Genomic DNA, 230,686 nt, shown 5'->3' with positions numbered 1-230,686 from the left:
CTCCATCGAGACCGTCCGGCAGGGACCCGCGCCCGTCGGCGAGGAGCAGGCCGAGCTGCTCGTCATGACCCACGAGGCGAGCGAGGCCGCGCTGTCGGCCACCGTCGCCGACATCGCGGGCCTGCCCGCCGTCCTGACCGTCCTGTCCGTGCTGCGCGTCGAAGGAGCCTGAGTGGCCCACCAGTGGCGAGGCGTCATCGCCGAGTACGCCGACCGTCTCCCGTCCCACCTCACCGAGCGCGTCGTCACGCTGCGCGAGGGCGGCACCCCGCTCGTGCCGGCGCCCGCGATCGGCGAGCTCGTCGGCGCCGAGGTGCACCTCAAGGTCGAGGGCATGAACCCGACCGGCTCCTTCAAGGACCGGGGCATGACCACGGCCATGTCGGCGGCCGCCGGGCGCGGTGCCCGCGCCGTGGTGTGCGCGTCGACCGGCAACACGTCGGCGTCCGCGGCGGCCTACGCCGCCGTCGCCGGCATGACCTGCGCCGTGCTCGTGCCCGACGGCAAGATCGCGATGGGCAAGCTCAGCCAGGCCATCGCGCACGGCGCGCGCCTGCTGCAGGTCGACGGCAACTTCGACGACTGCCTCGTCGCCGCCCGCAAGCTCGCCGAGGCGTACCCGGTCGAGCTCGTGAACTCGGTCAACCCCGACCGGATCCAGGGTCAGAAGACCGGCGCGTTCGAGATCGTCGACTCGCTCGGCGACGCTCCCGACATCCACGTGCTCCCGGTCGGCAACGCCGGCAACATCACGGCGTACTGGAAGGGCTTCACCGAGTACGCCGCGGACGGTCCCGCGAGCCGCACGCCGGCGATGTGGGGCTTCCAGGCCGCCGGCGCCGCACCGATCGTGCTGGGCCACCCGGTCACCGAGCCGGAGACCATCGCGACGGCCATCCGCATCGGCAACCCGGCGTCGTGGGAGCAGGCCGTGGCGGCCCGCGACGAGTCGGGCGGGGTGATCGAGTCCGTGACCGACGAGCAGATCCTCGCCGCCCACCGGCTGCTGTCCACGCGGGCCGGGGTGTTCGTCGAGCCGGCGTCGGCCGCCGGCGTCGCAGGGCTCCTCGCGCGCGCCGAGCGGGGCCTGGTGCCGGCGGGTGCCCGCATCACGGTGACGGTCACGGGCCATGGGCTCAAGGACCCGCAGTGGGCGCTGCGCGCGGCGGACGGCTCCGAGGTGACGCCCGTGCGCGTCTCGGCCGACGTCGTCTCCATCGCCGACGCCCTCGAGCTGGGCTGAGCCGTGCGGCTCGGCAGCGACCACGTGCGCGTGCGCGTCCCTGCGACGAGCGCGAACCTCGGCCCCGGCTTCGATGCCCTCGGCCTGGCCGTGGAGCACCACGACGAGGTCGAGGTCAGGGCGCTCGGCAGCGCGGACGTCACCGTCGAGGTCAGCGGCGAGGGAGCGGGCGAGCTGCCGACGGGGGAGGACCACCTCGTGGTCCGCGCGATCCGCGCGGCCCTCGACGAGGTCGGCGCACCGCAGGTCGGGCTGCACCTGACGTGCGTCAACCGCATCCCGCACGGCCGCGGCATGGGCTCGTCCGCCGCGGCGGTCGTGGCCGGGGTGCTCGCGGCACGCATGCTCATCGCCGAGCCGGAGGCGCTCGGCGACACGGTCGCGTTCCGGCTCGCCTCGCGGTTCGAGGGGCACCCGGACAACGCGGCGCCGGCGATCCTCGGCGGGGCGACCGTCGCGTGGACCGCCGCCGACGGGCCGCACGCGACGCGCCTTCCCCTGCACCCGTCGGTGCGGCCCGTGGTCCTGGTGCCGCCGACCCGGCTGTCGACGTCGACGGCTCGCGGCGTCCTGCCGGCGACGGTCCCGCACGCCGACGCCGCGCTCACCGCGGGCCGGGCGGCGCTGCTCGTGCAGGCGCTGTGCCACCGCCCGGAGCTGCTGCTCCCGGCGACGGTCGACCGCCTCCACCAGGAGTACCGGGCGGCCGTGATGCCGGGGACGTGGGAGCTCGTGCGCGCGCTGCGCGACGCCGGGCAGGCCGCGGTCGTCAGCGGTGCCGGGCCGTCGGTGCTGGTGCTCGAGGACGCGACGCGCGGCGACGAGGGGGCGCGCGCACGCTCCGCGCTGCTCGGCGAGCCGGGTCGCCACGGCGCGACGCCGTCGGGCTGGCGCGTGCTCGCCGCCGGCGTCGCGCAGGGTGCTGTCGCCGAGCGCGTCTGAGCCCCGCGGTCGCGACGCGCGGTCACCGGATCGGCGGTACGGGGCTACCGGCCCGGTGCTAGGCTGGATCATCCCCCCTGGCATCTGAGCGGACCCCGCCACGCATGCGAGGCGCAGAAGCCGACGGCCCGAGGGGACCAAGCCACCGCACGGTCGACGTCACGTCGCCCACCCTCGCCGTGGCTCGGAACCGACCCGGGCAACGGTCCCGGGCAACCACGCGGCCCGCCCCACCCGTGCCGGCCGCCGACGAGGGGGAAGGATCCTTCGTGTCAGAGACCATCGAGGCTGCGAACGGGACGGCCACCGCCCCGCGCAGCACGAGCCGGGGCGCCGCGCTGTCGACGCTGCGGCTGCCCGAGCTCCAGGCGCTCGCCGCCGAGCTGGGCGTCCCCCGCACGTCCGCCATGCGCAAGAGCGACCTGGTCAGCGCCATCCGTGAGCACCGCTCCGGGGGCGCCCAGGCGCGCGAGCGCGCCGCGGCCGACGAGGCGCCGGCCGCCGAGCCGCGCCGCCGCGCGGCCGCGGCCCGCGCCGACGACGCGCCGGCCGCCGAGCCGCGCCGCCGCGCGGCCGCGGCCCGCGCCGACGACGCGCCGGCCGCCGCGGCCGCCGTGACCGAGCCCCGGATCGCCGACGAGGCAACGGCCCCGGAGCGTCCCGCCCGTCGGGCCGCCGAGCGGACGGCGACCGAGCCGCGGGCACGCCGCGGCGAGCGCCCCGCCGTGGCGCTGGACCTGGAGCTGGACCTGCCCGTCCGGGACGAGACGGGCGAGCCGCGCCGGGGCCGGACGCGCGAGCGCGGCTCCGACGAGTCGCCCGACGAGCGCGCCGCCCGCGCGGCCGCCGCGGCGCGTGCCGTGACCATCGAGGGTCGCCGGACGCGGCGCGCGGGCCGGGGCGAGGGCGCCCCGGTCGACGCCGAGGGCGCGCCGCGCGAGCAGCACGACCCCCAGGCCGGCCAGCGCGACCAGCGCGCCGAGTCCCCGCGCGGCGACCAGCGGACCGAGCAGCGTGACCAGCAGCGCGGCGACCAGCAGCGCGGTGACCAGCAGCGCACGGAACCGCAGCGCCAGCAGCGCCAGGCACCCGCCCAGGGCCGCCCCGAGGTGTTCGAGGACGACGAGCCCGGCGGCCGGCGTCGTCGGGGTCGCTACCGCGACCGGGACCGCACCACCAAGCGGCGCCCGGGCCGGGGCGGCGGCGAGCTCGCGGGCTACGACGAGGTCGAGGTCAGCGACGACGACGTGCTGCTGCCCGTCGCGGGCATCCTCGACATCAAGGACAACTACGCCTTCGTGCGGACCTCCGGCTACCTGCCGGGCGACAACGACGTCTACGTCTCCACCAACCAGGTGAAGAAGTACGGCATGCGCAAGGGCGACGCGATCGTCGGCGCCGTGCGCCAGCCGCGCGACGGCGAGCCGCTCCCGCAGGGCCGCAACTCCAAGGTCAACGCGCTCGTCCGGCTCGACTCGATCAACGGCATGTCGCCCGAGGAGTCGCGCGCCCGGCCCGACTTCGGCAAGCTCACGCCGCTGTACCCGCAGGAGCGCCTGCGCCTGGAGACCGCGCCGAACCTCCTGACGACCCGCGTCATCGACCTGGTCGCGCCCATCGGCAAGGGGCAGCGCGGCCTGATCGTCTCGCCGCCCAAGGCGGGCAAGACGCTGGTGCTGCAGGCGATCGCCAACGCGATCACCACGAACAACCCCGAGGTCCACCTCATGGTCGTGCTCGTCGACGAGCGCCCCGAGGAGGTCACGGACATGCAGCGCACGGTCAAGGGAGAGGTCATCGCCTCGACCTTCGACCGGCCGGCCGACGACCACACCACCGTCGCGGAGCTCGCGATCGAGCGCGCCAAGCGGCTCGTCGAGCTGGGGCAGGACGTCGTCGTGCTCCTCGACTCGATCACCCGCCTGGGCCGTGCGTACAACATCGCCGCACCGGCGTCCGGCCGGATCCTGTCCGGCGGCGTCGACTCGAGCGCGCTGTACCCGCCGAAGCGGTTCTTCGGCGCGGCCCGCAACATCGAGAACGGCGGCTCGCTGACGATCCTGGCCACGGCGCTCGTCGAGACCGGGTCCAAGGCCGACGAGGTCATCTTCGAGGAGTTCAAGGGCACCGGGAACATGGAGCTCAAGCTCTCCCGGGCGCTCGCGGACAAGCGGATCTTCCCGGCCGTGGACGTGGACGCCTCGGGCACGCGCCGCGAGGAGATCCTCATCCCGGCCGACGAGCTGAAGATCAGCTGGAAGCTGCGGCGCGTGATGAGCGCGCTCGACCAGCAGCAGGCGATCGAGCTGCTGCTCGGCAAGCTGCGCGAGACGCACAGCAACGTGGAGTTCCTGCTCCAGGTCCAGAAGACCACGCCCAGCGCCCCGGGCCACCGGGACGAGTGAGGTGGCCCGGCGCCGGGGAGGGAAGATTCGGACCGTCCCCGGCGTTCTGGCAGACTGTTCCACCGGTTCCGGTTCACGTGCGCGGTCCCGCGCACGACCCGGCGGCCATCTGATGAGGAGAAGCCCGTGAAGAAGGACATCCACCCGGAGTACGTCACCACCTCGGTGACCTGCACCTGCGGCAACACGTTCACGACGCGCAGCACGGCGAAGGCCGGCGAGATCCACGCCGACGTCTGCAGCGCGTGCCACCCGTTCTACACGGGCAAGCAGAAGATCCTCGACACCGGTGGCCGCGTGGCCCGGTTCGAGGCGCGGTACGGCAAGAAGGCCGACGCCGCCAAGTAGCACCCTCGACGCCGGCGGACCCCCGCCCGGACGCGCCCTCCATGGCACGCCGGACGCGGTGGGACCGCCGGCGTCGTCGTGCCCGCCCTGCCACCCACCCACCGTCCGGAGCCGACGATGAGCGAGACCACCGACGCCGTCGCCCCGCTGCTCGCCGAGCACGCCCAGATCGAGGCGCAGCTCGCCGACCCCTCGGTCCACGCCGACGCCGGCCGGGCCCGGTCGCTCGGCCGCCGCTACGCCGAGCTGGGCCGCGTCGTCGCGGCCTACCGCGCGTGGGAGCAGGCCGACGGCGACGCCGCGGCCGCCGCCGAGCTCGCGCCGGACGACGACGCCTTCGCGGCGGAGCTGCCGGCGCTGCGCGAGGTGGCCGACGAGGCCGCCGCCGTGCTGCGGCGGGTGCTCGTCCCGCGCGACCCCGACGACGCGCGCGACGTGATCCTCGAGATCAAGGCGGGGGAGGGCGGCGAGGAGTCGGCGCTCTTCGCCGGCGACCTGCTGCGCATGTACGTGCGGTACGCCGAGCGGCGCGGCTGGGCCACGCAGGTGCTCGACGCGACGCAGTCCGACCTCGGCGGCTACAAGGACGTGACGCTCGCGGTCAAGGCGCGCGGCGCCGTGGCTCCCCAGGACGGCGTGTGGGCCCACCTGAAGTACGAGGGCGGCGTCCACCGGGTGCAGCGCGTGCCGGTCACCGAGTCGCAGGGCCGCATCCACACCTCCGCCGCGGGCGTCGTCGCCCTGCCCGAGGTCGAGGACGCCGGCGAGGTCGCGATCGACCCGAACGACCTGCGGATCGACGTCTACCGCTCGTCGGGCCCCGGCGGGCAGTCGGTCAACACCACCGACTCGGCCGTGCGCATCACGCACCTGCCCACCGGCCTGGTCGTCTCGTGCCAGAACGAGAAGTCCCAGCTCCAGAACAAGGAGCAGGCGCTGCGCATCCTGCGCGCGCGCCTGCTCGCGGCGCGGCAGGAGGAGGCGGCCGCGGCCGCGTCCCAGGCCCGGCGCTCCCAGGTCCGCACGGTCGACCGCTCCGAGCGGATCCGGACGTACAACTTCCCGGAGAACCGGATCGCCGACCACCGCACCGGCTACAAGGCGTACAACCTCGACCAGGTGCTCGACGGCGACCTCGACCCGGTCGTGCGCTCGGCGATCGAGGCCGACGAGGCGGCCCGGCTGGCGGCGGCGGGCGGCCAGGCGTGAGCGGCTCGGTCGACGTCCCGGCCGCCGTGCCGCTCGCGGACGCCCTGCGCCGCGGGGAGCGCGTGCTGCGCGACGCCGGCATCGCCTCGGCGCGCACGGACGTCGAGCTCCTCGCCGCCCACCTGCTCGGCACCGGCCGCGGCGAGGTCCTCGCCGCGGCGGTCCTCGGCCGCCCGGCGCCCGCCGGCCTGACCGAGCTCGTCGCGCGCCGCGCCGCGCGCGTCCCGCTGCAGCACCTGACGGGCCGGGCGCCGTTCCGGCGCCTCGAGCTCGCCGTCGGGCCCGGGGTGTTCGTGCCGCGCCCCGAGACCGAGCAGGTCGCCCAGGTCGCGGTCGACGCGGCCGCGGCGGCCGTCGCGGCGCGGGGGAGCGCCCTGGTCGCCGACCTGTGCACCGGCTCCGGCGCCCTCGCGCTCGCGGTGGCCGACGAGGTGCCCGGCGCCGAGGTCCACGCGGTGGAGCTCGACGCCGCCGCCCACGCGTGGGCGCAGCGCAACGTCGCCGCCCTCGCGGCGGGTGCGCGCGTGCGGCTGGTGCGCGGCGACGCGCGGACCGCGCTGCGCGAGCTCGACGGCACGCTCGACGTCGTCGTCTCCAACCCGCCGTACATCCCGCCCGACGCGGTGCCGCTCGACCCCGAGGTGCGCGACCACGACCCCGGCGTCGCCCTCTACGGGCTCGGGCGGGACGGCCTGGAGGTGCCGCGCGGCGTGGTGGCCGCCGCCGCCCGGCTCCTGCGGCCCGGCGGGATCCTGGTCATGGAGCACGCGGAGGTCCAGGCGGACGCGGCGCGGGCCGTCGTCGCCGCAGGGGAGCGGTTCGCCGACGTGCGGACCCTGCCGGACCTCGCCGGCCGGGACCGGATGGTCGTCGCGACGCGCCGCGGCACCGCGGGCGCGCCGGGCGACGTGGGAGACTCACGGCCGTGAGCGCTGTCCTGGACTGCACCGACCCCGCGACGTGGGGCCCGTCGGTCGACGAGGCGGTCCACGTCGTCACGCGCGGCGGCCTGGTCGTCCTGCCGACCGACACCGTCTACGGCATCGGGGCGGACGCGTTCTCGCCGCCCGCGGTCGCCGCGCTGCTCGCCGCCAAGGGCCGGGGCCGGCAGATGCCGCCGCCCGTGCTGGTGCCGGACGTACGCACGATCGACGGCCTGTGCGCCGACGTGAGCGACGACGTGCGGGCGCTCGTCGCGGCGTTCTGGCCGGGCGGTCTGACGGTGATCTGCCGCGCGCAGCCCTCGCTCGCGTGGGACCTGGGGGAGACCCGGGGCACCGTGGCCGTCCGCATGCCCGACCACCCGGCGGCCCTCGCGCTGCTGCGCCGGACGGGCCCGCTGGCGGTCTCGAGCGCCAACCGGACCGGGCACCCGGCGGCCACCACCGCCCAGGACGCGCTCGAGCAGCTCGGCGACGCGGTCGGGGTGTACCTCGACGGCGGCGTCGCGCCCGGGGGCGTCGCCTCGACGATCGTCGACGCGACGGGACCACTGCGCGTCGTGCGGCCCGGGGCGGTCCCGCTCGACGCGCTGCGGGAGGTGGCCGACGTCGCCGGCCCGGAGGCGGGTCCCGCCGCGTGAGGGTCTACCTGCTCGTCATGCTCGTGGCGGCCGCCGTGACGTACCTGACGACGCCGCTCGCCCGGTGGGTGGCGCTGCGCTCGGGCGCCATCACGGCCGTGCGTGACCGCGACGTGCACGCGACGCCGACGCCCCGCATGGGCGGGCTCGCGATGCTCCTCGGCATGGCGGTGGCGCTGCTCCTCGCCTCGCGCATGCCGTTCCTCGCGCGCGTCTTCGAGGACTCCCACCAGGCCTGGGCGATCCTCGGCGGGGCCACCCTGGTCTGCCTGCTCGGCATGGCGGACGACATCTGGGACCTCGACTGGATGACGAAGCTCGCGGGGCAGGTGCTCGCCGCCGGCTTCATGGCCTGGCAGGGCGGGGTCCAGCTGTACTCCCTGCCGATCGGTGGCCGGACGATCGGGTCGAGCTACCTCTCGCTCGCCGTGACCATCCTCGTGGTCGTGGTCGCGATCAACGCCGTGAACTTCGTCGACGGCCTCGACGGGCTCGCGGCGGGGCTCATCGCGATCGGCGGGGCCGGCTTCTTCGCCTACACCTACCTGCTGACCCGCGACATCAGCGCGGACGACTACTCGAACCTCGCGAGCCTGGTGGTGGCGGTCCTGGTGGGCGTGTGCGTCGGGTTCCTGCCGCACAACTTCCATCCCGCGCGCATCTTCATGGGCGACTCCGGCTCGATGCTCATCGGCCTGACGATCGCGGCCGCGGCCATCGTCGTGACCGGGAAGATCGACCCGGGCGTGGTCTCCGACCGCCAGGCGATCCCGGCCTTCCTGCCGATCGCGCTGCCCGTGGCGGTGCTGCTGCTGCCCCTGCTCGACATGGGCCTGGCCGTGGTCCGCCGGGTGGGGGCGGGACGCTCCCCGTTCCACGCGGACCGGCTCCACCTGCACCACCGGCTCCTGCAGCTCGGGCACTCGCACCGGCGCGCCGTCGTCATCATGTACCTGTGGACGGCCGTCTTCGCCTTCGGTGCGGCGGGCCTGGCCGTGTGGACCACCAGGACCGTCCTCATCTCCCTCGGCGCGGGCGTCCTGCTCGCGCTCGCCCTGACCCTGGGCCCGCTGCGCGGCAAGGTCCGCCGCACGACCCCCTCACGAGGAGCACCATGACCGCCGTGCCCGGCCCCCAGCCCTCCGCCGACGACCCGGTGCGCGCCGTCCTGCGGCGTGCGCTGCGGGACATGCTGGTGCTGGTCGGCGTGCTCGCGGTGGTCGGCATCGCGGTCGGCGCCGCCGTCGCCGGCGCCGCGGGCGCGTGGGGGGCCCTGATCGGCGTCCTCGTCGCCCTCGTCTTCAGCGGCACCACGGTCGTCAGCGTGATGCGCACGACGCAGTCCTCGGTCACCACCACGGGCGCGGTCATCCTCGGCGCCTGGCTCGTCAAGATGGTGGTCCTCGTCGCGCTGTTCGCGGTGCTCGACGACCTGACGTTCTACGACCGGACGGTGCTGGTCGTCGTCGTGCTGGTGGGGGTCCTGGGCTCGGTCTTCCTGGACTACCGGGCCGTGACGCGCGGCCGCGTGCCGTACGTGGACGCCGCGCGCGAGGACCGCGGCGGCGAGGACGGCGGGGAGCCGGACCGGTCCTTGTGAGCCGCTGCACAAACGCTGGACGGCGGCCGGGACCGAGGTCCCTATGCGTTAGGATTCCCACGATCCAAGCCAAGACCTGGTCCGACGGCGTGCCCGCACAGCGAGTTCCCGTTGCACCCGAGACCCGGGGAGTGCGCCCTGTTCACCGTCGCGACGAACCCGCTGCTCGCCGCCTCCGGTGAGGGCGGCGGGTTCCACCCGCCGTCGATCGCCGAGTTCTTCCCGGCCTCGTTCCTCTTCGAGGGCACGCCCTTCGAGATGAACCGCATCATCCTCGTCCGGCTGGTCGTCACGGCCGTCCTGGTCGCCGTGTTCGTGCTCGCCGCGCGCCGCGCGAAGCTCGTGCCGGGCCGGGGCCAGAACGTCGCGGAGATGCTCCTCGACTTCGTGCGCGTCAACATCGCCGAGGAGACGCTGGGCCACAACGCCCGCCGCTTCCTGCCGATGCTGACGACGATCTTCTTCGCCGTGCTGGCGATGAACCTCACCGGTGTCGTGCCCTTCCTCAACATCGCGAGCACGTCGCTCATCGGGATGCCGCTCGTCCTGGCCGCGTGGGTCTACGTCATGTACCTCGCGGTCGGTGTCCGGAAGTTCGGCGTCGGCGGGTACCTGAAGAACAACCTGTTCCCGCCGGGGCTGCCGCCGTTCCTGTACGTCCTCGTGACGCCGATCGAGGCGCTCCAGGTGTTCGTCTTCCGGCCGGCCACGCTGGCGCTGCGACTCACGGCCAACATGATCGCCGGGCACCTCATCCTCGTGCTCTGCTTCGGTGCCACGCACTTCTTCCTCTTCGAGGCGTCCGGCGCGATGAAGGCCTTCTCGGCCATGTCGCTCGCCGCGGGGGTGGCCTTCACCCTCTTCGAGATCCTGGTCGCCGCCCTGCAGGCCTACATCTTCGCCCTCCTCGCCGCCGTGTACCTGAACATGGCCGTCGAGGAAGAGCACTGAGCCCCACCCCCACGAGCCCCCGCCGTCAGCGCGTGGGTACCGACACGACGCCCGGGCCACCGGGCGCCTCACGGAAGGAACACCCCTAGTGGACACCACCACGCTCGCCGAGGTCACCGGTAACGTCGCGACCATCGGCTACGGCCTCGGCACGCTGGGCCCGGGCATCGGCCTCGGCATCCTCATCGGCAAGGCGCTCGAGGGCATCGCCCGCCAGCCCGAGGTCGCCGGCCAGCTCCGGACGACGATGTTCATCGGTGTCGCCTTCGTCGAGGTGCTCGCGCTGCTCGGCCTGGTCACCGGCTTCCTCTTCTGATGAAGGCCGTCCTCGAGGCGGCGACGCTGCTCGCCGCCGAGCCCGGCGAGGAGGTCGAGGGGATCAACCTCCTCATCCCCGCCGACTACGACATCATCTGGTCCCTCGTCGCGACCGCGATCATCGCGTTCGGCTTCTACAAGCTCGTCCTGCCGAAGTTCACGGCGATCCTGGACGAGCGCACCGAGAAGATCGAGGGCGGGCTCGCCCGCGCCGAGAACGCTCAGGCCGAGGCGGCCGAGGCGCTCGCCGAGTACCAGCGACAGCTGGCCGAGGCGCGTGCGGAGGCCGCGCGCATCCGTGAGGACGCGCGCGCCGAGGGCACCGTGATCGTCACCGAGCTGCGGCAGAAGGCGTCGGACGACGCGGCGCGGATCCTCGAGAACGCGCAGCGCCAGATCGAGGCCGAGCGCCAGCAGGCCGCGGTCTCGCTGCGCGCCGAGATCGGCACGCTCGCGACCGAGCTCGCCTCGCGCATCGTCGGCGAGTCCCTCGCCGACTCGGCGCGCCAGACGCGCGTCGTGGACCGCTTCCTCGACGACCTCGAGGCCAGCACGGTCGCAGGCGCCACGGCGTCGGCCTCCCGGGTCCAGGACAGCTGATGCGCGGGACGAGTGCCTCGTCGGCGCAGCGCGTGGCGACCGGCTTCGAGCCGGTGCTGCGGGCTGCGGGGACGGACGCGTCGGCGCTCGGCGCGCAGCTGTTCGCCGTCGTGGACGCGCTGGACTCGTCCGGCTCGCTGCGGCGTGCGCTGAGCGACCCGTCACGGCAGGCCGACGACAAGGCCGCGCTCGTGCAGGGTCTCCTGCGCGGCAAGGTCGACGAGCGCGTGGTGGAGGCCGTCGCGGCCTTCGCGCGCGCCCGGTGGTCGGCCGAGTCGGACCTCGTCGACGCGCTCGAGGAGGCCGCGTTCGACGCGCTGCTCGCGTCGGCGCAGGCGGAGGGCCGGCTGGAGCAGGTCGAGGACGAGCTGTTCCGCTTCGAGCGCGCGCTCGTCGGTCAGCGCGACCTGCGACGGGCGCTCACGGAGCGGGCGGCGGCGCCGCGCGCCCGCGGCGCGCTCGTGCGACAGCTCCTCGGCGGCAAGGTCTCCGCGCAGACGCTCCAGGCGGTCGAGCGGCTCGCGGTCGCACCGCGCGGCCGGTCCGTCACGGTGCTGCTCGGGCTCGTCGGGCGGCTCGCCGCACGACGCCGCCAGCGGCTGGTCGCGGCGGTCTTCGTCGCAGTCCCGCCGACGGTCGCCCAGACGGAGCGGCTCTCCGGGCTGCTCGAGCGCGCCTACGGGCGTCCCGTGCAGCTCAACGTCTCCGTGGACCCCCAGGTCATCGGCGGCATGCGGGTCCAGGTCGGCGACGAGGTCGTCGACTCCACGGTGCTCGCCCGCCTCGACGACGCACGACGCCGGCTCGCCGGCTGACCCCCACGGGCCGCCCGCGGCCCACGCAGGACGTAGACGACCCCACAGGGGGTCAACGACAGGAGAGAGACCATGGCTGAGCTGACGATCAGGCCCGAGGAGATCCGGGCCGCTCTGGACAGCTTCGTGAAGTCCTACGAGCCCCAGGGTGCGGTTCGCGAAGAGGTCGGGCGCGTCACGCTGGCCGGCGACGGCATCGCGCAGGTCGAGGGCCTCCCGGGCGCGATGGCGAACGAGCTGCTCGAGTTCGAGGACGGCACGCTCGGGCTCGCGCTCAGCCTCGACGTCCGCGAGATCGGCGTCGTCGTCCTCGGCGAGTTCACCGGCGTCGAGGAGGGCCAGACGGTCCGGCGCACCGGCGAGGTCCTGTCCGTGCCCGTGGGCGACGGCTACCTCGGCCGGGTCGTCGACCCGCTCGGCAAGCCCATCGACGGTCTCGGCGACGTGGCGACCGAGGGTCGCCGCGCGCTCGAGCTCCAGGCGCCCGGCGTCATGGCGCGCAAGAGCGTGCACGAGCCGCTGCAGACCGGGCTCAAGGCCATCGACGCGATGATCCCGATCGGCCGTGGCCAGCGTCAGCTGATCATCGGTGACCGCCAGACCGGCAAGACGGCGATCGCGATCGACACGATCATCAACCAGAAGGCCAACTGGGAGTCCGGCGACCCCAACAAGCAGGTCCGCTGCATCTACGTCGCGATCGGCCAGAAGGGCTCGACCATCGCGTCCGTCCGCGGCGCGCTCGAGGACGCAGGCGCGATGGAGTACACGACGATCGTCGCGGCCCCCGCGTCCGACCCGGCCGGCTTCAAGTACCTCGCCCCGTACACCGGCTCGGCCATCGGCCAGCACTGGATGTACGACGGCAAGCACGTCCTGATCATCTTCGACGACCTGTCGAAGCAGGCCGAGGCGTACCGCGCGGTCTCGCTCCTGCTGCGCCGCCCGCCGGGCCGCGAGGCGTACCCCGGTGACGTCTTCTACCTGCACTCCCGTCTGCTCGAGCGCTGCGCCAAGCTCAGCGACGAGCTGGGTGCCGGCTCGATGACCGGTCTGCCGATGATCGAGACCAAGGCCAACGACGTCTCGGCCTACATCCCGACCAACGTCATCTCGATCACCGACGGCCAGATCTTCCTCCAGTCGGACCTGTTCAACGCGGACCAGCGGCCCGCTGTCGACGTCGGCATCTCGGTGTCCCGCGTCGGTGGCGCGGCGCAGGTCAAGGCGATGAAGAAGGTCTCCGGCACGCTGAAGATCGACCTCGCCCAGTACCGCTCGCTCGAGGCGTTCGCGATGTTCGCGTCCGACCTCGACGCCGCCTCGCGCCAGCAGCTGACGCGTGGCGCGCGCCTCATGGAGCTGCTCAAGCAGCCCCAGTACTCGCCGTACCCGGTCGAGGAGCAGGTCGCGTCCATCTGGGCCGGCACCAAGGGCAAGCTCGACTCCGTCGCGCTGTCCGACGTGCGCCGGTTCGAGCGGGAGATGCTCGACCACCTGCGCCGCAACGGTGACGTCCTGACCACGATCCGCGAGACGGGGCAGCTGAGCGACGAGACGGAGGCCGCGCTCGCCGCCGCGATCGACGAGTTCGCCGCCGGCTTCCAGGCGGGCAAGGACGCGCCCGTGGTCGACACGCCCATCAATGGCGACCTCGAGGCGGACATCGAGCAGGAGCAGATCGTCAAGCAGAAGCGGGGCTGAGGTGGCCGGTCAGCAGCGCGTCTACCGGCAGCGGATCCGGTCGACCCAGTCGCTGAAGAAGATCTTCCGCGCGATGGAGCTCATCGCCGCCTCGCGCATCGGCAAGGCCCGCGCACGCGTGTCCGCCGCGACGCCGTACGCCCGGGCGCTGACCCGGGCGGTATCGGCCGTCGCGACCCACGCGGGCGTGGACCACCCGCTCACCACGGAGCGTCCCGACGTCAAGCGCGTCGCGGTGCTCCTGATGACGTCCGACCGCGGCATGGCAGGCGCCTACTCGGCGTCCGTCATCCGCGAGGCCGAGCGGCTCATCCAGCAGCTCACGGACGAGGGGCGGGAGGTGGTCCTGTACGTCACGGGCCGCCGTGCGGTGTCGTACTACTCGTTCCGCAACCGCGAGATCGCGGCCCAGTGGACCGGGGCGTCCGACGCGCCGACGGCCGAGACGGCGCAGGAGATCGCGGACACGCTGCTCAGCGCCTTCCTCTCGGAGGAGGCCGACGGCGGCGTCGCCGAGCTGCACGTGGTCTACACGCAGTTCGTCAACATGGTGACGCAGACCCCGCGCGTGGTGCGGATGCTCCCGCTCGAGGTCGTCGAGGGCGTGGCCGAGCCGGGGGACGAGCCTCTGCCGCTCTACGAGTTCGAGCCCTCCCCGGAGGAGGTCCTCGACGCCCTCCTGCCGCGGTACATCCAGAGCCGCATCTACAGCTTCCTGCTGCAGGCGGCGGCCTCGGAGCTGGCGTCCCGGCAGCGGGCGATGCACACCGCGACGGAGAACGCCGAGGAGATCATCCGCACCTTCACCCGGCTCGCCAACCAGGCCCGCCAGTCGGAGATCACCCAGGAGATCAGCGAGATCGTGTCCGGCGCCGACGCGCTGGCCTCGTAGGCCCTGAGCACCGACCCGGCGACGCCGGGTCACAATGCACGTACACGCACCAACCCACCGGGGCCCGCTCCCGGTCGAGCGAAGCGAGAGAGACATGACTGCCACCACGACCGACACCGCGGCGTCCGCCACGGGCGGGAGCGGCACGGGTCGGGTCGCCCGGGTGATCGGCCCGGTCGTCGACATCGAGTTCCCGACCGACGCCATCCCGGAGATGTACAACCTGCTCGAGGTCGAGATCGACCTCTCGGCCGCGGGCCAGGGCACGAGCACGCTGCGGCTCGAGGTCGCCCAGCACCTCGGCGACTCGCTCGTGCGTGCCGTCGCGCTCAAGCCGACCGACGGCCTCGTCCGCGGCGCGGTCGTGCGTGACACCGGCGCCCCCATCAGCGTGCCCGTGGGCGACGTGACCAAGGGCCACGTCTTCGACGTGACCGGTGAGGTCCTCAACGCCAAGGAGGGCGAGCGGATCGAGATCACCGAGCGCTGGCCCATCCACCGCAAGCCCCCGGCCTTCGACCAGCTCGAGTCGAAGACGCAGATGTTCGAGACGGGCATCAAGGTCATCGACCTGCTCACCCCGTACGTCCAGGGCGGCAAGATCGGCCTGTTCGGCGGCGCCGGCGTCGGCAAGACGGTCCTGATCCAGGAGATGATCTACCGCGTCGCCAACAACCACAACGGTGTGTCTGTGTTCGCCGGGGTGGGGGAGCGCACGCGTGAGGGCAACGACCTCATCGAGGAGATGACCGAGTCGGGGGTCATCAAGCAGACGGCCCTCGTGTTCGGCCAGATGGACGAGCCGCCGGGCACGCGCCTGCGCGTCGCGCTGTCCGCCCTGACGATGGCGGAGTACTTCCGCGACGTGCAGAAGCAGGACGTGCTGCTCTTCATCGACAACATCTTCCGCTTCACGCAGGCGGGCTCCGAGGTCTCGACGCTGCTCGGCCGCATGCCGTCGGCCGTCGGCTACCAGCCGAACCTCGCGGACGAGATGGGTCAGCTGCAGGAGCGCATCACCTCGACGCGTGGTCACTCGATCACGTCGCTCCAGGCGATCTACGTCCCCGCCGACGACTACACCGACCCGGCGCCCGCGACGACGTTCGCGCACCTCGACGCGACGACCGAGCTCTCCCGCGAGATCGCGTCGCGCGGCCTGTACCCGGCCGTCGACCCGCTCGCGTCGACCTCGCGCATCCTGGACCCGCGCTACGTCGGCCAGGCGCACTACGACGCCGCCGTCCGGGTCAAGCAGATCCTGCAGCGCAACAAGGAGCTCCAGGACATCATCGCGATCCTCGGCGTCGACGAGCTCTCCGAGGAGGACAAGGTCGTCGTCTCGCGCGCACGCCGCGTCCAGCAGTTCCTCTCGCAGAACACGTACATGGCGACGCAGTTCACCAACGTGCCCGGCTCGACCGTGCCGCTGAGCGAGACGATCGAGGCCTTCACGAAGATCGCCGACGGCGAGTTCGACCACGTCGCGGAGCAGGCGTTCTTCAACATCGGTGGCCTCGAGGACCTCGAGCGCAACTGGGCCCGCATCCAGAAGGAGATCGGCTGACGTGGCCAGCCTCGACGTCGACCTCGTCGCGGCCGACCGGAGCGTCTGGTCGGGCGAGGCCCGCATGGTCAGCGCCCCGGCGGCCGACGGTGAGATCGGCATCCTGCCCGGGCACTCGCCCGTGCTCACGGTGCTGCGGCCCGGCACGGTCCGGATCACCTCGGTCGAGGGCGCGGTCCGCGCGGTGCGCATCGACTCGGGCTTCCTGTCCGTCGACACCGACCGGGTGACCGTCGTGGTGGACACGGCCGAGGACACCGAGGCCGGCTCCGCGACGGGCCGCTGAGGCACGCCCGCGGTGGAGCTGCTCGGCGCGCTGCTCGGCGTCTGTGCGCTCCTGCTCGTCGCGGCCGTGCCGGTCGGGCTGTACCTGTCGCGGCAGCGCACGCTGTCGCGACGGGTCGGCTCGTTCCCGTGCCTGGTGCGGGGCGAGGACGGGCGTGGGTGGGTCGCGGGAACGGCGCAGTACGGGGCGACACAGCTGTCCTGGTGGCGGACCCTGTCGCTGGCGCCCCGCCCCGCCCGCGCATGGTCCCGTGCGACGCTGACCCTGGTGGAGCGCGTGCCGCTCGACGCCGTCGACGACCTCGGTCAGCAGCAGCTGCTGCTGCACTGCGAGCACGAGGGTGAGCGGTTCCAGCTGCTGATCTCGGCGCCCGCGTGCGCCGGCCTGGTGTCCTGGCTCGAGTCCGGCCCGCGACCGGTGGGGAGGGTGATCTGATGCGTCTCGTCGTCGCGTCGTGCGCGGCCCGCTACACCGGCCGCCTCTCGGCGCACCTGCCGCTCGCCACGCGCCTGCTCGTGGTCAAGGCCGACGGCAGCGTGCTGCTGCACTCCGACGGCGGGTCGTACAAGCCGCTCAACTGGATGAGCCCGCCGTGCTCGCTCGCCGTCGTCGCGCCGGACGAGGAGGCGGCCGCGCGCGGTGTCACGCAGGTCTGGCACGTGCAGCACACCAAGTCCGACGACCGGCTCGAGATCGAGCTGCACGAGGTGCTGCACGACTCGGCGCACGACCTCGGGGTGGACCCGGGCCTGGTCAAGGACGGCGTCGAGGCCCACCTGCAGGCCCTGCTCGCGGAGCAGATCCACGTCCTGGGCGAGGGCCACGTGCTGGTCCGGCGCGAGTACCCGACGGCGATCGGCCCGGTCGACATCCTCGCGCGCGACGCCTCGGGCGGCACCGTGGCGGTCGAGATCAAGCGGCGGGGCGACATCGACGGCGTCGAGCAGCTCACGCGCTACCTCGAGCTGCTCAACCGGGACCCCCACCTGACCCCCGTGCGCGGCGTCTTCGCCGCCCAGGAGATCAAGCCGCAGGCGCGCGTGCTCGCCCGCGACCGCGGCATCGCGTGCCTCGTGCTCGACTACGAGGCGCTGCGCGGCATGGACGACGTCGCCGCGCGGCTGTTCTGACGGGCCGGCGATGGACGGCCCGGAGGGCGCGCCGGAGGTCGGCCGGATCGACGCCGAGCGGCGCGCCCGGCTCGCCGCGCTGCGCCGGAGCTACGAGCGCTCCCGGCTCGACGAGGCGGACGTCGCGCCCGACCCCGTGACGCAGTTCCTGCGCTGGTTCGACGACGCCGTCACCGCGGGCCTGGCCGAGCCCAACGCCATGGTGCTCGCCACGGCGGCGCCGGACGGGACCCCGTCGAGCCGCACCGTGCTGCTCAAGGGTGTCGACGAGCGGGGCTTCGTCCTGTTCACGCACCGCGGCTCGCGCAAGGGCCGGGAGATGCTGGACAACCCCCGGGCGTCGCTGACCTTCCCGTGGTTCGAGATGGACCGGCAGGTGGTGGTGCGCGGGGACGTGCACGAGGTCGACCGTGCCGAGACCGCCGCCTACTTCACGAGCCGTCCGCACGAGTCGCAGGTCGCGGCGTGGGCCAGCGCCCAGTCGACGGTGCTCGCGGACCGGGCCGAGCTCGACGGCCGGTTCGCCGAGCTCGCGCTGCGTTGGCCCCCGGGCACCGAGGTGCCCGTGCCGCCGCACTGGGGCGGGTTCCGCGTCGTGCCCGTGACGGTCGAGCTGTGGCAGGGCCGCGCCTCGCGCCTGCACGACCGGCTGCGGTACCGCCGCGAGGCCGGTGCGTGGGTCGTCGAGCGACTCGCCCCGTGACCACGACACACTGAGGACGTGACCACCGTGCCGCTGACCGAACCCCTGACCCCGCAGGACCCCCGGCTCGCGCTGCGCGGCCGGGTCGTGCTGCCCGACGCCGTGCTCGAGGACGGCGTCGTCGTCATCGCCGGCGACCGGCTCGGGTGGGTCGGACCGTGGGCGCAGGCCGGCGACGTCCTGGCCCCGGGGGCCCGCGTGCGCACCGTGCACACGATCCTGCCCGGCCTGGTCGACCTGCACTGCCACGGCGGCGGGGGAGCGAGCTTCCCGGACGCGACGGACGCGGCGCAGGTGCTGACCGCCGCCCACGAGCACCTGCGGCACGGCACCACCAGCCTGGTCGCCTCGCTCGTCACGGCGGATGCCGCGACGCTGCTGGAGCGCACGGCGCTGCTCGCGGACGCCGCGGACGCGGGCGAGCTGGCCGGCATCCACCTCGAGGGCCCGTTCCTGTCGGCGGCCCGGTGCGGCGCCCAGGACCCCCGGCTCATGGTGCCCGGTGACGCGGACCTGGTGCGGGCGGTCGCCGAGACGGCGCGCGGCCACCTCGCGACCATGACGGTGGCGCCCGAGGTCCCGGGCGTCCTGACGGCCCGGGCCGCGAACTCGGCGCCCGAGTGCGAGTCCGCCGTCGGCGCGCTGGCCGCGGTGGGAGCCGTGCCCTCGTTCGGGCACACCGACGCACCGGCGGAGCTGGTCGAGGCGGGGCTGGCACAGGCGGTCGAGGCCCTCGCGTCTCCCGGGAGCCGGTCCGCCCGGCCCACCGTCACGCACCTGTTCAACGGCATGCGTCCCCTGCACCACCGCGATCCAGGGCCCGTCGCCGCCTGCCTCGCGGCGGCCGCCCGCGGGGCCGCCGTCGTGGAGCTGGTGGCCGACGACGTGCACCTGGCGCCCGCGACGGTGCGCTCGGTGTTCGCGATGGTCGGACCGGGCTCGGTCGCCCTCGTCACCGACGCCATGGCGGCAGCGGGCATGCCCGACGGCACCTACCAGCTCGGCCCGATGGCGGTCCGCGTGGCGGGCGGCGTCGCCCGGCTCGCCGACGGCGACGCGATCGCCGGCGGCACGGCGCACCTGCTCGACGTCGTGCGCGCGACGGTGAGCGCGGGCGTGCCCCTCGCGGACGCGGTGCGGGCCGCCGCGACCACGCCGGCGGCGGTCCTCGGCCGCCCCGACCTGGGCGCGCTGGAGGCCGGCCGTCGCGCGGACGTGCTGGTGGTCGACGCGGAGCTGCGCCCGGTCGAGGTGCTCCGCGCCGGGCGCCCGGCGGGCGGGTCCGCGGGTGGGTGAGCACGCTCCCAGCTGGTGGACGTGGGGTGCCGAATCGGTTCGACCGCGGCAGGATGTGGCCCCATGACGACGACGCCATCGGGCCGCAGGTTCCCCTCCGACTTCCTCTGGGGCGCGGCGACCGCCTCGTACCAGATCGAGGGTGCGGCGGACGAGGACGGGCGCGGTCCGTCCATCTGGGACACCTTCGCGGCGACGCCCGGCAAGACGCTCGACGGGCACAGCGGCGCGGTCGCGGCCGACCACTACCACCGCACCGCGCAGGACATCGCCCTGATGAAGGACCTGGGCCTGGACGCCTACCGGTTCTCGCTCGCGTGGCCCCGCATCCAGCCCACGGGCTCGGGTGCGTTCAACCCGAAGGGCCTCGACTTCTACTCCCGGCTCATCGACGACCTGCTCGAGGCCGGCATCGACCCGGTGGTGACGATGTACCACTGGGACCTGCCGCAGCCGCTCGAGGACGCGGGCGGCTGGCCCGCGCGTGACACCGCGCTGCGCTTCGGCGACTACGCCCGCACGATCGTCGAGACCTACGCCGACCGGGTGAAGGTCTGGACGACGCTCAACGAGCCGTGGTGCTCGTCCTACCTGGGGTACGGCTCGGGCGTGCACGCGCCGGGTCGCACGAGCGAGGTCGACGCGCTGGCGGCCGTGCACCACCTCAACCTGGCCCACGGCCTCGGCGGCCGAGCGGTCCGCGAGGTGCTGGGCGAGGCGAGCACGCTCTCGCTCACCCTCAACCTGCACGTGGCCCGTCCGGACGACCCGACGTCGGCCGAGGACCGCGACGCGGCCCGCCAGATCGACGCGCTCGCCAACCGCGCCTTCCTCAACCCGGTCCTGGACGGCCACTACCCGGAGGACCTGCTCAAGGACACCGCGCACCTGACGGACTGGTCGTTCGTGCTGGACGGCGACCTGGAGACCACGCACACCGGGCTCGACGTCCTGGGCGTGAACTTCTACTCGACCCAGCGGGTGCGGCGCGTGCCCGAGGGCGTGGAGAAGTCGATGAACGACGGGCACGGCACCTCCGTCGCCACGGCCTGGCCGGGCGCGGACACGGTCGAGTTCCTGCCGCAGCCGGGGCCCTACACGGCCATGGGCTGGAACATCGACCCGACGGGCATGACCGAGCTCCTCGTGGGGCTGTCCACGACCTACCCCGACCTGCCGCTGATGATCACCGAGAACGGCGCGGCGTTCGAGGACGTCGTGACGCCCGAGGGCCGCGTCCACGACGGGGAGCGCGTGAGCTACATCTACCGCCACCTCGACGCCGTCGGGGAGGCGATGGACGCGGGCGCCGACGTGCGCGGGTACTTCGTGTGGTCGCTCATGGACAACTTCGAGTGGGCCTACGGCTACCACCGGCGCTTCGGCATCGTGCGCATCGACTACGACACGCTCGAGCGCATCTGGAAGGACTCGGCCTACTGGTACCGCGAGCTCCTGCGCACCGACGCGCTGCCGCCGGTCGAGAGCGCGCCGGACCTCGCCTGAGGTCGCTGCCGTGCCGCGCGGACGCAGGTCCGGCAAGCGCCCCTGGGGCCAGGACCATCCCGAGCTCGACGTCGACCGCGTGCGCGGCGGTCGGCGCACGGAGTCCGGGTCCGACGGCGAGTGGGTCGTCCAGCGCGTGACCGGCAGCCCGGGGCGCACCTACGTGTGCCCCGGGTGCCGGCAGGACGTCCCGGCCGGCACGCCGCACGTCGTCGTGTGGCGCGGCGACGACCTCCTGGGGGCCGAGGCGGCCGTCGAGGGTCGCCGGCACTGGCACACGGCGTGCTGGGAGCACCGCGGGCGGCGCCGGTGACGCCGCGGCTCGTCGCGACCGACCTGGACGGCACCCTGCTGCGCACGGACGGCTCGGTCTCGCGGCGGACCGCCGCGGCGCTGCGCGGTGCCCAGGAGGCCGGGGTCGACGTCGTCTTCGTCACGGCGCGCCCGCCGCGCTGGCTCGACGTGGTCGCGGACGCGGTCGGCGGGCACGGTGTGGTCCTGTGCCTCAACGGCGCCGTGGTCTACGAGCCGGCGACCGGGACCGTCCTGGAGTCGCGGACGATGCCCGACGACGTCGTCCTGGCGCTGGTGGCGGACCTGCGCGCCGCGCTGCCCGGGGTCGTGTTCGCGGTCGAGCGCGTCGATGGCTTCGCCGCCGAGCGCGGGTTCCCGGACGACCGTCCCGGGCCGGACGACCTGGTCCTCGGCGAGCGCGTCGAGAGCGTGCTCGACGGGGCGACCGGCAAGCTCCTCGCGCGCTGCGCCGCCGTGCCGGACGCCGAGCTCGTCGCGCGCGTGGACGCCGTGCTCGCGGGCCGCGCCGTGCTCGGGGACTCCGGCGCGTCCGGGCTGGCCGAGATCACCGGCCCCGGCGTGACCAAGGGCGCCACGCTCGCGCGGTGGTCGGCGGCCCGCGGGGTGCGCCCGGAGGAGGTGTGGGCGTTCGGGGACATGCCGAACGACCTGCCCATGCTGCGGTGGGCCGGGCGCGCGTTCGGCGTCGCCAACGCGCACCCGGACGTGCTGGCAGCGGTGCACGAGGTGTGCGGGTCGAACGACGACGACGGCGTGGCCCGCGTCCTCGAGAGGCTCCTGCGGGGCTGAGGGCGGACGCCGCGCGCCCCGGCGCGCGCGCGTCGATAGGCTCGGGCGTGATGAGCACCGAGACCCCCGCGCCGATCCGCGCGCTCAGCGTCCTGCCCGCACGCCGCGAGGACATCGAGCTGCACACCGGCGACGGCCTGACCCTGGTCGGAGAGCTGGCGCTGCCGCTGGACCGCCCGCCGGCCGCGACGCTGGTGACGCTGCACCCGCTGCCCACGCACGGCGGCTTCATGGACTCCCACATCCTGCGCAAGGCGGCCTGGCGGCTGCCCGCGCTCGCCGACATCGCCGTGCTGCGCTTCAACACGCGGGGCACGTCGAGCCCGCGCGGGCGCTCGCAGGGCGAGTTCGACGGTGGCGTGGGCGAGCACTTCGACGTCGTCGCCGCGATGGAGTACGCGGAGTTCCACGACCTGCCGAACCGGTGGCTCGTCGGCTGGTCGTTCGGCACCGAGCTGGCGCTGATGCACGGAGCGGACCCCTCGATCGAGGGCGCCGTGCTCCTGTCTCCGCCGCTGCACCGGGCGACCGACGAGCACCTGGCCGCCTGGGACGCGTTCGGCAAGCCGCTCGTCGTGCTGGTTCCGGAGCTCGACGACTACCTGCGGCCCGACGAGGCGCGCCGACGCTTCGCCGCGGTGCGCCAGGCCGAGGTCATCGGCGTCGAGGGGGCGCGCCACCTGTGGGTGGGCGAGGCCGCGGTCCGCCGAGTGCTCGACGAGATCGTGCAGCACGTGCTCCCCGGCCACCCGCCGCTGCCGGACACGTGGGACGGCCCCGTCGAGTCCGCCGACTCCGACGACGAGACCCGCTGACCACCACCAGGAGGACGAGACCATGACGACGGACGGCATGCCCCGGGTCCACGCGCTGCGCCGAGGGGTACCGGGGCGGCTCCCGCTCGTGCTGCTGCACGGCTTCCCGCTGGACCACCGGATGTGGCACGACGTGACCGACCTGCTGCCCGGCGAGCCGACCGTCCTCGCGGTGGACCTGCCCGGCTTCGGGGCCTCCCCGTCCGGGCCGGACGTCGCGCAGGCGCTCGGCGCCGACCCGGCGCCGTCGCTCGAGGTCATGGCCGACGGCGTCGCCGCGGCGCTGCGCGGGCAGGGCGTCGAGCGCGCGGTCGTCGCCGGTCTGTCCCTCGGGGGCTACGTCGCGATGGCCCTGGTGGAGCGCCACCCCGACCTCGTGGCGGGCCTCGGCCTGATCGACACCAAGGCGACCGCCGACGACGACGCCGCCCGCCGCACGCGCCTCGAGGTCGCCGCGCAGGTCCGCGCCGAGATGCGCGTCGACCGGGTCCTGGGCATGCGCACCACGCTGCTCGGGGCCACCAACCGGGTCACGCGGCCCGACCTGTCCGAGCGGCTCGAGCGCTGGACCCGCGACCAGGGTCCGCTCGGCCTGGCCTGGGCGCAGGAGGCCATGGCGGCGCGCCCGGACCGCACGCAGGCGCTGCGCGCCTACGCCGGGCCGGCGGTCGTCGTGGTGGGGGAGGAGGACGAGCTCTCGCCCGTCGCCGCCGCCCAGCACATGGTCGACGCCCTGGCTGACGCGCGCCTCGTCGTCGTCCCCGGCGCCGGCCACATGACGAGCAACGAGAGCCCCGAGCCGGTCGCCTCGGCCCTGCAGGGCCTGCTCGCGCGCGCCCAGCGGGCCGACGCCGCGGCCTGAGACGGCGCCGCGGGCGGTCAGCGGCTCGCGGTCCCCAGCGCGATGGCGAGCGCGTCGGCGAGGTCGATCGACTCGCCGTCGCGCGCGCCCTTGCCGAGCACGAGCGGCGGGTCGCTGGGCTCCGGCGTCGCTCCGGTGAGCAGCGCGCGCAGGCTGCCCGGGACCGTGAGCACGTAGAACTCGCCGTCGGTGCCCACCGCGACGGACTCGTTGCGGCGCAGGTACCAGCCCTTCAGGGGCGTCCGGTACCGGCTCTGGCCGTCGTAGCTGCGCGCGCGCAGCGGCACGGGGGCGACCCCGCGCTCACGTGCCTCGGCGACGAACCGGGCGATCATGGCACGGGCCTGCGCCGACTCCGCGGCACGCCGGCGCTCGAGCTCCGCGGCGTGCGCCGCGGCCGCCTCGCTGCGCTGGTCGCGCCACGCGGCGGCGTCGTCGGCCACGGCTCAGCCGTTCGCGCGCGACGCGTTCGCCGCACCGCGGCCGGCGACCGCCTCGGCGTCGTCGCCCGACCCGTCGCGCCCGTCCGCGTCGTCGCTGTCGGCGTCACTGGTGGCGTCGTCACCGGCGGCGTCGGCACCACCCGGCGCGTCGTCCGCCGGCGCGGCCGCCGCGGCCTCCGCGTCGAGCGTCGCCTCGAGCGAGGGGTCCAGGACCTCCTCGTCCATCAGCTCGGCCTCGACGACCTCGGCCTCGACCAGCTCGGCGGCGCTGGGCTCCGCGTCGAGCTCGCCGGCGGCCACGGCCACGCCCTGCGCCGCGAACCGGGCCTCGACGTCGTCGGCCTGCTCGAGCAGGACGCGCGAGGGGGCGCGGTCGTGGCCCAGCAGGTTGCGCAGCTCGTCCAGGTAGGAGGTGATCGACTCGCGCTGGCGGTGGAGGTCCTCGACCTGGCGGGCGGCGGACGTGCGCTCGCGCTCGGCCTCGGTCATCGCCTCCGACAGCGTGCGCTCGGCGTGCTCGCGGGCGTCGGCGACGACCCGGTCCGCGTTGCGGCGGGCGTTGGCCAGCAGGTCCTTGGCGTGCGCGTCCGCGTCGCGCCGGATCTTCTCGGCCTGCTCGAGCGCGTGCGCGACCCGCTGCTCCGCCTCGGCCGCGTGGGCCTCGGAGTCGCGGACGAGCGTCTCGGTCGCCTCACGGGCGGCCTCGTGGCGCTCGGCGTCGGCGCGCTCGGCCGCCTCGCGGCGCGTCGCGATGTCGACCTCCGCGTCGGCCAGCAGACGCCGGACCTGCTCGCGGATGGCGTCGGCGTCGGCGGTCGCGGTGGTGGTGAGCTCGGCGGCGGTCCGGCGGGCCTCGGTGAGCAGCCGGTCGACCTCGAGGCGGGTGCGCTCGCGCAGCTCGGTCGCCTCCCGCTCCGTCGCGGCGCGCAGCTCGGTGGTCTCGCGCTCGGTGGTCTCGCGCAGCTCGGTCGTCTCCCGCTCCGCCGTCGCGCGCAGCTGGGTGACCAGCCGCTCGGTGGTCTCGCGCAGCTCGGTGGTCTCGCGCTCGGCCTCGGCGCGCAGCTCGGTCGCGTAGAGCTCGGCCTCCGCGCGCACGGCTGCGACCTCCTCGGCCGCGGCGTTGCGGCGAGCCGTGAGCTCGTCGGCGACGGCCGAGCGCTGCTCCGCGACCTCGCGGTCCGCGGTGGCCCGGACGAAGGCCGCGTACTGGTCGGCCTCGGTGCGCAGCGCGGTGGCCTCGGTCTCGGCACGCTGCAGCACCCCGCGAGCCTCGCGGTCGGTGACGGCGTGCACGTTGTCGGCGTACGCCTGGGCGTCCGCGCGCAGGGCGGCGACGGCGGCCTGCGTGGTGGCCTGGAGCTCGGCCGTCTCCGTCTGGACCTGCGTCCGCAGCGCGGCCGCGTACTGCTCGGCGTCCGCGCGCAGGGCGGCGGTCTCGGCCTCGGTGCGCTGACGCAGCTCCGTCGTGTCGGCATCGGCGGACGCCCGCAGGTCCTGCGCGTAGCGCTCGGCCTCCTCGCGCTCCCGCGTCGTGTCGGCCTGCGTCGTCGCGCGCAGCTCGGCGGCGGCCTGCTCGGTCGAGACCCGCAGCTCGGTCGTCTCGCGCTCGGCCGTCGCGCGCAGCGTCCCGAGCTCGCGCTCGAGCCCGGTGCGGCGCTCGTTCTCCTCGGTCCGCACGGCGCTGGAGATGCGGGCCGCCTCGCGCTCGGCGGAGCCGACGAGCTCCTCGGCGCGGCGCTGGGCCGCCGCCAGCGTGCTCTGCGCCTCGGCGCTCGCGGTCGTCCGCTCCTCCTCGGCCTCGCGCCGGGCGGTCGCCAGCATCTCGGCGACCTCGTTCTCGGCGCGGGCGCGCAGCTGCCCCGCGGCCAGCTTGGCGCGCGCGAGCGCGTCGGACGCCTCCGCGTTCGCCTGGGCCATGACGTCGGAGGACTGCTCCTCGGCCGAGCGCAGCAGCTGCTCGATCCGCGAGCCGAGACCCGAGTAGGTCGGCCGCTCCGCCTCGCGCAGCTGACGGTGCGCCTCGGACAGCTCGCCGGCGACCTGCATGGCGCGCGAGTCGAGCTGCTCGACCTGCGCCCGCGCCTCGCTGAGCTGCTGCTCGAGCGCCTGCAGGCGCTGCTCGACCTGGACCCGGTCGTAGCCGCGCATGACGACGGGGAAGAGCGAACGCTCGTCGGGCACTGGGACCTCCTGTGCGCACCCGGCGGGTGCGCGTTCTCGTGTGCGACCTCTCACGCGCGACCGTTGCCGGCGCGACGTCCCGGGCGACGCCCGGTGCCCGCTGCCGCGGCTCGGCCGGACGTCGGGGCGTCGGCCGGGCGCCCGTGCGGTGGGCACGGCCAGCGTATCGGTGACACCGTGGGGCACCTAGCCCCGCGGCTCCGTCCCGCCCGGCGCCCCCCGGCGAGGAGGCAGCGGCCGCCTCGCCTATTGTGGATTTGTCACGTCTGAAGGGACGGCCCGTGCTCCAACGTGCTCTCGCGTCGCTGCTCTGCCTGCTCGGGGCGGCGTCGATCGGCCTGGGGATCGCCTCGGCCACCGTCTGGCGACCCTCCGACACCCTCACGGCCACCGCCTCCGCACCCGAGGGGACGACGCTGCTCGTCACCGACCCCGGTGTGCTCGACCTGGCGGCCGACGACGTGAGCGTGCGCGCGTCGGCCAGCGGCGACACACCCGTCGTCCTCGCCGTGGGGCGCAGCGCCGACGTCGACGCGTGGGTGGGGCAGGACGCGTACGTCCGCGTCACCGGCCTCGCGGACCGCGAGACCCTGCGCACGCAGGAGGTCGAGGCCACGACGCCGACGCCGACCCCGGCGCCAGACCCGGCGGAGCCGGTGGACCCCGCCGCACCGGCGGACGCCCCGGCCGAGACGACGCCCGCGCCCGACCCCACGGGCTCGGACCTGTGGCTCTGGGAGGCCGGCGGCACGGGCGAGGCCACGCTCGAGTGGGCCGCGCAGGAGGGCCGCTGGAGCCTCCTGGTGGCGACCACGGGGGAGGACCCCGCACCGCCGACCCTCACGCTGACCTGGCCCCAGGTCGTCACGACCCGCTGGCTCGTGCCGGGCGTCGTCGCGGGTGCCGTGCTGCTGCTCGCGGGGCTCGCGTGGTGGGGCCTCCTGCTGGTGCGCGCCCGCCGCGGCGTCGCGCCCGCCGGGGCGAGCGCGGCGCCGGCCCCCGGCGCCGCCGGGTCCTCGCAGGACGCCGTGGCGCCGGGGTCGGGCCGTGACGCGGCCCCCGACGCCCCCGCTGCGGACCAGACCGGCACGACGACGTCGCCCACCACGATCCTGACGCGCCGCCAGGTGCGCGAGCTCGAGCAGCGGCAGGCTGCCGAGCGGGAGGCGGCCCAGCGGGAGGCGGCACGGCAGGCGGCGGCCCAGCGCGCGCCGAAGGGCGGTCGGGGCGACGGCGAGCCGCGGCCGCGCCGGTTCGGGCGCCGGCGCGAGGAGCCCGTGGCGCCGCCCGAGGTGGTGCCGGAGCCCCCGGCCGTCGCCGACGCGGCGTCGCCGCAGCGCGTGGCCCCGACGGGGCCGTCGGGCGACGCGTGGCGGCGTGCGTGGGGGTTCTCGGGCACAGGGGCGGACACCGCGACGGACGCCACCGACCGTGGGACCGCAGACGGCGGGACCGCAGACCGTGGCACCGCAGACCGTGGCACCGCGGACCGCGGAGCCGCCGCGTCGGAGCCGCCGCGCCCGTCCCCGGCGCCGACGACACCCACGACACCGGCCCCCGGCCGGTCGCGACCCGAGGAGCCCCAGCGATGAGCCGACGGACCCGAGGCGCCGCGCTCGTGACGGGTGCCCTGCTGCTGGCCGGGTGCGCGACGCCCCTGCCGGAGCCGCAGCCGGACGCGGTCCCCGCGGTGCTCCCGCCCGCGGTCTCGCAGGAGCAGGTCGAGGACGTCATGGACGAGGTCGCCGCGGTCCTCGCCGAGGCTGATGCCGCGACCGAGGCGTCGCTGCTCGACGCCCGGCTGTTCGGGCCGGCGCGAGAGATCCGCGGCGTCGAGTACGCCCTCGCGCGGGCGGGCGACCCCTCGGCGCTGACGCCCATCCCGGCCGTCGCACAGACGATCGTGGCGCCGACCACCGACACCTGGCCCCGGACCGTGATGGCCGTGACGGAGGCCCCTGCGGACCTCCAGGCCCCGCTGCTGCTCACGCTCGTGCAGGAGACGCCTCGCACGCCCTACCGGCTCTGGGCGTGGGTCCGGCTCTTCCCGGGCGTCGAGATGCCCGCGACCGCGCGTCCGGAGGTGGGCAGCGCGCCGGTGGCGAACGACGCGGACACGGTCGCCGTCCCGCCGGCCGACGTCGTCGCCCGCTACGTGGACCTCCTGACCAACGGCGACGCGTCGCCGTACGCCGCGGAGTTCACCCCGGACCCGCTGCGCGCGGGGATCATCGCCACGCGTGACGCCTTCGCGGGCGTCGTCGGCGCCAACGGCACGCTCACCGAGACGTACGCGCCGCTGGACTCCGGGCCCTACTCGATCGAAACGGCCGACGGCGGCGCGATCGTCGTCGGCGGGTTCCGGACGGTCACGACGATCACGCTCGCCGACAGCACCCTGACGATCGGTGACCAGACGGCGGCGCTGCTCGGCAAGCCGACCGTGGCGAACAACCTGGCCATCAGCTGGCTGAGCGTCGTGGCCTTCGCCGTGCCCCCGGCCGGCTCGAGCGAGCCGATCACGGTCCTGGGCGGCGAGCACTCCCGGATCCAGGTGACCGGCGAGTAGGCGTACCACCCGCGACCACCGATCGAGCACCGATCGACCACCGAGACCCACCACCGGCCCCGCGCCCGACCACACAGGAGCAAGCCCATGTCGCAGCCCACCGGCCCCCGCCCGCCCCTGGACGTCCGCGGCGCCGTCGACCTGTCCGGCCTCGGCCGCCCGCCCGCACCGGCTCCGGGCGGACCCGCGGCGGGCTCCGGCGGGTCGCGCTTCGTGCTCGACGTCGCGGACGAGGCGACCTTCGCCCAGGTGGTGCAGAGCTCCGCCGAGGTCCCCGTCGTGTTCGTGCTCTGGGCGTCGTGGAGCGAGGCCAGCACGACGGTCGCCGCGGACCTCGTCGCGCTCGCCGACGAGTACGCCGGCCGGTTCCTGCTGGCGCGGGTCGACGCGGAGGCGACGCCGCAGATCGTGCAGGCGTTCGGGGCGCAGGGCGTGCCCGCCGTGGTCGCGGTGCTGCGGGGACAGCCCGTGCCCCTGTTCCAGGGCGCGGCCGCGCCGCAGGACATCCGGGCCGTGCTGGACCAGGTGCTCCAGGCCGCGGCCGCCAACGGGGTCACCGGCACGCTGCCGGGCGGCGACGAGCCCCAGGAGCCGAAGGAGTTGGCCGAGCCGCCGCTGCCGCCCCTGCACCAGGCGGCGTACGAGGCCATCGAGCGCGACGACCTCGACGGCGCCGTCGCCGCGTACACCCAGGCGCTGCAGGAGGACCCGCGCGACGACGAGGCGCGCGCGGGCCTCGCGCAGGTCGAGCTCCTGCGGCGCACGGCCGACGTCGACCCGGCGCAGGCACGCTCCGCCGCGGCGGCGGACCCCCGCGACGTGGCGGCGCAGCTGCGCGTCGCGGACCTCGACGTGCTCGGCGGGCAGGTCGAGGACGCGTTCGCGCGCCTCGTCGACGTCGTGCGCACGACCGCGGGCGAGGACCGCGAGGCCGCGCGCGTGCGGCTCATCGAGCTGTTCGGCGTCGTGGGGGACACGGACCCCCGCGTGCTCGCCGCCCGGCGGGCGCTGGCGAGCGCGCTGTACTGAGCACCCTGACCTGAGCACGGCCCGGGGTGGGGCGGCCGGCGGCCGCCCCACCCCGGCGCGTCAGACGGCCGGCTCCTGGCCCTCCGGCACGAGGAACAGGGCACCGAGCGGCGGCACCCGCAGCGTCACGGACGCCGGCTGCGCGTGGAGCGGGTGGTCCAGGGCCTGCACGCGCCCGAGGTTGCCGACGCCCGAGCCGCCGTAGAGGTCGGCGTCGGTGTTGAGCGCCTCGACCCACGTGCCCCCGAAGGGCAGACCCACCCGGTAGCCCTCGTGCGGCACGCCGGCGAAGTTCACGACGACGACGACGCAGCGGCCGGAACCGTCGCGCCGGATGTAGGAGAGCACGTTGTGGTCGGCGTCGTTGGCGTCGATCCACTCGAAGCCCGCCGGGTCCTTGTCCAGGACCCAGAGCGCGGGCTCCTCGCGGTAGAAGCGGTTGAGGTCGGTGACCAGCCGCGCGATGCCGGCGTGCTCGGGGTACTCGAGCAGGTGCCAGTCGAGCCCGCGGCCCTCGGCCCACTCCGACGACTGGCCGAACTCGCTGCCCATGAACAGCAGCTGCTTGCCCGGGTGCGACCACTGGTAGGCGAGCAGCGACCGGACGCCGGCCGCCTGCTGCCACAGGTCGCCCGGCATCTTGCGCAGCAGCGAGCCCTTGCCGTGCACGACCTCGTCGTGGCTGATCGGGAGCACGAAGTGCTCCGAGAACGCGTAGACGAGCGAGAACGTGACCTCGTGGTGGTGGTACCGGCGGTTGATCGGCTCCTCCGCGAGGTAGCGCAGGGTGTCGTTCATCCAGCCCATGTTCCACTTCAGCCCGAAGCCGAGGCCCCCGCCGTCGGTCGGTGCCGTGACGCCCGGCCACGCCGTCGACTCCTCGGCGATCATCATGATCCCGGGGGTGCGGCGGTACGCGGTCGCGTTGGTCTCCTGCAGGAAGCGGATCGCCTCGAGGTTCTCGCGCCCGCCGTGCACGTTGGGCCGCCACTGGCCGTGGCTGCGCGAGTAGTCCAGGTAGAGCATCGACGCGACGGCGTCCACGCGCAGCCCGTCGATGTGGAACTCCTCGAGCCAGTAGGTCGCGTTGGCGACGAGGAAGTTGCGGACCTCGTTGCGCCCGAAGTTGAAGACGTAGGTGCCCCAGTCGGGCTGCTCGCCCAGCAGCGGGTCCGGGTGCTCGTAGAGCGGGCTGCCGTCGAAGCGGCCCAGCGCCCACTCGTCCTTGGGGAAGTGGGCGGGGACCCAGTCCAGCAGCACGCCGATGCCGGCCCCGTGGAGCCGGTCGACGAGGTAGCGGAAGTCGTCCGGGTGCCCGAAGCGCGACGTCGGCGCGTAGTACGAGCTGACCTGGTAGCCCCACGAGCCGCCGAAGGGGTGCTCGGCCACGGGGAGCAGCTCGACGTGGGTGAACCCGGTCGCCGCGACGTACTCGGTGAGCTGGTCGGCGAGCTCGCGGTAGCCCAGGCCCGGGCGCCACGATCCCAGGTGCACCTCGTAGATGCTCATGGGGCCGTGGTGGGGGTCGCTCGCGGCGCGGCGCTCGAGCCAGGCCGCGTCGTCCCAGCTGTAGGTGCTCTCCACGACGACCGACGCGGTCGCGGGCGGGACCTCCGTGCCCTTGGCCATGGGGTCGGCCTTCTGGCGCCACGAGCCGTCGCGCGCCAGGATCTCGAACTTGTAGCGCTGGCCGGGGCCGATGCCGGGCACGAAGAGCTCCCAGACCCCGGTGCTGCCCAGGACCCGCATCGCGTGCGCCGCGCCCTGCCAGTGGTTGAAGTCGCCGATCACCCGGACGGCCTGCGCGTTCGGGGCCCACACCGCGAACGCGGTGCCGCGGACCTCGCCGAGGACGCTCGGGTAGCTGCGCACGTTCGCGCCGAGGACCGTCCAGAGCTCCTCGTGGCGACCCTCGGAGATGAGGTGCAGGTCCACCTCGCCGAGCGTCGGCAGGAAGCGGTAGGGGTCGTCCACCACGGTCGTCACGTCGCCGTAGGTCACGCGCAGGCGGTAGTCCGGGACCTGCGTGCCCGGGAACGCCACGACCCAGACGCCGCCGTGCTCGTGCTGCGCGGCGTGCTCGCCGTCGGGCGTGACCACGACCACGGCGTCGGCCAGCGGGCGCAGCGTCCGCACGGTGACGGTGCCGGCGTCGAGGTGGGCGCCGAGCACGCGGTGGGGGTCCTGGTGCGTCCCGCTGACGATCGCGTCGAGCTCGGCGGTGACGACGTCGCGGGGGGTGGAGCGGGGCATCGGGGTGGGCGGCAAACTCATGGACTCACCCTGCCATGGTGGGTGGCCCCCCGCACGAAGGCCCGGGCCGGGTGTCAGACGCGGTCGAGGAGGCGATCGACGCCCGCCAGCGGGATGGCGACCCAGTCCGGTCGGTTGCGGGACTCGTAGACGACCTCGTAGAGGGCCTTGTCGAGCTCGAGCGCCCGCAGGAGCGCCTGCGCGACGTCGCCCGCGCCGGCCTCCTCGACGTAGCCCCGGACCAGCGCCGCGCGGGCGCGCTCCGCCCACGCGGCCGTCCCCCCGCCGACGGCGGCCGCGTAGTCCAGGGAGCGCAGCATGCCCGCGAGGTCGCGCACCGCCAGGTCGGGGCGGGTGCGCTCGTGCGCGGGCGCCTGCGGCTCGCCCTCGAAGTCCAGCACGACCCAGCCGCGCCCGGGCGCCCGCAGCACCTGACCCAGGTGGTAGTCGCCGTGGACGCGCTGCAGCGCCGGCAGGTCCAGGGAGCCGACCTCGGCCAGCACCGCGTCCAGCGCCGCGGCGCGGTCGGCCAGGACGGGGGCGGCCTCGACGGCCGCCGCGGCCCGCGACCGCAGCGTGCGCAGCACCGTGTCGGCCGTGCGGGCGCCGCCGGGCACAGCGCCGGGCACGGCGTCGGGCACAGCGCCGGCGGGCGGCGGGTCCGCCGGCAGCGCGTCGCGCAGCGCCGCGTGCATCTGGGCCGTCGTCCGGCCCAGCTCGCCGGCCAGGTCCGCGAAGTCCTCGTCGTCGCGCGCGCAGCGGCAGGCGAGCTCGAACCCGTCCTGCGCCTCGACGACGAGCTCGCTGACGACGCCGAGGTGCCCGACCTCGCGGCCGTCCCCGGCGGGCCAGGACGCGGCGAGCCACGCGAGGGGCCGCGGCACCCCGCGCCAGCCCGTCCCGCTCAGGGCCAGCGGCACCTCGACGTCGGGGTTGGCTCCCGCGCCGACCACGCGGAAGACCTTGAGGATCGCCGGGGGCGTCGCCCCGGGGAGCAGGACCGAGGTGTTCGACTGCTCGCCCGTCATGACCCGGGCGCCCGCGAGGTCGGCGTCGGCGACGTCGTCCCCGCGCGCGGCGGCGAGCAGGGCCCGCAGGAAGGCGGGGTCGTGGGTGCCGTCGAGGACGAGCGTGCCGTCCCCGAGGCGTCCCACGACGCCGCCGGTGGGCTCGGTGCCGTCCCCGGCGGGCCGGCGCAGCACGACGGGCACCTGCAGCAGGCCGCCGCCGGGCAGCCGGCGCAGCTCGACGCGGACCTCCGCCTCGCCCCGAGGGTCCGCGAGGGGCACCACGGCGACGACCGGGAGGGCCCCGGCGGTGCCCTTGGCGGGGTACCAGCGCTGGGCGGGCAGCCAGGCGTCGAGCAACCGCGCGAGCTCGTCGTCGGTGGCGCGCGCGTCCGGCGCGTCCGCGGCGATCGCGCGGTCGGTCGTCATGGTGTCCATCGGACCTCCCGGTCGGTCGTGCGTGGGTCGGACGCGTCGCGGGCCGCTCAGTCCTGCGTCACGGCGAGCCAGAAGAAGTCGCGCGACCCGAGCGTCAGCTGGACGGAGCCGTCGGCGCCCACGGTGGGGAAGGGGGCGCCGCCGAACAGGTCGCTGAGCGCGGCGCCGGCGTACTCCGGCAGGCGCAGCATCGCCGCGCGCGGCGTCGCCGCGAGGTTGGCGACGCACAGGACCGTCTCCTCGCGGTTGCGGCGCAGGTAGGCCAGGACCGCGTCGTTGTCGCACGGCACGACGACGAACTCGCCCGTCCCGAACACCGTGTGCTGGCGGCGGACCGTCAGCATCCCGTGCACCCAGTGCAGCAAGGAGGTCGGGGTCGCGAGCTGGGCCTCGACGTTGATCGTCGCGTGGTTGTGCACGAGCGACTGGATCACCGGCAGGTAGAGCTTGCCGGGGTCGGCGGTCGAGAACCCCGCGTTGCGGTCCGGGGTCCACTGCATCGGGGTGCGGACCGCGTCACGGTCCGGCAGCCAGATGTTGTCGCCCATGCCGATCTCGTCGCCGTAGTACAGGCACGGGCTGCCGGGCAGGGACAGCAGCAGTGCGTGGGCGAGCTCGATCTCCGCGCGCGAGTTGTCGAGCAGCGGTGCCAGCCGGCGCCGGATCCCGACGTTGGCGCGCATGCGCGGGTCGGGCGCGTACCAGCCGTACATGGAGGCGCGCTCCTCCGTCGAGACCATCTCGAGCGTCAGCTCGTCGTGGTTGCGCAGGAAGGTGCTCCACTGGCCGCCGCCGGCCGGGATCCGCGGGGTGTCGGCGAGGATGTCGACGATCTGGTTCGCCCGCTGGTCCTTGATCGAGTAGAAGATGCGCGGCATCACCGGGAAGTGGAAGCACATGTGGCACTCCGGCGCCTCCTCGGTGCCGTAGTACGGGATCACGTCCTCGGGCCACTGGTTCGCCTCGGCGAGCATGATCCGGCCGGGGAACTCCGCGTCCACCATCGCGCGCATCTCGGCCAGGTACTCGTGCGTGCGCGGCAGGTTCTCGCAGTTGGTCCCCTCCTCCTCGAAGAGGTAGGGCACGGCGTCGAGCCGGAAGCCGTCCACGCCGATGCGCAGCCAGAAGCGGGCGACGTCCTTCATCGCCTCGCGGACCATCGGGTTCTCGAAGTTCAGGTCCGGCTGGTGGCTGAAGAACCGGTGCCAGAAGTACTGCCGGCGGGCCGGGTCGAAGGTCCAGTTCGACGTCTCGGTGTCGACGAAGATGATGCGGGCGTCCTCGTAGCGCGTGTTGTCGTCGCTCCACACGTAGAAGTCGCCGTAGGGCCCCTCGGGGTCCGAGCGGGAGGCCTGGAACCACGGGTGCTGGTCGCTCGTGTGGTTCATGACCAGGTCGATGATCACCCGGATGCCGCGCTCGTGGGCGCGCGCGATCAGCTCGGTGAAGTCCTGGATCGTGCCGTACTGCGGCGCGATCGCGGTGAAGTCGGCGACGTCGTACCCGCCGTCGCGCATGGGCGAGGGGTAGAAGGGCGGGAGCCAGAGGCAGTCGACGCCGAGCCAGTGCAGGTAGTCGAGGCGCTCGATCAGGCCGCGCAGGTCACCGGAGCCGGCGCCCGTCGAGTCCGAGAACGAGCGCAGCATGACCTCGTAGAAGACGGCCGTCTTGTACCACTCGGGGTCGTCCGAGAGCCCGCCGGCGGGCGGTGGTGGCGCGAGCGCGCGGGTCGGTTGCGGCCGCGCCGGCAGGGCCCGGTGGGGGTCCGGCGAGGGGTGAGCCGCGGGGGCTGTGGGCTGCTGGGGCGGGGGCGGGGGGATCATCTGGTTCTCGGGGCGGTCGGTGCTCACAGGGTCCTCACACCGATGATATGAGCGCACTGGGCCCATGGGTCCAACCGCACGTACGGGTGGGAGCCCCACGCGTAGACGGCGCCCGAGAGCAGGTCGTGGGCCGCGAAGGCGGGGGAGTCGCCGTCGGCCGGCGCGGGGACGCCGATCGCCGCCAGGTCCAGGTCGATGACCGCCTCGCGGGTGGCGTGCGGGTCGGTGTTGACGACGACGATCACCGTGTCCGCCCGGCCGTCGGGCGACTGCTCGGCCGTCACGCGGCGCGAGAAGCACAGGACGGCGTCGTCGCTCGTGGGGTGCACGGTCAGGCCCCGCAGGCGCTGGAGCGCCGGGTGCTCGCGCCGGATGGCGTTGAGGCGACCGAGGAGCGCGCCGATGCCGGTGGCCTCCGCGGCCTGCCAGTCGCGCGGCTTGAACTCGTACTTCTCGTTGTCGATCTGCTCCTCGGCACCCGGCCGGGCGACGTTCTCGACCAGCTCGTAGCCCGAGTAGATGCCCCACGTCGGGGAGCCGGTCGCGGCGAGCACCGCGCGGATCGCGAACGCCGGGGGACCGCCGTGCTGCATGTACGGCGTGAGGATGTCGTGCGTCGTCGGCCAGAAGCTGGGACGCATGTAGGCGGCGGCCGGGCCGGAGACCTCCTCCAGGTACTCGGCCAGCTCCTCCTTCGTGTTGCGCCACGTGAAGTAGGTGTACGACTGGTGGAAGCCGATCATGGCCAGCGCGTGCATCATCGCCGGACGGGTGAAGGCCTCCGCGAGGAAGATCACCTCGGGGTGCGACGCGTTGACGTCGGCGATGATCCGCTCCCAGAAGGTGAGCGGCTTCGTGTGCGGGTTGTCGACCCGGAACGCCGTGACGCCGTGGTCGATCCAGACCTGGAGCACGCGGCGGATCTCCGCGTAGATCCCCTCGGGGTCGTTGTCGAAGTTCAGGGGGTAGATGTCCTGGTACTTCTTCGGCGGGTTCTCCGCGTAGGCGATCGTGCCGTCGATGCGCGTCGTGAACCACTCCGGGTGCTCGGTGACCCACGGGTGGTCGGGCGAGCACTGGAGCGCGAGGTCGAGCGCGACCTCGAGCCCGTTCTCGCGCGCGACGGCGACGAAGTGGTCGAAGTCCTCGAAGGTGCCCAGCTCGGGGTGGATCGCGTCGTGCCCGCCGTCGGCGGAGCCGATCGCGTAGGGGGAGCCGGGGTCTCCCGGCTCCGTCTTCAGGGAGTTGTTCCGGCCCTTGCGGTACGTCGTGCCGATCGGGTGGATCGGGGTCAGGTAGGCGACGTCGAAGCCCATGGCGGCGATCGCGGGCAGCCGCTCGGCGGCGGTGCGCAGCGTGCCGGAGCGCCAGGTGCGCGTGGCCGCGTCGTACTCGGCGCCCTCGGACCGGGGGAAGAACTCGTACCAGGCGCCGACGAGCGCACGCTCGCGCTGCACCAGGAGCGGGTAGGTCGGCGAGGCGCTGACGTGCTCGCGCACGGGGTGGCGGGCGAGCACGGCCTCGACCTCGGGGGCCAGGCCGGCGGCGAGGCGCGCGGCGGGCGGGCGGCTCGTGTCCCGCAGGGCCAGGACGGCGTCCCGGAGCGTCAGCGCGACGTCGTCGGGCAGCCCCTCGCGCGCGGCGGCGCGCTCGAGCAGCGCGGCGCCCTCGGCGAGCATCAGCTCCACGTCGACGCCCGCCGCGACCTTGACGGCGGCGTCGTGGTGCCAGGTGCCGTACGGGTCGGACCAGCCCTCGACGCGGAACCCCCAGGTGCCCAGCGCGTCCGGGACCAGGTCGGCCCGGTAGCTGTCCAGGCCCGCGTTGACCACCGTCATCGGCACGGACGCGTGGTCGGAGCCGTCGGGCGCGACGAGCACCGCGGTCGCCGCGACGGCGTCGTGCCCCTCGCGGAAGACCGTCGCGGTGATCTCGACGGCCTCGCCGACGACGGCCTTGGCGGGCCAGCGCCCGCACTCGACGACGGGACCGACGCCCACGACGGGGATGCGGCCGATGCGGACCGGTGGGGCAGGGGGCGGCGGGGGGACCGCAGCGCTCACCGCGTCCGGCCGCACGTCGGCGGCCGCGGCGCGCGCGGAGCGTCGGGTGGTCTTCCGGGAGGAGCTGGACGGCGTGCGGGGCGTGGGGGGAGGCGAAGACGGCGTCACACGCCGAACCTACCCAGCCCCGCGGGCCGACGGCATCCGGACCGGCGGGAGGGCCCCGTCCGGTCCACGAGGTGGACGCGTCCGGTCGACCACGCGGGTGCACGGGGGGACAGGTGGGCGCAAACGTTGCAGAGACTTGCAGCAACACTGGCCCCGGCCGTGTCGCTGCGTCTACGCTCACGATCGTGAGAGCCATCCGCCGATTCACCGTCCGCACCGTCCTCCCTGCCGAGCTCGCAGATCTCGACGAGCTCGCGCACAACCTGCGCTGGTCGTGGCACGCCCCCACGCGCGACCTGTTCGCCGGGATCGACCCACGGCTGTGGGAGAGCGTGCAGGGCGACCCGGTCGCCCTCCTCGGCGCCCTCGGCCCGGACCGCCTGGCGGCGCTGGCCGCCGACGGGGACTTCGTGGCGGCGGTGCGCGGCGCCGCGTCCGACCTCGCGACGTACCTCACCGAGGACCGCTGGTACCAGCGGGCCGCCGCCGCCGACGACTCGCTCCCCCGGGCGATCGCCTACTTCTCGCCCGAGTTCGGCATCACGTCCGTCCTGCCGCAGTACTCCGGCGGCCTCGGCATCCTCGCCGGCGACCACCTCAAGAGCGCGTCGGACCTCGGCGTGCCGATCGTCGGCGTCGGCCTCCTGTACGGCGCGGGCTACTTCAAGCAGGCGCTGACGCGCGACGGGTGGCAGGTCGAGAGCTACCCCGTGATCGACCCCGACGGGCTCCCGCTCACCCTCCTGCGCGAGGCCGACGGTACGCCGGCGCGCGTCTCGCTGCCGCTGCCCGGTGGCCGCACGCTGCACGCCCACGTGTGGAAGGCCGCCGTCGGCCGCGTGCCCCTGCTGCTGCTCGACTCCAACGTGCCGGAGAACGACGAGCTCGCCCGCAAGGTCACCGACCGCCTCTACGGCGGCGGCGGCGAGCACCGCCTCCAGCAGGAGCTGCTGCTCGGCGTCGGCGGCGTGCGCGCCCTGCGCCTGTGGTCGCGCCTGTCCGGCGCCCCCGTGCCGGAGGTGTACCACACCAACGAGGGCCACGCCGGCTTCCTCGGGGTGGAGCGCATCCGCGAGCTCGTGGGCGAGGCCGGGCTGGCGTTCGACGACGCGCTCGAGGCCGTGCGCGCCGCGACCGTCTTCACCACGCACACGCCCGTCCCCGCGGGCATCGACCGCTTCGAGGCCTCGCTCGTCGCGCAGTACTTCGGCGGCGACCTCGCCTACGACGGCGTCCCGGTCGAGCGCGTGCTCGCGCTGGGCGCCGAGGACTACCCGGGCGGCGACCCGACGCTGTTCAACATGGCCGTCATGGGCCTGCGCCTCGGTGGCCGCGCGAACGGCGTCTCGCTGCTGCACGGCGAGGTCTCCCGCGGCATGTTCAACGGCCTGTGGTCCGGCTTCGACCAGGCCGAGGTCCCGATCACGTCCGTCACCAACGGCGTGCACTCCCCGACGTGGGTCGACCGCAAGCTGGTGGACCTGGCGACGTCGCGCCTGAGCCACGCCGAGCTCGAGGAGGGCACCGGCTGGCTGCGCCCGGACGGGGTCTCGGACGAGGAGCTGTGGGGCATGCGCCGCACGCTGCGCGCCCAGCTCGTGGCCAACGCCCGTGAGCGGGTCCGCGAGTCGTGGCGCCACCGCGGCGCCAGCCCGGCGGAGCTGGGCTGGGTCGACGAGGTCCTCGACCCCGACGTCCTGACCATCGGCTTCGCCCGCCGCGTGCCGACCTACAAGCGCCTCACGCTGATGCTGAGCGACCCCGAGCGCCTGCGCTCGCTGCTCCTGCACCCGGAGCGTCCGGTCCAGCTCGTCATCGCGGGCAAGTCGCACCCCGCCGACGACCAGGGCAAGCGCCTCATCCAGCAGCTCGTCCGGTTCGCCGACGACGCCGGCGTGCGGCACCGCATCGTGTTCCTGCCGAACTACGACATCGCCATGGCGCAGCAGCTCTACCCCGGCTGCGACGTCTGGCTGAACAACCCGCTGCGCCCGCTCGAGGCGTGCGGCACGTCGGGCATGAAGGCCGCGCTCAACGGTGGGCTCAACCTCTCGATCCTCGACGGCTGGTGGGACGAGTGGTTCGACGGCGAGAACGGCTGGGCGATCCCCACGGCCGACGGCGTCGACGACCCGGACCGCCGTGACGACCTCGAGGCGGCCGCGCTCTACGACCTCGTCGAGAACCAGGTCGCGGCGCGGTTCTACGACCGCGACGAGCGCGGGCTGCCCGTGCGCTGGCTGGAGATGGTGCGCCACACGCTGGCCACGCTCGGCCCGAAGGTCCAGGCGACGCGCATGGTCGGGGACTACGTGCAGCGCCTGTACACGCCGGCCGCCGTCGCGGGCCGCGCGCTGAACGGCGACGGCTTCCCGGGCGCCAAGGAGCTGGCGGCGTGGAAGCAGCACGTGCGTGCCTCGTGGCCGCACGTGCGCGTGGACCACGTCGAGTCCGTGGGCGTCGGCGAGGTCGCCCAGGTCGGCGACGTGCTGCAGGTGCGTGCGTACGTCTCGCTCGGCGACCTGCGTCCGGAGGATGTCCGCGTCGAGGTCGTCCACGGCCGGGTCTCGGAGGCCGACGAGCTGAGCGACGTCCGCCACCAGGAGCTCGCGTGGTCCGAGGCGTACGAGGCGGGCCGGCACGCGTTCGCGGGTGACGTGCGCCTGACGACGTCGGGGCCGTTCGGCTACACCGTGCGCGTCGTCCCCAAGCACGAGCGTCTCGCGTCGGTCGCGGAGACGGGGCTCGTCGCGAGCGCCTGACCCGACCGGCCCGACGGCCCCGTCCCCACCCGGGGGCGGGGCCGTCGGCGTCCGGGGGCGTCCGGCGGCTCAGGTGCCCGTGTGCGCGGCGGCCGAGCGGCCCGCCACCCGGCCGGAGAACAGGCAGCCCCCGAGGAACGTGCCCTCCAGGGCGCGGTGGCCGTGCATGCCGCCCCCGCCGAAGCCGCTGGCCTCGCCCGCCGCCCAGACGCCGTCGAGCACCGTGCCGTCGGCGCGCAGGACCCGGCCCTCGAGGTCGGTGTGCAGGCCGCCGAGCGTCTTGCGCGTGAGGACCGAGAGCCGCACCGCCAGCAGCGGCCCGTCGGCGGGGTCGAGGAGCGGCGCCGGCGGGGCCACGCGGAGGACGCGGTCGACGACGTACCGGCGCGCCATCGCCGTCGCCACCACCTGGGGGTCCTTGCCGAGGCCGGAGGTGACCTGGGCGTCGCGCGCCCGGATCGTGCGCTCGAGGGCGCCGGCGTCGATGCGGCCCGTGCCCGTGAGCGCGTTCATCCGCTCGGCGAGCGCGGCGGGCGTGTCCGCCCAGACGAACTCCTCGCTGCCCTGCGCGAAGCGCGCCACGGGCAGGACCGCGCCGGGCAGCGCGCGCTGGAGCACGGCGCGCGCGTCCTTGCCGGTCAGGTCCGGGTTCTGCTCGGAGCCGGAGAGGGCGAACTCGGTGTTCATGATCGTCTTGTTGAGCACGAACCAGGAGTGGTCGTCCCCGCGCCCGACGACGTGCCGCAGCGCACCGAGTGCGTCGAACCCGGGGAACAGGGGTGCCGGCAGGCGCCCGCCGTCGGCGTCGAGCCACAGCGAGCTGGGGCCGGGCAGGATCCGGATGCCGTGCCGGCTCCAGACGGGGTCGGGGTTGGTGATCCCCTCCGGGTAGTGCCACATGCGCCCGCCGTGCACGACGGCGCCGCCCGCGTCCGCCGTCGCCGCGATCATCGCGCCGTCCACGTGGTCGGGCACGCCCGAGAGCATCCGCGCGGGCAGCGCGCCGTGCTCGGCCGGCCAGGCGGAGCGCACGAGGTCGTGGTCGGCGCCGAGGCCGCCGGAGGTCACGACGACGGCGGGCGCGTCCACCTCGAAGGTCCCCACGACCCGACGGCCCGAGGGCGCCCCGCGCGCGGCGGCGTCGGCGGCCAGCACCTCGCCGCGCACGCCGGTGACCCGGCCGTCGGTGGTCACCAAGCCCGTGACCCGGTGGCGGACGCGCACGTCCACCAGCCCGGCCGCGCGGGCCTCGCCCAGCGCCCGGACGAACGGCGCGAGCACCGCGGGTCCGGTGCCCCACGTGATGTGGAACCGGGGCACGGAGTTGCCGTGGCCGCCCGCGGGGTAGCCCCCGCGCTCCGCCCACTGCACGGCCGGGAAGAAGCGCACGCCGAGGGCGTGCAGCCACGGCCGCATCTCGCCGGCGGCGAAGTCCACGAAGGCGTGCGCCCAGCGGCGCGGGTTCTCGTCGAGCGGGTCGTCCGGGTCGAAGGCCGCCGAGCCGAGCCAGTCCGCGAGGGCGAGCTCGGCGCTGTCCCGCACCCGCAGGCGGCGTTGCTCGGGGGAGTCCACGAGGAACAGCCCGCCGAACGACCACCACGCCTGCCCGCCGAGGCTCGCCGCCGGCTCCTGCTCGAGCAGCAGCACCCGCCGCCCGGCCGCCGTGAGCTCCGCCGTCGCGACGAGCCCGGCGAGGCCCGCCCCCACGACCACGGCGTCCACCGGCGCCGCCCCCCGACCCGACCCAGTCCCGACCCCGTCGTCGACCATGGCGGCACCCTACGACCCCGCCGGGGTCGGTGCCGTGCTACGCGGAGGTGTACAGGCGCAGGCTCAGCGGGTCCATCACGGTCCGGTCGCCGACCGCGGGGTGCAGCGCGCCGGTGACCACCGCTGTCCCGCGCTCGTCGGGGTGCTCCCACGTCGAGTCCCAGCGCAGCTCCCAGCGGTCGCGCGGGCCCGGCGCGAGCACGATGTCCGCCTGGTCCAGCAGGCCGTTGACCACGAGCAGCGCGCTCTGGCCGTCCGTCGTCGACCGGATCATCTGCAGGACGCGCGCGGCCGGGTCGTGCCACGCGTCGTGGTCGAAACCGCTGCCGTCCGCGCGGCGCCAGTCCAGGTCGGGCCAGGGCGCGGGTCCGCGCGGCTGGCCGCGAAAGAACTCACGGGACCTCAGCGCCGGCACCGTGCGTCGCAGCTCGAGCAGGTAGCGCGTCGTCGCGAGGAGGCTCTCGCGCCACGGCGACAGGTCCCAGTCCACCCAGGACGTCTCGTCGTCGAGGCAGTACGCGTTGTTGTTGCCGCGCTGGGTGCGGCCGAGCTCGTCACCGGCCGTGATCATCGGGGTGCCGGCCGCCAGCAGGAGCGTCCCGAGGAGGTTGCGGATGGAGCGCCGGCGCAGGGGCAGGATCTCCAGGCCCACGCCGGCGCCCCGCACCGGGCCCTCGAACCCGTGGTTCCACGAGCGGTTGTCGTCGGTCCCGTCGCGGTTGTCCTCGCCGTTGGCGTCGTTGCGCTTGTGCTCGTAGGCCACCAGGTCGGCGAGCGTGAAGCCGTCGTGCGCCGTGACGTAGTTGACCGACGCGGTGACGCCGCGCATGAGCGGCGGGTCGCTGTAGCCGAAGAGGTCGGCCGACCCGGCGAGCCGGGTCGCGAGGTCACGGACGCCGTGGCCGGGGCGGCCGTGCGCGGCCTGCGCCGGGTCCGCGAGCCAGAACGAGCGCACGGCATTGCGGAAGCGGTCGTTCCACTCCGCCATCGGGTCGGGGAACGCGCCCGTGCGCCAGCCGCCCGGCCCGACGTCCCAGGGCTCGGCGATGAGCTTCGTGCCCGCGAGCACGGGGTCCGTCTGCAGCGCGACGAGGAAGGGGTGCCGCGGCGTGAAGCCGTCCTCGTCCCGCCCGAGCGTGACCGCCAGGTCGAAGCGGAAGCCGTCGACACCGACCTCGTCGACCCAGTAGCGCAGGGAGTCCAGCGCAAGCTGGACCACGCGGGGCCGGCGGAAGTCGAGCGAGTTCCCGCACCCGGTGACGTCGGCGAAGCGCGCGGGGGAGCCGCCGTCGTGCAGGTAGTAGACGGTCGGGTCCAGGCCCCGCCAGCTGAGCTGGGGACCGTCGGTGCCGCCCTCGCAGGTGTGGTTGTAGACGACGTCGAGCACGACCTCGATCCCGGCCGCGTGCAGCAGCCGCACCATGCCCTTGACCTCGGCCAGGACGGCCTGGGCGCCGGCGTCCTGCGCGGCGCGCGTCGCGTACTCGGGGTTCGGTGCGAAGAAGCCGAGCGTGTTGTAGCCCCAGTAGTTCGTCAGCCCGCGACGCACGAGGTGCGGCTCGCTCGCCATCGCGTGGATGGGCAGCAGCTCGAGGGTCGTGATCCCGAGGTCGCGCAGGTGGGCGATGGTGGCCGGGTGCGCGAGCCCCGCGTACGTCCCGCGCAGCTCGGGCGGCACCCCGGGCAGGCGCATCGTCAGTCCGCGCACGTGCGCCTCGTAGAGGACCGTGTCCTCCCACGCGACGTCGGGCCGCGGCACGGGCGGGGCGTCGAACCGGGGGTCGACGACGACGCAGTGCGGCACGGCGGCGCGCGAGTCGGTCGGGTCCGGCTCGGGGGAGGGGCCGACGGTGCGCCAGTGCTCGTCCACGCGCTGGCCGTGCACCGCCTGCCCGAGGACGACGTCGCCGACCAGCCCGCGGGCGTACGGGTCGACGAGGAGCTTGGCCGGGTTGTACCGCAGCCCGGCGGCGGGGTCCCAGCGGCCGTGGGCCCGCAGGCCGTAGCGCTGCCCGGCCCGCACGCCCGGCACGTGGGCCCACCAGACGCCGTGGCGCGGGCCCTGGAGCCGCACGCGACGCTCCGACCAGCCGTCGGGGGCGCCGGGGTCCGGGTCCAGGAGGCAGAGGTCGACGGCGTCGGCGTGCGAGGCCAGGACGGCGACGTCGATCCCGTCGCCGACGAGGTGGACGCCGAGGCGGGCGGGGGCGCGGTCGGGGGGAGCGCTCACAACGCACAGTCTGGACCACGCCCGGCGCCCGCGCGGCCAGACGTCCGCGCTCAGCGGTAGCCTTCGGGGGTCGACGAGGTGTGGGCGCTCGGGCCCGCCGGAGTGGGAGAGCGTGCTGATGAGGATCGTCGTGTGCGTCAAGCACGTGCCCGACCTGCAGTCGGACCGTCGGTTCACCGACGAGGGCCGCGTCGACCGGGACCAGGGTGACGGCACGCTCAACGAGCTCGACGAGAACGCGGTCGAGGCGGCGGTCACGCTCGCCGAGCAGCACGGCGGCGAGGTCGTCGCCCTGACGATGGGCCCGGCCGACGCCGAGGACGCGGTGCGGCGTGCGCTCCAGATGGGTGCGGACGACGCCGTCCACGTCGTCGACGACGCGCTCGCGGGCTCCGACGCGTTCGGCACCGCCCTGACGCTCGCCGCGGCCGTCCGCCGGATCGGCGAGGCCGGTCCCGTGGACCTCGTGGTCACGGGCATGGCCGCGCTCGACGGGCTCATGTCCGTCGTCCCGACGCTGCTGGCGGGCCACCTGGGCCTCGCGCAGGCGACCCTCGCCGCCGAGGTCACGCTGGACCCCGCCGCGGCGACGGTGCGCGTACGGCGCGAGCTCGACCACGCGAGCGAGGTCGTCGAGGCCCCCCTGCCCGCGCTGGTCAGCGTGACGGACCAGGCGAACCAGCCCCGCTACCCGAACTTCAAGGCGATCATGGCGGCGCGCAAGAAGGCCGTCACCGCCTGGACGCTCGCCGACCTGGGCCTGGACCCCGCCGAGGTCGGCGACGCCGGCGCCCGCACGCGGGTCCTCGAGGCCACCCCACGACCGCCGCGCGAGAACCGGGTGCTGGTCACGGACGAGGGGGACGCCGGCCTGCGGCTGGCGGCCTTCCTCGCCGAGAACCGCCTCGTCTGACGCGCCCACCCCACCTGCCGGAGGACCGATGACCACCGCCGCCCCGGGCGCCGCGCCCGTGCTCGTCGTCGTGGACCACCACGACGACGCCCCGCGCTCGTCCGCCTACGAGCTGCTGACCGTCGCCCGGACCCTCGGTCCCGTCGAGGCCGTCTGGTTCGGCGCCGCGCCCGAGGCCGCCGTCGACCGGCTCGGCGCCTGGGGCGTCGCGCGCGTCCACGCGGTGCCCGCGGCCGCCGACCTGCTGCCGCCCGAGCGCGGGGAGGCGCTGGCCGCCGTGGTCGAGGCCGTGGCGGGTCCCGGCGCCTCGACGGTGCTGCTGGCCTCGACCTTCGAGAACAAGGAGACCGCCGCCCGGCTCGCGCTCGCGACCGGGGCGGGCCTCATGGTCGACGCGGCCGCGCTCGAGGCCGGTCCGGACGGCCGGGTGGTCGCGGTCCAGCAGGCGTTCGCCGCCACGTGGACGCTGCGGGCCTGCACCACGACCCCGCGGGCCGTGGTCGCGCTCAAGCCCAACGCCGTGGCCGCCGTCGCGCCGGACGGCGCCCCGACGCAGCCCGAGGTCCTCACGCACGACGTCGTCCCGGCGGCGGGTCCCGTGGCGCGGCTCGTCGAGCGCACGCCGCGGCCCGCGTCGGACCGCCCCGACCTCGGCGAGGCCCAGGTCGTCGTCGTCGGCGGGCGCGGGACCGAGGGCGACTTCTCGGCGGTCGAGGAGCTCGCCGACGTGCTCGGCGGCGCGGTCGGGGCGACCCGCGTCGCGACCGACGAGGGCTGGATCGGCCACGAGGCGCAGATCGGCCAGACCGGCGTGACCATCACCCCGCGGCTCTACATCGGCGCCGGTGTGTCCGGTGCGGTCCACCACCGCGGTGGCATGCAGGCCTCGGGAACGATCGTCGCCGTCAACTCGGACCCCGAGTCGCCGATCTTCGAGATCGCCGACTTCGGCGTCGTCGGGGACCTGTTCACGGTCCTGCCGCAGGCCGCGGCGGAGATCCGCCGGATCCGCGGCGAGGCCTGACCCCGGCGCAGGACGTGCGCCGGGTGACGGCCTGACGGCTAGAGCCCGCGGAGCCAGCCGAGCGCGGCGACGCCCTGCGCGCGCTGGAACGCGCGCAGGTTGGCGATGCCGCGCGGTGCCGGCTGCAGGGAGCCGTGCAGGAAGTAGCCGGTGATCCCCGCCAGCGCCGCCCGCACCGCGTCGGGGTCGGCGCCCGCGGCGGTCGGGTGGGCGGCGAAGATCTCGGCGGGGTCGCCCCCGCCCTGCATCGCGACGCTCGGCAGCATCGCGAGGAGGTCGAACCAGCGCGCGCCGTCGGTGGCGGCGTGCGGCCAGTCGATGATCCAGACCCGGTCGGGCGCGAGCATGACGTTGTCGCCGCGCAGGTCGCCGTGGACGAGGGTGTCGCCGGCCACGGCGGGGACGGCGGCGCTCGACCACTCGACGAGCCGGTCCAGGTGGGAGCGCAGCCACGCGCCCTGGGGGCCGAGCTGCTCCACGGCGCGGTCCACCGCGGCGCCGTCAGCCTCGAGCCGCGCGAAGCCCGCCATGACGCCGGCGACCGCCTCGCCGAGCGGCGGCAGGCCCGCGGGGCCGGGCGTGCCGGCGTCCGCCAGCTCCGTGACCGCCGCGAGCACGCGCGACAGGTCCGTGGGCCGCCAGGGCAGCACGGGGGACGAGCCCGCCACGACCTCGAAGCCCAGCAGCACCCACCAGCCGTCGTCGTGCGACCACAGGAGCCGCGGCGCCGGGACGCCGGGGGGCAGCAGCCCCGCGGCCAGCCGCTCGTGGCGGGCGAGCTGCGGGGAGTCGGGGTTCTGGTCGGGGCTGACCGCCTTGACGAAGACCTCGGTGCCGTCGGCCAGCTCGAGGGTCGCGGCGTAGCCCGGGCTGAAGCCGCTGGTCGCGCTCGTCTCCGACATGACCTGCGCGCCCGCGAGCTCGGCGATCCGCGCGCGGACCTCGCGCGGGAGGTCCGCCCAACCGAGGCGGGACCCGCTGAAGGCCGGGGGCGCGGTCGCTGGGGTCACGGCGGCATTCTGCCAGTCGGGTGTGTCCGCGCGGTGACGGGTGTGGGCAGGCCGCGCACGCGAGCGCTCCTAGACTCACCGGGTGACGTACCTCGACCACGCGGCGACCACGCCGATGCACCCCCGCGCGATCGAGGCGATGGTCGACCAGCTCGGCCGCACCGGGAACGCGTCGTCCCTGCACGACGCGGGCCGCGCCGCGCGTCGCGTCGTCGAGGAGTCCCGCGAGGCAATCGCCGCACGCCTCGGCGCGCGGCCCAGCGAGGTCGTGCTCACCGCGGGCGGCACCGAGGCCGACAACCTGGCGCTCAAGGGCGTCCTGTGGGCGCGCCGGGCGCAGGACCCCCGCCGCCGGCGGGTCCTCGTCTCGGCCGTCGAGCACCACGCGGTCCTCGACCCGGCGCACTGGCTCGCCGAGCAGGCGGGTGCCGAGGTCGTCGTCCTGCCCGTCGACGACCGCGGCCTCGTGGACGTCGACGCGCTGCGCGCCGAGCTCGCCGCCCACCCGGACGAGGTGGCGCTCGTGAGCGTGATGTGGGCCAACAACGAGATCGGCACCGTGCAGCCCGTGCGTGCGGTCGTCGCGGCCGCGCACGCCCACGGCGTCCCGGTCCACGCCGACGCCGTGCAGGCGGTCGGGCAGCTCGCGGTGGACTTCGGCGCGAGCGGGCTCGACGCGGTCACCGTGTCCGGCCACAAGCTCGGCGGGCCCGTGGGCGTCGGGGCGCTCCTGGCCCGGCGCGAGCTGGGCCTCGTGCCGGTGCTGCACGGCGGCGGCCAGGAGCGCGGCGTGCGGTCCGGGACCCTCGACGTCGCCGCGATCCGGGCGTTCGCGGTGGCGGTCGAGGAGGCGGTCGCGGACCAGCCGGCGGAGGCGCGCCGCCTCGCCGCGCTGCGGGACACCCTGGTCGCCGGGGTGGTCGGCGCGGTGCCCGACGCCGTCCTGCGCGGCGCCGACCCGGCCGCGGCGACCCCCGACGGCGGTCCGGCGCGCCTGCCGGCGAACGCCCACGTCACCTTCCCGGGGTGCGAGGGCGACTCGCTGCTGTACCTGCTCGACTCCGCGGGCATCCAGTGCTCGACCGGGTCGGCGTGCCGCGCGGGCGTCCCGCAGCCGTCCCACGTGGTGCTGGCCTGCGGCGTCGCGCCGGACGACGCGCGCGGGGCCCTGCGCTTCTCGCTGGGCCGCACCTCCACCGCCGACGACGTCGACGCGCTCGTCACCGCGCTGCCCGACGTCGTCGCCCGAGCCCGCGCCGCGGGCCTCGCCGCGGCACGCTGACGCGGGGTTCGCGCCGCGCTGGTGCGCGCCCGCCCGGCCCGCCCGCGGGTCGCGGCCCTCGTCGTCGCGGACGTGGGCGCCCGCGTGGCGGGAGCGGGGGTCCGCGGTCTATCGGCCGGGGCGCTCGCGCCCTAGGGTCGGGCGGATGAGCACCGAGCGAACCGCCCCCCGCCGCGTCGTGACGGACCGGCTCGTGCTGCGCGGGTTCGAGCCCGCTGACCTCGACCCCTTCGCCGCGATGAACGACGACCCGGTGGTCATGGAGCACTTCGCGCGCCACGGGACGCACGAGGACACCGAGCGCCTGGTCGCGCGGGTCGCGGCGCACTGGGACGCCGAGGGCTGGGGCCTGTGGGCGCTCGAGCGGCGCGACACGGGGGAGTTCATCGGCTTCACCGGGCTGTGGCCGGTGGCCTTCGAGGCGGCGTTCGAGCCGCGGCGCGAGGTCGGCTGGCGGCTGGCCGTCGGGCACTGGGGGCAGGGCTTCGCCACGGAGGCGGCGAGGGCGGCGCTCGACGTCGCGTTCGACGTGCTCGGATGGGCGGACGTCGTCTCCTTCACGGCCGTGGGCAACGAGCGCTCGCAGGCGGTGATGCGCCGGATCGGGATGTGGCGCGACCCCGTCGGCGACTTCGACCACCCCGACGTGCCCGAGGGGCATCCCGTGCGCCCGCACGTGCTCTACCGGCTCGCGGCGGACCAGCGCCCCTGGCGCTGAGGGCGGACCGCGGCACCACGTGTCGGTGCCCGCCCCGACAATGGGGTGTGCCCTTCGTCGTGGTCGTCGACGACCCCGCCCACCCCGGCGGCGTCGTGCTCGTCGAGACGGCCGACGACGGCTCGGCCCGGCACCGCACGCCCGTCGCCCCGGGCGACCTGCCGGCGGCCGTCGCCCGGCGGGAGTCGGACCCGTCCGCCAGGCCGCGCTGGGTCTGGGACGACACGGCGCGCCGGTACCCGCCGCTGCTCGAGGCGGGTGTCCGGGTCGAGCGGTGCCACGACCTGCGGCTGTGCCACGCGATCCTGCGCCGGAGCGTCCTGTGCGCCGGGTCCCGGCTCGCGGAGGCGCCCGCGGGGCCCTGGGACGCCGCGCGCCCGGACGTGCCCGCCGCGACGGCCGGCGCGACCACCCTCTTCGACGCCGCATTCGGGGACGACGCCGCGTCCGGGGACGACGCCGCCTTCGACCACACCGCGTCCGGGGCCGCGGCGCACGCCGGCGGCGGCACGCCCGACCCGGTGGCGGCACTCGGAGACCAGCTCGAGGCCGTGGCCGGCTCGCGGGAGCCCGGTCGCCTCCGGCTGCTCCTGGCGGCCGAGTCCACCGGTGCCCTCATCGCCGCGGAGATGCGCCACGACGGCATGCCGTGGGACGTCCGGGTGCACGACCGCACGCTGACCGCGGCGCTCGGGGAGCGACCCCGCGCGGGCGGGCGACCGCGCCGTCTGGAGGCGGTGGCCGACCAGGTGCGCGCCGCGCTCGACCGGCCCGGTCTCAACGTCGACTCCCAACCGGAGCTGCTCGCCGCCCTGCGGGCGGCCGGCCTCGACGTCACGTCGACCCGCAAGGGGGAGATCCGCGGGCTCGACCACCCCGTCGTCGAGCCGCTGCTCGAGCACAAGCGGCTCTCGCGCCTGCTCAGCGCCAACGGGTGGACCTGGATGCAGACGTGGGTGCAGGACGGTCGGTTCCGGCCCGACTACGTGCCGGGCGGCGTCGTCACGGGGCGCTGGGCGACGAGCGGGGGAGGCGCGCTCCAGCTGCCCGCGGACATCCGGGCCGCGGTGCGCGCGGACCCCGGGTGGCGTCTCGTCGTCGCCGATGCCGCGCAGCTCGAGCCGCGGGTCCTGGCGGCCATGTCGGGGGACGACGCGATGGCCGCCGCAGGCCGGGCGGCGGACCTCTACCAGGGGCTGGTCGCGGCGGGGGTCGTCCAGACCCGCGAGCAGGCGAAGTACGCGATGCTCGGCGCTCTCTACGGCGCCACGAGCGGGGCGAGCGGCGCGCTCGTCCCGCGGCTCACGCGGGCCTACCCCCGGGCGCTCGGCCTGGTGGAGCGCGCCGCGCGGGCCGGTGAGCACGGCGAGGTCGTCTCGACCTGGCTCGGGCGCACGTCGCCGGCGCCGTCGCCGGCCTTCCTCGACGCGCTGCACGCCGCGAGCGGGGAGGGGGCCGACGCCGAGGAGGTTCGCGCCGTGCGGCGCCGGGCCCGGGACTGGGGCCGCTTCACGCGCAACTTCGTGGTCCAGGGCACCGCGGCCGAGTGGGCCCTGTGCTGGATGGCGTCGCTGCGCCGCCGCCTGCGCGACGTCGAGGGCAGGCCGCACCTCGTCTTCTTCCTGCACGACGAGGTGATGGTGCACGCCCCCGAGCCCGCCGCGGACGCCGTGGCCGACGCCGTCCGCGCCGCGGCCGCGGAGGCCGGGCGTCTGCTGTTCGGCGCCGCCCCCGTCGAGTTCCCGCTCAGCGTGTCGGTCGTCGAGAGCTACGACCAGGCGAGCTGACGCCTCACAGCTCGACGCGCTCGTTCTCCCCGCCGTCGTAGCGCTCGCCGGTCACCTTCGCCTTGACGAAGCTGATCAGCGTGGCGACGCGCCCCGGCGAGTCCCAGTACTCCGCGGAGTCGGCCGCGACGTGCAGCAGCACGGCCTCCGGGTCGTCCGGGCCCTGGGGCAGCCACGCCTCGACGACCGCGTTCCAGAGCTGGCGCTTCTTGGCGTCGTCCTCGACCACGCGCGCCCGGCCGGTCAACGACACCCAGCTCGAGCCGGCGGCCACCGCGACGTTGACCTGCGGGTGGACCGTCACGTGGGCGACGAGGCGCGAGCTGCGCTCGGCGAAGAACCACAGGTCGCCGTCGAAGTCGACCGCCTGCATGCCCATCGGGCGGCTCATGAGCGTGCCGTCGGGCGCGATGGACGTGAGCATCGCGACGTGCGCGTCCTCGAGGAGGTGGCGGACGGTGCGCAGGTCCTCGTCGGGTGCAGCGGTCATGGTCTCGCCTTCCTCTCGTGGTCCGTCCATCGTGTGACGTCGCCGGCCGGGGCGCGCGGCGAGACGGACCTGCGCGAGCGGCGGCGGACTCAGCGCCCGGTGAGGCGGTCCAGCACCGCGCCGTACTCGCGCAGCACCGAGATGTGGCCGTCCTCGGGCAGCAGGCGCGCCTCGGCCCCCGGCAGCAGGGCGCCGAGGCGGGCCGCGTGCGAGGGGGGCACCATCCGGTCCTGTCCGCCGTGGAGCACGAGCGTGGGCACCCGGACGTCGGCAAGGTCGAAGCCCCACGGCGAGACGAACGCGACGTCGTCGTCCACGAGGCCGTCCGGGGTCGCGGCCGGGTCGCTCGCGTCCTCGCCGAGGGCAGCCCACGGCCCCGAGAGGGCGGCCCAGTCCGCGGCGGTGAAGGTCTCCTCGTCGAACTCCTCGACCTCGGCGAGCCGCGCCCGGGCCTCGCGGCCCTGCGTCGCCGCCCGCAGCGCGGCGTCGGAGCGCATGCCGGCGAACCACGCCTCGTCGCCGTCCCAGGGCGCCGGGCCCGACAGCGAGGCGGCCGCGGTCACGCGGTCGGCGAGGAGGGCGGCGCACGCGAGCGCGTGCGGGCCGCCGCCGGAGTGTCCCAGCACGGCGAAGCGGCCCAGGCCGAGCGCGTCGGCGACGTGGGCGACGTCGTCGGCGGCCGAGGCGACGTCGCGGCCGGGCCGCGGGGTCGAGCCGCCGTACGCCGGGCGCGCGTAGGTGACCAGGTGGATGCCGCGCTCGACGGCGGGCTCCAGGAGCGGCGCCAGGAGCCGCCCGGAGTGGGGGGAGCCGTGGTGCCACACCACGACCGGCGCGTCCGCGCGGTCCGGTCGTGCGTCGTAGGCGCGCAGGGTGCGCCCGTCGCTCGTGCGCACGTCGTGCTCGCCGACCCGCTGCTCCGTTGCCATCCCGCCACCGTAGCGAGCCCTACGCTCGCCGGATGGAGCAGCGCGTGACCCAGCGGTCCGGTCCGGATGACGTCGTCGTCGAGGTCGTCACGGCGGTGACGCCCGAGCTCGTGGCGGCGTGGGAGGGCCTGCTGCCGCAGCTGTCGTCGTCCGCGGCGCCGGTGACGGCCGCGGCGCTGGCGGAGATCGTCGACTCCCCGGCCGTCTCGATGCTCGTGGCCCGGGTCGGGGGAGACGTCGTCGGGTCGCTCACGCTGGTGGAGTTCCCGTTGCCCACGGGGCGCCGCGCGTGGGTCGAGGACGTCGTCGTCGACGGCTCCGCGCGCGGGCGCGGGGTCGGCGAGGCGCTGCTCCGGGCGGCCGTCGCGCGCGCGGCCGAGCTCGGTGCCCGGACCGTGGATCTCACCTCGCGCCCGTCGCGGGAGGCCGCGAACCGGCTCTACCGCCGGGTCGGCTTCGTCGCGCGGGAGACCAACGTCTACCGGGTCGACCTGCGCTGATCCGCCCGGGCACGCACCGCCGTCGCCGACGCCTCGGGGCCGGGCGCGCACGTACCCTGGCCGCATGCGTGTCCTGGCAGCCCTCTCCGGTGGTGTCGACTCCGCCGTCGCCGCGGCCCGCGCGGTCGACGCCGGGCACGACGTCGTCGCGGTCCACATGGCGCTGTCGCGCAACCGCGACGAGTACCGCACGGGCTCGCGCGGCTGCTGCTCGATCGAGGACGCCGGCGACGCGCGGCGGGCGGCGGACGTGCTGGGCGTCCCGTACTACGTCTGGGACCTGTCCGAGACGTTCGAGCGCACGGTCGTGGCGGACTTCGTCGCCGAGTACGAGGCCGGGCGGACGCCCAACCCGTGCGTGCGCTGCAACGAGCACATCAAGTTCGAGGCGCTGCTGGACAAGGCGGTCGCGCTCGGCTTCGACGCCGTGTGCACCGGTCACTACGCGCGCGTCGAGATCGCGGACGACGGCGGGCGTGCGCTGCACCGCGCGCGCGACGCCGCCAAGGACCAGTCCTACGTGCTCGCGGTCATGGGGCCCGAGCGCCTGGCACGCGCGATGTTCCCGCTCGGCGACGTCGCCTCGAAGGACGAGGTGCGGGCCGAGGCGGCGGCGCGGGGCCTCGGCGTCTCCGCCAAGCCGGACTCCTACGACATCTGCTTCGTGGCCGACGGCGACACCCAGGGCTTCCTGCGCGAGCGGCTCGGCTCGCGCCCGGGCGACGTCGTCGACGTCGACGGCACGGTCCTCGGCCGGCACGACGGCGCCTACGCCTACACCGTCGGGCAGCGCAAGGGGCTCGCGCTCGGTCGGCCGGCGCCCGACGGGCGACCCCGCTACGTCCTGGAGGTCCAGCCGGCCTCGAACACGGTGGTGGTGGGCGCCGCGGAGCTGCTCACGGTGACGCGCCTTCGCGGGACGGACCCGGTGTGGTTCGAGGACCGCACCGACGGCGGCTGGTTCGACTGCGAGGTGCAGGTGCGGGCCCACGGCGCACCCGCCGCCGCGCGGGCCCGCGCGCTGGTGGGGCCGGCCGCGCACGGCATCGAGGTCGAGCTGGTCGACGGGCTGCGCGGCCTGGCCCCGGGCCAGTCGGCGGTGCTCTACGACGGCACGCGCGTGCTGGCCGAGGCGACCGTCGCCTCGACCGCCCGGTGAGCCCGCTGGGGCGCGGGGCGACGACGCCCCGGCAGGCGCGGTCATGACCGGCGTCACGCTGCTCGGCCCGTGGCCCGGGACGCGGCTGCACGAGGCGCAGACGACGCTCGTCGGCGAGCTCGCCGACGCGCCCGACGGCGTCGTCGGCATGCCGCCGCTCGCGCAGCTGCCGCACCGCGGACCCTGGGCGGACTCCGTCGCGCGCACGGTCGGCCTGCTCATGGACCTGCCGGCCGAGCTCGGCCCGCACGGGTGGAAGCTCGCCGACCGGCCCGGTCGGGACCTCGAGCGCTGCCGGTCGGCGCTGCGCGAGGAGCTCGACGAGCTCGCGATCGCCGCGCTCGGCCACCGCGGCCCGTTGGTGCTGAGCGTCCGCGGCCCGTGGACCCTGGCGGCGACGCTGTACCTGGCGCGGGGCGACCGCGTGCTGAGCGACGGCGGTGCCGTCCGCGACCTCGTCGCGTCGATGACCGAGGGCCTGGTCGACCTGGTGGCGCGGCTGAGGACCGCCGTGCCGGGCGCCGAGCCCGTCGTGGTGCTCCGCGAGCCGCAGCTCCCGGACGTGCTCGCCGGGACCGTGCCGAGCTTCTCGGGGCACACCCGGCTGTGGTCCGTCCCGGCCGAGGACGCGACCAGGGCGCTGCGCCAGGTCGTCGAGGGCCTGGGCGGGGCGGGCGCGCGGGCCGTCGCCCACGGCGGCGTCCGGTTCGCGACCCGCTCGTTCGACGTGCTGCGCGGCAGCGGGGCGGAGGGGGTCGGGGTGTCCGCCGCCTCGCTGCGCGGGCCGCAGTGGGAGCAGGTCGCGTCCGCCGTCGAGGACGGCCGCAGGATCTGGTTCGGGCTGCCCCAGGAGAAGCACGGGCGGCGCACCGACACGCGCGAGGTCGCCCGGCAGGTCGCGGGCCCGTGGACCGCCGTCGGGCTGCCGGCCCGCGGGTTGGCCGACGTGGTCGTGCACGCGGAGACGTCGGGCACGGTCGCCGGCGGGGACGCCCCGACCCGGCGCGAGGGCGACGCGCGGGCCGCCGTCGGGATCGCGAAGCAGGTCGCCGCGCGCCTCGCGGAGCTGGCCGCGGGCTGACCTGCGTCGCGCCGGACGCCCGGTCGCGTGTCGGTGGGACGCGCCATGATGTGCCTGTGAGCGAGACGACAGACCAGCCTCCCGCCGTACCGGAGCCGGTGGTGCCCGGGAGCGAGGTGCTCGAGAGCACGGCACCGCCGCCCGTGCTGGACGAGCGGGACGCCGGCCTGGACGACGACGCCGCACGGCACCGGTGGACGGAGCTCGCCGAGGAGATCCGCGCGCACCAGTTCGCCTACTACGTGCGCGACGCGCCGACCGTCTCCGACGCGGAGTACGACGTGCTGCTGCGTCGGCTCGACGCGCTCGAGCACGCGCACCCCGAGCTGCGCGTGCCCGACTCGCCCACGCAGCGCGTCGGTGGCACGTTCTCGACCGAGTTCACGGCGGTCGACCACGTCGAGCGGATGCTCAGCCTCGACAACGCGTTCTCCACCGACGAGGTCGCCGCGTGGGCCGAGCGCGTCACGCGCGACCTCGAGGGCGCCGCGAAGAACCTGCACTACCTGTGCGAGCTCAAGATCGACGGCCTCGCGATCGCGCTCCTCTACGAGGACGGGCGGCTCGTGCGCGCGCTGACCCGGGGCGACGGCCGCACGGGCGAGGACGTGACGCTCAACGTCAAGACGATCCAGGGCGTGCCGCACGTGCTCGCGGGAGACGACCACCCCGAGCTCATCGAGGTGCGCGGCGAGGTCTTCCTCCCGGTCGAGGGCTTCCGCGCGCTCAACGAGGCGCAGGTCGCGGCGGGCAAGGCACCGTTCGCCAACCCCCGGAACTCCGCGGCCGGCTCGCTGCGGCAGAAGGATCCGCGCGTCACGGCGTCGCGCCCGCTGCGCATGCTCTGCCACGGCATCGGGGCGCTGCGGTGGGCGGGGCGCCAGGAGGCGACGGCACGCCAGTCCGAGACCTACGAGCTGCTCGCGTCGTGGGGCCTGCCGGTGTCCGCGCGCACGCGCGTGGTCGACGACCTGGCGGGCGTCGTGGAGATGATCGACTACTACGGCGAGCACCGGCACGACGTCGAGCACGAGATCGACGGCATCGTGATCAAGGTCGACGAGACCGCTCTGCAGCGGCGCCTGGGCGCCACGAGCCGCGCCCCGCGCTGGGCGATCGCGTACAAGTACCCGCCCGAGGAGGTCAACACCCGCCTGCTCGACATCCGGGTCAACGTCGGGCGCACCGGGCGGGTGACGCCCTACGGCGTCATGGAGCCCGCCGTCGTCGCGGGGTCCACCGTGGCGATGGCGACGCTGCACAACCAGGACGTCGTGCGCGCCAAGGGCGTGAAGATCGGCGACGTCGTGGTGCTGCGCAAGGCGGGGGACGTCATCCCCGAGATCGTCGGCCCGGCCCCGCGGGCGCACGACGACGACTGGCCGCGACGCGAGTTCGTCATGCCGACGCGGTGCCCCGAGTGCGGCACGCCGCTGCGGGCGATGCGCGAGGGGGAGGTCGACCTGCGCTGCCCCAACGCACGGACCTGTCCCGCGCAGGTGCGCGGCCGCATCGAGCACATCGGCTCGCGCGGCGGCCTCGACATCGAGGCGCTCGGCGAGGTCACGGCGACCGCGCTGACGCAGCCCGAGGTGCCCGAGACGCCGCCCGTCGTCAGCGACGGGGACCTGTTCGCGCTGGTGGGCTACCCCCTCGACGCGGACGCGAGCACGCGGGAGCGCGTCCGGGCCGAGAGCCTGGCGAGGCTCGCGGAGATCGAGGTCGTCGTGCGGGACCCGGAGACGGGGGAGCCGCGCGCCGACGAGGACGGGGTCGTCCGCCGGCGGACGCCGTTCCGCCGCCGGGCCACGTGGACCAAGGCCGAGGAGCGCGCCGCGGAGGCGGAGGGTCGGGCCCTGCCCGCGTGGCTGCCGTCAGCGGCCGCGGTGACCTTGCTCGACGAGCTCGAGGCGGCCAAGACCAAGCCGTTGTGGCGGGTGCTCGTCTCGCTGAGCATCCGCAACGTCGGCCCGACGGCGGCGCGGGCGCTCGCCCAGCACTTCGGGTCGATGACCGCGCTCCAGGAGGCCCTCGCGGGCGAGCGGGGCGAGGTCGTCGCACGGCTCTCGCAGGTCGAAGGGCTGGGCCCGGTCATCGCCGAGTCGATCGTCGACTGGTTCGCGGAGGACTGGCACCGCGACGTCGTCGAGGCGTGGCGGCGCGCGGGCGTGCGCATGGAGGACGAGCGGGACACGTCGCTCGAGCGCACGCTCGAGGGGCTCACCGTGGTGGTCACGGGGTCGCTCGAGGGCTTCTCGCGCGACGGCGCCAAGGAGGCGATCCTCGCGCGCGGCGGCAAGGCCTCGGGCAGCGTGTCGAAGAAGACGGACTTCGTGGTCGTCGGGGAGAACGCCGGCACCAAGGAGGCGAAGGCCCGCGAGCTGGGCCTGCCGATCCTGGACGAGGACGGCTTCGTCGCGCTCCTCGCCGCCGGCCCCGCGGCCGTGGCGCCGGACGGCGGGGCGCCGGACGAGGGCGTGCACGACGCCGCTCACGACGACGGCGGCGGCGCGGCGGCGGAGCGGGACGGCGCGGCAGGGTGAGCGGGGTCGTGGTGCGTCCGGCCCGTCCGGACGAGCTCGCGGCCGTGGGCGAGCTCACGGTGGCCGCGTACCTCGCGGACGGCCTCGTCCCGGACGACCACTGGTACGTCGAGGAGCTGCGTGACGCGGTGGACCGGGCCGAGCACGGCACCGTGCTCGTCGCGGTCGGCGAGGACGGGGGCCTCCTCGGCACGGTGACGGTCGTCCGGCCACCGTCGCGCTACGCCGAGGTCGCCGGGGAGCACGAGGCCGAGCTGCGCATGCTGGCCGTCGCCCCGGGCGCGCGCCGGTGCGGCGTCGGCGAGCTCCTCGTGCGGACGGCGATGGGGCTGGCGCGTGCCGCCGGTGCGTGGACCCTCGCGCTCACGACGTTGACGACCATGGCCTCCGCGCGCCGGCTGTACGAGCGCCTCGGGCTGCACCGTGCCCCCGAGCGGGACTGGGGCGACGCCGCGGGCTACACGTTCCTCGTCTACACCGCCCCCCTGTCTCAGGAGGTCCCGTGACGACGCCCGCACCCACGGCCACGGCCACGGCCGCTGCCCGCCGTCCCGGTCTGGCCACCGAGGTCGCGACGTGGCCGCCGGTCGAGGCGGTCGACGTCGACGGGTGGCGCGTGGGGTTCTCGGAGGGATTCACGCGACGCGGCAACAGCGTGGCCGCCCTCCGCGCGCCGGGCGACGTCGAGGCGGCCCTCGACCGGACCGAGGACCTGTGCGCGGCGCGCGGGCTGCCGGCCGTGGTGCGGGTCTGCCGCGACTCGGCCCCGGACGACCTCGACGCCCGGCTGGCGCGGCGCGGCTACGCGGTCGCGGCGCCGACGTCGGTCATGGTCCGTGACCTGGCGAGTCCTCCGGGCCCCGGCGATCTCCCGCCCGGGCTGGAGATCGCGGACCGGCCCACCGCCGCGTGGCTGCACGGGTGGCTGGGCGTCAAGGCCGCGCAGCGCGAGGTCGACCTGGCCCTCGCGGAGCGCCTCCTGCGCGGCGCGCCCGCCGCGTACCTCACCCTGCGCGCCGACCGGCGCGAGGACGGCGACCTCGGCGTGATCCGTGCCGCCGTCGCCGACGGCTGGGTCGGGCTCTCCTGCCTGGCCGTCGCGCCCGCGGCGCGACGGACCGGGGTCGGCCGGCTCCTGACGCTCGCGGCCCTGGACCACGCCCGCACGCTGGGCGCCGGGTGGGCGTTCCTCCAGGTCGAGGAGGGCAACGCGGCTGCCCGGGCGCTGTACGAGGGGCTCCGGTTCGAGGTCTCGGACCGTTACCACTACCGCGAGCGCCCGGTGGACCTGCCGTCGCGCCCCGCGCGGGAGACACTGGGCGCATGATCTCCCAGCATCTCGCCGCCGCCCTGCGTGACGCCGGACTGCGGTGGAGGCCCGCCGCCGGCGACCGCTTCGTCATCCCGCAGGACGGTCTCGAGGACGAGCTCTTCACCCTCAGCGAGATGACCATCGAGGCGCGCGAGTACCCGACCGGCACCATCCTCGGGTTCAACGGCACGACGGAGTGGGCCCTGGACTCGGTCGCCCAGGAGGACGCGCTCTGGATGCCCCGCGAGGACCAGCTGCGCGACCTGCTCGGTTCGACCTTCGTCTCGCTCGCCCGGGCGGACGACGCGTGGCAGGTCACGACCCGGTCCGCCTCCGGCGAGGAGGCACGGTTCACGGCCGCGACCGCCGCCGACGCGTACGGCGAGGCGCTCCTCGCCCTCGTGGTGCTCGCGCTCGCCGACGCCGACCGGTAGCGTCCCGCGCCATGGCGACCCCGGGTGCCGCGCCGCCGCCTCCGCCGCCCACTCCGCCGCCGCCTCCGCCGCCGGCGTTTGCGCCCGGGCCGCCGCGCCCGCCGTTCGCACCCCCGCCGCCCGCGGTGGCATGGCCGCCGCCCGTGGCTGCGCCACCCCCGGCGCCCCTGGCGGCCGCGGAGCCGCCCGCGCCGATCACCCGCCCCGAGCGGTCGCTCGCCCCGGACGTCGCGCGCGGCGCGATGCTGCTGCTCATCGCGCTCGCGAACGTCGGCTTCTACCGGTACGGCACGGCACTGGACCCGTACCAGAACCCCGTGGACGCCTCGGCCGCCGACCGTGTCGCGATGTTCGTCGAGCAGCTGCTCGTCGCCGAGCGCTCGCGCCCGATGTTCGCCGTCCTCTACGGCTTCGGCCTCGCCATGATGGCCTCCCGCATGCGCAGCCGCGGCGCGACGGCCGGCGCGGTCCGTGCCGTCCTGGCCCGGCGCAGCACGTGGCTGGTGGTGCTCGGCGTGCTGCACGGCGTGCTGCTGTTCGCGGGGGACATCATCGCCGCCTACGGCGCCACCGGGTTCGTCGCGCTCGCCCTCGTGCAGGCCTCGGACCGCGCGCTGCGGCGGTGGCTGTGGGGCAGCCTGGCCTACGTCGCCGTCGGGATGACCACGTTCCTCGCCGCCGCGACGCTGCTGACGGACGACGCCACGGCGGCCGGCGCGCCGCTGATGGGGCGCACCTACGCGCAGAGCATGGTCACCGGGCTCGTCGCGGAGGTCGGCGGCATCGCGATGGTGCTGGTGCTGCTGGGCTTCGTGCCGCTCGTCGTCGTCGGCGTCATGCTCCAGCGGGCGGGGTGGCTCACGGCGCCGGGCCAGCACCTGCCGGGGCTGCGGCGCGTCTTCCGGTCCGGCATGGCGGTCAACGTCGTCAGCGCGCTGCCCGTGGCCCTCATCGCGCTCGGGGTGTGGCAGCCGGGGCCCGGCGGGATGTTCGCCGCCTCGTACGCGACCCTGCTCGGCGGGATGTACGCGGGCATCGGCTACGTGTGCGGCTTCGCCCTGCTGGCCCACCGCCGGCAGGGGCGCGGCCACCGCGGCGCCACCGGCGCCCTCGCGGCGCTGGGGGAGCGGTCGCTGACGGGCTACCTCGGCCAGTCGTTCCTGCTCGCGCCGCTGCTCTCGCCGTGGGGCCTGGGGCTCGGCGAGGGCCTGCACCCCCTCGCGTCCTTCGGCCTCGCGGCGGCCGCGTGGCTCCTCACGCTCGCCGCGGCGACGCTCATGGCGGCCCGCGGCGTGCGGGGCCCGTTCGAGGCGCTCCTGCGGCGGCTCACCTACGGCGCGGCCCGCACGCCCGCCGTGCCCGCGGGCATGCCGGCTGCGCCGCCTCCCGCCGCGCTCGCCGGCTAGGGATCGGCCACCGGGCGCTCGCAGGGCCGGGCGGTCCTCAGGCCCGCGCCCCGCGCATCCAGGCCAGGACCGCGAGCACGCGGCGGTTGTCCTCTGCCGCCGGCTCGAGGCCGAGCTTGGCGAGCACGTTGGCCACGTGCTTCTCGACGGCGCCGCCGCTGACCACCAGCCGTTGCGCGATCGCGCCGTTCGAGCGGCCCTCGGCCATGAGCGCGAGCACCTCGCGCTCGCGCGGGGTCAGGGTGTCGACCGGGTCGGCGGGCCGGCACTGGACGAGCAGCTGCGCGACGACGTCCGGGTCCAGCACGGTGCCGCCCGCCGCGACGCGCGCGAGGGCGTCCTCGAGCGCGTCGAGGTCCTGCACGCGGTCCTTGAGCAGGTAGCCGACGCCGCCGCGGCCGTCGGCGAGCAGGTCCCGCGCGTAGGACTCCTCGACGTACTGCGAGAGCACGAGGACGCCCAGCCCGGGGACCGCCGCCCGTGCCGCGACCGCCGCGCGCAGCCCGTCGTCGGTGAAGGTCGGTGGCATCCGCACGTCGAGCACCGCGACGTCGGGCCGGTGCTCCGTCACGCCCGGCACGACGGCGTCGGCGTGGTCCACGGCGGCGACCACCGTGTGCCCCGCCTCCTCGAGCAGCCGGACAAGGCCCTCGCGCAGCAGCACGGAGTCCTCGGCGAGCAGGATGCGCATGCGGGCCAGTGTGCCGTGCTGCGCCGACCTGTCCCCGCTCAGGCCCACGGCAGGGTCGCGGTCACGACCGTCGGGCCGCCGTCCGGGCTCGTGACGGCCAGCGTGCCGCCGAGCCCCTGGACCCGGTCGGCCAGCCCGGCGAGGCCGTGCCCCTTCGCGAGCGCGGCGCCGCCGACGCCGTCGTCGTGCACCTCGACCACGACCCGGCGCGCGGCCGCGTCGGGCGTCGCGCCGCCGTCGTCGTCGCCAGGCGCCCGGTCGGACGAGGCGAGCCGCACCCGCACCTCCGCCCGGCTCGCCCGGGCGTGCTTGGCGACGTTGGCCAGGGCCTCGGTGACGACGAAGTACGCGGCGTTCTCGGTCGACGGCGAGGGGCGGGACCCGTCCGGCAGTGCCACGTCGACCGTCACGTGGACGGTGGACCGGGCCGCGACCGCGCTGACGGCGGCGGCGAGCCCGCGGTCGGCGAGGACGGGCGGCGCGATGCCGCGCGAGAGCGCCCGGATCTCGGCGAGCGTCTCGGCCGCCTGCTCCCGCGCGGACCCCAGCAGCGCGCGTGCCGCGTCGGGGTCCTCGGTGAGGCGGCGCTCCGCCACCGAGAGGTCCATCGCGAGGCGCACGAGGCGCTGCTGCGGCCCGTCGTGCAGGTCGCGCTCGAGGCGGCGCAGCGAGTGGGCCTCGGCGGCCGCCGCCGAGGAGCGGCGGTCGGTGAGGTCCTGCACCTCGGCCTCGAGCGCGGCGCGCGACGCCCCGGTGAGGAGCAGCCGGGCCCAGCCGGCGTGCACCGCGGCGCAGGCGCGCAGCACCGCCGGGAGCGTGAGGGCGAGCAGGAGGCCGAGGACGAGGTTGAGCACCGACTCACTGACCGGCAGCTCGAGGAGCTCCGCCAGCGTCGTGCTCGAGTCGGCGTCGGGGAGCCAGCGCTCCCAGAACCAGTAGGTGAGGCCGCCCAGCGCCCCGGCCCACCACGTGAGCGCGACCGACCACGTCGCGCTCGCCAGGGGCAGCGCGCCGAGGGCGTGCAGGAGCGTCGCCCAGCGCCGCGGGTCGCGCAGCGGCACCAGGGCGCGACGCAGGCCCCGTCCCGAGGCCTGCTGGAAGACGATCGGTGCCAGCTCGGTGCCGCGCGCCGCGAGGCGCACGCGCTCGAGGTGTCCGAACGCCGTCGTGGCGTAGAGGGTCCCGACCGCCACGAAGATCCCGACGACCGTGACGAGCAGCCCGGCGGCCAGCGACAGCCCGACCACCGCGACCGTGAAGGCCACGAGCGCGACGGGCAGGCCGGCGAGCAGGTACCAGGTGTCGCGCAGCGCCTGACGGACGACCGACGTGCCCTCGGCGTGCGGCCGGGCCGGCGCGGCGGCCGGGGCGGCCGCGGCGGGCGGGACGGGGAGCGGCTCGGCGTGGTTCGTCATGCCCTCGATCCTCACGAGCGCGGGTGCGGGCCGCGATCCTGCGAGCCGGCGGACCCAGGGTAGGGCCAGCCCCACCCTGCGGACCGGGCTGCGGGGCTCCCCACTAGACTCGCCGCCATGTCCACCATCAACCGCGACGAGGTCGCGCGCCTGGCGGCGCTCGCCCGGATCGACCTGACGGACGCCGAGGTGACCCGCCTCGCGGGCGAGCTCGACGTCATCGTCGAGTCGGTCGCCCGGGTCAGCGAGATCGCCACCCCGGACGTCCCCGCGACGAGCCACCCGCTTCCCCTGACGAACGTCTTCCGCGACGACGTGCCCGAGGAGCCGCTGCCCGTGGCCGACGCCCTCGCCGGGGCACCCGCGGCCGAGGGGGGACGCTTCGCCGTCCCGCAGATCCTGGAGGAGGACTGATGCCCGGACGCCACGCCGCCGGTGCCGAGGGCGCCACGGGGACCGCGGCTGACGCCGCCGCCACGCAGGAGGCCGCGCTGGAGGGCGCCGAGGTCGGCGCCACGAGCGACCTCACGAGGCTGAGCGCCGCGGCGCTCGCCCAGCTCCTGCGCGCCGGGACGGTCACCAGCGTCCAGGTCACGCAGGCGCACCTGGACCGCATCGACGCCGTCGACGGCGCGCTGCACTCCTTCCTGCACGTCGCGCACGAGGAGGCGCTCGCCACCGCGCGGGACGTCGACGCGCGCCGCGCCGCCGGCGAGACGCTCCACCCGCTCGCGGGTGTCCCGGTCGCCGTCAAGGACGTCATGGTGACCAAGGGCATGCCGACGACGGCGGGCTCGCGGATCCTGCAGGGCTGGGTCCCGCCCTACGACGCGACGCTCGTCGAGCGCCTGCGCGCGGCCGGCCTGCCGATCCTCGGCAAGACCAACATGGACGAGTTCGCGATGGGCTCCTCGACGGAGCACTCCGCGTACGGCGCGACCCACAACCCGTGGGACCTCGACCGCATCCCCGGCGGCTCGGGCGGCGGCAGCGCCGCGGCCGTCGCCGGCTACGAGGCACCGCTGGCCATCGGCACGGACACCGGCGGCTCGATCCGCCAGCCCGCCGCCGTCACCGGCACGGTGGGCGTCAAGCCGACGTACGGCGGGGTCTCGCGCTACGGCCTCATCGCCCTCGCCTCGAGCCTCGACCAGGCGGGCCCGGTGACGCGCTCGGTGCTCGACGCCGCGCTGCTGCACGAGGTCATCGGCGGGCACGACCCGCGCGACTCGACGTCGCTGCCCGAGCCGCTGCCCTCGCTGGTCGACGCCGCGCTGCAGGGACGCTCGGGCGACCTGACCGGCGTGCGCGTCGGCGTCGTGCGAGAGCTCGACGGCGAGGGCTACCAGCCCGGCGTGCGTGCCCGGTTCGAGGAGTCCCTCGAGCTGCTGCGCGGCGCCGGCGCCGAGGTCGTCGAGGTCTCGTGCCCGCACTTCGGGTACGCGCTCGCGGCGTACTACCTCATCCTGCCGAGCGAGGCGTCGAGCAACCTGGCGAAGTTCGACGGCATGCGCTTCGGCCTGCGCGTCGAGCCCACCGAGGGTCCGGTCACCGCCGAGCGCGTCATGGGGGCGACCCGCGGGGCCGGCTTCGGCGACGAGGTCAAGCGCCGCATCATCCTCGGCACCTACGCCCTGTCGTCCGGGTACTACGACGCGTACTACGGCAGCGCGCAGAAGGTCCGCACGCTCATCCAGCGCGACTTCGCGGCCGCGTTCGAGCAGGCCGACGTCCTGGTCTCGCCGACGGCGCCCACGACGGCGTTCCGGCTGGGGGAGAAGCTCGACGACCCGCTCGCGATGTACCTCAACGACGTCGCCACCATCCCGGCGAACCTCGCCGGGGTGCCCGGCATGTCGCTGCCCAGCGGGCTGTCCGACGACGGCCTGCCGGCCGGCTTCCAGATCCTGGCCCCCGCGCGCGCCGACGACCGGCTGTACCGCGTCGGCGCGGCGCTCGAGGCACTCCTCGAGGCGCGCTGGGGCGGCCCGCTGCTCGCGCAGGCCCCCGAGGTGCCCACCTCCGTGCCGACCGTCCCGGCCGACGTGCCGGCAGAGGGGAGCGTCCGATGAGCGCCCAGACCACCGACCTCGTCGACTACGACGACGCCGTGGACCGGTACGACCCGGTCATCGGCATCGAGGTCCACGTCGAGCTCGGCACCGCGACCAAGATGTTCGACGCCGCGCCGACCGTGTTCGGCGCGGAGCCCAACACGCAGGTCACGCCGGTCTCGCTCGGCCTCCCGGGCGCCCTGCCGTCGCTCAACGGCAAGGCTGTCGAGTCCGCGATCAAGATCGGTCTGGCGCTCAACTGCCAGATCGCCGAGCTGTGCCGGTTCGCGCGGAAGAACTACTTCTACCCGGACGTGCCGAAGAACTTCCAGACCTCCCAGTACGACGAGCCGATCGCGTTCGACGGCTACCTGGACGTCGAGCTCGAGGACGGCACCGTCGTGCGCGTCGAGATCGAGCGCGCGCACATGGAGGAGGACGCGGGCAAGAACACGCACGTCGGCGGAGCCACCGGGCGCATCCACGGCGCCGAGTACTCGCTCGTCGACTACAACCGGGCCGGGATCCCGCTCGTGGAGATCGTCACGCGGCCCATCACGGGCGTCGGTGCCCGGGCGCCCGAGGTCGCGCGCGCCTACGTGCAGACCCTGCGCGACATCTTCCGCGGGCTCGAGGTCTCCGAGGCGCGCATGGAGCGCGGCAACGTCCGCGCCGACGTCAACGTCTCGCTGCGGCCGACGCCCGAGTCCCCCCTGGGCACCCGCACCGAGACCAAGAACGTCAACAGCTTCCGGTCGGTGGAGCGCGCGGTGCGCTACGAGGTCTCGCGCCAGGCCGGCGTGCTCGACGCCGGCGGCACCGTGGTCCAGGAGACCCGGCACTGGCACGAGGACACGGGCGTGACGACGTCGGGCCGCATCAAGTCCGACGCCGAGGACTACCGCTACTTCCCCGAGCCGGACCTGGTCCCGGTCGCCCCGAGCCGGGAGTGGGTCGAGCAGATCCGCGCGACGCTGCCCGAGGCGCCCACCGTGCGGCGTCGTCGGCTCCAGGCCGAGTGGGGCTACGCCGACGCCGAGATGCGCGACGTCGTCAACGCGGGCGCGGTCGAGCTCATCGAGGCGACCGTCGCCGCGGGCGCGGCACCCGCCGCCGCGCGCAAGTGGTGGATGGGCGAGCTCGCCCGCACCGCCAAGACCGACGGCGTCGAGCTCGCGAGCCTTCCCGTCACGCCCGAGCAGATCGGCCAGCTCCAGGGCCTGGTCGACTCCGGGCGGATCAACGACAAGCTCGCGCGCCAGGTGCTCGCCGGCGTGCTCGCGGGGGAGGGCTCGCCCGAGGAGGTCGTCGTCGCGCGCGGGCTCGAGGTCGTCTCCGACGACGGCGCCCTGATCGCGGCCGTCGACGAGGCGCTCGCCGCCCAGCCGGACATCGCCGAGAAGGTCCGGGGCGGGAACCTGGGCCCGGTCGGGGCGATCATCGGGGCCGTCATGAAGGCCACGCGCGGGCAGGCGGACGCCGCTCGCGTCCGGGAGCTGGTGCTCGAGCGCGTCGGGCAGGGCTGAGGCCGTGACGACGGTCCCGGTCATCGACGGCGAGCTGGTGCGCCTGCGGCCCATCGGGCCGCAGGACGCCGACCACGTCTGGGAGATGCTCGAGGACCTCGAGGGCCTGCGGATGACCGGGACGACGACGTCGTTCACGCGTGCGCAGGTGGAGGAGTGGTGCGCGACGGTCGCCGACCGCGAGGGCCGGCTCGACTGGGCCGTCACGCACGGCTCCGACGAGTTCCTCGGCGAGATCGTCCTGACCGACGTCGACGCCCACTCCGCGAACGCCAACCTGCGGCTGTCCATGCGGCCGGGTCAGCGGGGGCGCGGCTTCGGCGGCGAGGCGATCGAGCTCGTCCTGCGCCACGCCTTCGCCGAGGCGCCGGAGGGGCTCGGCCTGCACCGCGTCTCGCTCGAGGTCCTGAGCATCAACCCGCGCGCCCGGATGCTGTACGAGTCCCTCGGCTTCGTCGTCGAGGGCCGGCTGCGCGATGCGCACCGGGACGGCGACCGCTGGTGCGACGCGATCGTCATGGGGATCCTCGACGAGGAGCACCGCGCCTGGCGGGACGCGCAGGCGGCGGTGCTCGCGGCCGACGAGCGCGCGCGGCTCGCCGCCGAGGCCGAGCGGCGGGCGCTGCGCGGGGACGACCGCTGACGGGTCGCCCGTGACGCGGGGGCGTCCGGGACCAGGGAGGATGGGGCAGGCCCGCGCCGCGGCGCGGCCGTCCCCGCCGATCGAAGGAGCCCTCCGCCCCATGCTGACCGTCACCGTCCCCAGCACCGACGTCCGCGACCGCCTCACGGGCGGTGACCTGCCCGACGGCGTCCGGGTGCTCGCGTGGGACCTGCGGGCGGACCTGCCCGAGGCGGGTGAGGTCGACCTCGTCGTGCTGCCCAACAGCTCGATCGACGACGAGGGCTTCGCGCGCGTGCGGGCGCTGCCGAAGGTCCGCGTGGTCCAGCTCGCGAGCGCCGGCTACGAGCACGCGCTGCCGCAGATGCCGCCGGGCGTGCTGCTGTGCAACGGCCGCGGCATCCACGACGACGGGACCGCCGAGCTCGCCCTGGGGCTGGTGCTCGCCTCGCAGCGCGGGATCGACGACGCGGTGCGCGCCATGGGCCGCGAGGAGTGGGCGCCGCGGCGCCGCTCGTCGCTCGCCGACCGCCGCGTCATGGTCGTCGGTGCCGGGGCCATCGGCTCCGCGGTGCGCCGGCGCCTCGAGGCCTTCGAGACCGACGTCGTCATGGTCGCCCGCTCGGCCCGCGTCGACGACGGGGTCCAGGTGCACGCGATCGCCGACGTCCACGACCTGCTGCCGGACGTCGACATCGTCGTGCTGGTCACGCCGCTGACGCCGGAGACCGAGGGCCTGGTCGACGCCGAGTTCCTCGCGCGCATGCCCGACGGTGCGCTGCTGGTCAACGTGGGTCGCGGCAAGGTGGTGGACACCGACGCGCTGGTCGCCGAGCTCCAGCGCGGGCGCCTGCGCGCGGCGCTCGACGTCACGGACCCGGAGCCGCTGCCGGCCGGCCACCCGCTGTGGTCCGCGCCGGGCGCGATCGTCACGCCGCACCTCGGCGGCCACACGGACGCCACCACCCCGCGACTCGTCCGCCTCCTGCGCCGCCAGCTCGTCCGGCTCACCGCTGGCGACGAGCCGGAGAACGTCGTCGCCCGCACCTGAGCCCCCGGCTCCCGTCCCGTCGCCCCCGAGCACGTCCGTTCCACGCCACCACGTCCTGCCCAGCGGACGTGCTGGCGTGGAACGGGCGAACTCGGCGGGTGGGCGAGGGGCTGGCCGGGGTGGGCCGGCGGGTCACCGGCGGCGGAAGGGGGCCAGGGTCGCGCGGACCTGGTCGGCGGCCCCCCAGTCGGGGTCGAGCTGCGCGACCACGGCCAGGTGCTGGCGCAGCTGCAGGATCGGCATGCGTGCCCGCCAGCCCGGGTCGAGCGACGTCAGCTCCGCGTAGCGGCCGAAGAACGCCTCGGCCTCGGGCGGCGGCGCCGTGGTCCACAGGTGGGCGAGGTCGACCTCCGCCCAGGTGTAGGAGACGGCGGGGTCGATGAGCGCCGGCGCGCCGCCGGGCGTGGCGAGCACGTTCTGCGTCCACAGGTCGCCGTGCGTGAGGCAGGCCGGACGGTCCGGGAGCAGCTCGGGCAGCCGGGCGCACAGCCGCTCCAACGCGGACCTGTCGGCCTCGTCCAGGGCGGCCCGGACCCGGGGTTCGTCGAGCCACCGCAGCAGCCGGTGCCGCGCGAAGAAGGTGAACCCGTCGTCCTCCCACGTGTTGACCTGCCGCCGCCGTCCCAGCCACCCGTCGCGGTGCCAGCCGAACCGCGGGTGGGTGGTCGTGTGGAGCTGCGCGACGACGTGTGCAAGGTCCTCCCAGAAGGCCGCCGAGCGGGGTCGCGGCCGCAGCACGGACAGCACGAGCAGGTCGCGGCTGACGACGAGCACCTCGGGCACCGCGACGCCGCCCAGCGCGCGCAGCGCGTCCAGGCCCGCCGCCTCGGTCGCGAACACGTCGTCCGACGGCGGCGGCTCGGTGAACGCCTTGACGAAGACCGACGTCCCGTCGCCCCGGCGGGCGATCCCGGCGACGGCGGCGAGCCCGCCCGGGGCCGGCTCGATCGCGACGACGTCGCCGACGCCCGCCGCGCGCAACCGCCGCAGCAGCAGGGCCGGCGTATCGGTCATCGCCGCTCCCGTGTCCCTCGAGCCGGCCCGTCGGCGTGCCCGCGGGCACCGAGCACGATCGCACCCCCACGGCCCCGTGACCAGCCTCACAGGGTGAGGCCGGTCACGCCGAACCTTCTCGGTTGCACGCTCGGGGCGTCGCGGGTGGACGATGGAGCACATGCGTGAGCAGAACACCGCCGGCGCCGCGACACCCTCCCCGCGCGAACGGACCTTCTTCGGTCACCCGCGGGGGCTGATGACGCTCTTCACGACGGAGCTGTGGGAGCGGTTCAGCTACTACGGCATGCGCGCGATCCTGCTCTACTACCTGACGGACGCCGTGGCCGACGGCGGCCTGGGCATCGCGTCCGGCACGGGGGCCGCGCTCGTCGCCATCTACGGCACGTCGGTCTACCTGCTGTCCGTGGTGGGTGGCTGGCTGGCGGACCGGGTGCTGGGCTCGCGGCGCTCGACCCTCTACGGCGGCGTCATCATCGCGGCCGGCCACGTGGCGCTCGCCGTCCCCGTGCCGGCGCTGTCCTACATCGGCATCGCCCTGGTCGCCATCGGCACCGGCCTGCTCAAGCCCAACGTCTCCAGCATGGTCGGCGAGCTCTACTCGCGGGAGGACCCGCGGCGCGACTCGGCGTTCTCGATCTTCTACATGGGCATCAACATCGGCTCGCTGGCCGCGCCGATCCTCGTCGGCGCGGCGCGCGCCTGGGGCGGGTTCCACGCCGGTTTCGCCGTGGCGGCGGTCGGCATGACGATCGCCCTCGTGTTCTTCGTCCTCGGGCGCAAGGAGCTCCGCGGCGCCGGCGAGGCCGTCCCGAACCCCATCCGCCCCGAGGACCGCGCGGGCGTGGTGCGCACGGCGGCGTTCATCACCGTCGGCGTGCTGCTGGTCGTCGTCATCGCACGGCTGTGGTCGGGCAAGACCGACGTCACGACCTTCATCGACGCGATGTCGCTCCTCGCCTTCGCGGCGCCCGTCGCCTACTTCGTCGTCATGTTCCGCTCGCCCAAGGTGACGGCGCCCGAGCGTTCGCGCCTGGCCGCGTACGTGCCGCTGTTCGTGGCGGCGATGCTGTTCTGGATGATCTTCGAGCAGGCCGCGAGCACCATGGCCGCCTACGCGGCCGACCGCACGGAGCTCGAGGTGTTCGGCATGACGATCTCGCCCGAGCTGTTCCAGTCGATCAACCCCGCCGCGATCGTGGTCCTCGCGCCCGTCTTCGCGTGGATGTGGGTCAAGCTCGACGACCGTCCGCCGACGGCGGTGAAGTTCGCGATCGGCCTCTCGCTCGCCGGCGTGAGCTTCCTGGTGCTGTCCGCCGCCGCCGCGGCGGCGGGCGACGGCACGTCGCCCGCGTGGGTCCTGCTGGTCGTCTACGTGATCCAGACCGTCGGCGAGCTCTTCCTATCGCCGGTCGGCCTCGCCGCCACGACGCTGCTGGCTCCGCGGGCGTTCCGCAGCCAGGCCATGGCGCTGTGGTTCCTGGCGCCGGCGGCCGGCAACGCCATCACTGCCCAGCTCATCACGGCCACCGAGGGCATGGACGAGGCGACGTTCTTCGGCGGCACGGGCGCCGTGGCCGTCGTGGCGGGCCTGGCCCTGCTGGCGATCGCCCCGTGGGTCACGCGGCACATCCGCGAGGGCCAGGAGTCGACGGCCGAGGTGGCCGCGCGCGACTGAGGGAGGTGCTGTGGTGTCAGGCGCTGGCCGAGTGTCGTCAGAGCGCGCGGCAGGAGCCCCGCTCGACGAGCTCCGTCGGGAGCGTGAGGTGCGTCGAGGTGCCCGCGACGCCGGCGATCAGACCCACCAGCAGCCGGATGGCCTCGGACCCCATGCGCCGGATCGGCTGGTTGATCGTGGTGAGCCCGGGGACGGTCATCGCCGACTCCGGAACGTTGTCGAAGCCGATGACCGAGAGGTCGTCGGGCACGCGCAGGCCGAGGCCGCGCGCGACCTCCATCGTGCGGATGGCGGAGAGGTCGTTCGCCGCGAAGATCGCCGTCGGGCGCGCCGCCAGGGTCAGCAGCTCGTGCGCCGGCTGGTCGGCCGTCTCGGGGCGGTAGCCACCGACGCGCATGAGCATCGGGTCGGGGGCGATGCCCGCCTCGAGCAGCGCGGTGCGGTACCCCTCCTCGCGCAGGCGGGCCGACTCCAGGTCGGGACGCCCTCCGAGGAAGCCGATCCGCCGGTGTCCCAGGGCCAGGAGGTGCTGGGTGGCCAGGACGGCCCCGCGAAGGCTGTCAGAGTCGACCGTCGGCATGCCGGACGGGCCGGTGTGGGGGTCGACGGCCACGACCGGCACCCCGTTGCTCGCGTCCACCACGGTCGGCGTCACCAGGACCGCGCCGTCGATGAGGGTCCCGCTGAGGCGCGAGAGGTAGCGGCGCTCCCAGCCGACGTCGCCGCCCGCGCGCCCCCCGCCGGAGTAGGCGAGGAGCTCGTAGCCCGTGTCGGCGATGGCCTGGCTCGTGCCCTTGAGCAGCTCCGTGCTGAACGGCTCGAACTCGGCGACGAGGATGCCGATGACGTTGGTGCGCTGACTGCGCAGGCTGCGCGCGACGAGGCTGGACTCGTACCCGAGCTCGTCGACGACCTTCTTGACCCGGGCCGAGGTATCGACCGCGACGCCGTACCGCCCGTTGAGGACCTTGGAGACCGTCGCGACGGAGACCCCGGCCGTCCGGGCGACGTCGTTGATCGTCACGCGGCTGCGTTGCTGCATGGCGCCGAGCATAGCGTTTCGATAACGGTATCGAAATCGTTTGACACGACGGGTTTGGACTTGCGATGCTCGGCGCGCAAGCCCTGTCGACGGTGAGAGGAGCATCCGGTGCGGACGAAGACGAGCCCTACCGGAACGGCGGCCGTGCGGCCGCGCGGAACAGGCACAGATGCCCAGACCCCGGACACCCCCTGTGCGGTCCGACCCCGCTGACACCCCGCGTGTCCCACCACGGCGCTCGCCGGGGACACGCTGTACCACACCGCTACTCAACGAAGAGGACCACTGATGAACACACGGAAGTTCCTGGCGCCGACAGCGCTGCTGATGGCGACCGCCCTCCTCGCCGCCTGTGGCGGCGGCGACACCGGGGGTGGCGGTGGCGGCGGTGGCGAGGACGGCGACGTGACGCTGACCTTCTGGCACAACTCGACCACGGGCCCCGGCAAGGAGTACTGGGACGAGACGGCCGCGCTCTTCGAGGAGGAGAACCCGGGCGTCAAGATCGAGATCCAGTCCATCCAGAACGAGGACATGGACGGCAAGCTGCAGACCGCCCTCAACTCGGGCGACGCGCCCGACATCTTCATGGCGCGCGGCGGCGGCAAGCTCGCCGACATGGTCGAGGCCGGGCAGGCGCTCGACCTCACCGACCTGATCGCCGACGACGTGGAGTCGGCCGTCAGCGGGACGCTCAACGCGTTCACCATCGACGGCAAGGTCTACGGCATGCCGACCTCGGTGCTCCCGGGCGGCATCTACTACAACAAGACGATGTTCGAGCAGGCCGGCATCGAGGGCACGCCCACGACGATGGCCGAGCTCGACGACGCCGTCGCCAAGCTCAAGGCGATCGACATCGCGCCCGTCGCGCTCGGCGGCAAGGCGGCGTGGCCGGCGGCCCACTGGTACTACTTCTACGCGCTGCGCAGCTGCTCGCAGGAGGTCATGCAGGAGGCCGCCGACACGATGTCGTTCGACGACCCGTGCTGGCTGGAGGCGGCCGAGGAGCTCGAGGCCTTCAACGAGACGCAGCCGTTCCAGGAGGGCTACCTCAGCACCGAGGCCCAGGGCAGCGCGTCCTCGTCGGCCGGCCTGATCGCCAACGACCTGGCCGCCATGGAGCTCATGGGCGCCTGGAACCCGGGCGTCATCGCCGACCTCACGCCGGACCAGAAGCCGAAGGCCGACCTCGGCTGGTTCCCCTTCCCGGCCATCGACGGCGGCGCGGGCGACCCGACCGCCATGATGGGTGGCGTCGACGGCTACTCCTGCCACGCCGACTCTCCCGCTGAGGAGTGCGCGGCATTCCTCAACTTCTTCATGTCGCAGGAGCGCCAGGAGGCGTACGCCGAGGCGTTCGTGACCCTGCCCGCCAGCCAGGAGGCCCAGGGCGTCGTGACGGACCCGGCCCTGCTCGACGTGCTCGCGGCGTACAACGACGCGGCGTACGTCCAGGTCTGGCTCGACACGCTGTTCGGCCAGAACGTCGGCAACGCCCTCAACCAGGGTGTCGTCAACATGCTCTCCGGCCAGGACACGCCTGAGGGCATCGTCGCCGCCGTCAACGACGCGGCCGCCAAGGAGTAGTCGGACCCATGAGTGACTCCCTGGGCGATAACACGCTCACGACGACGTCGCCTGAGGGTCGCTCCCGGAGCGGGGGCGGTGCCACCACGGCACCGTCCCCGGTCCGCCGGCGGCGCCCCGGCGCCGACTGGGCCAAGCGCGGCGAGATCGCGCTCCTCACGGGCCCCGCCGTCGTGATCTTCCTCGCGTTCGTCATCTTCCCCGTCGTCATGGCGGCCTACTACGGGTTCTACCGGTGGAAGGGCTTCGGCCCGCCCACCGACTTCGTGGGACTCGACAACTACCTCGCGATCTTCCGGGACACCACGTTCCACGACGCGCTGCTGCACAACGGCTTCATCGTCGTGATGTCCCTGGTCCTCCAGGGCCCCGCGGCCGTGGCGCTCGCGCTCCTGCTCAACCAGCGGATGCGCGGCCGGTCGCTCGTCCGTGTGCTGATCTTCGTGCCGTACGTGATCTCCGAGGTCATCGTCGGCACGGGCTGGAGCATGATGCTCCGCACCGGCGGCGCCATCAACGACGTGCTCGACTCGATCGGCCTCAGCTGGCTGTCGGTGGACTGGCTCGGTGACCCGGATGTCGCCATCTGGACCCTGATGCTGATCATCACCTGGAAGTACATCGGGTTCGCGGTGATCCTCTTCCTCGCCGGCCTCCAGAGCATCCCCGAGGAGCTCTTCGAGGCGGCGGCCATCGACGGTGCGTCCTACTGGCAGATCCAGCGCCGCATCACGCTGCCGCTGCTGGGCCCCACCATCCGCATCTGGGCGTTCCTGTCGATCATCGGCTCACTCCAGCTGTTCGACCTCGTGTACATCGTCTGGGGCCAGTACGTGGCCTCGACCGTGGGCACGTCGACGATGGCGACGTACATGGTCGTCAACGGCCGCAACGCCGGGAACTACGGCTTCGGCAACGCGGTCGCCGTGGTCCTGTTCGTCATCTCGCTGGTCATCGCCCTCGTCTACCAGCGCTACGTGCTGCGCCGCGACACCGAGGGCGCGCTCACGGAAGGGAAGAAGCGATGAGCGCCAGTGTGCTCGCCGCGCCGCCGCTGCCCGCGGACCGGCCGACCAAGCGCAAGCGGGGCGGGGGGCGCCTCGGGCGCAGCGGACCGATGACGTACGTGATCGCGTTCTTCTTCGTCGGCCTGTGCATCGCCCCGGTCGCCTACATCGTGGTCGGCGGCTTCCGGGACAACTCGCAGATCATCCGCGACCCCGCCGGGCTGCCGAACCCGTGGGAGCTCGGCAACTACCTCGGGGTCCTCCAGAGCGAGATCTTCTGGCGCCAGATGGGCAACTCGGCGATCAGCGCGCTCGCCACCACCCTGGGCGTCGTGGTGCTGGGTGTCTCGGCGAGCTACGTGCTCGCGCGGTACGAGTTCAAGGGCCGGACGGCGCTGTACTCGCTGTTCGCCGCGGGGCTCATGTTCCCGATGACGGTGGCCATCACGCCGCTGTACATCCTGGTCCGCGAGCTCGGCCTGATGAACAGCCTGGCCGGCATCATCCTCCCGCAGATCGCCTTCGCGCTGCCGACGACGATCATCATCCTCGTGCCGTTCCTGCGGGCGATCCCCAAGGAGCTCGAGGAGGCTGCCGCCATCGACGGTGCCAGCCGGCTCGGGTTCTTCTTCCGCATGGTCGTCCCGTTGTCCCTGCCCGGTGTCATCACCACGGGGATCCTCGCGTTCATCGCGAGCTGGAACAGCTACATGCTCCCGCTGTTCATCCTCAACGACGAGAACTCCTACACCCTGCCGCTCGGCGTGCAGGCGTTCGCGGCGCAGTACTCCGTCGACACGGCGCGCGTCCTGGCGTTCACGTCGCTGTCGATGATCCCGGCGCTGATCTTCTTCTCGCTCTTCGAGCGGAGGATCGTCGGCGGTCTCACCGGCGCCGTCAAGGGCTGATCCCCGGTTCCGGCGGCGGCACCCGTGCCGCCGCCGGGGCGGGCGCCCGTCGGCCCCCTGCTCGTCCCCTCGTCATGCCCTGCCGCACGAGGCAGGCGCCCCGCCGCGTGCACGCCGCGTGCGGGCGTATCACCGCCGCGTCGCGAAGAAAGAAGGAACCGGTGACGCACGTCCCTGCCATGCCCGAGGTCTCGGAGCGCGTCAGCGCCCTGCACTCCCGCATGACGCTCGAGGAGAAGCTGGCCCAGCTGGTCGGCTACTGGATCGACCAGAACGGCACCGTCGCGCCGATGCAGTCGGAGATGGCGGCCGGGAAGGGCGACCCGTCGCGGCTGGGAGAGATCACCCGGCACGGGATCGGCCACTACACGCGCGTCTACGGCACCCGCCCGGTCGAGCCGGCCGAGCGTGCCGCCTGGCTGTGGGCCGAGCAGCGCCGCCTCAAGCGCGAGACGCGCCTGGGCATCCCCGCGCTGGTCCACGAGGAGTGCCTCACCGGGCTCGCCGCGTGGCGCGCCGCGACCTTCCCGACGCCGCTCGCGTGGGGCGCCTCGTTCGACCCCGAGCTGGTGCGCGAGGTCGGCCGGGCGATCGGCGACTCCATGCGCCTGCTCGGCGTGCACCAGGGCCTGGCGCCCGTGCTCGACGTGGTGCGCGACCCGCGCTGGGGCCGCGTGGACGAGTGCATCGGTGAGGACCCCTACCTGGTCGGTACGGTCGGCACGTCGTACGTGCTCGGCATGCAGGACGTCGGCGTCCACGCGACGCTCAAGCACTTCGTCGGGTACTCGGGCTCGCGCGGCGGCCGCAACCACGGTCCGGTCTCCGCCGGACCGCGCGAGATCGCCGACGTCTTCCTCCCGCCGTTCGAGATGGCGGTCCTCGACGGCGGCGCCCGCTCCGTCATGAACTCCTACTCCGAGATCGACGGCGTCCCCGTCGCCTCGAACCCCGAGCTGCTCACCGACCTCCTGCGCGAGCGCTGGGGCTTCGACGGCGTCGTGGTGGCGGACTACTTCGCCATCGCGTTCCTCGAGGTCATGCACCGCATCGCCGCCGACCGCGGCGAGGCGGCGGGTCTCGCGCTGCAGGCCGGCATCGACGTCGAGCTGCCCAACGGGGATGCCTACCTCGAGCCGCTGGCGGAGCGCGTGCGCGCCGGTGACCTGGACGAGGCCTACGTCGACCGCGCGGTGCTGCGGGTCCTGGCGCAGAAGGAGGCCCTGGGCCTGCTCGACGCCGGCGCGTTCGAGGACGAGCCGCCGGCGGTGGTCGACCTCGACACGCCGCGCCACCGCGAGCTCGCCCGGCGCCTGGCGGAGGAGTCCGTGGTGCTGCTGGAGAACGACGGCGTGCTGCCGCTCGGCGCGTGGGACGCGCCGCCCGCCCGCGTCGCTGTGGTCGGCCCCAACGCCGATCGCGCCGAGGCCCTCATGGGGTGCTACTCGTTCGCGAACCACGTGCTCGCCCACCACCCTGGCGTCGAGCTCGGCTTCGAGATCCCGTCGGTGGCGCAGGCCCTCGGCGAGGCGTTCACCGCGGCCGGCATGCCGCAGCCCGAGCTCGTGCACGCCCAGGGCTGCGCGGTCGAGGGGGACGACACCTCGGGCTTCGCCGACGCCGTCGCCGCGGTCGCGGGTGCGGACGTCGCCGTCGTGGTCGTGGGGGACCAGGCCGGGCTCTTCGGCCGCGGCACCGTGGGGGAGGGCAACGACGCCGAGTCGCTCGAGCTGCCCGGCGTCCAGCGCGAGCTGGTCGAGGCGCTGGTGGCGACCGGCACCCCGGTGGTCATGGTGCTCCTGACGGGCCGGCCCTACGCCATCGCGTGGGCGCTCGAGGGCCCCGGACCGCGTCCGGGCGCCGTGCTCCAGGCGTTCTTCCCCGGCGAGGGCGGGGGACTGGCGCTCGCGGACGTCCTCACGGGCCGACGCAGCCCGTCGGGTCGCCTGCCCGTCTCCGTGCCGCGGGCCACGGGCGCCGTGCCCTACAGCTACCTGCAGCCGGTCCTCGGTGGTCCCTCCGACGTGACCTCCGCCGACCCGACGCCCCTGCGGCCGTTCGGGTTCGGCCTGACCTACACCTCGTTCGCGTACGACGACCTCGAGGTCGACGCGTCCGTCCCGTCGTCCGGGGCCTTCACCGCCTCGGTCACCGTGACGAACACCGGGACGGTCGCCGGCACCGACGTCGTCCAGCTCTACGGGAGCGACGTCCGGGCGAGCGTGACGCGTCCCGTGACCCAGCTCCTGGGCTACGCGCGGACCACGCTGGAGGCGGGGGAGTCGGCGCGGGTGACCTTCACCGTCCCGACCACGCGGCTGGCGTTCTCCGACCGGCGCATGGTGCGGGTCGTGGAGCCCGGGGACGTCGAGGTCTGGGTCGGTGCGCACGCCGCGGCGTCCGACGCCGACGCGGCCAAGAACCACACGGGCGGTGCCATCCCCGCCGGGACGCGCGCGCGTCCGGACGTCGTCGCGGGCGCGGCGACCCCGCGCGCCGTGCTGGCCGTGACGGGCCAGGTCCACGAGGTCCGCCTCGACGACGCGCGCTGGGTGGAGGTCGCCGTGGCGCGCGCGGCGAGCGAGGTCACCGCGTGACGCTGGTCGCCAACCCCGTCCTGCCCGGCTGCTACCCGGACCCGTCGATCTGCCGGGTGGGGGACACGTACTACCTGGTCACCTCGACGTTCGAGTACCTGCCGGGGCTGCCGGTCTTCCGGAGCCACGACCTGGTCTCGTGGGAGCAGATCGGCCACGTCGTCGACCGGCCGGGCATGCTGGACTACGCCGGGATCCCGTCGTCGGGCGGGCTGTACGCGCCCACGCTGCGTCACCACGACGGGCTCTTCTGGCTCGTCTGCACCCTGGTCACGCGCCAGGAGGGCGTGCCGGGCGGCAACTTCGTGATGACGGCCGCGGACCCCGCGGGGCCGTGGTCCGAGCCGACCTGGCTCGGCGTCGACGGGATCGACCCCTCGATCTTCTTCGACGACGACGGGCGCGCGTGGGTCCACGGGACCCGGCTCGCGCAGGACCCGGAGTGGTTCGACCAGACCGAGGTCTGGATCCGCGAGCTCGACGTGGAGCGCAAGGAGCTCGTCGGCCCGGAGCACGTCGTGTGGACGGGCGCCGTGCGCGGCGCCGTCTGGGCCGAAGGGCCCCACCTGTACCGGGTCGACGGCTCCTACTACCTGCTCGCGGCGGAGGGCGGCACGGAGTTCCACCACGCCGTCTGCGTCGCGCGCGCCGAGCACGTCACGGGCCCCTACGAGGGCTACCGCGGCAACCCGGTCCTCACGCACCGCCACCTCGGCCGAGGGACCGACGTCGTCGGCGTCGGCCACGCGGACCTGACGCAGGCGTCGGACGGGTCCTGGTGGGCGGTGCTCCTGGGCATGCGGCCCTACGGCGGCTACCACTACAACCTCGGGCGCGAGACCTTCCTGGTCCCCGTCGAGTGGCAGGACGGGTGGCCCGTGGTGGCCCCGGGCGTCGGACGCGTGCCCCTGGAGGTCGAGGTGCCGTTCGCCACGCGGCCGGTCCTCGGCGCCGCCCAGGGCACGGCGTCGGGCACCGTGACGCCGGACGACCTGCGCTGGACCTCGGTCCGTGCGCTGCCGACCGAGGTGGCGACGCCGCGCGGTGAGGGGTGGGACCTGCCCCTGCGGGCCGCGACGCTCGCCGACGTCGAGGTCCCCGCCTTCCTCGGGCTGCGCCAGCAGCACCGTGCCGTCGACGTGCGCGCGGTGCTCGTGGCGGACCTGGCACCGGGCGAGGAGGTCGGGCTGGCCGTGCGCCAGTCCGAGCAGGACCACGTCCGGCTGGCGGTGACGGTCGAGGACGGCACGCGCCGCGCGCGCGCCGTGCACGTCCGTGGCGGCGAGGCGACCACGCTCGGCGAGGTCGTCGTCGACGGACCGGTGACGGCCCCGCTCGCGCTCGCGGTGCAGGTGCGCGACCAGGAGTACGCCCTGGTCGTCGAGGGTCCGGGCGCGGAGACCGTCACGGTCGCCGTCGCGGACGGTCGCACGCTCGACAGCGTGGCGACGGGCGGCTTCCTCGGCGTGTGGATCGGGGTGAACGCGTCCGGCAACGGCCGCGCGAGCTCCACGGTCGCGCGCGTCGAGCGGGTGGAGTACCTCCCGATCGCCTGATCGAGGCTGCGCGGCACGGGCCGGGGCTCGATCGGCCCGCCCCGCGGTGCCACGATGGCGGGATGACGACGCTCACCGACATGGCCGTGACCCAGCAGGTGGACGAGCGCCACTGGCGGGTCGTCCTGGGCCGGCTCCACACGACCGTCCGCACCGGTTCGTTCGTGCGCGGTGCCGAGCTGGTCCAGCGCCTCGCCGCGGTCGCCGAGGAGCTCGGGCACCACCCCGACGTCGTGCTCCGGTACCCGAGCGTGGCCGTGAGCACGTGGTCGCACGACGTCGGCGCCCTCACGGACCGAGACGTGCGCCTCGCGCACGCGATCTCGGCGGTCGTCGACGAGCTCGGGCTCGACGCCGACACGCGCGCGCCGCAGGCGACCGAGATCGCTGTGGACGCGCTCGACATCGCGGCCGTCGCGCCGTTCTGGCGCGCGGTCATGGGGTACGAGAACGAGCGGCTCGAGGCGGAGGACCCCTCGCCCGCGCTCGTGGACCCGCGCGGCGTCGGACCGTCCGTGTGGTTCCAGCAGATGGAGGCGCCGCGCCCCCAGCGCAACCGGATCCACCTCGACGTCACGGTGCCGCACGACGAGGCGGAGGCTCGGGTCGCCGCGACGCTCGCCGCGGGCGGACGCCTCGTGAGCGACGACCGGGCGCCCGCCTGGTGGGTCCTCGCGGACCCCGAGGGCAACGAGGTCTGCGTGTGCACGTGGCAGGCGCGCGGCTGACGGCGGCGCAGGCGAGCGCGGCCCGCTGACGCGGTGGTCCGCCCCTCGACCCGACGCCGGACCACGAACCGGGCGGGCCTAGAATCCGCAGCATGAGTCAGACCCCCGCGCCCGGCGCCGACATCAAGCCCCGCAGTCGTCAGGTCACCGACGGGCTCGAGGCCACCGCCTCCCGCGGGATGCTGCGGGCCGTCGGCATGGGCGACGACGACTGGGTCAAGCCGCAGATCGGCGTCGCGAGCTCGTGGAACGAGATCACGCCCTGCAACCTGTCGCTCGACCGCCTCGCGAAGGCCGTGAAGAACGGCGTGCACGCCGGCGGCGGCTACCCGCTGGAGTTCGGCACGATCTCCGTCTCCGACGGCATCTCCATGGGCCACGAGGGCATGCACTTCTCGCTCGTGAGCCGCGACATCATCGCCGACTCCGTCGAGACCGTCATGCAGGCCGAGCGGCTCGACGGCTCCGTGCTGCTGGCGGGCTGCGACAAGTCCCTGCCGGGCATGCTCATGGCCGCGGCGCGCCTGGACCTGGCGTCGGTGTTCCTCTACGCCGGCTCCATCGCGCCGGGCTGGGTCAAGCTCTCGGACGGCACCGAGAAGGACGTGACGATCATCGACGCCTTCGAGGCCGTCGGTGCGTGCGCGCGCGGCCTGATGAGCCGCGACGACGTCGACCGCATCGAGCGCGCGATCTGCCCGGGTGAGGGTGCGTGCGGCGGCATGTACACCGCGAACACGATGGCCTCGGTCGCCGAGGCGATGGGCATGTCCCTGCCGGGCTCGGCCGCGCCGCCGTCCGCCGACCGCCGGCGCGACATGTTCGCCCAGCGCTCGGGCGAGGCGGTCGTGGAGCTGCTGCGCCGGGGCATCACCGCGCGCCAGATCATGACCAAGGAGGCGTTCGAGAACGCCATCGCCGTCGTCATGGCCTTCGGTGGCTCGACCAACGCGGTGCTCCACCTGCTCGCCATCGCGCACGAGGCCGAGGTCGACCTCACGCTCGGCGACTTCCAGCGGGTCGCGGCGCGGGTCCCGCACCTGGGTGATCTCAAGCCGTTCGGCCGGTACGTCATGAACGACGTGGACCGCATCGGTGGCGTGCCGGTGATCATGAAGGCGCTGCTCGACGCCGACCTGCTGCACGGTGACTGCCTCACGGTGACCGGCAAGACCGTGGCCGAGAACCTCGCCGACGTGGCCCCGCCGGACCCCGACGGCAAGATCCTGCGCGCGCTGGACAACCCGATCCACCGCACCGGCGGCATCACGATCCTGCACGGCTCGCTCGCCCCGGAGGGCGCGGTCGTCAAGAGCGCCGGCTTCGACTCCGACGTGTTCGAGGGCACCGCGCGCGTCTTCGAGCGCGAGCGCGCCGCCATGGACGCCCTCGAGGACGGCACCATCGTCGCCGGCGACGTCGTCGTGATCCGCTACGAGGGCCCCAAGGGTGGCCCGGGCATGCGCGAGATGCTCGCCATCACCGGTGCCATCAAGGGTGCGGGCCTGGGCAAGGACGTCCTCCTGCTGACCGACGGCCGGTTCTCGGGCGGCACGACGGGCCTGTGCGTCGGTCACGTCGCGCCCGAGGCGGTCGACGCCGGCCCGATCGCCTTCGTGCGGGACGGTGACCGGATCCGCCTCGACGTCGCGAACGGCACCCTCGACGTGCTGGTCGACGAGGCGGAGCTGGCCGAGCGCGCGGTCGGCTGGGCGCCGCTGGCGCCCACCTACACGCGCGGCGTGCTGGCCAAGTACGCCAAGCTCGTGCAGTCCGCCTCGAAGGGCGCCGTCCTCATCTGACGGGCGACGACCGCTCGATGCCCAGGAAGCGCCGCAGCGCCTGGGCGCCGGCGACCGTGACCGGCCCGTCCGGGCGCACGTAGGTCTCCGGCCTCACCACGACGTGCTGCTCCTCGACGCCGACCGTGCCGTTCCCGGTGTGCTGCACGGTGCGCCGGCGGCCGTTCTCCACGTACCCGACCTTGCGGCTGACCGCCGCCGAGGCGTGGTTGCCGACGACGTACCCCGACTCGCACGCCAGTGCGCCGAGCTCGTCGAACGCGAGGCCGACCACGAGCCGGCGCATCAGCGTCCCGGTGCCGACGCCCTGGTGGGCCACGCCGAGCCAGGAGCCGGTGTGAGCATGGCGCGCATCCTCGCAACGGGTGCGGCCGCCCGGCGAGCGAGTTCGCAGGTCCTGCGGAGCGGGCCCGTGCGTCCCCGCCGGCCGCGCGACGCGCCGACCACCCGGACGGCCCGCGCCGTCGCCGCCGTGACGTGGCACGGTGGACCGGCTCGTCCCGTCGCCGGGGCGGGGTACCGGACCGCAGGGCGAGGGGGAACGTGCTCAGGGTGACGTTGCGCGGGGTAGGGGTGCCGACGGTGGTGCTCGGCTCCGGCGAGAGCCTGCTCGTGGGCCGGGCGCCGCACGGGGCGCTGCCGGACGAGGACCCCGACGCCGAGCTGCGGCGCACCGCGCTGGCCCTTCCGCGCGTCGCGCCGCACGTCTCCCGCGTGGTCGGGGAGATCGTCGTCGGCGAGGAGGTCGTGCGACTGCGCTGGCACGGCTCCACGGAGGCCCAGCTCTCGAGCCTCTTCGACGCCCCGGGCGGTGCGCGGCGCGTCGCCCTGGCGGACGGGATGGCGGCGCTCCTGGACGAGGGCGAGAACCACGTCCTGCTGCTCCGTGGCCGGCAGACGGCGCCCGACAGGTACACGGACCTCGTGCTCGTCGTCGACGTGAGCATCCCCGAGCCGGCGGCCGTGGTGCCGCTGCCGGGCGTCGCCGAGCCCGACCCGGACGGTGCGGCCACCGCCCCCGCGCCGCACCTGGAACGCTGGTCCCGCGAGTGGTACGTCGCCCTGGCGCTCGCGGAGCCGTGGCTGGTCGGCGCCGACGACTACCCGCGTCCGGCGTCCAACCGCGAGATCTTCGAGCGCATCCTGCACTGGCGCGGGCACGCCTGGAACCTCGAGCGCGCGCAGCGCGTCGACGACGCGATCCGGTCCGTCGCGCGCATGGCCTTCGGGCCGGACGACGACCCCTTCACCCAGACCGCGGGGCGCGTGCAGAACGTGCGCTTCGCCGTCGGGCGCCGGGCGGCCGAGGTGCGCCTCGTCACGGCCGCCGACCTCGCGCTCGTCGAGCAGGCACGAGCACGCGGCGACGGCCTGCAGCCCGATCGGCCCGTCGAGGGCGCCGACCGCGCCTGACGCGGCGGAACCTTCCACCCCCGCGAGCCTGGCTCGCGCCCGCGCGTCCTGCCTAGCGTCCGGACCAGCCCGCCCCGGGCTCCCGGACCTCAGGAGGACGCCATGTACGACAAGTCGCAGTTCTACGGCATCGACCCCGAGTACAGCCGTGAGGCCTCGCGCCGGATGGACGACGGCGCGGCGAGCCTGAAGTCCATGGTGGGCCAGGTCAGCGCGATGCTCGCGCAGGTCACGTGGGTGGGCGCGGATGCACAGCGCTTCGCCGGCGAGTGGGAGGGGTCCCTGCGTCCCGAGCTCGCCGCGGCGACCGACAACCTGCGGGAGAACGCCGCCGAGCTCAAGCGGCGTGCCGACCTGCAGGACGAGGCCAGCCGGTGACCTCCCGGGGCACGCGGCCCGCGCCGACGAGGCGGAACCTTCCACCCGCCGGGCCCTGGGCCTGCGCGTCCCGCGTCCCTAGCGTCCTCGTCAGCAGCAGCGGCACGACCGACCGGAGGTAGGCGCGATGTTCCAGGGAGCAGACGTCGACGGGCTCGACACGCTCGCGCGGCGCACGAACGAGGCGGCCGACTTCGCGGACGACGTCGTCGTCGCGCTGAAGATCGTGGTCGCGGCCCTCGAGGCCATGTCGTGGACCGGGTGGGCCGCGGCCTTCGCCGCCTACCTCAAGGGTGTCGTCATCCCGTGGGTGCAGACGACCGGGAAGTACCTGCGCACGTTCGCCCAGGTCCTCGCGCTGGCCTCGAAGCAGCAGAAGGAGGTCAGCGGCGACGTCGTGCGCGTCGCGCTGCCCGCCGGGTCGTGGACGCCGACGGTCTACCCGACGCAGTCGGCCGTCGTCGCGCCGCGCCTGGTGGCGCCGTCGGCCGCCATCAGCGCCCAGGGCGCCGGTGGCGGCGCGAGCGGGGTGCAGGTGACGATCACCGCGCCGCAGGGGATCGGGATGCCGACGGCGGGGGCGACCGGCGGCGGAGCGGTCGGCGGTGGTTCGCAGGTGAGCGCGCCGGTCCCGGCGGGGAGCGCCGCGTCGGCGGCGCCCGTCCCGGGCGGGGCGCTGGGCGGCGGGGCCGTGGGCGGCGGAGCGCTCGCCGGCGGTGGGCTCGGCGCCGGCGGGACCTCCGCCGGCGGAGGTGTCCCGGCGGGTCTCGCAGGCCCGGGGTGGACGGACGGCGCCGGGAGCGTCGGCGGCACCGGGAGCTCGGGCGGTGCCGCGGTGGCACCGGTCGGCCCGGGCCCGGGCAGCCTCGACGGCGCGTCCGGTGGTCCGGTGATCGCCGCGGGCGACCCGCCCGTCAGCGCCAGCGCGCTCGGCACGCGGGGCGGCCTCGACGCCGTCGCGGCCGCCGGCGCCGACCCGGGCACCGGCACGAGCGCCGGCCTGATGGCACCCCAGGACGCCGGCTCGGGCGTGAGCCCGGCGCTCGCGGCGGCACCGCTCGGCCTCGCGGGGCTCGGTGCCGCGACCCTCGGCGCGCTGCGCGCGGCGCGCGGTCCGGGCGCCGACGCCGACGACGCCCCCGACGGCACCGCGACGCAGGCCGACACCGCCCTCGCCACGGGCGGCGGTCTCGACCGCCCGACCACGCACGTCCGTCCCGGGGGCACCCCGGGGCAGGCCACGGCCCGCTGAGGCCGGTCGCGCGGGCCGCCCGGCCCGCGCGGTGCACGACCCCACGACAGCCGGAGCCTCCGGCGGGACCTTCACCGAACAAGGAGACAGACCATGAGCAACGTCCTCGGCATGGACATCACCGCCGCCCGCGACCTCGTCCGGATCATGAACGTCGACGCGGACAGCATCACGCAGATCACGGCGCGCCTGACGCAGCAGCTCGAGGCGACGCCCTGGTACGGCCCGGACGCGCAGCGCTTCACGAGTGACTGGCAGGGCCAGTACGTGCCCGCGCTCCAGCGCGTGGTCCAGGCCCTGCAGGAGAACGCGGCGACGCTCTCCGCCCAGGCCGACGACCAGGAGCGCGCCTCCAGCTGACGCCCGCGCCGAGGCCGCCGGTCCGTCCGGCGGCCTCGGCACACCGCGTCCCGTCGAGCACCACGCACCAGCCCCAGCACCACGCACCAGCACCACGCACCAGCCCCAGCACCCGAGCGGAGCACCTCATGTGGCGGATCAGCGTCCGGCCCTCGCGCGAGAGCGGCCTGCGGCCCGTCGACGTCGTCGTCGACGCGCGGCCCGACGCGCGCGTGGCCGACCTCGCCGCGGCGCTCGGCGAGCACCTCGCGGGTCCGACGTCGGGGACGCTCCTCGCCCCCGTGACGGACGGCGCCCCGTGGGGTGCCGACCTGCTGCTGACGGAGAGCGACCTGCGCACCGGCGACATGGTCGAGGTCGCCGTCGTCACGCGCGAGTGGCTCACGCGCCCCGCCCACCGGCGCCGGGCGCGCGCGGTCGCCCGGGTCGTCGCGGGTCCGGACGCGGGCCGGCAGGTGCGCGTCGAGGGGGACGCCCTGACCATCGGACGGGCGCCGACCTGCACGCTCGTCCTCACGGACCCCGCCGTCTCGCGCGTGCACGCCCGGGTGCTGCTCGTCGGACGCCCGGTGGTCGTCGACGAGGGCTCGGCCCACGGCACCCGGGTGGGCGACGTCGAGGTCTCCCGCCCTCAGCCGGCGGCGTGGGGGGAGCGGATCGTGCTCGGCGAGAGCGTGGTCGTCCTCGAGCCCGCCGACTCGTCGGCGCCCGGTGGCCCGGCCGTGTCGGTCCTGCGCCCGCCGCGCTTCGGCGAGCCGCTGGTCGCGGACGAGGTCGAGGTCCCCGCACCACCGGCGGCGCCCGAGCCGCAGCCGCTGCCGTGGCCGATGATGCTCATGCCCGTCCTGCTCGGCGGCGGGATGTTCGCGATGTCGCGGAGCCCGTTCTCGCTCCTGTTCATGATCGGGTTCCCGGTCATGATGCTCGCCACCCACCTGGTCCAGCGGCGACGGCAGAGGGCCGACCACGCCGCGGAGCTGCGCGTGTGGCGCACGGAGGTCGACGAGGTGCTCGTCGCGCTCGACGCTGCGGCCGAGCTCCAGCGCAGCCACGCGGACGAGGACGAGCCGCGCCTGGACGTCCTGCGCGCCCGCGTCCGGGAGCGGCACCCGAGCCTGTGGGCGCGCCAGGTGGACGACCCCGACTTCCTGCGCGTCGGGGGCGGCCGGGGCCCGCGGCCCGCGGTGGTCACCGCGAGCGTCGCCCGCGGCGGCGACCGCACGCAGCGCGAGCTCGCGCTGCGCGAGGTGGGCGGGCGCGCGACGCTCGCGGACCTCCCGGTGCCCGTGCCCCTGGGGGACCACGGCCTCGTGGCCGTCACGGGCCCGCGGGACGACGTCGACGCCACCGTGCGCGCCCTGGTCCTGCGGCTCGCGGCCCAGCACTCGCCGACGGACCTCACCTTCGCCGCTGTGCTCGGCGTCGACCGCACGCACGTGGAGACGTGGCTGCGCTGGCTGCCCCACACCGGACGGCGCGCGGGCGGCGCGGAGCCGGTGGCCGTGGGCGCCGGCCCGGGCCAGCACCTGCTCGACCTGCTGGTCTCGGAGGAGCGGGGACGCGCCCGCACCGTCTGCCTCGTCGACGACGCGGCGGGCGTCCCGCGTCGCGTGCTCGAGGCCGCCGCGGCGCAGGGCACCGAGCGTGGCCTGCACCTCGTCTGGCTCGGCCCCGACCCCGCGACGGTGCCGGCGGCGACGGGCGTGGTCCTCGACCTGGCGGCCGGGCGCCTCCTGCGCCGCGACCGCGGGGGCGTCGAGGAGGTCCGGCAGGCCGATGCGCTGCCCCTGGTCGACGCGTGGCGCACGGCCCGGACCATGACGGCGTACCAGGACGACGCCGCCGTCGTGCCGGCGGACAGCGCGGTCCCGGAGCAGGTCCGGCTGCCCGACCTCGGTGCCGACCTGGCCGACCCCGACGACGTCGGCGCGGTGCTGGACCGCTGGGCCGCCGCGCGCGGCCTGCGCGCGCAGATCGGGGCCGGCGCCGACGGCGTCGTGACGATCGACCTGCGTGAGGACGGGCCGCACGGGCTCGTCGCGGGGACCACCGGCTCGGGCAAGAGCGAGCTGCTGCAGACGCTGCTGTGCTCGCTCGCGCTCAACAACCCGCCGAGCCGGATGACCTTCCTCCTCGTCGACTACAAGGGCGGCGCCGCGTTCCGGGAGTGCGCGGACCTGCCGCACACCGTCGGCTACATCACCGACCTCACGCCCGCGCTCGTGCAGCGCGCGCTCGTCTCGCTCCAGGCGGAGCTCACGACGCGCGAGCACCTGCTGGCCGCCTACGGGGCCAAGGACCTGCTGGCCATGGAGCGGGACCACCCCGAGGCCGCGCCGCCGAGCATGCTCATCTGCGTCGACGAGTTCGCCGCCCTCCTGGCCGAGGTGCCCGAGTTCGTCGATGGGATGGTCAGCATCGCGCAGCGGGGGCGCTCGCTCGGGATGCACCTGCTGCTCGCGACGCAGCGCCCCGCGGGCGTCGTGACGCCGCAGATCAAGGCGAACACCGACCTGCGGATCGCGCTGCGGATGGCGTCGCCCGAGGACTCGACCGACGTCATCGACACCGCTGACGCCGTGCGCCTGTCCCGGCGCACGCCCGGGCGTGCGTGGCTGCGCCGCACGGGCCACGGCACGCGCGAGCTCGTCCAGGTCGCCTGGGTCGGGGCGCACGAGCCGGTGCGCGACGCCGCCGCGCGCGTGGACGTGCGTCCGTTCGCGGCGCGGGACCTGGGGCCCTTCGACGCGCACGACGACGGCCGCGCCCCGGGTGCGCCCGCGCGCGTCCACGCCGAGGCCGACCTCGGGCGCCTCGTGCGCACGGTCGGTGCGGCGCACCGCCGCTCGGGCCGCCCCGCGCCCCGCAGGCCGTGGCTGCCGCCGCTGCCGACCGAGCTCACCCTCGCCGCCGGCCCGGACGGCCGCGTCGTCGTCGGTCCCGACGCCGGGGACGAGGCGGCGGTCCCGGGGAGCACGCCCGACGCGGTGACCTTCGAGCCGGCCCCGGGCCGCCTCGTCGTCGGGCTCGTCGACGTCCCGTCCCGCCAGCAGCAGGAGCCGTTCGTGCTCGACTACGCGCGCACCGGCCACGTCCTGGTCTTCGGCGCGTCCGGCAGCGGCAAGACGGAGCTCCTGCGCACGGTCGCCGTCGCCGCGACCGTGTGCGAGGAGGCGGCTCCCGCACTCGTCTACGCGATCGACGCCGGGGGCGGCGGGCTGAGCGTGCTCGACGCCCTGCCGTCGGTGGGCTCCGTCGTCGTCGAGCAGGCCGCCGAGCGCGTGCAGCGGCTCATCCGGATGCTGCACCGCACGGTCGTCGAGCGGAACGGCCTGCTCGCGGCCCGGGGCGCGGCCGACCTCGGGGCGCTCCAGGCCCAGGGCGTGCTGATCCCGCGCGTGCACCTGCTCGTGGACAACCTGCCTGCGCTGCTCGAGCAGCTCGAGGGGGGCGGCGCGCTGCGGCGCGCGCACGTCGACCAGCTCGTGACGGTGCTCCAGGAGGGGCGTCGCTGCGGCGTGCACGTCACCGCGACGACGCCGCGCCGCACGGGCGTGCCGAGCGCGATGCAGGCGGCGTTCGGCGAGCGCCTCGTGCTCCGCATGACGACGCCCGACGACTACCAGATGCTGGGCGTGCCCGACGGCGTGCTCGACGCCGACTCGGCGCCGGGTCGCGGCCTCCTCGGGCGCCACGAGATCCAGGTCGCGAGCATCGGCGGAGCGGGGACGCCCGCGCAGGCCGGGCTCGTCGCCGAGCTCGCGGAGCGGTGCGGGCAGCGCTACGCGGCCTCGCCGGCCGTCGTCGTGCCCGCGATGCCGACCCGCATGCCCGCCCGGCTCGTGCCCGCGCCCGTCGCCGACGAGATGTGCCTGGGCGTCGACGCCGAGTTCGCGTCGGCGGTCACCCTGCGCCTCGCCGAGGGGCCCCTGCTGGTCACGGGCCGCGGCGGCAGCGGCCGGACCTCGTTCCTGCTCGGCCTCGCCGAGCTCGCGCGCCGGTCCTCGCGGCCGCCCGTGCGCACGGTGCTCGTCGGTCCGCGTGCGGGCGCGGCCGACGCCCGCGACGTCGACCTCGTGCTCGACGACCCGGCCGCCGTCGCCGCGTGGGTCGACGAGCTCCTCGCGGCCTCCCCGGCAGGGACGTGGTCGCTCGTCCTGCTGGACGACTGCCACGAGTGGGAGCGGGGCTGGGAGTCGGGCGACGCGCGCCGCGCGGCCGCCGAGGCGCTCGCCCGCCTCGTCGACGCCGCCCGGGGGCTCGGGATCGCCGTCGTCGTCGCGACGGACCCCGACGACGCCCGCGCGCGCCAGCACGTCGCCGGTCCGGTCGCGGCCGCCCGGCGGAGCCGGCGCGCCGTCCTGCTGGCGCCCGAGATGGCCGACGGGGGGCTGGTGGCCGCGTCCGTTCCCCTGCACACTCACGAGCCCCTGACCGGACCCGGGCGGGGCCTGCTGATCACGGCGGGAGCGGTGCGCGTGGTCCACGTACTATCCCCCTCGAGCGAACGGGAAGGTGTCCGATGACGCGGAACCTGACGAGCCCCGCCGGCGGCGTGCTGCGCCGCCTGGCGCGCCGTGCCGGCCGCGGGGCGGGTCGCGCGGGGCGGCGCGGCGGTCAGGGCGGGTTCGTCGAGGCGGGCGTCGCGGTGACGGGGCTCGCGCTCGTCCTGGGCGCGGCGGTCGGCAGCGGCGTCGCGAGCACCGCGGTCACCATGTCCGACGGGGCGACGTGGCTCCCGGACGACTCGAGCGGGCAGGTGCTGCAGGTCAACCCCGCCACCGGCGAGGTCGAGCGCCGCCTCCAGGTCGCCGGCTCCGGCGCGTCGCTGCTGATCACGCAGCGCGACGGCATGCTCGTGGTGGACGACGACGCCACGGGCGTCATCACGACCATCGACCTCGCGACGCTCCTCGCGGGCGGGCAGCGGGGGACCGGCGCCACCCGGACCACGGTGCTCGTCGGGGGCGGGAACGTCTTCCTCGTCGACCTGGCCGGCACGGTGCGCGCGGTCGACCCGCTCACGCTGCGCGACCTCGGGGCACCGCACCGCACCGACGCGCTCGCGGACGCCGTGGTCGACGACGCGGGCACCGTCTGGCTCGTCACGACCGACGGTGAGATCGAGGAGCTCCGGTGGTCGGCGTCGTCCGCCCGCTTCACGGTCGAGCGCGACCGCCCGCTGCGCGGCGCGGGGTCGCAGAGCCGCATGGTGCCGCACGCCGACGGCGTGACGGTGTTCTCGCCGGACGGCGGCACGGTGGCGCAGGTCGGCGCGGGACGCGACCTCATCGTGGCCGCCCCGGGCCTGAGCGGGGCGGTGCTGCCCGCCGAGACGTCACCGTCGACGCTGGCACCGGTGGCCGCGCCGTCGGCCGCCGAGGTGGTCATGGTCTCGGGGGGTGCCCTGCTCGCCGTGGACGTCGGTGCGCTCGGCTGCCACCGGCCCTCGAATCCCGCGGTGTTCGCGTCCCGCGTCTACGTGCCCTGCGACGGCACGGGGCACGTCCTCGTGCTCGGGCCGGACGGCCGGCGCGCGGCGCGCGACATCATCGTCCCCGGCGGGCTCAACCCCCGGCTCGTGGTCGACGACGGCCGTCTGGTCGCCTACTCCGAGTCCGCGACCGCCGCCGTCGTCGTCGAGGCCGACGGGTCGACGCGCGAGATCGAGACCGGCCCCGGGCGCACCCCGGTGCAGGACCCGAGCCGCCCCCCGGTCGCCGCGCCGCCCGTGACGGCCCCGCCGAGCAGCACCCAGCCGAGCAGCACCCAACCGAGCAGCCCCCAACCGTCGCTGCCGCCCTCGCCGGGCACGCCCGACGCCGCCGAGCTGCCGGACGCCGGCGGCACCGTCCCGGGGGAGCAGCCGACGACCCCGCCGACCGGCGGCCCGGGGGCCGACGACCCGACGGTCCCCTCGACCCTCCCGCCGACCGCCCCGCCCACGGGCCTGCCCACCGGGCCACCCACCGGCCCGCCGACCGCCCCGCCCACGGGCGCGCCGACCGGTCCGCCGACGACGCCGCAGCCCACCGGGTCGCCGACGGCACCACCCACGGCACCGCCCACCGCGGGGCCGCAGGCCCCGCTCGCCCCGGGCCAGGTGCGCGCGTCACGGACCGCGGACGGCACCGCGCAGGTGACGTGGCGCCCGCAGGGGCCGCAGGCCGACACGTTCGTCGTGCGTGCGAGCGGCGGCGCGGCCGTGCCCGCGGTCGAGGTCGACGGGTCCTCGACCGAGGCCACCGTCACCGGGCTCGAGTGCGAGGCGCGCGTGACGTTCACGGTCGAGGCCGTGCTCGACGGTGCGACCGCACGCTCGGGCGGCAGCAGCCCCGTCGTCATGCAGGCGTGCCCGGCCGCCCCGTCGCCGCCCACCGCGGCCACCGGCGTCGTGGCGACCGCGGCGGGCGACGGCAGCGTCACCGTCTCCTGGACCGCCGCCAGCTCGGGCGCCGACCGCTACGTCGTCTCGCCGGAGGGCCACGCGGGGACCGACGTCGGCACCGCGACGTCCGTGCGGCTGACGGACGTCGCGCCCGGCGCCGGCGTGCGGTTCGTGGTGCAGACCTGGCTCGGCGGCGCGGCCGCGACGTCGGCGCCCAGCAACGCCGTCACGGTCGCCGGGCCACCCGGGGCGCCGCCCGGTGTGTCGGCGGAGGTCACGGGCCGCAGCGGCGACACCCTCACGGTCGCTGTCGGCTTCGGCGCGGCCGCCGACAACGGCTCGCCCGTGACCCGCTACGCCGTGCAGTGGTCGGGCGGCGGCGCCTCCGGCGCGCGGGACCTCCCGGCGGCCGGCGGCACGACGCTGACGTTCTCGTGCGCGGGGCAGGCCCTGTGCACCAGCGGCGGTGCGCTGCAGGTGAGCGTCACCGCGCACAACGGCGCCGGCGCCGGTCCCGTCGCGACGGCGACCGCCGCGGTCGCGCCGCCCCCGCCGCCCGCGCCGCGTGCGGGCGACGGCGTGGTCTCGTGGGTGACCTTCGCGGCGCCGGGCCAGTACGACCAGGAGATCCCGATGCGCGCCGGGCTCGCCCCGCCGGCCGGCTGGGCGGCGCACACGGGCGGCTGCGAGCTCGTCGTCACGAGCACCGCCGGGAGCGGGTCGTCGCGGTCGATCCCCTGCGCGACCTCCGGCGAGGTGTGGCTGGGGCAGTTCCCGGGCGGGTCGACGGTCACCGTGAGCGTGCGCGCGCTGGGTCTGGACGTGACGTCCGCGGCGGTCCCGGGCGAGGTCCCCCTGCGCAACAGCTGGGCCTACTGCGACCCGAACACGGGCATCTGCACCCAGCCCGTGGGCCTGCCGACCGACCCCGACGCTGGGACCGCGACGATCGTGCCCCTGCCGTGGACGCCGGTGCCGGGCCTGCCCGGCGGCCCCGAGCCCGGCCCCTTCCTCGCCGCGGGCGTCGTGCTGCTGGGCGCCGCGGGCGCGCTGCGGGCCGCGCGCCTGCGCGAGCGCGTGCAGAGCGGTCTCGCCTCCGACCGGGCCGACGGCTGCGACGTCGCCCCGGTCGTCGTCCCACCGTCACACCCGACCAGCCCCACGATCGAGGAGACCCGCCCATGACGCCCGAGCCCCTCGCCCCCCAGCCGCTCGACGAGCAGGCGATCGCGCGGTTCCGCGTCGTGCACGGGAAGGTCGTCGACGCCGTCGAGTCCGCGCTGCACGGCAAGCGTGCCGTCGTCGAGCTCGTCGCGGTGGCGCTCTTCGCGTCCGGGCACGTCCTGCTCGAGGACGTGCCCGGGACGGGCAAGACGACGCTGGCGCGGGCGCTCGCGGCGGCCCTGGGCGGCTCGTCGCGGCGCATCCAGTTCACCCCCGACCTGCTGCCCACCGACGTCACCGGCACGTCCGTCTTCGAGCCCGGGACGGGCGAGGTGCGCTTCCGCCCGGGCCCCGTCTTCAGCAACGTCCTGCTCGCCGACGAGATCAACCGTGCCGCGGCCAAGACGCAGTCCGCCCTGCTGGAGGTCATGGCGGAGCGCACGGTGACGGTCGACGGCGTGGGGCACGTGGTGCCGGACCCGTTCCTCGTGGTGGCGACGCAGAACCCCATCGACCTCGACGGCACCTACCGCCTCCCGGAGGCGCAGCTCGACCGGTTCCTGCTGCGGATCGCGATCGGGTACCCGGACGTCGAGCACGAGCTCGAGATCCTGCGCCCCGGCAGCTCCGCGGGCCGGGTGCAGGACGTCGCGACGGTGACGTCCCCGGACGAGGTCGCCGCGCTCACCAGCGCGCTGCGCCGGCTGCACGTCGCCGAGCCGATCCTGCGCTACGTGCGCGAGCTCGGCGCCGCGACCCGGGACGACCACCGGCTGCGCCTCGGTGCGAGCACGCGCGCGCTCCGGTCCCTCGTGGCGGCCGCGCAGGTGCACGCGGCCGCCCAGGGGCGGCACTTCGTCGTGCCGAGCGACGTCCAGCGGCTCGTCCGGCCCGTCCTGTCGCACCGGCTCGTCCTGACACGTGAGGCCGTCCTCGCGGGCACGACCACGGCCGAGCTCCTCGACGACGTCGTCGCACGCGTCGACGCGCCCCGGCCCGCGGCGGTCTGAGTGCGTGACGGCGCCCGCCCCACGGCCCGGGGCCTCGTCGTGCTCGGCCTCGGTGCGGCGAGCCTCGGGGGTGGGCTCGCCGCCGGGTACGGCGGGCTCGTCGGCCTCGGGCTCGCCCTCCTGCTCCTGGTGGCGGTCGCCGTCGTCTCCGTCCTGCTGCCCGCGCCCCTCGCGATCGAGCGCAGCGTCGAGCCGGAGCGGGTGCCACGGCTGGGTGCCGGAGCGGCCGTCGCGCACGTGACGAACGCCTCCGCCTGGTGGCCGCTCGGCCTCACCGGGTGGGACCGGGTCGGCGGCACGAGGGTGCCGGTCCGCGTCCCGCAGCTGCGTCCGGGCGCCTCGGTCGAGGTGCGCTCGGACGTGCCCACGCAGCGGCGGGGGGTCCTGTCCGTCGGACCGCTCGTGCTCGACCGCCGCGGCGTCGCCGGGCTCGCGCGCTCCCGCAGGACGCACGGCGCGCAGCGCACCGTCACGGTGCTGCCGCGCCTCCTGCCCGTCGAGGCGCCGCCGCCCGGCGTGCGCCGCGGGCACGTCGGGGCCGACGAGCGCGTCGAGCACGGTGGGACGGACCTCGTCGGGATCCGCGAGTACGTGCCGGGGGACGACCTGCGGCGCCTGCACTGGGCGACCAGCGCGCGCGTCGGCACGCTCATGGTCCGCGAGGACGCGGACCCCTCGCAGCCGCACCTGACGGTGCTCCTGGACGACGACGCCGCCGCGTACGCGGGCGACGGGTTCGAGGAGGCTGTCGACGTCGCCGCGTCGCTCGTCGCCGGGGCCGTCGCGTCCGGCAGCCCGGTGCGGCTCCTGACCACCAGCGGCCGCCTCACGCACGACGTGCCCGCGGGGCCGCCTGGGTCGGGGGCACCCGGCGCGCTGGTCGAGGAGGTGCTCACGGCCTGCGCGCTGCTGGACCCGTCGACAGGGCGGGCCGCCGCGGTGGCCGCGTCCGTCGGGGTCCCGGCCCCGGACGTGCTCGCGGTCGTGTGCGGCGCCGGCAGCGACCTGCGCGACCTGTCGCTGCGGGCGCACGCCGCCCCGCACGGCTCCCTGCTCGTCGTGGACCCGGCGCCCGACCGCGTCGTCGACGTCGTCGGCGGCACCACGGTGGTGCGCGGCCCGCGCGCGGAGGACGTCACGGCCGCGTGGTCGCTCGCGGTGGTCCGATGAGGGCCGCGCGCGTCGCCTGGGCGGCACTGGTCCCCGCGGTCGCGGCGACGACCCTCGTGACCGCCTTCACGGCGGGGCCGGTGCTCGTCCTCCTCCTGCTGGCCGCCGTCGTCCTCCCCTTCGGGGCGGTGGCCCTGGGGGCGCGGCTGAGCGTGCCGGCGTGGGCCGTGGCCGCTGCGACGACCGCCCTCGTGCTGGTCGCCGCCGTCACCTCGGTGCGCGGGGTGGCCGGCGACCCGGGCCCGGCCGTCGGCGGCTGGCGGGCGAGCGCCCTCGGAGAGGCGCTCGGCCCGCTCGCGGACGCGGTCGCGCGCCTGCTCACGGCGCCGCGCCCGGCGGAGCCGACCCCCGTCCACGTCGCGCCCGTGCTCGTGCTCGTCGCGCTGGTCTCGCTCGCCGTCGCCCTGGCCGCGACGCGGAGGGCGACCCCCGGCGCCGGCCCGCTCGTCGGCGGCGCCGTGCTGTACGCGGCAGCGCTCCTGCTCACCGCCGGGGGAGCGGACCCGCACGGCGTCGTCGCGGGCCTCCTCGTCGTCGTCGCGGCTGCCGGGTGGGTGCTGCTCGACGGGCACGGCGCGCCGGACCTGCGTCGCGACCCGGCCTCGCTCGGCAGGGCCGAGGGCCGCGCCCGACGACGCTGGCGGCCCGCGACGCCGGCGGCCCTCGCCGCCGTGCTCGTGGCCGCGTCCGCGACGGCGGCGGGCGGCGCCCTCACGCGCGGCGAGCCCTTCGAGCCGCGCGAGCACGTGACGCCGCCCGTGGTGCGCGTGGACGCGACGCACCCGCTGCCGCAGCTCGCCGTCTGGGCGGCCGAGCCCGATCGCGAGCTCCTGGTCGCGACCGGTGCCCTGCCGCCGCGCCTGTCGCTCGTCGTGCTCCCCGACTTCGACGGGGCGACCTGGCGGTCCGGCTCCAGCCTGCGCCCCGTCGGCGCGGTCGCGTCACCCTCGCTCCCCCCGGGGGCCGAGGTCGGGCGGATGGACGCGACGCTGGAGCTCACGGGGCTCGCGAGTCCCGCCCTCGGGACGGGGACCTGGCTGCCCACGGCCGGCCGGCCGGTCTCGGTCACCGTCCCGGGCGCGCTGTGGGACGTCGAGACGGGATCGCTCGTGGCGCCCGAGGGGCTCGCCGCCGGGTCCGTCTACCGGGTGACGGCCGACGTCGACCAGCCGGCCGCTGCGACCCTCGCGACGGCGGGCGTCCCGAGCGGCGCGGAGGTCGCGCGCTACCTCGAGCTCCCGCGCATCCCGGCCGACGTGCTCGCGTACGCGCGCACCGTGACGCAGCACGCGCCGTCGCGCCTCGTGCAGGCGCGCCTCATCGAGGAGACCGTGCGCGCCGACCGTGAGCTCGCGCCCGACGCCGTGTCCGGCTCGTCGTACGCACGCGTGCGCGAGTTCCTCTTCGCGGAGCCCGAGCAGGGCGGTCAGGTCGGCACGGCGGAGCAGTTCGCGAGCTCGTTCGCGGTGCTCGCGCGGGCCGCCGGCCTGCCGTCGCGTCTCGTGCTCGGGTTCGTGCTCCCGGAGCCTGCGACGGACGGCTCCGTCGTGGTGCGGGGCGAGGACGCGCACGTGTGGCCCGAGGTGTACCTCGCGGGGGCCGGGTGGGTCGCGTTCGACCCGAGCCCCGCGGCGAGCGGCACGGCGGCCGACCGTGCGACCGACGCGCTCGACCTCGCGACCGACGGGGAGCTCGAACCCCCCGATCCCGCGGCGGTCCCCGCGCCGGAGGAGTCCGGTGACGCCGAGCCCGTCCCCGGCCCGCCCGACGCGGTCCCGGGGCCGCGTGCGGCGCTCCTCGTCACGATGGCGGTGGTCGCGGTGCTCGCGTCGGTCGTGGTGCTCGCGGGTGTGTCCGCGGTCCTGCGGGCGCGCCGGCTGCGGCGGCTGCGCCGGCACGGCGCCGTGGGTGCGTGGCAGCACGTCGAGGACGTGCTCGTGCTCGCCGGGGTCGCGCTGCCGCCGGGCGCGGACGCGCGGCAGGTGGCGGCACGCGTCGGTGAGGGCGAGCCGGGCTCGGCGGCGGCGCGGCTCGCGGTGCTCGCCGAGCACGCCGCGTTCGCCGAGCAGGCGGTGCCCGCCCCCGACCACCGCGACGCGGTCGACGCGTGGAGCCTCGCGCGCGTGGTCGAGCGCGCGGTGCGCCGGCGGGCGTCGTGGCGGACGCGCGCGGCCTGGACGTGGCACCCGGGGCCGCTGCGGCGGCGCGGGGGAGCCCGCGGCCGGGTGGTGGTCCGCGCCGGGGCGCCGGGTCAGCGCGTGACGCAGGCGGGCGCGGAGGCGCCGAAGCGCTGAGGGTCGCCGGCGTCGATGCCGATGAGCTGGAGGCACACCGTGGGGGCGTTCGGGTCGACGCCCTCGACGACGCGCTCCGTGACCCCCGCACCCAGGCTCTCGAGGGGCACGGGGGCGGCCGCGTCGGTGACGTCCACCACGGCGACGACGATCCCGCCGTCGGTCGGGTCGGCCCAGCTCGCGTGGATGCTCGTGCCCTGGTCGACCAGGACGAGGTCGGTCGGGGCGTAGGCCGGGTCGGACAGGTCGATGTCGAGCGGGTCCTCGTCGACCTCCGCGAGGTCGTCGCCCTCGTCCGGCTCGATCGGCACCGCGGTCGGCGGGGGAGCGGGCGCCGTGGCGGGTGGCGCGTCGCGCGCCGTCAGCAGGACGACGCCGACGCCGATCCCGCTGCCGAGCAGCACCGCTCCCGCGGCGAAGCCGACGAGCGCCGGCCAGCGGCGCCGCCGCGCGTCCACCGCCCCGTCGGCGCCCCCGGGCGCGTCGTCGCCGGCGGACGTGGCGGGGCGAGAGGGTCCCGCATCGGCGTCGAGCATGCCGGTCGGCGCGCCGTCCGCGTCGGGCGGCGCGGAACCCGCACCGGCCCCGGCGGCGCCCGCCCGGCCCCCGCCGGCCACGTCGACCGCGGCGAGGGCGCTCGGGGCGAGCGCCCGGGCCACGGGCGGGCCCCCGCCGTCCCGTCCACCGTGCTCCGGTGCCGCCGCGGCCGGGCGCGGGGCCGCCGCGTCGCGGGCCGTCCCCGAGGGGGAGGCCGGTGCCCACGAGCGGGACTCGGTGGGGACCGCCGCGAGGGCGTCGCGGACCGCGGCCGCGTCGGGGAAGCGGTCCTCGCGCGCCGGGCGCAGGCACCGTTCGATGACGGCGACGAGCTCGGCTGGCACGTCGTCGCGTCCCTGCGGGCGCATCTGACCCGTGCGGACGCGGCGCAGGTAGCCGAGCGCGGTGTCCTCGTGCTCGTCGTCGCTCGCGAACGGCGCGCGACCGTGGACCAGGGTGCTGAGGGTGGACCCGAGCGACCAGATGTCGTCGGCCTCCGTCGGCTCGAGCCCGTCGAGGACCTGCGGCGACGCGTGCCGGTAGCTGAACCGCTCGAGCGAGGCGGTGCGCCCGGAGTCGGCACGGCGTGCGATCCCGAAGTCCGTCAGGACGTACGAGGTCGGCAGCACGAGCACGTTCTGCGGCTTGACGTCGCGGTGCAGGACCCCGTGCGCGTGCGCGAAGGCCAGCGCGTCCGCGACGGCGGTCCCGGCGGCCACCACCTCCGACGGCGGCAGCGGGCCGTGCGCGCGCACGCGCTCGTGCAGCGACCCGAGGTCGTGGAAGTCCATGACGAGGCAGGCACGTCCGTCGGGCGTCGTCGCGGTGTCGAGGACCGTGACGATGTGCGGGTGCTGGCGCCCGAGCGTGACGGTGATCTCGAGCTCGCGCTGGAAGCGCGCGAGCGTCGCCGGGTCCGCGACGTCGATCACCTTGATGGCGACGTCACGCCGCAGCGCCGTCTGGCGCGCGCGGTACACGACGCTGTCCCCGCCGCGGGCGATCTCGACGACGTCCTCGTAGCCCGCGAGCCCGAGGTCCACCGCCCCGCCGGCGGGGCGCGGCGTGGCGGGCGGGGGTGCCCAGAGCGCGTCGTCCGGCGCCGGCCGCGCGGGCTGCCCGTCGGACGGGTCCGCCACCCGCTCAGGCATCGTCCGGCTCCTCACACGTCGTCGGGGCGGCACGCTCGCCGAGCGCCTGGTGGTCGGGAGGGTATCCGGCCCGTCGCCCGTGCGGCAGCCCCGGCCCGCGCGTCGGCGGAGCTGCTCACCGACCCCCGCCGCCGAGCAGCGGGTCGTCGGGACCGTCGGTGAGGTCCAGCACGGCCTCGCTCACCGCGTCGACGACCGCCTCGCCGGCCGCCACGGCCAGCGCGCCCGGCGTGACGAGCATGCCCGCCGGACCCATCACGTCGAAGACGGCGTCCATGCGGTCGGTGAAGCGGTCCCCGAACGCCGTGCCCTCCATGCGCTCGCGCAGGTCGTCCCCGATCGCGGACCCGGCCGACCACGAGACGGCGGGGCCGGCGACCCACGGGCTCGAGGTCACCATGCCCGCGACGCCGAGGCCGCCGGAGACGGTGCCGTTGACGGCCTGCCACCCGTCGCCGTCCCGGTACCCGTGGTAGGCGCCGTGCAGGTCGTTCGCGGTGCCGATGGCGCCCAGGACCCCGAGGACCGAGCCCGTGCCCGTGCCGATGGACCGGTCGAGGAACCCGCCCAGCGCACCGGACGCCCCCGCCGCGTCCATCGCCTGCCCGGCGCGGCGACGCAGGTCGCCGAGCTCGGCGAGGCTCACCGCGGTGCCGAGCATGCCGAGCTGGGCGACGGTCTGCGAGAAGACCTCGCCCAGCGCGTCGACGCGGGCGTGCACCCGGTCGCGCAGCGCGGTCCAGCCGGACGCGCCCCCGCTCGCCTCGTCCTGGTCGGCCGCCTCCTCCAGGAGCTGCGCGGCGCCGCGCCGCATCAGGGCCGCGGTGAGGTGCAGCGTCACCGCGTGGGTCTCGTCCCAGGTCGCGCGGAAGGTGCGGGCGTCCTGCCCCGTCCAGCCGAGGCCGTCGACGCCGTCGACGGTGCGCAGGTCGACCTGCTCGAGATGGTCGGCGGTCGCGGCGAGCGCGACCGCGAGCGAGCGCAGCGCCTCGGCGTCAGCGCCGTGCGAGATGCCGACGGTCACGGGCCCTCCTCCGGTGGTCCCGGGTCGCTCCCGGGCCTGCGTCGATGCTCGTCCCGCGGGACCCGCGGGGTCGAGCGCCGGCGCCCGGAAGGTTCCGCCGTCAGGCGCGAGCGACGACCAGCCGGCGGTAGGACGGCACGAGCACGCCGCGCTGGGCGCTGCGTCGCACCACGCGCAACGGCGCGCCGTCCGCCCAGAGGGTCTCGACGAGGCCGCGCACCTCGGCCCGCGCGAGCGGCGCGCCCAGGCACAGGTGCCGGCCCGCGCCGAACCACAGCTGCCGGTTCTCCGCCGCGTACGGGCGGTCGAGGCGGAAGCGCCCGACGGCGGTGTTCGCCGACCACACGAGCGCGAGCAGGCTGTCCCCGGCGCGCAGCGCGCGGCCCCCCAGCTCGACGTCGGCCGCGACCGAGCGCCCGATGACGACCGCGGGCGTGCTCACGCGCAGCCCTTCCCGCACCGCGTCGTCGAGGTGCTCCGGCCGGCGCAGCAGGCGGTGCTGCTCGCCCGTGTCCACGAGCAGCGCGACGGTGCGCTGCATCGCGGAAGCCGACGTCTCGGTGCCCGCGACGAGCAGCAGCGCCGCGAGCCCGGTCGCCTCGCGCTCGGTCACGCCCAGCTCGCGCATGCGGCCGAGCAGCGTCGAGCCCGGGGCGGTGCGGTAGGCGTGCGGGACCCCGGCCGTGAGCTCGGCGACGACGTCGCGCGCGACCTGCACGAGCTCGGGGTCGAGCACCGGCTGGGTCGTCGCGCGCACCGCCGTCGTCGCGAGGCGCTCGCCCCGGGCGAAGACCAGCCGCGCGGCGTCGTCGCTCACCTCGTCGCCCGCCACCGGGATGCCGAGCGACGCGATCATCATGCGGCCCACCGCGACGCGCGACAGGTCCGCGACGTCGACCTCACCCCCCGCCGCGAGCAGGGCCCGTGCCGACGCGAGCAGCGGTCCCCACACCTGCGCCACCTGCTCGCGCGCCGCCGCGTCGGTGAACAGCTCGCGCGAGCGCGACCGCAGGTCGTGGTGCCCGGGCCCGTCGAACAGCTCGGTCACCCACGGGCCGAGCACCTGGGCCCACAGGTGCCCGACGCCGCCCTCGCCGACCATCGAGAACGCGCCGTGGTCGTTGAGCGCCCGCCGGGCCAGCACGGGGGAGGCGGTCACCCAGCCGACGCGCGGGACGCGGACCACGCGGCGGGCGGCGACGGCGCGGCCGGCGAGCAGCAGCGCGGCCACCGCGGGGCGTGCGGCGACGACGAGGGCGACGTCGCGGGCGTGGGCGAGCATGCGCGCACTGTGCCACGTCCCGCGCCTCAGTCCCGCGCCTCGCGGCCTCGGCGTCGGCAGTTCACCCCGTCGGCGCCGGGGCCGGCCGAGCCCCCGTCGATAGGCTCTCGCCCATGCCCTCCCCCAGAGCGGTCCCTGCTGCGGTGCTCGCGGGGGTCGAGGTCCACCTGCCCGAGCGCACCGTCCGCGTGCTCGACGCCGAGCGCGCGCTCGCCGCGCGCAACCCCGGTGTCGCACCGCCGGCGGGCATGGTCGGGCGCCTGACCGGCGTGCGCGCCGTGCACGTGCTGCCGGACGACTGGCAGGCGTCCGACCTGGCCACGGCGGCGGCGGCCAAGCTGCTCGCCGCGCAGGGTCTCGCGCTCGAGGACGTCGACCTGCTCCTGTTCGCCTCGGCGAGCCAGGACATGGTCGAGCCGGCGACGTCGCACATCGTGGCCCAGAAGCTCGGCCTCGGCTGTCCGGTGATGGACGTCAAGAACGCGTGCAACTCGGTGCTCAACGCGCTCGAGGTGGGCGAGGCGCTCATCCGCACCGGGCGGTACCGCACGGTGCTCGTGGCGAGCGGCGAGGCGCCGTCGCGCGCGGTGCGCTGGGACGTGCCCGACCGTGCGACCTACCTGCGCTCGGCGGCGGGCTACACGATGTCCGACGGCGGCGCGGCGCTCCTGCTGCGCGCGGCGCCGGCGGACCCCGGGCCGGCGCCCGTGGGCGTCCTCGCGTCCGGGTTCGCGGCGCAGTCGCAGCACTGGACCATCGGCACGCTGCCCGGGGGCGGTACCGCGCACCCGCGCGACCTGGACCGGACGTACTTCGACATCGACGGCTCGCGCCTGCGTGAGGCCTTCCTCGCGCTCGGCCCCGGCACGGTGCTCGAGGTGCTCGCGCGTGCCGGGCTGACGTGGGACGACGTCGCGCTGGTCGCGGTGCACCAGGTCGCCGTCACCTACCTCGGCGACGTCCACGACGCGCTCGGCCTGCCCGCCGACCGCACGCTGCTCACGGTGGCCGAGCACGGCAACCTCGCGTCGGTCACCCTGCCCCTGCAGCTCGTGCGGGCGCGGGAGCAGGGGCGCGTCGGGCCCGGCGACGTCGTGCTCCTCGTGGGCCTCGCGGGCGGCATCAGCATCGGCGCGATGGCCGTCCGCCTGTGACCCTCGCCGTCGTCGTCCCCGCCTTCCAGGAGGCCACCGGCATCGGCGCGACGCTCGCCGCGCTGCGCGACCAGCGGGACGCGGATTTCGACGTGGTCGTGGTCGACAACGGCTCGACGGACGGCACGCCCGACGTCGTGCGCGCGTTCGTCGAGCGGTGGGGTCTCGCGCGCTGGCGCGTGCTGCACGAGCCGCTCAAGGGCACCGGCGCGGCGGCCGACACCGGCATGCGCGCGGCGATCGCCGCCGGCGCGACCCTCCTGGCGCGCACGGACGCCGACTGCCTGCCCGCGCCCGGCTGGACGCGCGCCGTGCGGACGGCGCTCACCGACGGCGGCCTCGAGCTCGTCACGGGCCCGATGCTGCCGCGCTCGGACGACGTCCCGGTGGGACCGCTGCGGCGCGGCGCGCTGCGGGCCGCCGTCGCGGTCGCGGCGCGCTTCGGCCAGATCCGGCCCGGCAACCAGGACCCGGCCTACCTCGGCCCGTACCTCATGTGCCCGGGCTGCAACCTCGCCATCACGGCGGACCTGTACGAGCGTGCGGGCGGCTTCCCGCGTACCGCCATCGAGGACCTCCACGAGGACCGCGCGCTGGTCAACGCCGTGCGGCGCCTGACCCCGCGCTACGGCTACCGCCGCGACGTCGTCGTGCGCGCCTCCGTGCGGCGCGTGCACGCGTGGGGCCTGCGCCGCACGCTCGGGTGGTACGCGGACCACCGCTACCGCCCCGCCGTGGTGGACATCCGATGAGCCGCCCCGACGCCGCGGCGCGGACCGCGCCGCTCGCGCACGCCATGGCCTGGGAGGAGCGCGTGCAGCGGGGCGCCCACCCCGTCGTCTACCCGTTCCTGCGCCGGGTCGCCGCGCGGGGCCCGGTGGTGCGCGTGCCCGGCCTCGGGGTGGTCGTCAGCGACGCCGCGCTCGCCCGCGAGGTCCTGCTGGACACCGAGCGCTTCACGAAGACCGGCCCGGGCTCCCCGGCGGACCTCTGGACGCCGGTCCTCGGGCCGGCGGTGCTGCTCAACATGGAGGGCGACGACCACGCGCGCCTGCGCGGCCGCCTCGCGCCGCTCTTCACGCCGCGCGCGGTCGCCGACCTGACCGGCCCGGTGCTGGCCGGGCCGACGGAACGGCTGGGCGAGCGGCTCGCGGCCGGGGCGCACGTGGACCTCGTCGCGCACGTCGGCGCCATGGCCGGGGCCGTCATCTGCCGGATGACGGGCCTGCCCGCGACGGACGCGGCCGTGCGCTCCGCGTTCCGTGACGCGCAGGAGATCGTCGGGATGGTGCGCCTGCACCGGCGCACGCTCACGCCGCCGCAGGTGCGCCGGGCGCGCGAGGTGCTGGGCAGGCTGTCGGCGCACGCGGTGACCGCGTACCGCGCGGGCGACGAGGCGACCGTGCCCGGCCGGATGCGCGCGCTCGGGCTCAGCGAGTCCGAGGCGCGCGGCGCCGTCGGCGCCTTCGTGCTCACGGGCACCGAGACCCTCGTCTCGTTCGTGCCGCGGCTCGCGGCGCTGCTCGCCGACACCGGCTGGGACGCGCGCCTCGCGGCGGCGGACGACGCCGGGCTCGCCGGCAAGGTCGTGTCCGAGGCGCTGCGGATCACCGCGCCGACACCCGCGATGCTGCGCAGCGTCGAGGCCGCGGGCGACGTCGGGGGCGTGCGTGTCGCCGCCGGGGACCGCGTCGTCATCGCGACGCTGCTCGCGTGCCGGGGGGCCGGGCCCTTCGCGCCCGACGTCCCGCAGCCGGCGGCCGTGCGCCAGCTGTGGTTCGGGGCGGGACCCCACTTCTGCCTCGGCATGCCGCTCGCCATGGTGCAGACCACCGCCGTGCTCGACGCCCTGCTCGCCGCCGTGCGCTCGGCGGGGCCGCTGCGCGTCGTCGAGCGCCGGGTCGCGCGCGGCGTGCTCATCCCGGCCTACGCGCACCTGGCCGTCGGGGCGGGACCCCGCCGCGAGGCCGACGCCGCATGACGCCCGACCTCGTGCACGAGGTCCTCGTGCAGTGCGACCGGCACCCCGCGCGCGTCGCGCTGCGCGCGGGCCGGGTGGAGCTGACCTACGGCGAGCTCGGGCGCCGCGTGCGCGCGACCGCCGCGGCGCTGCGGGCGGGCGGGCTCCGCGACGCGGACCGCGTCCTGTTCTCGGTCCGGCCGCGCACCGAGGGGCTCGTGCTCGCGCTCGGCGTCGTCGCCGCGGGCGGCTCGCTGGTGCTCGTCGACCCCGGGTCCACGCCCGAGCTCTTCGCCGCGCGCGTCGCGGCCGCGGCGCCGACGTGGGCGGCCACCGAGTCCCTGCTGTACGCGCTCTCGCGCCCGGGCCTCGCGGGTCTCGCGCGGCGCCGCGGGATCCTGCTGCCGGACTACGCGCGGCTGCCCGTGCGCCACGTCCACGCCGGCCTCCGGCTCCCCGGCGTCCCGCGGGGCTCGCGGCGCGCCCGCGCCCTGGCGCGCGGCACCGCCGCCGTCGAGGTCGCCTCCCGCCCCGACCTCGAGGCGCTCGTCGTCTTCACGTCGGGCACGACGGCGGCCCCGCGCGCCGTGGTGCACACGCGCGGCTCGCTCGGCGCGGGCACCGCCCTGCTGCGGCAGGTGTGCGCGGTGGCACCCGGCGACGTCGTGCGGACCGACCAGATGCTGCTGGGCCTGCCGGCGCTCGTCTCGGGCGGCACCTGGTCGTTGCCCGCGCGCGCGCCGGCCGACGACGTCGTCGGCTTCGCCGCGGGCCTCGGGGACGCCGCGGTGGCGTTCCTCGTGCCCGCCGACGTCACCGCCCTCCTCGACGCGGTCGTGGCCGGCCGGGTGCCGGCGCGCGGGCCGCGCACCGGGCTCGTCGGCGGCGCCCCGGTGACGGCGGCGCTGCTCGAGCGCGCGGCGCGGGTGCTCCCGGGCACCCGGTGGGTCGGCGTGTACGGGATGACGGAGATCCTCCCGGTGGCCGTGGTCGACGGCGCGGAGAAGGTCGCCGACGCGGCGGTCACCGGTGCGGGTGACCTCGTCGGGCGGCCGCTGGCGGGCGTGACCGCCCGCCTCGAGCCCGTCGGCCCCGACGCGCCGGACGGCGTCGGCGAGCTCGTCCTCGGCGGGTCGTCCCTCATGCGCGGCTACCTCGACGGCGACGGCACCGAGGCGGTCGCCGAGCACCGCACGGGCGACCTCGCGCGGTGGGACGACGCGGGTCGCCTCGTGCTCGTGGGACGGACGCGGGACATGCTCATCCGCGGCACCACGAACATCTACCCGGGCCTGTACGAGCCGCGCCTCGCCCGGCTGCCCGGCGTCGGGGCGGCCTTCCTCGTCGGCGTGCCGCGGGCGTCCGACGGTGACGAGCAGGTCGTGCTCGTCGTCGTGCCGCAGGGCGCACCGCCGAGCGACGGCGGGCCGCCCGCGCTGGGCCCGGGTGACGACGCCTTCGTGGCTGAGGTCCGCCGCCGGCTGCCGGAGGTCCTGGACCACGGCGCCATGCCCGACCACGTGCTCGTCGCCGACCGGGTGCCGGTGTCCGGCCGCAGCCGCAAGCCGGACCGCGCGGCCCTGGCCGCGGCGGCGGCCGCGCTGCTCACGGCGGGGGCCCGATGACGCGGATGGTGGTGACGGGCGCGTCCGGGTTCGTGGGCGGCGCCGTGGCGGCCGCCGCGGCCGAGGCCGGCTGGGAGGTCGCGACGACGTCGCGGCGCCCGGCCCGCGTCGAGGCCGGGACGCACGCCGCCTGGGACCTCACCGCGCCGCCGTCGGCCGGGGTGCTGGAGCTCCTCGCCTCGGCCGACGTCGTCGTGCACTGCGCGGCCTGGGTCGGCGACGCCGGGGAGCGCGAGCGGGTGCGGGCCGTGACGGTCGACGGCACGCGCGCCGTGCTGCGGCACAGCGGTACCGCCCGGGTCGTGCACGTCTCGACCGCGAGCGTGTACGACCCCACGGGGCCCAGCGTGGGTGCCCGCGAGAGCGAGGCGCCCGTGGCGCGCTACCTCGACCCGTACGCGGAGGCGAAGGCCGACGCGGAGCGGGAGGTGCTGGCGTCGGCGACCGCGCGCGACGTCGTCGTGCTGCGGCCGCACGCCGTGTACGGACCGGGCGACACCACGCTGCTGCCGCGCGTGCTCGCGACCGTGCGGGGCCGGCGCCGGCGCTGGCTGCCGCTGCCCGGGGGCGGCCGCGTGCGCCAGCACCTGACGCACGTGCGGACCCTCACGGACGCCGTGCTCGCCGCGGCGAGCGTCCCGCTCGACGGGCCGCTCGTCGCGAACGTCGCCGATGCCGAGCCCGTCGAGCTCCGCGCGGCGCTGACCGCCCTGCTCGCCGAGCGCGGCACCCCCGCGCGCGTCGTGGCGGTGCCGGCCCGCGCGGCGTGGGCGCTCGCGACCGCGGGGGAGGCGCTGCACCGGCTGCCCGGGGGCCGGGCACCGCGCCTGACGCGCTACGCCCTGAGCCACCTCGTGCACGAGCGCACCTACGACCTCACCGCGCTGCACGAGCGACTGGGTGTGACGCCGCGGCCGACGTCGTTCGAGGGTGCCGCCGGCTGGTGACCGCGGCGACCGCCCACCGGCGGACCTGGACGACGAGCGCGCGGCGCACGCGCCGGGGTGCGGGACTGCGGTAGACCATGGGCCATGGGAACCGTGCACCCCGAGATCACCGAGCGGCTCGCGAGCTTCATCGAGGACCAGCCGGTCTACTTCGTGGCGACCGCGCCGCTCGCCGCGGACGGTCACGTCAACCTCTCGCCGAAGGGCGGCAAGGGCACCCTCGTCGTGGTGGACCCGCTGACGGTCGCGTACCTCGACCTCACGGCGTCCGGCGCCGAGACGATCGCCCACCTGCGGGAGAACGGCCGCATCACGGTCATGGTGTGCGCGTTCGCCGGACGGCCGAACATCGTCCGGCTGCACGGTCGTGGTCGCGTGGTCGCGCTCGGGGACCCGGAGCTCGACGCCTGGCTGCCCCGGTTCCCGGAGCACCCCGGCGTGCGCGCGGTGATCGTGGTCGACGTCGAGCGGGTCGCCGACTCGTGCGGGTTCGCGGTGCCGCTCATGGAGTACACGGGGGAGCGCGACATCCTCGACGCGGCGAACGGGCGCAAGGACCGGGACGAGCTCGTCGCGTACCGCGCACGGAAGAACCGCACGAGCCTGGACGGGCTGCCCGCGGTCGACTGGTGAGCGTGGCGTGCGCCGCCGCCCCACGACGTCCCGCATCGTGGATCGGTGAACCACGATGTGGACACGCCGGGCCGTGGCGTGACATCCCTCGGGCGCAGGCGTAGTGTGCTCGACGTGCAGACGATCCTCGTAGTACTTACCTAGGCGCCGGTCGACCGCCCAGGCAAGGTCCGTCCGCGCGCCCACCCCTCGCCGAGCCCCCCGTGGGCCGAGGGGTTTTTTCATGCCAGGACCGCGCCGCCACGACGGCGCGCTCCGCCAGTGCCGTTCACCAGCACGAACCAGCAAGCAGGGAGACCACGATGGTCCAGGGCACCACCCCGGCGGCGCCGGCGTCCGACGCCCGCCCGACCGGACGTCCCACGCCGCAGCCCCCCGTCGCCCGCCCGGTCGGCGCCGCGACCGCGCAGGCCGCGACCGCGCAGGCCACGCCGGCCCAGTCGGTGACCGGCGCCGAGTCGATCGTGCGCTCGCTCGAGGCCGCCGGCACGCAGGTCGTCTTCGGCATCCCGGGCGGCGCGATCCTGCCGACCTACGACCCGCTGATGGACTCCAAGGTCATGCGGCACATCCTCGTGCGCCACGAGCAGGGCGCCGGCCACGCCGCGGCGGGCTACGCGTACACCAGCGGGAAGGTCGGCGTCTGCATGGCGACGTCGGGCCCGGGTGCGACGAACCTCGTGACGCCGATCGCCGACGCCAACATGGACTCGGTCCCCCTCGTGGCGATCACCGGCCAGGTCGGCGCCTCGATGATCGGCACGGACGCGTTCCAGGAGGCCGACATCGTCGGCATCACGCTGCCGATCACCAAGCACAACTTCCTCGTCACCGACCCGGACGAGATCCCGCGCGTCATCGCCGAGGCGTTCCACATCGCGCAGACCGGGCGGCCCGGTCCCGTGCTCGTCGACATCGCGAAGTCCGCGATGCAGGCGCGCACCACCTTCGCGTGGCCCCCGGCGATGGAGCTGCCCGGCTACCACCCGGTGACCAAGCCCCACGCGAAGCAGATCCGCGAGGCGGCCCGGCTGCTCGCGACCGCGCGCCGGCCCGTGCTCTACGTCGGCGGCGGCGCGATCCGCTCCGGGGCGAGCGCCGAGCTGCGCGCGCTCGTCGACGCGTCCGGCGCCCCGGCCGTGACCACGCTGATGGCGCGCGGCGCCCTGCCCGACTCCCACCCGCAGAACCTCGGGATGCCCGGCATGCACGGCACCGTGCCCGCCGTCGCCGCGCTGCAGAAGGCCGACCTCGTCATCGCGCTCGGCGCCCGCTTCGACGACCGGGTGACCGGGAAGCTGTCGTCGTTCGCGCCGAACGCGACGGTGGTGCACGCGGACATCGACCCGGCGGAGATCGGCAAGAACCGCCGCGTCGACGTGCCGATCGTCGGGGACCTCAAGGAGGTCATCGCCGACCTGCTGCCCGAGCTCGCCCGCGAGCACGCGCAGCACGGCAAGCCGGACCTCGAGGCGTGGTGGCACCAGATCGACGACTGGCGCGAGACGTTCCCGCTCGGCTTCACCGAGCCCGACGACGGCCACCTCGCCCCGCAGCACGTCATCCAGCGGATCGGCGAGATCGCCGGACCGGAGGCGGTCTACGTGGCCGGCGTGGGCCAGCACCAGATGTGGGCGGCGCAGTTCATCCGCTACGAGCGGCCGAACGCGTGGCTGAACTCCGGGGGCCTGGGCACCATGGGCTACTCGGTCCCGGCGGCCATGGGCGCCAAGGTCGGCGACCCGTCGCGCACCGTGTGGTCGATCGACGGCGACGGCTGCTTCCAGATGACCAACCAGGAGCTCGCCACCTGCGCGATCAACGACATCCCGATCAAGGTCGCGGTCATCAACAACTCGTCGCTGGGCATGGTCCGCCAGTGGCAGACGCTGTTCTACGAGTCGCGGTACTCGAACACGGACCTGCACACGGGTCACGGCACGCGCCGCATCCCCGACTTCGTCAAGCTCGCGGACGCCTACGGCTGCGTGGGCCTGCGCTGCGAGACCCGGGCCGACGTCGACGCCACGATCCGGCGCGCGATGGAGATCGACGACCAGCCCGTCGTCGTGGACTTCACGGTCTCGCGCGACGCGATGGTGTGGCCGATGGTCGCCGCCGGCGTCAGCAACGACGAGATCCAGTACGCGCGCGGCATCAGCCCCGCGTGGGACCGGGGCGAGTGATGCCGGCGGGGGCCGCGATGCGCCGCATCGGCCTCATCGGCGGCACGTCCTGGGAGTCGACCGCCTCGTACTACGCGGGCCTCAACCGCGGGGTGCGCGAGCGGCTGGGCGGCACCCACTCGGCCGACCTCGTGCTGCGCTCGGTCGACTTCGCCGAGGTCGAGGTGCTCCAGGTCGCGGGGGACTGGCCGGCGCTCGGGCGCCGCTACCAGGTCGAGGCGTCGGCGCTCGCCGCCGCGGGCGCCGAGGTGGTCGGCATCCTCGCCAACACCATGCACCTGGTGCACGACGACGTGGTGCGCGGGGCCGGGCCGGACGTGCGCGTGGTCCACGTGGTCGACGCCGTCGCTGCGGCCGCCACCGCGCTCGGTGCCACGCGGGTCGGCCTGCTGGGGACGCGCTACACGATGTCCTCGCGCGCCCTGTACCCGGACCGGATGGCCGTGGTCGGCGTCGACGTGGTCGTGCCCGGGCCGGACGACGCCGACCTGGTGAACCGCGTGATCTACGACGAGCTCGTCCAGGGCCAGGTCCGCGAGGAGTCGCGGCGTGCCTACCTCGACGTCGTCGCCCGCCTCGCGGACGCCGGCGCGCAGGCCGTCGTCCTCGGCTGCACCGAGCTCTCGCTGCTGCTGGACGCCACGACGCCGGCGCCGGTCCCGCTGCTCGACAGCACGTCCCTGCACGTCACAGCCTTGCTCGACGCGGCCCTGGCGCCGCGACCCGTCCTCGAAGAAGAAGGTGCAGCATGAGCCGGCACACCCTCTCCGTGCTCGTCGAGAACAAGCCGGGTGTCCTGACGCGAGTCGCGGGCCTGTTCGCCCGCCGCTCGTTCAACATCCACTCGCTCGCGGTGGGCCCCACCGAGCACCCGGAGATCTCGCGGATCACCGTCGTCGTCGACGTCGCCGAGCTGCCGCTCGAGCAGGTGACGAAGCAGCTCAACAAGCTGATCAACGTCATCAAGATCGTCGAGCTCGAGGCCGACGCGTCCGTCCAGCGCGAGCTGCTGCTCGTCAAGGTCAGGGCCGAGCCTGCGGTGCGCTCGCACGTCCTGGAGGTCGTCACGCTGTTCCGCGCGCACGTCGTCGACGTCGTGCCGGACGCCGTGACCATCGAGGCCACCGGCGGGCCGGGCAAGCTCGAGGCGCTCCTCGCGGCGCTGGAGCCCTTCGGTATCCGCGAGATCGTCCAGTCGGGCACCGTCGCCATCGGCCGCGGCTCCCGCTCCATCACCGACCGAGCGCTGGAACGCGTCAGCCGCTCGGCCTGAGACCCACCACACTGCTGCACGACACCTACGTACCAAGGAGACCCTCCCGTGGCTGAGCTGTTCTACGACGACGACGCCGATCTGTCCCTCATCGCCGGCCGGAAGGTCGCGGTCATCGGCTACGGCAGCCAGGGCCACGCGCACGCGCTCAACCTGCGCGACTCGGGCGTGGACGTCCGCGTCGGCCTGCGCGAGGGCTCGCCGTCGCGTGCCAAGGCCGAGGAGCAGGGCCTGCCGGTCCTGAGCGTCGCCGACGCGGTCAAGGAGGCCGACGTCGTCGTCGTCCTCGCGCCGGACCAGGTCCAGCGGCACATCTACCGCGACGAGATCGCGCCCAACCTGCGCGAGGGTGCGGCCCTGGTCTTCGGGCACGGCTTCAACATCCGCTACGGCTACATCAAGCCCGAGGCCGGCCACGACGTGTTCATGGTCGCGCCCAAGGGCCCGGGTCACCTCGTGCGCCGCGAGTACGAGGGCGGGCGCGGCGTGCCGGTCATCGTCGCCGTCGAGCAGGACGCGTCCGGCCAGGCCTGGGACCTCGCGAAGTCCTACGCCAAGGCCATCGGCGGCCTGCGCGCGGGCGGCATCAAGACGACCTTCACCGAGGAGACGGAGACCGACCTCTTCGGCGAGCAGGCCGTGCTGTGCGGCGGTGCCTCGCAGCTGGTCCAGTACGGCTTCGAGACGCTGACCGAGGCGGGCTACCAGCCCGAGGTCGCGTACTTCGAGGTGCTGCACGAGCTCAAGCTCATCGTCGACCTCATGGTCGAGGGCGGCATCGCCAAGCAGCGCTGGTCCGTGTCGGACACGGCCGAGTACGGCGACTACGTCTCCGGGCCCCGGGTCATCTCGCCCGAGGTGAAGGAGAACATGAAGGCCGTCCTCGCGGACATCCAGAACGGTGCGTTCGCGGAGCGGTTCATCGCCGACCAGGACAAGGGCGGGCCGGAGTTCACCGAGCTGCGGGCCAAGGGCGAGGCGCACCCCATCGAGGCCACCGGGCGCGAGCTGCGCAAGATGTTCTCCTGGATGAAGGACTCGGACTCCGACTACGTCGAGGGTTCCGCCGCCCGCTGACCCGCGCGGCACCGCGAGAGCGGAGCCCCGTGCCCACCGCGGAGCGTCGTGCCCACCCGCGGAGCGTCGTGCGGTGACCGCGGAGCCTCGTGCCGCGACACGCCGGCGTGTCGCGGCACGGCGCTCCGCGCTCGTGGGGTGGTCCGGTGCGGGGTGGTCCGGTCCGGTCCGGTCCGGGTGGGCGGTCCGGTGCGGTCCGGGTCGGTGGATGGCTACAGGTTTGACGAACGTCCCGCGGAGCGGGGCGAGGAGAGAGGTTCGCACGCATGGGACGCAACATCCGGCTCGCCGTCGTCGCGGGTGACGGCATCGGGGTCGAGGTCGTGGAGCAGGGGCTCCGGGTCCTCGACGCCGCGCTCGCGGGACAGGACGTGGACGTCGCCACGACCGAACTGGACCTCGGAGCCCAGCGCTGGCACCGCACGGGGGAGACCCTGACGGACGCGGACCTCGCGACGATCCGGGAGCACGACGCGATCCTCCTCGGCGCGATCGGTGACCCCGGCGTGCCCTCCGGTGTGCTGGAGCGCGGGCTGCTGCTCCGCCTGCGGTTCGAGCTCGACCACTACGTCAACCTGCGGCCGGCGCGTCTGTTCCCCGGGGTGCGCTCGCCGCTCGCCGAGCCGGGCGACGTCGACTTCGTCGTCGTGCGCGAGGGGACCGAGGGGCCGTACGTCGGCAACGGCGGCGCCATCCGCGTCGGGACGCCGGCCGAGGTCGCCAACGAGGTGAGCGTCAACACCCGCTTCGGCGTGGAGCGCGTCGTGCGCGACGCCTTCGCGCGTGCGCAGGCCCGGCCCCGCAAGCACCTCACCCTCGTGCACAAGCACAACGTCCTCGTCCACGCGGGGCACCTGTGGCGCCGCACGGTCGAGGCGGTCAACGCGGAGTTCCCCGACGTCACGACGGACTACCTGCACGTCGACGCGGCGACGATCTTCATGACCACCAAGCCGTCCCGCTTCGACGTGATCGTCACGGACAACCTGTTCGGCGACATCCTCACCGACCAGGCGGCCGCCATCACGGGCGGCATCGGCCTGGCGGCCTCGGGCAACATCAACCCGGACCGCACGACGCCGTCGATGTTCGAGCCCGTGCACGGCTCGGCCCCCGACATCGCCGGTCAGGGCATCGCGGACCCGACCGCCACGGTGCTCAGCGTGAGCATGCTGCTCGCGCACCTCGGGCTCGACGACGCCGCCGCGCGCGTCGAGGCGGCCGTCGCCGCCGACCTGGCCGAGCGCGGCGACCGAGTACGGTCGACGGCCGAGGTCGGGTCCGACCTCGCGGCGCGGGTCGCGGGCTGATCCCTCCGGCCGTCACCACCGGTACCGTCAGACCGAGCCGTCCGGGACGGCGCGGTCACCGCCCTGGTGAAAGGACCGACATGAGCACCACCACCCCCACCTCGGGGACCGCCTCGCACACCTCGGCGGCCGACGCCTTCGAGGTCCGCCCGAGCGACAGCCCGCGCACCGACGCCGAGCGCGCGGCGCTCATGGCGGCCCCGGTCTTCGGCACCGTCTTCACGGACCACATGGCGCGCATCGCGTGGTCGGTGGACGAGGGCTGGCACGACCGGCGCGTGGAGAAGCACGGGCCGCTCCAGCTCGACCCCGCGGCCGCCGTCCTGCACTACGGCCAGGAGGTCTTCGAGGGCCTCAAGGCCTACCGGCACGACGACGGCTCGGTCTGGACCTTCCGGCCCTGGGCCAACGCCGCGCGCATGGCGGCGTCGGCGCACCGCCTGGCGCTGCCCGAGCTGTCCGAGGCCGACTTCCTCGGCTCGATCGAGGCGCTCGTGCGCACCGACGCGGCGTGGGTGCCGTCAGGCGGCGAGACCAGCCTCTACCTGCGGCCCTTCATGTTCGCGTCGGAGACGTTCCTCGGCGTGCGCCCCTCGCGCGAGGTCCAGTACGTCGTCATCGCGTCACCCGTCGGGCCGTACTTCTCGAGCGGCGTGAAGCCGGTCTCGATCTGGGTCGTCCGGGACTACCACCGCGCCGGTCCCGGCGGCACGGGCTTCGCCAAGTGCGGCGGCAACTACGCCGCGAGCCTGCTCCCGCAGCAGGAGGCCTACGAGCACGGCTGCGAGCAGGTGTGCTTCCTCGACGCCGTCACGAACACCGAGCTCGAGGAGCTCGGCGGCATGAACGTGTTCGTGGTCAAGGCCGACGGGTCGGTCGCGACGCCGCCCCTCAACGGCTCGATCCTCGAGGGCGTCACGCGCTCGTCCGTCCTGACGCTGCTCGCCGAGGCGGGGCACGACGTCGCCGAGCGCTCCCTCCCGCTCGCAGAGGTCCGGGACGGGCTCGCGGACGGCAGCATCGCGGAGGTGTTCGCGTGTGGCACCGCCGCGGTGGTGACGCCGATCGGACGGCTGGCGAGCGACGACTTCGACCTCACCGTCGGCGACGGCGGCACCGGACCGGTCACGGCGTCGGTGCGCGCACAGCTGACGGACATCCAGCACGGCCGCGCCGAGGACCGCCACGGCTGGATGCACCGGCTGATCTGAGCGCCGGCGACGGCGTGCGCGGCCAGGACCCGGCCGCGCGCGTCGTGCGCCGCGGCGTGGGCACGCGCTTCCTACGGTGCCGTAGGTATGGCATCATCGGCGCGTGACCAGCCTCACCCTCATCATTGCGTAGCGCGTTCGGCCACCCGCCGAACGCGCAGACCTCCCGTATCCCGGGGGGTCTTTTTGTTGGTCCGGGCACCACCCACCGCCCGGCCCCGCGAACCGCCCCAGCCCCGGCACCATCCACGGCCGGGAGGGCGGCCCGCCGGTCACGCCGCCCACCAGCACCCGTTGCGCCCGCAGCACCGCTCGACGAGAAGAGCCACCGTGGAGAACTTCGACGTCTACGACACGACCCTGCGCGACGGTGCGCAGCAGGAGGGGATGAACCTCTCCGTCGCCGACAAGCTGGCCATCGCGCCGCTGCTCGACGAGCTCGGCGTGGGCTACATCGAGGGCGGCTGGCCGGGGGCCATCCCCAAGGACACCGAGTTCTTCCGGCGCGCGACCACGGAGCTCGAGCTCAAGAACGCCGTCCTGGCGGCCTTCGGCTCGACCCGCAAGGCGGGCACGCGGGCGGCCGACGACCCCCAGGTGCGCGCGCTGCTCGACTCGCAGGCGCCCGTCGTGACGCTCGTGGCCAAGCACGACGTCCGTCACGTCGAGCGGGCGCTGCGCACGACGCCGGAGGAGAACCTCGCGATGATCGGGGACACGGTCGCGTTCCTCGTGGGCGAGGGACGCCGGGTCGTGGTCGACGCCGAGCACTTCTTCGACGGCTACCGGTACGACGCCGGCTACGCGCTCGCCGCGGTGCGGGCGGGCTTCGAGGGGGGCGCCGAGTGCGTGTGCCTGTGCGACACGAACGGCGGCATGCTGCCCGACGGCGTCCACGAGATCGTCACGGCGGTCCGCGCCGAGGTCGACGGCCGCCTCGGGATGCACGCGCACAACGACTCGGGGTGCGCGGTCGCGAACACCCTCGCCGCGGTCCGGGCCGGCGCCGTGCACGTCCAGGGCACGGTCAACGGCTACGGCGAGCGCACGGGCAACGCGGACCTGCTCACCGTCGTCGCGAACCTCGAGCTCAAGGCCGGCCGGCCCGTCCTCGCCGACGCCGGGCTGCGCGACCTCACGCGCATCGCCCACGCCATCAGCGAGATCACCAACATCGCGCCCTTCGCGCGCCAGCCGTACGTCGGCGCGAGTGCCTTCGCGCACAAGGCCGGCCTGCACGCGAGCGCCATCAAGGTCGACCCGGACCTCTACCAGCACATCGAGCCGACGCTGATCGGCAACGACATGCGCATGCTCATCTCCGACATGGCGGGACGCGCCTCGATCGAGCTCAAGGGCCGCGAGCTCGGCTTCGACCTCGCGGGTCAGGGTGAGGTCCTCTCGCGCGTGACCAACCGGGTCAAGGACGCCGAGGCGCAGGGCTACACGTACGACGCGGCCGACGCGTCCTTCGAGCTGCTCCTGCGCGAGGAGATCGACGGTGCGCGCGCGCGCTTCTTCGACACCGAGAGCTGGCGCGTCATCGTCGAGACCGTGCCCGGCAACCCGTCGGAGGCGAACGCCGAGGCCACCGTGAAGCTGCACGTCGGCCCCGAGCGGGTGATCGCGACCGGCGAGGGCAACGGCCCCGTCAACGCGCTCGACCAGGCGCTGCGCAAGGCGCTCACCGGGACCTACCCCGAGATCGGCCGCTTCGAGCTGATCGACTTCAAGGTGCGCATCATGGACACCCAGCACGGCACCGACGCGGTCACGCGCGTGCTCGTCGAGACCATGGACTCGGGCGCGGAGACCACCTGGCGCACGGTCGGCGTCGGCCCGAACCTCGTCGAGGCCTCGTGGGAGGCGCTCGTCGACTCCGTCGTCTACGGCCTGCTCCAGGCGGGGGTCGAGAACCGCGGCTGACGCGCGGGGCGCCGCGGCGCCCCCTGCATGGCGTGCGCGCCGCTCGGCGCTCCACTAGGGTCGGGCGGCGCCGGCCGGCCCCGACCCGAGGAGCGACAGTGACGACGACGGACGACGGGCGCGTCCTGGCACGGGGCGCGGACGACGCGCCGCGTCCCTCGCCGGCCACCCGGGCCTGGCGCTCCGTGCGCGACGACCGCGGTCCCTGGGTCGCCCTGCTCGCCGGCGTGGTCGCGGGCGTCGTCGGGTGGCGCCTGGGGGTGACAGGGCTCTACCTCGGCGGCCTCGTCGTCACCGCCCTGGCCCTGGCGGTCGTCGTCGGCTCGAAGGACCGCGCGCGCGTCGGGCTCCTCGCGGCGGCGGCCGTCGTGGCCGGGGGCATCGCGGGACCGTGGCTCGGGATCCGCCTGGCCTACGCCGGGGCGGGGGTCGAGGTGAGCGGGGTGGAGTCGTACGCCGAGTACGTCGGCCACCTGGGGGACGTCGCCGTGCTCGCCCAGTCGTCGCAGCTCGTCGGGCTCGGCGGCGACGGCGACGCCGTCTGGGTCGCGGACGAGCCCGACCGGCGCCTGGTCTGGACCGTGGGGGAGGACCGGGTCCTGGTCCGCACCGGCGAGGAGCTCCGTGCGCGGGACGCGCAGGGTGCGGAGGTGTGGTCGGTCCCGTGGACGAAAAACCGGTTCCGGCCCGTCGCCGTCGCGGACGGCGTCCTGGTCGTGGAGTCGTGCGATCACGTGAGCCTCGCGGAGGGCATGTGCAGCTGGACGGGCCTCCGGGTCGCCGACGGGCGGACCGCGTGGGAGACGAGCGCTCCCGCCGGGGGCGCCCGGTGGGTGGCGTCGTTCGACGACCTGGCCTCGTCCGCGCCCGGCCTGCCGCCCACGTCCATCGTCGCGACGGGCACGGAGGCAGGGGGCGTGGCGCTGCTCGACGGGGCCACCGGCCGCACGCTCGGGGAGCTGGCGCCAGGACGCGAGGTCGTGCTCGTCGGCGACGCCGCCCTGCTGGTCACCACCGAGGGGGACTGCTCCGTCGAGCTCGTACGGGACGGGGCCACGGCCTGGACGACGCCGTTCGACTGCGAGCTCTGGCGCCCGTCCGAGCACCTCACCTTCCCGGCCGGCACGCTCGTGGGGAGCACGTTCTGGTTCGAGTCCTGGGACGACGGCGCGGGCAGGCTCGTCGTCGACCTCGAGGACGGGGCCGTCCGCACGGAGGCGTACGCGTTCACCAGCGGGACGTTCCCGTACGGCGACTTCGGCCCCGACGACCTCCCGGTGAACGTCCTCGCGGACGGCGTGGTCCTCGAGGTCACGGCCGGCGCCGTGATCGGCCGGACGCCCGAGGGCGAGGAGCGGTGGCGCGTGGGCATCCGGTCGCAGGACCTGCGCTCGCTCCAGGCCTCGGCGGACGTCGTCGTGCTGTCCCGCTACCCGCAGCCGCTGCTGCTCCACGAGTGGTTCGCGCGCGAGGACCGCTCGCGGGTCGTCGTGGACGTGCTGGACGCCCGGACCGGCGCGCTGCTCGCCGGCGTGCGGCAGGAGGCCTACCCGTGGAGCCCGACGATCGTGGGGGACCGCGTCCTGATGGAGGTCGACGGCGCGAACGAGCGGGGCGGCCTGCGCCTGGTCGGTGGCTGACCCGCTCGCCGTCGCGCTCAGCGCAGCGGCGTGTGCGCGGGCTCGACCCGCTCGCCGTCGCGCACCGGGCCCGGCGGCGTGCCGTCGCCGAAGGGGCGTCCGCCCAGCGCCTCGCGCCCGTGCGGGGTCAGCCAGCCCGTGAGGTCCGGGCCCGCGGGCACGATCCCCGTGGGGTTGATGTCCGTGTGCACCACGTAGTAGTGCCGCTTGATCTGCTCGAAGTCCACCGTGTCCCCGAAGCCGGGCGTCTGGAACAGGTCCCGCGCGTAGGCCCAGAGCGCCGGCATCTCCGTGAGCTTGTTCCGGTTCGCCTTGAAGTGCCCGTGGTAGACCGCGTCGAACCGCACGAGCGTCGTGAACAGGCGCACGTCGGCCTCGGTGATCGAGTCGCCGACCAGGTACCGGCGGTCGGTGAGGCGCTCCTCGAGCCAGTCCATCCCGGCCCACAGGCGCGCGTAGGCGTCGTCGTACGCCTCCTGCGAGCCCGCGAAGCCGCACCGGTAGACGCCGTTGTTGACCTCGGTGAAGACGCGCTGCGCGACCTCGTCGATCTCGGCGCGCAGTCGCTCCGGGTACAGGTCCGGCGCTCCGTCCCGGTGGTGCGCGGTCCACTGCGTCGACAGGTCCAGGGTGATCTGCGCGAAGTCGTTCGTCACGACCGCGCCGCTCGGCACGTCGACGATCGCGGGCACCGTGATGCCGCGGGGGTACTCCGGGTCGCGTGCGAAGAACGCCTCCTGCAGGCGCTCGATGCCGAGCACCGGGTCGCGGCCGCCCGGGTCGAGGTCGAACGTCCAGGAGCGCTCGTCGTGCGTGGGTCCCGGCAGACCGAGGGAGAGGGCGTCCTCCAGGCCGAGCAGGCGGCGCACGATGATCGCGCGGTTGGCCCACGGGCACGCGCGGGCCGCGATCAGGCGGTAGCGACCTGGCTCGACGGGCCAGCCGTCGCGCGCGTCGGTCGTGATGCGGTCGGTGAGGTACCGGGTGTCCCGCTGGTAGTCGCTGCCCTTGACCGCGTACCGGCCCCCCTGGGAGTGCTCGGGTCGCTCGTCGTCGTTCACGGGTGCTCCGTCCGCCAGATCGTTAAGGCTTCAACGATCCTATCCGCCCCTGGCGAACGAGGCCCGGCAGGCGCGTGACGCGCCGCGGACGCGACCTAAGGTGATCGGATGCGCGGAGAGTACAAGGTGCCCGGTGGGAAGCTCGTGGCCGTCGACGTCGAGGTCGACGACGGCCGGATCAGCCGGGCGGCGGTGAGCGGGGACTTCTTCCTCGAGCCGGACTCGGCGCTCGAGTCGATCGACGGCGCGCTGCTCGGGATGCCCGAGACGGCCTCGGTCGCGCAGCTCACGCACGTGGTCGAGAGCGTCCTGGGCGACGACGTCACGATGGTCGGCTTCAGCGCGGACGCCGTGGCCGTCGCCGTGCGCCGTGCGCTGGGGCACGCGTCACGCTGGGAGGACCACGAGTTCGAGGTCGTCCACGAGGGCCCCGAGCAGCCCGCGATGCACATGGCGCTCGACCAGGTCCTCGCCGAGGAGGTGGGCGAGGGTCGACGTCGGCCGACCCTGCGGATCTGGGAGTGGGGAGCGCCCGCGGTCGTCATCGGCTCGTTCCAGTCGCTGCGCAACGAGGTCGACCCCGAGGGGGCCGAGCGCCATGGCATCACCGTCGTGCGTCGGATCTCGGGCGGCGGCGCGATGTTCATCGAGCCGGGCAACACGATCACCTACTCCCTCACCGTCCCCGGCTCGCTCGTCGAAGGGCTGAGCTTCGAGCGCTCCTACGCGTTCCTGGACGACTGGGTGCTGGGCGCCCTGCACGACCTCGGCATCGACGCCACCTACGTGCCGCTCAACGACATCGCGTCGCCCGCGGGCAAGATCGCGGGCGCGGCGCAGAAGCGCATGGCCAACGGCGCCGTGCTGCACCACGTGACGATGGCCTACGACATCGACGCCTCGAAGATGACCGAGGTGCTCCGCATCGGCCGGGAGAAGATGTCGGACAAGGGCACCAAGAGCGCCAACAAGCGCGTGGACCCGCTGCGCTCGCAGACCGGCATGGCCCGCGCCGACGTCATCGAGGCGTTCAAGGAGCACTTCCGCAGCCGCTACGCGACGGTCGACGGCGCCGTGACGCCGGCCGAGCGGGCCCGGGCCGAGGAGCTGGCCCGCACCAAGTTCTCGACGCAGGAGTGGACGGCGCGCGTGCCGTGAGCCCCGGGCCCGGCACCTGCCGGGCCCGTGTCACCCCGCCAGGTGGCCCCACTCCTCGGCCAGGTCCTCCCAGCGGCCGGTCGCGGCCACGCGGCCCTCGTCGAGCACGACGACCCGGTCCGCGCGCTCGAGCGCCGAGCGCTTCGAGCTCGCACCCACGACCGTGACGCCTCGGCGGTGCAGCGCGTCCCAGACCTCGAGCTCGGTGCGGGCGTCCAGCGCGGAGGAGACGTCGTCGGCGACGAGCAGCTCTGCCTCGGTGGCCAGCGCCCGCGCCAGGGCGAGGCGCTGCACCTGCCCGCCGGAGAGGCGTACGCCCCGGTGGCCCACGAGCGCGCCGTGGCCCCCCGCGTCCTCGACGTCGCGGCGCAGCCGGGCGTCGTCGACCGAGGCCTCCACCCCACGGGCGTGGTCCAGGCTGATGTTGTCCGCGAACGTGCCCGAGAGCACGCGCGGCACCTGGCCGACGTAGGCGACCTGGCCCGGGCGCAGGAACAGCTGCGGGTCGTCCACCTCGGCGTCGTTCCAGCGGATGCTGCCCTCGTGGTCCACGAGGCCCGCGAGCGCCGCGAGCAGGCTCGACTTGCCGGCGCCGACCCGGCCCGTGACGAGCACCAGCTCACCCGCCTCGATCGTGAGGTCGACCCCTGACACACCGACGGTGCCGTCGTCGTGCACGGCGTCCAGACCGGCCAGGGTGAGCCGGCGCAGCGGGACCCGCGGCGCGGGCAGCGGCGCGGGTGCGGCCCCGTGGACCAGGTCGACCCCGGGCGGCACCGCGACGAGGTCGGAGCGGCCGGCGAGGGCGCCGGTGGCCTGGAGCCAGCGCCGTGCCACGGGCGCCTCGGTGACCGCCGCCCCCGCGACGGTGCCGAACCAGCCCGAACCGGTGACCGTCGTGCTCACGAGCAGCGCGGTCGCCAGGTCCCACACCCCGGTCAGGTACGCGGCCCATGCGGCGACGATCCCGAGCTGGACGAGGACGGCGGGCACGCCCTCGAGCAGCGAGCGGACCCGCAGCTCCCGGACCGACGCGGTGACCCGGCGTGCGTCGACCCGCTCCAGGTAGGCCCGGACCGCCGGTGTCGCGGCCGCGAGCTTGACGGCGCGGGCCCCGTCGAGCGCCGAGACCAGGGTCCGCCCGAACCGGGCGCGCTCGTCACCGGCGACCCGTGCCGAGCGTCCCGCGACGGGTGCGCCCAGCGCGGACACCAGCGCCGAGACCGCGAGCACCGCCGCGAGCACGGCGCCCGCGAGGAGGCTGCGCCCGGCCACGCACGTGGCCACCACGAGCAGGGTGCCGTTGACCACGTCCACCCAGCGGTCGGCGTAGAGCACGAGCCGTTCGCTGTCGAGAGCGCGGGCGGTGACCTCCCCGGGCGGGGTCCGGGCGAGGCGCTCCTGGCTGGTCTGGCCGACAAGCACCGCGAGCCGCATCCGCAGCGTCACCGCCGACCACCACAACGGGTAGACCCGGAACGCGAACGCCACCACGAGCGGCGCCAGCAGCAGGCTCGCGCTGAGCCCGGCAGCCTCCGCCCACGGCGTTCCCCCCTGGGTGAGGCCCTCGACCAGGCGGCCCCACAGCCACCCGGTGACCACGCCGTAGGCGCCCACCAGCGAGCCCACCAGGAACGCGACCGCACCGGCCGCACCCCATCGCGGGTAGGCGGCGACCAGGCGCAGGACGGTGCGCGCGAGCCGTGGGGTCGGCGCCTGGGGGACGGGGCGTGGGTCGCGGCGCACACCCCGCGCGGGCAGCGGGGCGCTGGTCGTCACGGTGACGGTCTCCCCGCTCGAGGCGAGCAGGTCCCGGAACGGGCCGGGCTCGGCGGCCACGACCTCCCGCGGGCCGTGCTGGACCACCCGGCCGCCGTCGAGCACGGCGACGGCGTCGCACCGACGCGTCGTCGAGAGCCGGTGGGCGATGACCACGCCGGTGCGTCCGGCCAGGAGCCGCTCGGACGCGCGGGTGACGCGGTGCTCGGTCTGCGGGTCCATGCGGGCGGTCGCCTCGTCGAGCACCACGACGCCGACGTCACGGACCAGGAGCCGGGCGAAGGCCACGAGCTGCTCCTCGCCGGCCGAGAGCGTCGTGCCCCCGGTGCCCAGGCGCGTGTCGACGCCGTCGGGCAAGGAGGCCACCCAGTCCTCGAGCCCGAGCGCCGCGAGGGCAGCGAGCACGCGCTCGCGCGGGACGTCCTCGAACAGGGTCACGTTCTCGGTCAGGGTCGCCGCGAGGATCTCGGTGCGCTGGGTGACGACGCCCACCGCGCGGCGCAGGCCGTCCAGGTCGGTCGTCGTGACGTCCTGCCCGCCGACCAGCACCGTCCCGGGCGGCGGCTCGACGGCGCGTGAGAGCAGCTTGGCGAGCGTGGACTTGCCCGCCCCGGTGCGCCCGACGAGCGCGCACGTCGTGCCCGCGGGCACGGTGAGGTCCACGTCCTGCAGGGCGAAGCCGCCCGGGTAGGTGAAGGTCAGCCCCCGGATCTCGAGCGCGAGCGGGCCGGCGGGGACGGGTGCCCCCTCGGCGTGCTCCGCCGGGGCCTCGAGGAGCGAGCCCACGCGCTGCAACGCGCCGAGCCCGGCCTGCAGCTCGGGCAGGTGGTGGCTGACCTGGTTGAGCTGCCCCACGAACGTGGTCACCAGCAGCCACAGGGTCACCAGGGCCGCGACGTCGAGTCGTCCGCCCGAGACCAGCGCCACGCCCGCGACGGCGAGGCCTGCCAGCAGGGCGTGCAGGAGCAGGCCGGTGCGCATCGTCACGGCCACCGACGCCCGGCAGGTGGCGGTGACCCGTGAGAGCACGGCGCTGGCGCGCTCGGCGTACTGCCGCACGACGTGCGCCTGGCCGAGCGAGGAGCGCACGTCGTCGCGTCCGGTCACGGCCTCCTCGAGCTGGGCCGAGTGGTCGGACCAGGCGACCTCCTCGGCGAGCTTGCGGCGTGCGAGCTCGGGCGTGAGCCGGCGTGCCACCAGCACCACGAGCGCCGCGACGAGCGGGAAGGCGACCCATGCCGGCCACCAGGTGAGCCCGGCGACCACCCACGCGAGGACCGAGCGCAGCAGCGAACGGCCCATCGCCCAGCCGGTGCGGCTCAGCGTGACCCCGAGCTGGCGGGGGTCGTCGTCGACCCGGTCCATGAGCTCGCCCACGGCCTGCTCCTCGAGCACCGGCAGCGGCTGGCCGAGGGCGGCCCCCAGCAGGTCGGCGCGCAGGCGTCCCTCGGCGCGGCCGACAACGGCTGCGAAGAGGGTGCGCCCCCAGGTGTCCAGGACCGTCGCGGTGAGCAGCAGGACCGCGAGCCCCAGGACGAGCGTCGAGGTGGGGGACTCGGCGAGCCGTCCGGCCACGACGGAGGCCAGCGTCTCCCCGACGGCGGCCACGACCGCCAGCACGAGGGAGGCGGTGGAGGCCGGTCCGGCGAGCCGGCGCCAGGTCAGGGGCGCGGGGCCGGGCCGGTCGTGGCTGCGCGCACCCGCCCCGGCCGCCTCCCGGCCGGGGGTGTCCGTCCCGGTCGACGTCTGCCCCGCTGTCGTCACCTGCGCTGCCACCTGCACGCTCCACTGGTCCCGCCACCCGTGCGGTCACGAGGGCCCTCCACGCTAGCGGTGGGCACCCACACCGGTCGCAGCGATATCGGAGACGCTCCGGGGTGGGCGGGGGCGCGGGTGGGCGGCTGCGCGCGCCGGGTGCGTGGCCGCGTCGTGCTCAGGCGTGGGGGCGCTCGCCGAACACGGCCGTGCCGAGGCGCACGATGGTCGCGCCGTGGGCGACCGCGGCCTCGAGGTCGCCGCTCATGCCCATGGACAGCCCGCCGGCCTCCGCGGTGCCCGGGGCGCTGGACGCCACCAGCGCATCGCGCAGCTCCCGCAGCTGCGCGAAGCCCGCCGCGACCCGGCCGACGTCGCGCGAGTGCGCGCCGATCGTCATCAGGCCGGTGAGCCGCAGCCGGGGGAGCGCGGCGACGGCGACGGCGAGGTCCAGCGCGCGATCGGGCGCGACGCCGGCCTTGGTCGGCTCCGCGGAGACGTTGACCTGCACCATGACGTCCAGGTCCCGGTCCAGCACCTCGCACCGCCGCGACAGCCGCTCGGCGAGCCCGAGGTCGTCGACGCTCTGCACGCCGTCGGCGTAGCGCAGGGCGAGGTTGACCTTGTTGCTCTGCAGGCGGCCGATGACGTGCAGCGTCGGGCGCAGGTCGCCCAGGGCGGGTGCCTTCGCGACGAGCTCCTGGACCTTGTTCTCGCCGAGCAGGTCGGCGCCCGCGAGCACCGCCTCGCGCACGACGTCGGCCGGCATAGTCTTGGTCGCGAGGAGCACCCGCACGTCGGCGGGGTCGCGGCCGGCGGCCCGCGCGGCATCCGCCACGCGATCACGGACGACGGCGAGGCGCTGGGCGACGGGGTGCGGCACAGCGTGACCCTACCGAGGCCGTGACGACCGGCCGGCGACGGGAAGCCTCAGGGGCGGGACCAGGGAGGTCCCGGATGTCATGGCGGCGGCGGATAGGGCACGGTGGACCCGTGCGCACGCTCCTGAACCTCATCTGGCTCGTCTTCGCCGGCTTCTGGCTCGCCGTCGGCTACGCCGTAGCGGGCGTCATCTGCTGCGTCCTCATCGTGACGATCCCGTTCGGCATCGCCTCGTTCCGGATCGCCGGCTACGCGCTGTGGCCGTTCGGCCGCGCGGTCGTGGACCGGCGGGACGCGGGCGTCATGTCCGCCCTGGGCAACGTCATCTGGGTGGTCGTGGCCGGCATCTGGCTGGCGATCGGCCACGTCCTGACGGCGATCCCGCTCTTCGTGTCGATCATCGGCATCCCGATGGGCATCGCGAACCTCAAGATGATCCCGGTCTCCCTCATGCCGCTGGGCAAGGAGATCGTCGAGACCGACCGGCCCTTCGGCTCCCGCTGAGGGCGCGGGTCAGTCGCGCGCGATCGGCGCGAGGACGGCGTCCGTGAGCCGCACGAGGTCGGCGGGCGCGAGCTCGACGTCGAGCCCGCGGCGCCCGCCCGAGACGAAGACGGTGTCGAACAGCTCGACCGTCTCGTCGACGACGGTCGGGTGGGCCGTCCTCTGGCCGAGCGGCGAGATGCCACCGACGACGTAGCCCGTGGCGCGCTCGGCGGCCGGCTTCTCGGCCATGACCGCCTTCTTGCCGCCCACGGCGGCGGCGAGGGCCTTGAGGTCGAGGCGGCCCGTCACGGGGACGACGGCGACGGTGAGCTCGCCGTCCACCTCGGCCATGAGCGTCTTGAAGACGCGCTCGGGCTCGACGCCGAGCGCCTGCGCGGCCTCGAGGCCGTACCCGACGTCGGACGCCGGGTCGTGCTCGTACGGGTGCGCGGTGTGCGGCACGCCCGCCGCCGCCAGCGCGACGAGCGCGGGCGTGCCGGTCGGCGCGTGCTTCTTGGCCACCTCCGCAGCGTACCGAGGTGCCCCGACGTCACCGGTCCCGCGGTGCGGTGGACGGCGGGCCGAACACGGCGTGGACCCCGCGTGAGAACAGCACCGAGTCGGGCGGGCGCGGGCCGACGGGGAGGGCGCACGCGTCGACCAGCGACGCGTCGAGGGCGAGCAGCTCCGCGTCCTGCAGCGGCCACGGCTCGTGCCGGTTGCGCAGGTAGAGCGTGCGGCCCAGGCGCTCGCTGTGCAGCGCCCACCGGGCGGTGAGGAAGGCGTCCAGCGGGTCGCCCGCCGGCCGGGGCGCGCCGGGCCGCACGACGACGCGGGCGCTCGCCGCGGGCGACCGCGGCCACCGCCGGCGCGAGGTGTAGGTCAGCACCCCGTCGCGCTCGACGACGCGCATCCGGGCCCAGGCGTAGGGCAGCCCCGCCGTCCACCGGGCGCCGAGGACGAAGCCGAGGCGGGCCGCCTCCATCGTCCGGAACACCACGCCGCGCCGCCCGCGCACGTCCACGCAGTACAGGCGGACGTTCGTCTCCGCGAAGGCGCCGAGCCACGGCACCGCCGGCCCGCGCGCGAGGCCGCCGCCGGAGGTGCGGAAGGGCACCAGGCCGAGCCAGCTCGAGCCGTCGTGGACGTCGGGCACCGTGCCCGGCGGCAGGAGCGGTGCGACGTCGGCCGGGTCCACCCGCCAGTGCACGAACGTCAGGTCGAGCCATGCCTGGCGCATCAGCGCCGGGCCGGGCAGCGGCGGGGGCGTCACGGACACGGCCTCGACCCGCGCCCTCGCCATCACGCCTCCCTCAGAGCCGGCCGGCGGCGGTGATCGTGAGCGCGACCTCGCCGCGCTCGTCGCTCGCGGCCAGGTCGACGACAGCGTCGATGCGCCAGTCGTGGTCGCCCGCCGGGTCGTCCAGCAGCTGGCGGACCTCCCACCGCGTCGCCCCCTCGGTGAGGAGCAGCAGCGCCGGGCCGCGCGCGGCCGGACCCGTGCCCACGTCGTCGTGCTCGTCGAAGTAGGGGTCCAGCGCGTCGCGCCACCGCTCGGCGGTCCACCGCTCGCCGTCGGCGTCGACGTCGCCCAGCGCGCCGAGCGCCTCCCAGCGCTCCCGTGCGACGAGCTCGACCCGCCGGAACAGGGCGTTGCGCACGAGCACGCGCAGCGCACGGACGTTGCCCGTCAGGGCCGGGGGAGCGACCTCGGTCGGCGCCGCGCCCTCGGCCTCGACCGCGGCGGGGTTGCTCAGGCGCTCCCACTCGTCGAGCAGGCTCGAGTCCGTGCCGCGCACGAGGGCCCCGAGCCACTCCACCAGGTCCTCGAGCTGCTCGTCGCGGCGCTCGGCCGGCACGGTCTGCCGCACGGCGCGGTAGGCGTCGGCGAGGTAGCGCAGCAGCACGCCCTCGGTGCGCTCGAGCCCGTAGACGGACACGTACTCCGTGAAGGTCATGGCGCGCTCGGCCATGTCCCGCACCACCGACTTGGGGGAGATCTCGTGGTCCGCGACCCACGGGTTGGTCTGCCGGTAGATCGCGAAGGTCGCCTCGAGCACCTCGGCGAGCGGCTTGGGGTAGCTGACGTCCTCGAGCGCCGCCATGCGCTCGTCGTAGTCGTAGCCCTCGGCCTTCATCGCGCCGATCGCCTCCCCGCGGGCCTTGCGCTCCTGCGCCATGAGCACCTGGCGGGGGTCGTCGAGCGTGGACTCGATGACGGACAGGACGTCGAGGGCGTAGGTGGGCGACTCGCGGTCCAGGACGTCGAGCGCGGCGTAGGCGAACGGCGACAGCGCCTGGTTGAGCGCGAAGTCCGGCGGGACGTCGACCGTGAGCCGCACGGTGCGGCGCCCGTCCGGCAGGGTGACGCGCTCGACGACGCCCGCCGCGCGCAGCGAGCGGTAGACGGCGACCGCCTGGCGCACGTGCCGGCCCTTGGCCGCCTCGGGCTCGTGGTTCTCGCGCAGCAGGCGCGTCATGGCCGCGACCGGGTCCCCGCGCCGCGCCAGGACGTTGAGCACCATCGCGTGGGTCACGGTGAAGCTCGAGGTCAGCGGCTCGGGGTCGGCGTCGCGCAGCCGCTCGAACGTCTTGTCCGTCCAGTTGACGGCGCCCTCGGGCGCCTTCTTCCGCACGATCTTCTTGAGCTTCTTCGGGTCGTCCCCGGCCTTGGCCAGCAGCTTGCGGTTCTCGATGACGTGCTCCGGCGCCATGACCAGCACCTCGCCGAGCGTGTCGTACCCGGCGCGGCCGGCGCGGCCCGCGATCTGGTGGAACTCCCGCGCGCTGAGGTGCCGCATCCGGGTGCCGTCGTACTTGACGAGCGACGTGAGCACCACGGTCCGGATCGGGACGTTGATGCCGACGCCGAGGGTGTCGGTGCCGCACACGACCGTAAGCAGGCCCTGCTGCGTGAGCCGCTCCACCACCCGCCGGTAGCGCGGCAGCATGCCCGCGTGGTGCACGCCCACGCCGTGCCGCAGGAGCCGGGACAGCGTCTTGCCGAAGCCCGTGCCGAAGCGGAAGTCGCCCAGCTCGGCCGCGATCGCGTCGCGCTGCGCGCGGGACGCCACGGTGGTGGAGAGCAGCGCCTGCGCCTGCTCGGCGGCCGCGGCCTGCGTGAAGTGCACGAGGTAGACGGGCGCGCGCCGGGTCGTGACGAGCTCCTCCACGACCTCGTGCAGCGGCTCCACGACGTAGGAGAACGTCAGCGGCACCGGCCGCTCGCTGCTCGTCACGGCGGCCACCGGCGTGCCCGTGCGCCGCTCGAGGTCGTCGACGAAGAAGCTGACGTCACCCAGGGTGGCGGACATGAGCAGGAACTGCGTGCGGGGCAGCTCGAGCAGGGGCACCTGCCACGCCCACCCGCGCTGCGGGTCGGCGTAGAAGTGGAACTCGTCCATGACGACCTGCCCGACGGCGTCGTCGCCCGGGACGGCCGGGTCGTCGTCGGGCAGCGCGTCGGCGAGCGGGTCGCCGGTGCGCTCGCCGCCGGTGCGCAGCGCGATGTTGGCGAGGATCTCCGCGGTGCAGCAGATGATCGGCGCGCCGGGGTTCACGCTGCTGTCGCCGGTCATCATGCCGACGTTCTCGGCGCCGAAGGCCGCCACGAGCGCGAAGAACTTCTCGCTCACCAGGGCCTTGAGCGGCGCCGTGTAGAAGGTGCGGCGCCCCTGGGCGAGGGCGACGAAGTGCGCCGCCATGGCGACGAGCGACTTCCCCGAGCCCGTCGGCGTCGCGAGGATCACGTGCGAGCCGGTGACCAGCTCGAGCACGGCCTCCTGCTGGGCCGGGTAGAGCTCGAAGCCGTGGTCCTCCGCCCAGCCGGTGAACGCCTCGTAGAGCGCGTCCGGGTCGGCGTCGGCGGGCAGGCGGTCCACCAGGCGCGGCGGGCTGACGGCGGGCGCCTCAAGCGCGGTGTGGCTCACCCGTCCATCGTCGCAGGCGCGCGGCGCACCGGTGCGCGTGGCCTCAGGGCCCGAGCACGTCCGCGCACACGGCCACGAGCCGGGACCGCAGGACGGCGGCCCGCTCGGCGAGCTCGCGCTGGGCCGCGACGTAGGTCCGCTTGCCCTCGGGCGTCTCGATGGGGACGGCCGAGTGGCCGAGCGAGGAGACGTCGTACGGCGACGCGCGCATGTCCAGGACCCGGATCTCCGCCGCGAGCCCGAAGCAGTCCAGGAGGAGCTCGCCCGGGACGGCCGGGCCGAGCTTGAGCGCCCACTTGAGGCAGTCCATGTTGACGTGCAGGCAGCCGGGCTGGTCGAGGTCGACCTGGGTCTCGCGCGTCGGTCGCAGCTCGTTGCGGGGGACCGCCTCGGGCGTGAAGAAGCGGAAGGCGTCGATGTGCGAGCAGCGCACCGGGTGCTGCTCGACCACGGCGTCCGTGCCGGACGCGCCGAGGCGCAGGGGCAGCCCGTGGCGCCGCTCCTGGTCGGGCTGCCGGTAGACCATCGCCCACTCGTGCAGGCCGAGGCAGCCGGTGTAGACCGGTCGCCCGGCCGTCGCCGCGAGGAGGCGGTGGACGTAGCGCACGGTGTCCCCGCGCTCGGCGAGCCAGGCGCGCACGTCGAGGCGGACGACGCCGTCCGTGGTCGCGTACCAGCGCCACGTCGCGTGCGGCGGCGCCTCGCCGGCCGTCTCGAGGCCCACGCCGGCGCCCGGGTGCCACCGCCGCAGCCGGGCGGGCGTCACGCCGTAGTAGTCGTAGAGGAAGTCCTCGACGGCGTCCTTCGTGCCCGCGGCGCGGCGGGCGCGCCGGGCCGCGGTCAGCGCGTCGGCGCGGTCGGCGTGGGCTCGTGCGAGGCCGTCCCAGGCCTCGCGCGCCAGCACGGTCGGTGTGGTCGTGAGCACGGCTCCAGCGTAGGTGGCGGCCGTGGCGCCGCGCCCCGGCCTTGCGCGCCGGTCCACGCTCGCCTGGGATGGGTGCCATGACGGACCTCGCCCTGCTCCTCGACGACATCCGCGGCACCGACCAGCGGCTCCTCGCTGCCGTGGACCAGCTCACCGACGACGACGTCCGCGCCCCGTCGCGCCTGCCGGGCTGGACGCGCGGCCACGTGCTGGCCCACCTGGTCGGCGTCGCCGGCGGAGCGGCCCGCCAGCTCGAGCACGCCGTCGCCGGGACGGAGCGCGTCGACTTCTACGACGGCGGCCGCGCCGGGCGCGACGCCGCGATCGAGCTCGGCGCGCGGGCCGGTGCCGGCGAGCATCGCGAGCAGCTGCGCGCGGCGCTCGAGCGCCTCGAGACGGCGCTCGCGGCCGTCGGGCCGGACGTGCTGGACGTCACCACCGGGTACCGCGACCGGCCCGTCAGCGCCGTCCTGACGATGTGGTGGCGCGAGGCCGAGGTGCACGCCGTCGACCTTGACCTGCCCGGGCTGACCACCGCGGCGTGGACCACGGGCCTGCGCGCGCACCTGGTGGACTACCTCGCGGACCGCGTCCCCGACGGCGTCCGGCTCGACCTCGCGGCGACGGACCGGCCCGCCGAGCGCCGCACGGTCGGCGCTGCCGACGGCGCGGTGGTCACCGTCCGCGGGACGGCCGACGACCTCGTGCTCTGGCTCGCCGGGCGTGAGCCCGCCGGTCCTGTCGCGGCCGAGCGGGACGGCGTCGCCGTGCCGCTGCCCGAGCTCCGGCCGTGGCCCTGAGCGCGCCTAGGGTGTGCGCATGCCCAGCGCGCCGCCGCCCCTGACCGTCGTCGAGATGTGGACCGACGGTGCGTGCAAGGGCAACCCCGGACCGGGCGGCTGGGGCGCCTGGATGCGTTCGGGCGAGCGGGAGCGCGAGCTGTGCGGCGGCGAGCCGGAGACGACGAACAACCGCATGGAGCTCACCGCGGTCATCGAGGGCCTGCGCGCGCTCACCCGCCGGTGCGCCGTGACGCTGCACGTGGACTCCACCTACGTCATGCACGGCATGACGCGCTGGCTGCCGGGCTGGAAGCGCAACGGCTGGATGACCGGGTCGAGGACGCCGGTGAAGAACAAGGACCTGTGGCAGGCCCTGGACGAGGAGGTCCGCGGCCACGACGTGACGTGGGTCTGGGTCAAGGGCCACGCCGGCGACCCGGGGAACGAGCGCGCCGACGCGCTCGCGAACCGCGGGGTCGACGTCGGCCTGGCGTCGGTCCCGCGCTGACGGGCCCCACGGCCGCCATCCGAGACGGGACGTCCCGAAACTTGATACACCGGCGCGGGTGCGGGTGAATGGACGGCGTGAGCGCCGACGTGTACACCCATGGTCACCACGAGAGCGTGCTGCGGTCGCACCGCTGGCGGACCGTCGAGAACTCGGCGGCCTACCTCGTGCCGGCCCTCGGCGCCGGGCAGAGCGTGCTGGACGTCGGCTGCGGCCCGGGCACCGTGACGATCGACCTCGCGCGGCGCGTGGCCCCGGGGCGCGTCGTCGGCGTCGACACGTCGGCCGCCGTCATCGAGCTCGCGCGCGAGGCGGCGGGGGACCTGCCCAACGTGGAGTTCCGCACCGGCGACGCCATGGCCCTCCCGTTCGACGACGACGCGTTCGACGTCGTGCACGCGCACCAGGTGCTCCAGCACCTGTCCGACCCCGTCAGCGCCCTGCGCGAGATGCGCCGCGTGACGCGCCCGGGAGGCGTGGTCGCCGTGCGCGACGCCGACTACTCCGCCATGACCTGGTACCCGCTGAGCGCCGGCCTCGACGAGTGGCTCGCGCTCTACCACGAGGTCACCGACGCCAACCGGACCGAGGCGGACGCCGGCCGCCGGCTCCTGTCCTGGGCGCACGCGTCCGGCTTCGCCCCCGAGCTGGTGACGAGCGGCGCCGACGCGTGGTGCTACTCGAGCCCGGAGGAGCGCGTGTGGTGGTCCGGCGTCTGGGCCGAGCGCGTGACGGCCTCGGCGTTCGCCGAGCAGGCGGTGGCCTACGGCCTCGCGGACGACGTCGCCCTGGAGGTCCTCGCCGACGCGTGGCGCGCCTGGGGTGAGGCCGAGGACGGCTGGTTCGCCGTGCTCCACGGCTGGGTCCTGGCGCGCGTCCCGTCGTAGGCGCTCACCGGGGTGCGCCCGTCACAACGGGCGGTGGGGGCGGGGGCGGCGTGCCGGCCGGGACGCCCACGAGCCTGCGTCCCGCGGGCACGAGGGTGTCGGCGACGACGGTGGACCACTCGTGGAGCAGACGTTCGAGCGGGCCGCGGCCGAGCGTCGCGCGCCAGGCCCACGTCGTCGCGAGCGTGACGAGGACGAAGGCCGCGAGAGTCACGTTGCTCGCGTTCCACACCACGCCGTCACCGAGGACGGCGATCGCGACGAGCTGGGCGCAGTACGCGGTGAGCGCGAGCGCACCGGTCGCCGCGAGCGGCGCCGCGAGGCGGGAGCCGTACCGGGAGACCACCAGGCAGCCGGCGAGCAGGAGGAGCGAGACGCCGATGTTGCCGACGACCTCGGGCGCCGAGTTGGCGTGCGGCTCGACGGCGAGCAGCGCGCGGCGCACGGTGTGCTGCGGCGCGATCCGCGCCGAGCCGAGCGCGCCGACGCCGTACCCGACCACCGCCGCGGCGAGGCCCGTGAGGGCCAGGCGCGGGGCGGCGCCGTCGGCGGCGAGGTCCGTGCGGCCGAGCGCCACGCCGACGAGCAGGTACGCCATCCACACGACGGCGGGGTAGTGGGCGCCGACGAGCACGTCGAGCGGTTGCGGGGTCCCGAGCACGAACGACGTCGCGGTCGCCGCGCGCGCGTAGACCCAGACCACCGGCCCGAGGACGACGAGGAGGCCCGCGACGGCGAGCAGCGTCCGGCGGCGCCACCCGAGCGCGAGCGAGACCAGCGCGAACATCACCGCGTACGTCGGCAGGATCACCGCGACCGGCGTGCCCAGGGCGATCATGACCGCGCCCAGGGGCCACAGCAGCAGGGCGCGGGCCAGGACGCGGACCACGGCGTGCCGTCGGCGCGCGCCGACGTGCGGGCGCGGGCCGCCGCTCAGGAGCGCTGCCGAGACGCCCGCCAGGAGCGCGAAGGTGGCGGCCGAGCGTCCGTCGGCGACGCCCAGCCAGCCCGACGCCGACCACCACGGGCCCTCGGCGTCGCCCACGTGCGCCGCGAACATGCCCAGGACCGCGAGGCCCCGCAGGAGGTCGACCGCGACGATGCGCTGCACAGCGAGAGCGTAGGCCCCGCGGCTAGGGTGGCGCCGTGCGCATCGCGAGGTTCACGACCGGCGGGGATCCCCGCTACGCCCTGGTCGACGGCGAGGCGGGCTCCGAGGAGCTCGTCGTCATCTCCGGCGACCCCATCTACATGCCGGTGCAGCCCACCGGCGAGCGCGTGCCGCTGTCGCGCGACGACGTGCGGCTGCTCGCGCCGGTCATCCCCAGGTCGAAGATCATCGGAGTCGGGCGCAACTACGCCGAGCACGCCGCCGAGATGGGCAACGACGTCCCCACGTCCCCGCTGCTGTTCCTCAAGCCGAACACCAGCGTGGTCGGGCCCGACGACCCGATCGTGCTGCCGCCGTGGTCGCAGGAGATCCACCACGAGGCCGAGCTGGCCGTCGTGATCGGCAAGGTGACCAAGGACGTCACGCCCGAGCGCGCGCTGGACCAGGTCTTCGGCTTCACCGTGGCCAACGACGTCACCGCGCGTGACGCCCAGCGCACCGACGGGCAGTGGGCGCGCGCCAAGGGCTTCGACTCCTCGTGCCCGCTCGGGCCGTGGATCGTCCCAGGGCTCGACGTCGACGACCTCGCCGTGCGCGCGCGGGTCAACGGCGAGACGCGGCAGGACGGGCGCACGTCGCAGCTGATCTTCGACGTCGCGACGCTCGTGTCGTACGTGTCCGAGGCGTTCACGCTGCTGCCCGGCGACGTCATCCTCACCGGCACCCCGGCCGGTGTGGGACCGGTCGTGCACGGCGACGTGGTCGAGGTCGAGGTCGAGGAGATCGGCGTCCTGCGCAACCCGGTCGTCCGCCGGGACTGAGCCGCCGCTACGGCGACGGGGCCAGGTCGATCGCGACCTGGTCACCGAGGCGGACGAACCCGACGCTCTCCGCCACGCGCGCCGACGCGACGTTGTCCACGCGGCAACGCCACTGCGGCACCAGGCCGGCGCCGAGGGCGTGCAGCGTGGCCGCGGCGGCCGCCTGAGCGCCGAGACCTCGGCCGCGGGAGCCGTCGGCGACCGCGACGCCGAGGTGGGCCAGGGCGCTGCCCCAGGTCTCGTAGCCCGCCGCGGCGGCGGGCGCCCCCGTGTCAGCGTGAACCACGCACCGCGTGCTCATGCGGGCCAGACCGCTCTCCTCCACCTCGGCCGCGGAGCACCGGCAGAGGACCGCCGCGATCTCGGCCCCGGTGGCTGCCCGAGCGGTGCCCTCCCCGCCCCGCGACACCGTGCCGCGATCGGCGAAGGACAGTGAGGCGGCCCCGAGCAGGCTCGGCCGCGCGGGCTCCAACGCGCCGAGCAGGGCGGCGACGTCGAGCAGCTGCGGCGACTCCAGGTGCCGCAGGAGGGAGAGGGCACCCTCGGGCGCCGCGACCGCGATCGTCCCGCGGAGCCGGACCACCACCGCTGCGGTCAGGTCGGGCCGCTCGATGAACACCGGTCCGGCCGTCTCGAGTGTCCGAGGCGTGGTCCGCAGCCGCCCGGCCCACACCTGCCGCACGACCGCCTCGGTGGAGGACGTCACGTCGCGTGTCACCCCGAGGAGTCTGGCAGCCGTCGCGGGCTCGTGGCCTGCCGGCGACGGCGTCAGAACGGCGGCGGAGGTTCTGGCTCCTCCGGCCCCCAGGCCTCCGACTCGCCCGGGACCGCCTGCAGGTGGATCCAGCCGTCCTCGGGCGGCGGGTGCTCCGGCGGACGGCGGTACATGTGACCCGTCGGCGACGTCCACACCGTGCCGCCGGCCGCGACGGTGCCGCCGGCCGCGACGGTGCCGCCCGCCGCGACCGTGCCGCTCGCCGCTGAGCCTGTGGCGGCGGGCACGCTCGCTCCCGCGCCGGGATCCGTCGCGTCCTCGCGGCGGACCTGCCACCCGCCGTGGGTCTTCGCCCGGTGGTGGTGGCGGCAGAGGGCCTGCAGGTTCTCGATCCTCGTCTGGTCGTCCGGACCCGCCGGGTCGTAGGGCTCGACGTGGTCGACGTCGCACCGCTCCGCGGGCATGCGGCAGCCGATGAACGTGCAGGTCCGGTCCCGTTCGACCACGGCGTCGCGCAGCGACGTCGTCGGCCGGTACCGGCGGGACGACCGGGCGAGCGGTTCACCACTGCCCGCCCGGACCAGGAGCGGCTCCCACGTCGAGCCCGCCGCGATCCGCCGCGCGAGACCGCCGGGGACGACGCCGTAGCCGTCGAGGACCGCCGGCGCGTCCGTGAGGCCGAGCAGCGACTCCGCGGTCGCGGTGATGGTCAGGTGAGGCCGCCTGCCCTGCCGCGTCCGCAGCGGCGTCCCGGCCGGGTGCGTGCCGGCGTCGAGCCAGCGGGTGGCGAGGTCGACGAGCGCGTCGGCGCGGCGCTGGTCGAGCGTCCGCCGGTCCTCGTCACGGTCCTGCTGCTCTGCCAGGACGGTCAGGGTCGTGTGGAGGGCCACTGCGTCGGGCGCGGGGAGGAAGGCGCTGACCCATGCCATCGCGTCGGGGGCGGGGAGCAGCTCGACCCGCCGTTCCTCGCACGCGCGGCGGTGCCTGACCACGGCGGCGTCGGGGTCGCGCAGCAGCTCCATCCGCCGGAGCGCGGCCCGCAGCCGCGGCACCGTCGAGGTGACGGCCGTGGGCATCAGGTGCTCCGCGAGGTCGCGGGCGACGTCGTCCGGCAGGCGGCCCAGCTCGTCAGCGAGCAGCGCGGCGCGCCGGACGTCGACGTCCCCGCGGTCCAGCGCGTCCGCCACGGCGGGCAGGCGCTCGAGCCCGAGGGCGAACCCCACCGTGGCCTGCGCGACGGCACGGGTCGTGCACAGCCGCGCGGCGACCTCGTCGCCCAGGTGGTCGGCCCGCTCGCCGACGCGGCGGCGCGCGAGCTCCGCCAGCACGCGAGCCTGGCGACCCGACGCCCACGACACCACTCGTTCCCACGCCGCGACGGCCTCGACGAGCGCGGCGTCGTCGAGGTCGGCGGGCTCGAGCGCGGCGACGTCGGCGGCGAGCTCCGGACCGGGCGCCGCCGCCATCAGCGCGGCGGCGAGCGGGTGCCGCGCCGTCCAGGCGCGCGCGTCGACCGCGGCGGGCGCCGGTGGCGCGGCCGGGAAGGGCGGGGGACTGGACATACCGGCACACTACGGACGACCACCGACACGGTCTGCGCACCTGCGGCGCGGGGGCCGGCCGACCCGCGCGACTAGGCTGGCACCACCATGCCTGAGAACCTCGCAATGCCGTCCGCCCCGTCCTCCACCGCCTCCGGATCGGACGTCCGCGTCCGGTTCTGCCCGTCGCCGACCGGCACGCCGCACGTCGGGCTGATCCGCACGGCCCTGTTCAACTGGGCGTACGCGCGGCACACCGGCGGCACGTTCGTCTTCCGGATCGAGGACACGGACGCCGCGCGCGACAGCGAGGAGAGCTACCAGCAGCTGCTCGACGCGCTGCGCTGGCTCGGTATGGACTGGGACGAGGGCGTCGAGGTCGGCGGACCCCACGAGCCGTACCGCCAGTCGCAGCGGATGGACGTCTACGCCGACGTCGCGCGCCGCCTGCTCGAGGCCGGCTACGCCTACGAGTCCTTCTCGACGCCCGAGGAGGTCGAGGCCCGCCACCGCGCGGCCGGGCGCGACCCCAAGCTCGGCTACGACGGCTTCGACCGCGACCTCACCGAGGAGCAGAAGGCGGCCTACCGCGCGGAGGGCCGTGAGGCCGTGCTGCGCATCCGGATGCCCGAGGACGACGTCACGTTCACCGACCTCATCCGTGGCGAGCTGACCTTCAAGGCCGGCTCCGTACCCGACTTCGTCATCGTGCGCGGCAACGGTCAGCCGCTCTACACCCTGACCAATCCGGTCGACGACGCGCTCATGGGCATCACGCACGTCCTGCGCGGCGAGGACCTGCTGTCCTCGACCCCGCGCCAGGTGGTGCTGTACCGCGCGCTCACGGCGATCGGCGTCGCGCAGGTGGAGCCGGTCTACGGCCACCTGCCGTACGTCATGGGGGAGGGCAACAAGAAGCTCTCCAAGCGGGACCCCGAGTCCAGCCTCTTCCTGCACCGCGAGCGGGGCTTCACGCCCGAGGGCCTGCTCAACTACCTCGCGCTGCTGGGCTGGTCGATCGCGCCGGACCACGACATCTTCACGGTCGAGGAGATGGTCGCGGCCTTCGACGTCGCCGACGTCAACCCGAACCCGGCCCGCTTCGACCTCAAGAAGGCCGAGGCCATCAACGCCACGCACCTGCGGATGCTCGCGCCCGAGGACTTCCGCGCGCGCGTGGTGCCCTACCTCCACGCGGCGGGGCGGGTCTCCGCGGCGTCGTACGACGCGCTCACCGACGCCGAGCGCAGGGTCCTGGACGTCGCGGCGCCCCTGGTGCAGGAGCGCATGACCCTGCTCGGCGAGGCCGTCGGCATGCTGGGCTTCCTGTTCGTCGACGACGCCGCCCTGGAGGTCGAGGACGACGCGCGCGCCGCGCTGCGCGACGACGCCGCCCAGGTGCTCGACGCGGCCACCGCCGCACTCGAGGCGCTGCCCGACGACGGCTTCACGACGGCCGCGACGCAGGAGGCGCTCACCGCCGCGCTCGTCGAGGGCCTCGGCATCAAGCCGCGCTTCGCGTTCACACCGCTGCGCGTCGCCGTGTCCGGCCGCCGCGTCTCGCCGCCGCTGTTCGAGTCCATGGAGATCCTCGGCCGCGCGTCCACCCTCGCCCGCCTCGCGGCGCTGCGCTCGACCCTGTGACGGGCGAGGCGCCGCGTCCCGACGCCGGCCGCCGCGTCGACGGCGTCCTCTTCGACATCGACGACACGCTCGTCGACACGCGCGCGGCGTTCGGCGCCGCGCTGGCCGCCGTGGCCGAGCGCTACCTGCCGCACGTGCGCCCCGAGCAGCACGCCGACCTCCTCGCGACGTGGCGCGCCGACGCCGGCGGCCACTACGCGCGGTACACGCGCGGGGAGCTCGGCTACGCCGCGCAGCGGATGGTGCGCGCCAACGAGCTGCACCGCCGCTTCGGCGGCCCGGAGCTCGACGACGCCGCGTACGCGGCCTGGGCCGCGGTGTTCGAGGCGGGCTTCACGGGGGCCTGGGCGGCGCACCCCGACGCGCGCGGGACCGTCGACCGACTGCTGTCTGCGGGCGTCGCCGTCGGCGCGCTGTCGAACGCCGCGGTCGCCTACCAGGCGAGCAAGCTCGAGCGCGTCGGGCTGCTCGCCGACGTCCCCGTGCTGGTCGGCGTCGACACGCTCGGCTTCGGCAAGCCGGACCCGCGCGTCTTCGCCGAGGCGTGCCGCCGGCTCGGGACCGCGCCCGGACGGACGGCGTACGTCGGGGACGAGCTCGACGTCGACGCGCGCGCCGCGGTCGCCGCGGGGCTGCTCGGCGTCTGGGTGGACCGGCCGGGACCGCGTCGCACCGAGGTGCCCGACGCCGGCGTCGCGGCCGCCCGGGAGGCGGGCGTGGTCGTCGTGCGGTCCCTGGACGAGGTCCCGGCGCTGCTCGGCGTCTGAGCCGCCGTCACGTCGCTGCTCGCGGCCCCGGTCCGAGCCGTCCGCCGGCTCCGCGGGACGGTCTCCGTCAGCCGCGCACCCACAGCGTGACGGCGGCCGCCAGCGCGACGACGACGATGAGCCCGCGCAGCAGCGTCGGCGGAAGACGCCGCCCGACGCGGGCTCCGAGGACCCCGCCGATCGCGGACCCCACCGCGACGAGTCCCGCGATGCGCCAGTCGACCAGACCGCCGACGACGAACACGGTCGCGGAGACGAGGTTCGCCACCCCCGCGAGCACGTTCTTGGCGCCGTTCGCCCGGTGCAGGTCGGTCGTCCAGCCGATGCCGAGCAGCGCGAGCAGCACGACGCCCTGGGCGGCCCCGAAGTAGCCGCCGTAGACCCCGGTCGCGCCGACGCCGACGGCGAGCCCGAGCGTCAGCGGGAGCGTCGTGTGGGTCGCGTTGGGGACCTGCGCCGTCCCGGGTGGTGCGTCGGCGGCCGCCCGCGCCGCGGCCCGACGCCGGACGACGGCGGCGACGCGCGGCTGCGCGGCCGCGAGCACCGCCGCCAGGACGAGCAGCCACGGCACGACGGCGGTGAACGAGTCGGCCGGGGCGACGAGCAGCAGGAGGGCGCCGAGCACGCCGCCGACGGCCGAGAGGACAGCCATCCGCGCGACGACGCCCCAGGCGCCCGCGAGCTCGCGGCGGTACCCCCACGCGCCCGCGACCGATGCGGGCAGCAGGCCCACGGTGTTCGAGACGTTCGCCGTGAGCGGCGGCACCCCCAGCCCCACCAGGAGGGGGAAGGTCAGGAGCGTGCCGGCACCCACCACGGTGTTGACGGTGCCGGCGAGCACGCCGGCGACGAGCACGAGGACGAGGTCGAGCGCGTCCATCCTCAGCGCCCGGCCGCGTAGGCCTGCATGCCACGGGGCGTCGCGGCGGCGCGCAGCACGCCGTCGCGCCGCGCCACGGCCGTGAGGCGGCCCAGCGACCACGGGCCGGTCACCGTCACGTCGTGCCCGCGCCGGCGCAGCCCGGCCAGCACGTCGGGTCCGAGCCGCTCCTCGGCGTGCAGGCCGCGCAGCTCGACCTCGCGCGGGTCGAACGAGGAGACCAGGTGCGTGGTGTGCCACGTGGGGGCGTCGATGGCCTCCTGCAGGCCCATGCCGTAGACGAGGTGGTTCAGCAGGAACGGCACCTGCCACTGGTCCTGCTGGTCGCCGCCCGGCGTCCCGCACGCGATCTCGGGACGACCGTCGCGCAGCACGAGGGTGGGGCTCAGCGTGGTCCGCGGCCGGCGGCGCGGACCGAGCGACGAGGGCAGGCCCTGCTCCACCCAGAACATCTGCGCGCGGGTCGGGAGCGCGAAGCCGAGACCGGGGATGACCGGCGAGCTCTGCAGCCAGCCGCCGCTGGGCGTGACCGAGACCATGTTGCCGGCGGCGTCGACGACGTCCAGGTGGCAGGTGTCGCCGCGCGCGACGCCGTCGGCGCCGGTGCGCGGGTCGACCGCGTCCGGGACCGCGCCGGAGGCCCGCTGGAAGGTGGGCTCCCCGACGCCCGTCGGCCGGGTGGCGGACGCCGCCGCACCGGAGCGCGACGCCGCCTCCGCCTCGAGTGCGCGGCGGGCGAGGCGCGGCTCGCGACCGCCGGGGCTGCCGGGCCGCAGCTCGTCCGACGCCGTCGCGCCGACGAGGGCGCGTCGCTGCGACGCGTACTCGGGGGAGAGGAGCTCCTCGAGCGGGACGTCGGCGTGATCGGGGTCGCCGTACCAGGCGTCGCGGTCGGCGAACGCGAGCTTGGCGCCCTCGACGACCGCGTGGACCAGCTCGGCCGAGCCGGGTCGGGTGTCGGCCAGGTCCATGCCGTCCAGGAGGGTGAGCTGCTGGAGCAGCGCCGGTCCCTGGCCCCAGGGTCCCGTCTTGGCGATGGTCCGGCCCGCGAACTCGACCGTCGCCGGCGCCTCCTCCCGGACGCGCCAGGAGGCGAGGTCGTCCGCGGTCAGCAGGCCGCGGTGCGCCGCGCCCGTCGAGTCCAGGACGGGGCTCGCGGCGAAGCGCCCGATCTCCTCGGCGACGAAGCCCTCGTAGAAGGCGGCGCGCGCCGCCTCGATCCCGGCCTCGCGGTCGGCGTGGCGGTCCGCGACGGCCGCGAGCCGCTCGAGCGTCTCGGCCAGCGCGACGTTGCGCAGCAGCGTGCCGGGCGCGGGCACCTCGCCGCCCGGCAGGTACACCGCCGCCGACGTCGGCCAGTGCGCGGCGAACAGGTCGCGGACGGCGCCGATCGTCGCCGACGCCTGCCGCAGCAGCGGGTGGCCGTGGCGCGCGTAGCCGATCGCGTAGGCCATGACGTCGCTCGCGCGCCACGTCCCGTACCGCGCGAGGAGGTCCATCCAGGTCCCGAACGCGCCCGGCACCACCGCCGCGAGGAGACCCGTGCCGGGGACGTGGTCGAGGCCCAGCGCGGTGAACGCGTCGGGGGTGGCCGCGGCGGGGGACGTGCCCTGCCCGCTGAGGACGAAGGGCGAGCCGCCGGCCGCGCACCCGATGACCGGGACGTCACCCCCGAGGCCGTTGAGGTGCGGCTCCACGACGTGCAGGACGAGTCCGGTCGCGACCGCGGCGTCGAAGGCGTTGCCGCCCCGCTCGAGGACCGCCGCGCCGCTGGCGGTGGCGAGCCAGTGGGTCGAGGCCACCATCGCGTGGGTGCCCGTCAGCTCGGGGCGGGTCGTGAAGTCGGGCGCGATCACGTCCGAGATCGTCGCACGCGGCGGGCGGGCGCTCATGCGCTGCGGTGTGACGCCGGTCGCACGGGGGCCTCGCCGACGCCGTCCCGCGCCCCCGGGTTTGGAGGCGCGGGTCCGCTCGGGTAATGTTCCCCGGCGGTACGAGGTCCACCGATCCACCTCCTCACGGCGGCGGCGAAGCGGGCCGGATACCCCCATGGGGTATGGTGTAATTGGCAGCACGAGTGATTCTGGTTCACTTAGTCTAGGTTCGAGTCCTGGTACCCCAGCCCGATCGAAGGCCGGCAGCGCACGCTGTCCGGGACCGAGATCGGGATGCTGTAAGGTATCGACGGCCTCGCACCCGACGGGTGTGCAGGACGACTAGGCCCCCATCGTCTAGTGGCCTAGGACGCCGCCCTCTCACGGCGGTAACAGGGGTTCGAATCCCCTTGGGGGTACAGAGGAAGGCCCGGTCACCACGGTGACCGGGCCTTCTGCTTTGTCCGGCCGGCCCACCCGCAGTCCGTCGGGCTGCGGGTGGGCCGGCCGGTGGGCTACTCGCCCGTGCGGCGCAGGACCTCGGTGAGGCGGTTGGCCGCCGCGGAGACGGCGCCCGCGTGCAGGCGGCCGGGCTGGCGGCTCAGCCGCTCGACCGGACCGGAGATGGAGACGGCGGCGACCACGCGCCCGGACGGGCCGCGGACCGGCGCCGACACCGACGCGACGCCGGCCTCGCGCTCGGAGACCGACTGCGCCCAGCCCCGGCGTCGGACGCCCGAGAGGATGGTCGCGGTGAACTTGGCGCCCTGGAGGCCGCGGTGCAGGCGGTCCGGCTCCTCCCATGCGAGGAGGATCTGCGCGGCGGAGCCCGCCTGCATCGTCAGCGTCGCGCCGACGGGGATCGAGTCCCGCAGGCCGATCGGCCGCTCGGCGGCCGCGACGCAGATGCGCTGGTCGCCCTGGCGGCGGTACAGCTGGGCGCTCTCGCCGCAGTGGTCACGCAGCGCGGCCAGCACGGGGTTCGCCGCCGCGAGCAGCCGGTCCTCGCCCGCCGCGGTGCTCAGCTCCGACAGCCGCGGACCCAGGACGAACCGGCCCTGCATGTCGCGGGCGACCAGGCGGTGGTGCTCGAGCGCGACCGCCAGCCGGTGGGCGGTCGGTCGGGCAAGATGGGTCGCAGCGACCAGCTGCGCAAGTGTGGCCGGTCCCGCCTCGAGAGCGCTGAGGACCGAGGCGGCCTTGTCCAGCACGCCGACTCCGCTAGAGTTGTCCATAGGCCGATATTGGCGTCTCGATGACTGAGACGCAAGTGGGAGGGCCGAACTGGGGTCCCGGACCCGTCTTCCGGGGGAGTCGCGCGAGAGGAACGCACATGGCCGGCACGCTGGCGGAGAAGGTCTGGGACGCGCACATCGTGCGCCGCGGAACCGACGGGGCCCCCGACCTCCTCTACATCGACCTGCACCTGGTGCACGAGGTGACCAGTCCGCAGGCGTTCGAGGGTCTGCGCCTCGCGGGGCGCCCGGTGCGTCGCCCGGACCTCACGATCGCGACCGAGGACCACAACACCCCCACGCTCGACATCGACCGGCCGATCGCCGACCTCACGAGCCGCACGCAGATCCAGACGCTGCGCAACAACGCCGCCGAGTTCGGCGTCCGGCTGCACTCGCTCGGCGACGCGGACCAGGGGATCGTCCACCAGGTCGGCCCGCAGCTCGGCCTGACGATGCCGGGCCTGACCGTCGTGTGCGGCGACTCGCACACCTCGACGCACGGCGCGTTCGGCGCGCTGGCGTTCGGCATCGGCACGAGCGAGGTCGAGCACGTCCTGGCGACGCAGACCCTGCCGCTGGCGCCGTTCAAGACGATGGCGATCACCGTCGACGGCACGCTGCCGCCGGGGACGACGTCGAAGGACATCATCCTCGCGATCATCGCCAAGATCGGGACCGGTGGCGGCCAGGGCTACGTGCTCGAGTACCGCGGCGAGGCCATCCGTGCGCTGTCCATGGAGGCGCGCATGACGATCTGCAACATGTCGATCGAGGCCGGCGCGCGCGCCGGCATGATCGCGCCGGACGAGACCACGTTCGAGTACCTCAAGGGTCGCCCGCACGCCCCGCAGGGCGCGGACTGGGACGCCGCGGTCGAGTACTGGCGCACGCTGCGCACGGACGACGACGCCGTCTTCGACGCCGAGGTCGTGCTCGAGGCGTCCGACCTGGAGCCGTTCGTCACCTGGGGCACGAACCCCGGCCAGGGCCTGCCGCTGTCGGCCCGGGTCCCCGTCCCCGCCGAGATCGCCGACGAGAACGAGCGCGTCGCGGCCGAGCGCGCGCTCGAGTACATGGGCCTGGAGCCGGGGACGCCGCTGCGCGACATCCCGGTCGACACGGTCTTCATCGGCTCGTGCACGAACGGGCGGATCGAGGACCTGCGCTCGGTCGCCAAGGTGATCCGCGGCCGGAAGAAGGCCGACTCCGTGCGGGTCCTCGTGGTGCCGTCGTCGGCCCGCGTGCGCCTCCAGGCCGAGGCCGAGGGGCTCGACCAGATCTTCCTGGACTTCGGTGCGGAGTGGCGCAACGCCGGCTGCTCGATGTGCCTGGGCATGAACCCGGACCAGCTCGCGGCGGGGGAGCGGAGCGCCTCGACGTCGAACCGCAACTTCGAGGGCCGTCAGGGCAAGGGCGGGCGCACCCACCTCGTCTCGCCGCTCGTCGCCGCGGCGACCGCCATCCGCGGCACGCTCTCGTCGATCGCCGACCTGGGCGACGACGTCGTCGCGCCCGACGGCAGCCCCCTCACCGACACGCGCAGCGACCTGCAGCCGGCCTGACGGCCGTCCGGAACGGAGACAGACCCATGGAGAAGTTCAGCCAGCACACCGGGGTCGGCGTGCCGCTGCGGCGCAGCAACGTCGACACCGACCAGATCATCCCGGCCGTCTACCTCAAGCGCGTGACCCGCACGGGCTTCGAGGACGCGCTCTTCGCCGCCTGGCGCGGCGACCCCGGGTTCGTGCTCAACCAGGAGGCGTACAAGGCCGGTTCCGTCCTCGTGGCCGGCCCGGACTTCGGCACCGGCTCCTCGCGTGAGCACGCCGTGTGGGCGCTCAAGGACTACGGCTTCAAGGCCGTCCTCTCGACCCGGTTCGCGGACATCTTCCGCGGCAACTCCGGCAAGCAGGGGCTCCTGGCCGCCCAGCTCGCGCAGGAGGACATCGAGCTCATCTGGAAGGTGCTCGAGACGCAGCCGGGCACGGAGGTCACGGTGGACCTCGCGGCCAAGCTGGTCCACTGCGCCGACGTGACGGTCCCGTTCCAGGTCGACGACTACACGCGCTGGCGCCTCATGGAGGGCCTCGACGACATCGGCCTGACGCTCCAGCACGAGCCGGACATCACCGCGTTCGAGGAGCGCCGCGAGGCGTGGCGGCCGCTGACCCTGCCGGCGAAGCACCTGCCGCCCGTCGAGATCGTCGCCGCGCGGCCCGTCGCGCTGCACCGGGACGACGCCCTGTCCTGAGGCGCCCTGTCCTGACGCGCCTGTTCCGACGCGCCCTGTCCTGACCGGCCCGCCGCCGGGGCCCGCTCAACGCGGCGGGCCCTGGCGGATCGCCGCGAGGAGAGCCTGCGGCGTGGCGGTCGTCGGGTCCCACCGGGACTCGACCCACCACGTCGCCCCCGCGTCCTCGAGCCGTCGCACGTGGTCCCGGGCGGCGCGCGGGTCCGTCGGCAGGACCCCCTGGGTGACGACGTCGAACTCGGGCGGCACCGGGTGCCCGTCGGCCGCCAGCGCGGCGCGGCGCTCGTGCAGCCACCGGGTCGCGGCGGCGACGTCGTCCACCGTGAGCTCCTCCTCGCTGCCGGTGCGCTGGAGCACGGCCCCGTCCCACCGGGCGGCACGCGCCATCGACCGGGGCGACGGCCACCCCGCGACGGGCCACACCGGGATGCGCGGACGCTGCACCGGTGGCGGGGCGATGTGCAGGCCGTCGACGCGGTAGTGCGCGCCGTCGAACGAGAACGGCTCTCCCGTGGCGGCCAGGTCGAGGATGGCCAGCGCCTCGTCGAGCCGCTCGGCGCGCTCGCGCGCGGTGGCCGGCTCTCCCGAGACCCGGCCGAAGCCGCCGTCGTCCGTGACGCCGAGCCCGACGGGGAGCACGAGCCGGCCGCCGGAGAGGTGGTCCACCGTCAGCGCCTCGCGCGCGACCTTCCACGGCCGGCGGCGTGCGAGCGGGAAGATCATCGCGCCGAGGCGGACGGTGCTCGTGCGGGTCGCGACCGCCCCGAGGACGACCCACGGGTCCCACGTGTCCATGGGGCCGACGCTGATGCCGTCCCACGTGAAGAACCCGTCCCAGCCGTGCGCCTGGGCCTCCTGCCCCATCTCGAGCACCTGCGCGACGTCGCCGTAGCTGCCCACGAACCCGTACCGCATCTCGGACCTCCCGCGTCGACCGGAGCCCGGCCGGACGACGCCCCTGCGCGTCGCGACGTCCCCGGACCTGCTCGTCGCACGGTACGTGTGAGGTCCGACACGCCCGTGACCTCCGCGCGGACGCCGGCGTGACGTACCACCTCGCGTAGGCGACGATGGGCCCATGCCTGACGTCCTGCACATCCACGGTGGCACGCCCCTCAACGGCGAGATCACCGTCCGCGGCGCGAAGAACTTCGTCTCCAAGGCGATGGTCGCGTCCCTCCTCGGCGAGGGGCCGAGCGAGCTGCGCAACGTCCCCGTGATCCGCGACGTCGGCGTGGTCACGGGCCTGCTCGAGCTGCACGGCGTCCAGGTGACGTCCGACCCCCGCGCCGGGGTCCTGCGGCTCGACCCGAGCAACGTCGAGTCGGCCCACGTGGCGGACATCGACGCGCACGCCGGCTCCAGCCGCATCCCGATCCTGTTCTGCGGGCCGCTGCTGCACCGCCTCGGCGAGGCGTTCATCCCCGACCTCGGCGGCTGCCGGATCGGCGACCGGCCGATCAACTTCCACCTCGACATCCTGCGCCAGTTCGGCGCCGTCGTGGAGAAGCGCGAGCAGGGGATCCACATCCGCGCCCCGCGCGGCCTGCACGGCACCAAGGTGTCCCTGCCGTACCCGAGCGTCGGCGCGACCGAGCAGCTGCTCCTCACGGCCGTGCGCGCCGAGGGCCTCACCGAGCTGACGAACGCCGCGATCGAGCCGGAGATCCTCGACCTGATCAACGTGCTGCAGAAGATGGGCGCGATCATCTCGGTCGACACGGACCGCGTCATCCGGATCGAGGGCGTGCCCCGCCTGATGGGCTACCGCCACACCGCGCTCTCGGACCGCATCGAGGCGGCGTCGTGGGCCTCGGCGGCGCTCGCCACGGCCGGCGACATCACCGTGCGCGGCGCGACGCAGCCCGAGATGACGACCTTCCTCAACACCTTCCGCAAGGTCGGCGGGGAGTTCGACGTGCTCGACGACGGCATCCGCTTCTTCCACCCCGGCGGCGACCTGCGCTCGATCGTCCTCGAGACCGACGTGCACCCCGGCTTCATGACGGACTGGCAGCAGCCGCTCGTCGTCGCCCTGACGCAGGCCAAGGGCCTGTCGATCGTCCACGAGACCGTCTACGAGAACCGCTTCGGCTTCACGGACGCGCTCGTCGGCATGGGCGCCACCATCCAGGTGTACCGCGAGTGCCTCGGCGGCCACCCGTGCCGGTTCGGCCAGCGGAACTTCTACCACTCGGCCGTCGTCTCGGGCCCGACGCCGCTCGCGGCCGCCGACATCGAGGTGCCGGACCTGCGCGGCGGGTTCAGCCACCTCATCGCGGCCCTCACGGCCAAGGGCGTCTCCGCGGTGCGGGGCATCGACCTCATCGACCGCGGCTACGAGCACTTCATGGACAAGCTCACCGCGCTCGGCGCCGAGTTCGACCGCAGCTGAGGCGCGGGCTGGGGACGGCGGGGCACGGGTAGCATCGGCTCCCGTGCCCGCCCCCCAGCGCGCGAACCGCGCCTACCGCACCATCGCGCGCGTCGTGCGCCCGCCCCTCCTGGCGATGACGGTCCGCGACTGGCGCGGCACCGAGCACCTCCGTCAGGAGGGCGGCTTCATCGCCGCGGCGAACCACATGTCGAACATCGACCCCCTGACGTTCGCGCACTTCCTGTACGACAACGGGATCGCGCCGAGAATCCTGGCGAAGTCCTCGCTGTTCACCGTTCCCGTCCTCGGCCGGCTGCTGAACGCGACCAGGCAGATCCCGGTGCACCGCGACACGGCCGCGGCGGGCCAGTCGCTCTCGGCGGCGATCGAGGCCCTGGCGCAGGGCGAGTGCGTCGTCGTCTTCCCCGAGGGCACGCTCACGCGAGAGCCGGACCTGTGGCCGATGCAGGGCAAGACCGGCATCGCACGCCTGGCGCTGACCACGCGCGCGCCCGTCGTGCCCGTCGCGCAGTGGGGGCCGCAGGACCTGCTGGGCCGCTACTCCGCGGTCCTCAAGCCGTTCCCGCGCAAGAAGGTCACCATGGTCGCCGGACCGCCGGTCGACCTCTCGGACCTGTACGACCGCCCGCAGGACGCCGCCGTCCTGCGCGAGGCGACCGAGCGCGTCATGGCCGCCATCACGGGGCTCCTGGAGGAGATCCGCGGCGAGCAGGCCCCGGCCGAGCGCTTCGTGTGGCGCCGACCGCCGGGTGAGAAGCGGTGACGGCCCGCACGCGGGCCGCGGTCCTGGGGACCGGGAGCTGGGGCACCACCTTCGCGGCGGTCCTCGCCGACGCCGGCTGCGACGTCACCCTCTGGGGCCGGCGCGCCGAGGTGTGCGACGAGATCACGTCGCACCGCACGAACGAGGCCTACCTGCCCGGCGTCCGCCTGCCCGAGCGCATCCGGGCCACGACCGACGCCGCCGACGCCCTGCGCGGCGCCGAGGTGGTGGCGGTCGCGGTGCCCGCGCAGACCGCCGGCCGCACGCTCGAGCCGTTCGCGGCACTGCTGGAGCCCGACGCGCTCGTCGTCTCGCTGATGAAGGGCGTGGAGCTCAGCTCCGACCGCCGCATGAGCGAGGTCGTCGCCCACGCGCTGGGCGTGCCGGACGCGCGGATCGCCGTCGTCTCGGGGCCCAACCTCGCCAAGGAGATCGCGGCGCGGCAGCCGACGGCGACGGTGGTCGCGTCGACCGACGAGGCGACCGCCCAGCGGGTCGCCCAGGCGTGTGCCTCGGCCTACTTCCGGCCGTACACGAACACCGACGTCGTCGGCGTCGAGCTCTGCGGCGCCGTGAAGAACGTCATCGCGGTCGCCGTGGGCATCGCCCAGGGGCGCGGCTTCGGGCACAACACGATGGCCACGGTCATCACGCGGGGCCTGGTGGAGATCACGCGCCTCGGGCTGGCGCTCGGCGCGGACGCGGAGACGTTCTCCGGCCTGGCGGGCATGGGCGACCTCGTGGCGACGTGCGCCTCGCCGCTCTCGCGCAACCACACGCTCGGCGTGCACATCGGTCAGGGGATGACGCTGGCCGAGGCGCTGGCCGCCACGGGCGGGACGGCGGAGGGCGTCAAGTCCTCGTCGTCCGTGCTCGAGCTCGCCGGCACGGTCGGTGTCGAGATGCCCATCACGGCCGCGGTGGTCGACGTCCTGCACCACGGGCTTCCCGTGGACCGCATGGCGCAGGCGCTGCTCGCGCGCCCCCACAAGGCCGAGGGCCTCTAGCTCTCTCGGACGCGCCGGGCCGCGGACCGTGACGTCCGCCCGCCGCGTCAGTCGCGCGGCGTGCCCCGCAGCGCCTGGTCCAGGTCCGCCCAGAGGTCCTCGACGTCCTCGACCCCCACCGACAGCCGCAGCAGGTCCGGCGGGACCGTCGCGGACTCCGTCGCGAAGCGGCGGCGCCTCTCGAGGCTGGACTCCACCCCGCCGAGGCTCGTGGCCGGCACCCACAGGCGCACCGCATCGACGACGGCGTCCGCCGCCTCCGGGCCGCCGTGCGGGCGCACGCCGAGGATCGACCCGAAGCCGTCGAGCAGGCGCGCGGCGCGCTCGTGCCCGGGATCGCCCGGCAGGCTCGGGTGGCGGACCTCGGCGACCGCGGGGTGCTCCGCCAGGCGCGCGGCCAGCACGGCGGCGTTGTGCTGGGAGCGCTCGACCCGCAGCGCGAGCGTGCGCAGCCCGCGCAGGGCCAGCCAGACCTCCCACGGCCCGGCGATCGCCCCGTGGACCGTCCGGTAGGCGGCGAGCCGCTCGCGCAGGGCGGGGTCGGACGTCAGGACGGCACCCAGGACGACGTCGGAGTGCCCGGCGAGGAACTTCGTCACCGAGTGCACGACGACGTCGGCGCCCAGCTCGAGCGGCCGCTGGCCGAGCGGCGTCGCGAAGGTGTTGTCGACCGCCACCAGCGCGCCCGCGGCGTGCGCCCCCGCGACCAGCGCCGGCAGGTCGGCCACCTCGAGCATCGGGTTGGTGGGCGACTCCACCCACAGGAGGTCGGCGGGCCCCTCGGCGCCCTCGCCCCGCACGGCGGCCAGCACGGCCTCGGTGTCCGCCACGTCGACGGTCGTGACGCGCAGGCCGGTGCGGCGGCCGAGCTCCTCGCCGAGGGCGAGGCTGATCTGGTACGAGTGCCGGGGCATCACCACGCGCCCGCCCTGCGGGACCAGGCCGAACGCGGCGGCGATCGCCGCCATGCCCGAGCCGAGCACGAGGGCGGGCAGCGCGCTGCGCTCGAGCGCGGCGAGCGCGTCCTCGAACGCCGTCCAGGTCTCCGTCCCGCCGCGGGTGTACAGCAGCTCCCCGGGTGCCGGGACGCCGGCCGAGACATACGTGGAGGACAGCACGACGGGCGGGTTCACGGGCCCGCCCTGGACGCGGGGCGGCCGTCCGGCCGTCACCGCGACGGTCGCGGGGGAGAGGCGGGGCACGTCGCGGCGATCGCTCACGCGGCCGAGCCTAGACCGCCCCGCCGGTCCCTCCCCGAGGCCGTGGTGACGCGCGGCACGCGCCGTCGGCGGGCCTCGCGCGCCCGACGCGAGAGCCTCCGTCGTCGGTGCTAGCCTCGACCGCGTGCTGACGGTCTTGGCGGGGGACGTGCTCGCCGACCGGGTCGGCGCGGCTCCCTCACGCGTGCTCGCCCTCCACGGCTGGGGCCGCTCCGGCGCCGACTTCCAGCGCGTCCTCGACGGGACGGACGCGCTCGCGGTCCACCTGCCGGGCTTCGGCCCGACGGCCCCGCCGCCGCAGGCCTGGGGCTCCGTCGAGTACGCCGAGCACCTCGCCGCCGCGCTCGCGGGCACCGGTCCGTACACCGTCGTCGCGCACTCCTTCGGCGGCCGTGTCGCCGTCCGGCTGGCGGCCGCGCACCCGGAGCTCGTCCGCTCGCTCGTGCTCACGGGCGTGCCCCTCGTCCGGGCGACGCCCCCGCCGCGACCGCGCCTCGCGCTGCGGGTCGCCAAGCGCCTGCGCGCCGCCCACCTGCTGCCGCAGGGCGTCGTCGACCGGCTTCGCCGCAGCGGCGGCTCCGCCGACTACCAGGCGGCCCAGGGGGTCATGCGCGGCGTGCTCGTCCGCGTCGTCGGCGAGGACTACCGCGAGGACCTCGCGCGGATCGCCGCCGCCGGCCTGCCCGTGCACCTGGTGTGGGGCGAGGCCGACGACGCCGCGCCGCTCGCCGGCGCGCGGCTGGCGGCCGAGCTGCTGCCGGGCGCCCCGCTCGACGTCGTGCCCGGTGCCGGTCACCTGCTCGAGGGGCCGCTCGAGGCGGCGGTGCGGGACACGCTGCAGGCCCGGCTCGAGCGCGACCTCACCCCCGACGGCCGCGCCCAGGACGGCGGCGCATGAGCGGCACGGCGCTGACCCTGGTCCTCACGCTCCTCGGCCTTGCGGCGCTCGCGCCGGTGGGTCTGCGCTGGCTGCGGGTCGGCCAGCGCGAGCACTACCTGCCCGGCCGGGCGGCGCGCATCGGCGCGCTGTGGCTGTCGAGGTCGCGCACCGACCTCGTGCTCGCGGTGCTCGCCGGGGTGCTCGCGGTCGTGGCCTGCGTGCCGGGCCTCGAGCTCGCCGCAGTGCCCGCCCTCGCGCTCGCCGTGTTCCTGCCGCGTGGTCTGGGCGTGCGCGGTCGCACGTCGTCGCTCGGCTGGACCGCGCGGCTGCGCCGGCTCGTGATCGCGTGGCTCCTCCTCGAGCTCGTCCTGGGGGCCGCGCTCGTGCTGCTGGTCGGCCCGGGCGCCGTCGCCCTCGTCGTCGTGGGCGCACCCGTCCTGCTCGACGCCGCGATGTGGGTCATGGAGCGCGTCGAGCGCCGCCTCTCGGCGCCGTTCGTCGCGCAGGCGCAGCGCCGCCTCGCCCGCATCCGGCCGCAGGTCGTCGCCATCACGGGCTCGTACGGCAAGACGTCGACCAAGGGCTACGTCGCGCACCTGCTGAGCGCCTCGAAGGCCGTCGTCGCGTCGCCCGCGAGCTTCAACAACCGCCTGGGCCTCTCGCGCGCGGTCAACGACGGCCTGGTCGAGGGCACCGAGGTCTTCGTCGCCGAGATGGGCACCTACGGACCCGGCGAGATCCGCGAGCTGTGCGAGCTGTTCCCGCCCGACGTCGCCGTCATCACCACGATCGGCGAGGCGCACCTCGAGCGCATGCGCACGACGCAGACCATCCTCGCGGCCAAGTCGGAGATCACCGAGCGGGCGCGCGCCGTCGTGCTGCCGATCGACTCCCCGGACCTGGCGGCGCTCGCCGAGCGCTGCCGGGCCGAGGGCAAGCAGGTCGTGACCGTCTCGGTCGAGGGGCGCGACGCCGACGTCGTCGTGGACCTCCCCGCCGGCACCGTGGTGGCCCGCACGCCCGACGGGACCGTGACGCTCGACGTGGGGCCCGGTGTCGCGCACGGCGTCAACCTGGGCGTCGCCGTCGGCGTCGCGATCGCCGTCGGGGCCGACGTCGCGGCGGCCGGGCCGCGGCTGCGCGCGCTGCCGCGCGCCGCCCACCGCGCCGAGGTGCAGGACACCGGCACGGGCCTGGTCGTGGTCGACGACACCTACAACGCGAACCCGATCGGCGCGCGCGCCGCGCTCGACGAGGCGGCGGGGCTCGCGCGGGAGCGGGGCGCACGCCTCGTCGTCGTGACGCCCGGCATCGTCGAGCTCGGCCCCGTGCAGCACCGGCGCAACGCGGACTTCGCGGAGGCCGCCGCGGCCGCCGGGGCGCACCTCGTCGTCGTCGGGCGGACCAACCGCGCGGCGCTCGTCGAGGGTGCGGCGCGGGCCGGGGGAGCCGTCGAGGTCGTGGCCACACGCCCCGAGGCGGTGCCGCTGGCGACCGCCGCGGCGGGCTCGAACGGCGTCGTACTCTACGAGAACGACCTGCCGGACCACTATCCGTGACCTGCGTCGGTACGCAGCACGCGTGCCACGCTGCAGGTGGTGACGGTGTGCCGGTCCCGGCGTGCCGGTGCCGGCGACGATCCCCCGACGACGAGATGAGGGTGCATGTCCTGGGCAGTGGTGTTCGGCGGTCCGTCCCCGGAGCACGAGATCTCGATCCTGACCGGCCTGCAGAGCGAGCGGGTCCTGACCCGCGCGGGTGAGCAGGTGCTCTCCCTCTACTGGGGCCCCACGGGCGCGTGGTTCCTCGTGCCGCCGGGCACCGAGGCCAAGGACTACCTGCAGGGCGCCCCCGCCGGCGCGAAGCCGGTCGAGATCCGGCTCGGCGCCGACCCCGGCCTGTACGTCAAGGGGCGCCTGCGCTCCGAGCGGCTCGAGCCCGAGGCCGCGCTGAGCTGCCTGCACGGCGGCCTGGGCGAGGGTGGCGGCTTCGCGTCGCTGGCCGCGCTCCTGGGGCTGCCGGCGACCGGCTCGTCGCTGTACGCGTCGGCGCTCGGCATGGACAAGCTCGCGTTCGGGGGCGTCATGGTCGCCGCGGGCGTCCCGACGCTGCCGCGGGCCGCGCTCGACGCCGACGTCGACCCGGGCTTCGAGGGCCCGTACATCGTCAAGCCGCGCTACGGCGGCTCGTCGATCGGCATCGAGATCGTCGACGACCTCGCGGCCGCCCGCGTCCTCGGGCGCACCAGCACGCACCTGCGCCAGGGCGCCGTGCTCGAGCCGTTCCGCGGCGACCTGGTCGACCTCAACATCTCCTTCCGCACGGCGCCCACGCTCGAGGTCTCCGACCTCGAGCGGCCGCTGCGCGGCAGCGAGGGCGTCTACTCCTACGCCGAGAAGTACCTCGCGGGCGGGGCGGGCGAGGACGCGGGCCTGACGAACGCGCCGCGCGAGATCCCCGCGCAGGTGCCGGCCGAGGTCACCGCCCAGGCGCAGGACATCGCGCGCCGGGTCGCCGTCGCGACGCGCCTGACCGGGGTGGTCCGCGTGGACCTGCTGTACCAGCCGCAGACGCACGAGCTGTACGTCAACGAGGTCAACTCGGTGCCCGGTGCGATGGCGCTGTACCTGTGGGCCTCCAAGCGTCCGGCGGCTCAGGTGCTGCGCGACGCGCTCGTCGAGGCGCGCGACGCCGGCGTGCCCGCGGTCGCCAGCGGCTTCGGCTCCGGCGCCGCCCTGCGTGCCGCGGGCGGCATCAGCGGCAAGCTCGTCGGCCTGGACGGGCCGCGCGCCTGACGCCCGCGCGCGCCGGCCGCCCCGTCAGGACGACGGGGCGGTCGCCGCGCGGCGGTGCGCCTTGGCGAGCAGGTCCAGCAGCAGCTGGCCGAGCGGGCGACCGACCTCGGCGGCCGCCAGGGGCAGCACGGACGTCTCGGTGAGCCCGGGGGAGATGGCCGCCTCGAGGAACCACGGGGTCCCGGCGTCGTCGACGATCGCGTCGGTCCGCGAGATGTCCCGCAGGCCCAGCACGCGGTGCGTCAGCTCGGCGGCGTGCGCGGCGGCGGCGAGCGCCTCGTCGGGCAGCGGCGCCGGCAGCGCGACCGTGATGAGGTCGGCGCTGTAGCGCGCCTCGAAGGAGAACGGCGACACGTCGGGGTTCTGGAACGCGGCCGGGGGCAGCGCGCGCGGCTCGTCGTCCTCGACGACGACGGTCTCGATGGTCTGGCCCGCCACGTACCGCTCGATGAGCGCGACGTCACCGAAGGTGAAGCACCGCACGAGCGCGGCCGGCAGGTCCGCCGCGACCTCGACGAGGCTCATCCCGAGGGTCGAGCCGCTGGTCGCGGGCTTGACGACGACGGGCAGCCCCAGCTGGTCGGTGATGGACCGGACCAGCTGCGCGGGCGAGAGCTCGCGGAACGAGCGGGACGAGATCGCCACCCAGGGCGGGGTCGCGAGGCCGGCGCGGGACATGAGGACCTTCGCGACGACCTTGTCCCAGGCCAGGTGGCACGAGCTGGGCGGCGAGCCGACGTAGGGCACGCCCGCGAGCTCGAGCGCGGACTGCAGCGAGCCGTCCTCGCCGCTGGCGCCGTGCACCGCGATGTAGGCGGCGTCGACGCCGTCGGTCGCCAGGCGGTCGAGGAGCGACTCGTCGGCGTCGTAGAGGGCCGCGTCGATGCCCGCCTCCGCGAGGGCGTACAGGGCGCGTCGCCCGGAGCGCATGGAGACCTCGCGCTCGTTGGACAGGCCTCCGGCGATCACTGCCACACGGTCGAACTCCGTCGTCACGACATCGATCCCTTCGTCCAGCTCCGGGCCTCGATCCTAGTCAGGCGGGGCCGTGCGCCGTGGCCCGGTGGTCCCGGGTGGGGCCTCACAGGCAGGAGCGGGTCTGCTCGACCAGGCTGACGGCCGGTCCCAGATCGAGCAGGAACGACGTCGAGCGGGAGCTCGCCACGGACGCGGGCACGCGGACCTCGACGGCGGGATCGCGGCCGTACGTGACGAAGGTCCACGGGGCCGCACCGTCGGCGTCCTCGGCGCCGGCGATCGCCACCCAGTCGACCTGGTACGCGCCGTCGTCCGCGTCCACGCACGGGTCCGTCGTGGGCCCGGGCGGCTCGACCCCGCAGCGCGCCACGACCGGCGCCGTGCGGTCGCCCCACGCGGTCGTCGCCTGGCTCGTCGTCTCGAGGCGGGGCATGCCGTCGAGCGTCTCGGGCATCGCGAGGACGACCGCCGCGCACACCGGGTCCGCGGCGTGCGGGGCCGCGGGCACGGCCACGGCCTGGCCGCAGGCGGCGAGCAGGGCGCACCCGGCGGCCGTGGTCGAGAGGGTGAGGGCGCGAGCGGGGGACGGGCGGTTCACGCGGCCACCGTAACCGGCGCGGGCGGGGTCGGGCCGAGGCGCCGGGGCCGGGCGGCGCTGGGTAGGTTGGGCGCGTGGAACCCGAGGCGAGCGCCGGACCGACGGTCGCCGACCTCGGTGAGGACGCGCTCCTCGCGCAGATCTTCCCCCTCCTGCCGCGCGCGGCGGGGACGCTGCTCGGCCCGGGCGACGACGCCGCCGTCGTGGCCGCGCCCGACGCGCGTGTCGTCGTCTCGACCGACGTGCTCGTGGAGGGCCGCCACTTCCGTCGCGAGTGGTCGTCCGGCGAGGACGTCGGCCGGCGCGCGGCGGTCCAGAACCTGGCCGACGTCGCCGCGATGGGGGCGCGTCCGACGGCTCTCGTGGTCGCGCTCGTCGTGCCGCCCGACGTGCCCGTGTCCTGGGTGCTGGGCCTGGCTCGCGGCCTCGCCGCCGCGTGCGGCCCCGAGGTCGGCGTCGTCGGGGGGGACCTGTCGGGCGGCTCCGAGGTCGTGGTCGCCGTGACCGTGCACGGCGACCTGGAGGGGCGCGCGCCCGTGCTCCGCAGCGGAGCGCGGCCCGGGGACGTCGTCGCGCACGCCGGGGTGCGCGGACGCTCGGCGGCCGGGCTCGCGCTGCTCACCGCCGGGGGTGACGCGGCCAGGGCCCACCCGGCGCTCGTCGAGGCGCACCTGCGACCGGTCTCGCCGCTCGCGGCCGGGCCGGCGGCCGCCCGGGCCGGCGCGACGGCCATGCTCGACGTCTCGGACGGGCTCGTGCGTGACGCGGGCCGGCTCGCGCGTGCGAGCGGCGTCGTGGTCGACCTGGACGACCCGCTCGTCGCCTTCGGCGAGGACGCCGTCGCCCTCGCGGCGGCCGCCCGAAAGCTGGGCGTCGACGTGCGCGACTGGCTGCTGGCCGGCGGTGAGGACCACGGCCTGCTCGCGGCGTTCCCCGCGGGTGGGGCGGTTCCCGCGCCGTTCCGTCCGGTCGGACGGGTCACGGCCCCGACGCCCGGCGCGCCGGCCGGCAGCGTGACCGTCGAGGGTGCCGCCGTGCGGGGCCCCACGGGCTGGGACCACTTCGGCGGCTAGCCGGCTGCGCCACCGCGCACGCCGTCGCGCGCGGTGGCGTTCCGTCGATGGCCTCCCAGGTGCTCCGTCGGGCCGTCAGCCGCGGCGGTAGCGGACCTCGGTGAGCTGCGTGCCACCGACGTCCTCCAGGCGCTCCACGCCGTCGCGCGCGAAGCCGTTGCGCCGGTAGAAGTGGGCGGCGCGCTCGTTGACGTCCGGCACCCACAGCGTGACGGCCGCTCCGTCGGGGACCTCCGCGAGGAGCGTCCGCATGAGCTCGCGCGCGATGCCCTGCCCCCAGGAGCCGGGCTCGAGGTAGATGTAGTGGATCTGGAGCGTCGTGCGCTCGGCGTCCTCGTCGAGGCTCGGGCCCAGGGAGGCGAACGCGACGACGCGTCCCTCCTCCTCGGCGACCCAGGTCCTGGTGCCCTCCCGGGGCGTGGTCAGGCGATCGGCCCACGTCGCGGCGCGGGCGGCGACGTCGAGACCGGCCAGGTACTCCGCCGGGACGACGTCCGCGTAGGCCTGCCGGAGCGAGGCGACATGGACGGCCGCGATGGCGTCGGCGTCCCGGGCCGTGGCCGGTCGGACGAGGACTTCGTTGAGGTCTTCCACCATGGGCGCCACCCTGCCACCTGTGCGCGCACAATGCCACGCCATGATCGAGTCTTGGGCACCTCTTGGCGTGTCGTGCCGCGCGTGCCCGCCCGGTGCCGGACACGACGACGCCCGCGGACGGTCTCGTCCGCGGGCGTCGGTGTGTCGGGGGTCAGGCGGGGCGCTGCACCTTGCCGGCCTTGAGGCACGAGGTGCACACGTGCACCCGCTTGGGGGCACCCGCCACGACAGCGCGCACGCGCTGGATGTTCGGGTTCCAACGACGCTTGGTGCGGCGGTGGGAGTGCGAGATGCTGTGCCCGAAGCCCGGGCCCTTGCCGCAGACGTCGCAGTTGGCAGCCACGTTCTCTCTCCTGATCGTCAGTGCACGCCGCGCGCTCACGAGGAGGGCGACGAGTTCGATGTCCGGGCCGAGGCGCCCGGTTCGGGCACGCTCTCGGCGCCCGGGCGTGGCCGGGCAACCTCGATAGGGTATCCGATCGCGGGGCCCGTCCCAAACGGACGGGTCGCGTGCGCGGATGGGGCAGCGTCAGGCAGGTCGGCGGCGGGAGGTGCGGTGAGGACCGTCGTCGTCGACGCCGCGCTGCTGCGCGCGTGGTCCCGGAGCGCCACGGCGCAGCTGCGGGCCGCGAGCCAGGAGCTCGACGACCTCAACGTCTTCCCCGTGCCCGACGGCGACACGGGGACGAACCTCCTGCTGACCCTCGCCGAGGCGACCCGCGGCGCCGACGCCGGCGGCCCCGGGGTCCACGCCTGCGCACGCGCGCTGCTGCGCGGCGCCCTCGTCGGTGCCCGCGGGAGCTCGGGCGTCATCGTGAGCCAGTACCTGCGCGGGCTGCTGGGCGCCCTGGTCGCTCCGGAGGGCGGCGAGGGCGCGCCGGTCCGCGCCCCCGACCCGGCCGCGCGCGCGACGACCGGTGCGGTGGACGTCACGTCCGACGCCCTGGCCCGCGCGCTCCACGACGCCGCCGAGGCCGCCTGGACCGCGGTGGGGACACCCGTCGAGGGCACCGTGCTGAGCGTCGCGCGCGCGGTGGCCCGCGGCGCGGCCGAGGCGGCCGGCGCCGGTGCCGGACCGGTCGACGTCCTCGTCGCCGGGCTGCGCGCGGGCGGTGCGGCGCTCGCCGTCACCCCCGAGCAGCTGCCGGTGCTCCGCCACGCGGGGGTGCTCGACGCCGGCGGTGCGGGGCTCCTGGTCGTGCTGCGCGCGTTGGCCGAGTGCCTGGGGGCGGGGGGCGCGGTGGTCGGGGCGGGGCCGCAGGTCGCCGCCTCTCACGGTCGCGTCGCGCGTCATGGTGACGACGAGCACGGTGACGCGGACCACGGCGACGCGGAGCACGGTCACGCGGAGCACGGCGGCGAGTTCGAGGTGATGTACGTCATCGAGGGGACCGGCGGGCCGCGGGCCGACGTCGCCGACGGGCTGCGCGCCGCGCTCGGCCGGCTGGGCGACTCCGTCGTGGTGGTCGGGGGCGACGGCCTCTGGCAGGCGCACGTCCACACGGACCGGCCGGCGGCCGCGGTGGCCGCCGCCGGCGACCTCGGCTGCCGCGCGAGCCAGGTCCGGGTGCGGCACCTCCTCGCCCAGTCCGGCGTCCACGGGGCGCACCGTCCCCTCGTGGGCGTCGTCGCCGTGACCCGGGCGCCCGGGCTGCTGCCGGACCTCGCGCGCGCCGGCGCCGTCGTCGTCCTCGTACCGCCAGGCGGCGTCGCGGGCGACGAGGTGGGGCGCGCGGTCGAGGACACCGGTGCGGACCACGTCCTGGTCCTGGCCCCGGCCGGAGCGCTGCCCGGCGGGGCGCCGCCCGTGTCCGGGCCGGGCACGACCGTGCTCGCGGACCTCGACGAGGTCCGCGTGGTGGTCGGCGCCGCGACCCTCGCCACCCTCGCGAGCGCGGCACCGGCGCAGGACGCCGTCGCCGCGCTCGTCGACGCGGTGCGCGCCGTCCGCCCCGGGTGCGTCCCGGCGCCGGAGGACCGCCGCGGTGTCGGCGGCGACGGGCATGCTGGGGCGGTGCTCGACACGGCCCTCGACCTCCTCGGACCCGAGGGCACGCTGCTGACCGCGGTGCTCGGTGCCGGCACGTCGCCCGACGTGGGCGAGCGTCTGGTCGGTGGGCTGGCGCAGCGGCGTGCCGGGGTCGAGGTGGTCGTGCTCGCGGGCGGGACGCCGGGCGCCGACGTCGTGCTGGGTGCGGAGTGAGAGCGGGGAGATGACGCTGGACGACCACGAGGTGCCGACGCCGCCCGACGGGCGCCCGCATTGGCTCGCCGACCCGCTCGGCCGCGTGCTCGGCCCCCGCACGGCCGCCGCGCTGGGCAAGCTCGACGTGCACACGGTCGGCGACCTGCTGCAGCACTACCCGCGGCGGTACGCCGCGCCCGGCCGGATGACCGACCTGTCGTCGGTCGTGGTGGGCGAGCACGTCACCGTCATGGCCGAGGTCCGCCAGGCGACCGTGCGGCAGATGCGCTCGCGCGGCGGCGCGATGCTCCAGGCCCGTGTGTCCGACGGACGCCGGGACCTGAGCCTCACCTTCTTCGCCAAGCGCAGCGGCGCGCTGCACCCGCACGAGCGCCGGCTCGTCCCGGGGCAGGTGGGCCTGTTCACGGGCACCGTCGGCACGTACCGCGGCGAGCTCCAGCTCACCCACCCCGACTACACGATCATCGGGGGCGACGCCGACGACGAGGCGGCCGCCCTGGTCGAGGCCAGCCGGCCGATCCCGATCTACCCGGCGGCCGCGGGCCTGCCGACGTGGCGCATCGCGCTCGCGGTGCGCACCGTCCTGGACCCGATGCGACCGGAGGACCTCGCCGACCCCGTGCCGGCGCCCGTGCGGGAGCGCCGCGGCCTGCGCACCGTCCACGAGACGCTCCACGACGTGCACCTGCCGTGGTCCGACGACGACTGGCGGCGCGGTCGGCACCGCCTGAAGTACGAGGAGGCCTTCGTCCTGCAGGCCGCGCTGGCCCGGCGCCGAGCCCTCGTCGCGGCGCAGGAGGCGGTCGCCCGCCCGGGAGCGGCGGACGGCCTGCTGGCCGCGTTCGACCGGCGGCTGCCCTTCGAGCTGACGGCCGGCCAGCGCGAGGTGGGCGAGCAGATCGGCCACGACCTGGCGGCGCACCGCCCGATGCAGCGGCTCCTGCAGGGCGAGGTCGGCTCCGGCAAGACGGTGGTCGCCCTGCGCGCGATGCTGCAGGTCGTCGACTCCGGGGGGCAGGCGGCGCTCCTGGCGCCCACCGAGGTGCTCGCGGCGCAGCACGTGCGGACGCTGCGCGCGCTGCTGGGGCCGCTCGCGGAGGAGGGCATGCTCGGCGCTGCCGAGCGCGCGACGCGGGTCGCCGTGCTCACGGGCTCGCAGTCGGCCGCCGCCCGGCGCGAGGCGCTCCTCGACGCCGCGTCGGGCCGGGCGGGGATCGTCGTGGGGACCCACGCGCTGCTGGGGGAGCAGGTCCAGTTCGCGGACCTGGGCCTGGTGGTCGTCGACGAGCAGCACCGCTTCGGCGTCGAGCAGCGGGACGCGCTGCGCGCCAAGGCGGGGACGACCCCGCACCTGCTGGTGATGACGGCGACGCCGATCCCGCGCACGGTCGCGATGACGGTGTTCGGCGACCTCGAGGTCTCCACGCTGACCGAGGTCCCGGCCGGCCGGGCGGGGACCACGACGCACGTCGTGCCCGCGGGCAACGCCGCCTGGATGGCGCGGACGTGGCGGCGCGTGCGCGAGGAGGTCGACGCGGGTCACCGCGTGTACGTCGTCTGCCCGCGGATCAGCGCGGACGACGACGCCGGCGCGGACGACGCCGACCTCGTCGAGGCGCGCAGCGGCCGCCGCTCCGGCTCCCGCGCCGACGGCGACCCCGACGACGACGGCACGCTGCCGCTGGCGGGGGTCGAGCCCGAGCGGCGGCCGCTGCGCGCCGTCGAGGAGGTCGCCGCCGAGCTGCGCGCGATGCCGGAGCTCGCGGGTGTCGAGGTCGGCGTCCTGCACGGCCGGCTCCCGCCGAGCGAGAAGGAGGACGTGATGAACCGGTTCGCCGCCGGTCAGGTGCAGGTCCTCGTCTCGACGACGGTGATCGAGGTCGGGGTGGACGTCCCGGCCGCGACCGGGATGGTCGTGCTCGACGCGGACCGCTTCGGCCTCTCCCAGCTGCACCAGCTGCGCGGGCGCGTGGGGCGCGGGTCGGCGCCGGGGCTGTGCCTGCTGGTGTCGGACGCGGCCGAGGGCACGGACGCCGCGACCCGCGTGCGGACGCTCGCGGAGACGACGGACGGCTTCCGGCTGGCGAGCGTCGACCTCGAGCTGCGCCGCGAGGGCGACGTCCTCGGGGCGTCGCAGTCCGGTGGGTTCAGCTCGCTGCGCCTGCTGCGCGTCGTGCGCGACGCGGACCTCATCGCGCAGGCGCGCGAGGATGCCGTCGGCCTGGTCGCGGAGGACCCCGACCTGAGCGAGTGGCCGGTGCTGCGCGACGCCATCGAGCGCTGGCTCGACCCGACCCGCGAGGAGTTCCTCGACCGGAGCTGACGCGGGTCGCCGCTCGCCGGGCCCCTAGCCTGGGGGCGTGACGCGGATCGTGGCGGGGACGGCGGGAGGCCGGGTGCTCCAGGTGCCGGGCAAGGGCACCAGGCCGACGAGCGAGCGGGTGCGCGAGGCGCTGTTCTCGCGCCTCGAGCACCTCGACGTGGTCGACGGCGCCCGCGTCCTGGACCTGTACGCGGGCTCCGGTGCGCTCGGGCTCGAGGCGGCCAGCCGTGGCGCCGCCGCGGTGGTGCTCGTCGAGTCGGCGCGGCAGGCCGCGGACGTGTGCCGTCGCAACGCGGCCGCCCTCGGGCTGCCCGGCGTGCGTGTCGCCGCCGAGCGGGTGCTCACGCACGTCCAGCGGCCCACCGGCGAGGCGGTCGACCTCGTGCTCGTCGACCCGCCGTACGACCTGCCGGAGGACGAGCTCACGGCGGTGCTCGAGGCCCTCGTGCCGCGACTGGACGCCCGGGGCGTCGTCGTCGTGGAGCGGTCCTCCCGCTCGCCCGAGCCGACGTGGCCGGCGGGCCTGCGGCGGGACGACCAGCGGCGCTACGGCGAGACGGTCGTGTGGTTCGCCGAACCGGCGGGTGTCGCGCCGCAGGCGCCCCGCGCCCCGTCAGTGCCTATGGTGGGCCGATGACCGTCGCCGTCTGCCCGGGCTCCTACGACCCCGTGACCCTGGGGCACCTCGACGTCGTGCGCCGGGGTGCCGCCCTCTTCGACGAGGTGGTGGTGGCCGTCGCGACGAACGCGACCAAGCGGCCGCTGCTGCCGCTCGACGAGCGCCTGGCGCTGGCGGAGCGGGCCGTCGCCGACCTGCCCACCGTGCGGGTCGCCGCGGTGCCGGGGCTGCTGGTCGACTTCTGCCGCGACGTCGGGGCGACGGTGCTGCTCAAGGGGCTGCGCAACGGCGCGGACTACGACGCGGAGCTCCCGATGGCGCTGATGAACCGCCACCTGACGGGCGTGGAGACCCTCTTCCTGCCCGCCGACCGCTCGGTCACCCACATCGCGTCGTCGCTGGTCAAGGACGTCGCGCGGCACGGCGGCCCGATCGACGACCTGGTGCCGCCCGGCGTCGCGCACGCCGTGCGCGAGCGGCTCGCCGAGGCGGCCCGGACGAAGGAGGCACGATGAACCACCTGCATCCCGACGAGCACGAGCACCCCCTCGACCGGCAGGCGGCGCAGCGCGAGCGGGGCGAGGCCGCGGGCGTGCCCGCGGCGCGCGACGACGGCGACCAGGCCGGCCTCACCGGGATCCTCGAGGCGCTGGAGCACGCCGTGAGCTCGGCGCGCGGGATGCCGATGTCGTCGTCGGTGCTGGTCAACAAGGCCGAGCTCCTCGACCTCGTCGACCAGGCCTACGCCGTCCTGCCGTCCCAGCTCACCGAGGCGGACCAGGTGCTGGCGGGCGCCGATGAGGTGCTCGCGGAGGCCCGACGCCAGGCCGAGGAGCTCATCACCGCCGCGCGGGAGCGGGCCGAGGAGCTGGTCGACCAGGAGCACGTCGTCGTCGCGGCGCGCGTGCGTGCCGACGAGATCGTCGCCGAGGCCCAGGAGGTCGCCGACGGCCTGCGCCGGGACGCGGACGACTACTGCGACCGGCGGCTCGCCGACTTCGAGATCGACCTGGGCAAGGTGCTCGCGCAGGTGCAGGCGGGCCGCGCGAAGCTCGCCGAGCGGCTCGCCGACGAGGTCTGAGCCGCGGGCCGGCGGCGGGCCCCGGTTGGGAGCGGTCCGCGGCATGGCGTAGCATTCCACGTTGGTCCTTGCCGTTCGTGGCGCGGACCGAGACCCCCTCGACACAGGACGTGACGCTGTGGAGCGCCCGCTCACCCTCGATCCTCGATCGCCGTACGTGCTCGACACGCACGAGCTCGGTCGGCGACCCGGGACCATGCGGCGCGAGCAGAAGACCGTCCCTGCGCCGCAGGACCTCGGTACCGCCGTGATCGGCATCCCCGCCGGTGACGACCTGCGCCTCGACCTGAGGCTCGAGGCCGTGATGGAGGGGGTCCTGGTCTCCGGGACCGTCGGCGCCCGGGCCGTGGGGGAGTGCGTGCGCTGCCTGACGGAGGTCGTCGAGGACGTCGAGACCGAGGTCCAGGAGCTGTACGTCTACCCTGAGCGGGCCAAGGTCGCGCTCGAGGACGGCGACGAGGAAGAAGACGTACGTGAGCTCGAGGGCGACCTGATCGACCTCGAGCCCGCGCTGCGGGACACGGTGGTGCCGGCACTGCCGTTCCTGCCGGTCTGCATGCCGGACTGCCCGGGCCTGTGCCCGCAGTGCGGGGTGCGGCTGGCGGACCCGGAGAACGCGGACCACACGCACGAGGTCATTGACCCCCGGTGGGCTGAGCTCGACCGGATGAAGAGCATGTTCGACGACACGAAAGAGAGCTAGCCGTGGCTGTTCCGAAGCGCAAGATGTCGCGCAGCAACACCCGTGCGCGTCGGTCGCAGTGGAAGACGACCGCTGCGACCCTCACGACGTGCCCCCGCTGCCAGGCCAACAAGCTGCCGCACGTGGCGTGCCCGTCCTGCGGCACCTACAACGGCCGTCAGTACGCCGAGGCCGTGCGCACCGAGCACGAGTCGCGCTGACACCCGTGCCCTACCCGCAGGTCGACGCCCGATGACGGCCACGCCTGCCGCCCAGCTCGTCGAGAAGCTCGGGGTCCACCTGGACCCCGAGCTTCTCGTGCTGGCACTGACGCACCGGTCCTTCGCCCACGAGGCGGGCGGCATCCCGACCAACGAGCGCCTCGAGTTCCTGGGTGACACCGTCCTCGGGCTGGTCGTGACCGAGGCCCTGTACCGCCGCCACCCCGACCTGTCCGAGGGTGCGCTGGCGAAGATGCGCGCCGCGACCGTCTCGCAGCGTGCGCTCGCCGCGATCGCGCGCGAGCTCGACCTCGGCCAGTACCTCCTCCTCGGCAAGGGCGAGCTCGCCACCGGCGGCCGGGAGAAGGACTCGATCCTCTCCGACACCCTCGAGGCGCTCATCGGCGCGGTCTACCTCACGCACGGCCTGGAGCCGGCGCGCGGGCTCGTCGAGCGCCTGGTCGCCGAGACCCTCAGCGCCGCGGCCGGGCTCGGCGCGGGGCTGGACTGGAAGACCTCGCTCCAGGAGCTCTCCGCGCGGCTCGAGCTCGGCCCCCCGGAGTACCAGGTCGAGGGCGAGGGCCCCGACCACGCGCGGGTGTTCACCGCGCGGATCCTCGTCGGCGGCCAGGTGCGCGGGGAGGGCAGCGGGCCCTCGAAGAAGGTCGCCGAGCAGGAGGCCGCCGCCGCCGCCTACGAGGCGCTCCAGGAGCTCGACCCCGCGGCGGTGCAGCCCGCCGCGACCCGCTGACCGCGCCTCGTGCCTGAGCTGCCCGAGGTCGAGACCGTCCGCGACGGTCTGGCGCGGCACGTGCTGGGTCGCACGGTGACCGAGGTCGAGGTCCGGCGCGCGTCCAGCGTGCGCCGGCACGAGGGCGGCCCCGCCGACTTCGCCGGGCGCCTGGTCGGCCGCACCTTCACCGCGGCGGTCCGGCGGGGCAAGTTCCTGTGGCTCCTGCTCGACGGCGAGCAGTCCGGCGAGGCGATGCTCGCCCACCTCGGGATGAGCGGGCAGCTCCTCGTGCGCCGGTCCGGGCCGGACGCCCACGAGGCGGCGTCCCACCCCCACCTGCGCACGCGCCTGCACCTGCGCGGGCCGCAGGGGCCCGACGACGGCGCGCACGTCCTGGACTTCGTCGACCAGCGCACCTTCGGCCACCTGCTCGTCGCCGACCTGGTCCCGGTGCCCGACGGCGCCCCCGCCGGTCGGGGGAGCGACCTCGCCGCGCTGCCGCGGGAGGTCGCGCACATCGCGCGCGACCTGCTCGACCCACACCTGGACCGGGACGCGCTCGTGGGCGCCCTGCGCCGACGGCGGACCGAGGTCAAGCGGGCGCTGCTCGACCAGACGCTCGTCTCCGGGGTCGGGAACATCTACGCCGACGAGGCGCTGTGGCGCGCCGGGCTCCACGGCGCGCGCGGCGCCGCGATGCTGCGGCCGGTCCAGGTCCGGCGCCTGCTGGACGCGGCGGCGGACGTCATGCGCGAGGCGCTGCGGGCCGGCGGCACGAGCTTCGACGCCCTCTACGTCGACGTCAACGGCAGCTCGGGCTACTTCGACCGCTCGCTCGCCGTGTACGGCCAGGCCGGCCGACCGTGCCCCCGCTGCGGCACGCCGGTGGTGCGCGAGGCCTTCGCGAACCGCTCGTCCTTCACCTGCCCGAGGTGCCAGCCACGCCCGCGCGGGGCGCGTCCCGCGCCGCCGCCCTCGTCGCGCCTTCGACCGGGCGCCGGTCGCCGGGCCTAGGATCGAGCCGTGGCAGCCAACCTGACGCCTGAGACCGACCGGACGGCGGACATCGCCGTCATGATCGTCGACGACCACGAGGTCGTCCGACGCGGGATCGCGGAGGTGGTCGACCGCGCCGACGGCATGGGGGTCGTCGCCGAGGCGGGATCCGTCGCCGAGGGCGTGCGCCGCGCCACCCTCGTGCGCCCGCAGGTCATGCTCGTGGACCTGCAGCTCCCCGACGGGACGGGCATCGACCTGCTCAACGCGCTCAAGGCCCCGCTGCCCGACACCCGCGCGATCATCCTGACGTCCTTCGACGACGACGACGCGCTCGCCGCCGCGCTCCAGGCCGGCGCCGCGGCGTACGTGCTCAAGAGCGTGCGCGGCGCCGAGATCGCCGACGTCATCCGCTCGGTGGCCGCCGGTCGCACTCTGCTGGACGAGCGGACCGTGACCCGGCGCCGGGCCGACCACGACGACCCGACGATCGACCTGACGCCCAGCGAGCGCAAGGTCCTCGACCTCATCGGCGAGGGCATGTCCAACCGCGAGATCGCGGAGCGCCTCGGCGTCGCGGAGAAGACGGTCAAGAACCACATCACCTCGCTGCTGGCGAAGATGGGGCTGCAGCGCCGCACGCAGGTGGCCGCGTGGGTCGCCGGGCACAAGCGCAGCGCCTGGCGCGGCGACAACGACTGACGCCGGCGCGGGCACCGCGCAGGAACGAGGCGCGGCGCGCCACCTGCGCCGCCGCGACGCTCAGCCGTGCGAGGGCAGCGGCGTCTCCCAGCACAGCAGCGTGCCGCGCCCGGGGGCCGGCTCGAGCACGAAGGTGCCGCCGTGGCGCCGGGCGCGCGCCGCGAGGTTCTCGGTCCCCGAACGACGGTCCCGCTCCGGCGCCAGGCCCCCGCCGTCGTCCTGGACCTCGACGCGGATGCGCCCCTCGCCGGGCTCGCCGTCCACGTCCACGCGCACGGTGACCGCGGTGGCCCGCGCGTGGCGGGCCGCGTTGGCCAGGCCCTCGCGCACCACGGCCACCACGTCGTCGGCCAGGTCCTCGCCGGTGCGGTCGTCGATCGTGGCCGCGTCGGACTCGAGCGCGGCGTCGGAGTCCAGGACGCGGCCGTCCAGCGTGATGACCAGCCCGGGGGCGAAGCCCAGCCCTGTGCGCGCGAGCGACGCCTCGCGGCGCAGGCGCTCGGCCAGAGGCGCGCTCGCGTCCGGGTCACGCAGTGCGTGGACGATGGAGCGGATCTGCCGCACCGTCGCGTCGACGTTGTCCAGGGCGTCCTCGACGATGCCCGTCAGCTCCGTGGCGTCGACACCGCGGGCCGCGCGCCGCCGCACGGTCTCCAGCTGCATGCCGGTCGCGAACAGCTGCTGGATGGCGAGGTCGTGCAGGTCGCGTGCGATGCGCTCCCGCTCGTCGAGGAGGGCCTCGACGTCCTGGGCGTGCCGGGCCTCGGCGAGCACGAGCGCCAGCGCCGCCTGGGCGGCGTAGGACTCGGCGGTCGTGAGGTCGCTCGGGGCGAAGGGGGCGGCGCCGCTGCGCCGCAGCAGCACGAGCACCCCGACGCCGCGTCCGTGGGCGTGCATCGGTGCGTAGAGCGCGGGACCGAACTGGCGCAGCGCGTCGACCCGCATCGAGCGTGCCCGGGAGAGCGAGTCGACGACGAGGCCGTTGCCGTCCGCCAGGACCGTGCGGGCGCGCCCGTCCGGGGGCATGACGGTCCCGACGAGCTCGTCCGCGGCGACGCCGTCGACGATCTCCATGACCCACTCGTCCCCGAGACCCGGCAGGACCAGGGCGGCCGTGTCGGCACCCGCGACGTCGCGGGCCGAGGTCGCGATGTGGGCGAGGACGTCCTCCTCCTCGGCGCCCGAGAGCAGCATCGTCGTGATCTCCTGGCCCGCCTGGAGCCAGCGCTCGCGCCGCGCCGACTCGGCGTAGACCTGCGCGTTCTGGATCGCCACCGCCGCGGCGGCCGCGAGCGTGACGACCGCCTCGTCGTCCTCGTCGGTGAAGCCGCCGGGCTTCTCGGACAGGTACAGGTAGCCGAACACCCGGTCGCGGACCCGCACCGCCGCACCGAGGAACGAGCCCATGGGCGGGTGGTCCGGGGGGAACCCCTGGAAGGTCGGGTGCTGCGTCAGGTCGGCGAGCCGCAGCGTGCCGTGGGACGGGATGGAGGCGAGCACGCCGATCGCGTGCGGCGGCCGGCCCAGGAGCGCCGCGAGCCGCTCGTCGATGCCGGTGTGGACGAACGTGGTCGACCGGCCCTGCGAGTCGAGGACGTTGATCGCCGCGTACCTCGCGCCCGTGAGGTCGGCGCTCGCCGAGACGAACCGCTGCAGGACCGTCGGCAGGTCGAGGTCCGCGCCGAGCGCCACGGCGGCGTGGAGCAGGTCCGCGGCCGCGAGCCGGTCCTCGTGGTGACCGCGCGCGGGCTCGGGCGTGCCCGCCGGGCGGGCGCCGTCGGTGGCCCCCGTGCTCGTGGTGCCGCCCCAAGACATCATGCGGTGGTCCTCCGTGGTTGCGTCCCGCTCGCGCGCGCACCGGTGGGCGCGGCCCGGCGGGTCCCTTGCACGCTACCCGCGTCCGGCGGCCGGCGCGGACCGGCCCGCGAGCTCCAGCACGGCGTCGGCCGCCTCGAGGCCCTCGGACCGGTGCGTGACGACGACCACGGCGCGGCCCGGGGCGAGCGAGCCGTCGAGCAGCCCTGTCAGGAGCGCCGCCGCGCCGTCGTCGAGGTGCTCGGCCGGCTCGTCCAGCAGCAGGACGGGCGCGCGGGAGAGCAGCGCGCGGGCGACGAGGAGCCGGCGCCGCTCCCCGCCGGAGACCCGGGCCCCGCCCGAGCCCAGCATCGTGTCCAGCCCGTCCGGCAGGGCCGCGAGCCACGCGCCGAGGCCCACCGCGGCGAGGGCGTCCCCGGCCTGCGCGGGAGTCACGTCGCCCCGCGCCACGCGCAGGTTCTCCAGGACCGTCGTGTCGAACACGTGGGCGTCCTCGGTGGTGACGACGACGACCCCGGCCGCCTCCGCGCGGGGGAGCGCCGCCAGGTCGCGCCCGCCGGTCCGGACGCTGCCGGCGCGCGGGGGCAGCAGCCCGGCCAGGGTCAGGAGCAGCGTGGTCTTGCCCGCACCGCTGGGTCCCACGACGGCCACGCGGTCCCCGGCGTGGAGCACGAGGTCCACGCCGGCGCACGCCACCGGGCGTCCCGGCCACCCGCACGCGAGGCCCCGTGCCTCGAGCAGCGGACCGCCGTCGGGTACCGCGGCGGCGGCCGGCGGAGCCTCCTCGGGCGACGGGTCGGCGTCGTCGAGCAGCGCGACGAGGCGCGCGGCCGCCCGCCGTGAGCGCAGCAGCTGGACCGCCGCGGCGGGCAGCAGCCCGGTGGCCTCGAAGGCCGCGAGCGGCGTCAGCACGACGACGGCGAGCTCGACCGGCGCCAGGACGCCGGACGTCGTGGCCGCCGTGCCCAGGACGACGGCGCCGAGCACCGCCAGGCCGGTGGCGAGCGGCCCGAGGGCGGCCCCTCCCGCGGCCCGCGCCGCCGCGCGGTCGGTGGCGGCGGCGAGGTCGGCGTCGCTGCGCCGCAGGCGCTCCAGGAGCGTGGGGACGCGCCCGGCCACGCGCAGCTCGTCGGCGCCCTGCAGGAGCGTCATGGTCTCCTCGGCGACGCGCGCGCGGGCGTCCGCCGCGCCCAGCTCCGCGTCGCGCGCCGCGCGGACCGCCCACCACGGCGCCACGACGCCCGCGAGCACGAGGCACGCGGCGAGCACGGCGCCGGCACCCGGCAGGAACGCCCCGACCAGCACGACGCTGCCCACGCCGACGACGAGCGCCACGGCGGCCGGCAGCAGCCCGCGCACCACGGCGTCGCCCACCGCGTCGACGTCGGCGCCGACGCGTGCGAGCAGGTCGCCCCGACGCAGGCCCACGACGCGGTCGACGGGGGAGTCCGCCAGGCGCTCGTAGAGCCGTGCCCGCAGCCGGGCCATCCCGCGCAGCGCCACGTCGTGGGAGACCAGCCGCTCGACGTAGCGCAGCAGGCCCCGCGAGATGCCCAGCGCCCGCACGGTGACGGCCGCGATCGTCAGGTACATCACGGGCGGCATCTGCGACGCGCGGGCGATCAGCCACGCCGAGACGGCGGCGAGCGCGACCGCGCTGCCGAGGCTCCCGGCGCCGGCCAGGACGGCGCGCACCACGCGTCCCCGGTCGACGTCCAGCATGGCGAGCGTGCGCAGCAGCGGGTCGCGCTGCCGTGCGGGCCGGGGCGCGCTCATCGGGTCACCGCCGGCTCGTCCGGCACCGCGACGGGTCGCCGGCCCACCATCACGACGTCGTCCGCCGTCGCCAGGAGCTCCGGCCGGTGCGCCACGAGCACGACCGTGCGTCCCTGCGCGCGCAGGGCGGCGATCGTCTCCAGGACCACGCCCTGCGTCCCGGCGTCGAGGTGGGCGGTGGGCTCGTCCAGGACCACGAGCGGGGCGTTCGCGACCAGGGCGCGGGTCAGCGCCACCCGCTGGCGCTGCCCGAGGCTCAGGCCCACGCCGCCGTGGCCGAGGACGGTGTCCCAGCCGTCGGGCAGGGCCGCGAGCACCTCGTCCAGGCCGCAGCGTCGGGCGGCCCGGTCGAGCGCCGCCGCGGGCACGTCGCGGCCCTGGAGCACCGCGTCACGCACCGTGCCGGGCTCGAGCACGGGCCGTTGGGGGACCCACGCGACCTGCGACCAGTAGGAGGCGAGGTCCACGTCCCGCAGGGCCACCCGGTCACCCGCAGGGGTGTCGAGCTCCACGTCCCCCTCGTCCGGCACGACCAGGCCGAGCAGGACGGCGACGGCGGTGGACTTGCCCGAGCCGTTCGGCCCGGCCAGGGCGACGACGCGGCCCGGCGGCACGGTCAGCGTGAGGTCCGCGGGTGCCAGGGTCGCGCGACCCGGCTGGTCGACGCCGACGCCGCGCAGGCGCAGCGTCGTGGTGGCGAGGTCGGGGGCGCGGACGCCGTGGGCGGCGTCGGGCAGCGGCGTGTCCAGGACGGCGAAGGCGCGGTCGGCGGCCGCGACGCCGTCGGCCGAGGCGTGGAAGTGGGCCCCGACCTGGCGCAGCGGCAGGTACACCTCGGGCGCGAGCACGAGCACCGCCAGTCCCGTCTGCAGGTCCAGGCCGCCGCTCACCAGGCGGAAGCCGACCCCGACGGCGACGAGCGCGACCGCGAGCGTCGTCAGCAGCTCCAGGACCATGCCCGAGAGGAACGCGATCCGCAGGGTGCCCATCGTGGCGCGCCGGTGCGCGTCGCCGAGCTCCTGGACGCGGGCCGCCGGGCCGCGCTCGCGCCCGAGCGCGCGCAGCGTGGGCAGGCCCACCAGGAGGTCGAGCACCTGGTGGCCGAGGCGCTCCATGCCGGCCAGCCGGCGCTCCGAGGCGCTCTGGGTGAGCCGTCCGACGAGGACCATGAAGAGGGGCACGAGGGGGAGGGTCGCGGCGATCGTCGCGGCCGCGACCCAGTCGAGGTCCAGGACGACGAGCAGCGTCGCGGGCGTCACGGTGGCGGCCAGGAGCAGCTGGGGCAGGTACCGCACGAAGTAGGGCTCGAGCGCGTCGAGCCCGCGCGTCGCGAGCGTCGCGACGGCGGCGGGACGCCCGTGCGCGGGCCCGCGCGGGCCGAGTGCCACCGCGTGCTCGACGACCTGGCTGCGCAGCTCGGCGACCGCGCGCACCGCCGACCGGTGCGCGAAGCGCTCCTGCGCCCCGGTCACCAGCGCGCGGAGCACCACGACCCCCGCGAGGACCGCGACCCGCGGCGCCACGTCGGCCCAGGCGGCCGTGCCGCCGACCACGGGGGCCAGGATCGCGGCGAGCAGGAGGGCCTGGGCGACCACCAGCCCGGCCGTCAGGGCACCCAGACCCGCGGTGAGGACGACGTACCTGCGGGCGCTGCGCGCCCGTCGCAGGAGCCGCGGGTCGAGCGGCTTCACCTGCGCGTCAGGAGCAGGCCCGCGTGGTCCGGGATCCGCTCGGCGGTGAGCCGCTTGCGGAACACCCAGTAGGTCCAGCCCTGGTAGAGCAGCACGAACGGCGTGAGGACCACGGCGACCCACGTCATGACGGTCAGGGTGTAGTCGGTCGACGACGCCTCGGCGACGCTGAGCGAGAACGCCGGGTCGGTGGCCGGCATGACGTCGGGCCACATCGAGCCGAAGATCAGCACGACCGCCGCGACGAGGGTCACGGCCGACGCCACGAAGGCGAGACCCTCGCGGCGGGCGCGCGTGGCCGCGACGAGCACGAGGAGCATCACCGCGGCGAGACCGGTCGCCGCCCAGGTCCAGGCGACGGAGTACGCGACCTGCGCCCACACCGCCCAGACCCCGGCCACGACGAGGGTGACGACCGCGAGGCGCGCCGCGAGCGCGCCGGCACGCTGCCGCATCTCGCCGTCGGTCTTCAGCGTCAGGAAGACGGCGCCGTGCGTGAGGAAGAGCAGGGCCGTCGTCGCGCCGCCGAGGAGGGCGAACGGGTTGAGCAGGTCGAAGAACGTCCCGACGAACTGGTGGTCGGCGTCGAGCGGCACGCCGCGCACGAGGTTCGCGAACGCGACGCCCCACAGGACCGCCGGGACCCACGAGCCGAAGATCAGCGCCCGGTCCGACCAGGCGCGCCAGCGGTCGTCGTGGAACTTGCCGCGCCACTCGAACGCGACCACGCGCACGATGAGCGCCAGCAGGATGAGCAGGAGGGCGAGGTAGAACCCGGAGAACATCGTGGCGTACCACTCCGGGAACGCCGCGAAGGTCGCGCCGCCCGCGGTGAGCAGCCACACCTCGTTGCCGTCCCACACCGGGCCGATCGTGTTGATCATCAGTCGCCGGTCGCGGTCCTTGCGGCCCAGGACGGGCAGCAGCATGCCGACGCCGAAGTCGAACCCCTCGAGCACGAGGTAGCCCGTCCACAGGAGGGCGATGAGCAGGAACCAGACGGTCGAGAGCTCCATGGCGGCCTCCTCAGTAGGCGAACGACAGGGGGCGGTCGGCCGCGCTGGCGTCGGGGTCGTCGGGGTCGTCGTCGCGCCCGTCGGGGCTCACGTCGCGCTCGGTGTCGGCCACGCCGTGCGCGGCGTACCGGGTCATGAGCCGGAACCACAGGACGGCCAGGACGGCGTAGAGCGCGGTGAAGGCGATCATCGACGCGAGGACGGTCCCGGGACCGACGACGCTCGAGACGCCCTTGGCGGTGAGCATCCACACGCCGTCGACCCCGCTCGGGTTCGGGTTGGGCGCCACGACCCAGGGCTGGCGGCCCATCTCGGTGAAGATCCAGCCGAACGCCGACGCGAGGAACGGCGTCGGGATGGCGAGCAGGCCGAGCCGGGCGAACCAGGGGTGGGCCACGGTGCGGCCCCGGCGCAGGAACCACAGCACCGCGAGGGCGAGGGCGGCGGAGCCGACGCCGAGGCCGATCATGAGGCGGAAGGACCAGTAGGTCACCGCGAGGTTCGGGCGGTAGTCGACGCCCTCCCCGTAGAGCAGCTCGGAGCGCTCCTGGAGCTCCTCGACACCGGGCAGGTAGGAGTCGAAGTCGCCCGAGGCGAGGTAGGACGTCACGCCCGGGATCGTCAGGATGTGGTGCACGCCCTCGCAGGAGTTGGACAGGTCCCCGATGGTCAGGAGCGAGAAGGCGGCGCCGTTCTCGCCCTCGCACAGCGCCTCCGCGGACGCCATCTTCATCGGCTGCTGGTCGAACATCAGCTTGGCCTGCCAGTCGCCCGAGACGGCGACGCCGATCCCGGAGACCAGCATGGTGATGACGCCCAGCACGATCGCGGGCCGGTAGACCGTGCGCGCCGTCACCTCGTCGCCCGCACGCACCGTGCGGACCATCCACCAGGCGGCGATGCCCGCGACGAAGGTGCCGGCCGTGAGGAAGGCCGCCGCGATCGTGTGGGGGAACGCGGCGAGCAGGGTCGAGTTGGTGAGCACGGCGCCGATGTCGACCATCTCGGCGCGGCCGGTCTCCTCGTTGAACACGGCCCCGACGGGGTGCTGCATCCACGAGTTGGCGGCCAGGATGAAGTAGGCCGACAGGTTCGTCGCGAGCGCCACGGCCCAGATGCACGCCAGGTGGATGCGCTTGGGCAGCCGGTCCCAGCCGAAGATCCACAGGCCGAGGAACGTCGACTCGACGAAGAACGCCGCGAGGGCCTCCATCGCGAGCGGCGCGCCGAAGACGTCGCCGACGAAGCGCGAGTACTCGCTCCAGTTCATGCCGAACTGGAACTCCTGCACGATGCCCGTCGCGACGCCGATGGCGAAGTTGATGAGCAGCAGCTTGCCGAAGAACTTGGTCAGCCGGAGCCACCGCTCCTGGCCGGTCCGGACCCACAGCGTCTGCATGATCGCGACCAGCGGGGCGAGCCCGATCGTCAGCGGCACGAAGATGAAGTGGTAGACCGTCGTGATGCCGAACTGCCACCGGGCGAGGTCGAGTGCGTCCACGATGAGGTCCTCCGGCGACGGCGGGCGGAATGGTGGTCCTGCGGGCGCTGCCCTGGTGGGGTTGGCACCCCATCTCCGACGCTAGGAACGTGGCGCGACCGCAGCGTGGGACGTAGGTCCCGTGTCGTGACGCCGTGTCATCTCACGGCACGGCGTGGTGCCGGGCGCGGCGGGCCCGTTATGCGATACTGACCGCGGCAGTGAGGGTCGCCACACCGGCCCTCCCGCCACGACGTCCCGCTGGACCCCGGTCCGCGGCCCGCCGTGCGCCGCCGTCCACCAGACGAGCAGGCGCCGGTGCAGCCGCCCGCCAGCCGTGACGACCCGACGACTTCCGTCGCGGAGCGCGAGGCGCACGCGACGACCGAACCGCCCGAGGGCCGGCGAGTGTGGCCGGCGCACCGGGCATGGAGCACTCGTGACCGACGAGAACACCACCGACAGCACCTCCGCCGCAGCACCCGTCCGCCGCACGCGCGGTCGGCGCGTCGCGACGGGTGGCGCGGTCACCCCGCCCGCGAGCACGGCCCCTGGCGCGAGCTCGGCCCCGCTGGGTGCCACCACGACCGCTGCGACGACGCCGCCGGCCGCTGCGCCCGTGACCGAGGCGCCCGTGTCCGAGGCGCCCGTGACCGAGCCCGCGACCGACCCGGCCGCGCCCCGCGCCCGCCGCGCTCCGCGCCGTGCGTCGTCCGGCGGCACCCAGGCATCCGCGGAGGCTGCCGCCGCCCCGGCACCCCAGGAGGCTGCCGCCCCGGCGGCCCAGGGCGCGGCCGCGCCCGAGCAGCCCGCGGCGCCCGAGACGACGGCGGCGCCGCGCGCCCGCCGCAGCCGGCGCGCGACGTCCGCCGGCACGGCTCGTACCGAGCCGCCGACCGCGCAGTCGTCGACCACCGAGCCGTCGACCGCGCAGTCGTCGACCACCGAGCCGTCGACCACCGAGTCGTCGACCACCGAGCCGTCGACCACCGCACCGTCGGCCGAGCCGCGGGCGACCGGGCCGGAGGCGCCCGCCGCGCCGGCCGCCGACGCCGCGACCGAGCCGACCCGGGCGCCGCGACGGCGCCGCGCGGGTGCGTCGGGCCGGGCCGACACCGGTGCCGCGGCGGACGCCGCGCCGCAGACCACCGCGACCGACGGGCCGAGCCCGGAGGAGGCCGCCGCTGTCGCGACCGAGACGGTCGTCGAGGAGCCCACCGCCCCGGCCCGGGGACGTCGGCGCACCAAGGCCGCGGACGCGGCCCCCGAGCTCGACGTGCTCGCCGAGCTCGGCGCGAGCGCGCCCACCAGCCGCCGCAGCCGCGGCGCGTCGAGCCGCGCCGCGGCGCAGGCCGAGGCGCCCGCCGCGGCGAGCGCGCCGGCCCAGACGGGTGACGCGGCCGCGTCCGGGCGTGGCTCCGGTGCCGGTGCGCCGCGACGCGAGTCGCCGCGACTGGCCACGACCGCCCTGCTGTTCCAGGCGCCCGAGCCGACCTCCCGCCCGCGGCGCCGGCGTGTCGAGTCGCCGGCGGGACCGCCGCGGCTCGAGGACCTGGTGCTGCCGGGTGACGAGGCCCCCGAGGAGGACGCCGAGGAGCTGGCCGTCGAGGCCGGGCTGGTCACGCCCGAGGTGGCCCCCGCCGAGGAGGCCGCCACCGAGGAGGCCGCCGGCGCCGACCAGGATGGCGCGGACGAGGACGGCACGGACGACGACGGCCCCGAGGCCGACGACGAGTCGGGCGCACCGCGCCGCCGCCGCCGGCGCGGTGGCCGTGGCCGCCGCAGCCGTTCCGGTGCGGAGCGTGACGGGGATGACGCCGACGAGGCCGCCACCGCGGACGAGAGCGGCGAGGACGACGCCGAGACGGCCGGGTCCGAGCCCGAGGGCGAGGACGAGCCGCGCGAGGGCGGGCGCCGCCGGCGGCGCTCGGGTCGCGGTCGCGGCCAGGCGGAGCCCGGCACGGGCGACGACGCGGCCGACGAGTCGTCCGAGGACGACGAGAACGGCGAGAACGGCGACGAGGGCCAGGACGAGGGCGACGAGCAGGGCGGGGCGTCGAGTCGTCGCCGTCGGCGTCGCCGTCGGGCCCGCGGCGAGGGCGACGACGTCGCCGCGCCGGCCCGGACCCGCACGCGGGCCGCGCGGACGCCGTCCGACGAGGTCACCGCGCTCAAGGGCTCGACCCGCCTGGAGGCCAAGCGTCAGCGCCGGCGCGAGGGCCGGGACGCCGGTCGCCGCCGCACGATCGTCACGGAGTCGGAGTTCCTCGCCCGGCGCGAGGCCGTCGACCGCGCCATGATCGTCCGCGAGTCGGACGGGCGCGTGCAGATCGCCGTCCTGGAGGACGGGGTGCTCGTCGAGCACTTCGTCTCGCGCACCGGTGGGCAGGGCGCCGGCTCGATGGCGGGCAACGTCTACCTGGGTCGCGTGCAGAACGTGCTGCCCAGCATGGAGGCGGCGTTCGTCGACGTCGGCAAGGGCCGCAACGCCGTGCTCTACGCGGGCGAGGTCAACTGGGACGCCGCGGGCCTGGAGGGCCAGCCGCGCCGCATCGAGCAGGCGCTGAAGTCGGGCGACTCGGTGCTCGTCCAGGTCACCAAGGACCCGATCGGCCACAAGGGCGCGCGCCTGACGTCGCAGATCACGCTCGCCGGTCGCTACCTCGTCTACGTCCCGGCCGGCGGCATGACGGGCATCTCCCGCAAGCTCCCCGAGAACGAGCGTGCCCGCCTCAAGAAGCTGCTCAAGGAGATCGTGCCGGACGCCGCGGGCGTCATCGTGCGCACGGCGGCCGAGGGCGCCTCGGAGGAGGAGCTGCGCGCCGACGTGCAGCGTCTGCAGGACCAGTGGGCGGCGATCGAGAAGAAGGCCAAGTCCGCGTCGGCGCCGGCGCTCCTGCACGGCGAGCCCGACCTGGCGATCCGCGTCGTCCGGGACATCTTCAACGACGACTTCTCCTCGCTCGTCGTCCAGGGCGACGGCGTGTGGTCGATGATCTCGGAGTACGTGGGGGCCATGGCACCGGATCTGGTCGAGAAGGTCTCGCGCTGGTCGGGCCAGGGCGACGTCTTCGGCGCGCACCGGATCGACGAGCAGCTCGCCAAGGGCATGGACCGCAAGGTCTACCTGCCCTCCGGCGGCTCCCTGGTCATCGACCGCACCGAGGCCATGACCGTGGTCGACGTCAACACGGGGAAGTTCACGGGCTCGGGCGGCACGCTCGAGGAGACGGTCACGCGCAACAACCTCGAGGCCGCCGAGGAGATCGTCCGCCAGCTCCGGCTGCGGGACATCGGCGGCATCATCGTCATCGACTTCATCGACATGGTGCTCGAGTCGAACCGTGACCTCGTCCTGCGCCGCCTCGTCGAGTGCCTGGGGCGCGACCGCACCAAGCACCAGGTCGCTGAGGTCACGTCGCTCGGCCTGGTCCAGATGACCCGCAAGCGCGTGGGGCAGGGCCTGGTCGAGGCGTTCAGCGAGACGTGCCAGCACTGCAACGGCCGCGGCTTCATCGTGCACAGCGAGCCCGTCGAGGTCCGTGCGGCGCAGGACGAGGGCCGGCCCGCGGAGCCCACGGAGTCCAAGCGCTCGCGTCGCAAGAAGGCGGCGCCCGCTGCCGCGCCCGTCGCGGTGCCGGTCCTGCCGCAGGCGCGCGAGGCCGTCAAGGCGACGCTCGCGACGATCGCGGCGGCCGCCGCGCACGCGCACGACCACGACCAGGACCAGGCCGAGCTGGACCTCACGGGCACCGACGACGCACCGCAGGACCGCGCGTCGGACGGTGCGGCGCCCGAGACGGCGCCCGAGGCTGCGGCCGAGGCGGCGACCCAGGACGCGCCCGCGGCGGACGACCTCGGCGACGCCCTGGCGAGCATCGAGGCCGTGGAGGCGCCCGTCGCCCCCGTGACGGACGACGCCCGGGAGGGCTGAGACCGCACGCCGGCGTCTCGCCGCCCGGGGCCCGTGCCCCGGGCGGCGACGCTTCCCCGGGCCGTCGGGCTGCCCTACGGTGGCCGCGTGGCCCCCCTCGAGCGCATCGCCGTGCTCTCCGACGTCCACGGCAACATGACCGCCTACGACGCCGTGCTCGCCGACATCGCCGCGCGGGGCATCACGACGGTGCTCAACCTGGGTGACGTCGCCGGCAAGGGGCCCCGCGGCTCGGCGGCGGTCGCGCGCACGCGCGAGGTCTGCGCGGTCACGGTCCGCGGCAACTGGGACGACTTCCTCCCGCGGCCGGACCCGGACAAGAACCCGGCGTCGGTCTGGTGGTACGAGGAGCTCACGCCCGACGACCGGGCGTGGCTGCTCGCGCTGCCCCTGGTGCACGACATGGTCCTGAGCGGGCGCCGCGTGCGCTTCGTGCACGCCTCCGCGCTGAGCGTCTACACGCGCGTGCGCCGCGTCCACACCGACGAGGAGTTCGAGGCGATGTTCGCCGCGACCGACCTCACCGGACCGGGTCCGGCGCCGTCGGTCGTCGTCTACGGCGACATCCACGACGCGTACCTCAAGACGGTCGACGGCCGGACGCTGCTCAACGTCGGCAGCGCGGGCAACCCGCTCGACGAGCCCGTGCCGTCGTACGTCGTCCTGGAGGGCGTCGTCGGCGGCACGGCGCAGGACCCGTTCGCCGTGCAGGTGGTGCGCGTGCCGTACGACATCGAGGCCGAGATCGCGGTGGCGCGCGCGGCCGGGATGCCGGAGCTCGAGGCCTACGCGATCGAGCTCCGCACCGGGGTGTTCCGGGCGCACCACGCGGAGCGCGGGCTGGTTTGACCCTGCCGTGAGCGTTCCGTACTGTTGGGCGTCGGCGCGTCTTGGATGCGCCGGGTGGTGCGTGCCCCCAGACCCTTGTGGCTGCGCGCGGCGCCTCACCCCAAGGAACGTGCACGACGACGTCGTGCTTACGCGAACGAGTAGAGATGAGCGGCAACGTGGTGTACGCGATCGTCAAGGCTGGTGGCCGCCAGGAGAAGGTTGCGGTCGGGGACGTCGTCGTCGTCGACCGTCTGAAGGGTGACGCCGGCTCGACCGTGCAGCTGCCCGCGCTGCTCCTCGTGGACGGGGAGAAGGTGACCTCGGACGCCGCGTCGCTGGCGGACGTGACGGTCACCGCGGAGATCGTGCGGGACGAGAAGGGCCCGAAGATCGACATCCTCAAGTACAAGAACAAGACGGGCTACCGCAAGCGCCAGGGCCACCGCCAGCGGCTGACGCGCCTGAAGGTCACCGGCATCAAGTGAGTCCGGGCGGCCGCCGCGCCCAGCGCAGCGACCGCTCACCCCGTCCTCCCGTCACGCTCAGCACGAAAGCAGGTCAGTCATGGCACACAAGAAGGGCGCCAGCTCCTCGCGGAACGGCCGCGACTCGAACGCGCAGCGCCTCGGCGTCAAGCGCTTCGGTGGTCAGGTCGTCAACGCGGGCGAGATCATCGTGCGCCAGCGCGGCACGCACTTCCACCCCGGCATCAACGTGGGCCGTGGCGGCGACGACACGCTCTTCGCCCTCGCCCCGGGTGCCGTCCAGTTCGGTGTCCGCCGTGGCCGCAAGGTCATCGACATCGTCACGGCCGACGCCTGACCTGAGCTCCACACGGAAGGGGCGCACCGGTGACCGGTGCGCCCCTTCCGTCGTCCGGCCCCTGACCGACCCCCCGCACCACCCCCGCGCGCCGAGCGCCGCGGGCACCACCCCGAGAGGAGAGCGCCGTGGCCTCGTTCGTCGACCGCGTCGTCCTGCACGCGACGGGAGGTGACGGCGGCAACGGGTGCGCCTCGATCCGCCGCGAGAAGTTCAAGCCCCTGGCCGGCCCCGACGGCGGCAACGGCGGCGACGGCGGCGACGTCGTCCTCGAGGTCGACCGGCAGGTGACGACCCTGCTCGACTTCCACCACTCGCCGCACCGTCACGCACCCTCCGGGACGCAGGGGATGGGCGACGACCGCCAGGGCGCGACCGGTCAGGACCTCGTGCTGACGGTTCCCGACGGCACGGTCGTCAAGAGCACGGACGGCGAGGTGCTCGCGGACCTCGTCGGCCAGGGCGCGCGCTTCGTCGTGGCCGCCGGCGGCCGTGGCGGCCTGGGCAACGCCGCCCTGTCCTCGCCGCGCCGCAAGGCGCCGGGGTTCGCGCTGCTGGGTGAGCCCGGCGAGAGGCGGGACGTCGTGCTCGAGCTCAAGACCATCGCCGACGTCGCCCTGGTGGGCTACCCGAGCGCCGGCAAGTCGAGCCTCGTCGCGGCGATCTCGGCCGCGCGACCCAAGATCGCGGACTACCCGTTCACCACGCTGGTGCCCAACCTCGGCGTCGTGCAGGCCGGCTCGGCGCGCTACACCGTGGCGGACGTGCCCGGGCTCATCCCCGGCGCGAGCCAGGGCAAGGGCCTCGGCCTGGAGTTCCTGCGGCACATCGAGCGGTGCGCGGTCCTCGTGCACGTGCTGGACTGCGCGACGCTCGAGCCGGACCGCGACCCGATCAGCGACCTCGACGTCATCGAGGCGGAGCTCGCCGCGTACGCGGGTGACCTCGAGATCCGCGGTGGCGAGGTGCCCCTGACGGAGCGCCCGCGCGTCGTCGTCCTCAACAAGATCGACGTCCCCGAGGCGCGCGAGCTCGCCGAGATGGTGCGCCCCGAGCTCGAGGCGCGCGGCCTGCGCGTGCTCGAGATCTCGACGGCGAGCCACGAGGGCCTGCGCCCGCTGACGTTCGCCCTGGCCGAGCTCGTGGCCACGGCGCGGCGCGAGGCGGAGCAGGTCGAGGTCCCGCGCATCGTGCTGCGGCCCAAGGCGGTGGACGACGCCGGCTTCACCGTCACCCGCAAGGAGAGCGGCGGGCGCACGTGGTTCCAGGTGCTGGGCTCCAAGCCCGAGCGCTGGGTGCGCCAGACGGACTTCACCAACGACGAGGCGGTGGGCTACCTCGCCGACCGGCTCGCACGGCTCGGCGTCGAGGAGCGGCTGTTCGCCGAGGGCGCCACGCCGGGCGCCGAGGTCGTCATCGGCCCCTCGCAGGACGCGGTGGTCTTCGACTGGGAGCCCACGCTGCTCACGGGCTCCGAGCTGCTCGGCGGCCCGCGCGGCACGGACCTGCGGCTCGAGGACCAGTCCCGGCCCACCCGCTCCGCGAAGCGCCAGGGCTACAAGGAGCGCATGGACGCCAAGTCCGAGGCGCGGTCGGAGCTGTGGACCGAGCGCGAGGCCGGCCACTGGGCCGACCCCAGCAAGGACGAGTGACGCGATGGCGGGCACCACGGGGGAGCGGGCGCACGACGTCGCGGACCGGTCGCAGGTGGCGTCCGCCGCGCGCGTCGTCGTCAAGGTCGGCTCCTCGTCGCTGACCGGCGCGGACGGGCGTCTGGACACCGGTGCGCTGGCCCGGCTCGTCGACGTCCTGGCCGCGCGCCGCGCCGCCGGCGGCCAGGTGGTGCTCGTGACGTCCGGTGCGATCGCGGCGGGCCTGGCGCCCCTCGGGCTGCCGACGCGCCCGCGCGACCTCGCGACGGCGCAGGCGACCGCCTCGGTCGGCCAGGGGCTCCTCGTGGCCCGCTACACCCAGGCGTTCGCCGCCCACGGGCTCACCGTCGGGCAGGTGCTGCTCACCGCGGAGGACACGGTCCGCCGGGGCCACTACCGCAACGCGCAGCGCGCGCTCGAGCGCCTGCTGGGGCTCGGCGTCGTGCCGATCGTCAACGAGAACGACGCGGTCGCCACGGACGAGATCCGCTTCGGGGACAACGACCGGCTCGCCGCGCTCGTGTCCCACCTCGTCCACGCGGACGCGATGGTGCTCCTCACCGACGTCGACGGGCTCTACGACGGCCCGCCGTCCCGCCCGGGTGCGCGGCGGATCAGCGAGGTGCGCAGCGAGGCCGACCTCGAGGGCGTGGACGTCAGCGTCCGGGGCAGCGCGGTCGGCACGGGCGGCATGGTCACCAAGCTGGCCTCCGTGCGGATCGCGACGGGTTCGGGCGTGCCGGTCGTGCTCACGTCCGCGGCGCAGGCGGCCGACGCGCTCGCGGGCGAGGCCGTGGGCACGTACTTCGCCGCGACCGGCCGACGCCGGTCGACGCGCATGCTGTGGCTCGAGCACGCCGCCACGACCCTGGGCCGGCTGGTCCTGGACGAGGGCGCCGTGCGGGCCGTCGTCGAGCGCCGGACGTCGTTGCTGCCCGCGGGCATCACGGGCGTGGAGGGCGAGTTCGACGCGGGCGACCCGGTCGAGCTCGTCGGGCCCGACGGCGTCGTCGTGGCGCGCGGCCTGGTGGCGTTCGCCGCGGGCGACGTGCCCGAGCTGCTCGGCCGCTCCACGCACGAGCTGCGGGAGCGCCTGGGCGCGGGATACGACCGCGAGGTGGTGCACCGCGACGACATCGTCCTCGTGCGCGCCGGCCAGCCGCGGTCCGCGAAGCGGCCCCGGGCCCGGGGCTAGCCCCCTCGAGCGGCCGGTCGCGGTCCTGCGCCGGCGGCTGGGCCGTCCGGGCGACCGGCCTCGTCACCGGGCTCGCGGGGGCGGCAGGATCGGCCGACGGCCGCCGGCCGCGCGAAGGAGGCGGTCGTGGCGCAGCTCCCGCCCGAGGCCGCCCTGGAGGACGAGCCGGTCGAGGCCGCCGTCCTGGGAGGCGTCGCGGTCCAGGACCCAGCGGTGGGGGACGAGGTCGTCGTCGCCGCTCCGTGCCGGTGTGGAGGGCGTCGTCCAGCAGTGCATGGGTGTCGAGCTGAGCTGGTCCACGGCGGTCGTCCGGGCCGGCCAGGACCCCTCGGGCCCGGCCGCGCTGGCGCGGGACGGCCTGGACTGGGACCGCCTCGCACCGGGTGAGCCCCTGACCACGGTGCGGCTGCTCGGTGTCGCGACCGCCCTGCTCGACCACCCCGGCCACCCCAAGCACCTGGTCGCCGAGGTCGTCGCGTCGTGGCCCACCACGCCGCCCGGTCACGCGCCGCTGCGTGACGGGCTGACGGTCGCGCTGCACATGCACCGGTGGGCGATGTACGGCGGGGGCGAGGACCTCGTGCGCGTCGCCGGGTTCCTCACCCCGTGGCTGCTCGGCGCCGTCGACGCCCTGCGGGCGGACACGGCCTACGCCACCCTCGACCGCGTCCAGGCGGAGGACGGGTGGAGCCCGTGGGAGTGGGTGGTCGCCGCGCCGACGGAGCGCGACCTCCGCTCGCGGCTGTGGGGCCACGGCTGGGGCACGCTCCTGGGCCCCGCGCACCTCGAGGCGGTCGGCGGCGCGGCCGCGCTCGCGGGCGTCCCCGGCGCGCAGGTCGTGCCGAGGCCGGGAGGCTTCGTCTGGGTCACGCTGGGCGACGACCCGGGCGCCGCCGGGCGGGCCGACGTCGCGGCGCTGCGCGAGGTCCTCCTGCCCGCGCTCGCGACGGGGGAGCGGACGCACGAGGAGTTCGTGCGCGAGGCCCTCGCCGACGGGTTCACGGAGCACCCGGTCGTCTGACGGGACGCCTATCCTGCGGGCATGACCCTCGCACCGCCCGACCCCGCCCAGGACACGGCCGCCGTCGAGGAGGCCGTGCGCGACGTGGCGCGTCGCGCACGCGTGGCCGCCCGGTCGCTCGCCACCACCACGCGGGCCACCAAGGACGCGGCGCTGCGGGCGATGGCCGACGCACTGGTCGCCGCGGACGCGCAGATCGTCAGCGCCAACGCCGTCGACCTCGAACGGGGTCGGGCGCACGGGCTCTCCGCGGGGCTGCTCGACCGCCTCGCGCTGACGCCCGAGCGCATCGCCGGCATCGCGGACGCGCTGCGCGAGCTGGCGGCGCTGCCCGACCCGGTGGGTGAGGTGGTGCGGGGCTCGACGCTGCCGAACGGGCTACGGCTGCGGCAGGTCCGGGTACCGATGGGCGTCGTCGGCATGATCTACGAGGCGCGGCCCAACGTGACGGTCGACGCCGCCGGGCTCGCCCTCAAGAGCGGCAACGCGGCGATCCTGCGCGGCGGGTCAGCGGCGTCGAGCTCCAACACGGTGATCGTCGAGGTGCTCGGCCGGGCGCTCGCGTCGGTCGGCCTCCCGGCGGACGCGGTCCAGTCGATCGACCAGTACGGCCGGCCCGGCGCCGTGGCCCTCATGCACGCCCGCGGGCTGGTCGACCTGCTGGTGCCGCGCGGCGGCGCCGACCTCATCCAGACGGTCGTGCGCGAGGCCACGGTGCCGGTCGTCGAGACGGGCGTCGGCAACTGCCACGTGTACGTCGACGCGGCCGCTGACCCGGCGATGGCGCTGCCGATCCTCATGAACTCCAAGACGCAGCGGGTCGGCGTGTGCAACGCCGCCGAGACCCTCCTGGTCCACGCCGACGCCGCGCCCGGCTTCCTGCCCGACGCCCTCGCGGCCCTCGCGGGTGCGGGCGTGACGGTGCACGGCGACGACCGCACGGCCGCGCTGGCGCCGGACGGGGTCGACGTCGTGCCGGCGACCGACGACGACTGGGCGACCGAGTACCTCTCGCTCGACCTGGCGGTCCGCGTCGTCGACTCGATCGACGACGCGCTCGAGCACATCCGCACCTGGTCGTCCGGGCACACCGAGGCGATCGTCACCGGTGACCTGGCGGCCTCGCAGCGCTTCGTCTCCGAGGTGGACTCGGCGGCCGTCATGGTCAACGCGTCGACCCGGTTCACCGACGGGGGACAGCTCGGACTCGGTGCGGAGATCGGCATCTCGACGCAGAAGATGCACGCGCGCGGTCCGATGGGGCTCGCCGAGCTCACGACGACGCGCTGGGTGGTCGAGGGCCAGGGCCACGTCCGCGCCTGACGTCACCCGTCCGCGGCGAGCCGACGGCTCGTGCGCCGGGCGGGACGTGCGACACTGGTGAACCCGTCGCCTCGCACCGCCCTGGGTTCCCGGACCGGTGCGTGTCGCGACAGAACGACGAGTCGAGACCCCAGGAGGTCGACGTGCACGCTGCCCTGCTCGCCGCCGAGGAGCACGCCACCGAGGCCGCCCAGGGACTGCCGCCGGTGGGTTACGGGCTCGCCGCCTTCGGCGCCCTCATGGTGCTCCTCGCCGTCACCTACGCCTTCCGTAGCGTGGGCACGCGCCACTGACCTCGCGCGCCGCCAGGCACCCGCAGGCCACGCAGACGCAGACGAGCTCGGAGGACTCCCAACCCGATGACTGACCAACGGCCCAGGATCGGCGTGATGGGCGGGACGTTCGATCCCATCCACCATGGTCACCTGGTCGCCGCGAGCGAGGCCGCAGCCGATCTGCACCTCGACGAGGTCGTCTTCGTCCCCACGGGTCGCCCGAGTCTCAAGCAGGACCGTCCCGTGACGGCCGCCGAGCACCGGTACCTCATGACCGTCGTCGCGACGGCGTCCAACCCCCGCTTCACGGTGAGCCGGGTCGACGTCGACCGGCCTGGGCTGACCTACACGGTCGACACCCTGCGCGACCTGCGGGCGCAGCGGCCCGACGCGGACCTGTTCTTCATCACGGGCGCCGACGCGATCGAGCAGATCTTCACCTGGAAGGACGTCGACGAGCTCTGGTCGATGGCGCACTTCGTCGCCGTCACGCGACCGGGGCACACGCTGTCGACCGACCAGATCCCGCAGGGCGCCGTCACGCAGCTCGAGGTCCCCGCGCTCGCCATCTCGTCGACGGACTGCCGCGCGCGGGCCCGGGCCGGTGAGCCGGTCTGGTACCTCGTGCCCGACGGCGTCGTGCAGTACATCGCCAAGCACCGTCTGTATCGAGGTCAGGATGACTGAGCAGAGCCCCGCGGAGTGGGGCGAGCGGCGGCGACGCCGCGAGGAGGAACGGCTGCGCGCCCTGGCGGCGCAGCAGGCCGCGCAGGCGGGCACGGGCGGCCCCTCGGCCGCGCCGGCGCCGGCCGGTGGCGCGCCGGCCGGTGCGCAGGAGGCTCCGACGGCGCCGCAGGCCGCGCCGGCGCCGCCCGAGCGAGCGCTGTCGCGCCGCGAGCTGCGCGAGCGTGCCGCCGCTGCCGCACGCGCCGCCGAGGAGGCGCCGCCGCGCCGGCCGAGCCGCCCCGGCCGCGGTCCCGGCGCGAGCTGCGCGTCTCGACCTCCGCGGACACCCCGACCCCGGCGCGCCCGACCCCCCAGGTGCAGGCGCCCGCGCTCACCGGCGGGGTCCGGCGCGTGTCCGCCGACGGCACCCTCACCGACGTCGAGCCGCCCCGGCGCACGGGCGACGCGGAGCCCGCGCGGGACCCGAGCGTCCTGACGCCGCAGGCCCGCGCGGCCGCGATCCGCGCGCAGGCCGCCCGCGCGCAGGCCGAGCGCGAGGAGGCCGCGCGCGCGAGCGCCGAGCGCGCCCAGGCGCAGCGCGTCGCACAGCGTGCGGAGCAGGAGCGTGCCGAGCAGGTGCGGGCGGATCAGGAGCGCGCCGAACGCGAGCGCGCCCAGCAGGGCCGCGCCACCCACGAGCGCGCCGCCCAGCAGCGCCTGCTCCACGAACGCGCCGCGCAGGAGCGCCTCGCCCGCGAGCGCGCCGCCTCGCGGTCGCAGGCGTCCCCGGCGACGAACGGCGCGACGGGACCCCGCCCTGCCGGGGCGGGTGGCACCGACGGCGACGGCACCGACGGCGCGCCGCGCGGGGTCGCGTCGGGCCGCCTCGTGGGGGTGCCCGGGCCGCGTCAGGACACCGCGCTGCCCGCGCACCGGCCCGATCCCGACGAGGAGCCCGAGGCGCCCCTGGCGCGTCCGTGGACCGGCGGCACGGCCTGGCGGCCGGCCGAGGCCCGTCCGGCGCCCGGGGCGCGTCCGGCGACGGCCCGCAGCGCGGCACCCCCGGTCGCCGGCGGACCGCGGGCCGCCGACGACCCGACCACGCAGCTGCCCGTCGCGACCGACCCGCCGTCCGCGGGTGTCGCGCCCACCGGGAGGCCGCTCCGCGCCGGGCAGACGTTCGGCTCGAAGGCGCTGCCGGTCCCCACCACCCCGGTCACTGACGTCGACGGCGCGGCGCCCCTGGCGCCCAGCTGGAGCAACGTGGCGCCCACCCCGACCGGCTGGACCCCCACGCCGCTGGCCACGGGTGCGGTGGCCGAGCGGCCCCGGCCCGCCGAGCTCCCCGAGGACGCCGCGTCGGCCGTCGCCGAGGCGCCGGACCACGAGGACGCCACGCCGGAGCCACCTCGCGCGCACCCCTACACCTGGCTGCACATGATCGTGCTCGTCGCGGTCGCCTTCGTGCTCGGCATGCTGATCTTCATGGTCGGGATGCGCGAGTCCGCTCCGACCGACGGCGCCGAGCCCGCCCCCGCAGCCGCCACCTCCTCGCCCGCCGATCGCGCGGGCACCACCGAAACGACAGGACATCTGTGACCGCCTCCGACCGAGCCCTCGACATCGCGATCGCCGCCGCACGTGCGGCGTCCGACCTCAAGGCGCAGGAGATCATCGCCCTCGACGTGAGCGAGCGCCTCGTGCTCACCGACGTCTTCCTCATCGCCTCCGCGACCAACGAGCGCCAGGTCTCCGCCATCGTCGACAACGTGGAGGAGACCCTGCACAAGCAGGGCGTCAAGGCGATCCGGCGCGAGGGCGTGCGCGAGGCGCGCTGGGTCCTGCTCGACTTCGGCGACGTCGTCGTGCACGTGCAGCACGCGGACGACCGCGTCTACTACGCGCTCGAGCGGCTCTGGGCCGACTGCCCCGTCGTCGAGCTCCCCGAGGACGCCCGGGGCGGGGACGGGCAGGCGGACTGATGGCGGCGCGCGCCGTCGTCCTGTGGCGGCACGGCCGCACTGCCTGGAACGCCGACGCCCGGCTGCAGGGCAGCACGGACATCGCGCTGGACGACGTCGGCCGGTGGCAGATCGCGGAGGCCGCGCAGCACCTCGCGCAGCGGCACGCGCCCAGCCGCATCGTCTCCTCCGACCTCGCCCGGGCCGTGGCGACGGCGCGCGCGCTGGGTGACCTCACGGGGGTCGAGGTCGAGGTCGACCCGCGCCTGCGCGAGCGCCGCTTCGGCGCGTGGGAAGGGCTGACCGCGAGCGAGATCCAGGAGCGCTGGCCCGAGGCGTACGCGACCTGGCGCGGCGGGCGCGACCCGGACCGCGACGGCGCGGAGGCGCGGGCGACCGTGGCGGCTCGCGTCAGCGAGGCGGTCGCGGAGCACGCGGCGGCGGTCGAGGACGGCGGCACGCTCGTGGCCGTCTCGCACGGCGCGGCCATCACGCTCGGGCTCGTCGCGCTCCTCGGGCTGGACCCGGCGGGCTGGCGCGGCCTGGGCGGGCTCCACAACGCGCACTGGTCGCTGCTGCGCGCGAGCCACCGGGACATCCCGCCGGCCTGGTACGTCGAGTCCCACAACCTCGGGCCCGCGGTGGCGGTCGACGACTGGAACGCCGGCGTCCCGACGGACGCGATGCCGTCCAGCACGGGAGACGCGCTGCGCAGCTGAGCGCGGGGCGGATTGGCTCTCGGGGCGAGAGATCCCCTAGACTCAACGAGCCCTCCGGGGCAGCGGGGCTGTGGCGCAGCTGGTAGCGCACCTGCATGGCATGCAGGGGGTCAGGGGTTCGAGTCCCCTCAGCTCCACCCGATCATCGAGAGGCCGTCCTTCGGGGCGGCCTCTCGTCGTCGGTGGGGTTCCTGCCGGTTCACGGCGGGCCGGCGGCGCCGCCGTGCGTGCTCGGACGAGCGGCTCTGCGTGTCGCCGCGACGATCGGTTAGCGTGATCCTCGCCCGAACCGCTGCCGTCGGACCTCGTCGGTCCCCGCCCGGCGGCCCGCAGACAACGAGGTCTCATGCGCATCGCCGTCTTCACCACGTGCCTGGTCGACGGCCTGTTCCCCCACGCAGCCGCCGCGACGGTGCGCCTGCTCGAGCGGCTGGGCCACGAGGTCGTGGTGCCGTCCGGCCAGGCCTGCTGCGGCCAGATGCACGTGAACTCGGGCTACCCCCGGCAGGCCGCGCCGATCGTGCGCAACCACGTCCGCACCTTCTGGCCGGTCGCCGAGGGGGAGTGGGACGCCGTCGTCGCCCCGTCCGGGTCGTGCGTGGCCTCGACGCGGCACCAGCAGGGCCGCGTCGCCCGGCAGGCCGGGGACCCCGGGCTCGCGCGTGCGGCCGAGGAGGTCGCCGCGCGCACCTACGAGCTGTCCGAGCTGCTGGTCGACGTCCTGGGCGTGACCGACGTCGGCGCCTGGTTCCCGCACTCGGTGACGTTCCACCCGACCTGCCACGCCCTGCGGATGCTGCGGGTCGGCGACCGCCCGACCACGCTGCTGCGGGCCGTCGGCGGCCTCGAGCTGGTCAACCTGCCGGACGCCGACCAGTGCTGCGGGTTCGGCGGGACGTTCGCCCTGAAGAACTCCGAGACCTCCTCGGCGATGGTCGCGGACAAGGCGGCGTCCGTGGTCGGCACCGGGGCCGAGTTCGTCACGGCGGGGGACTGGTCCTGCCTGATGAACATCGACGGCGCGCTGTCCCGGCTGGGCGCGCCGGTGCGCTCGGTGCACCTGGCGGAGATCCTCGCGAGCACGCGCGAGGACCCGTGGCGGCCGCCCGCGCGGCGCGGGACCCGCGCCGCATCGGCCGCCTCCGCGCGGACGGGACGCGCCCGATGAGCACGTACCTGGGGATGCCCGCGGTGCCGCCGAAGCCTGCGACCGAGCCCGTCGCCCCGCTGCGGTGGGGGCCGACGTTCCCGGTCGCGGCTCACGATGCGCTCGCCGACGGCCAGATGCGGACCAACCTGCGCCGGGCGACCCGCACGATCCGGGACAAGCGACTGCACGTCACCGCCGAGCTGCCCGACTGGGAGGCGCTGCGCGACGCGGGGTCCGCGATCAAGGCCGACACCATGCAGCGGCTGCCGGAGCTGCTGGAGCAGCTCGAGGCGGCCGTGACCGCGCGCGGCGGGACGGTCCACTGGGCACGCGACGCGGCCGAGGCGAACCGCATCGTCACGGACATCGTCCGGGCCGCCGGCGCGCGCGAGGTCGTCAAGGTCAAGTCCATGGCGACGCAGGAGATCGGCCTCAACGAGCACCTGGAGGCCGAGGGCGTCGTCGCCCACGAGACCGACCTGGCCGAGCTCATCGTCCAGCTCGCCGGCGACCGGCCGTCGCACATCCTCGTGCCGGCGATCCACCGCAACCGCGACGAGATCCGGCAGATCTTCGCCTCGCGCATGGCGGAGGTGCCGACCGGGCTCACGGACGACCCGCGTGAGCTGGCGATGGCCGCCCGGGCGCACCTGCGCGAGCTGTTCCTGCGCGCCGACGTCGCGATCAGCGGGGCGAACTTCGCGGTCGCCGAGACCGGCACGGTCGCCGTCCTGGAGTCCGAGGGCAACGGGCGGATGTGCCTGACGCTGCCGCGGACCCTGGTCAGCGTGGTGGGCATCGAGAAGGTCGTGCCGACGTACCGGGACCTCGAGGTCTTCATGCAGCTGCTGCCCCGGTCCTCGACCGGTGAGCGGATGAACCCCTACACGACCATGTGGACCGGTGTGACGCCGGACGACGGGCCCCAGGAGTTCCACCTCGTGCTGCTCGACAACGGTCGGACGCGTGCGCTCGCGGACGAGATCGGGCGCTCCGCCCTGCACTGCATCCGCTGCTCGGCGTGCATGAACGTCTGCCCGGTCTACGAGCGGACCGGCGGCCACGCGTACGGGTCGGTGTACCCCGGTCCGATCGGCGCGATCCTCACCCCGCAGCTGCTGGGCCTGGAGTCCCGCGACGCGGCCACGGCGTCGCTGCCGTTCGCGAGCTCGCTGTGCGGCGCCTGCTACGACGCGTGCCCCGTGAAGATCGACATCCCCACCGCGCTGGTCCACCTGCGCGACCGCGCGCTGCACGACGGCGACGGCGCCCACCCGAGCGCGATGGGGACCGCCATGGCGGCGGCCGCCGCGGCGATGTCCTCGGGTGGCCGGTTCCGGTGGGCCCTGCGCGGCCTCGCGCTCGCCGGCCGCGTGCTGGGAGGACGCCGGATTCGGCGTCTGCCCTGGCCCGGCTCGCTGTGGACCGCCACGCGTGACCTGCCGGTGCTGCCGCGCCGCTCGTTCCGGGACGGCCTGGCGCGACGCCCTCGCGGCACGAGCACCGGCGCGGGCCGCGGCGCGGGCGGGGACGCGTCATGAGCGCGCGCGACGCCGTCCTGGGCGCGGTCCGCTCGGCGCTCGGCCGCGCCCCGGGTGCGCCGGGCCCTGCGCCCGCCGACGTCGTCCGGGGCTACCGGGCGGCGACCGACGTCGCGCCCGGCTCCGAGGGTGCGTTGGCCCTGCTGGCGGACCGGCTGCTCGACTACCGGGCGGCCGTGATCCGCTGCCGGGCGAGCGAGGTCGCGGCCACCGTGGCGGCGCAGCTCGCGGACGCCGGCGCCGTCGCAGTCCCACCCGGGCTGCCGCAGGCGTGGCTCGACGCGGTCCGGGCGAGCGGGCTCACGGTGCTCGTCGACGCGCCGGGCGACCTGCTGACCGCCCGTCGCCTCGACGGGACCGGGGCGGTCCTCACGGCCTGCCGGGTCGCGGTGGCCGACACGGGCACGATCGTGCTCGACGGCGGCCCCGACCAGGGCCGCCGCGTGCTGAGCCTGGTGCCGGACCGGCACGTCTGCGTCGTCCGCGCGGACCAGGTCGTCGCGTCGGTGCCCGAGGCGGTCGCCCTCCTCGGGGAGCACCCCGAGCGCCCGCAGACCTGGATCAGCGGGCCGAGCGCGACGAGCGACATCGAGCTGGTCCGGGTGGAGGGCGTCCACGGACCGCGCGACCTGCGCGTGGTCGTCGTCGTGGACTGACGTCGAGCGATCCCGCACAGGTGATCGGTCTGCCACCGCGCTCGCCGTCGTCGTCCGACGTCGGCTGCGCAGGCGCTCGCGCCGCGCCGACGCTCGCCCCTAGGCTCGCTCCCAGGTGGAGGGGCGCACCGACAGGGGGCGGCATGGGCACGAGGATCGTTCGCGCGGCGGGACAGGTGCTCCTCAGCTGCCTGGTCATCGCGGGGTTCATGACCGTCGTCCTCGACCGCGGCCCGTGGACGCGGTGGCTGGTCCCCACGGTCCTCATCGTCGGCGCCGTCGCCGCCGTGACGTGGTTCCGGGAGCGCCGGGCCCGCGCGAGGACCGCGACCTAGCCCTGGTGGTCCTCTCCGTCGACGCCGGACCGGGCGTGCGGCCGGGTTCGCGGGGTGTCGTCGGGCGGCCCTAGGGTCGGGCCCATGACGCGCCCGCTCCGCATCGGTGTCCAGATCCAGCCGCAGCACGCCGACTACGCCGCCATCCGGCGCGCCGTCGCGCAGGCCGAGGAGGCGGGGGTCGACATCGCCTTCAACTGGGACCACTTCTTCCCGCTCTACGGCGACCCCGACGGCAAGCACTTCGAGTGCTGGACCATGCTCGCCGCCTGGGCGGAGGCCACCGAGCGCATCGAGATCGGCGCGCTGGTGACGTGCCAGGGCTACCGCAACGCCGACCTGCTGGCGGACATGGCGCGCACCGTGGACCACATCAGCGACGGCCGGCTGATCCTGGGCATCGGAGCGGGATGGTTCGAGCGCGACTACACCGAGTACGGCTACGAGTTCGGCACCGCCGGCTCCCGGATCGCCGAGCTCGCCACGGGCATGGAGCGCATCCGGTCGCGCTGGGCCGCCCTGAACCCCGCCCCGACGCGCGACATCCCGGTCCTCATCGGCGGCGGCGGTGAGCGCAAGACCCTGCGGGTCGTCGCGGAGCACGCCACGATCTGGCACTCGTTCGCGGACCCGGAGGTCTTCGCGCACAAGTCGGCCGTCCTCGACCGGCACTGCGCCGACGTCGGCCGCGACCCGACCGAGATCGAGCGTTCCGTCGGGCTGGGCACCGAGGGCGTGCCGGGGGAGCAGGCTGACCAGCTGGTCGATCTCGGGGTCTCGCTCTTCACCGTGGACGTCAGCGGGCCGGACTACGACCTGGGACGCCTGCGCGAGTGGATCTCCTGGCGCGACGAGCGCAACGCCGGGTGAGCCGGCTGTTCGCTGTGGGCGAACATGCGCGCGCGGGATACTGAGGAGGAGATGACAGCGGACGAGGACCCCACCCCCTCGCCCGGCGGTGCCGGGCGGCGGCGCGCGCACCCGGCCGTGCGCGTGCTTCGGACGCTCGCCCTCGTCCTGGCGCTGCTCCTCCCGTGCGCCGCGTGGGGCGTCGCCACCGCATCCGCCGAGGCCACGCTCGGCCCGCACCTCGCCCGGTACGAGGTCACGGTGGACAGCGAGGTGACGGTCGATCTCGGGCCCCTCGGGACGCTGGTCATCGACTCGCCGCTCCCGCTCGGGCTCGGCGCCCGGGTCGTGGTCCAGGAGATCCCGGCCGAGCTGACGGCACTCGAACCGGCCGAGACGCTCGAGGTCCTCGGCGGGGACCTGCGGGGGTACGTGCAGTTCTTCAGCGCCCCGCAGGCGGCCGTCCAGTCGGCGGTCGAGCGCCTGCTGCTGGACGCCGCGCGGCGCACCGCCTTCGCGATGGTCACCGTGGCCGTCGGGGCGTGGCTCGTGCGCGCCGGGCTCGGGGCCGCGCGCCGTGCCGAGCTCCTGGACACCGCCCGTCCCTACGCGGGGCTGGTCGCCGGCGGCACCGCGGTCGTCGTGCTCGTGGTCGGCACCGTGTCGGCGAGCAGCGACGCGGCGCTGCGGGACGGGCAGGACGCGACGGCGTCGGCGGTCTTCGACGGCACCCCGCTGGCCGGCGCCCGGATCACGGGCCGGCTCGCGGGTCTCGTCGACACCTACGGCGGTATGGCCGTGGACGCCTGGCGCGCGAACGAGGAGTTCTACGACGGCGCCGCCGAGTCCCTGCGGGCCGCCTGGGAGGAGCGGGCGGAGTCCGACCGCGAGCTCGAGGTGGCCCGCGAGACCCTGCTCGTCGCCGGCGACGAGCAGGACCCGAGCGCGGCGGACGAGCAGGCGCAGGGGGAGGGGAGCGGCGAGGTTCCCGAGGGCGCGGACGGCGACGGCACGGTCGGCGACGGCACGGACGGCGAGGGCGGGGACGGTCAGGCCGAGGACGGTCAGGCCCAGGACGGCAGCGCCGGCTCGGGTGACCCCGGTGACCCCGGTGACCCCGGTGACCCGGTGTCGGACGGTGACGGGTCGGGGCAGGCAGCGGAGGACGCCGCTCCCGGTGTCACGGCCGACGGCTCGGACGAGGACGACGCGCCCGAGCCGGTGGTGCTGCTCTTCGTCAGCGACCTGCACTGCAACGTCGGCATGGCGCGCGTGATCCGCACGGCCGCGGAGCTCTCCGGCGCCGAGGTCGTGCTCAACGGCGGGGACACCACGGTGAACGGGACGTCGGTCGAGGAGTACTGCGTCGACGCGTTCGTCGGCGCGATGCCCGAGGGCGTCCCCATGCTCGTCGCCGACGGCAACCACGACAGCGAGACCACCTCCTCGCAGGAGCGTCACGCGGGTGCGCGCGTGCTCGACGGCGAGGTGGTCGAGGTGGCCGGGCTGCGCGTGCTCGGGGACAGCGACCCCAACGCGACGCGCATCGGCGCCGGCACCAGCCTCGCCGGCGAGGAGACGGTGCGGCAGGCGGCGCGGCGCCTGGCCGACGTCGCGTGCGCGGAGCGCGACGGCGTCGACCTCCTGCTCGTCCACAACCCGAACGTGGGCAACGCGGCGCTCGAGGAGGGGTGCGTCCCGGCGCAGGTCTCGGGGCACAAGCACCGGCGCATCGGCCCGGAGGCCGTCGGCCTGGGGGTGCGGTACGTCAGCGGCAGCTCCGCGGGCGCGACCCTGGGCCAGGCGACCGTCGGGCCGCTCCGCGGGGTGGCCGAGCTCACCGTGCTGCGGTGGGACCCGACGTCACGCACCGTGCTCGACTACCGAGTGATCGAGGTCGCACCCGACGGCGTGGCCCGGGTCGGTCTCGCCTCGCCCTGGCCCTCGCCCGGGACGGCAGACCAGGCGGCGGACCTGGCGGAACAGCCCGAGGACCAGGCCGAGGACCAGGCCGACCAGACCGGGGACCAGACCGGGGACCCGACCGGGGCGCCGGGCGAGGGCCGCGTCGAGGACGCCGCGGACGGCGCCGACGGGTGACGCGGTGTCGGGTCGCGGGTCCGTCCGGCGTACGGTAAGGCCGCCGCTGCCGACGTCCGGCGGGGCGAGCACCAGGAGGAGCGTCGTGCGTCAGGAGCTGGTCGTCCGAGGTCGGGGAGCGGGCGCCGTGGTCGCCCTCCTCGCCGCGCTGCTCGTCCAGGGAGCGCTCGGCGTCGCGCCGGCCGCGGCCCACGACCGGCTGGTCGGGACCGATCCGGCGGCCGACGCGACCGTCGAGGCGCCCCCCGCGCAGGTCGTCCTGACCTTCTCCGCCGACCAGCTGCCCCTCGGGGCGGCCGTGAGCGTGACGGGTCCCGACGGCGCGCAGTGGTCCGAGGGCGAGGCAGTCGTCGCGGGGACGACCGTGACGCAGGCCCTGCGGCCCGGCCTGCCGGGCGGCGCCTACGCCGTGGCGTGGCGCTCGCCGTCCTCGGACGGGCACGTGCTCGAGGGCACCTTCGCGTTCCAGGTGGCCGAGCAGCCGACCGCCGCCCCGTCGCCGCAGGAGACGACGGCGCCGCAGGAGACGACGGCGCCGCAGGAGACAACGGCCGCGGAGGCGACGCCTGTGCCGAGCGCGAGCGCCGTCACCGACGCCTCCGAGGCGGACCCCGAGCAGCCCGCGTGGGGTCTGCCCCCCGCCGCCTGGATCGGCGGCGTGGCGCTCGCCGCGGCCGGGATCGTGGTCCCGCTGGTGCTCCGCCGCAGGGGGAACCGTGAGTGAGGGGCCCGCCGCGCCGGAGCTCTCGCCGGAGCACCTGCGGCGCCGGCTCGTCGTCACGCTCGCCGTCGTCGTGCTGGCCGTCGCGCTGGTGGTCGGCGGACCGTGGGTCTACGCGCGGTTCCTCGCCCCCGACGCGCGGGCGCCGCTCACGCTGAGCACGCCCACCGCGGCGCCCACCGCGCAGGCCCAGGTGCTGGCCGGGCCGGTCGACGTCGACGGCGCCTGGCGCATCGGCGAGGGCTCCGCCGTGGGCTACCGGTTGGCGGAGGTCCTCACGGGTGAGCCGGTGACGGTCGTGGGACGCACCGAGGACGTCACCGGGTCGGCCGAGGTGACCGACGGCGCCCTGACGGCCGTCGACGTCGTCGTGAGCACCGCCACGATCGTCACGGACGAGTCGGCGCGCGACGCGTACTTCCGGCGCGCGCTCGACACCACGGCCTACCCCGAGGCGACCTTCACGCTGACGGCGCCGGTCGACGTCTCGGCCATCGGCGCGACGACGGAGCCGGTCGCCGTCGCGGTGGACGGCACGCTGAGCTTCCACGGCGTCAGCCGGCCGGTGGTGGCGTCGTTCCAGGTCCAGCGCACCGAGGCCGGGATCGAGGTGGCGGGGCAGGTCCCCGTCACGCTCGAGGACTTCGGGCTCGAGGCGCCCGACCTCGGGTTCGTCACCGTGGAGCCTGCGGGCGCCGTGGAGATCCTCCTGGTGCTGGTGCGCTGACGCCCGCGCGACCTAAAGTTCGGCATGCCGAACTTTGGGGGTGCCGCGGCGCTCGGCGCGTGCCTCGCCGCGGTCCTCGCCGGCTGCGCGCCTCCGGCCGAGGCGAGCGGAACCGCCGGGGACGACCGTCCGGTGGTCCTCGCGACCTTCACCGTCCTCGCCGACATGGCGGGCGTCGTCGCCGGTCCGGACGCGCGCGTGGAGTCCCTCACGGGCGTCGGCACGGAGATCCACGGGTACGAGCCCAGCCCGGACGACCTGCGCCGTGCCGCCGGGGCGGACCTGCTCCTCGCCAACGGCCTCGGGCTCGAGGTCTGGCTCGAGGACCTCGTCGCGCCGCTCGACCTGCCGACGGTCGTGCTCACCGAGGCGGTCGACCCCCTGCCGATCGCCGGGAGCGACCACGCCAACCCGCACGCGTGGATGTCCCCGCGCACCGGCGCCGACTACGCCGTCGCGATCGCCGACGCCCTGGGCGACCTGGCCCCGGCCGACGCCGCCGCGTTCGACGCGCGGGCGCAGGCCTACGCCGCCGAGCTGCTCGAGCTGCACGACGAGCTCACCGTCCGGCTCGCGGCGCTCCCGCCCGACCAGCGGCTCCTGGTCACGTGCGAGGGCGCCTTCTCCTACCTCGCCCGCGACGCCGGCCTCGACGAGGCGTACCTCTGGCCGGTCAACGCCGAGCGGCAGGGCACGCCGCGCCAGGTCGCCGACGTCGTCCGTCGCGTCCGCGACGCCGAGGTGCCCGCGGTGTTCTGCGAGTCCACCGTCTCCTCGACGGCGCAGGAGCAGGTCGCCCGCGAGACGGGTGCGCGCTTCGGCGGCACCCTCTACGTCGACTCGCTGTCGGGCCCCGACGGCCCCGTGCCCACGTACCTCGACCTCCTGCGCCACGACGTGGACGTCGTGGTCGCCGGGCTGACGGGGGCCCCGGCGGGGGAGGGCGACCGGTGAGCGGCCCGGCCCTGCGCGTGCGGGACCTGACGGTGCGGTACCGCGACGTCGTCGCGCTCGAGGACGTCGCGGTCGACGTCGCCCCCGGCGTGGCGTGCGGCCTGGTCGGGATGAACGGCTCGGGCAAGTCGACGCTCCTCAAGGCGTGCGCGGGGCTCGTGCGGCCCCGCACCGGGCGGGTGGAGGTCCTGGGCCGCACCCCGGACGAGGCGCGGCGCGACGGGCTGGTCGGGTACGTGCCCCAGGCCGACGACGTCGACAAGGACTTCCCGGTCGTGGTCGCCGACGTCGTGCTCATGGGCCGCCACCACCGGATGGGGCGCCGCCGCCGGGTCCGCCCGGCCGACCGCGCCGCGGTCGACGCCGCGCTGGACCGCGTCGGGCTCGCCGACCTCGCCGGGCGCCAGATCGGGCGGCTCTCGGGCGGCCAGCGCCAGCGCGTGCTGCTCGCCCGCGCGCTCGCGCAGGAGGCGCGCGTCCTGCTCCTCGACGAGCCCTTCACCGGGCTCGACGTGGTGTCGGTCGCCACCGTGACGGCGGTCCTCCACGAGCTCGTGGCCGAGGGCGCCACGGTGGTCGTCTCGACCCACGACCTGCGCACGCTGCCCGACCTGTGCGCGACGGCCGTGCTGCTGCAGCGGCGCGTCCTGGCGGCGGGGCCGACCGCCGACGTCGTCACCCCGGCGAACCTCGCGCGGGCGTTCGGCCTCGACGCGCCGACGGAGGTGCCGTGACCGGGTTCTGGGAGCTCCTCGTCGAGCCGTGGCAGTTCGGGTTCATGCAGCGCGCGCTGCTCGTGACCCTCGTCGCGTCGGTGGTGTGCGCGATGCTCAGCTGCTGGCTCGTGCTCATCGGGTGGTCGCTCATGGGGGACGCGGTGTCCCACGCCGTGCTGCCCGGCGTCGTCCTGTCCTACCTCGTGGGCGCGCCCTTCGCCGTGGGGGCGTTCGTCTTCGGTGTCGGGGCGGTCGCGCTCATCGGGGCGGTGCGGGAGTCGACACGGGTCAAGGAGGACGCGGCGATCGGCGTCGTCTTCACCACGACGTTCGCCGTCGGCGTCGTCCTGGTCTCGACGACCCCGAGCCAGGTGGACCTGTCCCACATCCTGTTCGGCAACGTGCTGGGCGTCTCCGACGCCGACATCGCCCAGGTGCTCGTCATCGCGGCCGTCGCGCTCGCGGTCATCGTGGCGCTGCGGCGGGACTTCACCCTGTACGCGTTCGACCGCGTCCAGGCGCACGTCGTCGGGATGTCCGTGCGCCGCACGGGGATGCTGCTGCTGGGGCTGCTCGCCCTCACCGTCGTCGTCGCGCTCCAGGCGGTCGGCGTCGTGCTCGCGGTCGCCATGCTCATCACCCCCGGCGCGACGGCGTCCCTGCTGGTCGACCGCATCGACCGGATGCTCGTGGTCGCGCCCGCGATCGCCGCCGCGTGCGCCGTCGTGGGCATCTGGGCGAGCTACGTGCTCGACGCCGCCTCGGCGGGCCTCGTGGTGGTCTGCCAGGGCATCGCGTTCGGGCTCGCCTGGGCCGCGTCGCGGCTCCGCGCGCGGCGAGCGACCCGCGTCGATGTCGCCGAGGGCGCCGAGGGCACGGCGGTCGGCGCGTGAGCGGGGCGGGGCGGCGCGGGGCGCGGCAGGTCGGCCTGACGGCCGTCGCCGAGGACTACCTCAAGGTCGTCTGGAACCTCCAGGAGTGGTCGGACGAGCCGGTGACGACCTCGCACCTCGCACGCCGGCTCGGGGTCGGCGCGCCGTCGGTCTCGGAGACCCTCGGGCGGCTGGTCGCCCGCGGCTGGGTCGAGCACGAGCGCTACGGGCAGGTCCGCCTCACCGCCGCGGGCCGCGCGATCGCGCTGCGGGTCGTCCGGCGCCACCGGCTGATCGAGACCTGGCTCGTGGAGCAGCTCGGCTACGGGTGGGACGAGGTGCACGACGAGGCGGAGGTGCTCGAGCACGCGGTCTCCGACGTGTTCGTCGAGCGGCTCGACGCGCTGCTCGGTCGGCCGCGCCGCGATCCCCACGGCGACCCGATCCCGCAGGCGGACGGCACCGTGGAGCGCCCGGACGCCGTCGTGCTGGCGACGCTGGCGCCGGGACGCCGCGGCCGCGTGGTGCGCGTCGACGACGAGGACCCGCAGGTGCTGCGCGAGTGCGAGCGGCGCGGCGTGCGGCTCGACGCGGTCCTGGTGGCACCGGGAGGGCTCTCGCCCGCCGCCGCTGCGGCGGTGCGCGTCCGACCGCTCGCGTGAGCCCGTCGGTCTGTTCGGGCGCGACACGCCGGGGAGTCGGGCCGCACCCCTGGCGGCGGAGGTTACGGTGCCGTAGGTTCGGACCGATCTAGGTGCGGTGCCCCCGGGCCCGCGCTGTCCCCCAGCAGACCGGGAAGTATGCATGAGCGCAGACGTCGTCCCTCCCACCGGCGCCGAGTCCACCACCCAGACGCCCGTCGGCCGCGCCGACCGCTCGCTGGCCGAGAGCCCGCGTGAGCGCCAGGTCAGCGAGTTCACGGCCCTGACCCGCACCGTCCAGGAGGCGGGGCTCATGCGGCGCCGCTACGGCTACTACTGGACGCGCTTCACCGTGCTCACCGTGCTGCTCGTCGGCATCGGGGCCGGCATCGTGCTCCTCGGGGACTCGTGGTGGCAGCTCGGGCTCGCGGCGCTCCTCGCGCTCGTGCTCGGCCAGGTGATGTTCCTCGGGCACGACGCCGCGCACCGCCAGATCTTCAAGTCCGGCCGGTGGAACGACTGGGCGAGCCTGGTCATCGCCAACCTCTACGCCGGCATGAGCTACGGCTGGTGGCAGCACAAGCACAGCCGCCACCACGCCAAGCCGAACCAGGTCGGCGCCGACCCCGACATCGCCACCGGCGCCCTCGTGTTCCACACCGAGGACCTCCCGGCGCCCCGCTCGGGTCTCGTGGGGTGGTTCACGCAGCGCCAGGGCTGGCTGTTCTTCCCGCTCCTGCTGCTCGAGGGCCTGAACCTGCACATCTCCGGGATCAAGACGATCTTCGGCCGGAGCGAGGTCAAGCGCCGCCCGATCGAGATCGCCTTCGTCCTCATCCGCCTCGTGGGCTACCTCGCGCTGGTGTTCTGGGCCATGCCGGTCGGCCTGGCGTTCGCCTTCCTCGGCGTGCAGCTCGGGCTGTTCGGCCTCTACATGGGCGCCGTGTTCGCGCCCAACCACAAGGGCATGCCGATCGTCCCGCCGGACGCGCGCATCGACTTCCTCCGCCGCCAGGTGCTCATGAGCCGCAACGTCCGCGGCGGCCGGTTCACCGACCTCATGATGGGCGGGCTGAACTACCAGATCGAGCACCACCTGTTCCCCAACATGGCGCGCCCGCACCTGCGCCAGGTGCAGCCGATCGTCCGCGAGTTCTGCGCGTCGCGGGGCATCCACTACACCGAGACGAGCGTGTGGCGCTCGTACGCCATCGTCGTGGCCTACCTCAACAAGGTCGGCCTGGCCGCGCGCGACCCGTTCCAGTGCCCGCTGACGCTCGAGTACCGCTCCGCCCGCTGACCGACCGGCCCACGCGCCCTTTCCTGCGGCCGCGCAGGGGAGGGTGCGTGGGCCCGCGTATATGCGCGGGCCGAGTGGTGCGCCGACGGTAACCTGAGCGGGTGCACAACCCTGAGCCCGCTCCCGCTGCCTCCGCCCCGACGCCGCCCGAGGCGCCCCTGCGTTACACGGCCGCGCTCGCCGCCGAGATCGAGCTGCGCTGGCAGGACCGGTGGGAGGAGGAGGGCACGTTCTGGGCCGCCAACCCGAGCGGCCCGCTCACCGACGCGCAGGGCCGTCACGCGGACCCGGACTCGCCCTCGTTCTTCATCATGGACATGTTCCCGTACCCCTCGGGGGCCGGGCTGCACGTCGGCCACCCCCTGGGCTACATCGCGACCGACGTCGTGGGCCGCTACCGGCGGATGTGCGGCGAGAACGTCCTGCACGCGCTCGGCTACGACGCGTTCGGCCTGCCCGCCGAGCAGTACGCGGTCCAGACCGGGCAGCACCCGCGCAAGACGACCGACGAGAACATCGTCACCATGCGCCGGCAGCTGCGCCGCCTGGGGCTCGGCCACGACGAGCGCCGGACGTTCGCGACCACGGACTCGGAGTACGTCCGCTGGACGCAGTGGATCTTCCTGCAGATCTTCAACTCCTGGTACGACGACGCCGCGGTGCGCCCCGACGGCGGCACGGGCCGGGCGCGGCCCGTGGCCGAGCTGGTCGCGGCGTACGAGAGCGGGGAGCGCGCGGTGCCGGCGGACCTGGCCGGCGGCCGCACCTGGGCCGAGCTGGACGAGGTGGAGCGCCGGCGCGTCGTGGACGCGCAGCGCCTGGCCTACGTGTCCGAGACGCCGGTGAACTGGTGCCCCGGGCTGGGCACCGTCCTGGCGAACGAGGAGGTCATCGACGGGCGCTCGGAGCGCGGCAACTTCCCCGTCGTCAAGCGCAACCTGCGCCAGTGGAACATGAGGATCACGGCGTACGCCGACCGCCTGGCGGCGGACCTGGACCTCATCGACTGGCCCGAGAAGGTGCGCTCCATGCAGCGCCACTGGATCGGTCGCTCCGAGGGCGCGCAGGTCACGTTCGACGTCGTGGGCGGGCGGCAGGTCGAGGTCTTCACGACCCGTCCGGACACGCTCTTCGGGGCCACGTTCATGGTGGTCTCGCCCGAGCACCCGCTGCTCGACGAGGTGCCCGCAGCCTGGCCCGACGGCACGCGCGACGCCTGGACCGGCGGCCACGCGGAGCCGACGGCGGCCGTGGCGGCCTACCGCGCGGAGGCGGCCGCCAAGACCGCCGTCGAGCGGCAGGCCGACGCCGGCCACAAGACGGGCGTGTTCACGGGTCACCTCGCCGTCAACCCGGCGACCGGCGCCTCGATCCCGGTCTTCACGGCCGACTACGTCCTCATGGGCTACGGCACCGGCGCGATCATGGCCGTGCCGGCCCAGGACGAGCGCGACTGGCAGTTCGCGGAGCGGTTCGAGCTGCCGATCGTGCGCACCGTCGCGCCGCCGGACGGCTGGGAGGGCGGCGCGTACACGGGCGACGGTCCCGCGATCAACTCCGCGAACGCGGAGGTCACGCTCGACGGCCTGCCCGTGGACGAGGCCAAGCGCACGATGATCGAGTGGCTCGAGCGGCGCGGGGTCGGGACCGGGACCGTCACCTACCGCCTGCGGGACTGGCTGTTCAGCCGCCAGCGCTACTGGGGCGAGCCGTTCCCGATCGTCTACGACGAGAACGACCTGCCGATCGCGCTGCCCGACGAGCTGCTGCCCGTCGACCTGCCCGAGGTGCCCGACTACTCGCCGCGGACCTTCGAGCCGGACGACATCACCTCCATGCCGGAGCCGCCGCTCGGCCGCAACGAGGAGTGGGTCAACGTGACCCTGGACCTCGGCGACGGCCCGCGCACGTACCGGCGCGACACCAACACCATGCCCAACTGGGCGGGCTCGTGCTGGTACTACCTCAACTACCTCGACGCGGGCCGGCGCGACGTCGTCGTCGACCCCGCGCTGGAGCGCTACTGGATGGGCCCGGGCCACAACGCCGACGCGGGGGAGTCCGGGGGCGTCGACCTGTACGTGGGCGGCGTCGAGCACGCCGTGCTCCACCTGCTCTACGCGCGCTTCTGGCACAAGGTGCTGCACGACCTCGGGCACGTCTCGAGCGTCGAGCCGTTCCGGACGCTGTTCAACCAGGGCTACATCCAGGCGTACGCCTACACCGACGCGCGGGGGGCGTACGTGTCGGCGGACGAGGTCGTCGAGGACGCGTCGGTGCCGAGCGGGTACACGTGGCAGGGGCAGGAGGTCTTCCGCGAGTACGGGAAGATCGGCAAGTCGCTGAAGAACACCGTGACCCCCGACGAGATCTACGACGCGTACGGGGCCGACACGTTCCGGCTCTACGAGATGTCGATGGGCCCGCTGGACCTGTCGCGCCCCTGGGAGACGCGCGCGGTCGTCGGCTCGCAGCGGTTCCTGCAGCGGCTGTGGCGCAACGTCGTCGACGAGACGACCGGCGAGCTGCTGGTCACGGACGACGCCCCGGGCGAGGAGACGCTGCGCGTGCTCCACCGCACGATCGAGGACGTGCGCACGGAGATGGCGGCCATGCGGTTCAACACCGCGATCGCCAAGCTGATCGTGCTCAACAACCACCTCACCGGGCTGACGACGGTGCCCCGCGTGGCCGCCGAGAGCCTCGTGCTCATGCTCGCGCCGCTCGCCCCGCACATCTGCGAGGAGCTGTGGTCGCGGCTCGGCCACCCGCAGAGCCTGGCGCGCGAGGCGTACCCCGTCGCCGAGCCGCGCTGGCTCGTCGAGGAGACCGTGACCTGCGTGGTGCAGGTGCAGGGCAAGGTCCGTGACCGGCTCGAGGTGCCGCCGTCGATCGGCGACGACGAGCTGCGCGAGCTGGCGCTGGCGACCGCGGGCGTCCAGCGCGCGCTGGCCGGCCGCGACGTGCGGACGGTCATCGTGCGGGCGCCCAAGCTCGTCAACGTCGTGCCCGCCTGAGGTGCCCGCCGCGCCGGGCGCGCGTGGCGGCGTCGCGGTCGTCACCGACTCGACCGCGTCGCTGCCGCCCGAGGTGCTCGACGTCGTCGACGTCGCGGTCGTGCCGCTGCACGTCGTCATCGACGGCGTCGCGCACCGCGAGAACGTCGACCTGAGCCCCGCCGGGCTGCTCGACGCGCTCCGGTCCGGCGCCCGGGTCACGACGTCGCAGCCGGGTGCCGAGGCGTTCGCGCGCGCCTACCAGCGTGCCGTCGCCCGCGGCGCCCGCGAGATCGTCTCGGTCCACCTGTCCGGTGACCTGTCCGGGACGGTCGGCGCCGCGGGCCTCGCGGCGGGCGAGGCCGCCGTGCCCGTGCGGGTCGTGGACTCGCGCACCGTGGGCATGGGCCTCGGCCTGGCCGTGCTGGCTGCGGCGGCCGCCGCGGCGCGCGGGCTGCCCGGAGCCGAGGTCGCCGCCGCGGCGGCGCGGCGTTCCGCGACGTCGACCGTGCTGTTCGCGGTCGAGACGCTGGAGCACCTGCGGCGCGGGGGCCGCCTGGGGCCGGTCGCCGCGGCGCTCGGGAGCGTGCTCGGCGTGCGTCCCGTGCTCGGCGTCGACCGCGGCCGCATCGAGGTGGTGGAGAAGGCGCGCTCGGCCGGACGCGCGCGGGCGCGGCTCGTGGAGCTCGCCCTCGCGGACGCCGCCGCGCGGGACCGCTTCGACCTCGCGGTGCACCACCTCGGCGACGAGGCCGCCGGGCGGGCGCTGGCCGAGGAGCTGCGCGGCGCGTGCGGTCCGGGCCTGGGGCGCGTGCACGTCGCGGAGATCAGCGCCGTGATCGGTGCCCACGTCGGGCCGGGCGTCCTCGCGGTGGTGGTCGCGGACGCCTGAACGTCCACAGGCCGGGCGCTCCACAGGTCCGGCGGTCCCTCGGGGGCGGTCGGGCCTCGCCTGCCTAGCGTCGGGCCGGTGACCACCCCAGCGCACCGCGACCAGGTCCCCGGCCGTGGTGCGACGTCCGAGGACCGTGACGGCGGCGCGCGGGCCCGGCTCGCGCGCCTCGCCGTCGACACCCGGGCGCGTCCGGCCGGCGACGGCCGGCCCGCCGCGCCGCCGGCCTGGGTCCCCGCGGCGCCGGGGACCGCGCCCGACGGGTCGGACGACGCGCCCGACGGGCCGGACGACCCGCGCGAACGGGCCGCCGCCCTGCGCGGAGCGGCGCTGCGGGACCGGGCGCTGGCTGCCGCCGTCACCGGCTACACGGCCGCCCACGGGCACCCGCTCGACCACCCCGCCGCCGCCCCCGGCTCGTCCGGGTGGTCCGGGCGTCGGTGGGCCGTCCGGCCGGCCACGGTGGCGCTGGCCGCGGTGGTGCTGGTGCTGGTCGTGGGCCTGGTCGGTCTGCTCGCCCTGCGACCGCCGCCCGCGACGGTCGTGGGCGGGCCGCCGGCGGACGCGCCGACCGGCACCGCACAGGACGCGGCCGGGGCCGACCCCGCCGGGGGAGCGCCGACCGCGGGACCGGGCGCGCCCGATGGGGGCGAGAGTGCGGCCGCGCAGGCCGTCGTGGTGCACGTCGTCGGCCAGGTCGCCGCACCCGGGCTGCTCGAGCTGCCCGCCGGCTCCCGCGTGGCCGACGCCGTCGACGCGGCCGGCGGGGCGCTCCCCAGCGCGGACCTCACGGCCCTCAACCTCGCGCGCGAGGTGACCGACGGCGAGCAGGTGGTCGTGCCGGCGCCGGGCGAGACGGTCGCGGTGCCGCAGGGGACCGGCGGCGGGTCGTCGCAGCCCGGTCCGCTCGACCTCAACCGGGCCGACCTGGCGGCGCTCGACGAGCTGCCGGGGATCGGGCCGGTGCTCGCCGAACGCATCGTGGCCTGGCGCGACGAGCACGGGCCCTTCACCACCGTCGAGGAGCTCGCGGAGGTGCCCGGCATCGGCCCGAGCCTGCTGGCCGACCTGCGTGAGCTGGTCCGGGTCTGACCGCGCCCACGGTCCAGCCCGGGGCCGCGCCCGGTGACCCGCCTCTGGACCTGCGCCTGCTGCCGGCCGCGGCGGCGGCCTGGCTCGCGTGCGGCCTCGCCGTCGGGTCGGGCGCGGCGGCGGTTGTGGCGGTGGGCGCCGCGCTGACCGTGCTCGCCGCGGCGGTTGCCGTCTGGGCCAGGAGCCGCTGCCCCGAGCGCGGGGCCGCCGGACCAGCCGCCTCCGTCGTCCTCGTCCTGCTCGTGGCCGGGGCCGCGCTCCTCGCGTGCGGTCTGCAGCTCCACGCCCGGGCCTCCGGGCCGCTCCCCGGCCTCGCCGAGGAGCGCGCCGTCGTCGCGGTCGAGGGCGTGGTCCGTGGGGACCCGCGGGCGCTCGCGTCGCCGTGGGACGGCGCCGTCGGGCGGTGGTGGGTGACGGTCTCGGTGGACACCGCCAGCGGGCGCGGGAGCCAGGGCCCCGCCCGCGCGGCGGTCCGGGTGATCGGCGGGCCCGCGTGGGCCGGCGTGAGAGACGGTGAGCGGGTGAGCGTGGCGGGCCGGGCGGCGCCCGCGGCCCCGGGCGAGGAGGTCGTCGCGCTCGTCACCGCGACGCGCGGACCGGTGGTCCTCGCGCCGCCCGCACCGCACGCACAGGCGGCCACGGCGCTGCGGGTCGGCCTCCTCGCCGCCACGGAGGACCTCACGGGCGACGCCCGCGCGCTGGTCCCCGGCGCGGCCGTGGGGGACACGTCGCGCGTGCCGCCCGACCTCGAGGAGGCGATGCGGGTCAGCGGCCTGACGCACGTGACGGCGGTGTCGGGCGCGCACTTCATGGTGCTGACCGTCACGCTCCTGGCCCTCACGGCGCGGCTGCCGCGCCCCGCCCGGGTCGGCGTGTGCGCGCTCGTGCTGGCCGCGTTCGTGCTCCTCGTGCGCCCCGAGCCGAGCGTCGTGCGGGCCGCGGGCATGGGGGCGCTGACGCTCGCGGGCCTGGCCCTGGGTCGACGCTCGCGGGCGCTGCCCGCACTGAGCGCCAGCGTGGTCGTGCTCCTGCTCCTCGACCCGTGGCTGGCGCGCAGCTACGGCTTCGCGCTGTCCGTGCTCGCCACGGGCGCGATCGTCGTGCTCGCGCCCGTCCTGGTCCGGGCCGCGGGGGAGCGCGTCCCGCGCACCGCGGCCGTGGCGGTCGCCGTGCCCGTGGCCGCGCAGGCCGTGTGCGCCCCCGTGCTGGTCCTGCTCGACCCGGCGGTGTCCCTGGTCGCCGTCCCGGCCAACGTGCTCGCGGCGCCGGCCGTGGCCCCCGCGACGCTGCTGGGGCTCGGGGCCACGCTCGCCGCGCCGGTCGCACCGCCCCTCGCCCGCGCCCTCGGCGCGGCGGCCGGCGGACCGTGCTGGTGGATCGGCGCGGTCGCCCGCGGTGCGGCGTCCGTCGACGGTGCGAGCCTCGCCTGGCCGGCAGGGCTCACGGGCGCCGCGCTGCTGGCCGGGGCGACGGCGGCCGTGCTGGCCCTGCTGGCCGGCCGCACCCGCGCCCTGCGCACGCTGCGGCCCGGGGTCGTCGTCGTGCTGTGCGCGGTGCTCCTCGTGTCCGTGCCGGGGATCCGCCGCCCGCTGGTCGGCCTCGTGCCGGGCGCGGGTCCGCCGGCGGGGCCGTGGGTGGCGCAGTGCGACGTGGGGCAGGGTGACGCCCTCGTGGTCGGTACCCGGCCGGGAGCCGCCGTCGTGGTGGACGTGGGTCCGGATGGTGACGCCGCGGACGCGTGCCTGGACCGGCTCGGTGTCGACCGGATCGAGCTGCTCGTCCTCACGCACCACCACGCCGACCACGTCGGTGGCCTGGAGCCCGTGCTCGCCGGTCGCACCGTCGACGCGGCGCTGGTGAGCCCCCTGCCCGAGCCCGCAGGCCAGGCGGGCCGCACCCTGCGGGCGCTCGCGGACGCGGGCGTGCCGGTCGACGTCGGCCTCGCGGGGTCCGGTGGACCGGGTGACGGCAGCGCCGGTGAGGGGACTGCCGGTGAGGGGACGTCCGGTGAGGGGACGGCCGGCCAGGTGCGGTGGAGGGTCCTGTGGCCGAGCCGGGCGCCGGTCCCGGTGGCGGACGCGCTCTCGCCGCCGCGCGAGCACGCGGTCGGGCCCGAGGAGGGCGCCGTCAACGACGCGAGCCTGGTGCTGCGCCTGGACGCCCCGGGCCTCGCGGTGCTCGCCCTCGGCGACCTGGAACCCGCCGCCCAGGCCGGCCTGCTGGCGGCGCACGGCCCGTCCGGGGTGCTGGCCGCCCAGGTGGTCAAGGTGGCGCACCACGGGTCCGCGTACCAGGACGCGTCGCTGGCGCAGGCCGTGGACGCCGCCGTCGCGCTCGTCAGCGTGGGTGCGGACAACGGGTACGGGCACCCGGCGGCGAGCACGCTCGCGCTCTACCGTGCGACGGGCGCCGCGGTGCTCGCGACGGACGAGTGCGGGACGGTGGTGGTCGCGGCCGAGCCGCGCGGGCTCACGGTGCGTGCCCGCTGCCCCGTGGGCTGACGCGTCGCGCCCTCGCTCGGCCCCGGCCGCCCCGCCGCGCGCTCTGCCGGCGCCAGGCGCAGACTCGAGACGAGACGACGACCGGCCGTCGGCCGCTCGCCCTCGACGGCGGTCGTGAGCGGGTCGCGCCGTCCGGGGCCCGCGCCGGCACGTGAGTGAGGACCCGTCGATGAGCCGGACCACGAGGTCGTCCGCCGGGACGAGCGAGCCGGAGCTGGTGCTCTCCCGCCGCACCGTCTACGTGATCTTCAGCGCGCTGCTGGTGGCGATGTTCCTGTCCGCGCTGGACCAGTCCGTCGTGGGGACGGCGTTGCCGACGATCGTGGGCGACCTGGGGGCGGCCGAGCACGAGGGCTGGATCATCACGGCCTACCTCCTGGCCATCGCCGTCGTCATGCCGATCTACGGCAAGCTCGGCGACCTGCGGGGGCGGCGGCGTCCGTTCCTGGTCGCCATCTCGATCTTCGTGCTGGGCTCGGCCGGGTCGGCGCTGTCGACGACGTTCGTCGAGCTCGTCGTGTGGCGGTCGGTGCAGGGCCTCGGTGCCGGCGGGCTGGTCATCCTGAGCCAGGCGATCATCGCGGACATCGTCTCCGCCCGGGACCGCGGCAAGTTCATGGGGCCCATGGGAGCGGTCTTCGGGGTCGCCACGGTGGCGGGCCCCCTGCTCGGCGGCTGGTTCACCGACGGCCCGGGGTGGCGCTGGTGCTTCTGGCTCAACGTGCCGGTCGGACTGGTCGCGCTCGCCGTCGCCTGGTCCCGCCTGCGGCTGCCGTCGCGCGCCCCGAGCACCCGCTTCGACGTCCCCGGTGCGGTGCTCATGACGATCTCCACCGCAGGGATCGTGCTCCTGACCAGCTGGAGCTCGATCAGCAGCGCGGGGCGGTACGACTGGAGCGACCCGGCGCTGCCCGCGCTGCTCGTCCTCACCCTCGTCGCGCTGGCGGCGTTCCTCGCGGTGGAGGCGAGGGCCACCGACCCGCTGATCCCGCTGCGCCTGTTCCGGAACCGCACGTTCTCGGTCTCGGTCACGATCGCCCTGGTCATGGGCATGACCATGTTCGCGGCGCTGTCGTTCCTCCCGACGTTCCTGCAGATGGCGCGGGGCTACGACGCCACGAAGGCCGGCCTCCTCATGCTCCCCATGACGGTCGGGCTGATGATCACGGCGCTCGGCTCCGGCATGCTCATCTCCGCCCGCGGTCGGTACAAGATCTTCCCCATCCTCGGCATGGGGATCGCCACCGTGGGTCTCGTCCTGCTGACCCAGCTCACGCCCCAGATGTCGATCGTGACCTTCGGCGTCATGATCTTCGTCCTCGGGTTCGGCCTCGGGTTCGTGATGCAGACCATCGTCATCGCGGTGCAGAACTCCGTCTCGCCCGAGATGGTGGGTGTCGCGACGTCCACCAACAACTTCCTGCGGGAGATCGGCGCCGCCGTGGGGACCAGCCTGTTCTCGACGGTGTTCACGACCAACCTCACGACCCGCCTGGCCGAGGCCGTGAGGGATGCGCCCGCGGGCGCCGTCCCCTCGGGCTACGGTGCGAGCTCCCTGACGCCGTCGGCCCTGGCGAAGCTGCCCGCCGCCCTGCGCGAGGAGGTGGTCGCGGCGTACACCGACGCGCTCGCCCCCGCCTTCTGGTACCTCGTGCCGCTCGGCGTCCTGGGCTTCGTCGTCGCCTTCTTCATGAAGGAGGTCAAGCTCTCCGACACGGCAGGCCTGGTCGCCCGCGGCGCCGCGGTAGCCCGCTGACCGCCACACCCCCGCCCCGCCGGCCTCCCCACCGGCACCGTCCGCGAGCCGCCCACGTCCGCCCCCCGCCGAGCACGTCCATCCCCGCCGAGCACGTCCGCCCCCCGCCGAGCACGTCCGCCCCCCGCCGAGCACGTCCGCCCCCCGCCGAGCACGTCCGCCCCCCGCCGAGCACGTCCGCCCCCCGCCGAGCACGTCCGCCCCCCGCCGAGCACGTCCGCCCCCCGCCGAGCACGTCCGCCCCCCGCCGAGCACGTCCGCCCCCCGCCGACCACGTCCATCCCCGCCGAGCACGTCCGTTCCGGGTGAGCACGTCCTGTGCAGGGGACGTCCTCACGGGAAACGGACGTGCTGACCACGTGGCGATCCCGCCCACCGGCGCGCGCCGACGCAGGCCCACGCCGCAGTCGGAGGACGGACGTGGGCCGACCACGTCCGTTCCGGCCGAGTACGTCCTGTGCAGCGGACGTTCTCGCGGGGAACGGACGTGTTGGTCGCGGCCGCGGCTGGTGCGGCGGCGGTGGGCGGCGTGTGGCGGGGGAGATGGCGGGGCGGCAGGCACTGGCGGTGCGGGGGAGATGGCGGGGCGGCAGGCACTGGCGGTGCGGGGGAGATGGCGGGGCGGCAAGCATTGGCGGGGCGGGGGAGATGGCGGGGCGGCAGGCACTGGCGGTGCGGGGGAGATGGCGGGGCGGCAGGCATTGGCGGTGCGGGGCGGCAGGGACTGGCGGGGTGGGGCGGCGGTGGGGTTGGTCGGGGTGGGGATGGGGCGGGCGTCGGGCGTGACGGTGGTGCGTGGCAGGCTTGGGGCATGCCCCCTGCCGCCCGCCGCAGCACCGCCCCGACCGGCGGCATCGCCTGGGACCAGGCGGAGCTGGCGCCCGTCGTGCTCCTCGCGGGCTCCGAGGCGCTGCTCGCCGAGCGCACGGTCGAGCGCCTCGTCGCGCAGGCGCGCGAGCGGGAGCCCGCCGTCGAGGTCGTCCGGCTCGACGCCGCCGCCTACGAGCCGGGCCGGCTCAGCGTCGCCGCCAGCCCGTCGCTCTTCGACGAGCCGCGTCTGGTCGTCCTCTCGGGACTGCACCAGGGGACCGACGAGGCCCTGGCCGACGTCGTCGCCTACCTCGCGGAACCCGCTCCCGACGTGTGGCTGGTGCTCCAGCACGGTAGTGGCGTGCGGGGCAAGAAGGCGCTGGAGGCCATCCGGGCCTCCGGCGCGACCGTCGTCGCGTGCGACCCCATCAAGCGGGACGCGGACAAGCATGCCTTCGTCATGGGGGAGCTGCGCCGCGCCCGCCGCAAGGCCGAGCCCGCCGCCGTGCGAGCGCTCCTGGAGGCGTGCGGCGCCGACCTCAGGGAGCTCGCCGCCGCGTGCGCTCAGCTCGCGGCCGACTCCACAGGCCTCGTGACCCACGACCTGGTGACGCGGTACTACGGCGGGCGGGTGGAGGCCACGGGCTTCCGCGTCGCCGACGCCGCCGTCGAGGGCCGGGCGGGGGAGGCCGTCGCCCTGCTGCGGCACGCCATGTCGACGGGAACGGACCCGGTCCCGCTCGTCGCGGCGCTGGCGTCGAAGCTGCGCACGCTCGCCAAGGTGGGCGCCGCCCGCGGCCGCGGCCTGGACCCGGTTCGCGACCTCGGCCTCGCGCCGTGGCAGGTCGACCGGGCACGGCGTGAGCTCGCCGGCTGGACCCCCGAGGCGCTCGCCGCGGCGGTCACCGCCGTCGCGCAGGCGGACGCCGAGGTCAAGGGCGGCGGCCGGGACGCCGCCTTCGCGATCGAGCGCGCCGTGCTGCGCGTCGCCGACGCCCGAGGCTGAAGGGCCGCGCCGCCGACGTCACCCTGCGGCGCGCGGCCCGTCGTCGCTGTCACGGGCGGGGTGACTGGCGTGGGCGCGCCGCGGCGGCAGCCCGGTCACTCGCCGGATATTCACCCGATCGCTTTGGGACGTCTTCACCCCATTCACGCCAAAAGTCCCCCACGGACACGTCAAATTCGCTGCTCAGGCATCGTGCATTTCCGGAGGAACCCTGTCATAGTCCTCGTGACACACGTCGCCCGACCGCCCAGGAGCTCCCATGAACCGCATCGCCAAGACCCTCGCCGCCGTCGTCGTCACGCTCGGCCTCACCGTCGTCGGCCTGCCCCTCGGCTCGGGCGGCGTGAGCACGCTGGGTGTCGGCAGCACGGGCTGCTGCAAGATGTGACGGAGCCGACGCCGGCCGCGAGGCCGGCGTCGGATTTTCATCCTTTCGGGCCCTGCCCGGCGCGCACTGTCACGGATAGGGTGACCAACTGTGACAGAACTCTCCGATCGCCTCCGCGCCGAGCGGACCCGTGCCGGCCTCTCCCAGACGGCGCTCGCCGGGGACGACTTCTCGCCGAGCTACATCTCGCTCATCGAGGCCGGTCGACGCGTGCCCACCGACGCGGCACTGGGCGTCCTCGCGCGCCGCCTCGGCACCACCGCGGAGTACCTGCGCTTCGGCGACCGGGCTCCGAGCGAGGAGCGCGCGCGCCTGGAGATCGGCTTCGCGCAGCTCGCGCTCGTGAACGGGGAGGCGCAGGAGGCGAGGGACCGCCTCCTGGCGCTCGACCTGGGCTCGATCGCGCCCAGGCATCACGTCGAGGCCTTGCACACGCTGGCCCGCGCCCACGAGGCGCTCGGCGACCTCGACGAGTGCGTGGCGGTGCTCGAGCCGCTGCTCGCCGACGCGCGCGCCGACCACCGGTGGCTGGACGCGGCCGTCATGGGCTGCGACCTCGTCGCGGCCTACCACGAGGCCGGCGACCTGGGGCACAGCATCGCGCTCGGTGAGGCCCTGCTCGAGGACGTGGAGGCCGCGGGTATCGCGGGCACCGACGAGCACCTGCGCCTGGGGGCGACGCTGCTCTGGTCCTACTACGAGCGCGGGGACCTCCTGTTCGCGACCCACCGCGCGTCCGAGCTGATCGCCATCGCCGAGGCGAAGGGGACCATGCGCGGGCGGGGGAGCATCTACTGGAACGCGTCGCTCGTCGCCGAGGGGCGCGGTGACCTCGCCGAGGCCCGCCGGCTCACCGAGCGCGCCCTCGCGTACCTGAGCGAAGGTGCGGCGAGCCGGGACGTGCCGCGCCTGCGCCTGCACTTCGGGTGGCTCCTGCTGCGGTGCCTGCCCGCGGAGCCCGAGGCCGCCCTGGCGCAGCTCGACGAGGCGGCGGCGGGGCTCGCGGTCGTCGGCTCCGAGATCGAGCTCGCCCGGTGCGAGTTCGAGCAGGGGCGCGCGTGGCTCATGCTCGGGGACGCCGATCGGGCGGAGTCGCTCGCGCGCGGCGGCCTGAGCCGGCTCGAGGACCAGGCGGCCCTCGACATCTGCAATGGGAACATCCTGCTCGGCGACGTCTTCGCGGCGCGGGGCGAGGTCGAGCAGGCGCGCGAGACCTACCAGTGGGCGGGCGGCCGGCTCGCGATGATGGCCGCCGGCCGGAGCGCGGCCGCGATCTGGCGGGCGCTGGGGGACCGGCTGCTGAGCCACGGCGACACGGCAGGGGCGGCCCAGGCGTTCGACGCGGCGCTGCGCGACGCCGGCATCTACCCGACGGCGGTCCCCTCCGTGGTCGTCCCGTCGTCGGCGGCGGCCGGGTTCAGCGGCGCCGAGCACTGAGCGGGCACCCGCCCTCGCGGCAGCCGGCCCGCAGGGGGGACCGGCGCGCAGGGCGGTGGCCCGGAAACACGCGCCGGGCGTCGCGCTGACGCGTCCGCCCGGCGCGCGGCGCGTCCGCACACGGCACAGGACGTCCCTCGAGACGCGAGAAGGGCGCCACCCCAGGGGTGGCGCCCTTCTCGTGCGTCCGGTGCCCGCCGGGTGGATCCGGCGGACGGTGGTCGCCTCAGAGGGAGGCGACCTGCTTGGCCAGCGCCGACTTGCGGTTCGCGGCCTGGTTGGCGTGGATGACGCCCTTGCTCACGGCCTTGTCGAGCTTGGTCGTCGCGACCTGGAGGGCCGTGGCGGCTGCCTCCTTGTCGCCTGCGGCGACGGCCTCGCGCACCCGACGCACGTGCGTCTTGAGCTCGGACTTCACAGCCTTGTTGCGCAGGCGCGCGATCTCGTTGGTGCGGATGCGCTTGATCTGGGACTTGATGTTCGCCACGTGTTTGACTCTCTTGTGCGTTTCGCCGGAGCGAATCTGACAGGTCGTAGAGGGCGCGTCCGGTATCGGGACTGGGGCGTGGGGACACCCTCGGGGAGACGCCGGACGAGTGCCCGCCGACCTGGGCGGACACGCGAAGGTCGATGCTACCAGGAGCCGCCCATGTGGGCGACGACGTCGTCGAACCGGGCGCGGTCCAGCACGGCACCCTCGCGCCGCACCGCGGCGGGGTCCACCCGCAGCACGCGGTCCACCCGGATCTCGCTCGGCCGGCGGCGCGCGTCCCAGTCGCCCGAGCCGACGTCGACCCACCGTCCCGGGGCGCGGCCGGGACGGGCGTCGTGGTCGCGGCTCGTGAGCATGAGCCCGAGGAGCCAGGGCCCGTCGTGCCCGACGAGCAGCACCGGGCGGTCCTTCCCGCGCGTGTGGTCCTCCTCGAACGGCACCCACGTCCACACGATCTCGCCCGGGTCCGGGTCGCCGTCAAGGTCCGGCGCGTAGACGGCGTGCACCGTCCCCCGGAAGTCGCCCGCGTACCCGGCCGCGGCCCGTGCCGAGGGGGCCGGCGGTGCCGCGGTCGTCCGGCCGTGGACGACGGCCCGCGCCAGGCGCGCGGCGCGGCGCAGGAGGGAGCGCGGGGAGGGCACGCGGCCACGGTAGCCGCACGCCGCGCGTACCGGCCCTGCGAGGCCCGAGCCTGCCCGGCACACCGGCGTCCGAACCATGCCGGAAAGCCGCCGGAAACCTCGATGTGACGTCTGCCACCTAACGTCCGACTATGGCCGACCTGTTCGAGGGTTACCCCGCCGGGGCAGCGTGGGACGAGGTGTTCGACCGCGACGGGTCCGTCCGCGCCGCCTACGAGCGGGTGCACGAGGCGCTCGTGGCGATGCCCGCGGGCGAGCTCCGCTCGCGCGCCGAGCTCATGGCACGCGCCTACCTCACGCAGGGCGTGACCTTCGCGCTCGCGGGGGAGGAGCGCCCCTTCCCCGTCGACGTCGCGCCGCGCGTCCTGACCGCCGCGGAGTGGGAGACGGTCGCGCCCGGCGTCGCGCAGCGCGTCCGCGCGCTCGAGGCGTTCCTCGACGACGTCTACGGGGAGCAGCGGGCGGTCGCGGACGGCGTCGTGCCGCGCCGGCTCCTGACCACGTCGACCCACTTCCACCGGGCGGCGCACGGGATCCGTCCCGCGAACGGGGTCCGGGTGCACGTCTCGGGGATCGACCTCGTCCGCGACGAGCAGGGCGCCTTCCGGGTGCTGGAGGACAACGTCCGTGTGCCGAGCGGCGTCAGCTACGTGCTCTCGAACCGGCGGGCGATGGCGCAGAGCTTCCCCGAGCTCTTCGCCGCGCTCCGGATCCGTCCGGTCCAGGACTACTCGCGCCGCCTGCTCGCGGCCCTGACGGCCGCCGCGCCGTCCGGCGTCGACGAGCCGACCGTCGTCGTGCTGACGCCCGGCGTGCACAACAGCGCCTACTTCGAGCACTCGCTGCTCGCGCGGACGATGGGCGTCGAGCTCGTCGAGGGACGCGACCTGTTCTGCGCGGGTGGGCGGGTGTGGATGCGGACCACGCACGGCCGGCGCCGCGTCGACGTGGTGTACCGGCGGGTCGACGACGAGTACCTCGACCCGGTCGTGTTCCGCGCGGACTCCCTGCTGGGCAGCCCCGGTCTGCTCGCGTGCGCCCGGGCGGGGACCGTCACCATCGCCAACGCCGTGGGCAACGGGGTCGCGGACGACAAGCTCGTCTACACCTACCTGCCCGACCTCATCCGCTACTACCTGGGCGAGGACGCGATCCTGCCCAACGTCGAGACGTGGCGGCTCGAGGAGCCGGACGCGCTCGCCGAGGTCCTCGACCGCCTCGACGAGCTGGTCGTCAAGCCGGTCGACGGGTCGGGTGGCAAGGGCCTGGTCATCGGTCCCCGCGCCGACCGGGCCCAGCTCGACGCGCTGCGCCGCACGCTGCGCGCCGACCCGCGCGGCTGGATCGCCCAGCCCGTCGTCCAGCTCTCGACGGTCCCGACCCTCGTCGACGACCGCTTCCGCCCCCGGCACGTGGACCTGCGGCCCTTCGCCGTGAACGACGGCGACCAGGTGTGGGTGCTGCCCGGCGGGCTCACCCGCGTCGCGCTCCCGGAGGGCGAGCTCGTCGTCAACAGCTCGCGGGGCGGGGGCTCGAAGGACACCTGGGTGCTCGGGGCGCCGCGCCGGCCGCTGCCGGCCGCGGCCCGGTCCGCTCCCGCCCCGCTGCCGCAGGGCGTCCCGATCGACAGCAGCCCGGCCGACCAGGAGGTGCAGGTGCAGGTGCAGCAGCAGCAGCAGGCCCGGTGGGCACCGGCGCCGGCCGGGACGGGTGGTGCCGGGTGCTGAGCCGCATCGCGGAGTCGCTGTTCTGGATCGGCCGCTACGTCGAGCGCGCGGAGGACACGGCCCGCCTCCTCGACGTCCACCTGCACGCGCTGCTGGAGGACCCGTGGGCGGAGGAGGACCTGGCCTGCCGCTCGCTGCTCGCCGTGATGGACCGCGAGCCGGAGCCGGGGGTGCCGGCGGGGCGTCGGGTCGTGCTCGAGGTGCTCGCGTACGACGCCGCCGCGCCGGCCTCGATCGCCGGCGCCCTGGTCGCGGCGCGGGAGAACGCGCGGCGGGGCCGCGAGGTCATCTCGACGGAGCTGTGGGAGGCGCTCAACGCGACCTGGACGCAGCTCCCGGTGCGGACGCGGTCCGGCCGGCCGCACGACTTCCTGGCCTGGGTCCGCGAGCGGGCGGCCGTCGTCAGCGGCATCGTGGACCAGTCGCTCTCCCGCGACGACACCTGGCAGTTCCTCGTGCTCGGGCGGTCGATCGAGCGCGCGGACATGACCGCGCGCCTGCTGGCGGCGCGGGCGCTCACCGGCGCGTCCGGGCCGGACTGGCCGACGCTGCTGCGCTCGTGCGGCGCGCACGAGGCGTACCTGCGGCGCTTCCGCGGGGTCGCCACGGACCGGAGCGCCGCGGAGTTCCTGCTGACCGACCCGCTGTTCCCGCGCTCGGTCGTGTACGCGCTCACCCAGGCCCAGAGCTGCCTCGATGCGCTGGAGCCGCCCGGGCAGGACCTGTACTCGATCGCGGCCCGGCGCAGCCTCGGGCACGCCCGGACCGGACTGGAGTACGCCGAGCTCGGCGAGGTGCTGGCGCACCTGCCGCACCAGATGGCGCTGGTGCAGCGGGCGTGCGCGGCGGCGAGCGACGCGATCCGCGCCCGCTACTTCCCGTCCGGCGCGGTGACCACGTGGGTGGGGAGCATGCTGTGAGCCGGCTGCACGTGGTGCACACGACGCGGTTCGTCTACGACGGTCCGGTGACGGCCTCGTACAACGAGGCGCGCATGACGCCGCTGTCCGAGCGGGGCCAGACCGTCCTGGAGAGCCGGCTGGCGGTGGAGCCGCAGACCTGGCGCCACGACTACCGCGACTACTGGGGGACGGCGGTCGCCGCCTTCGAGAGCGGCGTGCCGCACCGCGAGCTCGTGCTGGAGTCGGTCACGCGCGTGGACGTCGGCGATCGCACCGTCGTCGCCGACGCGACGTGGGAGCAGGTGCGCGACCCCGCCACGGTGGCCGAGCTCGGTGAGTTCCTGGCGCCGTCGGCCACCACGCGCGCGCCCGACGACGTCGCCGCCACGGCGGCGGAGCTCGCCGCCGAGCTGGGTCCGGACGCCACGGCGCGCGCCGTGGCGCTGCGGCTGCACGAGCTCGTGGAGTACGTGCCGGGCGTCACCGCGGTGCACTCGACCGCCGCCGACGCGTGGGAGCAGCGCAAGGGCGTGTGCCAGGACCTCGCGCACCTGACGGTGGCGGCCCTGCGCAGCGCCGGCGTGCCGGCGCGCTACGTGTCCGGCTACCTGCACCCGCTGCGCGGCGGGGACGTCGGGCTCTCCGTCGTGGGCGAGTCCCACGCGTGGGTCGAGTGGTGGGCCGGCGACTGGGTCGCCTTCGACCCGACGAACGGGACCGACGTCGGCGAGCACCACGTCGTCATCGGTCGTGGCCGCGAGTACCAGGACGTCGCCCCCGTGCGGGGGACGTACGCGGGCGGGGGGACGCGGGCGCACGAGGTCACCGTGCAGATCACGCGCGAGGCATGAGGGCGCCGCGCGGCCCGGCCGCCGTGCCGGGGGACGGGGCCGGTCATGGGACCATGGTGGCGTGTCACCGATCCCGAGCGCCTCGCTGAGCAGCCGCATCCAGCCGGCCGCCACGCCGCCCGAGCTGCTGCGCAACTTCTGCATCATCGCCCACATCGACCACGGCAAGTCGACGCTGGCCGACCGCATGCTCCAGCTCACGGGCGTCGTCGACCAGCGCGCGATGCGCGCGCAGTACCTCGACCGGATGGACATCGAGCGCGAGCGCGGCATCACGATCAAGTCGCAGGCGGTGCGCATGCCGTGGGCGATGGCGGGGGAGGACGGCGTCCTCGTCCCCTACGCGCTCAACATGATCGACACGCCGGGCCACGTCGACTTCACGTACGAGGTCTCGCGCTCGCTCGCCGCGTGCGAGGGCGCCGTCCTCCTGGTCGACGCCGCCCAGGGCATCGAGGCGCAGACGCTCGCGAACCTCTACCTCGCGATGGAGAACGACCTCGCGATCATCCCCGTCCTGAACAAGATCGACCTGCCGGCGGCGCAGCCCGAGAAGTACGCCGAGGAGATCGCCAAGCTGGTCGGCGGGGAGCCCGAGGACGTGCTGCGCGTGTCCGGGAAGACGGGCGAGGGCGTGGAGGTGCTGCTCGACCGCATCGTCCGCACCGTGCCCGCACCCCGCGGGGACGCCGACGCCCCCGCGCGCGCCATGATCTTCGACTCGGTCTACGACACCTACCGCGGCGTGATCACCTACGTCCGCGTCGTCGACGGCCACCTCAGCCCGCGCGAGCGCATCGTCATGATGTCGACGCGCGCGCAGCACGAGCTGCTCGAGATCGGCGTCATCTCCCCGGAGGGGATCCCGACGCAGGGCCTGGGCGTGGGTGAGGTGGGCTACCTCATCACCGGCGTCAAGGACGTCCGCCAGTCCAAGGTCGGGGACACGGTCACCAACGCCGGCAAGCCCGCCGCCGAGTCGCTGGGCGGCTACGACGACCCCCGCCCCATGGTGTTCTCCGGCCTGTACCCGATCGACGGCACGGACTACCCGGTGCTGCGCGACGCCCTCGACCGGCTCAAGCTCAACGACGCCGCCCTCGTCTACGAGCCCGAGACCTCGGTCGCCCTCGGCTTCGGCTTCCGCGTCGGCTTCCTGGGGCTGCTGCACCTGGAGATCATCCGCGAGCGGCTCGAGCGCGAGTTCGACCTCGACCTCATCTCCACGGCGCCGAACGTCGTGTACGAGGTCACCATGGAGGACCGCTCGGTCATCCGCGTGACCAACCCGAGCGAGTTCCCGGGCGGCAAGATCGGCGAGGTCCGCGAGCCGATGGTCAAGGCCACGATCCTGTGCCCGAGCGAGTTCATCGGCGCCGTGATGGAGCTGTGCCAGACCCGCCGCGGCGAGCTCGGCGGCATGGACTACCTCTCCGAGGACCGGGTGGAGATGCGGTACACGCTCCCGCTCGCCGAGATCGTCTTCGACTTCTTCGACCAGCTGAAGTCCCGGACCCGCGGCTACGCGTCGCTCGACTACGAGCCCTCGGGCGAGCAGGCGGCCGCCCTGGTCAAGGTGGACATCCTGCTGCAGGGCGAGCAGGTCGACGCGTTCAGCGCGATCGTGCACAAGGACAAGGCCTACGCCTACGGCGTGATGATGGTGGGCAAGCTCCGTGAGCTCATCCCGCGCCAGCAGTTCGAGGTGCCGATCCAGGCCGCCGTCGGCTCGCGCGTCATCGCGCGCGAGACCGTGCGCGCGATCCGCAAGGACGTCCTGGCCAAGTGCTACGGCGGCGACATCAGCCGCAAGCGCAAGCTCCTCGAGAAGCAGAAGGAGGGCAAGAAGCGCATGAAGACGATCGGTCGGGTCGAGGTGCCGCAGGAGGCCTTCATCGCCGCGCTCTCGACGGAGTCCGGCGGCAAGGATGCCAAGGAGAAGGCACGCAAGTGACCCCCCGGCGGGTCGGCTCGTGAGCCCCGCGCTTCCCGAGGGGGCCGCACCACCGCCGGACGGGACCTTCCCCGACTGGCTCCGGCCCTCGACCGGCGCTGGCCCGCGCGGGTTCGGCGTCTACCTCCACGTGCCGTTCTGCACCGTGCGGTGCGGCTACTGCGACTTCAACACCTACACGGCGGCGGAGCTGCTCGCGGAGGCCGGTGGGCGCAGCGCGGGCCATGAGCGCTACGCCGAGACGGTCGCGCGCGAGGTCGACCTCGCCGCCCGCACCCTGGACGCCGTCGGGCGGACGCCGCGCGAGGTGGCGACCGTCTTCCTCGGCGGGGGCACGCCGACCGTGCTGCCGGCCGGCGACCTGGTGGCGATGGTGGACCGGCTGCGGGGCACCTGGGGGCTCGCGGCCGGCGCCGAGGTCACGACCGAGGCGAACCCGGACTCCGTCACCCCCGACTCGCTCGCGGAGCTCGCCGCGGGCGGGTTCACGCGCGTCTCGTTCGGCATGCAGTCGGCCGTGCCGCACGTGCTCGCGACCCTCGAGCGGACGCACGACCCCGACCGGGTGCCGCAGGCCGTCGCGTGGGCGCGCGAGGCCGGCCTCGCCGTCTCGCTCGACCTCATCTACGGCACGCCGGGGGAGAGCCTCGCCGACTGGCGGCGCTCGCTGGACGCCGTGGTCGCGTGCGACGTCGACCACGTGTCCGCGTACGCGCTCACGGTCGAGCAGGGCACGCGGATGGCCGTCCAGGTGCGGCGCGGGCTCATCCCGGCGCCCGACCTCGACGACCAGGCCGCGAAGTACGAGCTGGCCGACGACGTGCTCGGCGCCGCCGGCCTGCGGTGGTACGAGATCAGCAACTGGGCCCGCGAGCCCGGCGCCGCGTGCCGCCACAACGTCGGCTACTGGCGCGGCGACGACTGGTGGGGCTTCGGACCCGGCGCGCACTCCCACCTCGGCGAGGGCCGCGACGGCCGGGCGCTGCGCTGGTGGAACGTCAAGCACCCGCGCGCCTATGCGGACCGGCTCGGCGCGGGGTTGACGCCCGCGGCGGGCCGCGAGGAGCTCGCACCGCAGGAGGTCCGGCTCGAGCGCGTCATGCTCGGCGTCCGGCTCCGCGGCGGCCTGCCGCTCGCCGACGTCGGCCCCGCGGGCCGAGCGGCGGTGGCGGGCCTGGTCGCCGACGGGCTGCTCGACGCGCGGGCCGCGGGCGCGGGCAGCGCGGTCCTCACGCGCCGGGGGCGGCTCCTGGCCGACACGGTCGTCCGCGACCTCACGGGCTGAGCGTCCCGGGACGACGACGGGGTCGGTGCCCGTGGGCACCGACCCCGTCGGTCAGCGGGCGACCGTCTGCTCAGCGGCCGATCACTTGATGAAGCGGATGTTCACCGGGTAGCGGTACGCCTCGCCCTTGTTCGCGGCGACGCCGGCCATGATCATGAAGACCAGGGCGACGATGAACGCGACGTACAGGATCGAGCCGATCCCGAACGTGATCGCGGTGATGACGGCGAACGCGACGGCGGCGATCGTCAGCGTGATCTGGAAGTTGAGCGCCTCCTTGGACTGCTCCTCCACGAAGCGGCCCCGGTCCTTGTACATCAGCCAGATGACGAGGGGCGCGATGAAGCCGAGGATGATGCCGCCGAGGTGGGCGAACATCGCCCACTGGCGCTGCTCGGCGTCGGACAGCGGGACCTGCCCGGGCGGCGGGTAGCCCGTGCCCGGGTAGGGCGCGTAGCCGCCGGGCTGCTGGTACCCACCGGGCTGCTGCTGGTAGCCACCCGGCTGCTGCTGCTGCTGGTAGCCCGGCTGCTGGTAGCCGGGCGCCTGCTGGGGGCCACCGGGCTGCTGGTACCCGGGCTGCTGGTAGCCGCCGGGCTGGGTGCCGTAGGCGGGCGGGGGCGTGGCGCCCGCGGGCGGGCCGCCGGGCGTGCCCGCGGCACCGGGCGTACCGGGGAACTGGGGCTCGTCGGAGGGATTCGTCGTCATGTCGCTCTCACCAGCTTCGTCGTGTCGGGCTGACCGCAGCTGCCGGCCTCGTGGTCCCGGTCGGCGGTGCCGCCGGGGCCGAGCGGCGGTGCACCGGCTCGGTGCACCGAACACTAGCGAAGGCGCCGCCTCAGGGTGCGGTGACGAAGTCGATCAGCTCCTCCATGCGGCCGAGGAGGCTGGGCTCGAGGTCCCGGTAGTCGCGGACGCTGCGCAGGATGCGCTGCCACCCACGCGCGACGTCGGCCTGGTCGTCGGCCGGCCAGCCGAGCGTGCGCAGGATGCCGCGCTTCCACTCCGTGCCACGGTCGATGACGGGCCAGGCGTCGAGCCCGAGGCGCCCGGGGCGGACGGCCTGCCAGACGTCGACGTACGGGTGGCCGAGCACGAGCAGCGTGCCGGGAGCCGCGGCGCGCATGGCGTCCGCCGCGATGCGCGACTCCTTGCTGCCGGCCACGAGGTGGTCGACGAGCACGCCGAGGCGGCGCCCGGGCCCGGGCGCGAACTCCCGCACGGCGGCGGCGAGGTCGTCGACGCCGTCGAGGAGCTCGACGACGACGCCCTCGAGGCGCAGGTCGTCGCCCCACACCTTCTCGACGAGCTCCGCGTCGTGCTTGCCCTCGACCCAGATGCGGCCGCCGCGCGCCACGCGGGCGCGGGCGCCGTGCACGGCGACGGACCCGGACGCCGTGCGCGTCGGGCGCTGCGGGGCGGGGGCGGTGACGGGGGGCGTGAGCTCGACCGGCTCGCCGTCGACCCAGAAGCCGGGGCCGAGCGGGAAGGTGCGGGTGCGACCTGCGCGGTCCTCCAGGACGACGACGTGCATCCCGCCGGACTTCTCGACGCGCACGACGGCGCCGACCCAGCCGGTCGTGACCTCCTCGACCACGAGCCCGACGTCGGCGGCGAGCGGCCGCGACGAGGGCTTGCGCCGGTGGTGGGGGCTGGTCGGCCCCTGGCCGGGGGTCGGTCCGGCGAGGACGTCGCGTCCGTAGCGGTCCATGGTCCTCCGTCGGCTCGTGGCTCGCGACGGTGGGCGCCGCGCGCGGGTAGGATTGGCACTCGGACCCTGAGAGTGCCACATGCGACGACGCCCGGCCGTGCCGGGCGTGCTGTGGGAGAGGAGGTGTCATGAGCGAGGACCGCAGGCTCGACGTGCTGCGCGCCATCGTCGAGGACTACGTCGAGACCCAGGAGCCGGTCGGCTCCCGCGTGCTCGTCGAGCGGCACAACCTCGGCGTGTCGCCGGCCACGATCCGCAACGACATGGCCGCCCTCGAGGACGCCGGGTACATCGCGCAGCCCCACACCTCGGCGGGCCGGGTGCCGACGGACAAGGGCTACCGCCTCTTCGTCGACCGGCTCTCGACCGTCAAGCCGCTGTCGGCCGCGGAGCGCCGCGCGATCCAGACGCTGCTCGAGGAGGCGGTGGACCTCGACGACGTCGTGGACCGCTCCGTGCGCCTGCTCGCGCAGCTGACCCAGCAGGTCGCCGTCGTGCAGTACCCCTCGCTGCGGCGCTCGGCGCTGCGGCACCTCGAGCTCGTCCCGGTGGGCCACGACCGGCTCCTCGTCGTGATCATCACGGACAACGGGCGCGTCGAGCAGCGCGTGCTGGACCTCGGCGAACCGGTCGCGGAGCGCGTCGTCACCGAGCTGCGCGCGCGGCTCAACGCCACGGTGGCGGGCCGCCGGCTCGTGGACCTCGCGGAGCCGCTCGACCGCATGACCCAGGCGTTCGCCGTCGCCGACCGGCCGATCGTGCTCCGCGTGATCAAGGTCGTCGAGGACACCCTGGCCGAGGCGACGGAGGAGCGCATCGTCATGGCGGGCGCGGCGAACCTCGCGCGCAGCGGCACGGACTTCCCGCACACCATCCGGCCCGTGCTCGAGGCGCTGGAGGAGCAGGTGGTGCTGCTGCGCCTGCTCACCGACATGGCCGAGGACGCCGCGCCCGTGTCGGTGCGGATCGGCAGCGAGAACCAGCACGCCGGACTGGCGGAGACCTCCATCGTCGCCGCGGGGTACGGTGCGGACGGCGATCCGGTCGCGCGCATCGGCTCGCTGGGACCCACGCGCATGGACTACGCGGGCACGATCGCCGCGGTCCGGGCCGTCGCGCGGTACCTGTCCCGGATCCTCGCCCCCTGAGCCCCGGCGCACCGCCTCGGCCCGACCGGCCGCGGCCGCCCCAGACCCGTCCGACCGCCGCCCGACACCGGACCCCCCGGTCCAGAGAGTGACACGTGAGCAGCAACTACTACGAGGTCCTCGGCGTCAGCCGCGACGCGACGCAGGACGAGATCAAGAAGGCGTACCGCCGGCTGGCGCGTGAGCTGCACCCGGACGTCGCGACCGGTGAGGGTGCGGAGGACCGCTTCAAGGACGTCTCGCGCGCCTACGAGGTGCTCTCCAACCCCGAGAAGCGCCAGATGTACGACCGCGGCGTGGACCCGACCGCTCCCGGCGGCGGCGGCGGCGCGAACTTCGGCGCCGGCTTCGGCTTCCAGGACATCTTCGAGACGTTCTTCGGTGCCGCCCAGGGCGCGTCGGCGCAGCGCGGTCCGGTGCCGCGCGCCCGGCGCGGGCAGGACGCGCTGGTCCGCCTCGACATCGACCTCGCCGAGGCCGCCTTCGGCGTCCACCGCGAGGTGCCCGTCGACACCGCGGTCCTGTGCGGCACCTGCCAGGGCTCGTGCTGCCGCCCCGGCACCTCGCCCCGCACCTGCGACGTCTGCGGTGGCCGTGGCGTCGTGCAGCGGGTCGCCCGCTCCTTCCTCGGCCAGGTCATGACCTCGAGCCCGTGCGCGGCCTGCCACGGCTTCGGCACGGTCATCCCCGAGCCGTGCCCGGAGTGCTCGGGCGAGGGGCGCGTCCGCAGCCGCCGCACCCTGTCGGTGGACGTGCCGGCCGGGGTGGACACCGGCACCCGCATCAAGCTCACGGGTCAGGGCGAGGTCGGCCCCGCGGGCGGCCCGCCCGGCGACGTCTACCTCGAGGTGCGCGAGCGCAACCACGAGACGTTCGTGCGCCGCGGCGACGACCTGCACTGCACGCTCGAGATCCCGATGACGGCCGCGGCGCTCGGGACGGTGGTCGAGCTCGAGACGCTCGACGGCCCCCGCGAGATCGACATCCGGCCGGGCACGCAGCCGGGCGACGTCGTCGTCGAGCGGGGCCTGGGGATCGGCCACCTGCACGTGGGAGGCCGCGGCGACCTCAACGTCCACGTCGACGTGCAGGTGCCCACGACGCTGGACGACGAGCAGGCCGAGCTCCTGCGCCGGCTGGCGGAGCTGCGCGGCGAGGCCCGTCCGGCGTCCCGCGTCGCCCCCGCCCACCCCGGCGTCTTCTCCAAGCTGCGCGACAAGCTCGCGGGCCGCTGACGTGAGCGTCCGGTGAGCGCCCCGGTCTTCCTCGCGGAGCCGGGGCAGCTGTCCGGTGCCGCACCGGGCGGCGCGTACGTCCTGCAGGGCGGCGAGGCGCGGCACGCCGGGGTCGTGCAACGTCGCCGCGCGGGCGAGCGTGTCGACGTCGCCGACGGCGCCGGCGTGCGGCTGCGGTGCGAGATCGCCGCGGTCGAGCCGGGTCGCCTCACGCTCACGGTGGTCGACGTCGTCGTGGAGCCGCAGGCCTCGCCCCGCCTCGTCCTGGTGCAGGCGCTCGCCAAGGGCGACCGCGACGAGCTCGCGATCGAGGCGGCGACCGAGGTCGGCGTGGACGAGGTCGTCCCCTGGCAGGCCGCCCGCTCGATCGTGGTGTGGCGCGGCGAGCGCGCCGCGAAGAGCCGCGCGAAGTGGCGCGCCACGGTGCGCGAGGCGACCAAGCAGTCCCGCCGGGCGCACGTGCCGGCCGTCGCCGAGCCCGTGGACACCGCGGGGCTCGCTGCACGCGCCGCCGCCGTCGTCGCGGCGGGCGGCGTCGCGCTCGTCCTGCACGAGGAGGCGAGCGTCCCGCTCACCGAGGTGCCGCTGCCCGACGGCGGTCCGGGCGGTGCCGCCGGGGCGGAGGTGCTCGTCGTCGTCGGCCCGGAGGGCGGCATCTCGGCCGAGGAGGTCGAGCGCCTCGAGGCCGCCGGCGCGACCGCGGTGCGGCTCGGGCCGCACGTGCTCCGGACGTCGACGGCGGGGCCGGTCGCCCTCGCCCTCCTCGCCGCACGCACGGGCCGGTGGGGCTGACCCGCGAGCCTGCGGTCACCGTCCGCTAGCCGACGGTGAACGTCACCTCGACGCGGTTGTCGGACGCGCCCGCGCCCTCGGTCTCGGACATCGACGCCTCCCAGACCTGGAGCGTCCACGTGCCCGGGTCGAGGTCCAGCTCGATGCTCCACGGCCCGATCTCGCCGTTGGCCCCGGCCTCGGTCCAGCCCTCGACGACGACGTCCTCGGTGCCCGCGGCCACGACCCGGTAGCTCAACGTCGCCTCGTACGCGGTGCCCTCGCCGGTCGCCGTCACGGGCGAGGTGACCTGCTGGCCGGCGAGCGGTGCCGTGATCGAGTTCGGGCCGTTGACAGCGGGTGCCGCCGCCGGCTCCTCGGTGGGGGCGCTCGTCGCCGCCGGAGAGGTGGTCGCGGACGCGCTCGGTGAGGGGGTCGCCGACGACGAGGCGGTCGGGGACGCGCTCGGTGAGCCGCTCGTGGCGGGCTCCTCGGTGCCGGTCTGGCAGGCCGCCGCGGCGCCGGTGACCAGGCCGGTCACGGCGAGGGCCAGCGCGGTGCGCCGGAGCGCCGTCGTGCGTCGTACCGCGACTCCAGACGCGGCGGGCGATGCGGTCGAGCGGGTCACGTGGGCTCCGTCCGTCGGGTGGGTGCCATGGTGGCAGGCGCCGCCGCCAGCGCGCGCCAGGCGCCGCGGCTAGCCTGTCGGCATGTCGCGCTCACCCAGCACCCCGGCGCCCGGTCGCGCCGACGACTGCCTGTTCTGCCGCATCGTCGCGGGGGAGGTCCCGGCCACCGTCGTCGCCTCCGACGAGCACGCCGTGGCGTTCCGCGACCTGGACCCGCAGGCCCCCGTGCACGTGCTGGTCGTCCCGCGCGAGCACCACCCCGACGTCGTGCGCCTCGCGGCGGCGTCACCGGAGCTGCTCGCGGCGGTGGTGCGCCTCGCCGAGGAGGTGGCCGAGGCCGAGGCGGGCGGGCAGTTCCGCCTCGTCTTCAACACCGGCCCGCACGCCGGCCAGTCGGTGTACCACGTGCACGGCCACGTGCTCGGCGGGACGCAGCTCGGGTGGTCCCCGGGCTGATCGTCCGGCCGCCGTCCGGGTGGGTGCGCCGGTACGATGGGTGAGCGCCGTCACCCGGCGCGCAGCCTTCGCCCGACCACGTCGCACGACCACGCGACACGACGACCTCCCGAGGAGACGCGGCCCCCGGCCGACCCATGTCAGACACATCTGCGCGACGCCTGCACGGCGCAGGCGGCGGCGACGTCGAGCACCGCATCGTCGTGCCGTCCCACCTTCCGGCGGTAGCCCTCCTGGGAACGGGGGACGAGGTCCTGCGTGCGGTGGAGGCCGGGTTCCCGGGCGTGCGGATCCACGCGCGCGGCGACCAGATCACGCTCCAGGGCCCCCCGGGTGACGTCGCCCTGGTCTCGCGCCTGCTGGACGAGCTGCTCGAGGTGGCCGCGAGCGGGACCGAGCTCAGCGGCGACGTCGTCGCGCGCTCCGTGCGCATGCTCACGGCCGCGACGGCCGCCCGGCCCGCCGAGGTGCTCACGCAGAACGTCCTGTCCAACCGTGGCCGCACCATCCGGCCCAAGACGGTCGGTCAGAAGGCCTACGTCGACGCGATCGACCGCCACACCATCACGTTCGGGATCGGCCCGGCGGGCACCGGGAAGACCTACCTCGCGATGGCCAAGGCCGTCCAGGCCCTGCAGGCCAAGCAGGTCAACCGCATCGTCCTGACGCGCCCGGCGGTCGAGGCCGGGGAGCGGCTCGGCTTCCTGCCCGGCTCGCTCAGCGAGAAGATCGACCCCTACCTGCGGCCCCTGTACGACGCGCTCCACGACATGGTGGACCCGGACTCGATCCCGCGGCTCATGGAGGCCGGCACGGTCGAGGTCGCGCCGCTCGCCTACATGCGCGGCCGCACGCTCAACGACGCGTTCATCATCCTCGACGAGGCCCAGAACACCTCCACCGAGCAGATGAAGATGTTCCTCACGCGCCTCGGGTTCGGCGCCAAGATGGTCGTGACCGGGGACGTCACCCAGGTCGACCTGCCGGGCGGGACGACGTCCGGCCTGCGCGTCGTGGAGGACATCCTCAGCGGCGTCGACGATGTCGAGTTCTGCCGGCTGACCTCGGAGGACGTCGTCCGGCACCGGCTCGTCGGCTCGATCATCGACGCCTACGCGGCGTGGGACGCGGACCGTGCGCCCGCGCACGACCACCGGGCCGACGGCAGGAGCGGGCGCCGGTGAGCATCGAGGTCAACAACGAGTCCGGCGTCCCCGTCGACGAGGCGGAGTTCGCGGCGCTCGGGCGTCACGTGCTCGACGCGATGCACGTGCACCCCCAGACGGACCTGTCGATCATGCTGGTCGGCACGGAGGTCATGTCCGAGCTCCACGTGCAGTGGATGGACGAGCCCGGACCCACCGACGTCCTGTCGTTCCCGATGGACGAGCTGCGCCCGGGCCAGGACGGCGAGCCGTCGCCGCCCGGGTTGCTGGGCGACGTCGTCCTGTGCCCGGAGGTCGCCGCGCGCCAGGCGCGCGACGCGGGGCACTCCACGACGGAGGAGCTGCTGCTCCTGACGACGCACGGCATCCTGCACCTGCTCGGCTACGACCACGCCGAGCCGGAGGAGGAGAAGGAGATGTTCGCGCTCCAGCGCCAGCTCCTCCTG

General features: G+C 75.6%; 201 protein-coding genes and 3 tRNA genes (2 of these 204 only partly in view). 155 read left to right on the top strand and 49 right to left on the bottom strand.

What is annotated here, in order from left to right; all coding sequences use genetic code 11:
* The 27 genes from H2O74_RS11215 to H2O74_RS11090 form a co-directional block, all read left to right on the top strand.
* Positions 1-172: the end of a homoserine dehydrogenase gene (locus H2O74_RS11215; protein WP_182111660.1), read on the top strand. The gene continues 1,136 nt to the left of window position 1, outside the view; the window shows 172 of its 1,308 coding nt (coding positions 1,137-1,308); its start codon lies beyond the left edge, outside the window; it ends in the stop codon at positions 170-172.
* Positions 173-1,243, top strand: a complete 1,071-nt coding sequence (thrC, locus tag H2O74_RS11210; RefSeq protein ID WP_182111659.1) for a threonine synthase — start codon at positions 173-175, stop codon at positions 1,241-1,243.
* Between the two features lie 3 nt (positions 1,244-1,246).
* On the top strand, positions 1,247-2,185 hold the full coding sequence (gene thrB / locus H2O74_RS11205; RefSeq protein ID WP_182111658.1) for a homoserine kinase: 939 nt from the start codon (positions 1,247-1,249) through the stop codon (positions 2,183-2,185).
* Between the two features lie 269 nt (positions 2,186-2,454).
* The gene (gene rho, locus H2O74_RS11200) at positions 2,455-4,590 is read left to right on the top strand and encodes a transcription termination factor Rho (RefSeq protein WP_255491577.1); all 2,136 of its coding nucleotides are present in this window, start codon (positions 2,455-2,457) and stop codon (positions 4,588-4,590) included.
* 126 nt (positions 4,591-4,716) lie between these two features.
* Complete coding sequence (rpmE, locus tag H2O74_RS11195; protein ID WP_182111656.1) at positions 4,717-4,938, top strand: 50S ribosomal protein L31; 222 nt, start codon at positions 4,717-4,719, stop codon at positions 4,936-4,938.
* A 117-nt stretch (positions 4,939-5,055) separates the two neighbouring features.
* Positions 5,056-6,147 (top strand): peptide chain release factor 1, encoded by a 1,092-nt coding sequence (gene prfA / locus H2O74_RS16490; RefSeq protein ID WP_220457955.1) that lies wholly within the window; start codon positions 5,056-5,058, stop codon positions 6,145-6,147.
* A complete protein-coding gene (gene prmC / locus H2O74_RS16485) occupies positions 6,144-7,076 on the top strand; it encodes a peptide chain release factor N(5)-glutamine methyltransferase (RefSeq protein WP_370525734.1) in 933 nt (310 codons plus the stop codon). The genes prfA and prmC overlap by 4 nt, the downstream gene beginning before the upstream one ends.
* Positions 7,073-7,729: an L-threonylcarbamoyladenylate synthase gene (locus tag H2O74_RS11185; RefSeq protein WP_182111655.1), complete on the top strand. Its 657-nt coding sequence runs from the start codon at positions 7,073-7,075 to the stop codon at positions 7,727-7,729. Before prmC ends, H2O74_RS11185 begins: the two co-directional genes overlap by 4 nt.
* Positions 7,726-8,847 (top strand): MraY family glycosyltransferase, encoded by a 1,122-nt coding sequence (locus H2O74_RS11180; RefSeq protein ID WP_182111654.1) that lies wholly within the window; start codon positions 7,726-7,728, stop codon positions 8,845-8,847. Before H2O74_RS11185 ends, H2O74_RS11180 begins: the two co-directional genes overlap by 4 nt.
* Positions 8,844-9,329 carry a hypothetical protein gene (locus H2O74_RS11175; protein ID WP_182111653.1) on the top strand — a complete coding sequence of 162 codons (486 nt, stop codon included), beginning with the start codon at positions 8,844-8,846 and terminating at the stop codon, positions 9,327-9,329. Before H2O74_RS11180 ends, H2O74_RS11175 begins: the two co-directional genes overlap by 4 nt.
* 111 nt (positions 9,330-9,440) lie before the next feature.
* Positions 9,441-10,280 (top strand): F0F1 ATP synthase subunit A, encoded by an 840-nt coding sequence (gene atpB, locus H2O74_RS11170; RefSeq protein WP_255491576.1) that lies wholly within the window; start codon positions 9,441-9,443, stop codon positions 10,278-10,280.
* 88 nt (positions 10,281-10,368) lie between these two features.
* A complete protein-coding gene (atpE, locus tag H2O74_RS11165) occupies positions 10,369-10,596 on the top strand; it encodes an ATP synthase F0 subunit C (protein ID WP_182111652.1) in 228 nt (75 codons plus the stop codon).
* On the top strand, positions 10,596-11,198 hold the full coding sequence (locus H2O74_RS11160) for a F0F1 ATP synthase subunit B (protein ID WP_182111651.1): 603 nt from the start codon (positions 10,596-10,598) through the stop codon (positions 11,196-11,198). Before atpE ends, H2O74_RS11160 begins: the two co-directional genes overlap by 1 nt.
* Positions 11,198-12,013, top strand: a complete 816-nt coding sequence (locus H2O74_RS11155; RefSeq protein ID WP_182111650.1) for a F0F1 ATP synthase subunit delta — start codon at positions 11,198-11,200, stop codon at positions 12,011-12,013. Before H2O74_RS11160 ends, H2O74_RS11155 begins: the two co-directional genes overlap by 1 nt.
* 72 nt (positions 12,014-12,085) lie before the next feature.
* Positions 12,086-13,717, top strand: a complete 1,632-nt coding sequence (gene atpA, locus H2O74_RS11150) for a F0F1 ATP synthase subunit alpha (protein WP_182111649.1) — start codon at positions 12,086-12,088, stop codon at positions 13,715-13,717.
* Between the two features lies 1 nt (position 13,718).
* The gene (locus tag H2O74_RS11145) at positions 13,719-14,609 is read left to right on the top strand and encodes a F0F1 ATP synthase subunit gamma (RefSeq protein ID WP_182111648.1); all 891 of its coding nucleotides are present in this window, start codon (positions 13,719-13,721) and stop codon (positions 14,607-14,609) included.
* Positions 14,610-14,703: 94 nt separating this feature from the next.
* On the top strand, positions 14,704-16,176 hold the full coding sequence (atpD, locus tag H2O74_RS11140; protein WP_182111647.1) for a F0F1 ATP synthase subunit beta: 1,473 nt from the start codon (positions 14,704-14,706) through the stop codon (positions 16,174-16,176).
* Between the two features lies 1 nt (position 16,177).
* Positions 16,178-16,462, top strand: a complete 285-nt coding sequence (locus H2O74_RS11135; protein WP_182111646.1) for a F0F1 ATP synthase subunit epsilon — start codon at positions 16,178-16,180, stop codon at positions 16,460-16,462.
* A gap of 12 nt (positions 16,463-16,474) precedes the next feature.
* Positions 16,475-16,897: a DUF2550 domain-containing protein gene (locus tag H2O74_RS11130; protein ID WP_182111645.1), complete on the top strand. Its 423-nt coding sequence runs from the start codon at positions 16,475-16,477 to the stop codon at positions 16,895-16,897.
* Entirely contained in the window at positions 16,897-17,592 is a 696-nt protein-coding gene (gene nucS / locus H2O74_RS11125) for an endonuclease NucS (protein ID WP_182111644.1), read from the top strand. The genes H2O74_RS11130 and nucS overlap by 1 nt, the downstream gene beginning before the upstream one ends.
* A gap of 10 nt (positions 17,593-17,602) precedes the next feature.
* Positions 17,603-18,295: a pyridoxamine 5'-phosphate oxidase gene (gene pdxH, locus H2O74_RS11120; RefSeq protein ID WP_182111643.1), complete on the top strand. Its 693-nt coding sequence runs from the start codon at positions 17,603-17,605 to the stop codon at positions 18,293-18,295.
* A gap of 18 nt (positions 18,296-18,313) precedes the next feature.
* Entirely contained in the window at positions 18,314-19,591 is a 1,278-nt protein-coding gene (locus H2O74_RS11115; RefSeq protein WP_255491575.1) for an N-acetylglucosamine-6-phosphate deacetylase, read from the top strand.
* Positions 19,592-19,654: 63 nt separating this feature from the next.
* Positions 19,655-21,097: a GH1 family beta-glucosidase gene (locus H2O74_RS11110; RefSeq protein WP_182111642.1), complete on the top strand. Its 1,443-nt coding sequence runs from the start codon at positions 19,655-19,657 to the stop codon at positions 21,095-21,097.
* Positions 21,098-21,107: 10 nt separating this feature from the next.
* Positions 21,108-21,410, top strand: a complete 303-nt coding sequence (locus tag H2O74_RS11105) for a hypothetical protein (RefSeq protein WP_182111641.1) — start codon at positions 21,108-21,110, stop codon at positions 21,408-21,410.
* Positions 21,380-22,201: an HAD family hydrolase gene (locus tag H2O74_RS11100; RefSeq protein ID WP_255491574.1), complete on the top strand. Its 822-nt coding sequence runs from the start codon at positions 21,380-21,382 to the stop codon at positions 22,199-22,201. The genes H2O74_RS11105 and H2O74_RS11100 overlap by 31 nt, the downstream gene beginning before the upstream one ends.
* 50 nt (positions 22,202-22,251) lie before the next feature.
* Positions 22,252-23,016 (top strand): alpha/beta hydrolase, encoded by a 765-nt coding sequence (locus tag H2O74_RS11095; RefSeq protein ID WP_182111640.1) that lies wholly within the window; start codon positions 22,252-22,254, stop codon positions 23,014-23,016.
* A gap of 22 nt (positions 23,017-23,038) precedes the next feature.
* Entirely contained in the window at positions 23,039-23,878 is an 840-nt protein-coding gene (locus tag H2O74_RS11090; RefSeq protein ID WP_255491572.1) for an alpha/beta fold hydrolase, read from the top strand.
* A 17-nt stretch (positions 23,879-23,895) separates the two neighbouring features.
* Here H2O74_RS11090 and H2O74_RS11085 read toward each other — a convergent pair whose 3' ends face one another.
* Together H2O74_RS11085 and H2O74_RS11080 are read right to left on the bottom strand one after the other, a co-directional pair.
* Positions 23,896-24,321 (bottom strand): hypothetical protein, encoded by a 426-nt coding sequence (locus tag H2O74_RS11085; RefSeq protein ID WP_182111639.1) that lies wholly within the window; start codon positions 24,319-24,321, stop codon positions 23,896-23,898.
* A 3-nt stretch (positions 24,322-24,324) separates the two neighbouring features.
* The gene (locus H2O74_RS11080; RefSeq protein WP_182111638.1) at positions 24,325-26,502 is read right to left on the bottom strand and encodes a hypothetical protein; all 2,178 of its coding nucleotides are present in this window, start codon (positions 26,500-26,502) and stop codon (positions 24,325-24,327) included.
* 281 nt (positions 26,503-26,783) lie between these two features.
* On the opposite strand from H2O74_RS11080, the gene H2O74_RS11075 reads away from it, so the two are divergent.
* From H2O74_RS11075 to H2O74_RS11065, 3 genes are all read left to right on the top strand, one after another.
* Complete coding sequence (locus H2O74_RS11075) at positions 26,784-28,094, top strand: hypothetical protein (RefSeq protein WP_182111637.1); 1,311 nt, start codon at positions 26,784-26,786, stop codon at positions 28,092-28,094.
* Positions 28,091-29,071: a hypothetical protein gene (locus tag H2O74_RS11070; RefSeq protein ID WP_182111636.1), complete on the top strand. Its 981-nt coding sequence runs from the start codon at positions 28,091-28,093 to the stop codon at positions 29,069-29,071. The genes H2O74_RS11075 and H2O74_RS11070 overlap by 4 nt, the downstream gene beginning before the upstream one ends.
* Positions 29,072-29,158: 87 nt before the next feature.
* Positions 29,159-30,100 (top strand): tetratricopeptide repeat protein, encoded by a 942-nt coding sequence (locus H2O74_RS11065; RefSeq protein ID WP_182111635.1) that lies wholly within the window; start codon positions 29,159-29,161, stop codon positions 30,098-30,100.
* Between the two features lie 60 nt (positions 30,101-30,160).
* Here H2O74_RS11065 and glgB read toward each other — a convergent pair whose 3' ends face one another.
* Genes glgB through H2O74_RS11045 form a run of 4 tightly spaced genes read right to left on the bottom strand, consistent with a single transcriptional unit; the run spans position 30,161 to position 37,699 of the window.
* Positions 30,161-32,374, bottom strand: coding sequence for a 1,4-alpha-glucan branching protein GlgB (glgB, locus tag H2O74_RS11060; protein WP_182111634.1), 2,214 nt, complete (start codon positions 32,372-32,374; stop codon positions 30,161-30,163).
* A 53-nt stretch (positions 32,375-32,427) separates the two neighbouring features.
* Complete coding sequence (locus H2O74_RS11055; protein ID WP_255491571.1) at positions 32,428-33,798, bottom strand: aminoglycoside phosphotransferase; 1,371 nt, start codon at positions 33,796-33,798, stop codon at positions 32,428-32,430.
* A 47-nt stretch (positions 33,799-33,845) separates the two neighbouring features.
* Positions 33,846-35,621 (bottom strand): maltose alpha-D-glucosyltransferase, encoded by a 1,776-nt coding sequence (treS, locus tag H2O74_RS11050; RefSeq protein WP_182114222.1) that lies wholly within the window; start codon positions 35,619-35,621, stop codon positions 33,846-33,848.
* A gap of 23 nt (positions 35,622-35,644) precedes the next feature.
* Positions 35,645-37,699 (bottom strand): alpha-1,4-glucan--maltose-1-phosphate maltosyltransferase, encoded by a 2,055-nt coding sequence (locus H2O74_RS11045; RefSeq protein WP_182114223.1) that lies wholly within the window; start codon positions 37,697-37,699, stop codon positions 35,645-35,647.
* A 278-nt stretch (positions 37,700-37,977) separates the two neighbouring features.
* Here H2O74_RS11045 and glgP point away from each other — a divergent pair, with 278 nt between their 5' ends.
* Positions 37,978-40,554, top strand: a complete 2,577-nt coding sequence (gene glgP, locus H2O74_RS11040) for an alpha-glucan family phosphorylase (RefSeq protein ID WP_182111633.1) — start codon at positions 37,978-37,980, stop codon at positions 40,552-40,554.
* Positions 40,555-40,623: 69 nt separating this feature from the next.
* Here the strand turns inward: glgP and H2O74_RS11035 are convergent, their stop codons facing one another.
* Complete coding sequence (locus H2O74_RS11035; RefSeq protein ID WP_182111632.1) at positions 40,624-42,324, bottom strand: FAD-binding dehydrogenase; 1,701 nt, start codon at positions 42,322-42,324, stop codon at positions 40,624-40,626.
* 37 nt (positions 42,325-42,361) lie between these two features.
* Entirely contained in the window at positions 42,362-44,554 is a 2,193-nt protein-coding gene (glgX, locus tag H2O74_RS11030; RefSeq protein ID WP_182111631.1) for a glycogen debranching protein GlgX, read from the bottom strand.
* Positions 44,555-44,672: 118 nt separating this feature from the next.
* Here glgX and H2O74_RS11025 point away from each other — a divergent pair, with 118 nt between their 5' ends.
* A complete protein-coding gene (locus H2O74_RS11025) occupies positions 44,673-45,467 on the top strand; it encodes an electron transfer flavoprotein subunit beta/FixA family protein (RefSeq protein WP_182111630.1) in 795 nt (264 codons plus the stop codon).
* 28 nt (positions 45,468-45,495) lie between these two features.
* Positions 45,496-46,491 (top strand): electron transfer flavoprotein subunit alpha/FixB family protein, encoded by a 996-nt coding sequence (locus H2O74_RS11020; protein WP_182111629.1) that lies wholly within the window; start codon positions 45,496-45,498, stop codon positions 46,489-46,491.
* Positions 46,492-46,529: 38 nt separating this feature from the next.
* Here H2O74_RS11020 and H2O74_RS11015 read toward each other — a convergent pair whose 3' ends face one another.
* Positions 46,530-47,501, bottom strand: a complete 972-nt coding sequence (locus H2O74_RS11015) for a phosphotransferase family protein (protein WP_255491569.1) — start codon at positions 47,499-47,501, stop codon at positions 46,530-46,532.
* Positions 47,502-47,583: 82 nt separating this feature from the next.
* Between H2O74_RS11015 and H2O74_RS11010 the strand changes: the two genes are divergently transcribed.
* The 3 genes from H2O74_RS11010 to H2O74_RS11000 all read left to right on the top strand — a co-directional run bounded on the left by H2O74_RS11010 (position 47,584) and on the right by H2O74_RS11000 (position 51,288).
* Positions 47,584-48,783: a cysteine desulfurase family protein gene (locus H2O74_RS11010; RefSeq protein WP_304518593.1), complete on the top strand. Its 1,200-nt coding sequence runs from the start codon at positions 47,584-47,586 to the stop codon at positions 48,781-48,783.
* 145 nt (positions 48,784-48,928) lie between these two features.
* Positions 48,929-49,501 carry a GNAT family N-acetyltransferase gene (locus H2O74_RS16685; RefSeq protein ID WP_182111628.1) on the top strand — a complete coding sequence of 191 codons (573 nt, stop codon included), beginning with the start codon at positions 48,929-48,931 and terminating at the stop codon, positions 49,499-49,501.
* A gap of 47 nt (positions 49,502-49,548) precedes the next feature.
* The gene (locus H2O74_RS11000) at positions 49,549-51,288 is read left to right on the top strand and encodes a bifunctional 3'-5' exonuclease/DNA polymerase (protein ID WP_182111627.1); all 1,740 of its coding nucleotides are present in this window, start codon (positions 49,549-49,551) and stop codon (positions 51,286-51,288) included.
* 4 nt (positions 51,289-51,292) lie between these two features.
* On the opposite strand, the gene H2O74_RS10995 is transcribed toward H2O74_RS11000, so the two are convergent.
* The gene (locus H2O74_RS10995) at positions 51,293-51,778 is read right to left on the bottom strand and encodes a pyridoxamine 5'-phosphate oxidase family protein (RefSeq protein WP_182111626.1); all 486 of its coding nucleotides are present in this window, start codon (positions 51,776-51,778) and stop codon (positions 51,293-51,295) included.
* A gap of 89 nt (positions 51,779-51,867) precedes the next feature.
* Positions 51,868-52,707 (bottom strand): alpha/beta fold hydrolase, encoded by an 840-nt coding sequence (locus H2O74_RS10990; protein WP_182111625.1) that lies wholly within the window; start codon positions 52,705-52,707, stop codon positions 51,868-51,870.
* Between the two features lie 32 nt (positions 52,708-52,739).
* Between H2O74_RS10990 and H2O74_RS10985 the strand changes: the two genes are divergently transcribed.
* The 8 genes from H2O74_RS10985 (at position 52,740) to H2O74_RS10950 (ending at position 61,142) form a co-directional block, all read left to right on the top strand.
* The gene (locus tag H2O74_RS10985; protein ID WP_182111624.1) at positions 52,740-53,207 is read left to right on the top strand and encodes a GNAT family N-acetyltransferase; all 468 of its coding nucleotides are present in this window, start codon (positions 52,740-52,742) and stop codon (positions 53,205-53,207) included.
* Between the two features lie 64 nt (positions 53,208-53,271).
* Entirely contained in the window at positions 53,272-54,366 is a 1,095-nt protein-coding gene (gene mnmA, locus H2O74_RS10980; protein WP_182111623.1) for a tRNA 2-thiouridine(34) synthase MnmA, read from the top strand.
* A 43-nt stretch (positions 54,367-54,409) separates the two neighbouring features.
* Positions 54,410-55,447: a hypothetical protein gene (locus H2O74_RS10975; RefSeq protein ID WP_182111622.1), complete on the top strand. Its 1,038-nt coding sequence runs from the start codon at positions 54,410-54,412 to the stop codon at positions 55,445-55,447.
* A 56-nt stretch (positions 55,448-55,503) separates the two neighbouring features.
* The gene (gene ligA, locus H2O74_RS10970) at positions 55,504-57,990 is read left to right on the top strand and encodes an NAD-dependent DNA ligase LigA (protein ID WP_370525731.1); all 2,487 of its coding nucleotides are present in this window, start codon (positions 55,504-55,506) and stop codon (positions 57,988-57,990) included.
* On the top strand, positions 57,987-58,496 hold the full coding sequence (locus H2O74_RS10965; protein ID WP_182111621.1) for a GNAT family N-acetyltransferase: 510 nt from the start codon (positions 57,987-57,989) through the stop codon (positions 58,494-58,496). The genes ligA and H2O74_RS10965 overlap by 4 nt, the downstream gene beginning before the upstream one ends.
* Positions 58,493-59,317: an N-acetyltransferase gene (locus H2O74_RS10960; RefSeq protein ID WP_182111620.1), complete on the top strand. Its 825-nt coding sequence runs from the start codon at positions 58,493-58,495 to the stop codon at positions 59,315-59,317. Before H2O74_RS10965 ends, H2O74_RS10960 begins: the two co-directional genes overlap by 4 nt.
* Positions 59,314-59,736 carry a pilus assembly protein CpaE gene (locus H2O74_RS10955; RefSeq protein ID WP_182111619.1) on the top strand — a complete coding sequence of 141 codons (423 nt, stop codon included), beginning with the start codon at positions 59,314-59,316 and terminating at the stop codon, positions 59,734-59,736. Before H2O74_RS10960 ends, H2O74_RS10955 begins: the two co-directional genes overlap by 4 nt.
* 143 nt (positions 59,737-59,879) lie before the next feature.
* Positions 59,880-61,142, top strand: coding sequence for a DUF418 domain-containing protein (locus H2O74_RS10950; protein ID WP_182111618.1), 1,263 nt, complete (start codon positions 59,880-59,882; stop codon positions 61,140-61,142).
* 37 nt (positions 61,143-61,179) lie between these two features.
* Here the strand turns inward: H2O74_RS10950 and H2O74_RS10945 are convergent, their stop codons facing one another.
* The gene (locus H2O74_RS10945) at positions 61,180-61,833 is read right to left on the bottom strand and encodes a response regulator transcription factor (protein WP_182111617.1); all 654 of its coding nucleotides are present in this window, start codon (positions 61,831-61,833) and stop codon (positions 61,180-61,182) included.
* A gap of 38 nt (positions 61,834-61,871) precedes the next feature.
* The gene (locus tag H2O74_RS10940) at positions 61,872-63,248 is read right to left on the bottom strand and encodes a sensor histidine kinase (RefSeq protein WP_182111616.1); all 1,377 of its coding nucleotides are present in this window, start codon (positions 63,246-63,248) and stop codon (positions 61,872-61,874) included.
* Between the two features lie 117 nt (positions 63,249-63,365).
* Between H2O74_RS10940 and gatC the strand changes: the two genes are divergently transcribed.
* From gatC to H2O74_RS10915, 5 genes are all read left to right on the top strand, one after another.
* The gene (gene gatC / locus H2O74_RS10935; RefSeq protein WP_182111615.1) at positions 63,366-63,662 is read left to right on the top strand and encodes an Asp-tRNA(Asn)/Glu-tRNA(Gln) amidotransferase subunit GatC; all 297 of its coding nucleotides are present in this window, start codon (positions 63,366-63,368) and stop codon (positions 63,660-63,662) included.
* Entirely contained in the window at positions 63,662-65,320 is a 1,659-nt protein-coding gene (gene gatA / locus H2O74_RS10930) for an Asp-tRNA(Asn)/Glu-tRNA(Gln) amidotransferase subunit GatA (RefSeq protein WP_182111614.1), read from the top strand. Before gatC ends, gatA begins: the two co-directional genes overlap by 1 nt.
* Positions 65,317-66,828 carry an Asp-tRNA(Asn)/Glu-tRNA(Gln) amidotransferase subunit GatB gene (gatB, locus tag H2O74_RS10925; RefSeq protein ID WP_182111613.1) on the top strand — a complete coding sequence of 504 codons (1,512 nt, stop codon included), beginning with the start codon at positions 65,317-65,319 and terminating at the stop codon, positions 66,826-66,828. The genes gatA and gatB overlap by 4 nt, the downstream gene beginning before the upstream one ends.
* Positions 66,829-66,832: 4 nt before the next feature.
* Positions 66,833-67,471, top strand: coding sequence for a GNAT family N-acetyltransferase (locus tag H2O74_RS10920; protein ID WP_182111612.1), 639 nt, complete (start codon positions 66,833-66,835; stop codon positions 67,469-67,471).
* A gap of 100 nt (positions 67,472-67,571) precedes the next feature.
* Entirely contained in the window at positions 67,572-68,501 is a 930-nt protein-coding gene (locus tag H2O74_RS10915; protein ID WP_182111611.1) for a 2-hydroxyacid dehydrogenase, read from the top strand.
* 132 nt (positions 68,502-68,633) lie between these two features.
* Here the strand turns inward: H2O74_RS10915 and H2O74_RS10910 are convergent, their stop codons facing one another.
* Positions 68,634-69,515, bottom strand: coding sequence for a fructosamine kinase family protein (locus tag H2O74_RS10910; RefSeq protein WP_182111610.1), 882 nt, complete (start codon positions 69,513-69,515; stop codon positions 68,634-68,636).
* A 160-nt stretch (positions 69,516-69,675) separates the two neighbouring features.
* Between H2O74_RS10910 and H2O74_RS10905 the strand changes: the two genes are divergently transcribed.
* Positions 69,676-71,193 carry a peptide MFS transporter gene (locus H2O74_RS10905; RefSeq protein WP_182111609.1) on the top strand — a complete coding sequence of 506 codons (1,518 nt, stop codon included), beginning with the start codon at positions 69,676-69,678 and terminating at the stop codon, positions 71,191-71,193.
* A gap of 37 nt (positions 71,194-71,230) precedes the next feature.
* On the opposite strand, the gene H2O74_RS10900 is transcribed toward H2O74_RS10905, so the two are convergent.
* On the bottom strand, positions 71,231-72,235 hold the full coding sequence (locus H2O74_RS10900) for a LacI family DNA-binding transcriptional regulator (RefSeq protein ID WP_182111608.1): 1,005 nt from the start codon (positions 72,233-72,235) through the stop codon (positions 71,231-71,233).
* Between the two features lie 288 nt (positions 72,236-72,523).
* On the opposite strand from H2O74_RS10900, the gene H2O74_RS10895 reads away from it, so the two are divergent.
* From H2O74_RS10895 to ilvD, 7 genes are all read left to right on the top strand, one after another.
* Entirely contained in the window at positions 72,524-73,825 is a 1,302-nt protein-coding gene (locus tag H2O74_RS10895; RefSeq protein WP_182111607.1) for an extracellular solute-binding protein, read from the top strand.
* An 8-nt stretch (positions 73,826-73,833) separates the two neighbouring features.
* Complete coding sequence (locus H2O74_RS10890) at positions 73,834-74,853, top strand: carbohydrate ABC transporter permease (RefSeq protein ID WP_182111606.1); 1,020 nt, start codon at positions 73,834-73,836, stop codon at positions 74,851-74,853.
* Entirely contained in the window at positions 74,850-75,740 is an 891-nt protein-coding gene (locus H2O74_RS10885; protein WP_182111605.1) for a carbohydrate ABC transporter permease, read from the top strand. Before H2O74_RS10890 ends, H2O74_RS10885 begins: the two co-directional genes overlap by 4 nt.
* Before the next feature lie 179 nt (positions 75,741-75,919).
* Positions 75,920-78,337, top strand: a complete 2,418-nt coding sequence (locus H2O74_RS10880) for a glycoside hydrolase family 3 N-terminal domain-containing protein (RefSeq protein ID WP_255491901.1) — start codon at positions 75,920-75,922, stop codon at positions 78,335-78,337.
* Positions 78,334-79,893: a glycoside hydrolase family 43 protein gene (locus tag H2O74_RS10875; protein ID WP_182111603.1), complete on the top strand. Its 1,560-nt coding sequence runs from the start codon at positions 78,334-78,336 to the stop codon at positions 79,891-79,893. Before H2O74_RS10880 ends, H2O74_RS10875 begins: the two co-directional genes overlap by 4 nt.
* A gap of 62 nt (positions 79,894-79,955) precedes the next feature.
* Positions 79,956-80,621, top strand: coding sequence for a VOC family protein (locus tag H2O74_RS10870; RefSeq protein WP_182111602.1), 666 nt, complete (start codon positions 79,956-79,958; stop codon positions 80,619-80,621).
* Between the two features lie 92 nt (positions 80,622-80,713).
* Entirely contained in the window at positions 80,714-82,423 is a 1,710-nt protein-coding gene (gene ilvD, locus H2O74_RS10865; RefSeq protein ID WP_182111601.1) for a dihydroxy-acid dehydratase, read from the top strand.
* Here the strand turns inward: ilvD and H2O74_RS10860 are convergent.
* Positions 82,416-82,907, bottom strand: a complete 492-nt coding sequence (locus tag H2O74_RS10860) for a GNAT family N-acetyltransferase (RefSeq protein ID WP_370525730.1) — start codon at positions 82,905-82,907, stop codon at positions 82,416-82,418. The two genes, ilvD and H2O74_RS10860, sit on opposite strands and share 8 nt — an antisense overlap.
* Before the next feature lie 68 nt (positions 82,908-82,975).
* Here H2O74_RS10860 and H2O74_RS10855 point away from each other — a divergent pair, with 68 nt between their 5' ends.
* The 9 genes from H2O74_RS10855 (at position 82,976) to H2O74_RS10815 (ending at position 97,852) form a co-directional block, all read left to right on the top strand.
* On the top strand, positions 82,976-83,836 hold the full coding sequence (locus H2O74_RS10855; RefSeq protein ID WP_255491565.1) for a hypothetical protein: 861 nt from the start codon (positions 82,976-82,978) through the stop codon (positions 83,834-83,836).
* A gap of 102 nt (positions 83,837-83,938) precedes the next feature.
* Positions 83,939-84,214 (top strand): WXG100 family type VII secretion target, encoded by a 276-nt coding sequence (locus tag H2O74_RS10850; RefSeq protein WP_182111598.1) that lies wholly within the window; start codon positions 83,939-83,941, stop codon positions 84,212-84,214.
* Positions 84,215-84,341: 127 nt separating this feature from the next.
* On the top strand, positions 84,342-85,466 hold the full coding sequence (locus H2O74_RS10845) for a hypothetical protein (protein WP_182111597.1): 1,125 nt from the start codon (positions 84,342-84,344) through the stop codon (positions 85,464-85,466).
* Between the two features lie 93 nt (positions 85,467-85,559).
* Positions 85,560-85,826 carry a hypothetical protein gene (locus H2O74_RS10840; RefSeq protein WP_182111596.1) on the top strand — a complete coding sequence of 89 codons (267 nt, stop codon included), beginning with the start codon at positions 85,560-85,562 and terminating at the stop codon, positions 85,824-85,826.
* Between the two features lie 128 nt (positions 85,827-85,954).
* A complete protein-coding gene (locus H2O74_RS10835; RefSeq protein ID WP_182111595.1) occupies positions 85,955-90,352 on the top strand; it encodes an FtsK/SpoIIIE domain-containing protein in 4,398 nt (1,465 codons plus the stop codon).
* Positions 90,349-93,399: a fibronectin type III domain-containing protein gene (locus H2O74_RS10830; RefSeq protein WP_182111594.1), complete on the top strand. Its 3,051-nt coding sequence runs from the start codon at positions 90,349-90,351 to the stop codon at positions 93,397-93,399. The genes H2O74_RS10835 and H2O74_RS10830 overlap by 4 nt, the downstream gene beginning before the upstream one ends.
* Positions 93,396-94,388 (top strand): MoxR family ATPase, encoded by a 993-nt coding sequence (locus H2O74_RS10825; protein ID WP_182111593.1) that lies wholly within the window; start codon positions 93,396-93,398, stop codon positions 94,386-94,388. The genes H2O74_RS10830 and H2O74_RS10825 overlap by 4 nt, the downstream gene beginning before the upstream one ends.
* Positions 94,389-95,558, top strand: coding sequence for a DUF58 domain-containing protein (locus H2O74_RS10820; protein ID WP_220457951.1), 1,170 nt, complete (start codon positions 94,389-94,391; stop codon positions 95,556-95,558).
* Complete coding sequence (locus H2O74_RS10815; protein WP_182111592.1) at positions 95,555-97,852, top strand: transglutaminase domain-containing protein; 2,298 nt, start codon at positions 95,555-95,557, stop codon at positions 97,850-97,852. The genes H2O74_RS10820 and H2O74_RS10815 overlap by 4 nt, the downstream gene beginning before the upstream one ends.
* On the opposite strand, the gene H2O74_RS10810 is transcribed toward H2O74_RS10815, so the two are convergent.
* The 3 genes from H2O74_RS10810 to H2O74_RS10800 form a co-directional block, all read right to left on the bottom strand.
* Positions 97,810-99,540 carry a serine/threonine-protein kinase gene (locus tag H2O74_RS10810; protein ID WP_182111591.1) on the bottom strand — a complete coding sequence of 577 codons (1,731 nt, stop codon included), beginning with the start codon at positions 99,538-99,540 and terminating at the stop codon, positions 97,810-97,812. The genes H2O74_RS10815 and H2O74_RS10810 overlap by 43 nt on opposite strands.
* Before the next feature lie 115 nt (positions 99,541-99,655).
* Positions 99,656-100,564 (bottom strand): hypothetical protein, encoded by a 909-nt coding sequence (locus H2O74_RS10805; protein WP_182111590.1) that lies wholly within the window; start codon positions 100,562-100,564, stop codon positions 99,656-99,658.
* Between the two features lie 100 nt (positions 100,565-100,664).
* Complete coding sequence (locus H2O74_RS10800; protein ID WP_182111589.1) at positions 100,665-101,846, bottom strand: cytochrome P450; 1,182 nt, start codon at positions 101,844-101,846, stop codon at positions 100,665-100,667.
* 113 nt (positions 101,847-101,959) lie between these two features.
* On the opposite strand from H2O74_RS10800, the gene H2O74_RS10795 reads away from it, so the two are divergent.
* The 14 genes from H2O74_RS10795 (at position 101,960) to H2O74_RS10730 (ending at position 118,788) form a co-directional block, all read left to right on the top strand.
* Positions 101,960-103,000, top strand: a complete 1,041-nt coding sequence (locus H2O74_RS10795) for a 3-oxoacyl-ACP synthase III family protein (protein WP_182111588.1) — start codon at positions 101,960-101,962, stop codon at positions 102,998-103,000.
* A complete protein-coding gene (locus tag H2O74_RS10790; protein ID WP_182111587.1) occupies positions 102,997-103,752 on the top strand; it encodes a glycosyltransferase family A protein in 756 nt (251 codons plus the stop codon). The genes H2O74_RS10795 and H2O74_RS10790 overlap by 4 nt, the downstream gene beginning before the upstream one ends.
* On the top strand, positions 103,749-104,981 hold the full coding sequence (locus tag H2O74_RS10785; RefSeq protein WP_220457950.1) for a cytochrome P450: 1,233 nt from the start codon (positions 103,749-103,751) through the stop codon (positions 104,979-104,981). Before H2O74_RS10790 ends, H2O74_RS10785 begins: the two co-directional genes overlap by 4 nt.
* On the top strand, positions 104,978-106,585 hold the full coding sequence (locus tag H2O74_RS10780; protein WP_182111586.1) for a class I adenylate-forming enzyme family protein: 1,608 nt from the start codon (positions 104,978-104,980) through the stop codon (positions 106,583-106,585). Before H2O74_RS10785 ends, H2O74_RS10780 begins: the two co-directional genes overlap by 4 nt.
* Positions 106,582-107,532, top strand: a complete 951-nt coding sequence (locus tag H2O74_RS10775) for an NAD-dependent epimerase/dehydratase family protein (protein ID WP_182111585.1) — start codon at positions 106,582-106,584, stop codon at positions 107,530-107,532. Before H2O74_RS10780 ends, H2O74_RS10775 begins: the two co-directional genes overlap by 4 nt.
* 84 nt (positions 107,533-107,616) lie before the next feature.
* On the top strand, positions 107,617-108,165 hold the full coding sequence (locus H2O74_RS10770; RefSeq protein WP_182111584.1) for a pyridoxamine 5'-phosphate oxidase family protein: 549 nt from the start codon (positions 107,617-107,619) through the stop codon (positions 108,163-108,165).
* A gap of 302 nt (positions 108,166-108,467) precedes the next feature.
* Entirely contained in the window at positions 108,468-110,351 is a 1,884-nt protein-coding gene (locus H2O74_RS10765; RefSeq protein ID WP_182111583.1) for an acetolactate synthase large subunit, read from the top strand.
* A 17-nt stretch (positions 110,352-110,368) separates the two neighbouring features.
* A complete protein-coding gene (locus H2O74_RS10760) occupies positions 110,369-111,103 on the top strand; it encodes an aspartate/glutamate racemase family protein (protein WP_182111582.1) in 735 nt (244 codons plus the stop codon).
* The gene (ilvN, locus tag H2O74_RS10755) at positions 111,100-111,624 is read left to right on the top strand and encodes an acetolactate synthase small subunit (RefSeq protein WP_182111581.1); all 525 of its coding nucleotides are present in this window, start codon (positions 111,100-111,102) and stop codon (positions 111,622-111,624) included. The genes H2O74_RS10760 and ilvN overlap by 4 nt, the downstream gene beginning before the upstream one ends.
* A 48-nt stretch (positions 111,625-111,672) precedes the next feature.
* Complete coding sequence (ilvC, locus tag H2O74_RS10750) at positions 111,673-112,701, top strand: ketol-acid reductoisomerase (RefSeq protein ID WP_182111580.1); 1,029 nt, start codon at positions 111,673-111,675, stop codon at positions 112,699-112,701.
* Between the two features lie 266 nt (positions 112,702-112,967).
* Positions 112,968-114,011 (top strand): 3-isopropylmalate dehydrogenase, encoded by a 1,044-nt coding sequence (locus H2O74_RS10745; RefSeq protein ID WP_182111579.1) that lies wholly within the window; start codon positions 112,968-112,970, stop codon positions 114,009-114,011.
* Between the two features lie 80 nt (positions 114,012-114,091).
* Positions 114,092-115,222, top strand: coding sequence for a branched-chain amino acid aminotransferase (locus H2O74_RS10740; protein WP_182111578.1), 1,131 nt, complete (start codon positions 114,092-114,094; stop codon positions 115,220-115,222).
* Between the two features lie 330 nt (positions 115,223-115,552).
* Positions 115,553-117,148, top strand: a complete 1,596-nt coding sequence (gene cimA / locus H2O74_RS10735; protein WP_255491564.1) for a citramalate synthase — start codon at positions 115,553-115,555, stop codon at positions 117,146-117,148.
* Positions 117,149-117,246: 98 nt separating this feature from the next.
* Complete coding sequence (locus tag H2O74_RS10730) at positions 117,247-118,788, top strand: hypothetical protein (RefSeq protein WP_182111576.1); 1,542 nt, start codon at positions 117,247-117,249, stop codon at positions 118,786-118,788.
* A gap of 17 nt (positions 118,789-118,805) precedes the next feature.
* Here H2O74_RS10730 and H2O74_RS10725 read toward each other — a convergent pair whose 3' ends face one another.
* Positions 118,806-119,849, bottom strand: a complete 1,044-nt coding sequence (locus H2O74_RS10725) for a glutathione S-transferase family protein (protein ID WP_182111575.1) — start codon at positions 119,847-119,849, stop codon at positions 118,806-118,808.
* 108 nt (positions 119,850-119,957) lie between these two features.
* Between H2O74_RS10725 and H2O74_RS10720 the strand changes: the two genes are divergently transcribed.
* A complete protein-coding gene (locus tag H2O74_RS10720) occupies positions 119,958-121,007 on the top strand; it encodes a biotin/lipoate A/B protein ligase family protein (protein WP_182111574.1) in 1,050 nt (349 codons plus the stop codon).
* A gap of 30 nt (positions 121,008-121,037) precedes the next feature.
* On the opposite strand, the gene H2O74_RS10715 is transcribed toward H2O74_RS10720, so the two are convergent.
* Complete coding sequence (locus tag H2O74_RS10715; protein WP_255491563.1) at positions 121,038-124,562, bottom strand: ABC transporter ATP-binding protein; 3,525 nt, start codon at positions 124,560-124,562, stop codon at positions 121,038-121,040.
* A 157-nt stretch (positions 124,563-124,719) separates the two neighbouring features.
* Positions 124,720-125,424: a YggS family pyridoxal phosphate-dependent enzyme gene (locus H2O74_RS10710; RefSeq protein ID WP_182111573.1), complete on the bottom strand. Its 705-nt coding sequence runs from the start codon at positions 125,422-125,424 to the stop codon at positions 124,720-124,722.
* A gap of 110 nt (positions 125,425-125,534) precedes the next feature.
* Between H2O74_RS10710 and H2O74_RS10705 the strand changes: the two genes are divergently transcribed.
* Positions 125,535-125,927 carry a YccF domain-containing protein gene (locus tag H2O74_RS10705; protein WP_182111572.1) on the top strand — a complete coding sequence of 131 codons (393 nt, stop codon included), beginning with the start codon at positions 125,535-125,537 and terminating at the stop codon, positions 125,925-125,927.
* Positions 125,928-125,936: 9 nt separating this feature from the next.
* On the opposite strand, the gene ybaK is transcribed toward H2O74_RS10705, so the two are convergent.
* Genes ybaK through H2O74_RS10685 form a run of 4 tightly spaced genes read right to left on the bottom strand, consistent with a single transcriptional unit; the run spans position 125,937 to position 130,763 of the window.
* A complete protein-coding gene (ybaK, locus tag H2O74_RS10700; protein WP_182111571.1) occupies positions 125,937-126,431 on the bottom strand; it encodes a Cys-tRNA(Pro) deacylase in 495 nt (164 codons plus the stop codon).
* A 28-nt stretch (positions 126,432-126,459) separates the two neighbouring features.
* Complete coding sequence (locus H2O74_RS10695; RefSeq protein ID WP_182111570.1) at positions 126,460-127,212, bottom strand: YqjF family protein; 753 nt, start codon at positions 127,210-127,212, stop codon at positions 126,460-126,462.
* A 10-nt stretch (positions 127,213-127,222) separates the two neighbouring features.
* The gene (locus H2O74_RS10690) at positions 127,223-129,838 is read right to left on the bottom strand and encodes a DEAD/DEAH box helicase (RefSeq protein ID WP_182111569.1); all 2,616 of its coding nucleotides are present in this window, start codon (positions 129,836-129,838) and stop codon (positions 127,223-127,225) included.
* Positions 129,839-129,881: 43 nt separating this feature from the next.
* Positions 129,882-130,763, bottom strand: coding sequence for a 3-methyladenine DNA glycosylase (locus H2O74_RS10685; RefSeq protein WP_182111568.1), 882 nt, complete (start codon positions 130,761-130,763; stop codon positions 129,882-129,884).
* Between the two features lie 77 nt (positions 130,764-130,840).
* On the opposite strand from H2O74_RS10685, the gene H2O74_RS10680 reads away from it, so the two are divergent.
* From H2O74_RS10680 to H2O74_RS10670, 3 genes are all read left to right on the top strand, one after another.
* Positions 130,841-131,563 carry a maleylpyruvate isomerase family mycothiol-dependent enzyme gene (locus H2O74_RS10680; protein ID WP_182111567.1) on the top strand — a complete coding sequence of 241 codons (723 nt, stop codon included), beginning with the start codon at positions 130,841-130,843 and terminating at the stop codon, positions 131,561-131,563.
* 19 nt (positions 131,564-131,582) lie between these two features.
* Positions 131,583-132,053 (top strand): ribonuclease HI, encoded by a 471-nt coding sequence (rnhA, locus tag H2O74_RS10675; protein ID WP_182111566.1) that lies wholly within the window; start codon positions 131,583-131,585, stop codon positions 132,051-132,053.
* Positions 132,054-132,121: 68 nt separating this feature from the next.
* A complete protein-coding gene (locus H2O74_RS10670; RefSeq protein ID WP_182111565.1) occupies positions 132,122-132,940 on the top strand; it encodes a methyltransferase domain-containing protein in 819 nt (272 codons plus the stop codon).
* 4 nt (positions 132,941-132,944) lie between these two features.
* Here H2O74_RS10670 and H2O74_RS10665 read toward each other — a convergent pair whose 3' ends face one another.
* Positions 132,945-134,051 (bottom strand): heparan-alpha-glucosaminide N-acetyltransferase domain-containing protein, encoded by a 1,107-nt coding sequence (locus H2O74_RS10665; protein WP_182111564.1) that lies wholly within the window; start codon positions 134,049-134,051, stop codon positions 132,945-132,947.
* A 35-nt stretch (positions 134,052-134,086) separates the two neighbouring features.
* Between H2O74_RS10665 and H2O74_RS10660 the strand changes: the two genes are divergently transcribed.
* The gene (locus H2O74_RS10660) at positions 134,087-134,872 is read left to right on the top strand and encodes a fumarylacetoacetate hydrolase family protein (RefSeq protein WP_182111563.1); all 786 of its coding nucleotides are present in this window, start codon (positions 134,087-134,089) and stop codon (positions 134,870-134,872) included.
* Positions 134,873-134,879: 7 nt separating this feature from the next.
* On the opposite strand, the gene H2O74_RS10655 is transcribed toward H2O74_RS10660, so the two are convergent.
* Both H2O74_RS10655 and H2O74_RS10650 read right to left on the bottom strand, forming a co-directional pair.
* Positions 134,880-135,590, bottom strand: coding sequence for a GNAT family N-acetyltransferase (locus tag H2O74_RS10655; RefSeq protein WP_182111562.1), 711 nt, complete (start codon positions 135,588-135,590; stop codon positions 134,880-134,882).
* A 50-nt stretch (positions 135,591-135,640) separates the two neighbouring features.
* Positions 135,641-137,149 carry an HNH endonuclease signature motif containing protein gene (locus H2O74_RS10650; protein ID WP_182111561.1) on the bottom strand — a complete coding sequence of 503 codons (1,509 nt, stop codon included), beginning with the start codon at positions 137,147-137,149 and terminating at the stop codon, positions 135,641-135,643.
* Positions 137,150-137,236: 87 nt separating this feature from the next.
* Between H2O74_RS10650 and gltX the strand changes: the two genes are divergently transcribed.
* A complete protein-coding gene (gene gltX / locus H2O74_RS10645) occupies positions 137,237-138,772 on the top strand; it encodes a glutamate--tRNA ligase (protein WP_220457949.1) in 1,536 nt (511 codons plus the stop codon).
* Positions 138,769-139,539, top strand: coding sequence for an HAD family hydrolase (locus H2O74_RS10640; RefSeq protein ID WP_182111560.1), 771 nt, complete (start codon positions 138,769-138,771; stop codon positions 139,537-139,539). Before gltX ends, H2O74_RS10640 begins: the two co-directional genes overlap by 4 nt.
* Before the next feature lie 67 nt (positions 139,540-139,606).
* On the opposite strand, the gene H2O74_RS10635 is transcribed toward H2O74_RS10640, so the two are convergent.
* Together H2O74_RS10635 and H2O74_RS10630 are read right to left on the bottom strand one after the other, a co-directional pair.
* Positions 139,607-140,419, bottom strand: a complete 813-nt coding sequence (locus H2O74_RS10635; RefSeq protein ID WP_182111559.1) for a sulfite exporter TauE/SafE family protein — start codon at positions 140,417-140,419, stop codon at positions 139,607-139,609.
* 2 nt (positions 140,420-140,421) lie between these two features.
* On the bottom strand, positions 140,422-142,311 hold the full coding sequence (locus H2O74_RS10630) for a gamma-glutamyltransferase family protein (protein ID WP_182111558.1): 1,890 nt from the start codon (positions 142,309-142,311) through the stop codon (positions 140,422-140,424).
* 158 nt (positions 142,312-142,469) lie between these two features.
* On the opposite strand from H2O74_RS10630, the gene H2O74_RS10625 reads away from it, so the two are divergent.
* Together H2O74_RS10625 and H2O74_RS10620 are read left to right on the top strand one after the other, a co-directional pair.
* Positions 142,470-142,541 (top strand) — tRNA-Gln (locus H2O74_RS10625).
* 98 nt (positions 142,542-142,639) lie between these two features.
* Positions 142,640-142,712, top strand: a tRNA-Glu gene (locus H2O74_RS10620).
* A gap of 96 nt (positions 142,713-142,808) precedes the next feature.
* On the opposite strand, the gene H2O74_RS10615 is transcribed toward H2O74_RS10620, so the two are convergent.
* Positions 142,809-143,528, bottom strand: a complete 720-nt coding sequence (locus H2O74_RS10615; RefSeq protein WP_182111557.1) for an IclR family transcriptional regulator — start codon at positions 143,526-143,528, stop codon at positions 142,809-142,811.
* 98 nt (positions 143,529-143,626) lie between these two features.
* Between H2O74_RS10615 and leuC the strand changes: the two genes are divergently transcribed.
* Positions 143,627-145,093 carry a 3-isopropylmalate dehydratase large subunit gene (leuC, locus tag H2O74_RS10610; RefSeq protein ID WP_182111556.1) on the top strand — a complete coding sequence of 489 codons (1,467 nt, stop codon included), beginning with the start codon at positions 143,627-143,629 and terminating at the stop codon, positions 145,091-145,093.
* Between the two features lie 26 nt (positions 145,094-145,119).
* Positions 145,120-145,782, top strand: coding sequence for a 3-isopropylmalate dehydratase small subunit (gene leuD, locus H2O74_RS10605; protein ID WP_182111555.1), 663 nt, complete (start codon positions 145,120-145,122; stop codon positions 145,780-145,782).
* Between the two features lie 66 nt (positions 145,783-145,848).
* On the opposite strand, the gene H2O74_RS10600 is transcribed toward leuD, so the two are convergent.
* Positions 145,849-146,697 carry an LLM class flavin-dependent oxidoreductase gene (locus H2O74_RS10600; RefSeq protein ID WP_182111554.1) on the bottom strand — a complete coding sequence of 283 codons (849 nt, stop codon included), beginning with the start codon at positions 146,695-146,697 and terminating at the stop codon, positions 145,849-145,851.
* 163 nt (positions 146,698-146,860) lie between these two features.
* Here H2O74_RS10600 and murA point away from each other — a divergent pair, with 163 nt between their 5' ends.
* The 3 genes from murA to H2O74_RS10585 are packed head-to-tail and all read left to right on the top strand — an operon-like array spanning position 146,861 to position 149,950.
* The gene (gene murA / locus H2O74_RS10595) at positions 146,861-148,177 is read left to right on the top strand and encodes a UDP-N-acetylglucosamine 1-carboxyvinyltransferase (RefSeq protein ID WP_182111553.1); all 1,317 of its coding nucleotides are present in this window, start codon (positions 146,861-146,863) and stop codon (positions 148,175-148,177) included.
* A gap of 43 nt (positions 148,178-148,220) precedes the next feature.
* Entirely contained in the window at positions 148,221-148,943 is a 723-nt protein-coding gene (locus tag H2O74_RS10590) for a 1-acyl-sn-glycerol-3-phosphate acyltransferase (RefSeq protein ID WP_182111552.1), read from the top strand.
* Positions 148,940-149,950: an NAD(P)H-dependent glycerol-3-phosphate dehydrogenase gene (locus H2O74_RS10585; RefSeq protein WP_182111551.1), complete on the top strand. Its 1,011-nt coding sequence runs from the start codon at positions 148,940-148,942 to the stop codon at positions 149,948-149,950. The genes H2O74_RS10590 and H2O74_RS10585 overlap by 4 nt, the downstream gene beginning before the upstream one ends.
* Before the next feature lie 47 nt (positions 149,951-149,997).
* Here H2O74_RS10585 and H2O74_RS10580 read toward each other — a convergent pair whose 3' ends face one another.
* Positions 149,998-151,170 carry a PLP-dependent aspartate aminotransferase family protein gene (locus tag H2O74_RS10580; protein WP_255491562.1) on the bottom strand — a complete coding sequence of 391 codons (1,173 nt, stop codon included), beginning with the start codon at positions 151,168-151,170 and terminating at the stop codon, positions 149,998-150,000.
* A 124-nt stretch (positions 151,171-151,294) separates the two neighbouring features.
* Between H2O74_RS10580 and H2O74_RS10575 the strand changes: the two genes are divergently transcribed.
* The 3 genes from H2O74_RS10575 to H2O74_RS10565 all read left to right on the top strand — a co-directional run bounded on the left by H2O74_RS10575 (position 151,295) and on the right by H2O74_RS10565 (position 154,845).
* Positions 151,295-152,068 carry an alpha/beta fold hydrolase gene (locus tag H2O74_RS10575; RefSeq protein ID WP_182111550.1) on the top strand — a complete coding sequence of 258 codons (774 nt, stop codon included), beginning with the start codon at positions 151,295-151,297 and terminating at the stop codon, positions 152,066-152,068.
* Positions 152,065-153,609, top strand: a complete 1,545-nt coding sequence (locus H2O74_RS10570; RefSeq protein WP_182111549.1) for a Mur ligase family protein — start codon at positions 152,065-152,067, stop codon at positions 153,607-153,609. Before H2O74_RS10575 ends, H2O74_RS10570 begins: the two co-directional genes overlap by 4 nt.
* Positions 153,610-153,714: 105 nt before the next feature.
* Complete coding sequence (locus H2O74_RS10565; protein WP_182111548.1) at positions 153,715-154,845, top strand: hypothetical protein; 1,131 nt, start codon at positions 153,715-153,717, stop codon at positions 154,843-154,845.
* A 24-nt stretch (positions 154,846-154,869) separates the two neighbouring features.
* Here the strand turns inward: H2O74_RS10565 and H2O74_RS10560 are convergent, their stop codons facing one another.
* Positions 154,870-155,841, bottom strand: coding sequence for a D-alanine--D-alanine ligase (locus H2O74_RS10560; protein WP_220457948.1), 972 nt, complete (start codon positions 155,839-155,841; stop codon positions 154,870-154,872).
* 85 nt (positions 155,842-155,926) lie between these two features.
* On the bottom strand, positions 155,927-156,421 hold the full coding sequence (locus H2O74_RS10555; RefSeq protein WP_182111547.1) for a DUF3515 family protein: 495 nt from the start codon (positions 156,419-156,421) through the stop codon (positions 155,927-155,929).
* Between the two features lie 74 nt (positions 156,422-156,495).
* Between H2O74_RS10555 and H2O74_RS10550 the strand changes: the two genes are divergently transcribed.
* Complete coding sequence (locus H2O74_RS10550; RefSeq protein WP_182111546.1) at positions 156,496-157,494, top strand: thiamine-phosphate kinase; 999 nt, start codon at positions 156,496-156,498, stop codon at positions 157,492-157,494.
* A gap of 75 nt (positions 157,495-157,569) precedes the next feature.
* Here the strand turns inward: H2O74_RS10550 and H2O74_RS10545 are convergent, their stop codons facing one another.
* Together H2O74_RS10545 and rpmB are read right to left on the bottom strand one after the other, a co-directional pair.
* The gene (locus H2O74_RS10545; protein WP_182111545.1) at positions 157,570-158,091 is read right to left on the bottom strand and encodes a GNAT family N-acetyltransferase; all 522 of its coding nucleotides are present in this window, start codon (positions 158,089-158,091) and stop codon (positions 157,570-157,572) included.
* 151 nt (positions 158,092-158,242) lie between these two features.
* Positions 158,243-158,434 (bottom strand): 50S ribosomal protein L28, encoded by a 192-nt coding sequence (rpmB, locus tag H2O74_RS10540; protein WP_182111544.1) that lies wholly within the window; start codon positions 158,432-158,434, stop codon positions 158,243-158,245.
* 213 nt (positions 158,435-158,647) lie between these two features.
* Here rpmB and H2O74_RS10535 point away from each other — a divergent pair, with 213 nt between their 5' ends.
* From H2O74_RS10535 to H2O74_RS10490, 10 genes are all read left to right on the top strand, one after another.
* Positions 158,648-160,294, top strand: a complete 1,647-nt coding sequence (locus H2O74_RS10535; RefSeq protein WP_182111543.1) for a DAK2 domain-containing protein — start codon at positions 158,648-158,650, stop codon at positions 160,292-160,294.
* Between the two features lie 10 nt (positions 160,295-160,304).
* Positions 160,305-162,620, top strand: coding sequence for an ATP-dependent DNA helicase RecG (locus H2O74_RS10530; protein ID WP_182111542.1), 2,316 nt, complete (start codon positions 160,305-160,307; stop codon positions 162,618-162,620).
* 37 nt (positions 162,621-162,657) lie between these two features.
* The gene (gene rsmD / locus H2O74_RS10525) at positions 162,658-163,257 is read left to right on the top strand and encodes a 16S rRNA (guanine(966)-N(2))-methyltransferase RsmD (RefSeq protein WP_182111541.1); all 600 of its coding nucleotides are present in this window, start codon (positions 162,658-162,660) and stop codon (positions 163,255-163,257) included.
* Positions 163,254-163,754, top strand: a complete 501-nt coding sequence (gene coaD / locus H2O74_RS10520; RefSeq protein WP_182111540.1) for a pantetheine-phosphate adenylyltransferase — start codon at positions 163,254-163,256, stop codon at positions 163,752-163,754. Before rsmD ends, coaD begins: the two co-directional genes overlap by 4 nt.
* Complete coding sequence (locus H2O74_RS10515) at positions 163,751-164,320, top strand: hypothetical protein (protein ID WP_255491561.1); 570 nt, start codon at positions 163,751-163,753, stop codon at positions 164,318-164,320. Before coaD ends, H2O74_RS10515 begins: the two co-directional genes overlap by 4 nt.
* A gap of 118 nt (positions 164,321-164,438) precedes the next feature.
* Complete coding sequence (locus H2O74_RS10510) at positions 164,439-165,023, top strand: DUF177 domain-containing protein (RefSeq protein WP_220457947.1); 585 nt, start codon at positions 164,439-164,441, stop codon at positions 165,021-165,023.
* Between the two features lie 2 nt (positions 165,024-165,025).
* Positions 165,026-165,223, top strand: coding sequence for a 50S ribosomal protein L32 (gene rpmF, locus H2O74_RS10505; RefSeq protein ID WP_182111539.1), 198 nt, complete (start codon positions 165,026-165,028; stop codon positions 165,221-165,223).
* Between the two features lie 31 nt (positions 165,224-165,254).
* Positions 165,255-165,974: a ribonuclease III gene (gene rnc / locus H2O74_RS10500; RefSeq protein ID WP_182111538.1), complete on the top strand. Its 720-nt coding sequence runs from the start codon at positions 165,255-165,257 to the stop codon at positions 165,972-165,974.
* Between the two features lie 9 nt (positions 165,975-165,983).
* A complete protein-coding gene (mutM, locus tag H2O74_RS10495; protein WP_182111537.1) occupies positions 165,984-166,970 on the top strand; it encodes a bifunctional DNA-formamidopyrimidine glycosylase/DNA-(apurinic or apyrimidinic site) lyase in 987 nt (328 codons plus the stop codon).
* A gap of 60 nt (positions 166,971-167,030) precedes the next feature.
* A complete protein-coding gene (locus H2O74_RS10490; protein WP_182114210.1) occupies positions 167,031-167,654 on the top strand; it encodes a response regulator transcription factor in 624 nt (207 codons plus the stop codon).
* Positions 167,655-167,714: 60 nt separating this feature from the next.
* Here H2O74_RS10490 and H2O74_RS10485 read toward each other — a convergent pair whose 3' ends face one another.
* The 5 genes from H2O74_RS10485 to H2O74_RS10465 all read right to left on the bottom strand — a co-directional run bounded on the left by H2O74_RS10485 (position 167,715) and on the right by H2O74_RS10465 (position 175,453).
* Positions 167,715-169,472: a GAF domain-containing sensor histidine kinase gene (locus tag H2O74_RS10485; protein ID WP_182111536.1), complete on the bottom strand. Its 1,758-nt coding sequence runs from the start codon at positions 169,470-169,472 to the stop codon at positions 167,715-167,717.
* A 72-nt stretch (positions 169,473-169,544) separates the two neighbouring features.
* Complete coding sequence (cydC, locus tag H2O74_RS10480) at positions 169,545-171,245, bottom strand: thiol reductant ABC exporter subunit CydC (protein WP_182111535.1); 1,701 nt, start codon at positions 171,243-171,245, stop codon at positions 169,545-169,547.
* Complete coding sequence (cydD, locus tag H2O74_RS10475) at positions 171,242-172,936, bottom strand: thiol reductant ABC exporter subunit CydD (RefSeq protein ID WP_182111534.1); 1,695 nt, start codon at positions 172,934-172,936, stop codon at positions 171,242-171,244. The genes cydC and cydD overlap by 4 nt, the downstream gene beginning before the upstream one ends.
* Positions 172,933-173,952, bottom strand: coding sequence for a cytochrome d ubiquinol oxidase subunit II (cydB, locus tag H2O74_RS10470; protein WP_182111533.1), 1,020 nt, complete (start codon positions 173,950-173,952; stop codon positions 172,933-172,935). The genes cydD and cydB overlap by 4 nt, the downstream gene beginning before the upstream one ends.
* A 10-nt stretch (positions 173,953-173,962) precedes the next feature.
* Positions 173,963-175,453: a cytochrome ubiquinol oxidase subunit I gene (locus H2O74_RS10465; RefSeq protein WP_182111532.1), complete on the bottom strand. Its 1,491-nt coding sequence runs from the start codon at positions 175,451-175,453 to the stop codon at positions 173,963-173,965.
* 418 nt (positions 175,454-175,871) lie between these two features.
* Here H2O74_RS10465 and H2O74_RS10460 point away from each other — a divergent pair, with 418 nt between their 5' ends.
* The 6 genes from H2O74_RS10460 (at position 175,872) to proB (ending at position 183,866) form a co-directional block, all read left to right on the top strand.
* The gene (locus tag H2O74_RS10460) at positions 175,872-179,366 is read left to right on the top strand and encodes an Rne/Rng family ribonuclease (protein ID WP_255491560.1); all 3,495 of its coding nucleotides are present in this window, start codon (positions 175,872-175,874) and stop codon (positions 179,364-179,366) included.
* A gap of 87 nt (positions 179,367-179,453) precedes the next feature.
* Complete coding sequence (locus H2O74_RS10455; protein ID WP_182111530.1) at positions 179,454-180,215, top strand: metallophosphoesterase; 762 nt, start codon at positions 179,454-179,456, stop codon at positions 180,213-180,215.
* Positions 180,216-180,373: 158 nt separating this feature from the next.
* A complete protein-coding gene (rplU, locus tag H2O74_RS10450; protein WP_182114209.1) occupies positions 180,374-180,682 on the top strand; it encodes a 50S ribosomal protein L21 in 309 nt (102 codons plus the stop codon).
* A 79-nt stretch (positions 180,683-180,761) separates the two neighbouring features.
* Positions 180,762-181,019: a 50S ribosomal protein L27 gene (rpmA, locus tag H2O74_RS10445; protein ID WP_182111529.1), complete on the top strand. Its 258-nt coding sequence runs from the start codon at positions 180,762-180,764 to the stop codon at positions 181,017-181,019.
* A gap of 128 nt (positions 181,020-181,147) precedes the next feature.
* Positions 181,148-182,671: a GTPase ObgE gene (gene obgE, locus H2O74_RS10440; protein WP_182111528.1), complete on the top strand. Its 1,524-nt coding sequence runs from the start codon at positions 181,148-181,150 to the stop codon at positions 182,669-182,671.
* Positions 182,672-182,675: 4 nt separating this feature from the next.
* Entirely contained in the window at positions 182,676-183,866 is a 1,191-nt protein-coding gene (gene proB, locus H2O74_RS10435; protein ID WP_182111527.1) for a glutamate 5-kinase, read from the top strand.
* 63 nt (positions 183,867-183,929) lie between these two features.
* Here the strand turns inward: proB and H2O74_RS10430 are convergent, their stop codons facing one another.
* On the bottom strand, positions 183,930-184,142 hold the full coding sequence (locus H2O74_RS10430; RefSeq protein ID WP_182111526.1) for a hypothetical protein: 213 nt from the start codon (positions 184,140-184,142) through the stop codon (positions 183,930-183,932).
* Between H2O74_RS10430 and H2O74_RS10425 the strand changes: the two genes are divergently transcribed.
* The 29 genes from H2O74_RS10425 to H2O74_RS10290 all read left to right on the top strand — a co-directional run bounded on the left by H2O74_RS10425 (position 184,141) and on the right by H2O74_RS10290 (position 215,271).
* On the top strand, positions 184,141-184,887 hold the full coding sequence (locus tag H2O74_RS10425) for a hypothetical protein (RefSeq protein WP_182111525.1): 747 nt from the start codon (positions 184,141-184,143) through the stop codon (positions 184,885-184,887). The two genes, H2O74_RS10430 and H2O74_RS10425, sit on opposite strands and share 2 nt — an antisense overlap.
* A 21-nt stretch (positions 184,888-184,908) precedes the next feature.
* Complete coding sequence (locus H2O74_RS10420) at positions 184,909-186,210, top strand: glutamate-5-semialdehyde dehydrogenase (protein ID WP_182111524.1); 1,302 nt, start codon at positions 184,909-184,911, stop codon at positions 186,208-186,210.
* A gap of 143 nt (positions 186,211-186,353) precedes the next feature.
* Positions 186,354-186,503, top strand: a complete 150-nt coding sequence (locus tag H2O74_RS10415) for a hypothetical protein (RefSeq protein ID WP_182111523.1) — start codon at positions 186,354-186,356, stop codon at positions 186,501-186,503.
* A gap of 66 nt (positions 186,504-186,569) precedes the next feature.
* On the top strand, positions 186,570-187,172 hold the full coding sequence (gene nadD / locus H2O74_RS10410) for a nicotinate-nucleotide adenylyltransferase (protein WP_182111522.1): 603 nt from the start codon (positions 186,570-186,572) through the stop codon (positions 187,170-187,172).
* Positions 187,173-187,562: 390 nt separating this feature from the next.
* Positions 187,563-188,750 carry a hypothetical protein gene (locus H2O74_RS10405; RefSeq protein ID WP_182111521.1) on the top strand — a complete coding sequence of 396 codons (1,188 nt, stop codon included), beginning with the start codon at positions 187,563-187,565 and terminating at the stop codon, positions 188,748-188,750.
* Positions 188,747-189,133 carry a ribosome silencing factor gene (rsfS, locus tag H2O74_RS10400; RefSeq protein WP_182111520.1) on the top strand — a complete coding sequence of 129 codons (387 nt, stop codon included), beginning with the start codon at positions 188,747-188,749 and terminating at the stop codon, positions 189,131-189,133. Before H2O74_RS10405 ends, rsfS begins: the two co-directional genes overlap by 4 nt.
* Entirely contained in the window at positions 189,133-189,831 is a 699-nt protein-coding gene (locus H2O74_RS10395; protein ID WP_182111519.1) for a histidine phosphatase family protein, read from the top strand. The genes rsfS and H2O74_RS10395 overlap by 1 nt, the downstream gene beginning before the upstream one ends.
* Before the next feature lie 64 nt (positions 189,832-189,895).
* Positions 189,896-189,968 (top strand) — tRNA-Ala (locus H2O74_RS10390).
* Positions 189,969-190,177: 209 nt separating this feature from the next.
* Entirely contained in the window at positions 190,178-190,999 is an 822-nt protein-coding gene (locus H2O74_RS10385; RefSeq protein ID WP_182111518.1) for a (Fe-S)-binding protein, read from the top strand.
* Entirely contained in the window at positions 190,996-192,522 is a 1,527-nt protein-coding gene (locus H2O74_RS10380; RefSeq protein WP_182111517.1) for a LutB/LldF family L-lactate oxidation iron-sulfur protein, read from the top strand. Before H2O74_RS10385 ends, H2O74_RS10380 begins: the two co-directional genes overlap by 4 nt.
* Positions 192,519-193,178 carry an LUD domain-containing protein gene (locus H2O74_RS10375; protein WP_182111516.1) on the top strand — a complete coding sequence of 220 codons (660 nt, stop codon included), beginning with the start codon at positions 192,519-192,521 and terminating at the stop codon, positions 193,176-193,178. Before H2O74_RS10380 ends, H2O74_RS10375 begins: the two co-directional genes overlap by 4 nt.
* Before the next feature lie 143 nt (positions 193,179-193,321).
* On the top strand, positions 193,322-193,513 hold the full coding sequence (locus H2O74_RS10370) for a hypothetical protein (RefSeq protein ID WP_182111515.1): 192 nt from the start codon (positions 193,322-193,324) through the stop codon (positions 193,511-193,513).
* Between the two features lie 84 nt (positions 193,514-193,597).
* On the top strand, positions 193,598-194,383 hold the full coding sequence (locus H2O74_RS10365; protein ID WP_182111514.1) for an LLM class F420-dependent oxidoreductase: 786 nt from the start codon (positions 193,598-193,600) through the stop codon (positions 194,381-194,383).
* 51 nt (positions 194,384-194,434) lie between these two features.
* A complete protein-coding gene (locus H2O74_RS16680; protein ID WP_255491559.1) occupies positions 194,435-196,462 on the top strand; it encodes a metallophosphoesterase in 2,028 nt (675 codons plus the stop codon).
* Between the two features lie 85 nt (positions 196,463-196,547).
* Complete coding sequence (locus H2O74_RS10355; protein WP_182111513.1) at positions 196,548-197,186, top strand: copper resistance protein CopC; 639 nt, start codon at positions 196,548-196,550, stop codon at positions 197,184-197,186.
* The gene (locus H2O74_RS10350; RefSeq protein ID WP_182111512.1) at positions 197,179-197,910 is read left to right on the top strand and encodes a YceI family protein; all 732 of its coding nucleotides are present in this window, start codon (positions 197,179-197,181) and stop codon (positions 197,908-197,910) included. The genes H2O74_RS10355 and H2O74_RS10350 overlap by 8 nt, the downstream gene beginning before the upstream one ends.
* Positions 197,911-197,934: 24 nt before the next feature.
* Positions 197,935-198,864 carry a metal ABC transporter solute-binding protein, Zn/Mn family gene (locus H2O74_RS10345; protein WP_182111511.1) on the top strand — a complete coding sequence of 310 codons (930 nt, stop codon included), beginning with the start codon at positions 197,935-197,937 and terminating at the stop codon, positions 198,862-198,864.
* On the top strand, positions 198,861-199,598 hold the full coding sequence (locus H2O74_RS10340; protein ID WP_182111510.1) for a metal ABC transporter ATP-binding protein: 738 nt from the start codon (positions 198,861-198,863) through the stop codon (positions 199,596-199,598). Before H2O74_RS10345 ends, H2O74_RS10340 begins: the two co-directional genes overlap by 4 nt.
* Positions 199,599-199,642: 44 nt before the next feature.
* Positions 199,643-200,473 (top strand): metal ABC transporter permease, encoded by an 831-nt coding sequence (locus H2O74_RS10335; RefSeq protein WP_182114207.1) that lies wholly within the window; start codon positions 199,643-199,645, stop codon positions 200,471-200,473.
* The gene (locus tag H2O74_RS10330; protein WP_182111509.1) at positions 200,470-201,114 is read left to right on the top strand and encodes a metal-dependent transcriptional regulator; all 645 of its coding nucleotides are present in this window, start codon (positions 200,470-200,472) and stop codon (positions 201,112-201,114) included. The genes H2O74_RS10335 and H2O74_RS10330 overlap by 4 nt, the downstream gene beginning before the upstream one ends.
* A gap of 142 nt (positions 201,115-201,256) precedes the next feature.
* Positions 201,257-202,393, top strand: a complete 1,137-nt coding sequence (locus H2O74_RS10325) for an acyl-CoA desaturase (protein ID WP_182111508.1) — start codon at positions 201,257-201,259, stop codon at positions 202,391-202,393.
* Between the two features lie 101 nt (positions 202,394-202,494).
* A complete protein-coding gene (gene leuS, locus H2O74_RS10320; RefSeq protein WP_182111507.1) occupies positions 202,495-205,410 on the top strand; it encodes a leucine--tRNA ligase in 2,916 nt (971 codons plus the stop codon).
* Position 205,411: 1 nt separating this feature from the next.
* Positions 205,412-206,281, top strand: a complete 870-nt coding sequence (locus H2O74_RS10315; RefSeq protein WP_182111506.1) for a DegV family protein — start codon at positions 205,412-205,414, stop codon at positions 206,279-206,281.
* A 78-nt stretch (positions 206,282-206,359) separates the two neighbouring features.
* A complete protein-coding gene (locus tag H2O74_RS16675; protein WP_255491558.1) occupies positions 206,360-207,373 on the top strand; it encodes a ComEA family DNA-binding protein in 1,014 nt (337 codons plus the stop codon).
* Positions 207,374-207,504: 131 nt separating this feature from the next.
* The gene (locus H2O74_RS10305) at positions 207,505-209,874 is read left to right on the top strand and encodes a ComEC/Rec2 family competence protein (protein WP_255491557.1); all 2,370 of its coding nucleotides are present in this window, start codon (positions 207,505-207,507) and stop codon (positions 209,872-209,874) included.
* A gap of 169 nt (positions 209,875-210,043) precedes the next feature.
* Positions 210,044-211,630: a DHA2 family efflux MFS transporter permease subunit gene (locus H2O74_RS10300; protein ID WP_182111505.1), complete on the top strand. Its 1,587-nt coding sequence runs from the start codon at positions 210,044-210,046 to the stop codon at positions 211,628-211,630.
* An 811-nt stretch (positions 211,631-212,441) separates the two neighbouring features.
* Positions 212,442-213,446, top strand: coding sequence for a DNA polymerase III subunit delta (holA, locus tag H2O74_RS10295; RefSeq protein WP_182111504.1), 1,005 nt, complete (start codon positions 212,442-212,444; stop codon positions 213,444-213,446).
* A 259-nt stretch (positions 213,447-213,705) separates the two neighbouring features.
* Complete coding sequence (locus H2O74_RS16665; protein ID WP_255491556.1) at positions 213,706-213,834, top strand: hypothetical protein; 129 nt, start codon at positions 213,706-213,708, stop codon at positions 213,832-213,834.
* A 90-nt stretch (positions 213,835-213,924) separates the two neighbouring features.
* Positions 213,925-215,271 carry a helix-turn-helix transcriptional regulator gene (locus H2O74_RS10290; RefSeq protein WP_182111503.1) on the top strand — a complete coding sequence of 449 codons (1,347 nt, stop codon included), beginning with the start codon at positions 213,925-213,927 and terminating at the stop codon, positions 215,269-215,271.
* A gap of 226 nt (positions 215,272-215,497) precedes the next feature.
* Here the strand turns inward: H2O74_RS10290 and rpsT are convergent, their stop codons facing one another.
* A complete protein-coding gene (gene rpsT / locus H2O74_RS10285; protein ID WP_182111502.1) occupies positions 215,498-215,758 on the bottom strand; it encodes a 30S ribosomal protein S20 in 261 nt (86 codons plus the stop codon).
* Positions 215,759-215,904: 146 nt separating this feature from the next.
* The gene (locus H2O74_RS10280; protein WP_255491555.1) at positions 215,905-216,405 is read right to left on the bottom strand and encodes a type II toxin-antitoxin system PemK/MazF family toxin; all 501 of its coding nucleotides are present in this window, start codon (positions 216,403-216,405) and stop codon (positions 215,905-215,907) included.
* Positions 216,406-216,536: 131 nt separating this feature from the next.
* Between H2O74_RS10280 and H2O74_RS10275 the strand changes: the two genes are divergently transcribed.
* The 5 genes from H2O74_RS10275 (at position 216,537) to hemW (ending at position 223,124) form a co-directional block, all read left to right on the top strand.
* The gene (locus H2O74_RS10275) at positions 216,537-218,132 is read left to right on the top strand and encodes a circularly permuted type 2 ATP-grasp protein (RefSeq protein WP_182111500.1); all 1,596 of its coding nucleotides are present in this window, start codon (positions 216,537-216,539) and stop codon (positions 218,130-218,132) included.
* Complete coding sequence (locus tag H2O74_RS10270; RefSeq protein WP_182111499.1) at positions 218,126-219,052, top strand: alpha-E domain-containing protein; 927 nt, start codon at positions 218,126-218,128, stop codon at positions 219,050-219,052. The genes H2O74_RS10275 and H2O74_RS10270 overlap by 7 nt, the downstream gene beginning before the upstream one ends.
* The gene (locus H2O74_RS10265; RefSeq protein WP_182111498.1) at positions 219,049-219,885 is read left to right on the top strand and encodes a transglutaminase family protein; all 837 of its coding nucleotides are present in this window, start codon (positions 219,049-219,051) and stop codon (positions 219,883-219,885) included. Before H2O74_RS10270 ends, H2O74_RS10265 begins: the two co-directional genes overlap by 4 nt.
* A gap of 61 nt (positions 219,886-219,946) precedes the next feature.
* On the top strand, positions 219,947-221,839 hold the full coding sequence (lepA, locus tag H2O74_RS10260; RefSeq protein ID WP_182111497.1) for a translation elongation factor 4: 1,893 nt from the start codon (positions 219,947-219,949) through the stop codon (positions 221,837-221,839).
* A gap of 19 nt (positions 221,840-221,858) precedes the next feature.
* Positions 221,859-223,124: a radical SAM family heme chaperone HemW gene (gene hemW / locus H2O74_RS10255; protein ID WP_182111496.1), complete on the top strand. Its 1,266-nt coding sequence runs from the start codon at positions 221,859-221,861 to the stop codon at positions 223,122-223,124.
* A gap of 81 nt (positions 223,125-223,205) precedes the next feature.
* Here the strand turns inward: hemW and H2O74_RS16660 are convergent, their stop codons facing one another.
* Positions 223,206-223,832 carry a DUF4870 domain-containing protein gene (locus H2O74_RS16660; RefSeq protein ID WP_182111495.1) on the bottom strand — a complete coding sequence of 209 codons (627 nt, stop codon included), beginning with the start codon at positions 223,830-223,832 and terminating at the stop codon, positions 223,206-223,208.
* Between the two features lie 130 nt (positions 223,833-223,962).
* Positions 223,963-224,835 (bottom strand): DUF3097 domain-containing protein, encoded by an 873-nt coding sequence (locus H2O74_RS10245; protein ID WP_182111494.1) that lies wholly within the window; start codon positions 224,833-224,835, stop codon positions 223,963-223,965.
* 128 nt (positions 224,836-224,963) lie between these two features.
* Here H2O74_RS10245 and hrcA point away from each other — a divergent pair, with 128 nt between their 5' ends.
* From hrcA to H2O74_RS10230, 3 genes are all read left to right on the top strand, one after another.
* Positions 224,964-225,983: a heat-inducible transcriptional repressor HrcA gene (gene hrcA / locus H2O74_RS10240; RefSeq protein ID WP_182111493.1), complete on the top strand. Its 1,020-nt coding sequence runs from the start codon at positions 224,964-224,966 to the stop codon at positions 225,981-225,983.
* Between the two features lie 95 nt (positions 225,984-226,078).
* Positions 226,079-227,218 carry a molecular chaperone DnaJ gene (dnaJ, locus tag H2O74_RS10235; RefSeq protein ID WP_182111492.1) on the top strand — a complete coding sequence of 380 codons (1,140 nt, stop codon included), beginning with the start codon at positions 226,079-226,081 and terminating at the stop codon, positions 227,216-227,218.
* A 12-nt stretch (positions 227,219-227,230) separates the two neighbouring features.
* A complete protein-coding gene (locus tag H2O74_RS10230) occupies positions 227,231-228,010 on the top strand; it encodes a 16S rRNA (uracil(1498)-N(3))-methyltransferase (protein ID WP_182111491.1) in 780 nt (259 codons plus the stop codon).
* A 25-nt stretch (positions 228,011-228,035) separates the two neighbouring features.
* Here H2O74_RS10230 and H2O74_RS10225 read toward each other — a convergent pair whose 3' ends face one another.
* Positions 228,036-228,617: a Gmad2 immunoglobulin-like domain-containing protein gene (locus H2O74_RS10225; protein WP_182111490.1), complete on the bottom strand. Its 582-nt coding sequence runs from the start codon at positions 228,615-228,617 to the stop codon at positions 228,036-228,038.
* An 82-nt stretch (positions 228,618-228,699) separates the two neighbouring features.
* On the opposite strand from H2O74_RS10225, the gene H2O74_RS10220 reads away from it, so the two are divergent.
* The 3 genes from H2O74_RS10220 to ybeY all read left to right on the top strand — a co-directional run.
* On the top strand, positions 228,700-229,074 hold the full coding sequence (locus H2O74_RS10220; protein ID WP_182111489.1) for an HIT domain-containing protein: 375 nt from the start codon (positions 228,700-228,702) through the stop codon (positions 229,072-229,074).
* Between the two features lie 137 nt (positions 229,075-229,211).
* Positions 229,212-230,258: a PhoH family protein gene (locus H2O74_RS10215; protein WP_182111488.1), complete on the top strand. Its 1,047-nt coding sequence runs from the start codon at positions 229,212-229,214 to the stop codon at positions 230,256-230,258.
* Positions 230,255-230,686: the 5' portion of an rRNA maturation RNase YbeY gene (gene ybeY, locus H2O74_RS10210; protein WP_182111487.1), read on the top strand. It continues 21 nt past the right edge of the window; 432 of the gene's 453 nt are visible here — the first part of the coding sequence; the start codon lies at positions 230,255-230,257; its stop codon lies beyond the right edge, outside the window. Before H2O74_RS10215 ends, ybeY begins: the two co-directional genes overlap by 4 nt.

Source organism: Actinotalea sp. JY-7876 (genome assembly GCF_014042015.1).
Taxonomy (GTDB): domain Bacteria; phylum Actinomycetota; class Actinomycetes; order Actinomycetales; family Cellulomonadaceae; genus Actinotalea.
The sequence above is the reverse complement of the archived record's forward strand: the minus strand, read 5'-3'. Positions and strand labels throughout refer to the sequence as shown.

Coding starts and splice junctions, on each gene's coding strand:
- prfA (WP_220457955.1), top strand. CDS start 5,056: ATGAGCGAGACCACCGACGCCGTCGCCCCGCTGCTCGCCGAGCACGCC.
- H2O74_RS11175 (WP_182111653.1), top strand. CDS start 8,844: ATGACCGCCGTGCCCGGCCCCCAGCCCTCCGCCGACGACCCGGTGCGC.
- H2O74_RS11160 (WP_182111651.1), top strand. CDS start 10,596: ATGAAGGCCGTCCTCGAGGCGGCGACGCTGCTCGCCGCCGAGCCCGGC.
- H2O74_RS11155 (WP_182111650.1), top strand. CDS start 11,198: ATGCGCGGGACGAGTGCCTCGTCGGCGCAGCGCGTGGCGACCGGCTTC.
- atpA (WP_182111649.1), top strand. CDS start 12,086: ATGGCTGAGCTGACGATCAGGCCCGAGGAGATCCGGGCCGCTCTGGAC.
- atpD (WP_182111647.1), top strand. CDS start 14,704: ATGACTGCCACCACGACCGACACCGCGGCGTCCGCCACGGGCGGGAGC.
- nucS (WP_182111644.1), top strand. CDS start 16,897: ATGCGTCTCGTCGTCGCGTCGTGCGCGGCCCGCTACACCGGCCGCCTC.
- pdxH (WP_182111643.1), top strand. CDS start 17,603: ATGGACGGCCCGGAGGGCGCGCCGGAGGTCGGCCGGATCGACGCCGAG.
- H2O74_RS11110 (WP_182111642.1), top strand. CDS start 19,655: ATGACGACGACGCCATCGGGCCGCAGGTTCCCCTCCGACTTCCTCTGG.
- H2O74_RS11095 (WP_182111640.1), top strand. CDS start 22,252: ATGAGCACCGAGACCCCCGCGCCGATCCGCGCGCTCAGCGTCCTGCCC.
- H2O74_RS11090 (WP_255491572.1), top strand. CDS start 23,039: ATGACGACGGACGGCATGCCCCGGGTCCACGCGCTGCGCCGAGGGGTA.
- H2O74_RS11070 (WP_182111636.1), top strand. CDS start 28,091: ATGAGCCGACGGACCCGAGGCGCCGCGCTCGTGACGGGTGCCCTGCTG.
- H2O74_RS11065 (WP_182111635.1), top strand. CDS start 29,159: ATGTCGCAGCCCACCGGCCCCCGCCCGCCCCTGGACGTCCGCGGCGCC.
- glgB (WP_182111634.1), bottom strand. CDS start 32,374: ATGAGTTTGCCGCCCACCCCGATGCCCCGCTCCACCCCCCGCGACGTC.
- H2O74_RS11055 (WP_255491571.1), bottom strand. CDS start 33,798: ATGGACACCATGACGACCGACCGCGCGATCGCCGCGGACGCGCCGGAC.
- treS (WP_182114222.1), bottom strand. CDS start 35,621: ATGATCCCCCCGCCCCCGCCCCAGCAGCCCACAGCCCCCGCGGCTCAC.
- H2O74_RS11035 (WP_182111632.1), bottom strand. CDS start 42,324: ATGGTCGACGACGGGGTCGGGACTGGGTCGGGTCGGGGGGCGGCGCCG.
- H2O74_RS11025 (WP_182111630.1), top strand. CDS start 44,673: ATGAGGATCGTCGTGTGCGTCAAGCACGTGCCCGACCTGCAGTCGGAC.
- H2O74_RS11020 (WP_182111629.1), top strand. CDS start 45,496: ATGACCACCGCCGCCCCGGGCGCCGCGCCCGTGCTCGTCGTCGTGGAC.
- H2O74_RS16685 (WP_182111628.1), top strand. CDS start 48,929: ATGAGCACCGAGCGAACCGCCCCCCGCCGCGTCGTGACGGACCGGCTC.
- H2O74_RS10995 (WP_182111626.1), bottom strand. CDS start 51,778: ATGACCGCTGCACCCGACGAGGACCTGCGCACCGTCCGCCACCTCCTC.
- H2O74_RS10990 (WP_182111625.1), bottom strand. CDS start 52,707: ATGGCAACGGAGCAGCGGGTCGGCGAGCACGACGTGCGCACGAGCGAC.
- H2O74_RS10985 (WP_182111624.1), top strand. CDS start 52,740: ATGGAGCAGCGCGTGACCCAGCGGTCCGGTCCGGATGACGTCGTCGTC.
- mnmA (WP_182111623.1), top strand. CDS start 53,272: ATGCGTGTCCTGGCAGCCCTCTCCGGTGGTGTCGACTCCGCCGTCGCC.
- H2O74_RS10975 (WP_182111622.1), top strand. CDS start 54,410: ATGACCGGCGTCACGCTGCTCGGCCCGTGGCCCGGGACGCGGCTGCAC.
- H2O74_RS10955 (WP_182111619.1), top strand. CDS start 59,314: ATGATCTCCCAGCATCTCGCCGCCGCCCTGCGTGACGCCGGACTGCGG.
- H2O74_RS10945 (WP_182111617.1), bottom strand. CDS start 61,833: ATGCGCATCCTGCTCGCCGAGGACTCCGTGCTGCTGCGCGAGGGCCTT.
- H2O74_RS10940 (WP_182111616.1), bottom strand. CDS start 63,248: ATGACGAACCACGCCGAGCCGCTCCCCGTCCCGCCCGCCGCGGCCGCC.
- gatC (WP_182111615.1), top strand. CDS start 63,366: ATGTCCACCATCAACCGCGACGAGGTCGCGCGCCTGGCGGCGCTCGCC.
- gatA (WP_182111614.1), top strand. CDS start 63,662: ATGCCCGGACGCCACGCCGCCGGTGCCGAGGGCGCCACGGGGACCGCG.
- gatB (WP_182111613.1), top strand. CDS start 65,317: ATGAGCGCCCAGACCACCGACCTCGTCGACTACGACGACGCCGTGGAC.
- H2O74_RS10915 (WP_182111611.1), top strand. CDS start 67,572: ATGCTGACCGTCACCGTCCCCAGCACCGACGTCCGCGACCGCCTCACG.
- H2O74_RS10910 (WP_182111610.1), bottom strand. CDS start 69,515: ATGACCGATACGCCGGCCCTGCTGCTGCGGCGGTTGCGCGCGGCGGGC.
- H2O74_RS10905 (WP_182111609.1), top strand. CDS start 69,676: ATGCGTGAGCAGAACACCGCCGGCGCCGCGACACCCTCCCCGCGCGAA.
- H2O74_RS10900 (WP_182111608.1), bottom strand. CDS start 72,235: ATGCAGCAACGCAGCCGCGTGACGATCAACGACGTCGCCCGGACGGCC.
- H2O74_RS10895 (WP_182111607.1), top strand. CDS start 72,524: ATGAACACACGGAAGTTCCTGGCGCCGACAGCGCTGCTGATGGCGACC.
- H2O74_RS10890 (WP_182111606.1), top strand. CDS start 73,834: ATGAGTGACTCCCTGGGCGATAACACGCTCACGACGACGTCGCCTGAG.
- H2O74_RS10885 (WP_182111605.1), top strand. CDS start 74,850: ATGAGCGCCAGTGTGCTCGCCGCGCCGCCGCTGCCCGCGGACCGGCCG.
- H2O74_RS10880 (WP_255491901.1), top strand. CDS start 75,920: ATGCCCGAGGTCTCGGAGCGCGTCAGCGCCCTGCACTCCCGCATGACG.
- H2O74_RS10870 (WP_182111602.1), top strand. CDS start 79,956: ATGACGACGCTCACCGACATGGCCGTGACCCAGCAGGTGGACGAGCGC.
- ilvD (WP_182111601.1), top strand. CDS start 80,714: ATGAGTCAGACCCCCGCGCCCGGCGCCGACATCAAGCCCCGCAGTCGT.
- H2O74_RS10850 (WP_182111598.1), top strand. CDS start 83,939: ATGTACGACAAGTCGCAGTTCTACGGCATCGACCCCGAGTACAGCCGT.
- H2O74_RS10845 (WP_182111597.1), top strand. CDS start 84,342: ATGTTCCAGGGAGCAGACGTCGACGGGCTCGACACGCTCGCGCGGCGC.
- H2O74_RS10840 (WP_182111596.1), top strand. CDS start 85,560: ATGAGCAACGTCCTCGGCATGGACATCACCGCCGCCCGCGACCTCGTC.
- H2O74_RS10835 (WP_182111595.1), top strand. CDS start 85,955: ATGTGGCGGATCAGCGTCCGGCCCTCGCGCGAGAGCGGCCTGCGGCCC.
- H2O74_RS10830 (WP_182111594.1), top strand. CDS start 90,349: ATGACGCGGAACCTGACGAGCCCCGCCGGCGGCGTGCTGCGCCGCCTG.
- H2O74_RS10825 (WP_182111593.1), top strand. CDS start 93,396: ATGACGCCCGAGCCCCTCGCCCCCCAGCCGCTCGACGAGCAGGCGATC.
- H2O74_RS10815 (WP_182111592.1), top strand. CDS start 95,555: ATGAGGGCCGCGCGCGTCGCCTGGGCGGCACTGGTCCCCGCGGTCGCG.
- H2O74_RS10810 (WP_182111591.1), bottom strand. CDS start 99,540: ATGCCTGAGCGGGTGGCGGACCCGTCCGACGGGCAGCCCGCGCGGCCG.
- H2O74_RS10800 (WP_182111589.1), bottom strand. CDS start 101,846: ATGCTCGCCCACGCCCGCGACGTCGCCCTCGTCGTCGCCGCACGCCCC.
- H2O74_RS10795 (WP_182111588.1), top strand. CDS start 101,960: ATGCCCTCCCCCAGAGCGGTCCCTGCTGCGGTGCTCGCGGGGGTCGAG.
- H2O74_RS10785 (WP_220457950.1), top strand. CDS start 103,749: ATGAGCCGCCCCGACGCCGCGGCGCGGACCGCGCCGCTCGCGCACGCC.
- H2O74_RS10780 (WP_182111586.1), top strand. CDS start 104,978: ATGACGCCCGACCTCGTGCACGAGGTCCTCGTGCAGTGCGACCGGCAC.
- H2O74_RS10775 (WP_182111585.1), top strand. CDS start 106,582: ATGACGCGGATGGTGGTGACGGGCGCGTCCGGGTTCGTGGGCGGCGCC.
- H2O74_RS10770 (WP_182111584.1), top strand. CDS start 107,617: ATGGGAACCGTGCACCCCGAGATCACCGAGCGGCTCGCGAGCTTCATC.
- H2O74_RS10765 (WP_182111583.1), top strand. CDS start 108,468: ATGGTCCAGGGCACCACCCCGGCGGCGCCGGCGTCCGACGCCCGCCCG.
- H2O74_RS10760 (WP_182111582.1), top strand. CDS start 110,369: ATGCGCCGCATCGGCCTCATCGGCGGCACGTCCTGGGAGTCGACCGCC.
- ilvN (WP_182111581.1), top strand. CDS start 111,100: ATGAGCCGGCACACCCTCTCCGTGCTCGTCGAGAACAAGCCGGGTGTC.
- H2O74_RS10745 (WP_182111579.1), top strand. CDS start 112,968: ATGGGACGCAACATCCGGCTCGCCGTCGTCGCGGGTGACGGCATCGGG.
- H2O74_RS10740 (WP_182111578.1), top strand. CDS start 114,092: ATGAGCACCACCACCCCCACCTCGGGGACCGCCTCGCACACCTCGGCG.
- H2O74_RS10720 (WP_182111574.1), top strand. CDS start 119,958: ATGCGCGGAGAGTACAAGGTGCCCGGTGGGAAGCTCGTGGCCGTCGAC.
- H2O74_RS10695 (WP_182111570.1), bottom strand. CDS start 127,212: ATGGCGAGGGCGCGGGTCGAGGCCGTGTCCGTGACGCCCCCGCCGCTG.
- H2O74_RS10680 (WP_182111567.1), top strand. CDS start 130,841: ATGACGGACCTCGCCCTGCTCCTCGACGACATCCGCGGCACCGACCAG.
- rnhA (WP_182111566.1), top strand. CDS start 131,583: ATGCCCAGCGCGCCGCCGCCCCTGACCGTCGTCGAGATGTGGACCGAC.
- H2O74_RS10670 (WP_182111565.1), top strand. CDS start 132,122: ATGGACGGCGTGAGCGCCGACGTGTACACCCATGGTCACCACGAGAGC.
- H2O74_RS10650 (WP_182111561.1), bottom strand. CDS start 137,149: ATGTCCAGTCCCCCGCCCTTCCCGGCCGCGCCACCGGCGCCCGCCGCG.
- gltX (WP_220457949.1), top strand. CDS start 137,237: ATGCCTGAGAACCTCGCAATGCCGTCCGCCCCGTCCTCCACCGCCTCC.
- H2O74_RS10635 (WP_182111559.1), bottom strand. CDS start 140,419: ATGGACGCGCTCGACCTCGTCCTCGTGCTCGTCGCCGGCGTGCTCGCC.
- H2O74_RS10630 (WP_182111558.1), bottom strand. CDS start 142,311: ATGAGCGCCCGCCCGCCGCGTGCGACGATCTCGGACGTGATCGCGCCC.
- H2O74_RS10615 (WP_182111557.1), bottom strand. CDS start 143,528: ATGGACAACTCTAGCGGAGTCGGCGTGCTGGACAAGGCCGCCTCGGTC.
- leuC (WP_182111556.1), top strand. CDS start 143,627: ATGGCCGGCACGCTGGCGGAGAAGGTCTGGGACGCGCACATCGTGCGC.
- leuD (WP_182111555.1), top strand. CDS start 145,120: ATGGAGAAGTTCAGCCAGCACACCGGGGTCGGCGTGCCGCTGCGGCGC.
- H2O74_RS10600 (WP_182111554.1), bottom strand. CDS start 146,697: ATGCGGTACGGGTTCGTGGGCAGCTACGGCGACGTCGCGCAGGTGCTC.
- murA (WP_182111553.1), top strand. CDS start 146,861: ATGCCTGACGTCCTGCACATCCACGGTGGCACGCCCCTCAACGGCGAG.
- H2O74_RS10570 (WP_182111549.1), top strand. CDS start 152,065: ATGAGCGGCACGGCGCTGACCCTGGTCCTCACGCTCCTCGGCCTTGCG.
- H2O74_RS10565 (WP_182111548.1), top strand. CDS start 153,715: ATGTCCTGGGCAGTGGTGTTCGGCGGTCCGTCCCCGGAGCACGAGATC.
- H2O74_RS10545 (WP_182111545.1), bottom strand. CDS start 158,091: ATGGTGGAAGACCTCAACGAAGTCCTCGTCCGACCGGCCACGGCCCGG.
- H2O74_RS10530 (WP_182111542.1), top strand. CDS start 160,305: ATGACGCTGGACGACCACGAGGTGCCGACGCCGCCCGACGGGCGCCCG.
- coaD (WP_182111540.1), top strand. CDS start 163,254: ATGACCGTCGCCGTCTGCCCGGGCTCCTACGACCCCGTGACCCTGGGG.
- H2O74_RS10515 (WP_255491561.1), top strand. CDS start 163,751: ATGAACCACCTGCATCCCGACGAGCACGAGCACCCCCTCGACCGGCAG.
- rnc (WP_182111538.1), top strand. CDS start 165,255: ATGACGGCCACGCCTGCCGCCCAGCTCGTCGAGAAGCTCGGGGTCCAC.
- H2O74_RS10490 (WP_182114210.1), top strand. CDS start 167,031: ATGATCGTCGACGACCACGAGGTCGTCCGACGCGGGATCGCGGAGGTG.
- H2O74_RS10485 (WP_182111536.1), bottom strand. CDS start 169,472: ATGATGTCTTGGGGCGGCACCACGAGCACGGGGGCCACCGACGGCGCC.
- cydC (WP_182111535.1), bottom strand. CDS start 171,245: ATGAGCGCGCCCCGGCCCGCACGGCAGCGCGACCCGCTGCTGCGCACG.
- cydB (WP_182111533.1), bottom strand. CDS start 173,952: ATGGAGCTCTCGACCGTCTGGTTCCTGCTCATCGCCCTCCTGTGGACG.
- rpmA (WP_182111529.1), top strand. CDS start 180,762: ATGGCACACAAGAAGGGCGCCAGCTCCTCGCGGAACGGCCGCGACTCG.
- proB (WP_182111527.1), top strand. CDS start 182,676: ATGGCGGGCACCACGGGGGAGCGGGCGCACGACGTCGCGGACCGGTCG.
- H2O74_RS10425 (WP_182111525.1), top strand. CDS start 184,141: ATGGGTGTCGAGCTGAGCTGGTCCACGGCGGTCGTCCGGGCCGGCCAG.
- H2O74_RS10430 (WP_182111526.1), bottom strand. CDS start 184,142: ATGCACTGCTGGACGACGCCCTCCACACCGGCACGGAGCGGCGACGAC.
- H2O74_RS10420 (WP_182111524.1), top strand. CDS start 184,909: ATGACCCTCGCACCGCCCGACCCCGCCCAGGACACGGCCGCCGTCGAG.
- nadD (WP_182111522.1), top strand. CDS start 186,570: ATGACTGACCAACGGCCCAGGATCGGCGTGATGGGCGGGACGTTCGAT.
- H2O74_RS10395 (WP_182111519.1), top strand. CDS start 189,133: ATGGCGGCGCGCGCCGTCGTCCTGTGGCGGCACGGCCGCACTGCCTGG.
- H2O74_RS10385 (WP_182111518.1), top strand. CDS start 190,178: ATGCGCATCGCCGTCTTCACCACGTGCCTGGTCGACGGCCTGTTCCCC.
- H2O74_RS10380 (WP_182111517.1), top strand. CDS start 190,996: ATGAGCACGTACCTGGGGATGCCCGCGGTGCCGCCGAAGCCTGCGACC.
- H2O74_RS10375 (WP_182111516.1), top strand. CDS start 192,519: ATGAGCGCGCGCGACGCCGTCCTGGGCGCGGTCCGCTCGGCGCTCGGC.
- H2O74_RS10370 (WP_182111515.1), top strand. CDS start 193,322: ATGGGCACGAGGATCGTTCGCGCGGCGGGACAGGTGCTCCTCAGCTGC.
- H2O74_RS10365 (WP_182111514.1), top strand. CDS start 193,598: ATGACGCGCCCGCTCCGCATCGGTGTCCAGATCCAGCCGCAGCACGCC.
- H2O74_RS16680 (WP_255491559.1), top strand. CDS start 194,435: ATGACAGCGGACGAGGACCCCACCCCCTCGCCCGGCGGTGCCGGGCGG.
- H2O74_RS10345 (WP_182111511.1), top strand. CDS start 197,935: ATGCCGAACTTTGGGGGTGCCGCGGCGCTCGGCGCGTGCCTCGCCGCG.
- H2O74_RS10335 (WP_182114207.1), top strand. CDS start 199,643: ATGCAGCGCGCGCTGCTCGTGACCCTCGTCGCGTCGGTGGTGTGCGCG.
- H2O74_RS10325 (WP_182111508.1), top strand. CDS start 201,257: ATGAGCGCAGACGTCGTCCCTCCCACCGGCGCCGAGTCCACCACCCAG.
- H2O74_RS10300 (WP_182111505.1), top strand. CDS start 210,044: ATGAGCCGGACCACGAGGTCGTCCGCCGGGACGAGCGAGCCGGAGCTG.
- holA (WP_182111504.1), top strand. CDS start 212,442: ATGCCCCCTGCCGCCCGCCGCAGCACCGCCCCGACCGGCGGCATCGCC.
- H2O74_RS16665 (WP_255491556.1), top strand. CDS start 213,706: ATGAACCGCATCGCCAAGACCCTCGCCGCCGTCGTCGTCACGCTCGGC.
- H2O74_RS10275 (WP_182111500.1), top strand. CDS start 216,537: ATGGCCGACCTGTTCGAGGGTTACCCCGCCGGGGCAGCGTGGGACGAG.
- H2O74_RS16660 (WP_182111495.1), bottom strand. CDS start 223,832: ATGACGACGAATCCCTCCGACGAGCCCCAGTTCCCCGGTACGCCCGGT.
- H2O74_RS10245 (WP_182111494.1), bottom strand. CDS start 224,835: ATGGACCGCTACGGACGCGACGTCCTCGCCGGACCGACCCCCGGCCAG.
- hrcA (WP_182111493.1), top strand. CDS start 224,964: ATGAGCGAGGACCGCAGGCTCGACGTGCTGCGCGCCATCGTCGAGGAC.
- H2O74_RS10220 (WP_182111489.1), top strand. CDS start 228,700: ATGTCGCGCTCACCCAGCACCCCGGCGCCCGGTCGCGCCGACGACTGC.
- H2O74_RS10215 (WP_182111488.1), top strand. CDS start 229,212: ATGTCAGACACATCTGCGCGACGCCTGCACGGCGCAGGCGGCGGCGAC.